We start from the raw sequence: 223,039 nt of genomic DNA on the forward strand, positions 1-223,039 counted from the left end.
TACGAGCAGAAGCTGCGCCTGGGCGAGCGGATCGCCGTCGCGGTCCAGCAGCGCGAGGCGCGCGACGCGGTGCTGATCCAGCGGGCCCTGGAGGGCGCCGCCGAGGAGGAGCGGCCCGGGCCGCAGTCCACCGGCTGGCTGGCCAACCTCTCGTTCCTGGTGGCGCGCGAGCGCGCCGACGAGTTCGTGGCGTCGGTGGAGACCCTGCGCAAGGAGGCGCCGCACCTCATCGTCCAGGTGCACGGCCCGCTGCCCCCGTACAGCTTCACGGACTGACGCGCCCGACCCGACGGGAGGCTCCGCGTGGGCCTGCTCAAAGAACTGCTGCTGCTCCCCGCGGCCCCTGTGCGCGGCACCTTCTGGGTGCTGGAGCAGGTGGTCGCGCAGGCGGAGCAGCAGTACTACGACCCCTCGGCCATACGTGACGAACTCGCCCTGCTGGAAGAGAAGTTGATGGCGGGCGAGATCGACGAGGCCGAGTTCGACCGCCGCGAGGACGAGCTCCTCGACCGGCTGGAGAACAGGAATCCGTCACGATGAACAACCGGCTGGCAATAGGGCTCGCGGTAGGCGCGGGCTATGTGCTCGGTCGCACCAAGAAGGCCAAGCTCGCGTTCGGCATCGGCACCATGGTGCTCGGCAAGCGGCTCAAGCTCAGCCCCGGGGCGCTCGCGGAGTTCGCCGCCGGGCAGCTGGAGAGCAACCCGCAGTTCAAGGAGATCGGCGACCAGCTGCGCGAGGACCTGCGCGGGGTGGGCAGGGCGGCGACCGGCGCCCTGGTCAACCGGCAGCTCGAAGGCCTCGCGGACCGACTGCACGACCGCACCCTCGATGTGCAGGACCGTATCGCCGGGGTGGTGCCGGACGGCGGGGAGGAAGCGGCCGAGAAGGCCACCGCACCCGCCAGGAAGACGGCCGACCGGGCGAAGCGGTCCGCGCCCGCGAAGAAGGCGGAGTCGGCGAAGGAGTCGGCGAAGAAGTCCGAGCCGGTACGCCGTGCCGTCACCGCGAAGAAGACCGCGGCGCGCCGGGCGACGGGCACCCGTGGCCGCTCCTCGGAGCGCGCCGAGGCGAAGGGGGGCCGGTCCCGTGACTGAGACGAAGCAGACCGCGTCGAAAGGGGCGACCGGGCTGGTCGACAGCGCCGTCACGGACCGCCTCAAGTCCGAGCTCCAGGCCCTCGCGCTCGCCCAGCTGGAGCGGGCACTGGCCGGGATCGGGCGCAAACTCGGTGAGTCCACGGTGAAGTTGAACGACATCGCCGAGGGGCGCAGCCCCGGTTTCGCCTCGCTGGCGCTGAAGGGCGGCCGCAAACTCACCGAGGGCAAGGGGCCGGTCCGTACCGCCCTGGAGCTCGGGGCCGGCCACCTCAAGGAGAACGTCACCGACGCGTTCAAGAACCTCGGCGGCAAGAAGCCCGGCAAGGGCGGCGGCGGCCGCAAGCCGACGGTCATCATGGAGTCGGTGGACGTCGGCGTACCGGTCCGCGAGGCGTACGACCAGTGGACCCAGTACCAGGAGTTCTCCCATTTCACCAAGGGTGTCCGCAGCGCGAACAGCGCCGACGACACCAGCTCCGACTGGAAGCTGAAGGTCTTCTGGTCCAGCCGCAGCTGGAAGGCGCACACCACCGAACAGGTCCCCGACGCACGCATCGCATGGACCTCGGAGGGCGCCAAGGGCACCACCAAGGGCGTGGTGACGTTCCACCCGCTGGGCGAGTCCCTCACCCGGGTGCTGCTGGTCATCGAGTACTACCCGAAGGGCCTGTTCGAGCGGACCGGCAACCTCTGGCGGGCCCAGGGCCGCCGGGCCCGGCTCGACCTGAAGAACTTCGCCCGGCACATCGCCCTGCGCGGCGAGGCCCCGGACGGCTGGCGCGGCGAGATCCGCGACGGCGAGGTCGTCCTGAGCCACGAGGACGCGCTGGCGCACGAGGAGAAGACGCGCGACGAGGACGCCTACGACGAGGTCCGGGGGGACGAGGAGCCTTTCGAGGGCGAGTACGAGGAGGAGCCGGAGGGGGACGAGGAAATTCCCGAGAACACCGAGAACTCCGAGGACATCGAGGACACCGAGGACCCCGAAGCCGTCGAATACGGCGACGAATGGGAAGACGCCGAAGAGGACGCGGCAGAAGAACCCGAGCCCGAGGAATCCGGGCGCCGGTACGCCAAGTCCGGTTCGCGGAGGCGCTGATGACGGTCCCGGGACGGCTCTCCGATCCGTATGCGTCGGACGGCGGCAGCGCGAATCTCGCCGACATTCTCGAACGCGTCCTCGACAAGGGAATCGTCATCGCCGGGGACATTCGTATCAATCTCCTCGACATCGAACTCCTCACCATCAAACTCCGCCTCATCGTCGCCTCCTTGGACAAGGCGAAGGAAATGGGTATCGACTGGTGGGAGGACGACCCCGCGCTCTCCGGCGCCGCCCGCCGCCGTGAACTCTCCCGGGAGAACGAGCGATTGCAGGCCCGCATCGCCGAACTGGAGAGCCACAACGGAGATTCCCGGGACGCGCACGCGGAGGTGGTACGCGATGAATGAGGCACTGTGGTACGTCTACGCGGTCGTGCGGCCCTTCGAGGGGGCGCCGCCCGACGGCGTGCGCGGCCTGGACGGCGAGCCGCCGAGGCTGATCGTCCACCGGGGGCTGTGCGCGGCGGCGAGCCCGGTGCCCGCCGCGGACTTCGACGCCGCCCCGCTCCGCGCCCATCTGGAGGATCTGGACTGGCTCGCCGCCACCGCCCGCGCCCATCAGGCGGTGGTGGCCGCGCTCTCCTCGGTGACCTGCGCGATTCCGCTGCGGCTCGCCACGGTGTGCCGGGACACGAGCGGGGTGCGCCGGCTGCTCGACTCCGGGCGCGCCCGTTTCGTACCGGCTCTGGAGCGGCTGGACGGGCGGGTCGAATGGGGCGTCAAGGTGTACGCGGAGGGCGCGGCGCCCGAGGCCACGGCGGCGCCGGAGGCGAAGCCCGCGAGCGGACGGGAGTATCTGCGCCGCAGGCTGGGGCAGCGCCAGGCGCGGGAGGACACCTGGCGGCAGGCGGGCGCCCTCTCCCGCAGTCTGCGCCGGACGCTGTCCGGGCACGCCGAGGCGGAGCGGCTGCACCGGCCGCAGAGCGCCCGGGTCTGCGGGCAGCCGGGCGAGAACGTGCTCAACGCCGCCTATCTGGTGCCGCGCGAGCGCAGCGCGGAGTTCGTCGCCCTCGCCGAGCGGCACGGGTCGCGGGTCGCGGGGGTGCGCGTCGAGGTGACCGGGCCGTGGGCCCCGTACTCCTTCGCGGGCGCCGTGGACGCGGACGGAGGAGGAGCCGATGGCCCCGATGGCAGCCTCTGACCACGCGCTCGCCGAGCGGCAGGTGGCCCTCGTCGATCTGCTCGACCGGCTCCTCGCGGGCGGTGTGGTCCTCGCCGGTGACCTCACGTTGCGCATCGCGGACGTGGACCTGGTCCGGATCGACCTGAACGCGCTGGTCAGCTCGGTGAGCGCGGAGGTCCCCTCGCCGTTCGAGAGCGCGTATGAGGAAAGCGCGTATGAGGAAGCGGACGGGAGCGCGTACGCGAGCGACGGGCCCGGGCTGCCTACCGGCTCGTACGACCGCTTCGGGGAGGGCTCATGAGCGGGCGGCGGCGTGTGGAGCTGGACGCCGACACGGTGGAGCGCGATCTCGCCCGGCTGGTCCTGACCGTGGTGGAGCTGCTTCGCCAGCTGATGGAGCGTCAGGCCCTGCGCCGGGTCGAGACCGGTGAGCTCACGGGCGAGCAGGAGGAGCGGATCGGGCTCACGTTGATGCTTTTGGAGGACCGGATGGGCGAGCTGAGGGCGAAGTTCGGGCTGCGCCCGGAGGATCTGAACATCGACCTCGGACCGCTGGGTCCGCTGCTGCCGGTGGAAGCCTCCGACGGCGGCCCCGACGGGGAGCGCGGACCATGAGCGGGAACACCGACGGCAAGGCGCCGGGGCGGACCGGGGGCAAGGACTCCGGCACCCGGCTCACGGTCTTCGTCGCGCTCGGCGCGAATCTGCTCATCGCCGTGGCGAAGGCGGTCGGCGGGGTCGTGGCCGGTTCGCCCGCGCTGCTCTCCGAAGCGGCCCACTCCGTCGCGGACAGCGTCAACGAGGTGTTCCTGCTGGCCGCACTGCGCCGCAGCCGCCGCCCCCCGGACCGCCACCACCCCTTCGGCTACGGCAAGGAACGCTTCTTCTGGTCCCTGCTGGCGGCGGTCGGCATCTTCGTGATGGGCGGCTGCTTCTCCGTCTTCCAGGGCATCGAGGCACTGCGCTCGGGCGCGGACGAGTCGCACTCCGGATACGTCGCCGGGCTCGTCGTCCTCGGCGTCGCCTTCCTCGCCGAGGGCGCGTCGCTGCTGCGGGCCCTGCACCAGGTGCGCGGGCAGCCGGGCGGCGGCATCGGGCGCGATCCGGCACTGCGCACGGTGGTCGCGGAGGACGGGACGGCCGTCCTCGGCGTCACCCTGGCCATGGCCGGGATGGCACTGCATATGACGACAGGTCAGGTGGTGTGGGAGGGCTCGGCCTCGCTGGGCATCGGGGCACTGCTCGGGTACGTGGCGTACCGGCTCGGCAAGGACGCCCGCGACCAGCTCATCGGGGAGGCGGTCGACCCCGAGATGCGCGACCGCATCCGGGCGCTGCTGGACGCGCAGCCGGAGATCGACAGCGTGGAGGCCCTGCTCACCATGCGGCTCGGCACCGACTCCGCGCTGGTCGCGGCCCGTATCGACCTGGCGCCGGGGCTGGAGAGCGAGCGGATCGAGCTGGTCTGCGAACGCGTCAAGAACTCGGTGGCCAACATCTGGCCCGACGCCGACCAGGTGTTCCTGGACGTCACGGACGCGGAGACGGCGGGTGCCCGTGCCTCCGAGGGGAGAAAACCATGAACGGATCTCCTTTACCGAGAATCATCCGCACCTTCCCCCGTCCAGAAGCACCTTCCCCTGTCCGGAATTCTCCGCGCATGACACGGCCCGGCAGGGGAACTCGGCTTTGTGGAGGTGCATAGCATGGTTCCCCTGCTTGTTGTTCTACTGCTCGCGCTGCTTCTCTTCGGCGCCGGTTTCGCGCTCCAGGTTCTGTGGTGGGTCGCGCTGGTCGTCCTGGTCCTGTGGCTCGTGGGTTTCGTCGCACGTCCGGCCGCAAGTGGTGGCCGCCGGAGCCGCTGGTACCGGTGGTGACCGCGATACCCGAGGAATTCCCGGCGGGTACGCGACAGACGTTTGCGGATCCACTGAACGGTCAGACTCGGAGGTGACCACCGAATGCGAAAAGATCGGGGTGTGATTACCGTGACCGCGAAGAACGAGAAGGCCAAGGCGAAGGCCGAGCAGGCCAAGGGAAAGGCCAAGGAGGCCGCGGCCCGCGCGGTGGGCAATGAGAGCAAGACCGCCGAGGGCCGCGCCGAGAAGGCGAAGGGCGACCTCCGCCAGGCCAAGGAGAAGACCAAGGACGCGTTCCGCAAGTAGCGCGGTTCACCGCGCTGCGGGGCCCGGCGGAGTCTCTCCGCCGGGCCCCGTTTCCGCAAGTCGTCACGGAGCGCAGCAATACGGCTCGCGCAGGTCCCCGGACCCCGTCAGGATGGGTGGGCCGGGGCCCGCCCATGTGCAGGAGGACATGATGCTGCTGCCCGACAAACACACCCTCGAACGGCTGCTCTCGCACTACCGGGCGCACGAACGCGCGGTCCTGGCACAGCCCCATGAGCCCGCACTGCGCCGACGCTTCGAGGACACCGCGTACACGCTCTGCGTGCTCATGGGCGAGCGCACCGCGCGCGAGGCGGTGCACGCCGCCGAGCGCTACCTCGCCCGCACCCGCCCGGCGGCCCGCCCTCCCCTCGCCCCGGCCGCTCCCCCGACGTCGCCGACCAGCTAGCGAGCGTGTGGGACACCAGGAAATCCCAGGGTTCTTTCCCGGCAATATGGTACGTTTCAAGGGTTCGTGTCTTTTCGGATTGAGGATGAAAGGGAGGTCGGGCTGATGACCGCGTTCAAGGCCACTGCGAAGAGCAGCGCCCGGACCGCCCTCACGTCCCGGGCGACGGTCTGACCCAGTCACCCCGCCTCGCCGAGAGCGTGAGCTCGCGAGGTGTTCTCCCACACGAACCCACCATGAAACGGATCCTCATCCCGTCATGCGTACACGCGACCCCTGGATCACCCGCGCCGAGACCGGCGCCGACGTCCCCGCCGTCCGTGCCGTCAACCTCGCGGCCTTCGGGACACCCCTGGAGGCGGACCTCGTCGACGCCCTGCGCGCCGACCCCGCGTGGATCGGCGGACTCTCCCTCGTCAGCACCGGCGAGGACGGCCGCCCCGTCGGCCACGCCCTGCTGACCCGCTGCCACATCGGCGACACCCCGGCCCTGTGTCTGGCTCCCGTCGCCGTACTGCCCGAGTACCAGCGCGGCGGGGCCGGTTCGGCCGCCGTCCGTGCCGCACTGGAGGCGGCCGCCGGCCTGGGCGAGCGCTTCGTGGTCGTCCTCGGACACCCCGCGTACTACCCGCGGTTCGGCTTCACCCGCGCCTCCGCACACGGCATCGGGCTGACCATCGACGTCCCGGACGAGGCCCTGATGGCCCTGGCCCTGGACCCGGCCCACCCGCTGCCGAGCGGCACCGTCCGCTACGCGGCGCCCTTCGGTATCTAGCCGCACCCGCGGCACGGATCCTCGCGCCTGCCGTACGAGGGCGCTCACCCTCGTACGGCAGGCGCGTCAGGACGCGTCCGTCCTGGAGAAGACGTGCTCGTCCAGGACGATGCCGATGGCGACGGCGGCCGGGATCGCGACCAGGGCGCCGATGACACCGAGCAGCGCCCCGCCGATCAGTACGCCCACGACCGTGACGAGCGGATGGACGTCGACGGCGAACTTCATGACCCGGGGCACGATCAGATAGTCCTCGGCCAGCCGGAACCCGACGTAGAAGCCCGCGGTGGCCAGCGCGACCGGCAGGGAAACCGACAGGGCCACCAGGCTGACGACGACGCCTCCGATGGTGGTGCCGACGATGGGGATGAGGTCCATCAGCGCGATGAAGACGCCGAGCGCCGCCGGGTAGGGGACGCCGGTGACCGCGCACCAGACGAAGGTGGCCGCACCGGCGATGACCGAGGTGGCGACATTGCCGAGCATGTAGCGCCCCACCCGGTTGAGGACCTCGTCGGTGACCTCCTGGACGTGCGGGCGTTTGCGGGCCGCCACGAAGCGCAGGCAGAACTGCTTGAGCGCGGGCAGGAAGGCCATCACGTACACCGTCACGACGATGACGATGGCGGCCGAGGTGATCGCGCCGACCACGAACTTCCCGGCGCCGAGCAGCCCGCCGGCCAGCCCGGCCGCCCCGCCGGAGGAGAACTGCTGCCTGGCCTTCTCCACCAGGTGGTAGCGGTCCTCGAACCGGCCCAGCGCGGAGTTGTGGTCGTGCAGGTCCCGCAGCCAGCCGGGAACGGCCTTCACCAGCGCGTTGATCTCGTCGGCGGCCGGCGGTACGACCAGCGCCAGGAACCCCGCGAACAGCCCGAGCAGCAGGACCAGGACGACCGCGACGGCCCAGCCGCGGCGCAGCCGGTGGCGGGTGAGCCACATGACGACGGGTTCGAGGGCGATCGCGAGGAACACGGCGAGCAGCAGCAGCGTGAGCAGGCTGCCGACCTCCAGCACGGTCTGCACCGTCAGCCACGCCAGCGTCGCCCCCAGGCCCAGCGAGAAGCCCACGGCGAACCACGACCGGCCGCCCACGCCCTTCCTGCCCACGCCCCGGACCCGCTCGCCCACCGGCCCCGGCCCCGCCGAGGCGGCCCGCTCCGGCTCGCGGCCGTCGGCGGCGTCAGGCCCCACGGACGTCATCGCGCACCCACAGGGTCGATCGGTGCCGTGTCGCGGGGTCCGCAGGACCGTGTCGCATGGCGTGCGCTCCCTTCCCGTCGCACCGCGCGCGGATGCGGCCCCGGCGATCCGCCGTCTGCCGTCTGCCGTCTGCCGTCTGCCGTCTGCCGTCTCTTGACCGAGCATCTCCGACCGGTGGGCATCCGGCCACATGGGCCGCGCGGCGCACCGGCTGCGGTGTTCCCCGCCCCGGCGCCCGATGTGGCGTGGAGCCGGGTGCCCCTCCCGGTCCTCGCGAAACAGCGGCCCCGCCGTCCGGGGGATTGCCGGGCGGAGTGCCGGGTACCCGGTGGCCCGGAGGAGCCGGGGCGGCCGGGCGCGGTGTGGTGCGCGGTGGCGCCGCGCGCCGTCGACGGCCCGCGTGCCCGCGGTGCTTTCATGAGCGCACTCCCTGCGACGCGGGTGCGTCCGACCGGGCGCGCCCACCGATTCCCGACAGCGGTCGAGGTGATGTACGGATGGGTCGAGCGGCGGCCGTGACCGCCGAACTCCTCGCGTGGTGGCTCCTGCTGATGGCCGCGTGGCTGGTGTTCATCAGTACGGTCGACGCCCTGGAGGGGCTCGTCGGGGCCGGGTGCGCCCTGCTGGGGGCGCTGGCGGCCTGCGGGGCCCGGCGGGCGATGAGCGACCGGTGAACGGGTGGCTGTGGGCCGCGACCGTCCTGCTCGCGGCGGGGTTCGGGCCGGTGGTGTGGGCGGTGGCGACCGGGCCGGTGGGGCGCCGGGTGGTCGCCCAGAACTTCGGCACGTCGGCCGTCTGCCTGATCATGCTGCTGCTCGCACAGGGCTACCAGCGGCCGTCGTACACCGACCTCGCCCTGGTGCTCGCGGTGCTCGGCCCGGTCGGCACCCTGGTGTACGCACGGCTGCTCGCCGACGACCTCTCCCCGCATCCGCCGCACACCGGCGTGCTGACCGCGGCGGCCGTCCTCGCCACCACCGCGGTGGTCGTGGCGGTGTGCGCGGCCACCGGAGCGGGCCGGGCCATGGTGAAACTGCTGGTCACCGGGGCGCTCCTGGTCGCGGGGAACGTCATCGCGTCCCGGGCGGTCTCGGGCGGCTACGAGAACGCGGAGGCGACGTCCCATGGCTGATGCACCCATCGTCGTCGCCCTGCTCCTGGTCGCCGTGGCGGCGACCGCCGCGGTGGCGGTCCGCGACCCGGCCCGCCAGGCGCTGGTGCTCGCGGTGCTCGGCCTCGCGCTCGCCGTCCTGTTCACGGTGCTGCAGGCACCGGACGTCGCCCTGTCCCAGCTCGCGGTGGGCTCGGCGCTCACCCCGCTGCTGATCCTGCTGTCCGTACGCAAGGTCCGGCGCCGGGGCCGGCACCAGGACGGCGGCCGGTGAGCCGGCGGCTGCGGATGTGGGTGCTGGCCGTGGGCGGCCTCGGCGTGGCCGCCCTGTTCGCGGCCGCCGCCCTGCGGTTGCCGGACTTCGGCGGCGACGTCCACCCGTACGGGGACCGCGCCGTCAAGGCCTCCCTGGCCCGCCGGACCTCCAACACCGTCGCGTCCGTCAACTTCGACCAGCGGGCCTTCGACACCCTGGGCGAGGAGACCATCCTGTTCGCCGCGGTGCTCGGCACCGTCGTCCTGCTGCGCCAGACCCGCGACGAGCGCCAGGTACGCCCCGCCCCCGAGCGGGTCGCCGCCCCCGTGCGCCGCTACGCGCTGGTCATGCTGCCGGTCGCGCTGCTGACCGGGCTCTACGTCATCGCGCACGGCCAGTTGAGCCCCGGCGGCGGCTTCCAGGGCGGCGTGGTCGCGGCGACCGCACTGCACCTGCTCTACATCGGGGCGGACTACCGCGCCCTGGAGCGGATCCGGCCGGTCGGTCTGTACGAGGTCGGGGACGCGGCGGGCGAGGCGGCGTATCTGATCCTGGGCGTCGCGGGGCTCGTCGGCGGCTCGGCGTTCCTCGCCAACACCCTGCTGCCGTACGGCACGTTCAACACCCTGGCATCGGGCGGGACCGTGCCGCTGCTCAACGCGGCGGTCGGCATGGAGGTGGCCTGTGCGGTGGTGGTGCTGCTCGCCCGCTTCCTCGACCAGGCCGTGGAGATCGAGAGCACCGGAAGCGGGAAGGACCGAGAGGAATGAACGGGGGCGCGAGCGCGCGGTGATGTCCGTACTGCCGTATCTGGTCGCCGGCTGGATCTTCCTGGCGGGCTGCTACGGCCTCGCCACCAGCCGCCATCTGGTCCACGCGGTGGGCTGTCTGGCGGTCTGCCAGTCCTCCACGTACGTCCTGCTGCTCGCCGTGGGCTACCGGGACGGCGGCACGGCGCCGGTCCACTCCGACCTGGCACCGGGCTCGCGGCCGGTCGTCGACCCCGTCGTGCAGGCGCTCGCCCTCACCGACGTCGTGGTCGGGGCGACGGTGACCGCGCTGCTGCTGGCGCTGGTGATGCAGGTGGCCAAGCGGCACGGCACGGTGGATCCCGACGAGCTCTCCGAGCTGCGCGGATGAACCAGCTGCTGCCGCTGGTCGTGGCCCTGCCGCTGCTCGGCGCCGCCGCCCTGGTGGCCGCCGGGCGCAGACTGCCGCGCGCCGCCGCCGAGTCGGTCGGCGCCTGCACCGCGGCGGCGACGGCCGTCCTCGCGATCGTCCTGCTGGTCCACTCCTCGCCCGGCGCCGAGGAGTGGGTGGGCGGCTGGCGCCCGAAGGACGGGGCGAGCGTCGGCATCGTCCTGGTCGGCGACGGCCCCGGCACCGGGCTCGCCGCCCTGGTCTCCGTCCTCGTCGTCGCCGTGCTCGTCTACTCCTGGCACTACTTCGACGAGCCGCCGCGCCGCCACGCGGGCTCCTTCCCCGCACTGGTCCTGCTCTTCCAGGCGGGCATGTGCGGCTTCGCGCTCACCGGGGACCTCTTCAACGCCTTCGTCTTCTTCGAGCTGATGAGCGTGGTGGCGTACGCGCTGACCGGCTACCGCGTCGAGGACGCCAAGGCCGTCCAGGGCGCGCTCACCTTCGGGGTGGTCAACTCTCTGGGCGCGTACGCCACGCTGACCGGCATCGTGCTGCTCTACTCCCGCACCGGCGAGCTCGGCATGCGGCAGATCGGGGCGCGCCTTGACGCGCAGGGCGGGCCGGACGCGCTGACCCTGGCCGCGTTCGCCCTCGTCCTGACCGGCCTTCTGGTGAAGGCGGCCGCCGCGCCCTTCCACTTCTGGCTGCCCGACGCGCACGCGGTCGCGCCGACGCCGGTGTGCATGCTGCTGTCCGGGGTGATGGTGGAGCTGGGGGTGTACGGCACCTGGCGGGTGTACGGCACGGTCTTCGCGGGACCGGGCGGGCTGCCCGCCCCGGACGCCGAGCGCGCCCTGGTGGTGCTCGGCACGCTGACCGCGCTGCTCGGCGCGCTGATGTGCTGGCAGCAGCGCCACATCAAGCGCCTGCTCGCCTACTCGACCGTCGCCCACACCGGGCTCTTCCTCGTCGGCGTCGGCCTGCTGCGGCCGGAGGCGAGCGGCGGGGTGGCGCTGTACGTCCTGGGCCACGCGGGCGCGAAGGCCGCCCTGTTCGCCTGCACCGGCATCCTGCTCGACCGCTACGGCAGCGTCGACGAGCGCGAACTGCACGGCCGCGCCCGCGAGTTGCCGCTGGTCGCCGCCCTGTTCACGGCGGGGGCGCTGGCGCTGGCGGGGCTGCCGCCGTTCGGCACGGGACTGGGTAAGTCGGTTGCGGAGGAGGCGGCGGGCGGCGGCTTCCCCGTGCTGTTCGTCGCCGTGTCGGCCCTCACCGCGGGCGCCGTGCTCAGGGTGGCCGCCGGGGTGTTCCTCGGCCTGGGGCCGCCGCCCGCGAGCGACCCGGCGTACGAGACGAGCGGCGAGGACGAGGAGCCGGAGACCGAGGGCCGGCTCGGCCGGGTGCCCGCGACCATGCTCGGGGTGCCCGCGGTGCTGCTTGCCGGGTCGCTGGCGACGGGGCTTGTGCCGGGCCTGGCGGAGGCGACCGGCCGGGCGTTCGGAGTGGAGGCGCACCACGCGCCGCACTGGACCCCGCCCGGGGTGCTCCTCGGGCTCGCCTCGGCGGCGCTGGCGGCGGGCCTCGCCGGGGCGGCCGTACGCGGCCCGGCGCGCCCCGAACCGTCCCGCTGGGCGGAACCGCTGCGGCGGCTCCACTCCGGCCACATCGGCGACTACGTGGCCTGGCTGGTGGCGGGCACGGCCCTGCTGGGCGCGCTCGCGCTGCCGGGCGTCCTCACGGGCTGAGCGCCTGTGGCCGGGCGTCGGGGCGCAGACGGGGGTTCGAGAACAGGCTCTGCGGCCCGCGGGCATGGGAATCGGCCGAACGGGTACCTGGCTCCGGCATCCGCCCGGCTCCCGTTCGACGCCGGGGCCGCGGCGGGTGAGTCTGTAGGCGGGGCCACAGCAGACGCGGGAGAGGAAGCTCCATGGGCGTACGCGAGCGGCTCGGCGGCTGGCCGGTCTACCGCCAGCTGACCGGGAGCGATCCGCTGGGCCGGGGCCGCGCCGCGATGTCGGCGCACACCGAACGGCTCACGGCCCGCACCGGATCCGCCGACCGGGTGGTCCCCTCCGTGTGCCCGTACTGCGCGGTGGGCTGCGGGCAGCAGATCTACGTCAAGGGCGACGAGGTCGTCCAGATCGAGGGCGACCCGGACTCGCCGGTCAGCCGGGGCCGGCTCTGCCCCAAGGGCTCGGCCACGCTCCAGCTCACCACCGGCACCGCCCGCCGCCACCAGGTCCTGCACCGGCGCCCGTACGCCACCGAGTGGGAGCCGCTCGATCTGGACACGGCCATGGACATGGTGGCCGAGCGCGTGATCGAGACGCGGCGGCGCACCTGGGAGTGGGAGCACGAAGGCAAGCGGACCGCCCGCACGCTCGGCATCGCCAGCCTCGGCGGCGCGACCCTGGACAACGAGGAGAACTACCTCATCAAGAAGCTGCTGACCGGCCTCGGGGTGATCCAGGTGGAGAACCAGGCGCGGGTCTGCCACAGCTCCACGGTCGCCGGGCTCGGCACCTCCTTCGGGCGCGGCGGCGCCACCACGTTCATGCAGGACCTCCAGCACGCCGACTGCATCGTCATCCAGGGCTCCAACTTCGCCGAGGCGCACCCGGTGGGCTTCCAGTGGGTGATGGAGGCGAAGGCGCGCGGCGCCCGGATCATCCATGTCGACCCGCGCTACACCCGCACCAGCGCGCTCGCCGATCTGCATGTGCCCATCCGGGCGGGCAGCGACATCGCCTTCCTCGGCGGGATCATCCACCACGTACTGAGCGAGGAGAAGGACTTCCGCGAGTACGTGCTGGCGTACACCAACGCGGCGACGCTGGTCGGCGAGGACTTCCGGGACACCGAGGACCTCGACGGGGTCTTCTCCGGCCTGGACGAGGACGCGCACCACTACGACCCGTCGAGCTGGCAGTACGAGGGCACGGCGGTGCAGGCGCCCTCGGGCGACGTGGACGAGCAGTACGAGGAGCGGACCCGGGGCTCCGGCGGCGCCGAGACGCACGGTTCGGGCGGCGCACGGACCCACGCCCGGGCCCCCCGCGACGAGACGCTCACCCACCCGCGCTGCGTCTACCAGATCCTCAAGCGCCACTACGCCCGCTACACACCGGAGTTGGTGGAGCGGGTCTGCGGGGTGCCGCGCGAGACGTTCCTGCGGGTGTGCGCGGACCTGACCTCCAACTCGGGCCGCGAGCGCACCAGCGCGTTCGTGTACGCGGTCGGCTGGACCCAGCACACGGTCGGGTCGCAGTACATCCGCGCGGCGAGCATCCTGCAACTGCTGCTCGGCAACATCGGCCGCCCCGGCGGCGGCATCCAGGCACTGCGCGGCCACGCCTCCATCCAGGGCTCCAGCGACATCCCCACCCTCTACAACCTGCTGCCCGGCTATCTGCCCATGCCGCACGCCCACGCGCACGAGACCCTCGACACGTTCATCGAGGCCAGCCGTACGGACAAGGGCTTCTGGGCCGACATGCGGGCCTACTTCGTCAGCCTGCTCAAGGCGTACTACGGCGACGCGGCCACCCCCGAGAACGACTTCTGCTTCGACCACCTGCCCCGGCTGACCGGCTCGCACTCGACGTACGAGACGGTGATGGCGCAGCTGGACGGGGTGTGCAAGGGGTACTTCCTGATGGGCGAGAACCCTGCCGTGGGCTCCGCCAACACCCGTCTGCAACGGCTCGGCATGGCCAATCTGGAGTGGCTGGTCGTCCGTGACTTCTCGCTGATCGAGTCGGCGACTTGGTGGCAGGACGGCCCGGAGATCGAGACCGGGGAGCTGCGGACCGAGGAGATCGGGACGGAGGTGTTCTTCTTCCCGGCCGCCGCGCACACCGAGAAGTCGGGCTCCTTCACCAACACCAACCGCTGGTTGCAGTGGCACCACGCGGCCGTCGAGCCCAAGGGCGACGCCCGCAGCGATCTGTGGTTCATGTACCACCTGGGGCGCCGCATCAAGGCGCGGCTGGCTGCCTCCAGCGACCCGATGGACCGGCCCGTACAGGATCTGACCTGGGACTATCCGGTCGAGGGGCCGCTGGAGGAGCCGGTCGCGGAGGCGGTGCTCGCCGAGATCAACGGCCACGGGCCCGACGGCGCGCCGCTGTCCGCGTACACCGAGCTCAAGGACGACGGCTCCACGAAGTGCGGCTGCTGGATCTACTGCGGGGTGTACGCGGACGGCGTCAACCGGGCCGCCAACCGCACACCCGGCTCCGAGCAGGACTGGGTGGCCGCCGAGTGGGCCTGGGCGTGGCCCGCCAACCGGCGCATCCTCTACAACCGGGCCTCGGCCGCCCCCGACGGCACCCCGTGGAGCGAGCGCAAGGCGTATGTGTGGTGGGACGGGGAGGAGGGGAAGTGGACCGGTCACGACGTCCCCGACTTCGTGCCCGACCGCTCCCCCGATCACGTGCCGCCGGACGGTGCGACGGGCCCCGACGCGCTGCGCGGCGACGACCCGTTCATCATGCAGGCCGACGGCAAGGGCTGGCTGTACGCTCCCGCCGGGCTTGAGGACGGCCCGCTGCCCACGCACTACGAGCCGCAGGACTCGCCCTTCCCCAACGCCCTCCACCCGTCCACGCCGCGCTCTCCCGTACGGCAGTTGCTGCCCAGGGAGGGCAACCGCTACCACCCCAGCGGCGACGAGAAGGGCGCCGAGGTCTTCCCGTACGTCCTCACCACCTACCGGCTCACCGAGCACTTCACGGCGGGCGGGATGAGCCGCTGGTCGCCGTATCTCGCCGAGCTCCAGCCGGAGTTGTTCTGCGAGGTCTCCCCGCAGCTCGCCGCCGAGCGCGGTCTTGAGCACACCGGGTGGGCCACCGTCGTGACCGCCCGCAACGCGATCGAGGCGCGGGTCCTGGTCACCGACCGGATCAGGCCGCTGACCGTGCACGGCCGTACGGTGCACCAGATCGGGCTGCCCTTCCACTGGGGGCCCAACGGTGTGGCCACGGGGGACGCGGCGAACGAGCTGGTGGCCATGGCGCTCGACCCCAACGCCCATATCCAGGAGGACAAGGCGCTCACCGCCGACATCCGCCCGGGGCGCCGTCCGCGCGGCCCGGATCTGCCGAAGCTGGTGGCCGAGTACCGCAGGCGCGCGGGCATCACCGGGACCACGGGGACGGAGAGCCGGAAATGACGGACCGTCATCTGCTGAGCGGGCCCGAGCCCGACCCCGCGCGGGACGCCGGGCACCCCGATCCGCCGGCGCGCGTGGGCTTCTTCACCGACACCTCGGTCTGCATCGGCTGCAAGGCGTGCGAGGTGGCGTGCAAGGAGTGGAACGCGCTGCCCGAGGACGGGCTGTCGCTGACCGGGATGAGTTACGACAACACCCAGGGGCTGGGCGCCTCGGCCTGGCGGCACGTCGCCTTCATCGAGCAGCCGGCGCCCGCGCCCGACGGCCGCGCCCGGCTCCCGCTGCTCGACGACGGCGAGCCGGAGCCTGCCGGCGCGGCGGGCGAGCTGCGCTGGCTGATGTCGTCCGACGTGTGCAAGCACTGCACCCACGCCGCCTGCCTGGACGTCTGCCCGACCGGCTCGCTCTTCCGGACCGAGTTCGGCACGGTCGTCGTCCAGGACGACATCTGCAACGGCTGCGGCTACTGTGTGCCCGCCTGTCCCTACGGCGTCATCGAGCAGCGGCCGTCGGACGGGCGGGCGTTCAAGTGCACCATGTGCTACGACCGGCTGGGCGCCGGGCAGGAGCCCGCCTGCGCCAAGGCGTGCCCCACCGAGTCCATCCGGTTTGGCCCGCTGGACGAGCTGCGCGAGCGGGCCGCGCTGCGCGTCGACGAGCTGCACGAGGCGGGCGTGGCGGGCGCGCGGCTCTACGGCCACGAGCCGGACGACGGGGTCGGCGGCGACGGCGCGTTCTTCCTGCTGCTCGACGAGCCCGAGGTCTACGGGCTGCCACCGGCACCGGTCGTCACCACCCGCGACCTGCCCACGATGTGGAAACACGCGGGTGCGGCGGCTCTGTCCCTGCTGGGCGGTGTGGCGCTGTCGTTCGCCGTGGCCGCGAGGGGGCGGCGATGACCGGGAACGGGAGCCGTCCGGAGCCCGCGCGGCGGCGGGGGAAGCGCCGTGGCGAGCAACTGATGGTGCCGCGCGCCGAGTTCGCCTCGTACTACGGGCGGCCGGTGATCAAGGCGCCGTCGTGGGCGGCACGGGACATCGCCGGGTACTTCTTCCTGGGCGGGCTCGCCGGAGCGGGCTCGGTCCTCGCGGCCGGGGCCCAGCTGACCGGCCGTACCACCACGGCGACGGCGATGAAGGTGTCCTCGCTCGCGGCGGTCTCGCTCTCCGCCGCCGCGCTCATCAACGACCTCGGCAGGCCGGACCGGTTCGCGAACATGCTGAGGGTCCTCAAGCCGACCTCGCCCATGAGCGTGGGCTCCTGGCTGCTCTCCGTCTACGGCCCGGCGGCCGGCGCGGCGGCCGTCACCGCCGCGACCGGACGGCTGCCCCGCACCGGCGCCGTCGCGACGGCGGGAGCCGCGCTGCTCGGGCCCGCCGTGGCCTCGTACACCGCGGTGCTCGCGGCGGACACGGCGGTGCCCGCCTGGCACGGCGCCCACCGCGAACTCCCCTATGTCTTCGCCGCGTCCGCGACCGCTGCCGCCGCCGGGATGGCCCTGGCCGTCGGGCCGTCGCACGAGGCGGCCCCGGCCCGGTGTGCGGCGGCGCTGGCGGCGCTCGCCGAGACGGCCGCGAGCCGGGCGGCCGAGCGGCGTCTCGGCATGGTCGCCGAGACCTGGCGCGAGGGCCGGGCCGGGACCCTCCTGCGGGCCGCCCGCGCCCTCACCGTAGGCGGGGCGGCCGGCGCGATGCTGGGCGGGCACCGGCGCGCGGTGGCCGCGGCGAGCGGGCTCGCCCTGCTCGCGGGCTCGGCGTGTACGCGCTTCGGTGTCTTCGCGGCCGGTATCGCCTCGGCCGAGGACCCCGAGTACACCGTCCTGCCCCAGCGGGCCCGGCTCGACGCCGAGGCGGCGTCACAGCTCGCGCAGGGCGGGCAGTAGCTTCTCCTCGGCCCAGCGGATGAAGGGGAGTTGCTGCTCGCCGCCGATCTGGACGAGGGCGACCTCGGTGAAGCCCGCCTCGACGAACGGGCGCACCGCGTCGACGAACGCGGTGACGTCGTCGCCGCACGGGATGGCCTCGGCCACGTCCTGCGGGGTGACGTACCGGGTGGCGCCCTCGAAGCCGGACGGCCCCGGAATCTCCGCGTTCACCGGCCAGCCGCCGCCGAACCAGCGGAACTGGTCGTGGGCGCGGGCGATCGCCGCGTCCCGGTCGGTGTCGTAGCAGACCGGCAGCTGGCCCACGCGGGGCTTTCCGGCGCCGCCGTGCCGGTCGAAGGACTCCACCAGCTCCGGCTTGGGCTCGGTGGCGATGACGAGATCGGCGGAGCGGCCGGCCAGCGCGCAGGAGCGCTCGCCGGAGACGGCGATCCCGATGGGCGGCGGCTCGTCCGGCAGATCCCACAGCCGGGCGTTCGCCACGTCGAAGAAGGCGCCCTGATGGTTGACGTTGCCGCCTTCGAAGAGGGCGCGGATGATGTCGACGGCCTCGTCCAGCATGTCCAGGCGGACCTGCGGGGAGGGCCATCCGGCGCCCACCACGTGCTCGTTGAGGTTCTCGCCGGAGCCGAGGCCCAGGCGGAACCTCCCCTGGGACAGCAGCTGCATCGTCGCCGCCTTCTGGGCGACGACCACGGGGTGGTAGCGGACCGTCGGGCAGGTCACGTACGTCATCAGCGGGATCCGCGTGGTGGCCTGGGCGGCGGCACCGAGCACGCTCCACGCATAGGACGCGTGCCCCTGTGATTCCAGCCAGGGGAAGTAGTGGTCGGAGGTGACGGAGAAGTCGAAACCGGCGCGCTCCGCGGCGACCAGGTCGGAGACGAGGGCGCGGGGGCCGGTCTGCTCGGTCATCATCGTGTAGCCGATTTGCACCATAATTAACCCATTACCTGGCTCCGCGAATCGAAAACATCACTTTCGCCGCCCTCCCTCCCCCGCCAGTTCGATGTTTTCGACGCGCCTGCGGGGCTACGCGCTCCCACAGACCCGTTCGCCCGTGAGGAGTCGTCGTGGTCATCGTGGCCGTTCTGATCCCGCCCCTGATGCTGGGCGCGCTGCTCGCCCTGGCGCGCTACGAGGAACGCATGTTCGGCGACACCCAGGCGGTACGAAAGCGCGGGCGCCATCGGCACACGAAAAATGGCCCACTCACACCCCTCCGAAATGGACCAGAGGGAAGGGCCACCGGGGCCATAGTGTCCCGTACATGACGAACAGATCGGTCTCCCCCGCGGCCCCCCGGCGCCTCCTCTCGCTGGCCCAACTGACCAACTCCGTCGGCGACGGCGCGTACCTCGTCACCTCCGCCCTGTACTTCACGCGCGTCGTCGGTCTCGCCCCGGCGCGCATCGGCCTGGGGCTGACGCTGGCGTGGGCGGTCGGCTCGGTCGCGGGCGTACCGCTCGGGCGGCTCGCGGACCGGCGCGGGCCCCGGGGGACGGCGGTGCTCCTCGCCCTGACGACCGGCGCGGCGGTGGCGTCGTTCCTGGTCGTCCGCTCCTTCGTGCCGTTCCTGCTGGCCGCCGTCCTTTACGCGACGGCGCAGTCGGGGCTGTCGGCAGCACGTCAGTCGCTCCTCGCCGGACTGGTGGCCGAGACCGAGCGCACGGCGACCCTGGCGCGTCTTCAGGCCACGCTCAACGCGGGGCTCGCCGTCGGCGCGGCGCTCGGGGGCGTGGCCCTGCACTCCGGCACGACCGGCGCGTACCTCACGGTCTTCGCCCTGGACGCGGCGAGCTTCCTGGTGTGCGCGCTGCTCCTGGCGCGGCTCCCCCGGGTCGCGCCCGTGCCGTCGCCCGGTGGCGGGCGCGGCGGCCCGACGGTCCTCAAGGACCGCCCGTACGTCGTGGTCGCCCTCCTCAACACCGTGCTGCTCCTGCGGATGCCGCTGCTCAGCCTGGGGATTCCGCTGTGGATCACTCAGCGCACGGCCGCACCGGCCTGGCTGGTCTCGGCGCTGTTCGTGCTCAACACCGGTGCGGTGATGCTCTTCCAGGTGCGAACGGCCCGGAGCGTCAGCGGACTCGCGAGCGCCGTGCGGTCGGTGCGCCGTTCCGGCGCGGTGATGCTCGCGGCCTGCGCGGTCTTCGCGCTGTCGGCCACGGGCGACGAACCCTGGACGGCCGCCGCGGCGCTCGTCACCGGCTCGGTGCTCCTGGTCGTCGCCGAGATGCTGCACTCGGCGGGCTCCTGGCAGATCGGCTTCGACCTGGCACCGGCCGACCGGATCGGCGAGTACCAGGGCCTGTTCGGCACCGGCGTCACCGTGGCCCGCACCCTGGGCCCGCTGCTGCTGACCGCGCTGCTCGTGGACTGGGGCAGCCCCGGCTGGCTGCTGCTCGGCGGGATGATCCTGGTGGCCTCGTACGCGATGGGGCCCGCGACGCACAGGGCCGCGCGCGGGACGGCCCCGGCCACGCCGGTCCCCGCCCGGGTCCCGTCCGGTCAGTCCGGCTGAAGCGAGCGCCAGACCCGGTCGGGCAGGATCCGGTACGCCTGGGCGAGGTCGATGTCATACGTGCTGGAGAGCCAGCGGCGCGCGGTTTCGGCCGGGGGCCCGAGGATGAGGACGTCGATCAGGGGCGAGGGGAGCGGCGCGATCTCGCCGGCCTCGACGCGGGGGCCCAGCCAGGCGGCGATGACGGCCAGCTTGACCGCCTTGACCCGGCGGATCTCGTCGGCGTGGGCGGCGAGATAGCCGGAGTACGCGGAGGCGTGCAGGAAGAGCGCGACGTCCGGGTGCTCTTCGGTGAAGCGCAGATAGCACTGGACGAGCGCGCGGATGCCGGTGCGGGCGGTGCGGGCCCGGGTGAGCACGGCGGTCATCTCGTCGAAAAGCTGCTCCATGCACCGGGTGTAGAGAGCGGCGGCCAGACCGTCGAAGCTGCCGAAGTGGTGGTAGAGGCTGCCGAGGCTGACCCCGCTGGCGCGGGTGACGGCGCTGACGGTGAACCCCTGCTGGCCCGACTCGGCGAACACCCGCAAAGCGGACGTCAGCAGGCGGTCGACGGTGGCCTCACCGCGCTGCTGCCTAGGCGACATGACCGCGCCCCGCTCGGTGCGTGAGGTGCCCGTGCCGTGGGCCTCGGACGCAGGGGGCGCCACAGGGGGCACCGATCGGGATGCTGTCTGCCATGACGGCAACCCTAGCGCAGCAATCTGTAGAAAACTGTTCTAGAAATCGACTCCTCAACTGGCGTCCCACCGACCACACTTGACCGTATGACTCGACGCCTGACCGGCGAACAGCCGGAGATCGACACAGCCACCGAGGACGGCATCCGGGACGACTTCTGGTGGCCCGTCGCCACGCTGCCGACGGCGGCCGACGGTTCGGACGCACCGCACCCTGCCGACTCCCGTACCGGGAAACTGGGGTGTGCGGCGCGGGTCTGATCATCTACGGTGACGCGGTGACTCTTTCCCATGATGTGGCCGGAACCGGCCCCGCGGTGCTCCTTCTCCACTCCACGGTCTGCGACCGGCGGATGTGGGACCCCCAGGTACCGGCGCTCTTCGGCGCCGGCTACCAGGTGGTGCGCTGCGACTTCCGCGGCTTCGGCCTCACGCCCATGCCCGACCGGCCGTACAACAACGCGGAGGACGTCGTCGCCCTGCTGGACGCGCTCGGCATCGAGCGCGCGGCGGTGATCGCCTCGTCCGGCGGCGGCCGGGTCGCGCTGGAGATCGCGGCCCGCTGGCCGGGGCGGGTCGTCTCGCTGGGGCTGCTCTGCACCGCGCTGGCCGGGCACGAGCCCAGCGCCGAACTCGACGCGTTCGGCGACCGCGAGGACGCGCTCATCGAGTCCGGTGACATCGCCGGGGCGACCGATCTCAATGTGGACGCCTGGGTGGGCCCCGACGCCGACCAGGCGGTCCGGGAGCTGGTGCGCGTGATGCAGCGCAACGCCTTCGACGTCCAGATCGCCGCCGAGGAGGAGTTCGGCCAGATCAAGGTCGAGCCCGACCTGTCCGCGGTCAAGGCCCCCGCCCTGCTCGTCTCCGGCGACCACGACTTCGCGGACTTCCGGCAGATAGCCGTCCACCTCACCGGGGTGCTCGCCGACGCCCGCCACCTCGAACTCTCCTGGGCGGGCCACCTCCCCAACCTGGAGCGCCCCGACGAGGTGAACCGCGTACTCGTCGACTTCCTGCGCGAGACGCACGCGGCGGGCTGAGCTCGGGGGCCCCGGCACCGAGCGTGCGTGCCGGGCGCCGCTGCGCAGGCGGGGGTTGAAAGACAGGCTCTCAGCCGCCCGCCGCGTAGCAGCGGACGGCCACGGTCTGCCGGGGTCCCCACTCCTGCTCGACCTCGGCCAGCAGCTCCCAGCCGAGCCGTTCGTACAGCGCGGTCGCCGCGGTGTCCGAGGCGACCACGTCGAGCACCGGATGCAGCCCGCGGGACCGGGCCTCGCCCACGGCCCGGGCCAGCAGCAGCCGGCCGATCCCGTGCCCGCGCGCCCCGGGGGCCACGAACAGACGGCTGACCACGGCCGTCGCATCGGGGCCCACCCCCGCGCGGGCGCTCCACAGACCGGGTGCCACATCCCCCGTACCGCTGAGCGACAGACCGACATGACCGGCGACCCGGCCGTCCAGCTCCGCCACCCAGGCCCCCAGGAGCGACGGCTGCGCGAGCCAGTCGGCGGGGCGGTCGGGCCAGTTCACCGGGTAGCCGTCGCGCTCGTGGACGGCGGCGAGCGCGTGGACGCACGCGTCCAGGTCGCGATCCGTTCGCGGGCGGACGTACGGGACAGGGCGCGACGGTTCGGTTCTCTCGCTCTTCACCGCGTCATGGAAGCACGGTCCGGGGCCGGACCCGGACGATTTTCCGCGGTGGAGGCGCCCCTTCAGAGCTGCCACGCCTGCGGCATACGCGCCAGATTCGCGCCGATCATGCGGGCCGCGCGGCGCAGTGGGTCGCCCGCGGCGGTGAGCCTGCGGCGGTCGAGGACGGAGACCGCGAGCGCGGCGACGACCTTTCCCGAGGGGGCGCGGACCGGCGCCGCAAGACAGGCCACCAGCACGTCGGCCTCGTAGTGGTCGGTGGCCGTCCCCTGCTCGCGCGCCACCTCGATCCGGCGCCGCCAGGGCCCGGCGCAGTGGCCCTCGGGTGGCGTCGTGGCCGGTCCGGCCGCCGCCAGCACCACCTCGGCGGCGCTCCCGGGCGGCAGGACCGCACCGGCCCGCAGCGGGAAGACGTCGTCCACTTCGCCGGGCAGCGCGGCCACCACCAGCGGGCTCCCGGCGCCGGGCACCGTCACGCTGACGCTGGCGCGGGTGGCCGCGGCCAGGTGCCGCAGCGGCCCCACGGCGGCCGTACGCAGCGGCCGGTCGGGGCTCCAGGCCCGTCCGAGGCGGACGATCGCCGGTCCCATGCGGTACCGGCCCGACCGGCGCTCCACCGCGTCCAGCGCCACGAGCTGGTCCAGCATGCGGTGCACGGTGGTCTTGGGCAGCCCCGCATGGGCCGCCAGCTCGCTCAGTCCGCCTTCCTCCACCCGCGCCAGCGCCTCCAGCAGCGAGAACGCGCCCTCCAGCACCCCGCGCCCCGCCGCGCCGCCGTCTCCCCCGCACCGAGCCGGTCTTCGTCCGTGGTCCACTGCCGTCCCCCGTCGCCGTGATTCCCGTCCATGGTCGAACCACGTGCCCGGCGCCCGGTATCCCCAACGTTGGGTATGGCGCGGCACGTTGTCCAGGTGGTGGGATGGTCGGCGACCCGCGCCCGCGGCCTCAGCGCGTGTCGGGCGTCGGGGCGCCGGCGGGGGTGCGAAAGCAGGCTCTCAGACCAGGGCGTCGTGGACGAAGCACCAGCGCCAGTCCTCGCCGGGCTCGAAGGAGCGCACGATGGGGTGCTCCTCGCTCGCGGCGTGCGCGCGGGCGTGGTGCAGCGGGGACGAGTCGCAGCAGCCGACGTGGCCACAGCTGAGGCAGAGCCGCAGATGGACCCAGGGGGAGCCGAGGCGCAGACACTCCTCGCAGCCCTGCGGGGTCCGGGGCTCCACGTCGCGGATCATGGCGAGATGCGGGTCGGCCTTGGCGGTCATCGCGTCCTCCGGGGGTCTGGCCTCCAGGGTAGGAACGCCCGGCGGTCCCCGCACTCCGTCTCCGTCTCGCGGCCGGGGCGCCGCGGAGGGACCCTGGAGGTACGAAGGGCGAGCCCTGGAGGTGATCCGTCATGACCACACTCGTCGGGTGGCATGTGGAGCTGGAGTTCTCCGAGGTCGGGGACCGCACCAGCGCGGTGGGCCTGGTCAGACTCGGTGACGGCACCGAGGTGAAGGGGCACGGCTACGCCATGCGCCACCCCTCGGACCCCGAGCAGCTGCGGGTCGGCGAAGAGATCGCGGGCGCGCGGGTCCTGATGGACCTGGCGTCCCAGCTGTTGCAGAAGGCGCATGTGGAGATCGACGAGGCAGCGGGGCGGCAGTCGCGGCCGCTGACCGCCTGACGCGGCCGGGCGCCGACTTGTGCGCGGCGGGTCGCGGTGGCGAGCTCGCGGCTGGAGTCCGTCACCGGGCCGCCGTGCGGTCGCCCTTGTGAGAAACCCCGGCCGACCCCCTCGACGCTTCCCCCGGGACGACCCTGGACGGCGTCGCGGGCAGCGCCGCGCCCCCACCCGCGGGTGGGACCCTTTCCATGATCGCCCAAGCCCCTCACGCGACCGCTCACGACCTCCCCGCACCCCGTCTGATCTGGCCTTTCCTGCCCGTCCTCCCTACGATCACGGGACAGCGAAAGGGGGACCGGATGGACCGGAACATCCGCACCATCGACGACGTACTCAAGCTCATGGACGGCCTGTTCGCGCCCGAGGCCGACCGGTGGACGACCGGTGCGGCGACCTGGTGGGACGAGTTCTACGCGGACCACACCAAGCCGGTGCCGTTCTTCGTGGCGAAGCCGGACGAGAACCTCGTCGGCTACCTCGACCGCGGGCTGATCGCGCCGGGCCGGGCGCTCGATCTGGGCTGTGGACCGGGCCGCAACGCGCTCCACCTCGCCTCGCTGGGCTTCGAGGTGGACGCCGTCGACCTCTCCCCCGGCGCCATCGACTGGGCCGAGGAGCGCGCCAAGGAGGCGGGGGCCGACATCCGGTTCCACCGGGGTGACGCGTTCACGCTGGCCGATACGGTGCTGGCCGGGCCGTACGACCTGATCTACGACTCCGGCTGCTTCCACCATCTGCCGCCGCACCGCCGCATCAGCTATCTCGACCTGCTCGACCGGGCGCTGGCGCCCGGCGGCCATCTCGCCCTCACCTGTTTCGCGGCGGGCGAGATGGGCTCCGAGCTCCCCGACGGCGACTTCTACCGCCAGAACGGCCTCCACGGCGGCCTCGCCTACACCCCGGAGTCCCTGCGCTGGATCTTCTCCGACCTGGCCGAGGTCGAGCTGCGCCGTATGCGCAACGAGCCGCCGGACTCACCGCGCTTCGGCGAGCCGTTCCTGTGGACCGCCCTGTTCCGCCGCGAGGCGACGGCGTAACGGACCGACGGAAACCGGCCGTTCGCAGCTCACGCGCATAGGCGCCGCGCCCCCTCCGCTCGGAGAGGCGCGGCGCCTGTGCGCGTGAAGTGCGGCTACCTCTTGGCGTAGTCCGTGAATCCCATCCAGTCGATGACGACACAGGGGTCGTCGCCGAGGACCCACGCGTCGTGGCCGGGCGCGACGTTCATGTAGTCGCCGGGGCCGAAGTCCTCTTCCTGGCCGTCGTTCATGACGACCTTCATACGGCCGGAGACGACATAGCCCGCGTGGGCGGCCAGACAACTGTCGGTCTGGGCGATCGGCTTGACGTGCTCGGACCACTTCCAGCCCGGTTCGAACGTCGCCCGGCCCACCTGCCCCCCGCCCACGTTGACCAGCTCCAGGCGCCCCTTGCCGTCCTCGAACGGACGGACCTCCTCCGGCGCTTCGAAACTCTTCCGTACGAGACCGGCCATGTGCGCTTCTCCTTGGGCGGCGGGTGGCGGTGAACGTTCGACGGTCCGAACGTACCCACGGCGCCGGGGGGTCGCGAACGGCATGGGCCGTACGGGTGACGGTGTCCCCCGGTGCCCGCCTCGCACCCCGAGGAATTCCCCGGCAAGTGGTCCAGTGCGCCGCGCCCCCGGTGGCCGACGCCGCAGCCGCCCCTTGCTCGAAATTGGTCTAGTCCTGTTTTGGTCCAGTCCATTGACATGTCTCTGATCACGGAGATATCCCATACCCAACACCGCTGCGCCCCACGGGAATTGGCGGACGCACCCCTCACACCTTGGACGGACATGAGACGCATGCGTACCCTCCGCGCGGTCCTGACCGCGACCGTCACCGCCGTGGCCACGGCGGGCCTCGCCGTGCTCGGCGGCGGCTCCGCCCAGGCCGCGACCCCTCTGCCGGCCCATGTCTTCGCCCCCTACTTCGAGGCCTGGACCGGCGAGAGCCCCGCCGCGCTGGCCGCCCAGTCCGGCGCGAAGCACCTCACGATGGCGTTCATCCAGACGGCGTCCAAGGGCTCCTGCACGCCGTACTGGAACGGCGACAGCGGGATGCCGATCGCCGCCTCCACCTTCGGCAGCGACATCAAGACCATCCAGGCGCGCGGCGGGGACGTCATCCCCTCCTTCGGCGGCTACACCGCCGACACCACCGGCACCGAGATCGCCGACAGCTGCACCGACGTCGGCCAGATCGCCGCCGCGTACGAGAAGGTCATCACGACCTACGACCTCTCCCGGCTCGACATGGACATCGAGGTCGACTCGCTGGACAACAGCGCCGGAATCGACCGGCGCAACAAGGCGATCAAGCAGGTCCAGGACTGGGCGGCGGCCAACGGCCGAAAGGTCGAGATCTCGTACACCCTGCCCACCACCACCTCGGGCCTCGCCCCCAGCGGCCTCGCCGTGCTCCGCAACGCGGTGAGCAACGGGGCGCGCGTCGACGTCGCCAACATCATGACGTTCGACTACTACGACAACGCCACCCACAACATGGCCAACGACACCCAGACGGCGGCCCAGGGGCTGTACAACCAGCTCGCCCAGCTGTACCCCGGCAAGACCTCCGCCCAGCTCTGGGGCATGATCGGGGTCACCGAGATGCCGGGCGTCGACGACTTCGGGCCCGCCGAGACGTTCACCCTGGCCAACGCCACGCAGGTGTACAACTGGGCGGTCTCCAAGGGCATCAACACCCTCTCGTTCTGGGCGCTCCAGCGGGACAACGGCAGTTGCCCCGGCGGTGCGGCCGCGGACAACTGCTCCGGCATCCAGCAGAACACCTGGGACTTCAGCCACATCTTCGAGCCCTTCACCTCGGGTACCACCGCTCCCGCCAATGACTTCTCGGTGACCACCTCGCCCGCCAGCGGCTCGGTGGCGGCGGGCAGTTCGGCCACCACCACGGTCAAGACGGCGGTCACCGCAGGTCAGGCGCAGTCCGTGAACCTCACCGTCAGCGGCGCCCCGGCCGGTGTCACCGCCTCGCTGAGCCCCACCTCGGTGACGGCGGGCGGCTCGTCCACGCTGACGGTGTCGACGACGTCCGCGGCCGTCTCGGGCACATACACCCTCACGGTGACCGGCTCCAACGCCTCCGCCGGGCACTCGGCGACGTACACCCTGACCATCACCGGCGGCAGCGGCCACCAGTGCACGGCCCCGCAGTGGAACACCTCGTCCGTGTACACCGGCGGTATGCAGGTGTCGCACAAGGGCCACAACTGGAAGGCCAAGTGGTGGACGCAGGGCGAGGAGCCCGGCACCACCGGTGAGTGGGGTGTCTGGCAGGACCTGGGGGCCTGCTGAGCCCAGCGCGCACGATGGGGTGGTGTCCGGTACGGAGTCCCGTGCCGGACACCGCCCTGTTCCGGCACACACCCTTCCCAAACCGCCGCCTCCTCCCACACCCTTTTACCCTGATGTCCGCGCACAGCGGCGCGGGCGACTCGGCGGCGGGGGTGGGGCGATGCAGGACGCTCCGGCGACAGACGGCTGGGCCGTGGACATCGTGCTCTGCGTCGACGTGACGGGCAGCATGGGCCCGGTGCTGAACCAGGTGAAGGAAGGGGCGCTGTCCTTCCACGGGCGACTCAAAGCCGTGATGGGCCGACGCGGGATGGACATCGGCCGGATGCGGTTACGGGTGATCGCCTTCCGCGACTTCGGGGCGGACCGCGACCGTGCGATCGAAAGCACACCGTTCCTGGACCTGCCCGAACAGGACCCGCAATTCGCGGAGTTCATCGCGGGGCTGCGGGCGACCGGCGGGGGCGACGTCCCCGAGTCGGGCCTGGAGGCACTCGCCCTGGCGGTCCGCTCACCGTGGTCGGCCGGGACCGGCGACCGGCGGCACATCGTCGTCCTGTTCACCGACGCACCGGCCCACCCCCTGGGCAAACACACCCCTCGCCGACGCGCCGCCAAGTCCCCTTCGGACCGGCCGCCTTGGTGGTCGTCCCGCCGCAGGGCCACGGCGGCCGCCCCGGCCGACGGCGTCTTTCCCCGCACCCTCGACGAACTCCACGACCAGTGGGGCCGCGAGGGCCGGGACGGCGCGGTGATGGACCAGTCGGCCAAGCGACTGCTGATCTTCGCGCCGGAGCAGCAACCGTGGCGGGACATCGCGGAGACCTGGGACAAGACCCTGTTCGTCCCCTCGGTCGCGGGCACCGGACTCAAGGAGATCGCCCTGGACGAGGTCGTCAGCACGATCGCCCGCAACCTGTGACGGTGTGCTGCTTCACACCCCCTCGCTGTCCAAAAACCGTCTCCCACCGGCCACCGCACAGGCAAGCTTCTCTGGTGATCGTCCGCCGTGGACGGTACGTACGTGTGCCGCGTGTGCCGAATGGAGCCCGAGCATGTCGAACATTCCCACCGACCTGCGCTACACCCTGTTCCACCAGTGGGTCCGAGACGAGGGGGACGGCGTGTTCGCGGTGGGCCTCACCGACTACGCGCGACAGGCCCTGGGCGACATCGAGTTCCTGGAACTCCCCGACGCCGGAAAGACCGTCTCCCGCAAGGAGGCGGTCGGCACGGTGGAGTCGGTGAAGGCGGCGAACGACATCTACGCCCCGCTCGCCGGCGAGATCACCGAGACCAACGCGGAAGCCGTCGCCACCCCGCAGTCGGTCAACACCGACCCGTACGGCGTCTGGCTCTTCAAGCTGGCCCCGTCCCTGGACGAGCCGATGGACGACCTGCTCACGGCGGAGCAGTATCAGGCGGCTGTCGGGGGCTGAGCGAGGCCGAGGGGCGTGACGGCGGGCCGTCGGCCCCGGCAGGTGCCGGGGCCGACGCCCGTATGCCTCAGTGGTTCACATGGGCAGTGGTTCACATGGGCGGGCCTTCCCCACGGTCCTCGCCGCGGTCCGAGCCCAACTGCTGCTTGAGCTTGTCCTGGGCCGTGTCCACCTGGCTGCTGTACTTGCCCTGGGTCTTATCGTCGACGAAGTCACCGGCCTTGTCGATGCCCTGACCCGCCTGGTCCTCGTGCCCCTTGAGCATTTGCTTGAGCTTGTCCATCACGGACATGTCTTGTCCTCCTAGAACAGCCCCCGCACCCCAGGATCACCCCTTCCCCCGCCTCTTCGCATCCGGGCGGCCTCACGGAGCGACGCCGGGACCCGTTCAGGGCCACAGCAGGTGCCGCTCCCACGGGGCGTCGGCGGCCGGGCGCTCGTAGCGGAGACGGGTGTGGACGCGGCTCTCGTCCGCCTGCCAGAACTCCACCGTGAGCGGGGCGACGGTGTACAGGTTCCACGCCTCGGCGACCAGGCCCGGCTCCCGCTCGACGCGGGCCAGCGCCTCGGCGATGAGGCGGTCGCGCTCGGCGACGCTGTCCAGATGCCGGCTCTGCCGTCCCACCAGCGCCTCCGCGCGGGCCGATGCCGAACGGCCCAGGTAGTCCGCCGCCCCCCGCTCGGCGGGCTCCCGCACCACCGGGCCCCGCACCCGTACCTGACGCCCCAGGGCGGGCCAGTAGAACGCCAGCGCCGCGCTGGGGCGCACCGCCAGCTGCCGCCCCTTGGGGCTGTCGGCGTGCGCGGCGAACTGCCAGCCGTCGGCGTCCACGTTCTTCAGGATCAGCACCCGCGCCCAGGGGTCGCCGTGCTCGTCGACCGTCGCGACGGTCATGGAGTGCGGGTCGGGCAGTCCGGCCCCGACGGCCTCCATCAGCCAGTCCAGGAACAGCGCGACCGGCTCGCCCGGCGCCGCGCCCGGGTCGAAGGCGGCCAGCGGTCCGGCGAACACCTCCAGGCCGCGCAGCCACGCCCGTACGTCCCGAGGCCGCCCCGCTCCCTCTGCCGCGCCCATCGCCCGCTCCCTCCCCCGTCGCACCCCCGTGCGGAACCGACCCTACTCGGCCGGGGGCCGCCCCACGTCGACACCGCGATAGGGTCGTTCCCATGCCCGTCGTCATCGCGCGTGTCCACCCCGAACCCGGCCGTCTGCAAGAGGTGTTGGACATCTACGCGGAAGCCGTTCCCCTCGTCCACCAGGAGCCGGGGTGCGAGCTGTTCGCCCTGCACACCGACCGGACGTCGATCTTCGTCGTCGAGCGCTGGACCACCGACGAGGACCTCGCGGTCCATTCCGCCGGACCCACTTTCGCGCGGACCCGTGCGAGGGCGGAGGGGCTGCTGAGCGCCCCCGCCGACGTCTGGGTCCTCGACGCCCTCCCCTTCGGTGACCCTCTCAAGGGCGTCATCCAGTAGGGCCCTCCACGGATCGGCTACCCCCGGGCCGCCGCCAGGAACGCGCGGATCAGCCGCTCCGACTTCACCCCGCGTTCGCTCTCCACACCGCTGGAGACGTCCACGCCCCACGCGCCGGTGGCCTCGACGGCCCGGCGGACGTTGTCCGGGTGCAGTCCGCCCGCCAGCAGCCAGCGGCCCTCGGGGGCGGTGAAGCCGGGCGAGGCCCAGTTCCACGGCTTGCCCGAGCCCGGGTCGGGGGCGTCGAGCAGCAGCATGTCCTCGTCCAGCTCGCCGCGGCGGACCGGGACCTCGGTGGCGGCGGTGGCCCGGATCAGGGTGCGGCCCGGGGCGCGCAGGGCCGTGTAGTACTCCGGCCCCTCGTCGCCGTGGAACTGCACGGCACGGATGCCGCTCTCCTCCGTCAGCCGCCGGACCTCGTCCACCGGCTGCCCCCGGAACACACCGACCGTGAGGACGTGCTCCGGCACCCGCAGGGCCAGCTGCCGGGCGGCCTGGGCGTCCACCGTGCGCGGGCTGGCCGCGAAGACGAAACCCACCGCGTCGGCCCCGGCCTCGACGGCCGCGTCCACATCGCGCTCGGTCCGCAGACCGCAGATCTTGACGAAGAGATCGCTCATGCCCTCAGTCAACCAAACCCCTAGTCATCGGACCACTTGCCGTCCATTGTGCAAGGTGCGGACCAAGTTCCCACCCACGCAAGGGCGTTGGGTGCATTGACATCCGATGTATTCGTCCCTACGTTCCCGGGCGAACCCTCACACCAGGGAGTCGCCCCATGCACACCTCACTCAGTCGCACCGGGCGCACAGTCGCCGGGCTCGCCGTGTTCCTCGCCTCCGCCCTGGGAGTCTCGGTGGCTCCCGCCGCTGCCGCGAGCGCGGCGGATCCGCCCGGCGCGGCCCCGGCCGCCCAGGTCGCGGGCCCCGGCACGGACTACGTCACCGACGACCCGTTCACCTCGGCGCGCACCAACTGGTTCCGCCAGGACCGCTTCGGGATGTTCATCCACTTCGGGTCCTACTCGAACTGGGAGGGCGAGTACCGCCGCCCCGACGGCACCGTCTGCCGCAACGCCGAGTGGATCAAGCGGGAGTGCGGCATTCCCATGGACGCGTACGAGAAACAGGCCGCGACCTTCAACCCCGCCGACTTCGACGCCAACGCCGTGGTCAAAGCGGCCAAGGACGCCGGGATGCGCTACATCGTCATCACCTCCAAGCACCACGAGGGCTATGCGATGTGGCCCACCAAGGTCAACTCCTGGAACCTGCGCGACCATTCGGCCTTCGACAAGAACCGCGACATCCTCGCCGAGCTGAAGCGGGCCACCACCGCGGCGGGCATCAAGCTCGGCTTCTACTACTCGATCTGGGACTGGCACGACCCGGACTTCGCGAGCCCCGCCACCTTCCCCAAGTACGAGCAGCGGATGTACGCGCAGCTCAAGGAGCTCGTCGACGGCTACCACCCCGACCTGCTGTGGTTCGACGGGGAGTGGTCGACCGAGAACCCGCACAACCCGTGGACCGAACGGGACGGCGAACGCCTACAGGCCTATCTGCACGGCATCAGCCCGGACCTCGTCGTCAACAACCGGGTCGGCAAGCGCCGTGTGGTGGACGGCGACTACGGCACCCCCGAGCAGGAGATCCCCGCCGCGCCCGTCGACGGCCAGCTGTGGGAGTCGTGCATGACGCTCAACGACCACTGGGGGTACGCCCGTTACGACCAGAACTGGAAGTCCGGCACCGCGCTGGTGCGCAACCTCCTCGCCACCACCTCGCGCAGCGGCAACTACCTCCTGAACGTCGGCCCCGACGCACACGGCCGCATCCCGCAGCCCTCGGTCGACCGCCTGCGTCAGATGGGCGACTGGCTGCGCGCCTCGGGCCAGGGCGAGGCCGTATACGGCGCCCGCTACGGCGGTCTGGTCGACGAGCCCGCCTGGGGATCGGTCAGCCGCAAGGGCGACAAGCTGTACGCGGCGGTCACCCAGTGGCCGTCGGGCGGCGCGGCCCTGCATCTGAAGGCGCGTACGGCCTTCGAGGTGAAGGCGGCGCGGGTGCTCGGCAGCGGGCAGCAGGTGCGTGTCACCAAGGCCGGTGACGGGTTCGACATCAGGCCCTCGGGCGCCGCGACCAACGCCGTCGCCACGGTCGTCGAGCTCACCGTGAACCCCGGACCCACCTCCCCCGCCAGAACCGGCCACGGGCTCAAGGAGGAGGTCTTCGACAACGGCTACCTCACCGGCACCCCGAAGGTCACCCGCACCGACCCCGCGGTGAACCACGCCTGGAGGTTCGCCGGTTCGCCCGACCCGACGGTCCCGGCGGACTGGTTCAGCATCCGGTGGAGCGGCACGATCGAGCCGCGCCGCTCCGAGACGTACACGCTCACTACCGTCTCGGACGACATGGCGCGCGTCTGGATCGACGGCAGGCTGGTGATCGACTCCTGGTCGCCGCACGGCCCGCGCGTCGACAAGGCCGACGTCGGCCTCACCGCGGGCAGGCGTCACACCATCAGGATCGAGTACGCGGAGCAGACCGGGGAGGCGCACATGAAGCTGCTGTGGTCCAGCCCGGGCCAGGACCAGCAGGTGGTCCCGGCGTCCCAGCTGTACGCGAGCTGAGCCCCGCGCGGGGCGGCGGCCGGGATGTCCCCCGGTGGCCGCCCCGGGCGGTGGGGGGACGACTGGTCAAGGGGAGGCGCGCAGTGCCGTACAGTTGTGTTCACCGACGCGGGGTGGAGCAGCTCGGTAGCTCGCTGGGCTCATAACCCAGAGGTCGCAGGTTCAAATCCTGTCCCCGCTACTGTGCGAAGAGGCCCGCATCCTTTGGGATGCGGGCCTCTTCCTTGTGTCCGCGCGGTCAGAGCGCGCGGTTCAGCAGGGCGAGCAGGGCCTCCCAGTGACGGGCGTCACCGGCCGCGTCGTACGCGGCGGTGTCGGCCTGGGTGAAGCCGTGCTGGGCGCCCTCGTAGACCTCGGTCTCGTGGCGCACCCCGGCCGCCGAGAGGGCCTTGTCCAGGCGGTCGATCTGCTCGGCGGGCATGCCCGGGTCCTGGTCGGCGTGGCCGAAGTACAGCTCCGCGGTGATGCGATCGGCGAGCAGGTGGGGGCTGTCCGGGGCGTCGGTCGCCATGCGGCCGCCGTGGAAGCCGGCCGCCGCCGCGACCCGCTCGGGGAACGATCCGGCGGTGCGCAGGGCCAGGCCCGCGCCCATGCAGTAGCCCGTGACGCCCACCGGCCCGTCCGTGACCAGCGGGGAGTCGGCCAGCCAGCGCAGATACGCGTCGGCGTCCCGCACGACCAGCTCGGAGGTGAGGGCGAATATGTGCGGGCCGATCACCTCGAAGAGGTCCGGCCGCTGCTGGGGGTCGATGAAGTCGGGCAGTTCGACGATCGGCGCCCGCCCCGCGCGGTAGAACACGTTGGGGACCAGGACGGTGTAACCGGCCGCGGCGATCCGGTCGGCCATGCCCTTGAGGTGGGGGCGGATCCCGAAGGCGTCCATGTAGAGCAGGACCGCGGGGTGCGGGGCGTTGTCGTCGGGGTGGACGAGATAGGCGTCGGCGGTGCCGTCCTGCGTGGGGATGTCCACGGAGGTTCCGAGCACTGTGGTCATGAACGTCTCTCTTCTCGTTCGTTCTTGCACATGTGACAGAGCAACAGCCTGTCACAAGCGTCCGAACGTGAAGATCCTTTTACTGCGCGTTCCGGCCAAATCCGGCCTGGCAGGCCGGATTTGGCCGATGGTGCGCAGCCGTCGCCGCCCGAGGCGTCAGGTCAGCACGACGACCTTGTGCATGCCCTCGGCGACGTGCGGGCGCCCGGTCCTGTCGTCCGGTACGAAGCACAGCAGCGCGTACGTGCCCGGCGGCAGGTGGTGGGTCTCCAGCAGCGCGGTGCGGCCCGGGGAGATGACACCGAGGCCGAGGGAGGGGCCGGTGAACGGCGGTGTCCCGGAGCCGTTGCCGCCGAAGAACGCCTGGATCTGGGCGTCGGTGGTGCCGCGCTTGACGGGCTGGAGCGCCATCTCGTGGAGCTCGTCGGAGGCGTTGTGGACGAGGATGTCGTCCTTGGCGCGGCGCAGGGCGTTGACGTCGAAGCGGGGACCGGCCGACGTCTCGCGGGTGATCACGATGCTGTCGGGGAAGGCCGCGAGGTCCTCGGAGGAACCGCCGTGCCGGCTCCCGCGCAGGTTCAGCGTGCGGGTGACCGGATGGGCCGGGTCGGCCAGGAAGGCGGTGAAGTCCAGGAGGACGACGGGGCCCGCGCCGATCGGAGTGGTGAAGGTCTCCGACACGGCCGGGGTGACCTGGGCGCCGCCGAGCGCGTCCGCCTCGTCACGTACGGCCGAGATGCCCCGCGCGGCATTGGTGGGGGAGGTCCGGTCGACGGCCTTGGCCAGGTCGGCGAGCACCTTGGCCACGGTGACACCGCGGTGGGGGCGGAAGGCCTGGAGGAAGTGGCCGTTCTTGTCGTCGGTCCTCACGTGGAAGGCGACGAGACCGGCCTGTGCAGTGGCCGGTGCGTGAATGCCCGAGGTCCCGATCGACACCTCGACGGGGTGGCGGCCGCGGCCGCCGTACTCGTCCTGGGCGGTGGCGGTGGCGGCGCCGCCGAGGGCGGTGGCGAAGGCCAGGGCGGCCGCCGCCGCCCTGGCTCCGTTGCGCAGCAGTGCGGTACGCATGAATCTCCTGTCGTCGCGTGACCCCCTGTCACAGGGCAGCACCTACGGTGCCGGGTGACCGTCAGCCACGCAGACAGCAGGTCCGATCGGGGGTATCCCCGATCGGACGGGCCGCCACCTCAGTGCGGCTCGCGCACCGCCCGGTCCACGAGGGCCGCCGCCGCGCCCGTGTACCGGGCCGGGTCGCACAGCTCGGCCAGCTCCCCGGCGGTGAAGTGGCCGCTCAGCTCCTCGGACTCGGCGAGCACGTCCCCGAGCGGGCGGCCGGAGCGCTGCGCGGTGTGCGAGGCCCGGGTGAGTGCCTGCTTGGCCTCGGCCTTGCCGAGCCTGGGTGCCAGTACGGCGGCGATGCGCTCGGAGACGATCTGGCCGCCGGTCAGCGCCAGGTTCTCGGCCATCCGCTCCGGCCGCACCTCCAGCCCCTCGGCCAGTTCCACCAGGGTGTGGGTGGCGCCGCCGGTCAGCCGCAGGCACTCGCGCAACAGCTGCCACTCCGCGTGCCAGGCCCCGGCGGAGCGCTCATCCTCGGACAGCACGCACTGGGTGACGCCGGCGGCGAGCACGGGTACCTGGAGCGCCGCGCTGCGCAGCAGCGTCGCGAGCACCGGGTTGCGCTTGTGCGGCATGGCCGAGGAGCTGCCCCGCCCGGTGACCGCGGGCTCGGCGACCTCCGCGACCTCGGTGCGGGTCAGCGACTGCACATCCACCGCGATCTTGCCGAGGGCGGCGGCCGTGAAGGCGAGGGCGGCCGCGAGGTCCGCGAGGGGCGTACGCAGGGTGTGCCAGGGCAGTTCGGCCGTGGCCAGGCCCGTCTCCTGGGCGAAGGCGTCGGTGAGGCGTGCCGCGTACTCGCCCGGGTCCAGCGGGCCTTCGCCGTCGAGCCGCGCGTACTCCAGATATCCGGCGAGCGTCCCGGCCGCCCCGCCGAGGGAGACGGGCAGCCCGCCGTCCAGGACGCGCTCCAGCCGCAGGTCGGCGTCGAGCAGCAGCTTGCGCCAGCCCGCCGCCTTCAGCCCGAACGTGGTGGGGACGGCGTGCAGGGCCAGGGTGCGGCCCGCCATGGTCGTGTCGCGGTGCTCCCGGGCGAGCCCGGCCAGGGCGTCGGCGGACCTGGCGAGGTCGGCGCGCATCAGCCGCAGCGCCCGCTGGGCGACGAGCATCGCACCGGTGTCGAAGATGTCCTGGCTGGTGGAGCCGCGGTGCACATAGTGGGCGGCCGCCGGGTCCACGGCGGCGACGCGCTTGCTGAACGCCTGCACCAGACCCACCACCGGGTTGGCGGTCTCCCGCGCGGCCAGCGCCAGCTCCCTCAGGTCGAGGTGCTCGGCGCGGGCTTCGGCGCCGATGACCTCGGCGGCCTTCTGCGGCACGGTGCCGAGCCGGGCCTGCGCCCGGACGAGGGCGGCCTCGGCGTCGAGCATCGCCTGCAGCCACGCCAGGTCGCCGACCGCCTCCTCGACGGGAGTGCCGACGCGGACCGGCGAGAGCAGGCCGGAGTCGAGCAGGCTGCCGGGGCGGGTGGTCATACGAGTGCTCCTTGCAGACGGTCGGGGGCGGCGACCGAGGTGGCGGGACGGGGCGGGAGGGCCAGCACCGCGCGGGCGATGGCGTCGGAGTCGGCCAGGGTCACCGAGTCCACGCCCGGCCGGATCCCGGCCGCGGTCACCCAGTGCACGGCCTCCGTGGGCACACCGTAGGCGAACCGGCGCGGGTGCGCCCGGCCCCGGGCGTCGCGGACGCGGTAGGGGCGCTCGGCTACGGCGAGGCCGCCGGTCTCGTACCCGGTCGTGCTGCCCTGGATGGGCACCCGGTGGTTGACGGCCTGCCCGGTGGCGACCAGGTGCTGGAGCAGCGGGTCGGCGGCGCGCCGCAGATCCGCCTCGGGCAGCCGCGCCTCGATGAGCACATGGGCCCGCAGGGGCGGTCCGGGGACGGCCCGGGACTGGGCGACGAAGGCGGGGTTGACCGTGTCGATGCGTATCTCGGTCTGCGGACCGGTGAGTTCGAGGACGCCCGCCTCGATCAGCGCGATCATCTCCTCGATGCGCGAGGTGGGCGGGCCGATGGAGAGGAAGGCGTTCAACGGCGTGTACCAGCCGTCGAGTTCGTCGCGGTGCGAGTCGCCGTGCAGCCCGCTGTGGTCGACCGCGAGCCGGATCTCGTTGCGCAGGTCGCGCAGGACGTCGAGGGCGGACTTGAGCGGCCCGCTGAGGTTGCCGTACTTGGCCTCGCGCACGTCGTCGCGCAGATACCGGAGCAGCCACTCGCGGAACGCGTCCCGGTCGCCGAACTCCTGGCCGTCGTACGGGCGCGAAAGGCGCTCCCAGCTCCAGCGCTCCGCTTCGGGGATGCCGGCCGCGTCCAGTATCGCGTGCTGCTCTTCGGTGCTCTCGCAGGCCAGAAAGCGGTCCACCAGGTCGGCGCGCTCGGCGCCGCGGCCGTGGGCGGTGAGCCAGGTGCCGTAGTAGACGCTCTCCACCTCGCGGGTGATCAGCGGCCACAACTCGTCGCGCAGACCGATCCGTTCGCCGTCGTCGGCGCGCTTGCGCAGGGTCTCGACGTGCTCGGGGTGAGCAGGCGGGGGTAGTAGCGCTCCGAGGCACCCTTCTCGTTTTCGCCGCGCGCGTGATAGGGAACGCCCCGGCGGGAGGTGGCGTACATCACCGGCTCCTGGCCCGAGGGGCGGTACACCAGACGGCCGTCGACGCGCTCGAAGGAACCGCCGCGGCCCTGGGTGAGCAGGGTCATGTGGTCGAAGAAGTTGAGGCCGAGGCCGCGCAGCAGGACCGGCTCGCCCGCCTTGACCACGCTCAGGTCGAGGTCGGCGGGGTTGGCGGGCTGGAGGTAGCGCAGGCCGTGCACCCGGGCGAGGCTGGCGGTCCGCTCCTCGTGGGCGGTCGGCCGCACCGGGACGTGGCCCTGGGCGAGGATCACGGCGTCCAGACCGCTGAGCCAAGTGCCGTCGGACAGGCCCACGGCCTGCTCGCAGTCGGCCTCGCCGTGGCTGTCCGTCACGGCGACGGCGCGCGAGCGGTGGACCTCGATCGTGACGTGCGCGGGGGCGCGCCGGACGACCTGCTGGAACATCGCGGAGAGGTAGCTGCCGTAGAAGGCGCGGGTGGGGTAGGTGTTCGGCCCCAGGTCGCGGGCCTCGGCGAGGGTCTGCTCGTCGTGCCCGGCGCGCCCGCCGGACGCGGCGAGCTCGGCGGCCCACTCCTGGAGGGTGGGGCCGGGCTCGATGGGCCCCTCGATGCACGAGCTGGCGTCGGTGTGGACGGTGATCTGGGACGCCACCGTGTTCATCAGCAGCAGACGGGACTGGTCGGTGCGCCACACCGCACCGGCGCCGGGCTCGCACGGCTCGACGACGTGCACGGTCACCGAGGAGTGCGTCGGCTGCGCACGCTCGTTGGCACACAGCCGCTCCAGCACCGAGAGACCGCGCGGTCCGGCGCCGACTATGCACAGCGTCCTGGGCACGCCACTCCTCATACCAACACTCTCCTGTCGTCTTGACCGAGCGGTCCCGCGATCGGTACGGAACGACTTCCGGGGGAAAGGGGCGGTTGGCTGCTGGTTGTCGTTCCTCACATCGGGAAGATAGCCGTGGTGAGGTTGTTCGATCCAAGGACACCGGTCAACTGCGGCATCGTGCACAGGTGTTGGTCGTGCGGCGCTCAACTCACCGGAGAGCGAGGACCCGCAGGTCACAGCCGTCGCACCGGGCGCACCCGGATGGCGTCGGCGTGTCGCGCGGGCGGCCGCGGGCCCGCACGATGGACAAGCGGAAGCGACCAGTCCGTAGAGAAGCCGTCCGTGTGGAGGTGCGGGAGCGATGTGGCGACCTGATGGCTGGGACGTGCGGGTGCGCGTCGGTGTGCTCACGCCACACGGCGATGTGGGCCCCGAGTCGGAGTTCCGTGCGATGGCGCCGCCGGACGTGGGCGTGCACGCCGCCCGGGTGCCGTTCGGGGCCATGCGCCGGGGCGGCGCCATGGACTCCACGATCCCGCTGGCCCCCGTGCGGGCCTTCGCCGAGCCGCCGTACGTCGACGAGGCCGCGGCCCAGCTCGCCACCGCGCCCGTGGCGGCCCTCGCCTACGCGTTCACCAGCTCCGCGTACGTCATCGGCGCGGACGCCGAGGCGGCGATGCTCGCGCGGCTCACGGGCCGCGCCCACGGGCTGCCGGTGGTCGCCACCTGCGCCTCGACGGTGGAGGCCCTGCACGCCGTGGGCGCCGGCCGGATCTGCCTGGTCGATCCGCCGTGGTTCGACACCGCGCTCAACGACCTCGGCCGGGCCTACTACGAGGCCGCCGGATTCGACGTGCGGTTCTCCGCACCCTGCGACCTCCCCAGCGAGCAGGCCCTCATCCGGCCGGACGAACTGCACGACTGGGTGGCCGGGCACGTCCCCGAGGATGCCGACGCCGTCGTCGTGGGAGGCAACGGCTTCCGGGCCGTGGGAATGGTGGAGACCCTGGAGAACACCCTCGGGCGACCCGTACTGACGGCCAATCAGGTCCTGTTGTGGGCGGTCCTGCGGGCGGCCGGGAGCGACACCGCCGCGATCACCGGGTACGGGAGGCTGTTCACGCCCGACGCCCCACCCCCGGCCGGAACCGGGGGCGGGGCCTCGTAACAGGGGAGCCGCAGGCCCCTCAGCGCCGCGGCATCACTCCGCGACGCGCAGGACGATCTTGCCCCGGGTGCGGCCCGAGGCCTGCTGACGGTGGGCCTCGGCGGCCTCCTCCAGCGGCAGCACCGCCGCCACCTCGACCTTGATCGCGCCCGCGTCGATGAGACCGGCCAGGGTGGTCAGGGCCGTGCCGTCCGGCTCCACCAGGTACGGCCTGGCCCGCACACCGGCCGCGGCGGCCTTCTCCGCGAGCTCCTGCGACACCCCGGAGGGGACGGCGACGAGCAGGCCGCCCGGGCGCAGCACGGCGAGGGAGCGCGTGCTGGTGCTGTCGATCTCGTCACCGACGAGGTCGACGACCACGTCGATGTCGGACAGCTCCTTCTCGAAGGGGGTGGCGGTGTAGTCGACGACCTCGTCGGCGCCGAGCTCCCGCAGCCAGGCGTGCTTGCCCGCGCTGGCCGTGGCGATGACGTGGGCCCCGAGGTGCTTGGCGATCTGCACGGCGAAGTGACCCACGCCACCCGCCGCCGCGTGGACGAGCACCCGCTGCCCCGGGCGCACATCGGCGGTGTCCACCAGGATCTGCCAGGCGGTGAGCGCGGCCAGCGGGACGGCCGCGGCCTCGTCGTGGTTCAGGGAGGCGGGCTTGCGGGCGAACTGCCGGGCCGGAGCGGTGACGTACTCGGCGTAACCGCCGGCCGCGCGGGGGAACCACGGCATGCCGTACACCTCGTCCCCCACCTCCAGGGTGTGGACGCCGAAGCCGATCTCCTCGACCACTCCGGAGACGTCCCACCCGAGCACGAACGGCGGCTCCCCGAGGACGCCCGCCATGCCGTGGCCCTCCCGCGTCTTCACGTCGACCGGGTTGACCCCGGCGGAGACGACCCGGACCAGGACCTCGGTCGGCAGCGGGACGGGGCGCGGCGCCTCGGTGACCCGGAGGACCTCGGGGCCGCCGAAGGCGGACTGGGTGACGGCGCGCATCGTGGGGGTGGTGTGGGACATGGGTGACTCCTCGAATGCGGGGCGGCTGAGCCCTCGCGGTGAACGATGCGCCAAAGCTATGGGAGGGGTAGTAGTAACCTGCAAGGGCACCTACTATCTTTTGGATAGTGTCCCCCACCTGATCGCGCCCCGCGCGGAGGAAGCTCCGAGGAATCGTCCATGAGCAGGAACTGCACCACCGGCGACCACGACAAGCACGACGTCTACGCGGCCCTGTGCCCCTGCCGGAACCTGCTGGAACTCCTGGCCAACAAGTGGAGCGCGCTGGCGATCGGCGCCATGGAGGACGGTCCCGTACGGTTCGGGGCGCTGCAGCGCGTGCTCCAGGGTGTCAGCCCCAAGGTGCTCACCCAGACCCTGCGCCGCCTGGAGGACGCGGGCCTCGTCTCCCGTACGGTCTACCCCGCCGTGCCCCCGCACGTCGAGTACGCCCTCACCGAGCTGGGCCACAGCGCCGCCGAGCCGCTGGCGCACATGCGCGAGTGGGCCGAGCGGAACGTGGATCTGCTCTACGCCGCGCGGTGAGCCCCTCTCCGAGGTGACTCGTGTAGGGATCACTCGCCGGATGCACCCCTGACGGTCGATCCTGCCGTTTCAGGTCGAAGAGGGACGGGAAACACGTCACCCCGGCCCGGAGGGGGTCCTTCCGGTGCGGCCGTGGTGTCAGAGTCCGAGTGCGGCGCCCGGACCGGGCGCCGATGGATGAACTACCTGACCCAAGGAGTTTTCTCGTGGGGAAGAGAGTCACCACACTTCTGGCCACCGCCACCCTCGCCACCATGGCCCTCGTCGGACAGGCGAGTGCGACACCCTCGCACCACAGCCCGTCGCCCACCGCCGCCAAGTCGGCGGCGGCGCGGGTGGATTCGACCCAGATACGCTATGCGCCGTTCACCCTCAACCACAACCAGTCGGTGAGCTCCAACACGGCTCGGCTGATCATGCAGTCCGACGGCAACCTCGTCATCTACGACGAGTTCAACCGGGCCCGCTGGGCCTCGAACACCGTCGGCCGGGGCTGGACCGCCCGTCTCCAGACGGACGGCAACTTCGTCGTCTACACCCGTTCCAACCGCCCGGTGTGGGCCTCCAACACCGACGGCCGCCCGGGCTCCCGCCTCGCCGTCCAGGACGACGGCAACGTGGTCATCTACGACGGCAGCCGGGCCGTATGGGCGTCGGGCACCAACCACTGACGCCCCACCCCGGTACACACTGAGCACCCGCATCCGGCAGGCCGGGCACGCGCGGGCCCGGCCTCGCCTTCGTACACCCTCACAGCTCCCGCTACCGGGCCGTGTACTGCTCGCGCGCCTGAGTGACCTTGGCCAGATGCGCCCGCGACCACTCACAGGTGGCGTTCAGAGGGTCGATCAACGACCGGCCGAGCGCGGTGAGTTCGTACTCGACGCGGGGCGGGTTCTCGTCGTACGCGGTACGGGTGAGGAAACCGTCCCGCTCCATCGCGCGCAGGGTCTCGGTCAGCACCTTCGGGGTGATCCAGTGCAGTGGCACCCGCAGTTCGGAGAACCTGCGCGGACCGTCCTCCAGACAGCGCAGGACCACACCGGTCCACTTGTCGCCGACGCGGAAGGGCACCAGACCGCCGGCGCAGTCGGGGCGGTCGAAGAGGTCGGCGGGCAGGGGTGCGGGGGTGGATCTGTCGTTCATGGTGGCGACGCTAGCCCAGTACCTTTGCGGTAACCAGGGGTGCCCGTCCTAGCGTTCCCCCCATGACAACGACGCACGCGAATCCCGCGCCCTCCGTGAACCCCGCCCACTCCTCCGACTCCCCCAAGCGCATCGCCGTCTTCGGCGCGGGCGGGCGGGTGGGCCGGGCCGTGGTGGCCGAGGCGGTGGCCCGCGGGCACCTGGTGACGGCCGTGGTGCGCGACCCGGCGAAGTATCCCGACCTCGCCTCCGACGGCGTGACCGTCGTACGGGGCGACGCCACCGACGCCGCCTCGGTGGCCGCCGCCGCGGCCGGCCACGACGCGGCCGTGAACGCCTCGGTGCGCCTCGACGTGCCCTCCGAGGAGTACTTCGTCGCCGCCGCCGAGGCCATGACCGGCGGGCTGAAGGCGGCCGGGGTGAGCCGTCTGGTGGTGCTGGGCATCGCCACGACGCTGGAGACGGCGCCGGGTGTACGGGTCATGGACGCGCCGGAGTTCCCGATGCAGTACCGGGTGTTCTCGCAGGGGCATGTGGCCGAGTTCGCGGTGCTGGGCGCGGCGGGGCCCGAGCTCGACTGGCTGATGGTGGTGCCGCCCCTCGACCTGGACGCGGAGGGCCCGCGCACCGGCCGGTACCGCACGGCCGTCGGCACGGTCCTCGACGGCCCCGGGCACATCTCGCACCCCGACCTGGCGCTCGCCGTGCTGGACGAGATCGACGAGCCCGGGCACAGCCGGGTGCAGCTCGCGGTGGCGGACTGAGGGAACCCCCTTGCCGTGATCGTCGCGGGGCGGTGAGGATGGCGCCATGCCTGCCTTCACTGCCCCGGACGGAACCGAACTCGCCTACCACGTGCGCGGCGAGGGCGAGCCGCTGCTCTGCGTGCCCGGCGGACCCATGCGCGCGTCCGCCTACCTCGGGGACCTAGGCGGCCTCGCGGCGCACCGCCGACTGGTCCTGCTCGATCTGCGCGGGACCGGCGACTCGGAGGTCCCGGCCGACCCGGCCACGTACCGTTGCGACCGGCAGGTGGCGGACGTCGAAGCCCTCCGCGACCATCTGGGGCTCGACCGTGTCGACCTCCTCGCGCACTCGGCGGGCGGCGATCTCGCCCTGCTGTACGCGGCCCGCCATCCGCGCCGCGTCCGTACGCTCACCCTGGTCACGGCCCGCGCACGGGCCCTCGGCGTCGACTTCACCGAGGAGCATCGCCGGGAGGCAGCCGCCCTGCGCGCGAACGAGCCGTGGTTCGAGGCCGCGTACGGCGCGTACGAGCGGATCTGGGCCGGGTCCGACGCCGACGCCGACTGGGACGCCGTCGCCCCCTTCTTCTACGGCCGTTGGGACGCGGCCGCGCGGGCGCACGCCGCGGCCGACGTGGAGCAGAGCAACTTCGAGGCCGCGGAGGTGTACGCGGCGTCCGGCGCCTTCTCCCCCGCCGCCACCCGGGCCGTCATCGGGACGCTGGACGCGCCGGTCCTTCTGCTCTCGGGGGAACTGGACAGCGGCCCGCTGCCCCGCGTCGCGGGCCGTATCGCCGAGTTGTTCCCGAAGGCCCAACTCACCGTCAAGGCGGGCTCGGGACACTTCCCGTGGCTCGACGACCCGGAGGGTTTCACGCGGACGGTGTCGGCGTTCCTCCAGGCGGGGTCGGTGTAACACATCCTCTTCGCGCGCAGACGATGAGTTTCCGCGCGGACAGCGGTCTTCCCTCCGTCACCGCACCCGCGGACGACTCGGACGGAAGGGCACACCGCACATGACCACCACGCACACCCTCGACGTCCCCGGCGCGCGCCTGCACTACGAGGTGCGCGGCTCCGGGCCGCTCCTGCTCGTCGTGGGGGCGCCGATGGACGCCGGGGCGTTCGCGCCGCTGGCCGACGCGCTCGCGAGTGACCACACCGTCGTCACCCATGACCCGCGCGGCATTTCGGGCAGCACCTTGGACGACCCCGAGCAGGACTCCACCCCCGAGCTGCGGGCCGACGACGTCGCCGCACTGCTCGACGCCCTCGGGGCCGAGAGCGCCGACGTGTTCGGCAGCAGCGGCGGCGCGGTGACCGGGCTCGCCCTGGTCGCACGGCACCCCGGGCGGGTAGGGACGCTCATCGCGCACGAGCCTCCCTTGACGGAGCTGCTCCCGGACGCGGCCGAACAGCGCGCCGCGACCGAGGACATCATCCGGACGTTCCACCGCGAGGGCCAACCCGCGGCGTGGCGGAAGTTCATGGCCAACGCCGGCTTCGACCAGCCCTCCGACCAGGGCGACGGCGACGGCCGGGCCGAAGCCGCGCCCCCACCGCCGGTGTTCGAGCCCTCGCCCCGGGACATCGCCAACGGCATCCGCTTCTTCACCCACGAACTGCGCGGCACCACCGCCCACATACCCGACATCGTCGCCCTGAAGGCCGCCCCGGCCCGTACCGTCGTCGGCATCGGAGCCGCCTCGGGCGCTCTGGTCACCTACCGCACCTCCATGGCCCTGGCCGAGCAACTCGCGGTGCGGCCGGTCGAGTTCCCCGGCGACCACGGCGGCTTCCTCGGGCAGCCCATGGAGTTCGCGGAGGTGGTACGGAGGGTGCTCAAGGGCTGATCACCGCGGGGCGGTCGCGGGCGTCGCCTCACACGCAGTCCGTCGACTCCTCCATCCAGTCCTCCGCCCACTCCACCGCGTAGTACTTCAGCCACTCGTCCTGCGCGACCAGGCTCATACCCGCCGCGGTCATCACCCGCTGGGAGGCGATGTTGTCGTGGGACGTGTCGCCCTTGACGCGGGTGATGCCCTCGGCGCGGGCGAACAGCAGCAGGGCGCGCAGGGCCTCGGTGGCATAGCCGTTGCCCTGGACCTCCGGGACCAGGCCGTAGCCGATCGTGACGGTTCCGTCGAGGTCGGGGGCGCCGTGGAAGCCGAGGCCGCCGATGGCGCGCCCGTCCTCGCGGCGGCGGATCTCGTAGGCCCCGAACGGCTGCGGGTCCCCGGCGCTCTCGCACGTCTCCAGATAGCGGCGGGCCCCGGCCGTGTCGGCCTCGGTGGGGTATCCGGGCGCCCAGTGCGCGTGCCCGCCCGGCTCGTCCGAGGTCAGCTCGAAGGCTTCCTCGACGCTCATCGGGTGGAGTACGAGCCGTGCTGTTACGAGGCATTCCATACCCGGTGGGATATCACCGGGTATGGCGCGCCGCAATCGGATTGTCCAAGAGGGGTGGCCTGTTCAAGAGAGGTGGTCTGTTCAAGAGAGGTGACCTGATCCCGCCCCTGCCGTGAACTCCCCGCCCGCTAGAGGAGTTCGCCGTGCGCGGCCGGTACGCACGTGAGGAACGCGAGCCCGTCGATCGCCTCCCTGGCGAGGGCGACCGCTTCCTCGGCGGTGGCGGCGTGGGCGCGGGCCCAGGCCAGCCGGGAGAAGCTGTTCTGGAGGCCGTTGAGTTCGGCGCCCGGCGACCCCAGGACGTTGAGCGTCACCGCGTCCGAGCGCTCGGCGTCGGCGCCGGACACCTCGACGAGGGTTCCCTCGGCGGGGGCGCCCGCGAACCAGATGGCCTCGCTGCGGCCGCCGCGGTCCGGGTCGTCGAGCGTGGCGCGGATGCCGGGCAGCACCTTCTCGCCGAGGATCTGCTGGAGCTGCGACTCGATCAGGTCCACACCGGTCGCGTCGGTCACCATGTTCCACAGTTCGTCGCCGCCGGTGCGCAGATGCGTCTCGATGACGCGCGGCCCGCGCTCGGTGAGGATGACCTCGGTGTGGGTGGGACCGAACTCGACGCCCAGCGCGTCCAGGGTGGCGACGACGTGCCGGGTGACGGCCTCCGTCTCCTCGGGCTTCAGGGGCGCGGGCATCACATGGCCGAGCTCGACCAGGCTGACGGGGTCGGAGTAGTTGCGGGTGATGGTGACGACCACGTGCTCGCCCCGCTCCGAAAAGGCCTCCACGCTGTACTGCGGGCCCGCGAGGAACTCCTCGACAGTGGCCCGCGGGTCGGGGCCCGTACCGCTGGCGCCTTCCAGTGCCGAGGCCGCTTCGGCGGCCTCGGTGACGACGGAGACACCCTTGCTGGCCGCGCCGGTGAGCGGTTTGACCACACAGGGGTAGCCGTGCGCCTCGGCGAAGGAGTGCAGCTGGGCGGGGCTTTCGACGACGGCGGAGGCCGTGGCCTCGACACCGGTCTCGGCGAGCCGCCGCCTCATCGCGTACTTGTTCATGACGAGTTCGACGATCTCGGGGGTGTGCGTGTCCAGGCCGAGGGCCTGGGCGACCAGGGCTGCCTGCGGTCGGCAGTCGTCGTAGAAGGAACCGATCCGGGTCACCGGCTGGACGGCGTCGATGGCCCGGGCCATCGCGATCCACTCCTCGTCGGAGGCCTCCGGGCTCAGGACGACGATCCGCCGGTGCTCCTCGGTGTCGTCCGTCTTCGCGAGGTGTTCGGGCCAGCACATGACGGACGTGGTGACCTTCTGTCCGGCCGTCTCGCCGAACGCGCGCATGCGGGCCGGTATGTCGTATCCGACGCCGAACACCAACACGTGCTCCGTCACGGCAACCCCTCTCCTCGGTGATCCTTTATGTAGCAATATCAACTGTCAAGGCCTGTAAGCCACTTCACGCACGGCGAAGCGAGGGCAAGCGGGAATCAGGCCAAGCCGGGGCCGAGAACACCTTGTTGGCCTCCGGGGTGATCACATACGGCCTCGTGGCGCCCGTGGCACGGTATGCCCGCCACGGACGGCCCGCGCCCTCGCCCTCGCCCGGACGTCCTCGTCCACGACCTGGACGCCACCAGCGCGTGGTCTCCCCGACTTCATCGGGGAGACCACGCGCTGGTGACGCCCGGCGCGGGCGCGTCACGGTACGAGGGAGCGGGGCCGGACGGCAGTGGCCCCGCTCCCCCTCGTATCCGCTGGTTCACCCATCCACCCTCCCCCTGTCCGTCGCGACTTCACGTTCGTGTCGGCCGGGCTTAGGGGACGCGGGCCGTGGTGCGGTGTAAGCAGGAGTCATGGATCTTCGGGCACTGAACGCGCGGCGCCACCCGTACCACCGACTGCGCCACGCACTGCTCGCGGCGCCGATCGCCCTGATCGCGTTCGTCACGGTGGGCGACATCCTGGCTCCGTCCGACGTCCACCTCGGACCGTTCCTGGTGGCCGCGCCCGCCCTCACCGCCTCCTTCGCCGGGCCGCGGACCACGGGGTTCGTGGGTGCGGTCGCCGTACTCGCGCAGGTCGTGGTGGCGATGGTGCGCAGCAGCGCCACCGACCTCAACCACTCGGTCCAGATCGTCTCGCTGATCCTCATCTCGGTGTTCGTGACGCTCTTCGCCCAACTGCGCGAGGTGCGCGAGAAGGAGCTCGTCCAACTGCGCTCGGTGGCCGAGGCCGCCCAGCAGGTGGTGCTGCGGCCGCTGCGGGAGCGGATCGGGCCGTTGCGCATGGCGTCGGTGTACCTGGCGGCGGAGGCGGAGGCGGAGGCGCAGATCGGCGGTGATCTGTACGCCGTCGCCCGCACCGCCCGCGGAACCCGGCTGCTCATCGGCGACGTACGCGGCAAGGGCCTGGAGGCCGTGGGGGACGCGGCCGTCGTCCTGGGCGCCTTCCGGGCTTCGGCCCACCAGGAGGCCGAGCTTTCCGGCCTCGTGGCCTACCTCGAAGGCGCCGTCGCCCCGGACCTGCAGGACGCCTGCGTCGAGGACGCCGGCGGGGGCGACGACCGGGGCGAAGCGTTCATCACCGCGGCGGTGCTCGACGTACCCGACGACCGCCAGACGCTCGGCCTGGTCAACTGCGGACACCCGCCGCCGCTGCTTCTGCGCGGCGGCCGGGTCATCCGCCTCGACGTGACCCATCCGGCACCGCCGCTGGGCCTCTCGGAGCTCGTGGAGCCCGGCCTCGCGGCGCAGACGTTCGCCGCGGAGACCTTCGCCTTCGAGGCGGGCGACATCATGCTGCTCTACACGGACGGCGTCATCGAGGCACGCGACGAGACGGGCACGTTCTACCCCTTGGCGGAACGCCTGGCCGCCTGGCCGGGAACGGGCCCCCGCGCCCTGCTCAGCCACCTCTGCGACGACCTGCTCAGCCACGCGGCGGGGCACTGCCTGGGGGACGATGCCGCGATGGTGGCGATCGAACGCTTGGGATGAGGGCGCGGCTCAGGGCGCGGGCACGGCCGCACCCGCCCCACGACCCGCCGCAGCCCTGGCCGCCGCACCCGCCAGCCGCTCCTCGGCGAACCGGCGGTTGGCCCGGGTCTGCTTCCGGTAGAGCTCGGGCAGGTCCGGCAGGGCGAGGAGCCGGTCGCAGGCCCGCAGGGAAGCCGCGAAGTCACCGGTCCAGTAGGCCGTGATGGAGAACTCGAACAGCAGCCCCCACCGGTACACCCAGGGCTGGGTGAACAGGATGTCCTGCGGTGCGGCGCGGTCCAGACCCGCGCAGACGAACGCGTGTGCCGACTGGTGACGGCCCATCGTGCGCAGCCTCGACGCCAGCTCGTAGCAGGCCTCCAGCCGCTCCGGGCGGACCTCCCAGGCCCGTACGAGAGCGTCCATCGCGGACGGCCAGTCACCGCTCTCCGCGCGCAGGACACCCACCTGGAGCAGTGCGTAGTACACCTCCTCCACCCAGCCGCCCATCTCGGCGCGGCGCTGGTAGAGACGGATCGCCTCGTCGGTCCTGCCCATGTCGCGCATGGTCTGGGCCAGGTAGAAGACGGTTCGGTGGTTGTCCGGGTCGCGTTCCAGCTCGGCGCCGAGCAGCCGTGCGTCGCGTTCGAACTTGTCGTGGCGCGACCCGCCGTCGGCGAAATCGCGGATCGCCAGTGCGTCGAGGTTCTCCTGCCCGGTCGTCCGGTCGCAGGTGAGGTATTCGTGGGTGACGCCCTCGTAGTACCAGTCGAAGTCCGCGCGGACCAGGCGCTTGATGCGGTACGAGGTGTCGCCCTCGTGGCGCAGCATGTACGCGTCCGCGGTGAGGTCCGGGAGCGGGCCGTCCTGGCGGACCACCAGGTCCGCGTCGAGCAGCAGCAGGTAGTCGGCCTTGTTCCGGGCGTGCGCGAGGTTGAGGGTGCGGTTGTGGCCGAAGTTCACCCAGGGCTCTTCCCACAGCTCGCCCGGGACGCCGTCGAGAGCGGCCCGGATCAGCTCCTGCGTGCCGTCGGTGGACCCGGTGTCGGAGATGACCCAGGTGTCGATCAGGTCGCGTACCGAGGCGAGACAGCGCTCGATGACCCGCGCCTCGTTCTTGACGATCATGCAGAGACAAATGGACGGCTTCACGGCATCACCCACCCGTTCCGGTGCGTCGTTCGAACAGCGGCCCACTGTGACACCCACGCGTCGGCTGCCCGCGTCACCCACGCCGGAGCGGGGGAAGGGCCGCCCGTTCTGGCGTACGCGGAGGCCTGCGCGGCAGCGCCGCACTGACCCACCCGAGTGGTTTCACTACTCCGAACCACTTACCCCTCTGCGTGTTCTGCGGGATCGGGGCGAACCGACCCCTTCCGAACGGGGATGTCTCCGAATGCGTTCGTGGAACGCACCAGACCTTTCCGAAGAGGGAGCAAGTAAGTGAATTCTGACTACAGGTCGGGGTCACGGCTCGGTCCGCTGCCGAAGCGTGGCAAGTGGCTCGCCGGAAGCGCCGTCGCGTCACTCACCCTTGTGCTGGCCGGTGTGGCCGGACCGGCGGCGGCTGCCGCGCCTCAGAGCGTGGGCACATCGGTCGCGCCCGGCGAAGACGGCAGGGGTGGAGACGACGACCACTGCCGACCCGCCCACTGGCCCGACGCGAAGTCCGCGCGCCCCGCCATGGGCGGCGACGACGACCACTGCCAGCAGGGCCCGCCTGGACCGCAGGGCCCGAAGGGACCCCCCGGACCCACGGGTCCCACCGGGGCGACCGGGCCGACGGGACCGACGGGTCCCACCGGGCCGACCGGACCGTGCACCGAGATCGACAGCAACGCCCCGTCGAGCACCGAGACCTTCAGCGCGGTACTCGTCAACGGGAAGGCGTTCGCCGGCCGGCAGTCGGCACCGGGCGGTGCGATCGTCTGGACCGATCTGACCAACGCCGACAACCCGAGATACCCGGCCCATGCCTGCGGGATCGCCATCGATTCGCACGGCAACGACACGTGGATCAAGGTGGTCACCACCGACGGCACGGTCTACCAGACCCATGGCGACACCAACGGCATGACCTTCATCTGGGACGAAGGCTGGACCCAACTCGCCACGCCCATGCCCGCGCTCCGCGCCGCACCGCCCACGGCGGGGAGGCCCGAGACCTCCTGAGTTCGTGAGGGAGACCCCCGCGCGTGCCGCTGTCCGGCGGCATGCCCGGGGGTCCGCCCTGTCCCGGCAGCCCGCCGGAACCGTCGTCTTACGGCTTGACGTTGACGACCTTCATCTCCAGCGGGTAGCCGGACGTACCGCAGTTGAGCGTGGACGCCTTCTCGCGGCCGAGCTTGCGGTACCCCTCGTCGCCCTTGTACGGGCCGTTCACCCTGCCGGGACCGGCACACTTGGCCTGTACGTACCAGGTTCCGTTGCCGTGCGAACACCAGCCCACGGCCACATGGTCGTTGGTGTGCGAGACGTACGCGCTGCACCCCGTCGGGCCGACCGCCGCGTTCGCCGTCGGAGCGACGCCCAGCATCACACCGGCCGCCAGCAGACCCACCGCCGAAGCCATGCCGCCCAGCTTCTTCGTCCTGTCGTTCATGTGCTCCCCGTCCAAAAAGATGTTCAGCTTGAGCGAGTGAGACTAGTGCGCTTGAGGTGTACTCGCGTCCTACTGGAAGACGATGACGAACGGCGTTTCAGGCTCCTCGCCTCTGGCCAACCGACGTTCCTCCAGCCGGAGTTGTCCGATTCGCGGAATCCGTGATGCCTGAGCCATCCGCCGCCCGGGCGGGGGCAGACGAAACGCGGCGCGCCCGGCGGCCAGTGTGGCCGCGGACGCGCCGCGCGGTGGCCGTCGTCAGCGCTTGACCGCGGTGGTGACCACCAGCGGGGGCCGCAGCTGCTCGGCGGACCAGTCGCGGCCGCGCACATGCTCCGGGTCGGCCACCCCCACCGCCTCGTCGGGTGTCGGATGGTGCTGGGCCACCGCGGCGAAGCCGACCCGTTCCAGCAGCGGCGGAAACGTCTCCACCGGCCACGCTTGGTTCCGCACGGACTGCCACGTCCCGTCCGTACGCCGCAGTCTTACGGGCAGGGGCTCGCCGGGGCCGTACGTGACACCCGGCTCGCCCACCCGCAGCGACGCGTACTCGATGCCTGCGCAAGCCGGGTCCGTGGTGAGCAGCGCGAACGGCGCCCCGGGCCGGAGCAGGCGGTGGATCTCGGTGAACACCTCCAGCACCGTCCGCTCGTCGGGCAGCGACGCCAGCACGTGGTTGCACATCGCCGCGTCCGCGCAGGCGTCCGGCAGCCCGCCCACCCGGCCGTCCGCGACCAGGTGGTACTCGGCTCCGGGTGTGCCCTCCTTCCGGGCCAGCGCGAGCATGTCCGGGGAGGCGTCCACACCGATGATCCGCATCCCGAGCGCCCGGGCCGCCTGTGCGGCGACGCGGCCCGGCCCACAGCCGAAGTCGAGGAGCACCTTGCCCGCCCCGGCCAGGGCCTTGAACACGAACGGGTAGCCGAGCAGCCAGTCGGTCCCCGCCTCCACCGCCGCGAACGCCTCCGCACCCTCGTGCCCGGACCAGGCCCGACCCGCTTCCGGGGACGACGGCTCGGCCGGTCCACCCGCTCGATCCTGCGGCATCGCTGGGTCCCGTCTCTCGTATACGTACACGGCACAGGACTCCCATCATCGACGCGGCCCCCACACCGCGCACACCGCCGCTCCGGTGACGGCGAGCACCGGCAGGAGGTGTTCCGGTGCTCGCCGTGCCCCACGCTCAGCCCACCGCCGCCGCGGCCCTGCGTTCCAGCCTCGCCACGTGCCTGCGCAGGCCCAGCGAGAACACCCACGCCGCCGCGAACAGGGCGGTGGCGATGGCCAGGGTGCACCAGCGCAGATCCTTCGAGACCACGAATCCCGGGCCGAAGCCGGGGTGCACGGAGTGCAGCAGGACGTGGAAGAACAGGGTCAGGGCGAGCAGATACAGCGCGTACCACGCCGGTTTGCTCCAGCTCTTCAGGGCGTGGCCGTCCATGCCGGAGAGCGGCAGCATCCCGAACACCACGACCTCTATGCCGCCGACGACCATCAGAGCGACCGTGTAGGCGAGCACCTGGTGGAGGCTTCCGGGCGGGGCGGTGCGGCCCGACTCGATCAGCGGGGTGCCGAGGACCCACACCAGCAGTGCGGCACTGAGGACGCAGATACCGCCGACCAGCACCGCCTGCCCCTTCGGCATGGCGTTGCGCGAGCCGGGCGGCACGGCGCCGAGCACCACATAGACCGCCACCAGGCCGTAGACGTACGGGACCGGGAACGCCAGGCCGCGCGAGAGCGCCGCCATCAGAACCGCGAGGACCAGGCCCGCCGGAACCACCCGCAGCTCGGCCCGTACACCGCCCCGCCCGGGGCGCAGCAGCGAGTCCTTCGTCTTCTCGTACGTCACCAGGATCAGCAGTGTGCCGACCGCCGCACCCAGCGCCTTCGCCACGGTGGGCCCACTCCAATGGGTCGTGGCGTCGGCCCAGACGACGAGCGCTCCGCCGAGCAGGGCGAAGGAGCCCATCCGCAGCCAGCCCGGCAGCGTCGCGCCCGCCCGTGCGTCCCGTTCCGCACGGCGCCGGTGCCACCAGCGGCTCAGCGCGTTGTCCGCCAGCTGCGAGGGGAACGCCTTCTCCAGCAGGAGCACGAGCAGCAGGAACCAGACGGCCATACCCACCGATCCCGCGATGTCCTTGAGCGCCCAGGACACTTCCGCCGGGGTACGCATACTGCCCACCAGCCCGGCCGGACGGTCATGGCCCCCACCCGTCTTCGCCTTCTGCGGGTGCTCGCTCGGCCCGGGGCTCGGGTCGGGGTCGGGGTCGGGTGTGCCGTTCACGTTGTCCGAGGAGGTCGGGCTGGGGTCCGGTGTGCCGGAGGCGGAAGGGGTGGGAAGGAGCGGTGTGAACCCCGGCAGCGTGGGCCTGGGCAGCACGCCGGTACTGCCCTCGGAGTGGTGCTCGACCGGTGAGCCCTGGGGCAGGAAGAACGCCGTGAACGGCTCGGGCGGGAGGTCGATGGTCCCCGCCCGTTCCACCGCGCGCTCGGGACAGTCGAGGTCCACGGGCTGGCGGCCCTTCATGTCCGGGGGGATGTAGGCATGGAGATCGATGAACCTCCAGTGCCCCGGCTCGGCGTCGCCCTTGTACGAGTCGGCGTCCAACCACGGGTCGAGCAGGCCCTTGCCGCCGACCAGGATCCTGCCCCAGGTGCAGACGGCCGGGTAGTCGGTCAGGTGGATGGTGATCTCGTACTTCCCCGATGGCGGCGGGGTGATGACCGGTTGGGTCACCGTGAAGGTCTGCGAGGCTTCGACGCTCGCGGGGGCGGCCACCGCCGGAACCGTCCCCGTGGCCCTGGCGCCCGCGGGCGCCGCTTCGCAGGTCGCCGTCACCTTGTACGTACCGGCACCGGCACCGGCCGGCACGACGAAGGAGGCGGACAGTTTGCCGTCCGCCGCGGGCGTCGCGCCGGTGCCCGGGAGGTCGGCCCCGTCCCACAGGAGGCGGGCCGGGCCCCGGCACAGGAACCCCTCGCCGGAGACACCCACCGTGGTCCCGGGCGGCCCGGAAGCGCGCGCGAGGGTGAGGGCCGGGGTGGGGAGCGGCGGCTGTACGACCTTGGCCGCCACCACTTCATATGAGGCCGGCGCGGTCACGGAAGGGCGCGCGTCGCAGGTCGCGACCACCTCGTACACGCCCAGGGGCGCCTTCTCGGGAATCTTGATCGGCTGCGAGAACGTGCCGGACGCGTCGGTCCGGCCGGGGATCGGTGCCGGTATGTCACCGGTCAGCGTGAGCGGGCCCGCCTTCGTGCCCTCGCCGTCGCCCGACCCGCAGGCGAAGTGCTTGCCGGACACGACCAGGACCTTGCCCTGCTCGACCTTCGCGGGAACCGACAGCTCGGGAGCCACGGGAGGACGGATCACAGGGGTGGAAGGGCTGGCCGGGGTGGAAGGGGTGGGCTTGGTCGGCCCCGCCGTGGACTTGGAGGGCTTGGGCTGCGACGGAGTGGACGGCGACGGCTTGGACACCGAGGGGCCGGGCTCCTCCAGATCCGGTGGTGACGACGGTGGCTTCGAAGGGGGCGGTTTCTCCTTGGACTTGGAGGGCGCCGGGCCCGAGGCGGAGGCCGACGGGCCGGGCGACAACGGCGGCCCGGCCTCCGCGCTCCTCCCCTGCGCACGGCCCGGCAACCCGGCCGCGAAGCCCGGCGCCACCGTGCCCGCGAGCAGCACCACCGTCAGCAGCGCTGTCAGCACCACCACCGTTAACCCGCGCGTCTTCCGCCTGCGTCCCACAGTGTCCCCCTCGTAACCGCACGGCCTCCCCGGGCCGTCCCCGTTCGGGTGCACTTGTTTGACGTCCTGGCCCCACGCCTTCGTTTCCCCGATGGGTACGGCGTACGGGAGCGCACGGCGGAAAAGGGCGCGCCCCGTGCGCCCCTCGGGCCGACACCCACCGCCAAACCCCCACCGCGAACCGACGGTTTGTGGCCCGTGGTGTCTCCAACGTGTGAATCTTGTGCGCACTCACCTGTGCTGTCGCCGCATACATGGGTAGCATCCGGCGGCAACATCCAGCACGAGGAAAGCGAATTCTCATGGCGGACGAGCCGGACTTCACCACACTCAAGGACCAGTACGCGGCGCGTGTCACCGCCGATCTGGAAGCCAACCAGCAGGACCAGTCACGTATCCGCGCCGAACTCGACACACTCAAGGACCAACTGGAAGCCCTGGAGCGGGACCACGGTCTGCTGCAAACCATGCAGCACACCCTCGGCACCCCCGCCGCCGCGGCGGCCCAGGCACCGGCGGCGACGCGCAAGCGCACCACCAAGGCACAGCCCCCGGCCAAGGCACCGGCCCCCGCCGCAGCAGCCGCCCCCGCGGCCACACCCACCGTCGCGGCGGTGCCCAAGCCCCGTAAGCCCCGGGCCGAGAAGCCGCAGGCCAAGGCGGCCAAGGCGACGAAGGCGGCCAAGAGCCCCAAGAAGGCTGCCGCTCAGGCCACGAAGCCGACCGGCAAGAGCACGGAAAGCAGTGGACCCACCCTGCGTGAGCTGGTGCTCGGCCTCTTCGCGGACCACCAGGAGCCGCGTACGGTCGCCGACATCCTCACCGAACTGACAACCACTCACCCCGACCGCAAGACCAGCCCCCAGGTGGTCCGCAACACGCTCGAAGCGCTCGTCGCCAAGGGCGAGTTGGACCGTGAGCGCAAGCAGGGATCCGTCTTCTACACGGCACACCGCGACCCGGCCCCCGCCGAGAAGACCGAGACACCCACCGCAGAAGCCGTGGACGCCCCCGCCACGGCTCCCGCACCCGCGAACGCCTGACGGGACGGCGCCCCCACCGCGCCGTGGCCACCCCGGTGCCGAGGCACCTTCAGCGGGGGTGGCCACGTCCGTGGGAAGAACCCGGCCGCCGTCTGTCGGCAGAACGGCAGCCGGGTTGTTCTCCGTCCTCAGCGAACCTCGTTCTCAGCGAGCCTCCGTTCTCAGTGAACCTCCCTCCTCAGCGAATCTCCGTCCTCAGCGAACCTCTCCCACTGGTCTCACTGGCGGCCGTAACCGGGCGCGGGCTCCATCGAGATCACGCCGTTCCCCGGCTGTCCCGAACCGTCCGCACCACCGGACGCGTCCGCGCCACCGGAGGCACCCGCGTCGCCCATACCGCCGGTGTCACCCGCACCACCGTCTCCGCCCGAGCCACCGGATCCCTGGCCCCCGTCGCCGGATCCCTGACCGCCGTCACCGATCGTCGCACCCACCGCCGCGAGGGCCGTCGTGACGGGCTGGAAGAACGTCTCGCCGCCGGCCTTGCAGTTTCCGCTGCCACCGGAGGTGAGCCCGACCGCGCTGCCGTCGGCGGTGAACAAGGAGCCACCGCTGTCGCCCGGCTCGGCGCAGACGTCGGTCTGGATCAGACCGGTGACCGTACCCTCGGGGTAGTTGACCGTGGCGTCGAGACCGGTGACCTTGCCGTCGTGCAAACCGGTCGTGCTGCCCATGCGCAGGACGCGCTCGCCCACGGACGCGTCGGCCGCCCCGGTGATCTGGACCAGCTTCCCCTGACCCGTGTCGACCGCGCTCGGGGCCTGCGTGGCGGCGTCGTCGTACGTCAGCAGGGAGAAGTCCCCGTTGCCGGGGAAGGTCGCCTTCTGGACGGTGGCGGCGGGCGCCCCGTTCGCGCTCAGCGACCACTGCTTGGCCGCGACACCGCAGTGGCCCGCGGTGATGAACCCCGGTTTGCCGTCCTGGGTGGTGACGTTGAAGCCGAGAGAGCAGCGTGCGCCGCCGCCGAATATGGCGTCACCGCCCTCGCTGAACGGCTTGAACTGTCCGGCGGACTTCTGGATCCGGGCGGTGTCCGCCCCGAGGGACCGGACGGCCTTCTCCAGTCTGGTCCACTGCGTCCCCTTCACCGTCCGGTCCGCCGAGACCACGATGCGGTTGGTCCGGGGGTCGACGGCCCAGGCGGTGCCGGGGATGGTCGCCGTACGGGCGAGGGTGTGCGCCGCCGAGCGCAGTTGGGCCGCACTGTTGCGGACCGCGCGCGGCACCGCCCCGGCCTTCTTCACCTGCTCGTTCGCGTTGCTGTTGTTACCGGCGACGTTCACGACGACCTGCTGCTTGGCGGCGTCGTAGTACGACCCCGCGAAGGCGTCGCCGAGCTGCTGGGCCAGGCCACGCACCACGGCTGCCGCCGAGGCCGCGTTGGCCTTCCCGGCCACTGCCCCGGACGGGGTCTCGGGCTGCGCCTGTGACGCGTTCGCACGTGGGAGCAGTACGGCCGCCGCGATGAGGCCCGCGGCCCCCGCTCCTGCCATTACGGCCCGCCGCTTGGGTATGCGCCTGTGAGTCAACTCGCCGCCTCCTGGGATGTGTTCCGTAGCCGATCGGGATCGGCGGAAGGTGTGCAGTCCTAGGTACGGATGAGACGGGTGTGATGTTCACCGTGATTGCGAAAGAACATTTTTGATGGGTGGTCAGCAAACGCCACCCCTCCCTCTACCGGCCCTCCGTGCAGCGCCGCCCATCCGCACCCCGCGGAAGAACCCGACGCCCCGTCAACGACCGGCGAACCGCCGGCTCACATCCGTCAGTACGCGCCGCGCGTCCGCACCCAGATGCGGTCCCGCCAGCCATGCCGCCGGGCGGGAGCCGAGTGAGGTGTTGGAGACGAGGACCAGGGCGCCGTCGCCCCGGCGCACCAGCCAGCCGCCGCCGGACGAGCCTTCGGTCATGGTGCAGCCCATGCGGTACATGTCGGGCTGGTCGGCGGCGACGGAGAACGAGCCGGGCCGGCCGGCGCAGTGGAAGAGGGACGAGCCGTCGAAGGGGCGGCCCGCCGGGTATCCCACGATGTCGACCGGGCCCCGGGAGCCGGAGAGTTCGGCGTCGAAGCCCACGTCCGCCGCCGCGCCGACGCTCTCCTCCAGCGACCGCGTCGCACCGGCCGCCTGCCGTACGTGGAGCACCGCGAAGTCGAACGCCGCGCCCGCGCCCGCGTCGGAGGTGCCGCGGTCGATCCACTGCTGGGAGGTCTGCGCCCAGTCGGCCCACCAGATCCCCAGCGGTGCCGCGCTCCCGCGCCCACCCGCCGCGCTCTTGTCGAACCCGGGTACGAACACGATGTTCCTCAGCCACCCGCCGTCCCTGCCCGAGTGGACGCAGTGCCCGGCGGTCCACACCAGGTTGGACCGGCCGGGGTGGGCGGGATCGCGTACCACCGTGCCGGAGCAGGCGGCGGGCCCCTTGGGGGTGTCGAAGAACAGCCGGCCCGCCGTGGGCGCGTTCTCGCCGTACGGACGGGCCACGGGCCGCGCGTCCACGGCGTCCGGCTCGGGGTCGGAGACTCCCCGGGGCATCTCGCTGCCGTCGAAGGACCGTTCGCCCTCGGCGGCTCCGGCCATCCGCTCCGGCCCCCACAGCCCGTCGACCACGGGGTTGACGAAGTCCGCCGCTCCCCGCAGCCAGCGGTTCCAGTCCTGCCATCCACCCGGGGTGCGCCCCGGGTCGGCGCGCCGGGCGGCCCCGGCCGGACCGCTGGAGCCGATCGGGCCGGAACCGCCGTGCGGCCCCGTGGAGTTCTTGGTGACGGTGTACACGAGTCCGCCCGCCACCACGGCGACGAGCAACCATGCGGCCGTCCCCCGGAGGCGACGGCGAAGACGGCGAAAAGGCACGGGCTCCTCCTCGGGCGCGGCACGCTACTGACCGGTTGATACGGCGCCGCGCCCCCGGGCGTTCAGTCGCGCGGCGGTGACCGCGCGACCGGGCCCGCTTACCTCAGGCGACCTCCACACCCATCCGCCGCCTCGCCCGGCGCAGTTCGGTCTCGCTGAGCCCGCCCCACACTCCGCGCTTCTCGTTGTTCGACAGCGCCCACTCCAGGCACGCGGTGGTCACCGGGCATCTGCGGCAGACCGCCTTGGCCTCCGCCAGCTGCTGGTCCGCGAAACGCCTGCTGTACGTCGGGAAGAACAGCTCAGGGTCCTCGGTACGGCACGCCGCACGCTTTCGCCAGTTCACAAGAAGACTCCCTCCTCGGCAACGAGTGACGCGATCGACTCCCGTAGGTGTCTTGCGCGTTGTTACGTCAGCCGCTGGCGGACCGTTCAATCCCGACCGTGTCTCAAAGCAGGCCCTCAGGGCCGGACGAAGACCCCGATGCCGTTGGCCACCGCGCGTTCGAAGCTTCCCGGCGGCCGGTTGCGTACGACGACGCCCGGGTCGTCCGGGCCGCGTGTGGCCAGCGTCGAGGAGCCGCCGCCGTCCAGGTTGACAGCGTCGTCGGCGCCCATGTCCCGCATCAGCCGGGCGAGTTCGGCGAGGGTGAGGCCCGCGTCGTTCTCGGCCGAGCCGTTCAGGGCGATGAGGTAGAGACGGTGTCCATGGCCGCCGATCCCCGCGCCGGTGCGGGTGGCGGCCGTAAGGTCGTCGAGTCCGTTCAGCGGTGTGCGGGCCCGCAGCACCGGCATGCCGCCGACCGCGAACGCCAGCGGCCCCCGGCGGGCGCGCAGCCGGTAGGCGAGCCCGGCCCGGTCCCCGGGGCGCAGCGCGCTCAGGGCCTGGGCCCCCTTCTCGCGTCCCACCAGGACGAAGGTGCCGACGGGGACCGGCCCCTTGCCCGGGTCGGTCGACGTGCTGACGACGCGGCCCCGCCGTACCGTCACCTCGTACGTGTCCTTGGTGCACGGCGCGCCGCGCGCGGTGTCGGTGCCGCACACGGCGCGCGCCCGGGAAGCGGACCCCCACTTGGCGGTGAAGGCACCCACCCCGTCCACCGGCAGGGCGTACTGGTTGAGCCCGGCCAGGCGCAGCCCGCCCCGGCCGGTGTCGACGGTTCCCTCCAGGGTGAGGCGGTCGAGGCGCCCGGTGCGTGCCGGGCCGACGCCGAGGACGTCCCGGGCGCTGGTGCCCGGCGGCAGGGTGGGGCCGAACCGCTGGCCGTCGGGAACGGCGGCCTTCAGCGGGCGGCCGGACGCGACGGCCGGGCCGGAGGAGGCGCCGGTGGCCTCCACACCGGGGTGCTGGGTCTCGCTTATGTTGAAGAAGTCCCCGTTGACGGCGGCGACCGCGTCCTGGGCGTCGGCCATCGCGGTCACCTTGGCCCGCGCGGCCACCGCGCCCGGTGTGAGGAGGTCCACCTTCACGTGCGGGTCGCTCAGGTCCGCCACCACGAGGTGACCACGTGTCAGCCCGTGGGACGCGGTGACGGTGAAGCTCCGGTAGGAGACACCCGGGGCGACGGAGACCGTACGCCCGTACCCCACGGCCGGCGCGCTCTGCGCGGCACCGGGGGCGAGCGCTCCCTCACCGACCACCATCCCCACCGCGGCGATCCCTGTCATCGCCATTCGCGCCCAGCCCAGGGACCACCCCATCGCGCCTCATCTCCTGAGACCCACACCGCATCGGCAGGCGCAGCCTAGCGAGCGGGGCGGCCGCCCACGGGCAGGCTCGGCGCGATGGCCGAGAACAGTCCCCGGACAGCCCTCGTACGGTGGTACGAGGGCGCTCCCTCGACGCGGAAAGCCCCTCGGTCCGCCACCACTTGAGGGCGGCGGACCGAGGGGCGTACCCCTTGGGGCGACTGGGGCTAGCGGGTGCTCAGCGGGCCGGGGGCCTGGCTCAGCGTGAGGCAGCGGTGGTTGCCGGCCATGGTGCGCCAGGCCCACTTGAGGCCGTCACGGGTGTTGGGGCCGTAGACGCCGTCGGCGGACAGACCGAGGCCGCGCTGGACGTTGCGCAGGGCCGTCTCGGTGTTCGTGCCGAAGTCGCCGTCGAAGCCGCCCGTGTTCTGGCCGTAGCACTCGTTCAGGGTGACCTGGAGCTCGTAGACGGCGTCGTTCTTCATGCCGCGGCGCAGGATGCAGGAGGTCGTGCCGCGCAGGCCGGCGGTCGGGATGTCGGTGTAGTAGCCGGCGGTGTCGTAGTACTTGGTCGTGTCGGTGCAGCCCGAGGCTGCCTGCGCTGACGGGCTGGCCGTGAGCATGCCGACGGTGATGGCGGCGAAGGCGCCAAGGCATGCCAAAGTACGCTTCATAAGAGTCTTGCTCCCCCGGAAATGGTGCTGAACTGGCCGCGTCCCAGATGGCGGCGAAGCGAAAATTTAGCAGATCTGGAGAGGTAGTTGATCACTCCACCAACCGGGGGCGCGGGCGGAGTTCACAGCGCCGCGCCTCCCGCACCGGACACGGGGTTCACCCCGGACATCACGCACGCCGAGTGCCGAAAGTGCGGTACGCGCGTGGCCGGGCTCGACGGCCGGTACGCCTGCGGTGTCTGCGGCTGGACCAACGACTGGTCCGAGGGACACCGTCCGCTGCCCCGGGCCGAGGACGACCCCGACTACCCGGGGCCGGGTGCCTCGCCCGGGAACCCGCTGGCCCGCTGACCGGGCCGGGGACGGTTCTCGCACGTCGTGCGCTTGAATGATCCCCACGACCCGGGAAGGAACAGAGCTGCGGTGCGTGTACTACAGGGCATCACGGGTGCCGTCATCGTCCTCGGGATCTTCTCCTCGGTGCTGCGCACCCTGGTGATCCCCCGGCCCACCCGCTCAGGGTTCACCCAGATCGTCCACGGCCTGGTCCGGCGGCCGTTCCAGCTGGTGGCCGACCGGCTGCCGGAGGCGGAGGCGAAGGACCGGATACTCGCCCCGGTGGCACCGCTGGCCATCGTGGTGACGCTGATGGGCTGGCTCGCGTGCTTCATGGTCGGCTACGCGCTCCTGGAGGCCGCCGTCAGCCGGCTGCCGTTCCAGGACGCGATGGTGGAGTCCGGTTCCTCGCTCTTCACCCTCGGCTTCGCCAGCGGCTCCCGCGTCACGCTCAACGTCATCGACTTCTGCGCCGCCGCCACCGGCCCCGTGGTGATCGGCCTCCAGATCGGCTATCTGCCCACCCTCTACGCCGCCTACCAGCGGCGCGAGACGGAGGTGACCCTCCTCCAGTCGCGCGCGGGCAGCCCGCCCTGGGGGCCGGAGATCCTCGCCCGCTACGCCCAGGTGGAGCTGCTGCACAGCCTCACCGAGCTGTTCCGCAACTGGGAGCGGTGGAGCGCCGAGGTGAGCGAGAGCCACACCACCTACCCGGTCCTGATCCACTTCCGCTCGCCCAAGGCCAACCGCAACTGGCTGATCGCCCTGCTGGCGGTGATGGACGCGGCGGCGCTGCGGCTCGCCTTCAACCCCTCCCAGCCCACGGCCGAGGTGCGGCTCGCCCTGCGGGCCGGGTTCGTCTGCCTGCGCGACATCGCGGATCTGCGGGGCATCCCGTACGACCGCGACCCCCACCCCGACGACCCGCTGCAGCTCACCTACGAGGACTTCCTGCACGGTGTGGCACGGATGGCCGACCAGGGGTTTCCGATGGAGCGCACGCCCGAGGAGGCGTGGCCGCACTTCCGAGGCTGGCGGATCAACTACGAGCAGCTGGCGTACTGGCTGGCCCGGGACATCGACGCCGTGCCCGCCCCGTGGTCGGGCCCGCGCCGCACCACGGTCGCCGTCCGCACGCCCGTCACCCCGGTCGACCGCCGCCCGGTGGGGTGACGGCCCGCGGCCCGCTCACTCGTCGCTGCGCAGGCGGGGGTTCAAAGACAGGCGCTGAGGACGTGTCACGCCGACTGCTGGTGCCAGGCGTTCTGGAAGTTGCGGCGGGCGCGGTGCAGCCGGGAGCGGACGGTGCCGACGGGGAGGGCCAGCGTCGCCGCCATCTCCTCCTCGTTCATGCCGTAGACCGCGCGCAGCACGAGGACTTGGCGGTGCTGGTCGGGCAGCCGGTCCATGGCGTCGGAGATGTGGACGGTGTCCAGGGGGTTGCCGTCCTGGGCGCGGTCGGTCAGGTCGTCGGTGGGGCCCTGGCTCAGCCGTTTCGAGGTGCGGACCGCCTCCCGTACGGTGACCGCGCGGACCCAGCCGTAGAAGGCCTCGGGTTCACGCAGGCCCCGGATGCCGCGGAAGATGGCGAGCATGGCCTCCTGCGCGGCGTCGGAGCTGTGGCCCTGGGCGATCGGCAGACAGAGCCGGCCGACGAAGGGCGCGATGTGCAGAAGGATGTCGTTCATGGCCCGGTCGTCCCCGGCCTGTGCGCGCGGCAGCAGGGCCGTGGTGACGGGGGCCTGCGCGTCGTTCGTCGTGATCACCGCGGGAGTACTCCTGGACTCGGTCTGCTCGAACGGGTGCGTGGCGGGCGGGTGCCGCGCCGGGCCGGCGCGGCCCTCACGCGGACACCGCCACCGCGCCCTCGGCGTCGTCGCGGTGGGCGGCGAACGCGAGCAGGGTGGTGTGCAGGGCGGCGCCGATCCCGTCCACCTGCTCGTGGGTGAAGCACCCCGCGCTGTAGGGCAGTTCGATGTCGAGCCGGTCGTCGAAGGAGACCACGCACGCCATCACGGGGCCGCGCCCGGCCTGGGGGAAGTAGTTCTCACGGGCCGGGGCGAGCCGTACGTCGGTGACCTCCAGACCGGCCGGGGTCACCGGCCCGGAGACACGGCCCATGTTGGTCACGATGACGCTGGTGGCGAGGAGCGCGGGGTGCTGCGGGACCTTCGGCAGCAGGTGCAGCTCCTGGAGGGGGTCGCCCCGCTCGATGGCCGTGTGCAGGTTCTCCGTGACCAGGCGGGCCAGGGCCAGCGGGTCCGCGTCGTGCGCCACTTCGAGCACGTCCAGGCAGGAGGTGACCGCGGGCACCATCACTTCGCGCTCCAGCGGCGGTGTGAGCCGGGAGCGCAGATCGACCGGGGAGAGGCAGCCGAGGGTGCGCGTGCCGGGCTCGCCGCCGAGCCGGTGGCGGACGGCGGTCAGGGCCGCCGCGGCGATCAGGCCGTGCACCGACACACCCTCGGCCTTCGCGAACCGCAGCAGCCGCGCGGTCTCGTCGGCCTCCAACAGCACACGCCGTACGGCGAGTTCGGGCTCGGCGGGGGTGCGTTCGGTGCCCACGGCCTCGTACGGCAGACAGACGACGGGTGCCTGCTTCGCCCGCTCGACGCGGCGCGCGAGATACTCCTCGGCCTCCCGCGCGGAGACGGGCGGCAGGAGTTCGGAGACGGGGCGCGGCCAGGTTTCGCCGTACTCCCCGGTGCCGTCCGGGAGTTCACCGGACAGTGCGGTGTAGGTGTCCCACAGGGCGTTCTGGAGGGCGATGGCGCTGTGGCCGTCGGTGATGGTGTGGTCGACGCTGAGCATCACGGTGTGCTCGTCGGTGCCGCGCAGCAGCACCGCCCGCACCAGCGGGCCGCCGACGGGCAGCGGGGTGTTGAACTCCTCGGTGAAGGAGCCGGGCCCGGCGTCGCGGATCAGCAGCCTCGGCTGTTCGTCCGCCGCCATCGGCTGGAGCACATGGACCCCGTCCTCGACGGCGATCCGGCAGCGCAGCGAGGGGTGCTCGGCGACCTTGGCGGCGAACGCCGCGGCGAACAGCTTCTCGTCGAGGTCGCCGCGCACGGTGCAGGAGAGCACGGCACGGCTCCGCTGCGCCACGTAGATCGTTTCGACCGGGCATAACTTGCGCTGCATCCCCATGACCTTTCGACTTTCCCTCACGCATTGGTTCCCGGCCGTATTGGCCGATGCGCGGATCCCGAATCGCGCTTCAGTGAAGCGGCAATTCCATTCTCCCGCAAGGCCTTCAAGGAGCCTTGCCGAGTGACCTATCCCTCAGACCCACCCGAACCCTCCGCGCACACGGCCCGCTTCCGCAGCCGGGGGAATACCCAGGGTGCCCCGAAAGCTAACCGGAACGGAGCCACCTCCTTCGCCGCGCAAGCCGATTTGGCTCAACATCGGCCCTCGGCCGACCCCGCGAGGAGCTCGCATACAGCGGTTTCGCCAAGGCGGCACTTGCCAACAGCACGATTTTTTAACAGGTCATGGCCGATTCGTTGACGCAAACTGAACTTCGAAAGCTGGCCAAATCCGTACCGCCGTGCACATGACATCCAGCAGGGTGAACCCCCTAATTCAAGGGTTTTTGACGGTCCGTCGGGGACACGCCCGGGAGGTTGATCCTCTTGACCCGCCGACTTCTCCTCATGCAGGGTGGCTGTTCCGAGGAAGGCAGCGCCCGTCACGGCACCGCCGGCTCTCACCGGGATTCCGCCCCCGCAGCGGTATTTCGGCGATGCATTCCTTGCTTCCGTTCCCATGCACATTCCGCTCACCAGGTGGGCGGATCGCACGCGCCTGCCCAACGGCTTCCCAGCGAGGGCCCGCGGGCTCTTTCCGCGTGCCGCGAATTTCACAGACGCCTAATGAGGGTTGGTGCCATGTCTGTCCAGGAGGACACCAGTAGCCCGCTGACCGGAGCCCAGCAGGGACTCTGGTTCGCCCAGCGGCTCGACCCCGCGAACGCCGCCTACAACACCGCCGAGTACGTGGAGATCCACGGGCCCGTGGACACCGCGCTCTTCGAGACCGCGCTGCGCCGCACCGTCGGCGAGGCGCAGACCTTCGCCCTGCGGTTCACCGACACCGCCGACGGCCCCCGCTCCGCGCCGGCCGGCGGTGACGACTGGCCGCTGCGGCTGGTGGACGTCAGCGGCGAGGCGGACCCGCGCGCGGCAGCCGAGGCATGGATACGCGCCGACATGGCGACGGCCGCCGACCTCGCCGAGGGGCCGTTGTTCACCCACGCCCTCTTCACCGTGGCCCCCGACCGCTACTTCTGGTTCCTGCGCGCCCACCACATCCTCCTCGACGGCTACAGCTACAAGCTGGTCGCCCGGCGCCTGTCCGAGGTGTACGCGGCTCTCGCGGACGGCCGCGAGGTGCCCGAGTGCCCGTTCGCCCCGGTGAGCCGGCTGCTCGACGAGGAGACGGCCTACCGGGCCTCGGACCGCTTCGCGCGCGACCGCGCCTACTGGACCGGCCGGTTCGCCGACTCCCCCGGCGCCACCGGACTCACCGAGGCCGTCGCGCCGCCGGCCGCCTCCTTCCTGCGCCGCACCTCGCTGCTCTCCGCCGCCGCCACCGAGCGGCTGTCCACCGCGGCCGCGCGCCTGGGCGGGTCACGCAACGACCTCGTCGTCGCGGCCGTCGCCGCCTATCTGCACCGGGTCACCGCCCAGCACGACATCGTGCTCGGCCTGCCCACCATGAGCCGGCTCGGCTCCACCGCCCTGCGCACCCCCGGCACGGCGTCCAACATCCTGCCGCTGCGCCTCGCCGTCACCCCCGCCACCACGGCCGGTGAGCTCGTCGGGGCCGTCGCCGCGGAGTTACGCGACGTCCGCAGGCACCAGCAGTACCGGGCCGAAGACCTGCGCCGCGACCTCAAACTCATCGGCGGGGCACGGCGGTTGTACGGGCCGGTCGTCAACCTCGTCCCGTTCGACGAGGAGCCGCCCTTCGGCGGCCACCGCACCACCTCGCACCACCTGTCCGGCGGCGCCGTCGAGGACCTCCAGATCAACGTCCGCCCCGGCGCGGGCGGCGAGGGCCTGTGGATCGCCTTCGACGCCAACCCGGCCCTGTACACCGAGGCCGAACTCGAAGACCACCAGAGGCGGTTGCTGCTCCTGCTCGACCAGCTCGCCGAGGCCGACGCCGCCCTCCCGCTCGCCCGCACGAGCCTGCTACTGCCCGGTGAATCACCGCGGTACGCCACCGCCGAGGCCGCGCACACCGCGCCCGACGCCGTCCTGCCCACCCGCTTCGAGGCGCAGGCCGCCCGCAGCCCGCACGCCGTCGCCGTCACCTACGAGGGCGCCTCGCTGACCTACGCCGAGCTCAACGCCCGCGCCAACCGGATCGCCCGCCTGCTCGTCGAGCGCGGCGCCGGACCCGGGCAGGTGGTGGCCCTGGCACTGCCCCGCTCGGCGGAGCTCGTCGTCGCCCTGCTCGCCGTGGTCAAGTCCGGCGCCGCGTATCTGCCGCTGGACCCCGGCTACCCGGCCGAGCGCATCCGCGCGGTGGCCGAGGACGCCGCGCCCGCGCTGCTCGTCACCGACGCGGGCACCGCGCCGACGCTGCCGGAGACCGGCGCGGCCGCGGTGGTCGTCGGGGACGCGGCCGTCGAGCGCGACCTCGCGGCGCGCCCGGACACCGACCTCACCGACGCCGACCGCCCGGCGCCGCTCACCCCGCGCGACCCCGCGTACATCATCCACACCTCGGGCTCCACCGGCCGCCCCAAGGGCGTGGTGATCCCGCACTCCAACGTGGTGCGGCTCTTCGAGACGTCCGCCGCCCACTTCACCTTCGGCCCGGACGACGTGTGGACGCTCTTCCACTCGTACGCCTTCGACTTCTCCGTCTGGGAGATCTGGGGTCCGCTGCTGCACGGCGGCCGGCTCGTCGTCGTCCCGTACGACACCAGCCGCTCCCCGCGCGACTTCCTGCGGCTGCTGCGACGCGAGGGCGTCACCGTCCTCAACCAGACGCCGTCCGCCTTCCAGCAGCTCGTCCAGGCCGACCAGGAGGCCGGTGCCGAGGACGGCCCGCTCGCCCTGCGGTACGTGGTGTTCGGCGGCGAAGCCCTTGAGCCCGCGCATCTGCGCCCCTGGCTGGAGCGGCACGGCGACGAGTCGCCCGCCCTGGTCAACATGTACGGCATCACCGAGACCACCGTGCACGTCACCCATCAGCGCGTCACCCGCGAGCTGATCGAGGACCCGCGCGCCCGCAGCGTCATCGGCACCGCGCTCCCCGACCTTCGGGTGTACGTCCTCGACCACTGCCTCCAGCCGGTTCCGCCCGGCCGGGTGGGCGAGATGTACGTGGCGGGCCCCGGTCTCGCCCTCGGCTATCTGAACCGCCCCGAGCTGACCGCCGAGCGGTTCGTCGCCGACCCCTTCGGCGCCCCGGGCGAGCGGATGTACCGCACCGGCGACCTGGCCCGGCGTAGGGCCGACGGCACACTGGAGTACGCGGGCCGCTCCGACCAGCAGGTGAAGATCCGCGGCTTCCGGATCGAGCCCGGCGAGATCGAGGCCGCGCTCGTCGGCCACCCGGACGTGGCCCGCGCCGCCGTGGTCACCCGGGAGACCGAGGGAGCGGCCGACCGGATCCTCGTGGCGTACGCGGTCCCCGCCCCCGGATCGCGTCCGCAGCCGGTCGAACTGCGCGCCCATCTCGCCGAGTCGCTGCCCGAGCACATGGTGCCCAGCGTGTGCGTGATCCTGGACGCGCTGCCGCTGACGGCCAACGGCAAGCTGGACGCCAAGGCCCTGCCCGCGCCTGACTTCGCCGCCGCGGCCACCGGCACCACCCCGGCCACCGGGTCCCAGGCGCTGGTGTGCCGCCTCTACGAGGAGCTGCTGCGGCTGCCGGAGGGGACGGTCGGCGCCGAAGACAACTTCTTCGACCTGGGCGGCCACTCGCTGCTCGCCACCCGGCTGATGACCCGGCTGCGCTCGGCCACCGGCGCCGAGGTCTCCATGGCCGCGTTCTTCGCCCTGCCCACCCCGGCCGCGCTCGCCGCCCACGTCACGTCCGACGGACCCGGCGCCGACCGCCCGCCGCTGGTCCGCGCCGAGCAGCCGGACCCGGTGCCGCTCTCCGCCACCCAGCAGAGCATGTGGTTCCTCAACCAGCTGGACGGGGCGGCCGCCACGTACAACATTCCGCTGGTGGTGCCACTGGCCCGGGAGATCGACGTGGACGCCCTGCGGGCGGCCCTGTCCGACGTCGCCGACCGGCACGAGAGCCTGCGCACCCTGCTCCCGGAGACCGGCGGCACACCCCGCCAGGAGATAGCCGCGCCGGGCACCCTGCGGCCCGTGCTGCACGTGGTCGACTGCCCCGCGCAGGAGGTCGAGGCGTATGTCGCCCTCGCACGCGGGCACCGGTTCGACCTCACCCGGGACCAGCCGCTGTGGGCCGGTCTGTACGGAACCGGGGCGGCGCGCACGCTGGTGATCGTCCTGCACCACAGCGCGGCCGACGGCTGGTCGCTGCGCCCGCTGGCCGAGGACCTGTCCACCGCGTACGCGGCCCGCGCCGAGGGCCGCGATCCGAGCTGGGACGAGCTGCCGGTCCAGTACGCCGACTACGCGTTGTGGCAGCGCGAACTGCTCGCTGCCGACGGTAACTTGATGGCTCGTCAGCTCGACTTCTGGAAGGACGCGCTCGGCGGTCTTCCGGTCGAGATCCCGCTGCCCGCCGACCGGCCCCGCCCCCAGGCCCCGGGCCGTCGCGGCGGCCATCTGACCCTCGACGTCTCCCCCGAGCTGCACCGCGCCCTGCTGCGGCTCGGCGACGAGAGCGGCGCGAGTCTGTTCATGGTGCTGCAGAGCGCCCTGGCCGCCCTGCTCACCCGCTGGGGCGCGGGCACCGACATCCCCATCGGCACTCCCGTGGCCGGGCGCGCCGACGAGGCGCTCGACGACCTGATCGGCCTGATGGCCAACTCGCTGGTGCTGCGCACCGACACCTCGGGCGACCCCGAGTTCCGCGAACTGCTCGGCCGCGTACGGGACTTCGACCTGGCCGCCTACGACCACCAGGACCTGCCGTTCGACCGGCTCGTGGAGGAGCTCAACCCGGCCCGCACCCCGGCCCGCCACCCGCTCTTCCAGGTCATGCTCGCCCTGCAGAACAACACCGAGGCCGTGCTGCGGCTCGGCGGCAACGAGGCGCCGCTGCGGCCGAGCGCCACCGGCACCGCCAAGTTCGACCTCTTCGTGGACGTGGTGGAGCACCGCGCGCACGACGGCGCCGGGGACGGCCTCGCCTGCCACATCGAGTACGCCGCCGACCTGTTCGACCACCCGACCGTGGAGCGCGCGGCGCGGGCCCTGCACGCCCTGCTGACCGCTGTCGCCGACGACCCCGGTCTGCGCCTCGGCGCCCTGCCCGCCCCCGAGCCCGTGGTCCGGGCCGAGACGGCGGACGACGGGTTCGAACCGGCGGCCCTGGAGCGCGAACTCCTCGCCCGGGGCGATCTGCGCGACGCGGTGGCCGTGCCCGGCGCGGCCGGACGGCCGACCGTGTTCGCCGTACCGACCCGGGCCGCCGCGGCCGAGCAGGCGGCCCGCGCCCTGCGCCGCACCGACGCCGAGCGCGCGCCCCGGATCACCGCCGTCAGCGACCTGCCGAGGAAGCCCGACGGCACCCTGGACACCGAGGCGCTGGACCGGCTGCCCGTCGTCGACACCGAGGCCGCCGAGCAGTGGGAGCGCGGCCTGGCCGGGCTGCCGGGCGTCCGCTCGGCGACCGTGTCCCTGGAGGAAGTCACCGAGCAGCTCGGCCGGTTGTACATCGGCTCGTCCTCCGCGCGCACGGACGCCCCCGCGCACACCTCCGGCGCCGACGCCGGCCCGGCCGTCCCCGCGCTGAGCGAAGGCCCCGAGCTGCCCGAGCCGACGGTGGGCAGCTGGGCCGAGGCGCTGCGGCGGGCGGCCGAGGGCGGCCCGCACGCCGAGGTCGTCCACGTCCGCGCCGACGGCACCGAGACCCGCCGCAGCTACGCCTCGCTGATCGAGGAGGCCTCGCGCGTCCTGGGCGGTCTGCGCGAGCTCGGGCTCCGCCCCGGCGACCAGGTGATCCTCCAGTGCGAGGACACCGAGGACTTCCTCGCCACACTGTGGGGCTGCGTCCTGGGCGGCTTCGTCACCGTGCCGCTGACCGTCCCCGTCTCGTACGCGACGACGTCGGCGCCCCTGACCAAGCTGGAGGGCGTGTGGGAGATGCTCCACCGCCCGTGGATCATCACGTCCGCGTCCGGCGAGGCGGGGCTGCGCGACCTCGCCGCGCGGCGCGCGTGGGACGGCCTGCGGCTCACCACCACGGACGCCCTCCGCGAGGGTCCGGCCGACGGCGACTGGCACCCGGCCCGGCCCGACGACGTGGTGCTGATGCTGCTGACCTCGGGAAGCACCGGGCTGCCCAAGGCGGTCCGGCTCAGCCACCGCAACGTCCTGACCCGGGCCGCGGCCACCGCCTCCCTCAACTCCCTGACCGAGCACGACGTCTCGGTCAACTGGATCCCGCTCGACCACGTCACCGGTGTGGTCATGTTCCATCTGCGCGACGTCTATCTGGGCTGCCGCCAGGTGCACGCGCCGACGTCCTGGATCCTGGAGGACCCGCTGCGCTGGATGGACTTGGCGCACCGGCACCGGGCCACTGTCACCTGGGCCCCCAACTTCGCGTTCGGCCTGGTCAGCGAGCAGGCGCACCGGATGGCGGGGCGGCCCTGGGACCTCTCCCCGATGCGGCTGGTGATGAACGCGGGCGAGGTGGTCGTCGCCGCGACCGCCCGGCGCTGGCTGGAGGTGATGAAGCCGTTCGGGCTGCCGCAGGACGTCATGCACCCGTGCTGGGGCATGTCCGAGACCTCCTCGGTGGTCACCGACACCGTGCTCACGGCCGAGCCGCTGCCCGGCGAGGAGACGTTCGTCAGCTGCGGGCTGCCCTACCCGGGCTTCGCCATGCGGATCGTGGACGACCAGGACCGTATCGTCGCGGAGGGCACCGCGGGCCGGCTCCAGGTACGCGGCACCACCGTGACCGCCGCCTACCACGACAACCCGAAGGCGAACGCCGAGTCGTTCACCCCCGACGGCTGGTTCGAGACCGGCGACCTGGCCTTCCTGCGCTCCGGCGAGCTCTACATCACGGGCCGCGCCAAGGACGTCATCATCGTCAACGGCGTCAACCACTACAGCCACGAGATCGAGTCCTGCGTCGAGGAACTGCCCTTCGTGGTACGGAGTTTCACCGCCGCCTGCGCGGTGCGCACCGACCCCTCGGCGGGCACCGACGAGCTCGCGCTCTTCTTCCACGTCGAGGAGGGCACCGACGTCACCCAGGCGCTGCGCGCCGTCCGCGGCAAGGTCACCCGGGAGATCGGCATCAGCCCCGCGCATCTGATGCCGGTCGAGGCGGCCGTGATCCCCAAGACGGAGATCGGGAAGATCCAGCGGACCCAGCTGCGCAAGCGGTTCGAGGCGGGCGAGTTCGACAAGGTCGCCCAGGCCTCGGAGATCCTGCTGGGCAGCACCGCGACCGTGCCGGACTGGTTCCTGCGCCCGGTGTGGCAGCGCGCCGAGCGCGTCCACGCCCCGGCCGCACCCGGCGGGCACACCCTGGTGCTGGCCGGGCGGCACGCACCGGCCGCCGAGGTGGCCGACGCCGTCGCGGAGCGGCTGCGGGCGCGGGGCGCCCGGTGCACGGTGGTCACCGCCGGGCCGGAGTTCGCCCGGCTCGACGCCGCCGCCTACCGGATACGTGTCGACGCCGCCGAGGACTACGGTCGCCTGCTCGACGGACTCGCGGCGGACGACCGGCCCGTGGACACCGTCCTGCACCTGGGCGCGCTCGGCACCGCGAGCGGCGAACCGGAGAGCGTGGGCGAGCTGCTCGACGCCCAGCGCGACGGCGCCGACGCGCTGCTCTGCCTCGCCCAGGCCCTGACGGCCCGTCACACCTCGGGCCGCCGGGTCGCCGTCCACTTCGTCGGTGTGGAGGGCCAGGCGGTGCGCCCGGGCGAGCGCCCCTCGTACGCGCACGGCGCCGTCGGCGGACTCCTCAAGAGCCTGCGCGAGGAGCTGCCGTGGCTGAGCACCGTCCAGGTGGACCTGGCGGCGGGCGTCGGCGTGGCGGAGAGCGCCGAGCTGCTGCTCGCGGAGGCCGCCGCGCCGGTGGCCGACGCCGAGGTGGCCTTCCGTGACGGGCAGCGCTGGATCCGCCGCCTCGCCCCGCTGCCCGATCCCCTGCCGCGCACCCCGGTGCCCGTCGCCGACGGGTTCCGCCTCGTCAGCGGCGGTCTGGGCGGAGTGGCCGGGCGGCTCGCGGAGCACCTGCTCAGGACGCCGGGCACCCGGCTGCTGCTGGTCGGGCGCACCCAACTGCCCGACGAGGACAGCTGGGACAAGCACCTCGCCGAGGGCGGGGCGCTCGCCCGCCGGATCGAGACGTACCGGAGCCTGCGCGAGCTGGGCGACGTGCGGTACGCGAGCGCCGACATCACCGACCTGGACGCGCTGCGCGCCGTCGTCGACGAGGCGTCCGCCGCCTGGTCGGCCCCGCTGGCCGGAGTTGTGCACCTGGCGGGCCGCTTCGAGCAGCGGGCGGTGGCCGATCTGGGCCTGGAGGAGTGGCGCGCGGCGCTGGCCGCGAAGGTCACTGGCGGCTGGGCGCTGCACCGGCTCGCCCAGGAGCACACGGTCCGCTCGTTCGTCTCGTTCTCCTCGGTCAACGGCTACTTCGGCGGCTCCATGAGCAGCTCGTACGCCGCCGCCAACGCGTTCCTCGACGCCCTCGCCGCCCATCAGCGGGGCGCCGGCCTGGACGCGCAGAGCCTGGCCTGGAGCATGTGGGACGAGCTCGGCATGAGCGAGGGGTACGGCCTCAAGTCGCTGACGGAGGCGCGCGGTTACCGCGTCCTGGACACCTCCGCCGCACTGCGCTCCTTCGACCTGGCCCGCACCCTGGACGAGCCGCACCTGCTGATCGGCACGGACCGGGCCATGCCCTGGGTGCGCGGCCACGTCCAGGCGCCGCCGCGCCCGGTGCACCGTCTGGCGGGCCGGGTGGTCCTGGAGGACGAGGCCGACCTCGGCGCCCTGTACACGGCGGCCGGGAAGTCCGCCGACGCGGCCGGGGCGAGCGGCAACTGGGTGCTGCGCGCGGCCGGTTCGGCCACGGCCGAGACGGCCGGTGCCACGGACGACTCCGCCGAGGGGCTGCGCCGCCTGGAGAAGATCCTCAGCACCATCTGGTGCCGGGTCCTGGAGCGCGACCGGGTCGGTGTCGAGGAGAACTTCTTCGACCTCGGCGGCCACTCGCTGCTCCTGGTCCGCGCCCAGGGCGCGGTCAACGAGGAACTCGGCTGCGACCTGAGCGTGGTGGACCTCTTCAGCCACCCCAGCGTCCGGGCGCTGGCCCGCCACCTCACCGACATCGGCGCCGGCGGCACCGCACCCGCCGACGCCGTGACCGCCACGGCGCCGGGCAGCGCCCCGGCCACCGGACTCGACCGCGTACGGCAGCGGGCCGAGCGCCAGCGCGCCGCCCGGGCGTCCCGCCGCCCCGCCCCGAACACCCCGCACACCGAGCACGAAGGACCCCGTAACGATGGATCCCGCAACGATGGATGAGACGGACGGGCAGGAGTACGGGCCCGACACGGCGATCGCGGTCGTCGGCATGGCGGCGCGCTTCCCCGGCGCCGACACGGTCGAGGAGTTCTGGCAGAACCTCGCGGCCGGGCGGGAGTCGATCCGGCCCATCAGCGACGAGGAGTTCCTGGCGGCGGGCGGCGACCCCGCGGGCCTGGCCGACCCGGACCTGGTGCGGATGGCCTCGGTGGTCGAGGGCATCGACCGGTTCGACTCCGCCTTCTTCGGCTACAGCCCGGCCGAGGCCGAGGTCATCGACCCGCAGCAGCGCCTGCTCCTGGAGTGCGCCTACCACGCCCTGGAGGAGGCGGGATACGCCGACGGGCACGGCGACCTCCAGGTCGGTGTGTACGCCGGGGCGGGCGACAGCCGCTACTACCCGGGCCACGTCCACCCCCGCTTCGCCGGGCAGAGCGCCTCGGTCGCCCTGGTCCACGCGGCCACCAGCAACTCGCTGGGCACCCTGGCTACCCGGATCTCGTACGAACTGGGACTGACCGGGCCCAGCCTGTCGCTCCAGACGGCGTGTTCCACCGCGCTCGTCGGGATCCACACCGCCTGCCAGGACCTGATCGACTTCCGGTGCGACGTCGCGCTGGCCGGGGCCGCCTCCCTCAACCCGTCGGCCATGCTCGGCTACCGGCATGTGCCCGACGGGCCGTTCTCGCCGGACGGGCGCTGCCGGGCGTTCGCCGCCGACGCGGCGGGCACCTCCTCGGGCGACGGCGTGGGCATGGTGGTCCTCAAGCGCCTGGAGGACGCCCTCGCCGACGGCGACCGCATCCGCGCGGTGATCCGGGGCTCGGCCATCAACAACGACGGCCGCCGCAAGGTGGGTTTCACCGCGCCCAGCACCGAGGGCCAGACGGAGGCGATCCTCGCCGCGCAGGTCGCCGCGGGCATCGACGCGGACTCGATCGGCTATGTGGAGGCCCATGGCACCGCCACCCGCATCGGGGACCCCATCGAAGTGGCCGCCCTGACCCGGGCGTTCCGCGAGAGCAGCGACCGCAGGCAGTTCTGCGCCCTGGGGTCGGTCAAGAGCAACATCGGCCACCTGGGCGCCGCCGCCGGGATCGCGGGCTTCATCAAGATCGTGCTGGCCCTGGAGCACCGGCAGATACCGCCGACCCTCCACTTCGAGCAGCCCAACCCGCTGATCGACTTCGCGGCGAGCCCGTTCCGGGTCCCCACCGCCCTGGAGGAGTGGGACTCCGGTTCCGGGCCGCGCCGGGCCGCCGTCAGCGCGTTCGGGGTCGGCGGCACCAACGCCCATGTGATCGTGGAGGAGGCACCGCCCGCCCCGCCCGCACCGGCCCCGCGCCAGGAGGAGGACCCGCGCTGGCACGTGCTGCCGCTCTCCGCCCGCACCCCGGGCGCCCTGCGCGGCCAGGCCGCCGCCCTCGGGCGCCACCTCACCGAGCACCCCGGGCTCGACCTGGCGGACGTCGCCCACACCCTGCGCACCGACCGCCCCGCCATGCCCCACCGGGCGGCGGTGGCGGCGCAGAGCACCGAGCAGGCCGCGCGGATCCTGCTGCACCCGCTCCAGGCCCCCGCCGAGGTGCGCGGCGAGGACGCCCCGCCGGTCGCGTTCCTGCTGCCCGGCGGCGGCACCCAGTACATCGGCATGGGCGCCGGGCTCTACCGCGATCTGCCGGTCTACCGGGACGCCGTCGACCGCTGCGCCGCGATCCTGCGGCCGGTGACCGGCCGCGATCTGCGCACCGCGCTGTACGAGCGGACCGAACCCGGGGGCGTGGACGCCTTCCTGGCCCTGGTGGTCACCGAATACGCCCTGGCCACCGCGCTGATGGAGCACGGGGTGCGGCCCGCCGCGTTCATCGGGCACTCGCTGGGCGAGTACACCGCGGCCACGCTGGCCGGGGTGATGACGCCCGAGGAGATGCTGCCGCTGGTCGCGGAGCGGATCCGGCTGATCGCCTCGGCCGGGGGCGCCACCGTGGGCGTGGCGCTGGGCGAGGAGGCGCTGCGCGGCTACCTCACCGACGACCTGTCGCTGGCGGCCGTCAACGGCCCGGCCGCCTGTACGGTCGCGGGGCGCGCGGACGCGGTGGCGGCTCTGGAGGCGCGGCTGCTCGCGGACGAGGTGGCCTTCCGCAGGCTGCGGATGCCCGCGGCCGCGCACTCGCACGTCCTGGACCCGATCCTGCCCGCCTTCGCGGACGCCCTGCGGACGGTGTCCCTGCGGGCGCCCGAGATCCCGTACATCACCAACGTCACCGGCTCCTGGGTCACCGACGAGCAGGCGACGAGCGTCGAGCACTGGCTCGACCACACCCGCCGCACGGTCCGGTTCACCGACGGCATCGCCTCGCTGTGGGAGCGCGGCAACCCTCTGTTCGTGGAGATCGGCCCGGGCGACAGCCTCGCCAAGCTGGCCGGGGCGCGGCTCGGGGACGCACCGGTGACCACCGTCCCCACCATGCGCCACGCCAAGGCCGCGAGCCCTGACGGGCAGGTCTTCGCGGAGGCCCTCGGCCGGCTGTGGAGCGCGGGCGTGCCCGCCGACATCACCGGCCCCGAGGAGGCGCGCGAGCCGCGCCGGGTGCCGCTGCCGGGGTACGCCTTCGAGCGGCGCCGCCACTGGATCGACGCGCCGGGCGCCAGGCCGCCCGCCGGCGCGGACGAGGACGCGGCGCCGGGCGGGGGCTCCGGCCGGGCGCCCCGGCCCTACCTGACGACCGAGTACGCCGCGCCCCGGACCCCCCAGGAGCGCGCCGTGGCCGGGCACTGGGAGGAGGCCCTGGGCATCGAGGGCATCGGCGTCCACGACAACTACTTCGACCTGGGCGGCGACTCGATGCGCGCCGTGATCCTCGCGGGCCGGATGCGCGCCGAGGGGGTCCTGGACGTCCCGGCCGCCGCCTTCCTGTCGGCGCCCACCGTCGCGGGGCTCGTCGCGCTCGCCGGGCGCGGCGGCGCGGCCGGGCGGGACGCGTTCGCCCCCCTGCTGCCGCTGCGCGCCGACGGCGACCAGCGCCCGCTGTTCTGTGTGCACCCCGGCGCGGGCATCGCCTGGCGCTACACCGGTCTGCTGCCCCACCTCGGGGCCCGCCAGCCGGTCTACGGCCTCCAGGCGCACGGCCTGGACGGCACACGGGAGCCGGCCGCCGACGCCAAGGACATGGTCGACTCCTACCTCGCCCATCTGCGCGAGGTGCAGCCGGAGGGCCCGTACCGGCTGATGGGCTGGTCCTACGGCGGGTTCGTCGCCCATGCGATGGCCACCGCGCTGCAACGGCAGGGCGAGGAGGTCGAGTTGCTGGCCATGCTGGACGCCCCGCTCACCCAGGACGAGGCCGCCGACCCGGCCGCGACCGAGCGCCAGGTGGCGTCCCTGCTCGTCCGCGTCGCGGGCCTGGAGATGCCCGGCGGCGGGGCGGGCGACGTCGACGAGGTGATCCGGCTGATCGACGAGGACGGCGCGGAGCGCGGATCTTCGCCGGTGACCCGCGAGGAGGCGCTCGCGATCGCCCGGGTGATGCGCAACAACCTCGCGGTGGCCCCCGGGTTCGCCCCCGAGGTGTTCCGCGGCGACGTGCTCTTCTTCAGCGCCACCGAGGACGCCGGCGCTCCCGCCGACCCGGCCGACCTGTCGCTGGCGACCGGAAAGGCCGACAGCTGGCGCCCGTACGTGGGTGGCACCCTCACCGACCACACCGTGCCCTGCGGCCACTACGAGATGACCGAGCCGGAGCCGATGGCCCGCATCGGCGCGGTGCTCGCCGCCGCCCTGCGGCCCGCCGCCGGATGACCACCCGAACGCCGTGCCGCACATCGGACCGTGCGGCACGCCGCGGCCCCGGCCGCGCAGCAACGAAGGGAACAACCGTGCCAAGTCCGTTCGAGCCCCGCGGCGAGGACGAGCCCTCGCACCTGGTGCTCGTCAACGCGGCGGGAGAGCACTCCCTGTGGCCCGCGTTCGCCGCCGTACCGGCCGGGTGGGACGTCACCGGACCCGCCGCCGCCCACGATGCCTGCCTCGCCCGCCTGGCGCGGGCACCCCATCCCGCGACCCCATCAGGAGCGACCCCGTGACCCAGGACCTGTACGAACTCGGTGACGCGCCGCCGCTGGGCGAGGCGCCCAAGCGCATGTACGCCTCGCTCATCCGGCCCGAGCGCTACGGGCCGCCCATCGGCGCCTTCCGTACCGAGGTCGTCGACGTGCCCCCGGTCGGGCCCGGCCAGGTGCTCATCAAGGTGATGGCGGCGGGCGTCAACTACAACAACGTGTGGGCCTCGCTCGGCGACCCGGTCGACGTCATAGCCGCCCGGCAGAAGCGCGGCGCCGTCGAGGACTTCCACATCGGCGGCTCCGACGCGTCCGGCATCGTCTGGGCGGTCGGCGAGGGCGTGCGCCTCAAGCCCGGCGACGAGATCGTGCTGCTCGCCAGCGTGTGGGACGAGAGCGCCGAGGACATCCGGCTCGGCGCCGACCCCTGCACCTCGTCCTCGCAGAGCGTGTGGGGGTACGAGGAGAACTACGGGTCGTTCGCGCAGTTCGCCGTCGTCGACGAGTACCAGTGCCACCCCAAGCCCAAGCGGCTCTCCTGGGCGCAGGCCGCCTGCTACATGGCGACCGCCGCCACCGCCTACCGCCAGCTCTTCGGCTGGGAACCGCACACCGTGCGCCCCGGCGACGTGGTGCTGATCTGGGGCGGGGCGGGCGGCCTCGGCTGTATGGCGATCCAGATGGTCAAGCAGCGCGGCGGCATCCCCATCGCGGTGGTCTCCAGCGACGAACGCGGCGAGTACTGCGTGGAGCTGGGCGCCAAGGGCTACATCAACCGCCGCGACTTCGACCACTGGGGCCGGCTGCCGGACACCTCCGACGACGAGGCGATGGCCCGGTGGCTCAAGGGCGCCCGCGCGTTCGGCCGCCGCTTCTGGGAGGTCCTCGGCGAGCGCCGGGCCCCCAGGATCGTCCTGGAGCACTCCGGCGCCGACACCATCCCGACCTCGATGTACCTGTGCGACAACGCGGGCATGGTCGTCATCTGCGGCGGCACCACCGGCTACAACGGCGATGTGGACCTGCGGTTCCTGTGGATGCGCCAGAAGCGGCTGCAGGGCTCCCACGTATCCAATGCCCGCGAGGCCCGCGAGGTGACCGCCATGATCGACCAGGGCCTGCTCGACCCGTGCCTGTCGCTCACGCTCGGCTTCGAGGAGATCGGCAAGGCCCACCAGCTGATCCACGACAACCAGCATCCGGCGGGCAACATGGCGGTTCTGGTCAACGCCAAGGCGTAGTAAGGCGGTTGGGCCGTCGCACCCGTTCACACCACGGGTGCGACGGCCCAGCTGAACACGCCCGGCCCGGCCGGGCGCACCCGTACGTCGATGACCTGGCCCGGCAGCCCTCTCGGCCAGGCGCGGAAGCCTCCCGGGACCGGGCTGGTGGCCATGGCGAGGAGGGTCGCGGGTGCCTCACCGCCGAGCAGGGTGCTGAACGCCTTGAACGCCGCCTCCTTGGCCGAGAAGACGGCGAGAAGGCGGCTCTCGGCGTCGGCCGCCGTGGGATCGAGGCCGGTGCGCTCGTCGGGGCCGAGCACCAGGTGCGCGCTGTTCAGCGGCAGACCGCGCAGTTCGAGGTCGCAGCCCAGGGCGTGGACGCGCGCGCCCGGCGCGGCCAGGGCGACGGCCAGACCACCGGAGTGGCTGATCGAGCCCTCGAATCCGGCGGGGAAGAGCGGCCGTCGGCCGGAGCGGCGCAGCTCGCCCGCCGAGTGCCCCGCCTCGGCCAGCGCCCGCCGGGCGGCGCACCGTCCGGCGAGGAAGTCACGGCGGCGCGGGGACGCCATCGCCGCGGCCGCCGCCCACTCCCCCGGCCCGGCCGGGCGCACCCGCGGATCGTCGACGCGGACCACTCCGAGCGAGAGCCCCTCGGCACGCAGGGCGGGGCGCAGCAGGAGCACCGCGCGTTCGGCGCCCGCCAGGCCGGAGGCAGGGTCCGGCCGGGCGGTACCCGCGCCGGGCACCAGGTCCGTCTCACCGCGCCCCGCAGCGTCACGCACGCAGCAGCTTTTTGATGATCTTCCCGGCCGGGTTGCGGGGCACCTGGTCGATGAACTCGATACGCCGGGGGCGCTTGTACGAGGCCAGGCGCTGGGCCAGGTACTTCTGCAACTCGACCGTCCCGGTGCCCTCTTCGACGACGACGTACGCGAGCGGGACCTCGCCGAAGTCCTCGTCCGGCACCCCGACGACCGCCGCGTCGCGCACCGCCGGGTGGGCCTGGAGGGCGCGCTCGATCTCCGAGGGGTACACGTTCTGACCGGCCCGGATGATCAGGTCCTTGCTGCGGTCGATCAGCCGGATGAGGCCGTCGCGGTCGATGAACCCGAGGTCGCCTGTGCGGATCCAGCCGTCGACGGTGATCTCGGCCGTGGCGGCCTCGTCGCCCCAGTAGCCGCGCATCAGACCGGGGCCGCGTACGCAGATCTCCCCGATGTCGCCGGGTTCGACCTCCTGGCCCTGTGCGTCCAGGGCGCGCGCGGACATACCGGGGATGACCCGGCCGGCCGGGATCACCTCGGCCACCGCGCCGGGCTCCGGGTGCTCGTCGGGGCCGAGCGTGACGAACGGGCCGCCGACCTCGGTCATCCCGTACACCTGGCGGAATCCGCAGCCGAGCCGCTCGACGGCCTCGGCGTAGATGTCGGGAGGCATGGGCGCGGCCCCGTACAGGATCTCGCGCAGGGTCGAGAGGTCCGCGGTCTCGGCGGACTTCGCGCGCAGCAGGAAGCGCAGCATCTGCGGGACGAGCCAGACGTGGGTGGCGCGGTGGGTCTCGATGGCGGCCAGCGCGGTCTGCGGTTTGAAGCCGGGCATCAGGACGACGGTCGCGCCCGCGGCCATATAGGTCAGCGAGACGACCATGCTGCCGTGGTAGAGCGGGCAGCAGTTGACCAGCACCATGTCGTCGGCGGGCCGGGCCACGGCGAGCCAGCCGAGCGCGATGGCCCGGAACGAGGCGTGGTCGACGGTGACGCCTTTGGCCTGGCCGGTCGTCGCCGAGGTGTGCAGGATCGCGGCGGGGGCGTCGTCCGGGATGTCGTCGAGCGCCGGTCCGCCCTCGGCGCCGAGCGCGGCGAACGCCTCGTCGTCCAGGGGGATGCGCGTGCGCACCGGCAGATCGGGGTGGCGGGCCAGCAGCGCGGACTCGCCGATCACGGCGACGGCGCCGGTGCGTTCGACGATCCCGGTCACCTCGGCCGGCGTCAAGCTGTGGTTGAGCGGGACGAAGAGCGCCCCGATCCGGGCCAGCGCGAAGTAGGACTCCAGGACCTCGACGCGGTCCAGGGAGAGCACGGCGACGCGGTCGCCGCGCCGGATGCCGAGCCCGGCGAGCCCATGGGCGAGGCTGACGCCCCGGTCGTGGAACTGGGCCCAGGTGACGGAGCGGTGCTCGTCCACCAGGGCCGTCCGGTCCGGGAAGCACTGGCGGTTGCGCTCCGCCAACTGGGTCAGCCACATCAGGCGGCGCCCTGCTGCGGGGTGGCGGCGTCGCGGCCGGCGATGAACCGCTCGTAGTCCGCGATGGTGGTCAGGCCCTCCATGTCCTCGGCCGTCACCTCGACGCCGGTGCGCTGCTCGATGAGCAGGATGAGGCGGACCAGGTCCCCGGAGTCGATCCCGCTGGCGCTGAGGTCCTCGTCGTCCCCGATCGCCTCGGCGAACTCCGGCGTCCCGGTCAGCTCGACCAGCATCGTCCTGATGGTGCTCATGGCATACCCCTCTCGTTGCACTGACTACCGAAGAGAGAGGCGCACTTGAGCACGCACACTCCCCCGCCCCCGCGTGACCTTCGTCACGGGCCAACGGCATGTGCGCGGGGATTGAACGCCCCAGGTCAGACCTCTTCATCTGTGAAGGCACCGCCACCGCGGCGGTCCGGGACGAAGGGGTGGTCGACGGCGTGGAGCAGCTCAACGCGCACTTCGAGGCGCTGCTCGCGGCCGGGGAGCAGATCGAGCCCCGGGACTGGATGCCGGACGGCTACCGGCGGATGCTGGTCCGGCAGATCTCCCAGCACGCGCACTCCGAGATCATCGGTATGCAGCCCGAGGGCTCCTGGCTCACCCGGGCGCCCTCGCTCCACCGCAAGGCCAGTCTGCTGGCCAAGGTGCAGGACGAGGCGGGCCACGGGCTCTACCTCTACTCGGCGGCGGAGACCCTCGGGGTGTCGCGCGCCGACCTCCTGGACGCGCTGCACAGCGGCCATCAGCGCTATGCGGCCACCTTCAACCACCCGGCCCTGACCTGGGCCGACACCGGGGCCATCGCCTGGCTCACGGACGGCGCGGCCGTCGTCAACCAGGCACCGCTGTGCCACACCTCGTACGGCCCGTACGCCCGGGCGATGCGCCGGGTGTGCCAGGAGGAGGCGTTCCACGTCCGCCAGGGCTACGACGTGCTGTGGTCGCTGTGCCAGGGCACGCCCGAGCAGAAGGAGATGGCGCAGGACGCCGTCAACCGCTGGTGGCTGCCGGCGGTGGCGCTGATGTTCGGCCCGCCGGACACCGTGGCGGGCGGCGCCGACGACCGCACCGCGGCGATGGGCGCCGCCGTGTCGCAGCGCTCGATGGCCTGGGGCATCAAACGGCACACCAACGACGAGCTGCGCCAGCGGTTCGTCGACAACTGCGTGCCGCAGGCGGAGCGGATGGGGGTGACCCTGCCCGACCCGGCGATCCGCTGGAACGAGGAGCGGGGGCACTACGACTTCAGCCCGATCGACTGGCAGTTGTTCCGCGGCGCGCTCGGCGACGGCTCGCAGTGCGCGCGCCAGCGCCTCGCCCACCGGGTGGCGGCGCACGAGGACGGCGCCTGGGTGCGCGAGGCGGTCGACGCGTACGCGGCCCAACTGGACGACGGCGAGCTGGAGTTCGCGGAACTGGACGACGAGGGAAGGCGCGTGTCATGAGTGAGCGGTCCGCACGGGTGCTGACGCCGTGGGAGGTGTTCATCCGGCCGCGCCGGGGCCTGGCGCACCAGCACGTGGGCTCGGTCCACGGGGCCGACGCCGACATGGCGCTGGCCAACGCCCGGGATCTGTACACCCGTCGGGGCGAGACGGTCTCGGTGTGGGTGGTGCGCTCCGACTCGGTGCACGCCGCCTCGCCGAGCGAGAAGGACCCGTTCTTCAGCAACGCCGCCCACAAGCCGTACCGGTACCCCGAGCACTACATCCCGTTGAACGAGGAAAGCGGCCATGACGGCTGAGCACACTGGTGAGGACACGGATCTGGCCGAGTACGTCCTGCGCCTGGGCGACGACGCGCTGGTGCTGTGCCAGCGGCTGTGCGCCCTGGTGACCCGGGCGCCCACCATCGAGGAGGACCTGGCGCTCGCCAACATCGCGCTCGACCTGCTCGGCCACGCCCGCACCCTGCTCGCGTACAGCGGCAGGCTCGACGGGACCGGCCGCGACGAGGACGAACTGGCCTACCACCGCACCGAGCGCCAATTCCGCAGCGCGCTCCTGATGGAGCTGGAGCCCGGCGACTTCGCGGTGACGATCGCCCGCCAGCTGGTGTACGCGCACTACAGCAGGCTGCTGTGGAGCGCCCTGGAGAAGTCCGGCGACGACACCCTCGCCGCCTTCGGCGCGCGGGCGGCCAGGGAGGTCGAGTACCACCAGATGCACGCCGACCAGTGGACCGTGCGACTGGGCCGGGGCACCGCCGAGAGCCGCCGCCGGATACAGGCCGGGCTCGACCTGGTCTGGCCGTACGCGGCCGAACTCTTCGAGCGGGACGCGCTGGCGGACCGGCTGGACGCGGCGGGGACCGCGGTCGCCCCGGCGCGGCTGCGCGAGGAGTGGGAGCGCGAGGTCGCCGCCGTCCTCGACGACGCGCGCCTGACGCTGCCCAAGCCCTCGTGGCAGGCGACGGGCGGCCGGGACGGGCTGCACACCGAGGCGTTCGCGCCGCTGCTCGCCGAGTTCCGCTCGGTACGCCTCCAGTACCCGGGAGGCACCTGGTGAGCGCCGTCCGGCTGGACGCCGACGCGGTGCGGGCCCGGGTGAACACCGTGCCCGACCCCGAACTCCCGATGATCTCGCTGGCCGATCTGGGCGTCATCCGCGCGGTGGAGGCGACGGACGACGGCACTCTGGAGGTCGTGATCACTCCGACCTACCTGGGCTGCCCGGCGATGCCCGCGATCGAGGCCGGGATCCGGGCCGTGCTCACCGAGAGCGGCCACCCCGACGCACGGGTGCGGCAGGTGCTCTCGCCCGCCTGGACCACCGACTGGATCACCGACGAGGGCCGCCGCAAGCTCTCCGAGCACGGCATCGTGCCGCCCGGCCCCGCCGGGGCGCCCCTGCCGGTCCGGATCGGCCTGGGCGCGCCCTGCCCGCACTGCGGCTCGGTGGCGACCCGGCCGCAGAGCCACTTCGGCGCGACCCGCTGCCAAGCCGTCCTGGTGTGCACCTCGTGCCAGGAGACCTTCGCGCATCTGAAGGCGATGTGACGCACCCTCATGACGACAGCGACGACTAGCGGCACCGCCGCTTCCCCGGCGCCCGCCCGCCGGGCGACCGGCTGGTACCGGCTGCCGGTGACCGCCGTGGAGCAGGTCGGCGACGAGTCGGTGGCGATCAGCCTCGCCGTGCCCGCCCCGCTCGCGGACACCTTCGCGCACCGGGCCGGCCAGCACGTGGTCGTACGGCACCGGCCCGAGGGCCGCGAGCTGCGCCGCAGCTACTCGGTCTGCCTGCCGCCCCGGGACCCGGCCGGGCTGCGGCTGGTGGTCAAGCGGCTGGGCGCGGACGGCTTCGCCGAGTACGCCACCAAGGAGCTCGCCCCCGGCGACACCCTCGAACTCGGCCCGCCCACCGGCGACTTCCGGCTGGCGGAGGTGCCCGGCGCGCACCACGTCCTGGTGGCGGGCGGCAGCGGCATCACCCCCCTGCTGAGCATGGCGGCGGCCGCGCTGCGGGAGGACCCCCACTGCCGGGTCTCGCTCGTCTACGCCAACCGCAGCGCGCAGTCGGTGCTCCTCGCGGACGAGCTGACCGACCTCAAGGACGCCCACGTCGGCCGGTTCTTCGCCCTGCACGTGCTCTCCCGCGAGGAGCGCGAGAGCGAGCTGCTCTCCGGCCGGATCGACGCGGCCCGGCTGCCCAAGCTGCTGGCACTGCTCGGCGCCGAGCCCGACGAGCGCACGCACTTCTACCTGTGCGGGCCGTGGGGGCTGGTCGAGACCGTCCGGGAGGCGCTCACACGGTGGGGCGCGGACGAGGCGCGGGTGCGCTTCGAGCTCTTCTCCACCGGCGGCGGCCTCCCGCCCGCGCCGGAGCCGGAGCCACTGGGCCGCACCGGCCTCATCTCCGCCCGGCTGGACGGCCGCACCACCGAGACGGTGATGCGGCCCGAGGACCGTGTGGTGCTGGACGCCGTGCTGCGCGCCCGGCCCGAGACCCCGTACTCCTGCCGCGACGGCCTGTGCGGCAGCTGTCGCGCCAAGGTCGTCCGGGGCAGCGCGGTGATGGACCGTCAGTACGCCCTGGGCCCGGCGGAGCTGGCCGCCGGCTACACCCTGCCCTGCCGGGCCCGGCCGGAGTCGGACGAGATCGCGCTCGACTTCGACGCCTGAGCACCCGCCCGCAGCCCGACACCCGTACACGGCAGACGAATTGCCCCCACGACCGCAGCGACGACCGCGCGGTCCCCCGAGATCACAGGAGTGTGGAGAGATGACCAGTACGGGCAGGCTGAGCGACCGGACGGCCCTGGTGACCGGCGGCAGCCGGGGAATCGGCCGGGCGATCTCGCTCCGGCTCGCCGCCGAGGGCGCCCTGGTGGCCGTCCACTACGGGCACCGCACCGAGGCCGCCGAGGAGGCCGTCGCCGAGATCGAGGCGGCGGGCGGCCGGGCGTTCGCGCTCCGCGCCGAGCTCGGGGTGCCCGGCGACGCCGAGGCGCTGTGGACCGCCTTCGACAAGGGGCTGTCCGAGTACGGCGCCCGGCCCGGCCTGGACATCCTCGTCAACAACGCCGGGATCACCCTGCCGAAGCGGATCGGTGACGTCAGCGAGGAGGAGTACGACCGGCTCTTCGCGATCAACGTCAAGGCCCCCTTCTTCGTCATCCAGCAGGGCCTCGGCCGGCTGCGCGACGGCGGCCGCATCATCAACATCTCCTCCGGCGTCACCCGGATCGCCATGCCGAACATCTCCGCGTACTCGATGACCAAGGGCGCCCTGGACACCCTCACCCTCGCCCTCGCCCCGGAGCTGGGCGCGCGGGGGATCACCGTGAACGCGGTGGCGCCCGGCTTCACCTACACGGAGATCAACCCGACCCTGAAGATGCCCGAGGTGCTGAACGCGTACGCGGCCACCTCCGTCTTCAACCGGATCGGCCGCCCGTCGGACATCGCCGACGTGGTCGCGTTCGTGGCGAGTGACGACGCGCGCTGGGTCACCGGCCAGTGGCTGGACGCGACCGGGGGCGCGCACATCGGAATGCCGGTCTGACCACCCGGCCCGCCCACGACCTACGGAGACCCATGACCGAGCAGACCAGCGCCCTCGCCACGCCTCCGGCCGCCGACGAGGCGCCCCAGGCGCAGTTCGAGGGGACGACGCCGTACGAGGACTACGTCCACGCCTCGCTGCTTTCCACCCTCCAGCGGCCGCTGTCCAACGACCCCGGTGAGATGGCGTTCATCGTCACCACCCAGGTGATGGAGCTGTGGTTCACCCTCATCGTGTACGAGTGGCGCACGGCGCGGGACGCCTTACTCAAGGACGACCTGGAGCAGGCCATGGACGCGCTGCGCCGCAGCCGCCGCTCGCACCAGGCGCTCAACGACTCCTGGACGCCGCTGGCGGCGCTGACCCCGGTCCAGTTCAACGGGTTCCGCGCGGCGTTCGGCGAGGCCTCCGGGTTCCAGTCGGCGCAGTACCGCCACATGGAGTTCCTGCTCGCCGACAAGTCCCGCTCCATGGTGCAGGCGCACCGCGGGCATCCGGCCGTCTACGCCGAGCTGGAGCAGGCGCTGGCCGAGCCGTCGCTCTACGACGAGGTGCTGCGCTTCCTGTACCGGCGCGGGCTGCCCGTGCCGGAGCACGTCGTGGAGCGGGACGTGACCGAGCCGTACCAGCCGGACTCCTGGGTCGAGGAGGTCTGGCGGCAGATCTACGCCGGGCCGCAGGACGACCCGCTGGTGCGCCTCGGCGAGGAGCTCACCGAGGTCGCCGAGCTGGTGCTGCGCTGGCGCAGCGACCATCTGCTCGCGACCCGCCGGGCGATGGGCGCCAAGGCGGGCAGCGGCGGCTCCCCGGGTGTGGCGTGGCTGGAGAAGCGCGCCCAGCGGTCCGTGTTCCCCGAGCTCTGGACGGCGCGCAGCTATGTCTAGGACCCCTTCCGCGTTCGCGGCCGAGGAGGAGCGCCGGGTACTGAGCATCCGCCCGGTCCTCGCCCCCGTGCACCGCAAGTACGGCTCGCACCCGCACCAGGTGTACGACCTGTGGCCGGCCGAGGACCCCGAGGCACCGGTGGTGATGCTGCTGCACGGCGGCTACTGGCGCTACGACCGGATGCATCTGACCCCGTTCGCGGCGCATCTGGCACAGCAGGGGTTCACCACGATCCTGCCGGGCTTCCGCAGGTCGGGCGGGGCGGGCGGCTACCCGGCCACCTTCGACGACATCGCGCTGGCCGTGGACACGATCCCGCAGGGGCGGCCGTTCGTGCTGGCGGGCCACTGCTCCGGCGGCCACCTCGCCCTGTGGGCCGGGGCGCGCGGGCTGCTCCCCGAGAGCTCGCCCTGGTACACCACGCGGCTGCCCAGCGCGATCCTGGGCCTCGCCCCGATCACCGACCTGGCGGCGACCATCCGCGACGACCTCAGCGACGGCGCGGGCCTGCAACTGCTCGGCGGCGCCGACCAGGTCGAGGCGCGGCTCCCGCTGGTCGACCCGCTGACGCTGCTGCGCGGCAAGGGCACCACGGGGGTGCGCACGGTGGTGCTGAACGGGGCGGCGGACGAGGAGGTGCCGCTCGGGCAGTTCACGGACTACCTGGCCGTGCATACGGACGCGGAGCACGTCGTACTGCCGGGCACCGGCCACTACACGCTGATCGAGCCCGGATCCCAGGCGTCCCGGGCCGTGATCGAGACGCTGGGAAGGCTGGCGTCGGAAAGCTGAGCGGTCCAGGGGACTTCCAGGAGTCCGCTCAGCGGCTTTCCAAGGCCGGGACGCGGGGGTGCACAAGCGTTTACCCTAAGAGGGGGTGAACGCTTGTGCACCCCTTTCCTGACCAGCCTCTGGAGCAGCAGCATGGCCGCGGCGACAGCCACCCCCGCCCACGATCCCCGCACCCGCTTCGTCGTCCCCGTGCTCGCCTTCTGCGGTGTGGTCGTGGCCGTGATGCAGACGCTGGTCGTACCGCTGCTGCCGCACATCCCGGCCCTCACCGGCAGCAGTCCGGGCGCGGCGGGCTGGCTCGTCACCATCACGCTGCTGACCGGCGCGGTCTTCACCCCGGTGCTCGGCCGGGTCGGCGACATGTACGGCAAGCGGCGCGTCCTGCTCGCCTCGCTCGGCGTGCTGACCGCCGGATCCGTGCTGTGCGCGGCCACCTCGGACATCGGGGTGCTGATCGCGGGCCGGGCGCTCCAGGGCGCCGCCCTCGCCGTCATCCCGCTCGGCATCAGCATCATCCGCGACGAACTGCCGCCCGCCCGCGTCCTGCCCTCCATAGCCCTGATGAGCTCCACGCTCGGCATCGGCGCCGCCGTGGGGCTCCCGGTGGCGGCCCTGGTCGTGGAGAACTTCGACTGGCACACCATGTTCTGGGCCTCGGCGGCTCTCGGCCTGCTCGATCTGCTCCTGGTGCTCTGGATCGTCCCGGAGTCCCCGGTGCGCACTCCCGGCCGCTTCGACGTGCTCGGCACGCTCGGCCTCACCGCCGCCCTGGTCGGCGTGCTGCTCGCGATCACCCAGGGCGCCGACTGGGGCTGGACCTCGGCCCCCACCCTCGGCCTGCTCGCCGGGTCGCTGGCGGTGGCCCTGGTCTGGGGCCGCTACGAGCTGCGTACCGAATCCCCGATGGTCGACCTGCGCGTCTCGGCCCGGCCCGCGGTCCTGCTCACCAACATCGCCGCCCTTTTCATCGGATTCGCCTTCTACGCCAACTCGTTGGTGACCGCGCAGATGGTGCAGGAGCCCAAGGCGACCGGATACGGACTGGGCGCGTCCATCGTGGTCAGCGGCCTGTGTCTGCTGCCCGGCGGTCTCTCGATGGTCGCGCTGTCGCCGGTGTCGGCCAAGATATCCGCCAAGTACGGCCCCAGGACGGCCCTCGGCCTGGCCGCCTGCGTCATGGCGGTCGGTTACGTCGTACGGTTCTTCACCAGCCACAGCCTCTGGCTGATCGTGGCCGGCGCCACCGTGGTCTCCGCCGGTACCGCCATCGCGTACTCGGCGCTCCCGGCCCTCGTCATGCAGGGCGTGCCGGTGAGCGAGACCGGCGCCGCGAACGGCCTCAACACCCTGATGCGCTCGGTGGGCCAGGCGTGCTGCAGCGCGGTGGTCACCGCGGTCCTGGCCAACGTCACGTTCGTGGCCGCGGGCCGCACCGCCCCCACCCTGCACGCGTATCTGCTGATCTTCCTCATCGCGGCGGGCGCCGCGCTCGCGGCCCTGGTGGCCACCGCCTTCCTGCCCGCGCGGCGACCGGAGCGCGCCGAGGCGGCCGGGGCCGGTACGGTCGGAGGGTCGACATCGGTGCCCGCGGCCCAGGAGGGCAGATGACCACCGCGCCCGTGGAGAGCACGGCCCCCGAGCAGGGCACCGGCCGCGACGCCATCCTGCGCGCCGCGCGCCGCGCCTTCGCCCTGCGCGCCTACGCCGAGGTGACCCTGCGGGGCATCGCGGCCGACGCGGGGGTCAGCCCGTCCCTCATCGTGAAGCGGTTCGGCAGCAAGGAGCAGCTGTTCCACACGGTCGCCGACTTCCAGCCCGTGGCCGACGAGCTGTTCGCGGCGCCGCCCGCCGAGCTCGGACGCCACCTCGTGCTGACGATGCTGCGGCTGCGCGACGAGTTCCGGGGCGACCCGCTGCTGCGCGTCGTCTTCTCGCTGGGGCGGGACGACGAGCGCACGCTGCTGCGGGACCGGTTCCGGGAGCAGGTCACCGCGCGGCTGTCCGGGCTGCTGCCCGGGCCCGACGGGGAGTTGCGGGCGGAGCTGATCGCGGGGCAGTTGCTCGGTCTTGGCGCGACGTTGAGCCTGCACCGTCCGGGCGCGGGGAACCTTGCCTCGGCCGAGCGGGTTGCGGATCTGTATGCGCCGGGCTTGCAGCGGCTGATAGATGGGGATTAGGCGCTCCCGCCGGTTGTTCTTCGTCTGCGGGCCCCCTGTGGCTGGTCGCGCAGTTCCCCGCGCCCCTGAAAGATCATGGGGCCCCCGGGAACGTCACACGCACGGTCAGGCCTCCCCCCTCCCCGTTCGCGTACGCCGTCGTCGTCCCTCCGTGCGCCTGGGCGATCGCCGCGACGATCGACATGCCCAGGCCCGCGCCCTCGCCCGGGGCGTGGCGGTGGCGCTGGGTGAGGCGGCGGAACGGTTCGAAGAGGTCGGGGACCGTGTCCGGGGGGATCTCGGGGCCGGTGTTGGACACCGTGATGCCGTCGGGGCCGGTGCGGACCTCGACGCGGCCGTGCGGCACGTTGTGGCGGATGCCGTTGGCGACCAGGTTGTGCAGCAGCCGGTCGAGCAGCACCGCGTCCCCGGGCACGGTCAGGGGACCGGCGTGGACCGTGACCGTGAGGTCCCGCTCCTTCGCCTCGCCCGCGAGCGCGGCCACCGCCTCCCGGGCGACCTCGTGCACCGCCACCGGCTCCCGGCGCTCAAGGCCCTGCTCGGAGGCCGCGAGCAGCAGCAGTCCTTCGATGATCCGCTCGCTGTCGTCGGCGACCGCGATGAGCTTGGCGCGGATCCGCGCCACCTTGCGCGCGTCCGGCTCCCCCGCGAGCCCGATCTCCGCCGCCGCCCGCTGCACCGCCACCGGGGTGCGCAGCTCATGGGCGGCGTTGGCGGCGAACCGCTGCTGGGCCGAGACGAGCTGCTCCATCCGCCCCAGCATCCCGTCGAAGGTGTCCGCCAGCTGCTTGAGCTCGCCCGGCGGCGCCTCCAGGGCGATCCGCTCGTGCAGGTTCTCGCCGGACAGCCGCCGCGCGGTCTCGGTGATCACGGCGACCGGGCGCAGCACCCGGCCCGCCATCCACCAGGCCAGCGCGATGGAGAGCACCGCGTAGGCGCAGAGCACGATCACCGAGACCGCCAGCAGCCGGTTGAGCGCGGCGTCCTCGGCCGCGTCGCTGAGCGTCCGGGTCACCGCGAGACCCCGTACGACGCCCGGCGGCAGCGGGGACGGGCTCGCGGGCACGGCGCTCTGCCGGGGAGCGGGGGTGGAGGTGGGCAGGTCCCTCAGCTCCCTGGCGGGCACGGCGGTCGTCACGGCCGTGCTGATCGACGTGTACAGGCCCTGCTGGACCAGGAGGTACACCACGCCCGTGAGCAGCGCGCCCGCCAGCACGAGGAGCCCTCCGTACAGGGCGGTCAGCCGGGCGCGTTCGGACTTCATACGCCGATCCGGTAGCCCGCGCCCGGCACCGTCTCCACCACGGGCGGCTCGCCCAGTTTGGCGCGGAGCTTGCTGAGGGTGACGCGTACGGCGTTGGTGCGGTAGCTGGTGTGCTCCTCCCACACCTGCTCGATGAGGTCCTCGCCGCTGACCACCGCCCCCTCGGCCCGCAGCAGCGCTTCGAGCACCGCGAACTCCTTGCGCGACAGGTGCAGATGCCGTCCGTCGCGGCTGGCCTGGCGGCGGGCGGTGTCCAGGACGATCCCGGCGCGCTCCAGCACGGGCGGCAGGGCGGGCCGGGCACGCCGGCCGAGCGCCAGGACACGGGCGAGGAGTTCGTCGTACGCGAAGGGCTTGGCGAGGTAGTCGTCGGCGCCCAGGCCCAGGCCGTCGACCCGGTCGCGCACGGTCCCGGCGGCCGTCAGCATCAGCACCCGCGTCAGCAGCCGCCGCTCGACCACGTGCCGGCACACCTCGTCGCCGTGCAGGCCGGGCAGATCGCGGTCGAGGACCATCACGTCGTACGCGCCGAAGGCCAGCTTGCGCAGCGCCTCGGGGCCGTCGCAGGCCACGTCGACGGCGAGCGCGTCGCGGCGCAGCCCCTCGGCGATCATCTCCGCCAGGAATTCCTCGTCCTCCACCACCAGTACGCGCATGCCCCCTGTGTATACGAGAGGGGCCTTTCGCCGTTGTTAACGCATCCGCTGAGAGAAACGAAACACCCCCTCGCGGCAGGCTCCCGGCCATGACGACTTCTCAGCGACACCTCGGCCGGATCATGGCGGCCACGGCCCTCTCCGCCCTCGCGCTCGTCGCCACCGGCTGTTCGGGCGGCAAGGGCTCGGACGGCGGGAACGACAGCGCGAGCGACGCGGGCAAGAAGGCCGACCAGGCCCTGGAGCACCGCAAGTGCCTGCGCGAGCAGGGGCTGAACGTGCCCGAGCCCAAGCCCGGCCAGGACGACCGCGCTCTGAGCATCTCCGGCGACGGCATGACCAAGGAGAAGATGGAGAAGGCGCTCAAGGCGTGCGCGGGCAAGGGCGGCTCGGGCAGCGGCAAGGGCCCCACCCAGGCGGACAAGGACAAGATGCTCAAGTACGCCCAGTGCATGCGCAAGAACGGCTTCAACATGCCCGACCCGAAGTTCGACGGCGGGATGATGTCGGCGCAGCGCATCCCCGAAGGCGCCGAGAAGGTGAAGTTCGACAAGGCGAACAAGGCGTGCGAGAGCGTCAGCCGATGAGCCGCCGCCGACTGGCCGTCGCGCTCACCACGATCGTGCTGGTCGCCGGGGGCGGTGTCGCCGTCACCGCCCTCGGCACCCCCGAGCACAAGAAGTCCCAGGACCGCTCCGGGCTGCCGCCCGCCACCGCCCCCGTCACCCGCGGCGACCTCAGCGACAGCTCGCAGCGGGACGGCACGCTCGGCTTCCTCGGCGAGCGCCGGATCAACGCGGGCGCCACCGGCACCCTCAACTGGATCGCCGGTACGGGCTCGACCGTGCGGCGCGACGGACGCCTCTACGAGGTGGACGGCAGGCCGGTACGGCTGATGTACGGCTCGGAGCCGATGTACCGGACGCTGAGGAGCGGCGACAAGGGCAAGGACGTACGCCAGGTCGAGGAGAACCTGGCCGCGCTCGGCTACACCGGCTTCACCGTCGACGACGAGTACACCTCGGCCACCGCCGCCGCCGTCAAGCGCTGGCAGAAGTCCCACGACCTGAAGCAGACGGGGCAGATCGGCCCCGACCAGATCGCCTTCGCGGGCAGCGCCCTGCGGATCAAGGAGGCGGGCGCGGCGACCGGCGACCCGGTGGGCCCCGGCAAACCGGTGCTCACCGTCACCGGCTCGGAGCGGGTCGTCCGGTTCAAGGTGCCGGTCGCGGACGCCAAGTCGGCGAAGACCGGCACGAAGGTCTCGGTGCAGCTGCCGGACGGCAGCCGGGCGCCGGGCCGGGTGAGCGGGGTCGGAAAGACCGCGAAACCCGGCGACGACGCCCAGGACAAGACCCCGAAGATCGAGATCACGGTCTCCTTCGACGACCCCAAGAAGGTCGACGGCTTCGACCAGGCGCCCGTCACGGTCGAGCTGACCGGCGAGACCAGGAAGGACGTCCTGTCCGTCCCGGTCAACGCGCTGCTGGCGCTGCCCGGCGGGGGCTTCGGGGTCCAGGTGGTGGAGAACGGCACCGCCCGCGAGGTGGAGGTCGAGCTCGGCATGTTCGGGCAGGGGCGCGTGGAGGTCACCGGCAGCGGGCTGCGCGAGGGCACGAAGGTCGGGGTGCCGTCCGTATGAGCACGGTCGACATGAACACGGTCATCATGAGCACGGTCGTCCGGCTGACCGGCGTCACCAAGGAGTACGCGGGTGGCGTCCGGGCCCTCGACGGGGTCGATCTCACCATCGGGCGGGGCGAGTTGCTGGCGATCGCCGGTCCGTCCGGCTCCGGCAAGTCGACCCTGCTGCACATCGTCGGCACCCTGGACCGGCCCTCCGCCGGGACGGTGGAGATCGCGGGCCACGACGTGGCCTCGCTCAGTGACCGGCGGCTCTCCGCGCTGCGCTCGCAGCACATCGGCTTCGTCTTCCAGGCGTTCCACCTGGTGCCGGGCGTCAGCGCCCGGGACAACGTGGCCGAGGGACTGCTCTACTCCGGGCTGCCGCGCTCCCGGCGCCGCGCCCTGGCCGCCGACGCGCTGGCCCGCGTGGGCCTCGCGGACCGTATGAAGCACCGCCCGCACGAGCTGTCCGGCGGGCAGAAGCAGCGCGTCGCCATCGCCCGGGCCGTCGTGGGCGAGCCCGCTCTGCTGCTCGCCGACGAGCCGACCGGGGCACTGGACTCGGCGTCCGGGGAGGCCGTGATGGAGCTCCTGCACGATCTGAACCGGGAGGGGGCGACCATCGCCGTCATCACCCACGACACCGAGATAGCGGCGGGGCTCCCCCGCCAGGTGCGCATCCGCGACGGGCGTGTGGTCGCGGACACGGCACGGGGAAAGGTCGCGGCGTGACGGCTCCTGTCTCCCCTCGTACGGAAGGCGCTTCCCCTCGTACGAAAGGTGGTTCCCCCGGTACGGAAGGCGCTTCGCGCACCCGGCTCAAGGCGGCCCGGCTCGGTCCCCGGGACGTCCTGCACGTCGGTTCGGCCGGGCTGCGCAGCCGTCCGGTGCGGGTGGTGCTCTCGGCCCTCGGGATCGCCATCGGCATCGCGACGATGATCGCGGTGGTGGGCATCTCGGCCTCCAGCCAGGCGCAGTTGATGCGGCAGCTGGACGCGCTCGGCACCAACATGCTGGTGGCCAAGCCCGGCGAGAGCATGTTCAGCGGGCAGGAGGTGAAGCTGCCCAAGGACGCGCCGGGCATGGTGGGGCGCATCGACGGCGTCCAGGAGGTCGGCGCCACCGGCGACCTCAAGCAGTCCGTGCGGCGCACCGAGAAGATCCCCGAGGACGAGACCGGCGGGATCGCCGTCAAGGCGGCCACCGAACGGCTCCTCGATGTCCTGCGCGGCGAGGTCGCCTCCGGGACCTGGCTGAACGCCGCCAACGGCCGCTACCCGTCCGTGGTGCTCGGCCACGTCGCCGCCGAACGGCTCGGCGTGACCGGACCGGGGCAGCAGGTGTGGATCGGCGACCGGTACTTCACGGTCGTCGGCGTCCTCGGCCCGATGCCGCTGGCGCCCGAGATCGAACGGTCGGCGCTGGTCGGCTGGGCGGCGGCGCAGCGGCTGCTCGGCTTCGACGGACACCCCACGGCCGTGTACGAGCGGTCCACGGACGCCTCCGTGCGCCAGGTGCAGAAGCTGCTCGCGGCGACGGTCGACCCGCGCAACCCGCAGAACGTCGACGTCAGCGACCCGTCGGCGGCGCTCCAGGCGAAGGCGGCGACCGAGGGAGCGCTGTCGACGCTGCTGCTCGGCCTGGGCGGGATCGCGCTTCTGGTGGGCGGGGTCGGGGTCGCCAACACCATGATCATCTCGGTGCTCGAACGCCGTCACGAGATCGGTCTGCGGCGCTCACTCGGCGCCACCCGGGGCCAGATCCGCATCCAGTTCGTCGCGGAGTCGCTGATGCTCTCGGGCCTGGGCGGGCTCGCGGGCGTCGGTCTCGGCGCGGCGGCGACCGGGGTGTACGCCTCCTCGGGCGGGCTGCCGTGGGTGGTCCCGCTGTGGGCGGTCGGCGGCGGCTTCGGCGCGACCTTGGTGATCGGCACGCTCGCGGGCCTGTATCCGGCGGTACGGGCGGCACGGCTCTCCCCCACGCTGGCGCTGCACGCGGCGTAGGGGAGGAGGCGGGGGGCGGCGGGTCGTCGTGGGGGACGATCCGCCGCCCGTCGCCGTATCGGGTCGGAGCCGTATCGGGTCGGAGCCGCGTCGGGTCAGAACGGCTTGGTCGGCAGGTACTTGCCGTCCAGCGTGATCACCGCGCGCTCGCCGCCCTCGGGGTCGGCGACCTTCTTCACGTCCAGCTTGAAGTTGATCGCGGAGATGATGCCGTCCCCGAGCTGCTCGTGGACCAGGGCCTTCAGCGTGGTGCCGTAGACCTGGAGCATCTCGTAGAAGCGGTAGATCGTCGGGTCGGTGGGGATGCCGCCGGGGATCGAGCCGCGGGTCGGGATGGTCTGCAGCGTCCGGGCGTCATCGGCGTCCAGGTCCAGGAGCTCGGCGACGGCCTCGGCCGAGGCCGTGGGCAGCGGGTGCTGGCCGAGGACGGCGGCGGTGACGAAGGCGACCGACAGGCCCGCGGCGTCGGCTATCCGCTGCCAGGACAGGTCCTTGCGGATCTTGGCGTCGACGGCCTTGACGGCCAGGGCCTGGCGAGCGGCGTTGTCGAACTGGGCGTGCACCATGGGAAAGAGCTCCTTTTCGAGCGGGTGGAACGGGGGGGAAGAGGGGGTTCAGGCCGCGGCGGCGAAGGGGTCCACGACGTCGAGCTGCTCGACGGCGCCGCTGCCGATGTCGTAGCACCAGCCGTGCAGCGCGACCGTGCCCCGCGTCAGGGCACGGGCCACCGACGGGTGGGTGACCAGGTTCGCCAGCTGGGCGCGGACGTTGCCGCGCACGAGGGCGTCGACCCCGGCCGTGGTGGTGCGGGCCCGCGCGGCGTCCGCGTGGCGCAGCCAGTCGGCGGTGGTCGGCAGGGCGCCCATGTCGTGGCTCTCGGCCAGGGCGGTCATCGCGCCGCAGGCGGAGTGGCCGCAGATGACGATGTCGCTGACGCCCAGGGCGGCGACCGCGTACTCGATGCTGGCCGCGATGCCGTCGATACCCGGTGCGTACGCGGGGACGAGGTTTCCTGCGGTGCGGATGACGAACAGCTCGCCCGGCTCGCTGCCGGTGATCAGCTCCGGCACCACCCGGGCGTCGGAACAGCCGATGAACAGCGTCGAGGGCCGGTGGGTGGTCGCCAGGTGCGCGAAGAGCTCCGCCTTGGCCGGGAAGACGTCCCGGCGGAACCGTGCGACGCCCTCGGTGAGGTCTTGCATGTCACTCCCTTCGGTGGCTGTCGGCCCCGAGGGGCTGACGAGATCCACCATGCATGACCTGCTCCTATAGTGTCCAAGACGTGCTATCCATGTCTGCTATTGGTCTCATCTATAGTTGATCCATGGGTCCGGAACTGCGTCATCTGCGCTATCTGCTCGCCGTCGCCGAGCACGGCAGCTTCACCCGCGCCGCCGAGGAGCTGCGTATCTCGCAGCCCACGCTCTCCCAGCAGGTCAAACAGCTCGAACGCACGGTGGGGGCGCAGCTCCTGGACCGCACCGGGCGGACCGTACGGCTCACCGACGCGGGCGAGAGTTACGTCCACTACGCCCGCCGCGCCCTGCGGGAGCTGGCCGCCGCCGAGCGCGCGGTCCTCGACGTGGCCGACCTCTCGCGCGGCGGTCTGCGCCTCGCCGTGACGCCGACGTTCACCGCGTATCTGACCGGCCCTCTCGTCGCGGAGCTCCACACCCGCCACCCCGGCATCACCCTCGACGTCAAGGAGCTGGCGCAGGACCGCATCGAGGCCGGGCTGCTGGCCGACGAGCTCGACCTCGGCATCGCCTTCCACCGGCCCCATCTGCCCGGCATCGCCGCGACGCCCCTGTTCACCGAGACCCTGACCCTCGTCGTGGCCACCGCCTCCTCGGCACCGCTCCCCGTCCGCGACCTGGCCCACCGCCAACTCGCCCTTCTCAGCGGTGACTTCGCCACCCGCGGCCACATCGACGTCTACCTCGACGCGCATCGCGTGCGGCCGCACATCGCGGTGGAGGCCAACTCCGTCCAGGCCCTCGTGGAGATCGTCCAGCGCACCCCGCTGGCCACCGTCCTGCCCGACGCGGTCACCCACGACCACCCGCGCCTCCACCCGGTCCCGCTCGAACCGCCCCTGCCCGCCCGTACGGTGACCCTGCTGCGGCGGGAGAGCGCGTACGAGAGCGCCGCCGCCCGCGCCTTCACCCGCCTCACCCGACGGCTCGTACGCGACCGCGCCTATCCGCCCGTGTGAATCCCGTGTGAGAGCGGCCGCTCACAGCCCGGGCGCGCCCCACACCGGGAACCAGCGGGCGAGGTCCTGCTCGATGTGCAGGTCGTCCGCGAGGACCGCCTTGATCCGCAGCTCCAGCGCGCTGTCGCGCTTCTCGCCGGGGAGCGGGGCGAAGGGGTAGAACGTGCCGCGCTTGTAGAGGTACACCAGCGCGAGCGCCTGCCCCTCGGCGTTCTCGAAGCCGACCAGGGAGCACAGCAGTTGAGGGCCGAAGCCGCTGCCCTCCAGGGCGGTGTTCACCGCGTGCAGGTCACCGGCGAGCGCGGTCAGGTCGTCGGGGCCGCGTTGCGACAGGAGCCAGGTGTAGCCGTACTCGTCGCGGCTGGACTCCACCGGGCTCCCGGCCCGTTCGGCATCCGCGTTGAGCAGTTCCTCGACGTCCTCGCGGATCCGGGTGAAGGCGCCGCCCTCGACGGTGGTGAAGCAGACCGAGCCACGGCCGGTCGGCGTGAACCCGGCCGCCGCCTCCAGGGTGACGGCGGCCGAGGGCACCGCGAAGAGCCGGTCGAGGTCGGGGGCGACGGGCTTGGTGCGCCCGAGCAGGATGTCCAGGAAGCCCATGCGGATCAGTCACTCCGTCCTGTGCCGGCTCTCGTCGCGGAGCTCTCGTCCGTACGGTCCGGGGCGGGCGAGGCCGTTCATGCCGGGCGGCCCAGCTCGGCGGAGATCTTCGCCAGTCCGTCGAGCCGCTGCTCCAGGCTGGGGTGGGTGGACAGCAGCCGGGAGAGCGAGGCGCCGGCGCCGAGGGCGGGCACGAAGTAGAAGGCGTTGAACGCGCCGGCCGTGCGCAGGTCCTTGCTGGGGATGCGGGCGATGTCGCCGTCCAGCTTGGTCAGCGCCGAGGCGAGCGCGGAGGGGCGGCCGGTGAGCAGGGCGGCCGCGCGGTCGGCGGCCAGCTCCCGGTACCGGGACAGTGCCCGGATCAGCAGGAAGCTCAGCGCGTACACCGCCGCCGAGACCGCCATGACGGCCAGCAGGATGGCGAAGGTGTTCTGGTCGCCGCGGCGGCGGCCGCCGAACATCTGGGAGTAGAAGGCGAAGCGGACGATGAGCCCGGCGATGACGCCCAGGAACGAGGCCACGGTGATCACCGCGACGTCGCGGTGGGCGACGTGCGAGAGCTCGTGCGCCAGCACCCCCTCCAACTCCTCCGGCTCCAGGCGCCTGAGCAGGCCTGTGGTGACGCAGACGACGGCGTGGTCGGCGTTGCGCCCGGTGGCGAAGGCGTTGGGAAGGTCGGTGTCGGCGAGGGCGACCCGGGGCACGGGCATGTCCGCCGTGGCGCACAACCGGTCGATGACGCCGTGCAGTTGGGGATGCTCCTCACGGGTGACGAGGCGGCCGCGCATGGCGTAGAGGGCGATGCGGTCGGAGAACCAGTACTGCCCGAACAGCAGGGCCGCGGCGATGACGACGACCAGCACCGTCGACTTCAGCAGGACGAGCAGCGCGGCCACGAACCCCACGTACAGCAGGCCGAGCAGAAAGAGGGTGACCAGCATGCGGGCGGTCAGCTGCCGGTCGGGCTGGAAACGGCCGATCATGATGTCTCCCCGGGGCCCGGGTCCTTGGACACTTACTCTCCACCATGCCACTTACGGCGGCCGTAAGAGCCTGTCTTTGAACCCCCGTCGTTCGCCCGGAGGGCGGGCGCAGACGGGGGTTCAAAGACAGGCTCTTAGGGGCGCTGCGGCGAGGAGATGAGGGGTAGAGGTCGGTCGGGTATCAGCCGGGGATTCAGTCGTGATCGAGGAGAGGGCCGCTTGATGAGCCAGCCATTCGGTTTCTACCAGAACGAGATCTTCTTCGAGGGGCTCGGCGGTGTCGTGCCGCGCTTCCCCTTCGCATACGAGGAGCTGGAGTCCCGCGCCGAGGCCGCGCTGGGGCCTTCGCTGTGGTCGTACGTGGCGGGCGGCGCGGGGGACGAGCGCACCCAGCGGGCCAACGCGTCGGCCTTCGAGCGCTGGGGGCTCTACCCGAGGATGTTCGTCGGGGCCGCGCGGCGCGACCTGTCCGTCGAGCTGTTCGGGATGACCTGGCCGTCGCCGCTGTTCATGGCGCCGATCGGGGTCATCGGGCTGTGCGCCCAGGACGGGCACGGCGATCTGGCGACGGCCAGGGCGGCCGCCCGCACCGGCGTCCCGATGGTCGCCTCGACGCTGACCGTCGACCCCCTGGAGGAGGTCGCCGCCGAGTTCGGCTCCACGCCGGGCTTCTTCCAGCTGTACACCCCCACCGACCGCGAGCTGGCCGAGAGCCTGGTGCGCCGGGCCGAGAAGGCGGGGTTCAAGGCCATCGTCGTCACTCTCGACACCTGGGTCACGGGGTGGCGCCCGCGCGATCTGAGCACCGCCAACTTCCCCCAGCTGCGGGGCCACTGCCTGGCCAACTACACCAGCGACCCGGTCTTCCGGGCCACCCTCGACCGAACCCCCGAGGAGGATCCGCGGGCCGCCGCCATGCGCTGGGCGCAGGTCTTCGGCAACCCCCTCACCTGGGACGACCTGCCCTGGCTGCGCTCGCTCACCCAGCTGCCGCTGATCGTGAAGGGCATCTGCCACCCCGAGGACGTCCGGCGCGCCAAGGACGGCGGCGTGGACGGGATCTACTGCTCCAACCACGGCGGCCGCCAGGCCAACGGCGGGCTGCCCGCCCTGGACGCGCTGCCCGGCGTGGTCGAGGCGGCCGACGGCCTGCCCGTGCTGTTCGACTCCGGCGTCCGCACCGGGACGGACATCGTGAAGGCCGTGGCCCTGGGCGCCACGGCCGTCGGCGTCGGCCGCCCCTACGCGTACGGACTCTCCATCGGCGGTACGGACGGTGTCGTCCACGTGCTGCGCTCGCTGCTCGCCGAGGCGGATCTGCTGATGGCGGTGGACGGCTATCCGACGCTCGCCGACCTCACGCCCGAATCCCTTCGGCGCGTCCTCTGACACCTGACGCCCGCCTGGCACCCGTCCCGCCCGCGCGGCCGTGCACCGGCTCAGGGAAAGGCCTGAGCCGGCTCGCCGTGACCCTCGGTTCGTCAGCGCGCCGACGCCGTCACGCCGACCGCTTCCAGCCTGGCCGGATCGGCCCGCAGGATGGCTTCCTGGGTCAGCCGCAGCGGCGGGCCCGGTTCGACGCCCAGCTCCTCCCGGATGACCTGGCGCGCGCTGCGGTAGACGCCCAGGGCGTCGCCCTGGCGGCCCACCCGGTACAGGGCGGCCATCAGCTGGCGGTAGAAGGGCTCCCGCAGCGGGTGCTGGACGACGAGTCCCTTGAGCTCCTCTATCACGGCGTGATGGCGGCCGAGCGCCAGGGCGGATTCAATATTCAGCTCGATGCAATTCAGCCGTTTTTCCTCCTCCACGGCGGCGAACGAGCTGATCTCCGAAGACCCCGACATGCCGTCCAGAACCGGCCCCCGCCACATGGCGAGGGCATTTCTCAGACACTCGGACGCGGCCAGGTAGTCGGCCGCCAGGTAACGGGCCCGACCGCTTTCATACAGCCTCTCGAAGTTCCGGACATCGAGTTGGTTCGGGCTGACGTCGAGAATGTAACCCGGGGAAACAGTGACGATCGGCGACGCCCGGCCGGGTGTGCCGAGCAGCTTGCGCAGCTGCGACACATACACCCGCAGGCTCGCCGCCGCACACCGCGGCGGATGCTGTTCCCAGAGCTCCGCCATGAGTTTGTCGCCCGGTACGGTCTCCCCTGCCCGGATCGTCAGCAGAGCGAGCAGCTTGGCGATCTTCGGTGGCGCGGGCGTCAGATCGACGTCGCCGCAGGTCACCCGGAGCCGCCCCAGTACCTCGTAGCGCAGCGGATGACTTGGTCGTGCACAGGACAGGGACACGTGACGCAACCCCCTTGAATGCATGCCGGGCATTCAACTAGTTCGGATCTCCCCGTTCACCCCAGGCTCTCGCGCCCAAGGTGCACGCGATTGCCGATAAACATCGTAGTCGAGCAGTCGTTACGTAACCATTAAAAGGGCGCTAACACCCGGAGCGCAGCACCCAGGGGCCATTTCGGCCATCAAACAGCGGGAATTCGATTATTAATTCCGGGGGCGGTATACACAGCGCCCGAGGCGGGCGGCCCGGGGACACCGGGGCCGCCCGCCTCGGGCGTGCCTGTGCGAACGGTCAGACGGACGGCGCCGGTTGGGACTCCGGGGCCCCGGCCGGCGAGGTCTCGGCGAGCCAGGAGAAGACCCGGTCGTGGAAGAGGGTCATGGAGCCGGAGTGGCAGTGGGCTCCCCCGCCCTCGTCGGCGGTGAAGACGTGCAGGGTCTTGGGTCCGTTGAGGCCCGTGTACACCTTCTTCGCGTGTTCCAGACCGGCGAAGAACATGTCCTCCTCGGCGTCGAGCACCAGGACCGGACAGCGCACCTGCCCGACCACGTCCGCGAGGCCGAACGCGGGCATCCGGCGCAGCAGTTCGGAGGGGCTCTGGGCCCCGAACGTCCACATCGCCTGCCGCAGCAGCCAGCGCGTGAAGGTCTGCTGGACCGCGATCCCGTACATCACCGGGTTGGCGAAGTCGTCGCAGCCCTGCTCCACCCACTCGTGGACGAACGGCGGCAGCCACACCACGTCCCCGAGCTGCCAGACCGCGTCATGGGCGACGCACCCGGCGAGCCGGTGCTCGAACGCGGCGGCCCGGACGGCGAGCAGCCCCCCGAGGCTGGTCCCCACCAGGGTGACGCGCTCGGGGTCCACCCCCGGCTGGGCCAGGGCGAAGTCGACCACGGGCGTGACCACCTCCTCCCAGTCCGGCCGGAAGGTGAGCCCCTGCTCGCGCAGGACCGAGCCCTGCCCGGGCCCCTCGAAGCAGAGGACGTGGTAACCGCGCGCCTGGGCGGCGGCCGCGATGAAGAAGTAGCCCTCTTCGAGCGTGGAGTCGATGCCGCCGTGGTGGATCAGGGTCGGGCGCGGCCCGGCGGAGTCGTCGGCGCGGTAGAAGTAGCCGGGCAGCGAGCCGTCCCCGTACGGGATGCGGACGAACTCCGGCGGGCGCTCCATGAGCCCGGCCGCCTCGGCGAAGGTCTCCTTGGAGAGCCGCATCAGCCGCGCCGCCTCGGGGTCGTGCAGCGGGTCGTCGCGCAGGAAGAACTCGGCGGTGCGGTAGTACGTGTGGGCCCGCAGCAGTGCCGCGCGGGCGTCGAGGGTGCGGTGCTGGGCGAGCGCGGCGGTGGCGAGGCCGTGGACGCGCTCGGCCAGCGCGGTCCACTCGCGCCGCCAGGCGTCCGTGTCGCCGCCGGGGATGCGCGAGGCGACGGCGATGACCTCGCCGAGCTGGGCTCCGCCGAAGTCGGCGTAGCCGGCCGCCCGTAGGGCCTGGTAGTCGAAGGCGGGGTCGTCGAAGAGGAACTTCATGGTTGCGGCTCCTGCGTGGGGAGGCGGTTCGGTACCCGTCCGCTCAGCGGACGGGCGGATGGCGCTGCGGCCGACCAGTGCGTGCGCCCGGGCACCCGGTTCCCGGTCCGGTGGGCGCGGCCCGGCTACCGGGGTCCGGGGTTGCTCCGGGTGCCGTCGAGGAAGGTGTCCACGATCGCCTCGGCGAACGCGGCGGACTCCACCGGCCGCTGGCGCAGGATCAGCCGCGCGAGCATCGGGCCGGTCAGCAGTTCGATGGCCTGGTCGACGTCGAGGCCGGGGCGCAGCTCTCCGCTGTCCAGCCCGTCGCGCAGCACCTGCCGCATGGCGTCCCTCCGTGCGGCGACCGCGGTGCCCTCATACGCCTCGACCAGCTGCGGCCGGTGCACCGCCTCGCCGAGGAGGCCGGCCAGCAGGCGGTGCAGATTGGTGTCCTGGCCGCGGTGGCGGATCTGGTCGACCAGGTCCACCAGACGCTCCCGCAGGGGCAGTCCGTCCGAGGGGGTGACGGGAACGTCGAGGCTGCTCAGGGCCGCGAGCACCAGCTCTTCCTTGTTGCGCCAGCGGCGGTAGATGGTGGCGCGGGCGACCCCGGCCCGCTGGGCCACCAGGTCCATCGACAGCGCGCTGAAGCTGCACCCCTCGCCCAGCAGGCCGAGGGTGCTCTCCAGGATCGCCCGGTCGGCCGCGGGGTCGCGCTGGCGCCCGCCGCGGGCGGGGCGCCGCGCGGGCGGCGCGGGGGCGTGCCCGTCCCCGGTCGCGGGGACGGGCCGGAGGCCGGCGGGCGCGGCGCCCTCGGCCTCCGGTGGAACGGGTGGTGGCATGTTCAGACCTCCGAGGAGTGGTGGACCCGGGTGGGCTCGTCCGCCCCGGCGTGCTCGTCCGGGGTACGGGCGGGCAGCAGGAGCAGGCTGACCAGGGCGCCGAGGAAGGTGACCCCGGCGGCGACCAGTGCGGTGACGTGCATCGCGGAGACGAACGAGTCGACGGCGTGGCCCGCGAGGGAGGCGCCGCGCGGGCCGAGCGCGTCGGCCGCGGCGAGGCTGCTCTGCACGGACTCCCCTGCCTTGTCGCGCAGTTGGTGCGGCACGGCTCCCAGGTGGTCCGACATCCGCGAGCGGTACGCGGTGGAGAGCACCGAGCCGAGGACGGCGACGCCGAGCGCCCCGCCCACCTGGCGGAAGGTGGTGTTGACGGCCGATCCGGTGCCCGCGCGCTGCCGGGGCAGGGCCGACATGACGGCGGCCGTGGCGGGCGGCATCACACAGGCGATGCCCACGCCCAGGACGAAGAAGACGGATTCGAGCAGCCACAGCGAGGTGTGCTCGTCGACGGTGGCCACGGTGACGAACGCCAGCGTGGTCAGCAGCATCCCGGCGGTGCACACCGGGCGCACCCCGACGCGCTTGGCCGCGAGCGTGGCGGGCGGCGAGAACGCCAACTGGGCCACGGCCAGCGGCAGCAGGCAGTACCCGGCCTGCAGGGGCGTCCAGCCGCGCACGCTCTGCAGATAGAAGACCAGGAAGAAGGTGGCGCCCAGCAGCGCGAAGAACACCAGGCCGATCACGGTCACGGCGGCCGAGAAGCGCGGGACGCGGAACAGCGCGATGTCGAGGGCCGGGCGCTCGGCCCGCCGCTCCCAGCCGACGAAGACCGCCAGCACGACGAGCCCGCCGAGCATCGTCCCCCACACCCGCCCCGCCGCCCAGTCGTCCGACTCGCCGCCCTGGATCACCCCGTACACGAGCAGGGTCAGACCCGCCACGGACAGGGCCACGCCCAGCGGGTCGAAGCCGCCGCGCCCGGGGTCCCTGGACTCCGGCACGACGACCAGCGCGGCGACGGTGCCGACCACGACGATCGGGATGTTGATGAGGAAGACCGAGCCCCACCAGAAGTGCTCCAGGAGCGCGCCGCCGGTGATGGGTCCGACGGCGACCGCCAGACCGGCCGCGCCCGCCCAGATGCCCACGGCCTTGGCGTGTTCGGCGGGCGGGAAGACGTTCATGATGATCGCCAGCGTCGCGGGCATCACCAGGGCGCCGCCGACGCCGAGTCCGGCGCGGGCGGCGATGAGTTCGCCCGCGCTGCCCGCGTACGCGGACCACAGCGAGCAGCCGCCGAAGACGACGAGCCCGGTCACCAGCGTGCGTTTGCGCCCCCAGCGGTCGGCCAGCACTCCGGTGCTGAACAGGAGGGCCGCGAAGACGAGCGTGTACGAGTCCACCGACCACTGGAGTGCGCCGGAGGAGGCGCCCAGGCCCTGGGGTGCGGGCTCGGCGAGCGTCTTGAGCGCGACGTTGAGGATCGATGTGTCGAGGACCACGAGCAGGAGGGTGACGACGAGTACGCCCAGTACCCACCAGCGGTGGGCGGCGGCCTGGTCCTGCTCGGCCTTGCGGGGTTCGAGCTGAGTGGTCACGGGATGCCGCTCCTCGGAAGGAAGAGGGTGTTGCGTGAACTGCCGTCCATGGCTGTGCGGTTGACGACGCTAGACCCGGCCGCCAATCGAGTCAATGGCGTATCGAAACAGTGCTGACTCATATCTGGGCGACGGGAGAGTGAGGAGAGCTTGCGGCACTGGGTGCCAACTCCTCCTCCCTCCGCGTGTGAACACCCCTCACACTCCCCCTCCCCCACGCACCCTGCGGGAACCTCCGAAGCTGCGACGTGCACCTCAAGGCTGCCTTTACACGTCCTTTTCGCTTCCCACCAACGATGGTTCGACGGATGGCACTTGGTGCCGCGCCAGCACGGACAGACCGACAGGGGAAGAGATGCACCAGACGTTGACCGAGGCCGTACGCGCCGGAGCCGAGCAGCACCCCGAGCGGCCCGCGTTCGTGTACCTGCACGAGGACGGCCGGACCATGCGGCCCGAGGAGCTCACCTACGCCGAACTGGACCGCCGCGCCCGGCTGATCGCCACCCGGCTGCGCCAGGAGTCGCTGGGCGACCCGACCCGCCCGGTACTGCTGCTCTATCCGCCCACGCTCGACTTCGTCACCGCGTTCCTCGGCTGCTTCTACGCCGGGCGCACGGCCATCCCGGCGCCGCTGCCGGACGAGCCGGGCGAGCGCCTGGCCCGGGTCAGCGGCATCCTGCGGGACGCCTCGGTGGGCGCGGTCCTGACGCTGCCCGAGCACCGCCAGGGGCTCGCCGCCTGGCTGGCCGCCTCCGGGGAGCAGGACGTGGTGTGCCTCGCGCCCGAGGACGACGGCGAGGACCCCTCGCTGTGGTTCCCGCCGCAGGTACGCGCAGACGACATCGCCTTCCTCCAGTACAGCTCGGGCTCCACCAGCCAGCCCAAGGGCGTCATGGTCACGCACGCCAACCTGGCCGCCAACCAGGAGGCCATCCACCACGCCATGCTCACCACGCCGGGCGTCGTCACCGGCAGCTGGCTGCCGCTCTACCACGACATGGGCCTCATCGGGATGACGCTGCACCCGCTGTGGATGGGCGGCACCAGCGTCCAGATGTCGCCGATCTCCTTCATCAAGCAGCCGCACCGCTGGCTGCGGATGATCCACGACTACCGCGTCGAGGGCACCGCCTCGCCCGACTTCGGGTACGAGCTGTGCGCCCGCCGCACCACCGACGAGCAGGCCGAGGGGCTCGACCTGTCCAGTCTGCGGGTGGCGCTCAACGGCGCCGAGCCGGTGCGCGCCGCCACCATCCGCACCTTCACCGCGCGCTTCGCCGCCCAGGGGCTGCGCCCCGAGGCGCTGTTCCCCTGCTACGGGCTGGCCGAGAACACCCTGCTGGCCTCCGCCGGGGACACCACCGCCCCGCACGTCGAACTCAGCGTGGACGCGCATCTGCTGGAGCAGCACGAGCTGCGGCCCGCCCGCCCCGACCGCACCTCCAGGACGCTGGTGGGCTGCGGCGCGCCGGCCGGGAGCGAGGTGCTGGTGGTCGACCCCATGACGCGCCAGGCGCTGGCGGACGGCCAGGTCGGCGAGATCTGGCTGCGCGGCCCGTCCGTGGCGCGCGGCTACTGGAACCGCCCCGAGGCCACCGAGGAGATCTTCCGCGCCGAGACCGCCGACGGCCGCTCCGGCTATCTGCGCACCGGCGACCTCGGCGGCCTTGTCGGCGGGGAGCTGTTCGTCACCGGCCGCATCAAGGAGATGCTCATCCACCACGGCCGCAACCTCTACCCGCAGGACATCGAGCAGGCCGTGCAGGACTCGGGGCCCGCCCTGCGGCGCGGCGGCGGGGCGGTGTTCACCGTCGGCGACGAGGAGGGAGAGCGCTCGCACGTCGTGGTGGTGCAGGAGGTCCGCCCCGACCCACAGGGCGAGCACGACCTGCCCGCCCTCGCGGCCTCCGTCCAGACGGTCCTCAGCCGCCGGTTCCAGCTCCCCGCCGCCAGTGTGGTCCTGGTGCGCCCCGGCGCGGTCCGCAAGACCACCAGCGGCAAGACCCAGCGCACCCTGATGCGCCGGCTGTTCCTCGACGGCGCCCTGTCCGTACTCCACCAGCGCCTGGAACGGCCGGTCGCGGAGCTCGTCGCCCGCCCGGCCGAGACCCCCGAGCACTCCGCTCCGCTGGCCGCCCCCGGCCGCTGAGCCCGCCCGGCCCACCGAGCGCCCCCAAGGAAGAGGTACCTCATGTCCATCGCCCCCGACACCCGCACCGCGATCCGCCCGCAGACCCCGGTCCTCGCCCCCGCGGACCTGGAGAAGTGGCTCATCGACCGGGTGGCCTTCCATCTGCACCGGCCCGCCCGGGAGATAGACCCGACGACCCCGCTCGCCGACTACGGCATCGACTCGGTGGCCGCCATCGGCATCTGCGGCGAGATAGAGGAGCGCCATCTGCTGGCGGTCCCGCCGACCCTCGCGTACGACTTCCCGACGGTACGTGCCATCGCCGGGCACCTGGCCGAGCTGCTCGCCGTGGGGGAAACCGGGGGCGCCTCATGAGCGCACCCGAACCGGTCGCGGTCGTCGGGCTCGACTGCCGCTTCCCCGGGGCCCGGGACGCAGGCGAGTTCTGGAATCTCCTGATGGAGGGCCGGGACGGCACCCGGCGCGTCCCCGAGGAGCGCTGGGAGGCGGACCGCTACATGCTCGCCGACCCGGCCGCACCGGGCGAGGCCCGGCCGCCCGGCCGCTCCAACACCGTGCGCGGCGGTTTCATCGACGACCCGGACGCCTTCGACCCCGCCTTCTTCGGGATCTCGCCGCGCGAGGCGGCCGCCATGGACCCCCAGCAGCGGCTGCTGCTCCAGTGCTCCTGGCGCGCCATCGAAGACGCGGCGGTGGCCCCCGAGGACCTGGCCGGCACCGACACGGGCGTGTTCGTGGGGGTGATGGCCAACGAGTGGGCCCACCTCCAACTGGCCGACTACGACGGGATCACCGCCCGGCACGGCTCCGGCAACGGCTACTTCATGGGCGCCAACCGCGTCTCGTACCACCTGGACCTCAAGGGTCCCAGCCTGGCCGTGGACACGGCCTGCTCGTCCTCGCTGGTCGCCCTGCACCTCGCCTCCGGCGCGCTGCGCGCGGGCGACTGCGACTACGCGTTGGCCGGGGGCACCAACCTGATCATGACGCCCGTCCTCAACATCTTCTACACCCAGGCGGGCCTGTCCGCGCCCGACGGCCGCTGCAAGCCGTTCAGCGCCTCGGCCGACGGCATCGGGCGCGCCGAGGGCGTCGCCGTACTCGTGCTGCGCCGGCTCGCCGACGCGCTCGCCGACCGCCAGCCCGTCTACGCGGTGCTGCGCGGCACCGGCGTCAACCAGGACGGCCGCAGCAACGGCATCACCGCGCCCAACCGCTGGGCCCAGCAGCAGCTGATCGAGCGGGTCTGGCGCTCGGCCGAGGTCGGCGCCGACGACATCGGGTTCATCGAGGCGCACGGCACCGGCACCCTCCTCGGCGACATGATGGAGGCCCAGGCGCTCGGCCACCTCACCAGCGGCCGCAGCGGCGGCAGCGTCGCGCTCGGCTCGGTCAAGAGCAACTTCGGGCACGCCGAGGGCGCCGCCGGGATCGCCGGGGTCGTCAAGACGGTCCTGGCGCTGCACCACCGCACGGTGCCGCCCAGCCGTTTCGCCGACGACGAGAACCCCAAGCTCCAACTGCCCGACCGGCGCCTGTCGTTGCTCAGGTCCCCGATGCGGTTGCCGTCCGGCACCGTGCACGCCGCCGTCAGCAGCTTCGGCATGGGCGGCACCAACGCGCACGCCGTGCTCTCCTCCCCGCCGCGCGCGGTCCACCGCTCCGGCGAGCGGGTCCCGGGGGTGTTCACCGTCTCCGCCCGCTCCGCGCGCCAGCTGCGCCCCAATCTGCTGGCCCAGGCCGACGCGCTGGCCCGGCTGCCCGAGGACCGGCTCGCCCAGCTGTGCTGGACCAGCAACCGCGTCAAGTCCCGGCTGCCGCACCGCGTCGCCGTCGCCGCGGGCGATCTGGCGTCCGTGGTGGCCGGGCTGCGCAAGGCCGCCGAGCGCACCCACGACGAGGAGGGCGGGGTGCCGCGCACGGCGCCCACGGTGGCGTTCGCGTTCACCGGACAGGGCGCCCAGCACCCCGGCATGGCCGCCTCCTGGTACGCCTCCTCCCCCGTCTACGCCCGCCTCTTCGACGAGATCGACGAGCATCTGGCCGGCCACCTCGGCCTCTCGGTGCGCGACGCGGTCCTGGCGGGCGATGCGGGGGTGCACCGCACGGGCCTCGCCCAGCCCGCGCTCTTCGCGGTCGAGTACGCGATGGCGGGCGCCCTGATCGACGCCGGGATCCGGCCCGCCGCCGTCATCGGCCACAGCATCGGCGAGTTCGCCGCCGCGTGCGCGGCCGGCGTGCTCGAAGCGGCCGACGCGGCCCGCCTGGTCGCCCGCCGGGGCGCGCTCATGGAGGCGCTCCCGGACGGCGGCGGCATGCTCGCCGTACCGCTGCCCGAGGCGGAGGTGGCGGCGCTGCTCACCGATCCCGCGCGGCTGTGCGTCGCGGCCGTCAACGGTCCGCGCAGCACCGTGGTCGCCGGTGGTCTCGACGAACTCGCCCTGCTGCGCACCGCGTTGGCCGACCGGGGCGTCAACGCCCGCCCGCTGACCGTCTCGCACGCCTTCCACTCCCCGCTGATGCGGCCCGCCGTCGAGCCGTTCCGGCACGAGGGCGCGGACGTGGCGGCGGGCGCCCCCTCGGTGCCGGTCTTCTCGACCGTGTACGGGCGGGTCATGGGCGGCGAGGAGCGCATGGACGCCGACTACTGGGCAGAGCAGATCACCGCGCCGGTGCGGTTCGCCGACGCCGCCGCCGAACTCTTCTCGTCCGGCGTCACCCACATCGTCGAGATCGGCCCGCGCGCCGTGCTCACCCCCATGCTCGCCCGGCTCAGGCCGGCCGACGCGGACCCGGTGAGCTGCCTCGCCGCCCACCCCGGCGACCGCGCGCCCCGCCACCCGCTGCACCATCTGCTCGGGCAGCTGTGGAGCGCCGGGGCCGATCCCACCTGGGACAGCCTGTACCCGGACGCGGACCGCGTGCCGCGCCGGCTGCCGCCGTACGTCTTCGACGACAGCTTCCGCGCCTGGCGCTCCGCCACCGCCCCCGAACCGGCCGCGCCCCACCTCCCCGCCGTGCAGGCGGCGGCCGCGCGAGGGCCGATGGCGGACCGCGCCGACACGTGCCCGCCGACCCCGGACGGCGGTTCCCCCCACGGGGTGTCCGAGGTGACGCGCCGTCTGGTGTGCCGGGTCGGCGGGCACGACCCCTCGGCGGTACGGGACCGCTCCCGCCTCGCCGAGGACCTCGGCTTCGACTCGATCCAGGTCATGGAGCTCAAGACCCGCATCGAGAACGAGCTGCCCGAGCTCGGCAGCCTGCCCGTCGATGAGCTGCTCGCGAGCCTGGAGACGGTGGGCGACCTCGCCCGCTATCTGGGCGAGCGCCTCCTCGTACCGACTGCCCCGACCGCACCGTCCGCCCCGGAAGGACCGCGCACATGAGTCCGTCACCCGCTCCCGTCGCCCACCTGGTCTCGGTCGGCACCTGCCTGCCGGGGGAACCGGTGGACAACGCCACCCTGGCCAAGCTCGTCGGTGTCGACGAGCAGTGGGCCGAGATGTTCATCGGCAACGTCAGCCGGCACTTCGCCGTCGACCTGGCGACCGGCCAGGTCCGCCACTCCCTCGCGGACATCGCGGCGACCGCGGCGGACCGGGCGCTGGCCGCGGCGGGCCTGGAGGCCGTCGACATCGACTGCGTCGTCATGGGCACCGCCACCCCGGACCAGCTGATGCCCGCCACCGTCAACCTGGTCGCGGACCGCCTCGGCATCGACAACGTGCCCACCTACCAGCTCCAGTCCGGCTGCGCCGGAGCCGTACAGGCACTCGACGTGGCCCGCACCCTGCTCCTCGCCGGGCGCTGCTCGACGGTCCTGGTGATCGGCGGCGACGTCTGCGCCAAGCACCTGGAGACGGACTTCGACCCCGGCTCGCGCACTCCCGGCGAGCTCGTCAACTACATCCTGTTCGGCGACGGGGCGGGCGCGGCCGTGCTCAGCGCCGAGTCCTTCGGGGAGCGCGTGGAGATCCGCCAGGTCCTCAACCGCCTGGTGGGCCTGGGCAAGGCGCCCGGCCAGGTCATCGACTGGTTCGGCCTGGGCGACCGGCACAGCGACCGCGTCGCGGTCTCCGAGGACTACAAGGCGATCGAGGCGGCGGTGCCGGTCCTCGCCACCCAGATGTTCTGGGAGCTCATCGGGGACGTCGGCTGGACGGCCGACCAGGTGGACTATCTGCTGCCGCCCCAGCTCTCCGGCCGGATGAGCGACCGCATCTCCGACGCGATGCCCGCCCCGCTCGCCCAGCGCGTCAACGTGGTGCGCACGGTCGGCAACAACGGCAACGCCCTGCCCTTCCTCCAGCTCGCCGAGCTGCTCGGCCAGTGGCAGGGCGGCGGGCGGGCGGTCACCGTCGCCGTGGAGTCCAGCAAGTGGATCAAGTCCGGCATCGCCCTGGAGCGCGCATGACCACGATCACGACCGACGCCCCTTCGACCGGCGGCAGCTGGCAGGACCCGGAGGCGCTGCGCACCCTGCGCGACCTGTACGCCGCCGGGCGCCTGGAGGCCGAGTACCCCTCGGTACGGCCGCTGCTCGCCCGGCTTCCCGAGCGGCAACTGCCCGCCGCGGGCCAGCTGCTCGCCCGGCTCGACCGCGACGGCGTCGTCCGCCACCACGCCGACGTGCCCGTGGTGACCGTCGCCGTCACCGGCCAGTCGACCGTCGCCCCGCTGGTCGCCCCGCTCACCGCGGAGCTGGCGCGCCACGGGCTACTGCTCGACCCGGTGGTCTCGCCGTACGGCTCGTATCTGGCAGACCTGCTCGGGCCCGGCGGCGCCGAGCCGGAGCGGCGGCCCCGTCTCACGCTGTGCCTGCTGGACGCGCACACCGTCTTCGAAGAAGTGCCGCTGCCCTGGCGGGTGGAGGACGTCGAGGCCGCGGCCCGGTCCCGGCTCGCCCTGATCTCCCGGGCCGTGCGGGCCCACCAGGACGGCGGGCGCGGCCCGTTGGTCCTCAACACGGTTCCGCTGCTGCACCGCCACGCCCGCCAGGTGGTGGACCTGCGCTCCCGGGCCCGCCTCGGCGTGGTGTGGCGCGAGTTCAACAGCGGGCTGCTCGCGCTCGCCGAGGAGCACCCCGGGCTGATCGTCGTCGACCTGGACCCGCTGGTCGCCCAGGGGACACCCGCGTACGAGCCGCGCACGGGTCTGTACGCCAAGGCGCGCCTCGCCGAGGGACTGCTCGCGAGCTACGCCCGGGACGTCGGCCACCTCGTCACCGGGCTGCTCGGCCGGACCCGCAAGTGCCTCGTCCTCGATCTGGACGGGACGCTGTGGGGCGGGGTGCTCGGCGAGGACGGCATGGACGGCATCGAGCTCGGCGGCGGGTTCCGCGGCGAGGCGTTCGCCGAGTTCCAGCGTGTGCTGGCCCAGCTCGGCTCGCAGGGGGTGCTGCTCGCCGTCAGCAGCAAGAACGACGACGCCAAGGTGCGCGAGGCGCTGCGCGAGCATCCCTCGATGCTGCTGCGCGAGGACGACTTCGTCCGCGTCAACGCCAACTGGTCGGCCAAGCACGACAATCTGCGCGACATCGCGGAGCGGGTCGGGATCGGTCTGGACAGCTTCGTCTTCGTCGACGACAGCACCTTCGAGTGCGGTCTGGTGCGCGAGCAGCTGCCGCAGGTCGCGGTGGTCCGGGTCGACGAGGAGCCGGCCCTGCACCCGGCCGCGCTGCTCGCGGACGGCTGGTTCGACCTGCCCGTGCTCACCGACGAGGACCGCGAGCGGGCGGGCCGCTACCGCACGGAGGCCAGGCGGCAGGAGTTCCGCGAGGACACCGGCTCGTACCAGGACTATCTGGACGGTCTGGGCATCGAGGTCACCGTGCGTCCGCCGGAGCCCGCCGAGCTGTCCCGGGTCTCCCAGCTCACCCTGCGCACCAACCAGTTCCACCTCGCCCCCGAACGCCTGCAACTGCCGCAGGTACGGGAGTGGGCCGAGCGGCCGGACCGCGCCGTGCTGGTGGTGCGCGCCCGCGACCGGTTCGGCGACCACGGCCTGGTCGGCGCGGTGTTCCTGCGCCGCGACGCGGAGGACCTGCACATCGACAACTACGTGCTGAGCTGCCGGGTGTTCTCGCGCGGCATCGAGAGCGCCTGCCTGGCGGCCGTCCTGGAGCACGCGGCGGCCTCCGGCGCGCACGGCGTGCTCGCCCGCCACCGGCCCACCCCGCGCAACGCCGCCTTCGCCTCCTTCTACATCGCCCACGGCTTCGTCCCCACGGGCGTCGCCCCCGACGACCCCGCCACCGTCGTCTTCCGCCACGCCCTGCGCGACATCACGCCCGCCCCCGCCCATCTGCGGCTGCACACCGCCTTCGAGGAGAACTGACCATGACCGCCACCGCCATCGCCGACGCCGCCGGGTTCTGCGCGCTCCTGGAGGACGAACTCGGTATCCGCCTCGCCCCCGAGGACCTCGACCGCCCCCTCGACGACGTGGCCGAGTGGGACTCGGTCCATCTGCTGCGCCTGGTCACCGTGGTGGAGAACGTCACCGGCCGCCGTGTCCCGGTGGCCGACCTCCTGGAGGCCGCGACCTTCCAGCAGATGTACGAGGTGGTGCGCGCGTGACCGGCCCCGCCACGGCCGCCCCGGCGGGCTGCCTCGTCCGGGCGCCGCGCGAGGACGCGGCGCTGCGGCTGTTCTGCTTCCACCACGCGGGCGGCGGGGCGTCCTTCTACGCCCCGTGGCCCGCGCGGGTGGCGCCCGGCGTCGACGTCCTGCCGGTGCAGTTGCCCGGCCGCGAAGCACGGTTCCGCGAGCGGCGGTTCCAGGACGCGGGAGCGCTGGCCGAGGCCCTCGCCGATGAGCTCGCCCCGTGGCTGGACCGCCCGTACGCGGTGTACGGGCACAGCATGGGCGCGCTGATCGGCTTCGCGGTGGCGGCGGCCCGGATGCGGGTGGGGGGCCGGGCGCCGCTCGCGCTGTACGTCGGCGCGTACGCGGCCCCGCACCTCACCCCGCCGCTGCCGCCCGCCGACCTGTACGGCGACGCGGACCTGGCCCGCCTCCTGGTGGACATCGGCGGGCTGCACCCGCAGTTCCTGGGCCGCGACGACTGGCTGCGCGCGCTGCTGCCCATCGTCCGGGACGACCTGCGGATCTGCGCCAGCCACCGGGAGGCGGGGCTGCCCGACCCGGACGATGCCGAGCAGCGGCTGCCGCTCGACATCCGGGCGTTCGCGGGCGCGGACGACGCCCTCGTGGACCCCGCCGCGGTCCGCGCCTGGGAGCGGTACGCGCGCGACTTCCGGCTGACCACCGTGCCCGGGGGCCACTTCTTCCCGCGCGAAGCCCCCGAGCCGTTCTTCGAGGAGCTCAACCGCTCGCTGGCCGGGCTGCTCACCGAGGCGCGGCGGGCCCCCACGTGACGGAGCCCCTCAGCGCGGCCGGACCACGCGCGGCACCCCGGCCATGCGCCGCCGGGCCTCCTCCGCGTTCTTCTCGTACAGCGTGCGCTGCTCGTCCACGCCCGGCATGACCCACAGCGGGCGCGAGGAGCCGTCGGCGAAGGCGAGCCCCTCGGTGTCGGGCCGCAGCCCGGTGACGGTGAGCGCGAACGGCTCCTGGTAGTCGACGGCGCCGTCGGACGTGAGGCGGAAGGGGCGGTCGTGGCCCGGGTAGATGACATCGGCCGCCCCCACCACCCGGTCGATGCTGCGGGCCGCGAGCTCGGCGTCCCAGAAGACCAGCGGGTTGCGGCGCGTCGTGGCCACATACGCGAAGTGCAGGGCGTCTCCGGTGATCGCGGCCACCCCGGCGTCGGTGTCGACCAGGACGCCGATGCTGCCGGGCGAGTGGCCTGGCAGGGCGATGACGCGGACGCCGGGCAGGATCTCCTCGCCGTCCGCCACCTCCCGGACCGGCAGCTGTTCGAGCAGCAGGCCGGTCCAGGCGGGGGTCGCCCAGTCGTTGGAGTGCGGCGCGTGGGCGTAGCGCCGCTCGTCGCCGTGGAGGAGCAGCTCGGCGCGCGGGAACAGGTCGATGTTCTGTACGTGGTCCCAGTGGGCGTGGGTGAGCACCACTATGTCGATGTCCGCCGCCGTCAGGCCGTGCGCCGCGAGCGCCGCCCACAGATGGGGGCGGCGTCCGACGTGGGCGGCGTCGACGAGGACGGTGCGCGGGCGGCCGGTGGCGTCGGCGCCCCGGACGAGGAAGACCCCGCAGAAGGCGGGGTAGCCCTGGTCGGTGTCGATGGCGAAGCCGGGCAGGAGAATGTCGATCGTCGGCATGGAACTCCCTTGTGTGTGGCCGCCGTTGGCGCTCGGCGGCCGGTCCGGTGTCAGCCGTCGGCCGCCTCGTGGACGGCGGCGCGCAGCGCTTCGAGGCTGTGCGGGTTGGCGAGCGTGGAGAGGTCGCCGGGTACGTCCTGGGTGACGCAGTCGCGGATGAGGCGGCGCATCACCTTGCCGGTGCGGGTCCTGGGCAGTTCGGGCAGGGCGATCACGCGGCTGGGCCGGAAGGCGGGCCCGAGCGCGTCGGCCACACGCGCGCGGATCCGGTCGGCGTCCGGCGCCGAGAGCGTCCCGTGCGCGGGCACCACGAAGCACCACAGCGCCTCGCCCTTGACCGGGTGCGGCACCCCGACCGCCGCCGCCTCGGCCACGGCGGGGTCCCCGAGCGCGGCCTCCTCCACCTCGGCGGGGCCAAGCCGTTTGCCCGCCACCTTCATCACGTCGTCGAGGCGCCCGTGCACGAACCACTCCCCGTCGGACCGGGACGCGAGGTCGCCGTGGGACCAGCGGCCGGGCCGGCGGCTGAAATAGGTGTGGGCGAACCGCTCCGGCGCGCGCCACAGGCCCCGGGTCATGCCCGGCCAGGACTGGCGCACCACCAGCTCGCCCATCTCGCCCTCGCCGACCTCGGCGCCGTCCGCGTCCTCGATGACCGCGTCGATGCCGAGGCAGGGTCCGGTGAAGCCGCACGGCGTCTGGGGGACGGTGGGCGCGGACGCCAGGAGGGAGCCGCCCACCTCCGTACCGCCGCTGATGTTGATGACGGGGCAGCGGCCGCCGCCGACCTCGTGGAAGTACCAGCGCCAGGCGTCCTCGGTCCAGGGCTCGCCGGTGGAGCCGAGGATCCGCAGCCGGGACGCGGCGGCCCCGGGTCCCGCGGTGGTCATCATCGCCCGCGCGAGGCTGGGCGAGCTGCCGAAGACGCTGACCCGGTGCTCGTCCAGGAGCCGCCACAGCCGGTCCGGGCCGGGGTGGTCGACGGCGCCCTCGTACGCGAGGACGCCCGCGCCCGCGAGGGTGCAGCCGACGGCGACCAGCGCGAACATGATCCACCCGGGGTCGGTGACCCAGAACGCCACGTCGTCGGGGCGCACGTCGAGGTTGTAGCGCACCTCGGAGCCGACCTGGACGGGGAATCCGCCGTGGGTGTGGACGGCGCCCTTGGGGCGGCCGGTGGTGCCGGAGGTGTACAGGAGCAGGAAGGGCGCGCTGGCGGGCAGGTGCACGGTCTCGGCGGGCCCGGCCTCGGTGAGCGCCCGCCACGTGGTGGTGGCCGTGCCGTCTGGCGGCGCGGTGTCGGGCGGCTCGTCCGCGACGACCACCAGGTGGCGGACGTCGGGGACCTTCTCCGCCGCGGCGCGGGCGACGGGCAGCATCTCGTACCGCTTGCCGCGCCGGGTCGTCGCCTCGGCGGTCACCAGCACCCGCGCCCCGGCGTCGGCGAGCCGGACGGCGAGCGCCTCGGTGCCGAAGCCGGAGAACATCGGGACCAGCACCGCGCCGATGCGGGCGCAGGCGAAGAGCAGCACGAAGGCCTCGGGACCGGGTGGCAGATAGCCCGCCACCCGGTCCCCCTCCCCCACTCCCAGGCCGCGGAGTCCCGTGGCGACCCGGGCGCTGAGCCGCGCCGTCTCGCGGTAGCCGAGCCGTCCCCGCGTGCCGTCCTCGCGCTCCCAGCGCAGGGCGGTCGCGTCGGGGCGGCCGCGGCGCACATGGCGTTCCAGACAGGACTCGACCAGATTGGTCCGCCCGCCGGGGAACCAGCGCGTGGCGGCGATCCCGCCCCGCCCGTCGCGGGCGCACAGCGGCTGCTCGTGCCAGACGATGCCCATGTCGCGGGCGGCGCTGGACCAGTACCACTCGGGGTCCGCGACGGAGCGGCGCTGCAACGCGCGGTATCCGTCCAGGCCGTGGGCCCGGCAGAACCGGGCGACGTTGCTGTGCTCGGTCAGCTCCCGGCCGGGGTACCAGGCGTACTCGCCCATCAGCGGGCCTCCGGGTTCTCGATGAGCGCGGCGATGCCCTGGCCGCCGCCGATGCACAGGGCGACGACGGCGAACCGACCGCCGGTGCGCCGCAGTTCGTGGGCGGCCTTGAGCAGCAGGATCGTGCCCGTCGCGCCGATCGGGTGGCCGAGCGCGATCGCCCCGCCGTTCGGGTTGACCCGGTCGGGGTCCAGTTTGAGGTCGTCGAGTACGGCGAGGACCTGCGCGGCGAACGCCTCGTTGAGCTCGACCACCGCGATGTCGTCGAGATCGAGCCCGGTGCGCCGCAGCAGCTTCCTGATGGCGCCGGCGGGCGCGAAGCCCATGATCTCCGGTTCCAGGGCGGTGACCACCACATCGCGCAGCAGACACAGCGGGACGGTCCCCGGGCGCAGGTCCGCGACGCGCGTCAGCACCACGGCGGCGGCCCCGTCGTTGAGCCCGGCCGAGTTCCCCGCGGTGACCGTGCCGTCCGGAGCGAACGCGGGGTCGAGCCGGGCGAGCCGTTCCACGGTGGTGCCGGGGCGCGGGTGTTCGTCCCGCTCGACCGTGCCGTCCGGGGTGAGCACGGCAACGGTCTGCTCGGCGAACCGCCCCCGCGCCAGGGCCTCGGCGGCCCGCTGCTGGCTCCGGGCGGCCCAACTGTCCTGGCGCTGCCTGGAGATGGCGAACCGCGCGGCCACGGCCTCGCCCGTCAGCCCCATCGGCCCGTGCGCGAAGGGGTCGGTGACCAGCGAGAACGTACCGTCGATCCGGGGCGGTCCGGGGAGCTCGTCGGCGGCGCGCTCGCTGTAGTCGAGCAGCGGCTGACGGGTCATCGACTCGTTGCCGCCGGCCACCATGACCTGCGCCTCGCCGAGGGCGAGCGTCTGCGCCGCCGACCAGACGGCCTGGAGGCCGGAGCCGCACAGCCGGTTGACGTTGTACGCGCGCACGTCGACCGGCAGCCCGGCGGCCAGCGCCGCGCGTCGCGCGTTGAACGCGTCGGGACCCACCTGGCCGACGCAGCCCAGGACGACCTCGTCGACGGCGTGCAGGTCGACGTCCGCCCGCAGCAGCGCCTCCTGGATCACCAGGGCGCCGAGCCGGTGCGCCGGGACCGACCGCAGTGCTCCCTTGAACCGTCCGACGGGCGTGCGCGCCCCGTGGACGACGGCGATGTCGGTCAGCATCAGATCCCCCGCTCGTCGAGCCAGTCGAACACCCGCTGGTGGAAGTGGAGGGCCGCACCCTCCTGGCAGTGCTCGCCGGAGCCGTCGGCGGTGGCGAACCTGATGAGGTCCTTCTCGGCGCGCAGCGCGGCGTGCACCCGCTGCGCCTCGCCGCGCGCGACCACGTCGTTCTCGGCGTCCAGGACCAGGGTCGGGCAGGTGATGTGCTCGGCCACGCCGTCGAGGTTGTACGGCATACAGGCGCGCAGGGCCTCGGCCGGGGTCTTGGCCCCGAACGCCCACATGCCGTGGCGCAGGAACCAGCGCAGCTGGGTGCTGTGGGACATGGCCACCGCCAGGGCGGGCCCGGCCACCTCGTCGCGGCTCTCGGCGACCCATTCGGCCAGATGTGCCGGGATGACCGTCAGGGGCAGCCGGTAGAAGTCGTAGATGCCGTTGTGCAGCACGCACGCCGCGAAGCGCCGGTCGAAGGCGGCGGCCCGGGCGCCGAGCAGCCCGCCGAAGCTGGTGCCGAAGAGGACGAGCCGGTCGGCGTCGACCCCGGGCAGGGTGAGCGCGTGGTCCACCACGGGGCCGACCACCGCCTCCCAGTCCGGCCGGAAGACCAGGCCCTGCTCGCGGCGCACCGACTGCTGTCCCGGCCCCTCGAAGGCGAGCACGTGGTAGCCGCGCCGCAGGGCCCCCGCGCCGACCATGAAGTACAGCTCCTCAAGCGTGGAGTCGTACCCGCCGTGGTGGATCAGCGTCGGCCGGGGCTCGTCGGTGGGTCCGGCGAGGAAGAAGTAGCCGGGCAGGGTCGTGTCCTCGTACGGGATGCGCTGCGGGACGACCGGGGTGTCGAAGAGCGCGGCGGCGCGGGCGAACGTCTCGCGCGAGTGCAGGGCGAGCCGGTCCGACTCCCGGTCGTGGTCGCGGTCGTCGAGGCGGAAGAAGTCGGCGGCGCGGTAGTAGTTGGAGGCCCTCAGCAGCGCCTCGCGCGCGCTCACCCGGTGCCCGGCAGCCAGTGCGTCGTCGCCGGCTCGGTGCAGTCGGGCGGCGGTGGCCGCCCAGGCGCGGCACCAGGCGGCCTCGTTGCCGTCGGGAACGTCCTCGCAGGTGACGAGCACTTCCCCGAGATCCGCGCCGCCGCAGGCGGCGTGCCCCGCCGTGCGCAGCGCCTGGAAGGAGAACGCCTTGTCGTCGAAGAGGAACTTCACCGCGGGCCTCCCGCCGAGCCAGCGAACGGAACGGCACCGTTCCGGCTCGTAGGGCGCGAACGTACACCCTCCGCATCACGGAACGCAACCGTTCCGTTCCGTGTTAATCTCCGATCATGGCCAGCCTCCGTGACAGCGAACTGCGGCGCCCGCCCACCGGTGCCGGCGTACTGCGCGAGTCCGTGACCGAGACGATCCGCCGGGCGATGTTCGAGGAGCTGGCGGAGTCGGGGTACGCGCGGATGTCGATGGAGGCCGTGACCCGCCGGGCGGGCGTCGGCAAGGCGGCGCTCTACCGCCGCTGGCCGTCCAAGGAGGCCATGGTCGTCGAGCTGGTCTCCGAGGCGGCCGCCGCGCACATCCCCACGACGACGGACTCGGGGTCGCTGCACGGCGACGTCGAGCGGTTCCTCCATGAGACCCTGCGGGCGCTGCGGCACCCCCTCGTGGGCCGGATCATCCCCGACCTGCTGGCCGAGTCGGCCCGCAGCGCCTCGCTCCACGACGCGCTCCACCACGCCGTCCTGGGCCCGCGCCGCGCGGCCGTCGCGACCCTTCTAGACCGTGCGACGGTACGGGGCGAACTGCCGCCCGACATCGACACCGGCCTGGCCACCGACCTGTTCGGCGCGCCGCTGTACTTCCGCATGCTGGCGGCGGGCGGCCCGACGGACGGCGCCTATGTCGCACGGCTGACCCACGCCGTGGTCGCGGCGGTCGCCGCGAGCCGCTGACCGCCCCCGCTCACCCGGGCAGCAGCGCGGCCTCCATGTCGCAGCACCCGCCGCGCCGCATCAGCCGCCCCACCGGGAGCCACTCGTGGTCGGCGGCCGCGTGCCGCGCCGGCTGCTCGAACGCGGCCACCAACTCCTCGGTCTCGTACGGCACTCCGCCCCGCAGCACCGCGACTGTCCGCACCATCGCCGCGAAGTCCTCGAACGGGTCGCCGTCCACCACGGTCAGGTCGGCGAGCTTTCCCGCCTCCACGGTGCCCAGGTGCCGCTCGACCCCGAAGAGGCGGGCCGGGAGCACGGTCGCGGTGCGCAGGGCCGCCGCCGGGGAGAGCCCGCCCTGGTGCAGCGCGCGCAGGCCCAGGTGCAGGGAGAGGCCGACGGGCACGATCGGCGCGTCCGTGCCGAGGGCGACCAGGCCGCCGGCCGCGAGCACCCGCCGGTAGACGTCGGTCTCCCGGCGCAGTGTGGCCAGCTGGGCCGCCGTCGGCGCCGCCCCCGCCGACTGCCGCACAAGCGCGGAGTCCCACGGCGGCATCACCACGGTGACCCGGGGGTCCGCCGCGAGCCCGGGATCGGCGCCGATCAGCGGTACCGAGGTGAACGGCGTGGCGATGAGCGCGAAGTTGACGCCGCGCGCGGAGTAGACCTCCACCACGTCCTCGTAGGCGCGCCCCGAGGCGGTGGTGGCGTGCCCGAACTCGGCGCGCTGGGTGGCCTGCAGATGGGTCGTCAGATCCTGGCCCAGCTGCACGCCGGGCGAGAGCAGATGGCTTCCGGCGCGCACCCCGAGGCGCTCGTGCGCGAACCGGGCCGCCTCCTCCATCACCCAACCGGGCGCCCTCACATAGGTCTTGACGAAGTCCCAGTCGAGCGCGGCACCCCGCTCCAGCGACCGCCGCAGCCCCTCCCGGGTGCGATGGGCGCGCCCCATGCTGTACGCCACCCGGGACCCGTCGAGCAGCTCCCCCGTGGTCAGCAGCCGGGGCCCGGCGAGCTGCCCGGCGGCCACCGCCTCACGGATCCGGGCCTGTTCGTACGCGAATCCGCCGAGCGAGACGGCCGTGGTGATCCCGTAGGTGAGCTGGCCGACGGTCTGGCGGCCGCCGTAGGTGCTCTGCCACGGGTGGGTGTGCGTGTCCCACAGGCCCGGCACGACCGTACGCTCCGAGGCGTCGATCCGCCGCAGCGCGCCGCGCCCGCGGTGCGGCTCGACGGCCGCGACGCGCCCGTCCCGTACGACGATGTCGACGTCCTCGCGGACCTGCTCGCCGGTGCCGTCCCACAGCCTTCCGGCGTGCACCACCGTGTCGGCGGGCGCGGGCCTGCGGGCTTCCAGCGGGACGCGGACGGTCCGCGCGGGGCCGCCCTCGACGCCGATGAGCCGCAGCCGCGAACCGGACAGGTACAGCAGGGTGTTCGACTCCCCCGACCAGGACGGATGGTCGGCGGGCTCGTCGGTCAGGGTGCGCGGCGGGCCCTGCGGGGTGCCGTCGGGGGCGACGGGCAGCACACAGAGCGCGGACTCGACGATCACCGCCATCCAGCGCCCGTCGGGCGACCAGACGGGCCCCGAGTCGTACCGGTCGGAGATCGAGACGTGCGGCGCCACCGCGTGGAGGCGGGCGGTGCCGGTCTCCGTGTCGACGACCCGGATGAGGTTGTAGCCCTCCCTGAAGCGCGCGTTGAGGCGGTTGCGGTCGCAGAGCGCGATGCGGCGGCCGTCCGGCGACCAGCTGGGGCGGCCGGGCAGCCCGCCGCCGCCGAGGGGCGCCGCCAGGACGCGTTCGGTGCCGGAGGCCAGGTCGCGTACGAGGAGGCGGCCGGTCATGTCGAGGCAGGCGAGCCGTTTGCCGTCGGGCGAGAGCGCCGGATGCACCCGGCCGCCGGTCGCGAGCGCGCTCTCCTCGCCGGTGGCCAGATCTCGACGGTAGATGCCGAGCAGCCCGTCGCGGTCGTCGGCGTACAGCAGCGCCCGCCCGTCGCGGGTCCAGACGGGCCCGAGCAGATAGCGCGTCGGCGCCGACTCGCGCAGCCGCCGGGGCGGCCGGGCGCCCGAAGTGTCCGCCAGCCACAATGTGTTGAGTGCGGCGAACGCGATGTGCCGCCCGTCGGGCGAGAGCGCGGGCAGATGGACGCCCCGCACCGGCCGCACCCGCCCCTCGCCGAGGTCGTACTCCTTGACCCGGTAACGCGGCCGCTCCACCGGCAGCACGCCCTCGAACGGGATCGTCTCCGCCTCGCCGGGCCTGTCGGGCCGTACGAGCGTGAAGCGCCCGTCGACGGTCAGCAGCAGCTCCCCGGCCGCCGTCCAGCGCGGGGGCACCGGCGCGATGTCCCCGCCGACGGCGACCGGCTTGCCGTCGACGACGAGCACGCAGGAGCCGTTCGGTGCGGCGGTGGTGCGCAGATGGGCGAGCCGACGGCCGTCGGGGGCGAGTGCGGGGCACATGACCTGCGCGGCTTCGGTCTCGGTGTACACGACGCCGACGGGCCCGGCCCCGTCGGCCGCGACGGCGGCGACGGTCCGCGCCTCCACGCCGAGCCCCGTGGCCGTGGTGACGACCTTCGCGCGGACGAACAGGATCCGGGCCCCGTCCGGCGACCAGGTGGGGTCGAAGTCCTCCCAGGCCCCGTCCTGGAGCGGCCCGTCCTGGCCGGGCAGCCCGGTGAGCCGGGTGAGCCGCCTGGTCCGCAGGTCCAGTACGTGGACGCGGTACGCGCTGCCCGCCACCGGGTCGCCCGCGCGCTCGGAGGCGAACGCGATCCGGGTCCCGTCGGGCGACCAGGCCGGTCCCCGGTCGTCCCAGGGCCCGTCGGTGCGCCGCCGCACGTCCGAGCCGTCCGGCCGCATGGTCCACACGTGGTAGCCGCCGCCCTCGTAGGCGCAGAAGGCGACGAGCGACCCGTCCGGGGCGTGCACGGGCCGACCGGGTTCGAGGCCCGCCGGGGTGAGCGGCACGGCCTTGCCGCCGTGCCGGGGCAGCGACCACAGCACGCTCTGGACCTCGGCGATCACCGTGTCCCCGGCGGGCGCGAGGCTCGCGGAGCCGTTGGTGGCCGCACTGAACGACAGCGAGAGCCCATCGCGGCGGCGGGCCGCCGCGGGGACCGTCCCGACGGCGGTGACGGCCCCGGCCGCACCGGCGGCGGCGAACAGTTGACGACGGGAGAGGGAGCTCGCGGCGACGCCGCTGGAGTCACGGTCCATGCCCCCACACGCTGGCGCACCACGCACCACGGGGGCAACCGCGCCATTCAGGCCAAACGGGTCGGGCCGGGGCGCGCGGTCAGATGCGCCAGGACCGTATCCGGTCGGCCGCGTCGTACGCGTCGGTGTGGCCCGCGTCTATGTCGCGGGCGAGGTCGATGAGGGCGCCGTACGGGGCGTCCAGGCCCTCGCCCGCCGCGTTCATGTACGCGACGACCACCGCCGCGCCGAAGAGCGCGTTGCGTGCGGGCAGCGGGCGCAGCCGGATGATCGCGTGCATCAGTGCGCCCGCCCGCCAGGAGTTGTCGACGGTCGCCTCGACCCGGGGCGTGTTGACGCGGTGGCGGCCGACGGCGGCCACCAGGCTGGAGAAGTCGTGGACGGTGGGCTGCTTGGGCAGCACTTCCGTCTGGCGTTCGAGCAGCCAGCGGATGTCGATGTGGAACTCCACCGTCAGGCGGCCCGCCCCGAGGAGTCCCGCTGGTCGGGGGCGTCGTCGGGGAACGCCGCGTCGAAGGCGTCGCCCTGTTCGGCGATGAACGAGCGGAAGACCTCCGCCGCGCCTTCCAGCCGTGGATCGCGCACCGCCTCGTACGCGGCCTGCGTGATGAGCGCCGTCACCGTCGACCCCTCGGCCTCCGCGCGCTCCTTGAGCAGCGCGTGCAGCTGGTCGTCGACCCGGATCGTCACTGACTTGGACATGCTTCGACCGTACAGCAGGCCGTACAGCGCGGGACAGGCTCCGGCACAACCGCCTCGCGGGCGCCGGGCCTGGTCACTCGGGCACCGAGCGAACCACGACCAACGAGCCCTCGTGGAACGGCTGCTCGCGCAGCGCGCACCGGCGCGCGTCCCACACGCCGCTCTCCAGGTCGCGCCGCAGGTCGCGGGCGAACCGCTCGCGCACCGGCTCGTCCACGAAGCTCCAGGCCGAGCAGGCCTGCCGGGCGCCGGTAGTCGGCGTAACCGGCGCCTATCGTGCCGTAGTCCGCGTCTCCCGCGCTGGCGTCGGCGCTGCGTGCGTTCATGGTTCGAATTCAGTGGGTGGCAGCGGGACGGAGTCAGGCGTCCGCCGCGTACCGCCAGAAGTCCTGCATCGCGGCGGGCGGTGGCGTGGGGCCGGTCAGCTCCAATTGCGTGAGCAGGATGGTGACCGTCCCGGTGGACGGGACGATGTGCGCCGCCGTTCCGGTGCCGCCCAGCCAGCCGAACCGGCCCGGCACGTTCCACGGCTCGGCCGTCTCCACGTCGACCGAACCGCCGAAGCCCCAGCCCTGCCCCTCCAGGAACAGCCTGCTCGCCTCCCGCTGGGCCGGGGTGAGGTGGTCGGTCGTCATCTGCCGTACGGAGTCGGGCGACAGGACGCGGTGGCCGTCGAGCGTGCCGCCCGCGAGCAGCATCCGGGCGAAGGCATACAGATCGTCGACGGTCGAGACGAGTCCGCCCGCCCCGGACGGGAACGCGGGCGGGGTGCTCCACTGTCCGTCCCGCGCGTCCACCAGCTCCAGGGCGCCGGAGTCCGGGGCCCCGGCCCGGTAGTAGCCGGTGAAGCGGCCGAGGTCGGCGGCCGGGACCGCGAACCCGGTGTCGGTCATGCCCAGCGGTTCGAAGATCCGCTCGGCCAGGAACTCGGGCAGCGGCCGCCCGGCGGCCCGGGCGATCAGTACGCCCTGGATGTCCGAGCACGCGTTGTACAGCCAGGCCTCGCCCGGCTGGTACAGCAGCGGGATCCGGGCGAGCGCCGCCGTCCACGCGTCCGGCGCGGCGACGGACTGCGGCTGGGGCGGGCCCTGGAGCAGTTCGGTGAAGAGCGGGGCGACGGCCGGGAGCGAGAAGTCGGCGGGGAAGCCGTACCCGGCGCGGAAGGTGAGCAGGTCGAACACCGTGATGGGGCGGGCGGCCGGGACCACGTCGTCGACGGTGCTCTCGGGCGTACGGACCACGCTGGGCGAGGCCAGCTCGGGCAGCCACTGCGCCACCGGCGCGTCCAGCGCGAGCCTGCCGTCCTCGACCAGCGTCATCACCGCCGCCGAGACGATCGGCTTGGTCAGCGACGCGATCCGGAAGATCGAGTCCCGGGCCATGGGCGTGCCGCCCTCGTCGTCGGTGTGTCCGACGGCCGCCACCTCCACCCGGTCGCCCCGGGCCACCAGGCCCACGGCGCCTGGGGCACAAGCGTCGCCGCCCACGTGCTTCTTGAGGATGTCGTGCAGATCGTTCATCGGCCCACCTTCGGAAGTCGACAGTCGGTACGCGAAGCCGGAAGGGAGACCGGCGGCGGCGCGCGAACTCATCGGTGCCTCAGCGGCCGCATACCGATGAGTTACGCGCTCCCCCGCCGTCTCTCCTCCATGGACCACACGAACACGGCCTGGTCGCCGGACGGAACGCCCCTCGCCTACGAGTGTGCCGGGGAGGGGCCGCCGGTGATCCTCGTCGGCGGCGCCTTCTGCACCCGGGAGACACACCGGGAACTCGCCGGTCTCCTCGCTCCCCGCTTCACGGTGTTCAACTACGACCGCCGGGGCCGTGGCGCCAGCGGGAACACGCTCCCGTACGCGGTCGGCCGCGAGGTCGAGGACCTGGCCGCGGTCGTCGCGGCGGCGGGCGCCGGCGCCATGCTCTACGGGCTCTCCTCGGGCGGCGCCCTGGCGCTGGAGGCCGTGGCGAGCGGGCTGCCGGTGACGGCGGTCGCCGTGTACGAGCCGCCCTATGCCCTGGAGGCCGAGCGGCGGGCGGGCAACGTCCGGTACGGCGAGCGGCTCGCCGCGCTCCTGGCCGCCGAACGGCGGGCGGACGCGGTGGAGTTGTTCCTGAGCAGGATCGGCGTGCCCCCGCCGGTGATCGAGGAGTTCCGGCGCGCCCCCATGTGGCCGGGCATGGTGGCGCTGGCCCACACCCTCGCGTACGAGCACGCCGTGCTCGGCGATGCCGCGCTTCCCGTGGAGCGCCTGGCATCGGTCACCGTCCCGGTGCTCGCGCTGTGCGGCGGGGCGAGCCCGGAGTGGATGCGCGCCCCGGCCACCGCGATCGCCGGGGCGGTGCCGGACGGCCGTGCGCTCTCCCTGCCCGGCCAGACGCACGAGTTCTCGGCACGGGCGCTCGCCCCGGTCCTGGCGGAGTTCTTCGGCGGCGGCTCGCGCGAACTGCCCTGACTTCCTCGCCCACCCCTCCCACCTGCACAGACGGCTAAGATCACGAGGATTTTTCACAAACGGGGAAGGAATGCGACCGGTGCGCGTTTGGGGCAAGGGCATCGCGCTGGCGACCGCGGGAGCGGCGCTCGCGGTGATGCTGGCGGGGTGCGGAAGCGGCGAGTCCGAGCACGAGGGCCCGGAGGGCGGCACGGGGGCGCCCGAACCGGAGCAGGCCGACGGCAAAGGAGCGGGCTCCGGCAAAGGAGCGGACATCCGCGCCGCGTTGACGGCCGCGGCCAGGAAGACCGGCGAGCAGGCCTCGTACAAGACGCTCCAGACGGGGGTGCCGGGCTCGGGCCACTCCGAGATGCTGTTCCAGAAGGCGCCGTCCGCGAGCGTCATCAAGTCGTGGAGCAAGCCGTCCTCGGCCAATCCGAGCGGCTTCAGCCAGGTGATCTCGCTGGGCGGGAAGACCTATGTCCACACGGACGAGGTGCCGGGCAAGAGCTGGTACACGATGGACGACACCGCGTACGCCGGTGGCGACAAGGGCTCCGGCGAGTCGCGGGCCGCGGGGTACGTCCCCGAGTTCACGGGCGCGCTCGCCGCGTCCCCGTCCACCCGGCGCCTCGGCGAGGAGCGGGTCGGCGGGCGGGCGGCCGACCACTACCGGGGCACGGTCGTCGTGGACGAGCTGGCCGCGTACAACGGGCCCGCCATCGACAAGGGCGTCCGCGACAGCTATGTCGCGAGCACCCGGCGCCAGGGCATGAGCTCGGTCGTCATCGACCTGTGGGTCGGCAAGGACGGGCTCGTCCTCAAGTCGCGGGAGGAGGGCCGGGGTTCGAAGGGGCCGGAGCTGGTCGTCGAGGAGTACTCGGACTTCGGCGCGGTCCCGGCGATCACGCCGCCTCCGGCGAACACCGTGGCCACCTGGAAGGAGTTCGTCGACGGCCTGTCGCAGCGGTCGTAGGCGTTACGGACGAGTGTGAGGTGAGGGGCGCCGCCATGCCCGGCGGCACCCCTCTGTCGTCGCTCATGTGGTCAGCGGTTGAAGACGCTGGTGCGGCTCCCTTCGACGGTCGCGGTGCCGTCCAGCGGGGTCTGGTTCGCGAGTCCGCACAGCTGAGCGGGGGTCAGGCCCGCCAGCGCCTTGAAGTCGCGGTTCAGATGCGCCTGGTCGTAGTAGCCGCACGCCGCCGCGAGTTCGGCGAGCGACCCGTGCGAGCCGTACGGCAGCGTCAGCGCGCGCTGGAACCGCAGGATCCGGGCGACGGACTGCATCGGCAGCCCGATCTGCTCCCGGAACAGCACCTGCAGCCGTCGGCTGCCGCGGCCGGTGACCCCGGCCAGTTCACCCAGCGTCATCCCGCCGTGGCGCGCGCTCAGCCTGCTCCAGGCCTCGGCGACCACGGGGGACGGCTCGGGACCGTCGGCCAGCAGGCTCGCCAGGACGTCGTCGAGGACCGCCCAGCGCGCCTCCCAGTCGGGCGCCCCGGCGAGCCGCTGGGTCAGCCGCTCCGTCCACCTCTTGCCCAGCAACTCGTCCGGGTGCACGGTCTCGTTCGCCAGGCTGTGCATGGATATGCCCAGGCACATATAGGCGCCGAGCGGCGTGAAATCCACTTCGACGGCCTGTCCGGCGCCCCGGTAGCCGCCGAGGACGGGTGACGTCCGCAGACCTCCGACCAGCGAGTACCACGTGTCGCCCGCCGCCTCGTGCTCGCCGGGGCCGAACAGGTGCAGCGGGTCGCCCCAGCCGACGATCAGCGTCACCGTGGCGGCCGGCAGGGTCAGCCGGGCGGGCATCCCTCCCGGTGTGCGCCGTCCCCGGTACTTGACCACCTGACCCCGCAACCAGTCAGGTGCCGCTCGTTCCACATTCTCCCCTCGGCCTTCGGTAATCAAGGATGCTTTGGCCTCCACCTGCAACCCTCTCCTCACCATGCGCGTGTTCCGCCGACCGGAATCCGGCAAGGCAGTGCGCCTTCTTACAAGACCAGCGGTCGGCCTCGGAGGCAGTCTGTGTGGGCAGAGGCGGTGAAGGCCAGGAACGGACGAACGCCTGGCCGAATATCGGCCATCACCCGGTGACGGGCGCATATGCCCCTGGTCTCAGGCCAGTCGAGCGGTGGTACGACGAGCCCAGCGGGCCCGGCGCGGGTCGGCCCGTTTCCCTGTTGTCACCCGCTCACGGGGGTGGCGGGTGACAACAGGAAAGCGGGCCGGGCACGCCAAGCGGAACCGGCCGGCGCACTTCGGCGTCCCTCCGGGAAACCGCGTGATCACCCTCTGCACACAGGAGGCCCCCTCCATGGCCGGAACGGCTGCCCGCTACCTCTACCTCGCGCGCCACGGCGAGGCCCTGCCCGACGAGAGCGGCCTGACGGAGAACGGCCGCCGCCAGGCCGTCCTGCTCGGCCGCCGGCTCCGGGAGAGCCCGCTCTCGGTGGTGCTGCACAGTCCGCTCGCGCGTGCGGCGGAGACGGCGCGCCTGATCCATGACGAGCTCGACGGTGTCCCGATGGAGCCGTCGGACCTGGCCGGGGACTACATCCCGTACGTGCCCCGCAAGGAGGAGCTGCCGCCCGAGTACGCCGACGCGTTGCTGGACCGGCTCGCTCAGTTCCCGGCCGAGATGAGCGAGCAGGGGCGGAAGCTGGCGCCCGCCGCGCTGGAGCGGTTCGCCCGGCCGGTGGACGGCGACGAGCCGCGCCACGAGCTGGTCGTCACCCACAACTTCCTGATCGGCTGGATCGTCCGGGCGGCGCTCGACGGCCCGAAGTGGCGCTGGCAGGGGCTCAACCACGCCAACGCGGCCCTGACCGTGATCCGTTACGCGCCCGACCGCCCCGCCTCCGTCGTCTTCTTCAACGACATGGGGCATCTGCCCGCGGACCTCCGATGGACCGGCTTCCCACCGGAGTTCCGCGTCTGAGCGCTCTCCTGGGAAGGCTCGGCGCGCCGTCGCCGGCGACGGGGACCAGCGGGTCGACCCGGGGCGCGGGCGTGCCGACGGCGGCTGCCTATGATCGTTCGAGACGTTCGGTCGAGGTGCTGGTCGGACGCGACCGCACACGACCACGGAGGCTGAACGGGCATGACTGAGCGACAGGTTGTCATCGTCACCGGAGGCGGGACGGGGATCGGCGCCGCCACCGCACGGCTGCTCGCCGACGCCGGACACACGGTGGTCGTGTCCGGGCGCCGCCCCGAGCCCCTGCGCAAGGTGGCCGAGGAGACCGGCGCGCTCGCCCACCCCTGTGACATCGGCGACCCGGAGGCCGTGCGGGGCCTGGTGGACGCGACGCTCGCCGCGTACGGCCGCCTCGACGGCCTGGTGCTCAATGCCGGAACCGGGCGCAGCGGGGCCGTCGGGGACACGTCCGTGGAGGACTGGGAGCTGGTGATGCGCACCAATCTCACCGGCCCGTTCCTGCTGCTGCGCAGCGCGCTGCCGCATCTGGTCGAGGCCCGCGGATCCGTGGTCGCGGTCGCCTCGGTGTCCGCGCTGCGCAACGGGGTGGGCAACGCTGCGTACGCCACGTCGAAGGCCGCGCTGCTCCAGCTGTGCCGCTCCCTCGCGGTGGACTACGGGCCGAAGGGGCTGCGCGCCAACACCGTGTGCCCGAGCTGGGTGCGCACGGAGATGGCCGACCGGCGTATGGCACGTTTCGCCGAGGAGGCGGGCCTCGCGGACGTCGACGCGGCGTACGAGACCGCCACCCGGCTGCTGCCCGCCCAGCGCCCGGCCGAGCCGCGTGAGGTCGCCGAGGCCATCGCGTGGCTGCTCTCCCCCGCGGCGTCGTTCGTCAACGGCGCGACGCTGACCGTCGACGGCGGGGCGACGGCGCTCGACCTCGGGACCGTGCCCTTCGGGTTCCACGTCGAGCGCCGCGAGGACGCGACCGGCTGAGACCCGCCTGACAGCCTGTCAGGCCAGGCCGGTGAGGAGCTCCTCGCGGCTGTTGACGCCCGTCTTGCGGTAGATCGCCTTGAGGTGGTCGTTGACCGTGTGCGGCGACAGGTCGAGCCGGCGGGCGATGTGCTTGGTGGGCAGGCCCTGGAGCACTTCCTGCATGACGGCCCGCTCCCTGGTGGTGATCCCGTACCAGACGGAGACGGTCGGCAACAGCAGGCGGCCCGGGGCCGGTTGGATCGTGACGGCCACCGCGCCCGGCTCCGGGCCTTCGAGCAGCTGGCCGTGGAGCGCGATCCAGCCGTCCCGGGTGGGGACGCGGCTCAGCGCCTGCCCGCCCGCGCGCCGGGCGAGGTGGGCGATGTTCCAGACGGTGGCGGTCAGGTCCCGCTCGTCCACCGAGGAGGCGGCCGGGGCGAGCAGCCGCATCCACTCGTGGGCCGAGGGCGTGGCGGAGGCGACCTTGTCGTCGGCGCCGACGACCGCGACTCCGGGCGAGAGGCTGTAGCGTGACGGCCGCAGCGGCGCGCAGGCCACGAAGCGTTTCAGCGCGGCGGCGAGCGGCTCGGCGAGCGTCTGCGCATGGGCGGCCTCGGCGGCCGAGAAGGGCCGGCTGCCCCTCTCCCGTACGAGGATCAGGCCGCCCCAGGCGACGCGCGCGTGGGTGAGCCCGATGCGCATCTCGCCGCCGAAGCCCTCGGGGACGCTCACGTTGCGCAGCCGGACGCGGTGCCGGTGTCCGGCCCCGACCACGCCGGTGTTGGCGGGGCCCGCGCCGAGCCGTTCGAAGGGGTGCCGCTCGGCTCCGGCGGCGTCGTCCAGCGCCATCCGGCGCGCGGCGGCGTCGCTGTAGTCGTGTTCCTCGGTGAACAGACAGCTGGCTCTGTTCAGCGGGTCGAGCCCGGCCAGCAGGTATCCGTCGTGCGGCACGATCCGCCCCAGCTCGTCCGAGAGCGCCCGCCCGAGATCCGGCACGGTCACCGCGTCCGCCGCCTGGGCCGACAGGGCACGAAAGATCGCTTCAACTCCCCCGGTCACCCCACGAGCGTAGCCCGTGGCCGTCGGGGAATCGCGGCACTTTCCACCCGTCCATGGCCACTTGGCCGGAAACCGTACGACGGCTCGACGTCAACCCCCAATTCTGGGGATTCCGGACAATCCACGGCCGGAGCACAGTCGTTGAACCGACCGCGCCGCACCGCATCTCCACGAACCACGCCTCTGATCCCCTGTGTTCCCCGCTGCTCCAGGACATGAAGGAGAAGGCCGTGACCGATCAGTCCCAGACGCGCCGAGGCGTCATCAGGGCCGCCGGCGGTGCGGCCCTGGCCGCCGGAGCGATGACGCTCGGCGCGCCCGCGGCGCAGGCCGCCCCGCACCACGGCACCAAGTCCGCCCCGGCGGTGCCGCCCGGCGCCGCCGCCCACAACGAAGCGAGGGCCGCCATGGGTCTGCCGATCCCGGACGAGGTAACCGCGTACCAGAACAACTGGAGATTCTGCAATTACTGCTTCGGCCTCTGGTGGAACGGCAACCCCACCAACGGCGCCTGCCCCTCCAGGAACTCCCCCGACGGCCAGCACCACGGCCCCGGCAGCTGGAACTTCATCCTGCCGGCGAACCCGGCCGAGCACATCTGACATCGGACCCCCCTCAGAAAAGAGGACGACGGCACGGCCACCCATGGCCGTGCCGCCGCCCGCGTTCAGGGTCAGGGACCCGAGACCAGGTTCACCACGTTGCTGGAGGAGTTGGCGGTCCCTCCGGTGTTGTTGATGACGTGGTTGATCGTTCCCGTGCCGCCCAGCGAGACCGTCACCATGTCGTGGAAGCGGACGCCCGCCGTGTTCGGCGCCTCGAAGGCGCGCTCGGCCACCACCGAGGGGTTGGCGCTGAAGTAGCAGTAGCTGCCCAGTCCCCACGCCTCGTGGCCGGTCACCGAGCTCGCGACCTGGTACGCGTCGTAGCCCCGGGTCGAACCGTTCATCCACGCGGACTGGTTCGGCGGGTCGTACGGCATCTCGTTCTGGAAGAAGTACGTACGGCCGCCGTTGCCGTTCCAGATCACCTGGTGCTGCTGGTAGTGCTCGACGAACAGGCCGTACATCGTCACGTCGGCGCCGTTGACGACCAGCCCGTTCGCGGCCGTGTTGCTGGTCCAGCCGACGCCGCTGCCGTGGTCGGCGCGCCACAGCCACATGTGGTCGCCGATGACGTCCGAGCTGTCGATCACCAGGCTCTGGGTGGCCCTGCCGACGCCCGCGCCGCCGATGCGGAAGAAGACGTCGTGCAGCGAGGTCGGGTCGGCGGTGTGCCGGGCGGTCGCGCCCGGGGTGCCGACCCGCATCAGGAGCGCGGAGTTGGCGGGCCCGGCGTCGATGAGCAGTCCGGCGACCTTCACCCCGTCGACGTCCGCGACGTTCATCGCGGTGATGCCGTTGTCGGGGACCAGGGTGGCCAGGCCGAGGCCGAGCACCACGGTGTCCGGGCGGTTCACCGCGATGGTCTGGTTCAGGTGGTAGACGCCCGGGGTGAACAGCAGGTTCTTGCCCTGGGCCAGCGCGCCGTTGATGTCCGCCGCCGTGGCGCCGGGCTTGACGACGTAGAACTGGTCGATCGGCAGCGAGGTGCCCGCGGGCGCGCCGTTCGCCCAGGTCGTGCCCTGGGCCGCGGTGCGCAGCGCGGGCACGAACACCTTGTACGCGCCCGCCGCGTCCACGTACAGGAACGGCTTCTCACGGATCACGGGGCTCTGCGCGACCGTGGTGTAGGGCGGGTTGGGGAAGGTGTTGGCCGGGGCGTTGGTGTCGCCGACGAAGACCATGTTCCAGTTCGAGCCGTTCCAGCTGCCCCACTGGCTGTTGCGCGAGAGCCACTGCTGCTGCGAACCGGACCGCACCTGTCCGTCGATCTTGGAGTCGGCCATGAACCCGCCGCTCGACCAGCCGCCGTCGTCCAGCTGGAGGTCCCCGCGCACGTGCATACGGCGGTACGGGGCGGCCTGCGAGACGGCCCAGCGGTCGCTGCCGCCGTTGGGGGTGACCGACAGGTTCTCGGCGGAGCGCCAGAAGTTCTGGGTGGCGTTGCCCTGGAACCAGTCGGCCTCGGTGTGCACGGCGCCGTTGATGGTCACCGCGTCCGGCGACAGACCGAGCCCGGCCACCTGGGTGTAGAAGCCGACGTTGGCGTCCACGTCGTAGCTGCCCGGCTTGAAGAGCAGGGCGTAGCGCTGGGCGCCGAACTGGTTGGACTCCTGCTGGCCGAAGACCTGGTCGAGCCTGCTCTGGATGGCGGCCGAGGACATCGACGGGTCGAAGACGGACACGTTGGGGCCGAGGTCGGGGTCGCCGCCGCTCGGCGGCCGGCTGTCGACGGGGCCGACGTCGAAGGACTGGGCCGCGCTGCCGTTGCACGCGTACTGCTGGACGCGCGCCCCGTCGGCCGTCGAGGCGCCGGGGACGTCGAGGCACTTGCCGCTGTGGCGGTTGACGAATTGGTACGTCCCGGCGGCCTCCTCGACGGGCTTCCACTGCTGGTTGGCGCCGCCGCCGTACGTCCAGAGCTGGATCGGCGCCCCGTCCGCGCCGGAGACGTCGGTGACGTCCCAGGCCTTGGTGGCGTCGTTGCGGTTGCCGACTCTCACATAGCCGTCGCCGGTCGCCTCGAAGCGCCACTGCTGTGCGGCGGTCGCGTTGCAGCCGTACTGCTGGACGGCGGTGCCGTCGGCGGTGCCGGCCGCCGCGGCGTCCACGCACTTGCCGCTGTGATGGGCGGACACGGTGACCCACCCCGTCGGCAGCGGCGCGGCTTCGGCTCTGGGGGCGGCAAGGGCACCGGTGGTCAAGGAGGCGACGAGCGCACCGACGGCCACCAGTGAGGCGGTTCTGCCACGCGCGCTCCGACGGTCGGACGGAGTGGGGGTTGCGGGAATGGTCATGGCCTCACCCTTTCTTCAAGGCGTGAAGTTAGGGGCCCTCCATGGACACGTCAAGGGTTCAGACCTCGAACGTCTGGTCCGAACCAAGGGCTTGACAAGCTGGTAGCTCACCACTTAAGTCACGCGGTGAAATAAGAGGATCTCTCTAAGGTGTAGACCAATTCCGCCCTACTCTAGAGGGCTTGCGTTCAACAAGTGAACGAATATCTCGCACTTTCCATCACCACTACGCATTCCTTGAAGGAATGACCGGCAAGCAGACCACATAGGAGCCACTCAACCGGCTCCACCCGTCTGAGCTGCGAGAGCGCAATTCCGCTCCCCGTCAAATTGACGAACCATCAGTAATTGTCCACTGAAGCAAAAAGCGGTTGTAAGCCCGATTCACCCCGTATTGCGGGGCAGATTAAGCCCGTCCGGCCCGTATCCGAAAATTCCGTTGTCATCTCGTTAAGGGCTAACTTCTTGACGGCATCGCAAGGGCACGGTTGGCTTCCAGCCACCTCGGCCGAAATTTATGCGGCCATGTCAGGGAGGTTGTTTTTAAGTGAGCACGCGTACCGGCCGTGGAGCGATGACCGTGGGTGTCGTCGCGATGGCCGTCACCCTCGCCGCATGCGGCGGCGGGAGCAAGTCCGGCGACGGGTCCGACGGGGCCGCCAAGAAGAAGGACCTCAAGATAGGTCTGCTACTGCCGGAGAAGCAGGCTGCTCGCTACGAGAAGTCGGACAAACCGCTGATCGAGAAGATGGTCGGCGAGCTGACCAGCGGCAAGGGCAAGGTCGTCTACGCGAACGCGGAGCAGGACGCGGCGCGGCAGAACCAGCAGGTCGACGACATGATCGCCAAGAAGGTCGACGCGCTCATCATCGACGCCGTGGACTCCAAGGCCATCGGCGGCGCGGTGCAGCGGGCCAAGACCGCGGGCATCCCGGTCGTCGCCTTCGACCGGCTCGCCGAGGGCCCGGTCGACGCGTACGTCTCGTTCGACAACGAGGACGTCGGCCATGTGCAGGCCAGGGCCCTGCTGGACAACCTGGGCGAGAAGGCCAAGGACGGCCAGATCGTGATGATGAACGGTGCCCGCACCGACCCGAACGCCGCCCAGTTCAAGAAGGGCGCGCACGCCGAGCTGGACGGCAAGGTGAACATCGGGAAGGAGTACGACACCAAGGAGTGGAAGCCGGAGAACGCCGCGGCGAACATGCGCAGCGCGATCTCGGCCCTCGGCAAGAACAAGATCATCGGTGTCTACTCCGCCAACGACGGTATGGCCGGCGGCGTCATCGAGGCCCTCAAGGCCGCGGGTGTCTCCAAGCTGCCGCCGATCACCGGCCAGGACACGGAACTCGCCGGAGTCCAGCGCATCGTGGCGGGCGAGCAGTACATGAGCGTCTACAAGTCGTACGCGGAGGAGAGCCCGATCGCCGCGCAGATGGCGGTCGCGCTGGCCAAGGGGCAGAGCCTGATCTCCATCGCCAACTCCAAGACCAACAGCCCGACCAAGAGCGACATCCCCACCGCGCTCGTCCCGGTCGTCGCCGTGATCAAGGAGAACATCCGCTCCACCGTCGTCAGCGACGGCCTCTACACGATCGACGAGATCTGCACGGCCAAGTACAAGGCCGCCTGCAAGTCCGCCGGGCTGATGTAACGGCCACAGCCGCACCTCACGACCGTGAAGACCTCTGCCCGGCCCGCGTGACGCGGGCCGGGCAGAGGTCTTTCTCGTCGTTACGAGGCTCCGGGCCTCAGCCGCCGAACGCCCCCTTGGGCGGGCGGCGCAGCCGGGGCTCGGGGCGCTCCGCGCCGGAACCCCACGGCTCGAAGCCGAACGGCGCCAGCAGCTCGGCCTGGAAGGACGCGGGAGCCGTGGCGTAGGCCGGCAGGGACGCGTCGTCCACGATGCGCAGGACCGGGTCCAGGACGGCTTCGAGGGCCGCCGGGTGGGCGGTCGGCGCGATGCCCACGGCCGCGAGCAGCCAGTGGTCCTCCTCGCCCGGTATCCGTCCGTCGTGGTCGCGCGCGGGCATCAGGGTCGGCCGGAGCCCGTGCAGTCGCAGCAGGGCTCTGTGTTCCTCCTCGTCGATGGAGACGCCCGGCGGGATCCACACCGCCGCCGCCTCCGGCGCTCCGGAGCCCGTCTCGGCGACCCACACCTTGCCGGTCTCCAGACCGAAGTGCGCGAGGATGAGCCGGAGTTGGGCCTGTGAGGCCGAGACGAGAGCGGCGGTCTCGGGCGGCAGCCCGTGATCGCCGGAGAGCAGGCGGACTATCGCGTTCACATCCTGCAGGGACGCACGCCGAGCGCTGACCCTGTGCGCAAAGGTGAGGGCCATAAGCCGTGCCTTTCGCTGTGGTGCGTGAGGACGACTGTGGCCTCACGCACCTCTTTGGCTTCTCTTTACCGAGGCTACCCGCCCAAGGGTAAGGGCATCGTATGCATCGGGGACCCCCCAGCCGACCGGGAATTGTGCGCCGAAGGAGGCGCCCGGGGCGTGCGGAGGTGCCTGGGCGCCGTCGCCGCTCACCCCGAAGCGGCCGAGCCGGACCGGGCCGCTCCTCCACACCGCCGTCGGCAACCTCCGTACGGCCCTCTGTCCGGCCCTCTGTCCGGCCCTCCGTCCGGGCCTGGCGGTCCCCGGTCGCTCCCCGTTCCGACCTGCGGCGACGGGTGCCGGGACGGGTATGGCGCCACTCGAGCGCCACACCTCCCGCCAGAACTGGCACCACTTACGGCGCCATTCACCCCTTCGAGGGACTTGCTGTGGCGCCATGATGGTGCCACTCTGGCGTCATGGACCTTACGCCCTACGTCGACAACCTCCGCCATGAGCTCGCGGTCGCCGCGGACGCGGGCGGGGAGGAAGCCCGCGCGCTGGCGGAGCGGCTGACCACCCCGCTCGAGTCGGCCGTCCGGCTCACCCTGCTCAACGCGCTGTCCGCGGCCACGGACGAGATCACCCGGGAGCTCGCCCCGGGCTCGGTGGACGTACGGCTGCGGGGGCTCGACCCCGAGTTCGTGGTCAGCACGCCACCGGGCCTGGAGGCGTACGAGCAGAGCGAGCAGCGGGAGAGCGCGCCCAGCGGGGTGCGGGCGCCCTTGGCCCCGGCTCCGGCGGACGGCGACGAGGGCGGCACGGCGCGGATCAACTTCCGGCTGCCCGCACACCTCAAGACGCGCGTGGAGGACGCCGCGGGAAAGGAGGGACTGTCGGTCAACGCCTGGCTGGTCCGGGCCGTGGCCACGGCCCTGGAGCCCGGCGACGGCGGTCCCGGGCCCACCCGCAGCCGCCACCGGGGCGGCCAGGGCTTCACGGGCTGGGTGCGCTGAGCTCCGCCGGAAACGGGGTTCGCCAGCCGCGGGCTGTCGGTGGCCGGTCGCGCCGAGCAGGCCGCAACCACTTCACACATCACCCGCCCGACCGGCGGGACCACACCAGAGCCAAGAGGACGGGACAGCCATGCCACGCTTCGATACGCCCCAACCGATCTCCGTGATCCTCGAATTCGACATCGGCTCGGCCCGGATCAGCGCGGGCAAGCGCACGGACACGGTCGTCGAGGTGCTCCCCCGCGACGGCGCCGCCGAGACCGACGTGCGGACCGCCCAGCAGACGCAGGTGACGTACTCGGGCGGCAAGCTGGTGGTCAAGGGCCCCAAGCGCTCCCTGTTCAGCCGGAGCGGGTCGCTCGACATCAGCATCGAGCTCCCGGCCGGTTCCCGGCTCCAAGGGACGGCCCCGCTGGGAGACTTCGTCACCGAGGGCCTGCTCGGGGACTGCGCCCTCAAGACCTCGGCCGGTGACATCCAGGTCGAGCACGCGGCGGCCGCCCACCTGAAGACCGGCCACGGCGACATCCGGCTGGGCAGCGCGAACGGGGACGTCGACGTCGCCGGGTCCGGCCGGGTGGAGATCGGCGAGGTCGCGGGCACCGCCACGGTGAAGAACGTCAACGGCGAGACCACGATCGGCGAAGTCACCGGCGACGTACGGGCGAACGCGTCCAACGGCCGCATCTCGCTCGGCGTCGCCCACGCCGGAGTCGACGCCAAGTCCGCGAACGGCGCCATCCGGATCGCCGACGTCAGGCGCGGCCAGGTCGTGCTCATGACGGCCATGGGAGACCTGGAGGTCGGCATCCGCGAATCCACCGCCGCCTGGCTCGATGTGAACACCCGGATGGGGATCGTCCGCAACTCCCTCAGCACGGCCGACGGGCCCGGCGCAGAGGACCACACGGTGGAGGTGCGCGCGCGGACCGGGCTCGGCGACATCGTGATCCGGCGCGCCTGAGAGCCTGTCCTTCAAACCCGCGCCTGCGCCCCGACGCCCGGCACACGATCGCCGCACGGTGTTACGGGACAGGGGGCTCCGACCGTCCGCCGGGCCGCATCCGGCCCACCCCACGAGGGGGTACGCACGTCATGGCCACAGCCACCGCCCGGGCGACGCTCCCGACGGCGATCAGCGCCACCGGGCTGCGCAAGTCGTACGGCGACAAACCGGTGCTCGACGGCATCGACCTGAGCATCGCCGAGGGAACGGTCTTCGCGCTGCTCGGGCCCAACGGCGCGGGCAAGACCACCACCGTGGAGATCCTCTCCACCCTGGTCGCGCCCGACGCGGGCGAGGTGCGGGTCGCGGGCCACGACCTGCTCCGCGAGGCCGACGACGTACGGGCGGCGATCGGGGTGACCGGTCAGTTCTCGGCGGTGGACACTCTGCTCACCGCCGAGGAGAACCTGATCCTCATGGCGGATCTGCACCACCTCGGCCGCCGGGCAGGCCGGGCGCGGACCGGCGACCTGCTGCGCCGCTTCGACCTCGCCGAGTCCGCCCGCAGGCCCGCCGGGACCTTCTCCGGCGGCATGCGGCGCAAGCTCGACCTGGCGATGACCCTGATCGGAGATCCGCGTGTGCTCGTCCTGGACGAGCCCACGACCGGCCTCGACCCGCGCGGCCGCCGCACCACGTGGGAGATCGTCCGCGACCTGGTCGACGCCGACGGCGTCACCGTCTTCCTGACGACGCAGTACCTGGACGAGGCGGACCAACTGGCCGACCGCATCGCGGTCCTGGACCACGGCAGGCTGATCGCCGAAGGCAGCGCCGAGGAGCTGAAGCGGCGCATCCCCGGCGGCCGCATCCGGCTGCGCTTCGCCGACTCCGACGACCTGGACACGGCCGCCCGCCGCTTCGGCGCGGGCTCGTGCGACCGCGAGGCGCTCACCCTGGACCTCCCCAGCGACGGCAGCATCGCCACCCTGCGGGCGGTCCTGGACGTCCTGGAGGCCGCGTCCGTGGAGGCCGAAGCCCTGACGACGCACCCGCCCCGCCTCGACGACGTCTTCCTCACGCTGACCGGAGAGCCCGGCCGGTGACCCGTCGCCAGGCGCCGACCGAAGGGTCTCGGCGGCCGAGAAGCCCCGCGTCGGCGCGGCGACGGGTCCGGCGGGCCGTGCCCTCAGAGGCTGTGGGCGACCGGGTGACGGGGTTCGTAGAAGGCGAGCTCGCCCCCGCTGGGCAGGCGGACCGCCGCGAGCCGGCCCCAGGGCTGGTCGCTGATCGGCCGCGTGAGCTCGACGCCCATGGCCGCGAACTTCTCGACCTGAGCGGTGATGTCGTCGCACATCAGATACAGCTCGTGCTTGGGCTCGCCCGTGGTGGGATGGACGGCCAACTCGGCGGGCGGGAGCCGGAAGATGAGCCAGCCCTGGCCCGCGTCCACCCCGGGAAAGCCGAGCACGTCCCGGATGAAGGCCCGGTCGGCATCGGCGTCCGTGCTGTAGAAGATGGCGTGCGCGCCACTGAACATGCTGCCCTCGCTTGGTCGTTCCGTCCGCACCGGCTTGTCCCCGGCATCCTCGCAGCCGGGCCACGGGCCCCTCGTCGACACGCGCGGCCCGGCCGGAACCTACCCGGTCCGGGGGCGGCTGCGGTCGAGCGCCGCTGGAGCGCGCGGATGGCGGACGGGCCGACGCGACGGCGCGGGCGCGGACCGGTCCACGCCGAGCGGCGCGGCGGGAACGCACCGAGTGGCCCGGTCGCGGGCAGCGGAGCCATGCCCCGCCGCGCCGCCCAGCTCAGTCGCCCTCGGAGCGGCGTTTGCGTTCCTTCGCCGCCGCGGCGCGTGCCATCTCCTGCTCCATCAGGCGGGAGAGCTCCCGGGTCCCTTCGTCGAGCTCGACCGGCTCGTCCTCCTCCTTCCACAGGCCCTGTTCCTTGAGGCGGCGCACCTGGACGTCGACGGGCAGGTGCGGGTCGAAGTCGGAGGGGCGCGGGCCCTCGGGCCCGTCCGGGCCGATCCGTACCAGCCGCTCGACGCGGGTCACCCGGAAGCGCCGCTCGGCGACGCTCAGCGCGTTGCGGCGCTTGTCGTCGAGCCGGTCGGTCGGCCGCCTCCGCGCACACCGCGCGGGTCGCATCGTCCAGCTTGAGCGTGAACGGCGCCATCACCCTTAGCCCAGGCCGCCAGGGAGTCCCGGGCGCCCTGGGGCGTCGCGTACGCCGCTCCGGGGTCGTGGGCCCGCCACTTCCCGTGCTCCCGCTCGGAGACCATGAAGACGGCGGGCAGCAGCACCCCGCCGGAGTACCGTTCGGCGGCCCGCCAGGCGTCGTCGGTGACCTCGCGGGGCGTGCCGGGCGCGGAGCCGACGAAACGCACCAGGTCCAGCTTGAGGATGCCGTCGGCCAGGCCGGTTCCGACGTACGGGTCGATCACGAAGCCCTTGGTGCGCGAGGGCACCGGATGCGACTCGCCCGGCTCGCCCGGGTCCGGGTCGGAGGGGCGCGGCGGCTCCGGCCCGCTGGGCCCCAGCCGGATGAAGCGCGAGGCCCGTACGATGCGGAACCGCTCCCCCAGGACGCCCACCTCGTCGACGACCTCCCGGTCCATCCGCGCGGCCGCCGCCAGCCATGTGCGATGAGCCTTGTCCTGCCCGGCGCGCAAGGCGTCCTGCGCCCGCCTCCGGAACCGCGCGCCCAGCCCGTCCCGGGCGCCCTGTGGGGTGTCACTGCTGTGTTCGGGCAGCTCCCAGCCGCCCGTCTCGCACTTTCTGGCGTGGAAGAACTCCGGAACGCCCACCCCCAGGATCTCCGGGTACCGCTTGCACGGACCCGCCCGCCCCGCAGGCCACCCGAGTCACTCAGCGTCACAATGAAACCGTGGAGTGGTTCGTCGCACCCGACTACTGGCTGAGCCGGCTGGTCTTCCAGCGGGCGCTCGCCGCGATCTACCTCGTCGCGTTCCTGGGCGCGGCCCTGCAGTTCCGGGCGCTGATCGGCGAGCGCGGCATGCTCCCGGTCCCGTGGTACGTCGAGCGCGTCCCGTTCCGCCGGGCGCCGAGCGTCTTCCACTTCCACTACTCGGACCGGTTCTTCGCCGGCTGGGCCTGGACGGGCGTCCTGGTCTCGGCGGGGCTGCTGGCCGGGGTCGACGACAGGGTTCCGCTGTGGGCGGCGATGCTGCTCTGGCTGCTGCCCTGGGCGCTGTACCTGTCGATCGTGAACGTGGGCCAGACCTGGTACTCGTTCGGCTGGGAGTCACTGCTCCTGGAGGTGGGGTTCCTCGCGGTGTTCCTGGGCAACGACGAGGTGGCACCACCGATCGTCGTGCTGTTCCTGATGCGCTGGGTGCTGTTCCGCGTCGAGTTCGGGGCGGGGCTGATCAAGATGCGCGGCGACGAGTGCTGGCGCAAGCTGACCTGCCTCTACTACCACCACGAGACCCAGCCCATGCCGGGCCCGCTGAGCTGGTTCTTCCACCATCTGCCCAGGCCCTTCCACCGCGTGGAGGTGGCCGCCAACCACGTGACGCAACTGGTCGTCCCGGTGCTGCTGTTCACCCCGCAGCCCGTCGCCACGGCGGCCGCCTCGCTGATGATCCTCACCCAGCTGTGGCTGATCCTGTCGGGCAACTTCTCCTGGCTGAACTGGACGACGGTCGCCCTCGCCGTCACCGCCGTCGACTTCTCCCCGGCCGCCGGCACCCGGCACTTCGCGGCCACCCCGCTCTGGTACGAGGTCGTGGTCCTGGCCGTCGCCGCGTTCCTGCTGGCCCTGAGCTACCGCCCGGCGCGCAACCTGCTCTCCCGCCGCCAGATCATGAACTACTCCTTCGACCCGCTGCACCTGGTCAACACGTACGGCGCGTTCGGCAGCGTCAGCCGGCTGCGGCTCGAAGTCGTCATCGAGGGCACGGCGGACCCGCTGCCGCTCGCCGACTCCGACTGGCGGGAGTACGAGTTCAAGGGCAAGCCCGGGGATCCGAGGCACTGGCCGCGCCAGTTCGCGCCGTACCATCTGCGGCTCGACTGGCTGATGTGGTTCGCCGGTCTCTCCCCGGGCTACGCGCGGCCGTGGTTCGGGCCCCTGGTGGAGCGCCTCCTCGTCAACGACCGCGACACCCTGCGCCTGCTCAGGCGTTCCCCGTTCCCGCCCGACAGCCCGCCCCGCTACATCCGCGCCCGGCTGTTCCGCTACCAGTACACGACGTGGCGCGAGCTGCGGACGACGGGGGCGTGCTGGAAGCGGACGTACATACGCGACTTCCTGCCGCCCACACACCTCGGGACGGCGGCGGGCGGGAACGGGCTGCCGGGCTGAAGGCCCGGGATCAGGCCTGGCAGACCCCGCGCTCGTAGTCGAACGTGGCGGTCGCCTGCGAGTACTTCCACTGCGGGGCGAGCAGCTTCGCCTTCAGCTGGGCGGCGGCCTCGGGGCTCTCCACCACGTATCCGAAGTCCTGGAGCCACGAGGGGTACAGGTTCTTGGAGCCGATGTAGAAGGCCGAGTCGTCGACGGAGACCAGCTTGTGGTGCTGGGCGTACGGGTGGCCGTCGGCCCACTTCGGGCTGTCCGAGCTGCGGAAGGTGGCCAGCTGGAGACTGGAGCACATCTTGGCGCGGGCGGCGCCCTTGTCGCCGGTCAGCAGGGCGAGACGGTCGCGCAGGGTGTCGCTGATCTCGGAGAGCGACTTGATCTGCGAGTAGCCGCCGCTGCCGACCGCGCCGCGGTTGGCGGGGTCGCTGACGACGATCCGCACCTTCACCCCGGCGGCCATCTTCGCGGCGAGCGCGTCGTAGAGCCGGATGTCGTAGCGCGGCAGCGGCGGGCAGGTGGCGTTGAGGTCCTGCTGGGAGATCTCGATGTGGTCGCGCGCGCTGGCCACGAGGGCGCGCAGGGCGCTCTCCTCGGGGTTGACCGTGTCGTAGTCGCGGTCGGCGTTGGTGTTGTCGTGGAGCCCGACGACGCACTTGGTGTCGGCGGCGGTGGGCAGCGTCGGGTTGAACTTCGAGGCCGGGTCGTTGTTCTTGATGCCGACGCCGAGGCCGCCGACGGCGATCACGGGGACGTTGCCGTCGGCGGGCGCCGGGGCGGGGGCGTCCTGCGCGAGGGACGGCATGCAGCCGGCGCCGTTGGAGGAGGCGAACCAGACGCTGGCGATGTTGGACTTGTTCTGGCAGGTCCAGGCCCACAGCGTGTCGAGGTACTTGCCCGCGGAACCGGCGGCCGGGCCGGTCAGCGCGAGGTCGACGTCCGACACCGGATGGGCGGTGTCGACGTAGTCGTCCTTCCAGCCGTTGATGCCGCCGGTGACGGCCGACTTGTTGTCGACGACCAGCAGCTTGGAGTGGTTCCACGAGAACGCGGTCTTCGAGGTGGTCATCGACGCCACGTTGAGCGTGACGTTCTTGGCCGCCTCGCCCAGTCGGCCGACGAGTTCGTCGCGGTACTTCGAGGGGACCACGTTGAGGTGGTAGATCGGCGCGGCACCGACGAGGATCCGGACCTTGAGCTTGTTGCCCGCGGCGGCCGAGGCCTTCAGTCCCTCGACGATCGCGTCCTCGAACGCGCCGTTGGGGAACGGCGCGAGCGTGGATATGTCGACCGTGTTCCTGGCCTTGGAGATGTTCTCGGTCATCTTGGCGAGCAGCCGCTTGGTCCCGGGCCGCTCGGCGCACTTGTCGTCGCCCCAGCAGCCGGGGGTCTGGAGCAGCCAGTCCGAGGGGTCGGCGCCCGAGGCGTCGAGCCGGTTGCCCGCGGTGCGCTCCCAGACGGTGCCCTCCAGGCCCGGCGAGACCTGGCGCAGGGCCTGTTCGACCGCGTCGAGGTGCGAGGTCGCGCCGGGGGCGGACGGGGTGTCGCCGGAGTCCGCGAGCGCCGGGGCGGCGGGCAGGACCGCGAGCACGGTGGAGCAGGCCACCAGGTGTCCGGCGAGGCGGGTGCGGCGGCGAAGCTGACGGTGTGCCAATTCTTTTCGCATTCTGGTCGGGGAGGGCGTTCGCGAACGCCCGCGCGGGGTGGGCGAGTCGAACCACCGGGACCGCCCACCAAGATCAACGACTGAGGTTACCAATCGGGCGGAAGCGGTCGGACCCGACCGGGGACGCGGGGACCCGCCGATGGCCGAGAACCGCCGGTCGGCCCGCCCCGCCGGTGAGAGCACACGCCGTCGCGGCGCATCCGCCGAGACGCGCGCCGTCCCCCGTGGCGGCCGCCCCGGGCGTATCGTCGCGCCCGTACCCGTCCCGGCTGACTCCGGCGAGGCCGCCTTGAGAAAGATCATCCTGATGATGTCCGTGTCCCTGGACGGATTCATCGAGGGACCCGAGCGCCAGATCGACTGGCACACGGTCGACGACGAACTGCACCGGCACTTCAACGACGAGATCCGGTCGATGGGCGGCCTCCTCGAAGGCCGCGTCACCTACGAGCTGATGGCCGGTGTCTGGCCGACCGCCGAAGCCGATCCGGCGAGCACCGAGCCGATGAAGGAGTTCGCCCGGATCTGGCTGGACATCCCGAAGTTCGTGTTCTCGCGGACGCTGGAGCGGGCCGACTGGAACACCACGCTCATGCGGGAGGTCGTCCCCGAGGAGATCCGAGCGCTCAAGGCCCAGCCGGGCGGGGACCTGGTGGTGGGCGGCCCCGACCTCGCCGCGTCCTTCCTGCGCCACGACCTGGTCGACGAGTTCCGGGTGTACGTCCACCCCGTCCTCATCGGCGGGGGCAAGCCCCTGTTCCCGCCCTCCGACGCGATCGTCCCGCTGCGGCTCATCGAGAGCCGGGCGTTCGGCAACGGAGTCGTGCTGCTGCGTTACGAGCGGGCTGCCTGAGGATCGGCGCCCGAACCGCTCAAGTGCGCCGCGTGCGGCCCTTCTCCTCCTTCGGCGGGGCGGCCGCCGGGGAGGGATGGGGGTCGAGCTCATGGAGCTGTACGCGGTGCAGCAGGTCGGCGAGATCGGCGCCCGGCCGACGCGCCTCGGCCCGCAGGGCGTCACAGCCGGGACAGCCGTCCTGCATCGCGCTCTGTCCTCTCCCAGGAGCCTGCCGGATGCGGCAACTCCATCACGCCGCCCCCGCTCCAGCGGCGCAGCGAAACGATTCGTCACTCCGATGGCCGGTCCCGGGACGGCGTTCAGGGACGCGGGCCGCGCGGCACCGCGAAGTCGGTGAGCAGGGCGGCGCCGGGCGCGAGGTCGGACCAGGAGCCGCGCCAGGTGAGCACGGCGATCGCCGAGGTGGGGAACTTGCTCCCGGCCCGGTCCAGGCTCTCGCCGAGGGCCTCCCCGGTGAGCAGCAGGGTCAGGTCCTGGACGCCGGGGTTGTGGCCGACCAGGAGCAACGTCTCGATGTCGGCGGGTCCTTCGCGGACGGCGTCGAGGAGGTCGCGCGCGTCGGCCGCGTAGAGCCGCGGGTCGTGGCGGACCGGCGGCGGGCTGCCCAGCTCGGCCGCCGCGAGCTCCCAGGTCTCGCGGGCGCGGCGGGCGGTGGAGCACAGGACGAGGTCGGGCAGGCAGTCCGCCGCGCTCAGCCACCGCCCGGCGGCCGGCGCGTCGCGCAGCCCGCGCCGGCCGAGCGGCCGGGCGTGGTCGGATACGCCCTCGGGCCACGCCGACTTGGCGTGCCGCAGGACCACCAGCCGCCGCAGGGGGTTCATGCCCGCGCCCCGGCGGCGGGCGCCTTGCCGATCTCGCGGGTCAGCTCCAGGCCGAGGACGCGGTCGAGCCGGGCGAACGTCTCGAACTTGGCGCCCGCCGGAACGTCGGCGTCCGCCGCGAGTCCGCCCAGGAGCCGCAGCACGGCGGCGGTGTCGAGGCTGTCCTCCAGCCCGTCGCGGGCCGCGCGCTCCAGGTCGGCGACGAGCGGCTTGGACGGCTCCTCGGCCCACCCGGCCACGGCACTCCGCCACTGTCCGAGGAGCCGTTCGGCACCTCCAAGGGCTTCGGCCGTGACCGTGACGGGTGCGTGGTACGGACGGTCGAGCAGCAGCAGGCGCACGGCGAGGGCGTCCCCTTCCAGGTCCGTGATCCCCTCGGCCCGCGCCTGGCCGATCTGTACGAACGCGCCGCCCCCGCCCTCGTACGCCCGGCCGCTCAGCTGAAGGGCCGGTGGCCCGCCCAGGGCTTCGGCGATCTCCTCCGGCGTGCCCTCGGCGTCGGCGGGGTGGATGCCGGAGGCGACGGCGCCGGGGACGCGCGGGCCGGTCCGCCCCGTCAGGACGGCCCGGCCGCGCAGCTCGACGACACGGGCGAGCACATCGCCGGTCAGGAGCACCCGCAGCCCGGTGAGGTCACCCGGCCCGTCGGCCTCCGGCACATGCGCACAGATCCGCAGCGGCCCCCGGCCTACGAGATGATCGACGATTCGCAGCACACCCCCGAGCCTAGGCGCTCACCCGCCCGCCGGCAGGGACTCGCGCGACGGCGCCCGCCACGTGCCCGAAAACGATCGCCCGGTGGGCGGTCAGCGAGGCGCCGAGGCGTACGGGATCAGGGCCATCTCCCGGGCGTTCTTGATCGCGCGGGCCAGTTCGCGCTGCTGCTGGGCGGTGACCCGGGTGACGCGGCGGCTGCGGATCTTGCCGCGGTCGGAGAGGAACCTCCGCAGCAGGTCGGTGTCCTTGTAGTCGATGTGGGTGATGCCCGCCGCGTCCAGCGGGTTGGGGCGCTTGGCCTGCTTCTTGTCGGTGAGATGGCGGGAACGCATGGCGTACTCCAGAAGGTCGTGCCGCGGTCAGCGGACAGGGGCGAGCAGGTCGTCGAAGGCGTGCGGCAGGTGCTGCCAGGACTCGGGGCCCGCCGCGTACTCGGCGTCGGTGAGCAGACAGCCCTCCAGGGCCCGCAGCAGCCCGTCGCGGTCGAGGCCGGGCGAGGTGAAGGTGAGGTGCTGGGCGCGGTCGCCGTGGTCGGGGTGCCAGTCCAGGGCGGCGGCGACCCGGCGCGCCGGGGGCACCAACTCCCAGGCGGCGTCGGGCAGTGCGGCGAGCCAGGGTCCCGCCTCCTCCACGCAGAGCGCGCCCCCGGCCGCGTCCCACATCAGCAGCGTGTCCGGCCGGTCGGCGAGCCAGAACCGGCCACGGCTGCGGGCGGCCGCGCAGGTCAGGTCCTCCAGGGCGGCGTAGAGCCGGGCCGGATGGAAGGGCCGGGTGCGGTGCCACACCAGAGTGGCGACCCCGTGCTCGTCGGCCTCCTGGGGCAGCAGCGCGCAGGCGGGATGCTGGCGTTCGGCCGCCGCCCGTACGTCGAATCCGCCCCGCGCCGCGGCCGCGAGGCCGCCCTCCCCCACGGTCACCGTCCGGGCGGTGGAGTGGAGTTGGCGGAGCAGGGCGTGGTCGGCCGGGTCGGGGAACTCGGACGCGGCGAGGGCGAGCACGTTCGCGTACTCCAGCTGGCGGGCCAGGGTGTCCGCGACCGTGCGCTCGTCGCTCGGCGCCGCCGCGAGCCCGTGCTCGGCGAGGTCGTCGCCGCAGCCCAGGCTCGACAGGAGCAGCTCCGGGTCGACGGCGGTGACGACGCCCACGAGGTCGAGCACCGCGCCGGAGTGCCGGTCGCCGACCGGGGTGGCGACGACGACCTCGGCCATCGCCTTGGGCTCGACGGAGTCCCACAGCTCCACCACCGCCAGCGAACAGGTGCCGCTGTCGGCGAGGCGGAGCAGCTCGGGCACCAGGTCCTCGCGCAGGGCGCAGCACGCGCAGTCGTTGACCAGCGGTGTCTCGTGCGTGCGGGTGGTACCGGCCGCGTCCCACACGCTCGCCCGCACCACGCCGTCGCGTGCGGTGCTCAGGTCGTGGTGCAGGACCTGGGCACCGGGCGAGGCGAGCAGCAGCTCGTCCACGGCCGCCCGGCGCACGGCCGCGTGCAGCCCGGCGACCAGGACGACGGGCAGCCGGGGGTGTGCGGGGCTCACCGGGACGTACCTCCGTAGCGGCGCTGGAAGCGCTCCACGCGGCCTGCGGTGTCCAGGACGCGCGCGGTGCCGGTGTAGAAGGGGTGGCTCGCGGAGGAGATCTCCACGTCGATGACGGGATAGGTGTGACCGTCGTCCCACTCGACGGTCTTCTCGCTGGTGGCGGTCGACCGGGTCAGGAAGGCGAATCCGGCGGCGCGGTCGCGGAAGACGACCGGCCCGTACGAGGGGTGGATACCGGGCTTCATCGGGTTCAGCGCTCCTCTCGGAAGTCGACGTGACGGCCCACGACCGGGTCGTACTTGCGCAGCGTGAGCCGGTCGGGATCGTTGCGGCGGTTCTTGCGGGTGACATAGGTGAAGCCGGTGCCTGCGGTGGAGCGCAGCTTGATCACCGGGCGCAGTTCGTTGCGTGCCATGGGAACCACTATACCGAAATGGTTTTCATTACCGTTAAGGTGGTGACGTACGGAACACCGTCGGCCACGAAGGAGCCCCTCTCCCATGTCCGCCCACTGCCAACTCACCGGCCGCGAGCCCGGGTTCGGCAACGCCGTCTCGCACTCCCACCGCCGCACCCGGCGGCGGTTCGACCCGAACATCCAGCACAAGCGGTACTGGCTGCCCAGCGAGCGGCGCCATATCCGCCTCACCCTCAGCGCCAAGGGCGTCAAGACCGTCGACACCATCGGGATCGAGCGGGCCGTCGCCCGTATCCGGGCCCGCGGGGGCAAGGTCTGATGGCCAAGAAGAGCAAGATCGCCAAGAACGAGCGGCGCCGGGTGACCGTGGCGCGGTACGCGGTCCGGCGAGCCGCGCTGAAGGCGATCATCCGCGACCCCCGCAGCTCCGACGAGGAGCGCGAAGCGGCCCTGACCGAACTGCGCCGCCAGCCCCGTGACGCCAGTGCCACCCGCGTCCGCAACCGGGACTCGATCGACGGCCGCCCCCGCGGCCATCTGCGCACGTTCGGCCTCTCCCGGATCAACGTCCGCGCCCAGGCCCACGCCGGGCTCCTGCCCGGGGTGCGCAAGTCGAGCTGGTGACTGGATCCGGCCCTCGGCGGGCACCCGCCGAGGGCCGGATCGAGGTGTACACAGAGTGACCCTCCGGCAAGCGGCAGGGACCAGAATCCGACCTTCCTGACACAGTTCCGGCCAAAGGGAAGGCGGAAAACGCGGTATCCCCGCTCCATGCGGGAGCTTGTTGTACGCGGGAAGCCCGATGGCCCGCGCGGGGGGAACGATGCCGTACGACCAGGTACCGGGGACGTTCGTCGCCAGGGAGCAGGAGCGGAAACAGGTGCTGGGGGCCGTCCTGGCCAGGAAAGGCGCCGCGGTCGTCGGACCCGCCGGTGTCGGCAGGACGGCCCTGCTCACGGCCGTCGCCGCACAGCTCGGCGTCTCACGTTTCGAAGTCGTCTGGACGGCCGCCACCGAGGCGAGCCGCCAGGTCCCGTTCGGGGTCTTCCGCGCTCTGCTCGGCGTCGGCGGCCGCCTCGACCACGGGCAGGCGTACGGTCTGCTGCGCACCGAGCTCGCCCGCCGCGCGGGCCGGCGCATCCCGGTACTGGTCATCGACGACGTCCACCACCTCGACGACGCCTCCGCCGCCCTGACGCTGAGCCTGGCCGGTGACGGGAATCCGCGCCTCGTCGTCTCCGCGCAGTCGGGGCTGCCCGCCTCCGACGCCGTCGTCGCGCTCTGGAAGGACAGCTATCTGGAGCGCTTCGACATCGCGCCGTTCGGCCTCGCGGACACGGGCCGGCTCGTGCACGCGCTGATGGAAGGCGCCGCCGCCCGTCCCACGGTCGACCTGCTGCACCAGTGGACCGGCGGGAATCCGCTCTTCCTCACCGAACTGGTCCGCCACGGCCGTGCCACGCGCCGCCTGGTCAGCGCGGGCGGCCTGTGGTGGTGGCGGGGCCCGCTGAGCGTGCCGCCCCGGCTGGCCGAGCTGTTCGAGCGCGAGCTGCGCGGCCTCGACCCGCGCCACCAGGACGCCCTGGCGGCGGTCGCCCTGGGCGAGCCGCTCGCCCTGCCCGTACTGGAGGCGGTCGCCCCGGACGTCGTGGAGAGCCTGGAGGAGCAGGGCCTGCTGTGCACGCTGGAGACCGGCGGGCAGATCCTGGTCCGGCTCGGCCAGCCGATGCTGGGCGCGGCGCTGCGCCACCGGCTGCCCCGGCTGCGGCGCCGACGGCTCGCGGTGGCCCTGCTCGGCGCCTGCACCCCCGGCGGCCCCGACCCGGTGACCCGGGCCCGCTGGCAGCTCGACGCGCACGGCCCGGTCGACTCGGCGCTGCTGATCCGGGCCGCGGAAACGGTGTGCCGCCAAGACCCCGAGCTGGCCTGCCGCTTCGCCCGCCGGGCGCTCGAACGCTCCAGCGCCGCCGCCGTACCGCTGGCGCACGCGCTGGTCGAGCTCGGTGACGCCGCGCAGGCCCGCAAGGTGCTGGAGCGGACGCGTGAGGCGGCGACCACACCCAGCGGGCGGCTGCGGCTGTCCACGGCCCTCGCCGCCCACCGCTGCTGGGCCGACCGCGACCCGGCGGGCGCCGCCGACGAACTCGTCGCCCTGCGCGCCGAGGCGACGGTGCCCACCGCACAGGCCGCGCTGGACGGCGTCCACGCCCTGGTCCTGCTCTTCGGCGGCCGCACCGGCGCGGCGGGGCGGCTGGCCGAGCGGGTCCTGTACGAGGCCTCCCACGGACCGGGAGTGGCCGCCGCCCGTCTGGCACTCGCCGCCTCCCTGGCCCTCACCGGGCGTACGGCGGACGCCGTGACGCTGGCCGAGGACCCGTCCCCGGACCGGGCCCTGCCGTCCTACCTGCCCGATCTCGCCCCCTCGCTGCGCGCCTTCGCCCAGCTGTGGCCCGCCTCCGACCTGCGCAGACCCGTCGGCCGCCGGGCGGTCCAAGGCGTGCCGCCAGGCGGGGAAGGGGCGTTGCTCGGCGGCTACCTCCAGTGGGTGCGCGGCCGCCGCACGGACGCGATGGCACGGCTGCGCGAGGCGGTGGTCCAACAGGCCGGCGGCCCCCGCCTGTTCCTGACCGAGGCCTCCAGCTGGCTCGCCGTCTGTCTGGCCGAGGAGCAGCGCCCCGACTGCGCCGAGCAGGCCATCGCCCCCTGCTGGGCGGACCGGGTGGGGGTGGTTCCCGGCCAGGTGCACCGGGCGGCCGCGGTGATCGCGGCCGCGCGCGGCGACACGGCGGGCGCGGCGGTCGCGATGTGGGCGGCCGTGGACGCGGCGCGGGAGGCCGGGTGCTGGGCGGTGGAGGCCGAGTACCTGACCTATGCGGCGTGGCTGGGCCCCGCCGGACCGCCGCCCGCCGTCCTCGACCGGCTGGCCGAGGTCGTCCGCCACGTCGACGCGCCCCGGCTCGTCACGGGCGCGGAGGCCGTGCTCGCGCTGGCCCGCGGCACCGGTACGGAACTGCTCGACCACGCCGTACGCCTCGAAGCGCTCGGCCTGAGCGCGCAGGCGTGGCGGCTCGCGGAGCGCGCGGCCGCCACGCTCCAGCAGCAGGGCGGCAGCCGCCGGGGCGACGCCGTGGTGCTGGTGGGCCGGCTGCGCGAGCGGCTCGGGGTGGCTCCGCCGCCCGCCCAGCCGGTCGCGCTCACCACCCGCGAGGTGGAGATCGCCTCACTGGCCGCCGGTGGCCTGTCCGACCGGGCGATCTCCCACCGGCTCGCGGTGTCCGTCCGCACCGTCGAGAGCCACCTCACCCGGATCTACCGCAAGCTCGGCGTGCACTCCCGCCGCGACCTGCCGCCCGTGCTGCGCGGCTGAGGCGGCGGGGGCCGAGGTGTACGCGGCGGCGTGCAGCGCGTACATGTCCGCGTAGCGGCCGCCGCGCGCCAACAGGGCGGTGTGCGTGCCCTGTTCGACGATCCGGCCGCCGTCCAGGACGACGATCAGGTCCGCCTCGCGCACGGTGGTGAACCGGTGCGACACGATCACGGTGATCGTCGCCGGGCCGGACGCGCCCGCCCGCAGATACGTGCCGAGCAACTCGGCCTCGCTGTCCGGGTCGAGGCTGGCGGCGGGCTCGTCGAGGAGGACGAGCGCGGGCCGGGTCCGCATCCGGGCACGGGCCAGCGCCAGCTTCTGCCACTGTCCCGCCGACAGGTCCGTGCCGTCGGGGAACGTCCGGCCGAGCTGGGTGTCGAGGCCCCGGCCCAGCCCCGCCACCACCTCGGCGGCCCCCGCCGACTCCAGGGCGGCCCACACCGCCGCCTCGTCGTCCAGGGCCCCGAGTTCACCGAGCCCGACCGTCTCCCGGGCGAGCAGCTCGAACCGGCAGAAGTCCTGGAAGCAGGCCGTGATCCGCGCCGACCACTCCTGCGCGGGCATCCCGGCCAGGTCCTCGCCGCCGAACGTGATCCGCCCGGCCGACACCGGTTGCAGCCCGGCGAGCAGCGCGATCAGCGTGGACTTGCCCGCCCCGTTGTCGCCGACCACGGCGACGGTGGTCCCGGCGGACAGGGTCAGGTCGACGGGCCCGAGCGCCGTTTCCGTACGGCCGGGATACGTGAACGAGACGCCTTCCAGGACGAGTTCGCCCGCGGACTCCCGCACGTGATCCGGCCGCGCGGTGTCCTGCCGTGCCCCGCTTCCGCGCGCGTAGTCGACCAGCCGCAGATACAGCGCGACCGTGTCGAGCGAGCGGCGCAGCCAGCCGATCAGCCAGCCGAGGCCGGTGGTCGCGCCGACCAGCCGCGTGCTCAGCAGGAGGACCAGCACTGCCTGGCCCGCCGACCCGGTTCCGTCGACCACCGCTCGCGAGATCAGATACAGCCCTGCGATGAGCGCCGCCGCGAAGACCAGCCACCCCGCCGCGACCGCGACCGCGCCTTTGGCCCGGGCCGCCTCGCGCGGGCCGCTCGCCGCGAGGAAGGCGTCCCGGTGGCGCGCCGAGAGCTCACCGGCGAGCCGGTACAGCCGCACCTCGCGGGCCGGTGCCGGGTCGGTGGCCAGCGAGAACACGGCCCTGCGGCGGCGGTCGGCCTCGGCGCCCGCCCGCTCGGCCCCGGCCACCAGCCGCGCCTGCCGGCGGTTGGCCGCGGCCAGCGGCACGATCGTCAACGGCAGCAGCGCGAGCAGCGGATGCGCGCCCGCGAGCAGCACGAGGGCGCCCAGGAACCGGGCCACCAGGTTCGCGTTCTCCACCAGCGCGGCCAGCGCGGTGCCGAACTCCCCGCGCCGCTGGCGCACCACCTCGGCGCTGTCGAGGAACTCGGGGTCCTGGTAGTGCCCGATGTGCGGCGGAACCGAGCACAGGTTCATCAGCCTGCGGTCGAATTCGAGGCCGACGCGGTGCTGGAGCACCAGCCGCAGATCGGTGGCGATCGCGGCGGCCTGGTGCACGAAGACGGTGACGCCGAGCAGCAGCAGCCCGCCGCGCACCGCCTCGGCGCGGTCGTGGCCGCTCGCGCCGTCGACCATCCACTGGAGGCCCACCGCTTGGAGCGCCGCCACCACGTTGAGCAGCGGGGACAGGGTCAGGACCACCAGGGCGCGCCGGGGGTCGGCCCGGACAGCGGTCCCGATCAGGAGCCGGACGGCTGCGAGGCTCTTACGCACGGCTGCTTCCTTCCCGTACGACCTGCTCCATGAAGGGCTGCGACTGCACGCGGAACATCCGTGCGTACCGGCCGCCCGCGGCCACCAGTTCGTCGTGCGTGCCGTACTCGCCGATCCGGCCGTCCTCGACGACGGCGATGCGGTCCGCGAGGCGTACGGTGGCGAACCGGTGCGAGACGAGGACGGTGGTCAGCCCGGCGGTGATGTCCAGGAAGCGGGCGTACAGCTCGTGTTCCGCCTGGACGTCGAGGTGGGCGGTGGGTTCGTCGAGGACGAGCACCCGGGCCCCGTGCCGGACCGCGTACAGCGCGCGGCTCAGCGCCAACCGCTGCCACTGCCCGCCGGACAGTTCGGTGCCGTCGGTGTAGGCACCGCTGAGCAGCGTCTCCCAGCCGCCCGGCAGTTCGGCCTCCACGCCGAGGAAGCCGCCGAGCCGGGTGGCCTCGGTGAGCGCCTCGTCGTCGGCGTCCGCCTCGATATGGCCGAAGCCGACGTTGTCGCGTACGGAGAACGGGTAGCGGACGAAGTCCTGGAAGACCACGGCGAGTTGACGGCGCCAGGACTCGGGGTCGTGGGCGCGCAGGTCCTGGCCGTCGACGGTGATGCGGCCGCTGTCGGGCAGATAGAGCCCGGCGAGGAGTTTGGTGAGGGTGCTCTTGCCCGCGCCGTTGTCGCCGACGATCGCCAGCGAGGAGCCGGCCGGGAGGACCAGGTCGAGGCCGTCGAGGACCCGGCCGCGGCCGCCGGGGTAGCCGAAGCCGACCTGCTCGAAGCGGATCTCCCGCCGCGGCAGCCCGGCCGCGCCGAGCCGTCCCGCCTCCCCGGCCGTCTCCAGCGCACCGACCGCCAGCGCGGCCGGGACCGCGGCGCTCGCCGTGTGCAGCATCCACTGGAGGTCCCCGCTGAAGCCGAGCGCGAACAGACCGAGCAACGCCTGAAGAGCGACGGTCAGTTGCTCCACCGACCGGTCGCCGTGGGTGGCCTGGTGGACCAGCGGGAGCACCACCGCGAGGTGCGCGGCGAGCAGCAGCAGGATCGCCAGGGCGTGGCGGTGCGGGCTGACCCTGGCCCGGCGCATCTGCACCATGCCGTCCCACCAGGCCGTGGTGAACCGCTCGACCAGCCAGGAGCGCAGGCCGAACAGGCGCACCTCCTTGGCGGCGGGCGCCGTGGTGGCGACTTCGCGCAGATAGGCGGCGCGGCGCAGCTGCGCGGTCTCGCCCGCGTGCGCGGAGACCGACCGCCCGATCTCCTTCTCCTGCCAGCGCCCGGTGACCACCCAGGCGGAGCCCAGGACGACCGGCATCCACCACTGCCCGGCCCAGCCGAGCAGCACGGCCGACACCAGTCCGGTCAGCCGCAGCGGTACCAGCCCGGCGAGCGCGGTGACCGCCTGCCCCGGGGGGTGCGCGCCGAGGCCGACGGCCCGGGCGCGCTCGATGCGGTCGGCCACCTCCGCGTCGTCCAAGTGGCCGATCCGGGCCGGGCGCAGGGCGCCGTCGACCGTGGTCTGGGCCGTCGCGCCGTCGAGCGCGGTACCGAGGCGCCAGGCGAGCATCGTACGGATCGGGTCGAGCACGACGTCGAGGAAGAGCACCACGCCCAGCAGCACGAGCCCGACCGTCACCCCGTGCATCGACTTGGAGGTCTCCGTCAGCGCGGCCACGAGGCGCCCGGTGGCCAGCGGCAGCAGCGCACTGCCCGCGGCCTGCGCCACGACGAGCACGGCGAGCGCGCAGGTCGGTCCTTTGGCGATCCGCGGCAACTGCCGGACCAGGAGCAGGACATCACCGACGGCCCGGCCACTGCTCTTCTTGCTCTCGTTCTTGCCTCTGTCGGCCTTCATGACCGGTTCACCCTCCGCCGGACGGGCTTCGCCGGCCCTCCCGGCCGACGGGTGCGGTGGCCGCTCCGGGACGGAAGCGGCCACCGCCTTCGCGTTAGCGACCGGTACCGACGGTCGGGGGCGGATACATCATGAGGCTCACCTCCTCCGTGCTCTGGGTCACAGGAGAGGAAGCTAGCCGCTGGACCGGGGCGAGCAGATCCGTATTCGACTACGTAACTCGAAGCCTCCGCTACGCAGTTGGGGGCGCGCGGGTTGCGTACGTATCCGGCGTGCGTACGTACGCGCCCGCGCGCATTGCGTACTTCGCCACGGACGACCGGCGGGCCGGGCGTTCGTAGCGTGCGGATCCGGCGACGTGTGTCGCCCCCGCGGCCTGGAGGTACGCCCATGGACACCGTCGAGAACCCCAACGCCATCATCTGGGACGTCACGTTCGCCTGCCCGCTGCGCTGCTACCACTGCTATACGGAGTCGGGGCGGCGCCCGGCGAAGAACCTCAGCCACGACGAGATGATGCGGGTCGCGGACGCGATCCTCTCGCTGGAGCCGCAGCAGATCACCCTGTGCGGAGGTGAGCCGCTGACCATCAAGCGGATCGTGGACGTCGCCCGGCACTTCGCGGACGCCGGGCTGGTGGTCTTCGTCTACACCAGCGGCTGGGCGGTGCCGACGGCGACGGTCGAGGCGCTGGCCGGGACGGTGTCCAAGATCGTGGTGAGCCTCGACGGAGCGACGGCCGCGACCCACGACCGGATACGGGGGCGCGCGCGTTCCTTCGAGCGGGCGACCGGCGCACTGGCCCGGATCGACGCGGAGGTGGGGCGCAGGCTCGCGGCGGGACTCCCGGCCCCGCGCTTCGGCATCGACTACGTGGTGATCCGCAGCAACTTCGACGAGATGGAGCGGATGTGCGCGGAAGTGGCGCCCCGCTTCCCGCATCTGGAGACCCTGTACTTCGGGGCGGTGGTGCCCACCGGGCTCGCCAGCCGCCCGTCCTTCGTCGAGCACGAGCTGCTGCGGGACGAGCAGGTGGCCGAGCTGATCGCGCCCGAGACCCGGCGCCGGCTCCAGGCGGCCGCACCCGCGTCGGTCGCCGTGGAGACCACCGAGAACTTCGAGGTCCAGATGAACCCGGACTTCCTCGCACGCACCCCGAGCTTCCGCCCCATGGAGATCGAGCCGGACGGCGAGGTGCGCGCCATGCCGATCTACGAGGGCACGGTGGGCAGCCTCCTCACCGAGGACCCGCTGGTCCTGTGGCGGCGGTCCCGGGCGCGCTGGGACGACCCGTACGTGGTCGACTGCCTCAACGCCATCCGCACGCGCGCCGACTGGGCGGAGGCGGTGCGCCGCATCGACCTGCGGTTCGGCTCGCCCGAGGTGCGCGAGCGCATCGGGGCCCGCCCGGTCCATGTGCCGGTGGCCGGCCGGCACGGGTGAGCGCGGCCGGTCGCTTCGGTGGTCAGCGGAAGGCGTCGGCGTGGTCGTCCGCCCAGATACGGAACGAGCGCGCGGGCTTCCCGGTGATCTCCTCCACGGTGCCGGTGACCAGGTCCGACCGCGACCGCTTCGCGGCGCTCGCGAGCAGGGCCTCCACCAGGGCGGGCGGGCGGCCGTCCGCGAGCATCCGCTCCCGGGCGACCTCCACGGGCACCTCCTCGAACCGCAGCGGGCGTCCGATCGCCTCGCCGATCGCCCGTACCTGCTCGGCCCTGCTCACGACCTCCGGGCCGGTCAGGATGTGCTTCACCGCCACCTGCCGGGGATCGGCCAGCACCCGTACCGCCACCGCCGCGACATCGCGCTCGTGGACCACGGCGGTGGGCGCGATGTCGGGGCCGCGCACCACGCCGGTGTCCCGGATCTGCGCGGCCCAGCCGAGCGTGTTGGAGGCGATCGTGTTCGACCGCAGGACGGCCCATTCCAGCCCCGACCCTTCGATCAAGGCCTCCATGTCGGCGTGCAGTTGGTTGATGGGATCGCTCTGCCGGTCGGCGTCCTCGCGTACGCCCGACGACGAGAGATAGACGACCCGGCGCGCCTGCCGCCCGATCGCCTCCAGCACGGCGGGCGCGCCCTCCGTGGTGAGGAACGGCCAGATCAGGAACACCGTGTCGATCTCCGCCAGCGCCGCTTCCAGCGACTCCGGCCGCGCCAGGTCCCCCGTCGCGACCTCGGCGCCGTTCAGTGCCCCGGCCGGTTGCGGCCGACGCGTCAACGCCCGTACGCCGATGCCCTCGGCCGCGAGCTGCGCGGCCACCTGGCTGCCGACGTTGCCGGTCGCGCCGGTCACCAGAATCCTGTTCATGATCAGCTCAACGGGCAGCCGCACGGGATATTCCGCGGCCACCGCCCTCTCGGGCACGGGTGTTGGTCCCGGCGGTCGTCACCGAGGTCGCGATCGGCCGCCGGGACCTGTGAGCGCCTGTTTTCGTAGTGCGCCCGGGAAACGGACGGTGTCAGACGACCGTGAAGCCGTGGCGGGCGCCGAGCCGGGTGAGCGAGTCGCGGCCGGGGATCCCGTCCGCGTCCGGACCCGAATAGCCGCACCGCCGCTGCCAGGCGGCGTACGCCGTCTTCGTCTTGGTGCCGAAGGAGCCGTCCACCCAGGTGGCGCTGAGCAGCCCCTCGTCCCGCAGGGCGCGCTCCACGACCAGGACCTCCGCCTTGTACGTGGTACCGCCCTGCGGGAGGCCGGGGTCGCGCCTGGCCGCGGCGACCACATGGGCCAGCGAGACCTTCGCCTTCGGCGGAGCCCCGGTGAACTCGGGCCAGGAGCCCGGGTCCTGATGGGTGTTCTCCGGCACCTGCTGGTGTCCGTACCAGCCGCCCTGGGTCTCCCACACGTGCTCGTTGCGGTGCGAGGTGAAGTCGACCGGCCGTCCCATGGGCCAGGTGTCGGGCACGCCCCAGGAGCGCACCCAGGCGTTCAGCGCCGCCCAGCCGGCGCAGGGGGTGTCGACGAGTCGGGCGTAGACCTTGCCGCCGACCCGGCAGTACGGGAAGAAGTGCGACTCGATCTGGATGACGACCGCGCCCGCTCTGTTGGTGCGGGTGCCGCCGGATAAGTCGACCAGCGACTTGGAGCGCGAGTTCGCCGGGAAGAACTGGGTGAACGCGCCGGTGAAGGGCGACCAGAGCACATGGGGGGCGGACTTCTTGCCGTCGGGGTTGCGGCCGAACCAGTCCTGCAGGTTCCCGTACGGCACCTGGTCCTGCGGATGGGCGGCGGTGGCGTTCTTGTCCCAGGTGATGTGGGCGATCGCCTTGGCGGGGTAGGTGCTGTCGGTGGGGGCGTGGTCGCCCACGTCGATGCGTTGTGCGCCGGGCAGCCAGAGGTCGGGCATCGGTGCCTCCAGAGCGGAGCCCCGGTCGTGCGGGGCCCGTGGGGGGAATGGGTGGGGGGCCGGCTGATGACGTCGAAGCCGAAGGCCCCCCACGGGCGCGTCCCGCCGAGGTGTTCCATGACTCTCCGTCGACCAGCCGGGGGTCGAGGCGGAGTTGGCCTGTCATGAACAGTGTTGCGCGCAACGACCCCGCCGAAACGATTCGACGGGTCTCCTTGACAAGGGCATTACCGGCGGCCCCGTCCGCATCGCGAGGCCGGGCCGCAGGCCTGTCCGCTGGGCCGCAGGCCGGAGTTGCCGTAGCCGGACTCCGGCCCGCGGTCGATGTCGCTCAGCGGCGGTCGGTGAAGAACACCGAGCGGAGCTTGAGGCGGTCGGTGGCGGGCTTGCCGTGGGGCCGGAGGGTCCAGGAGTCACCGGTGCAGTCGGGCTCGGTGAAGACCATCACGTATTCGTCGGTGTTGTTGTGCGGGGCGAAGGCGGGCTCGGAGGCATCCGGGTCCGCGACCTCCGCGAGCGTCACACACCCGGGTGACTGCGGATCGTGCAGCGTGACCGACTGCGGCTCCCCGTTCAGGCCGACGTACTTGTACGAGAAGTCGCCGGTCGCGGCATTGGCCGTGCCCGACACGGTGAGCAGGAGCGCGAAGGAGCCGGCCGTGATGGCGGCGGCAGCGGTGCGTAGACGCATGGAGACAACCCTTTCGAAGAGCAACCGACGCGCACCTCACGCGCGTCAAGATCACTCTAATGGTCACTCTCCGCGATAAATCGATTCTTCACTGCCAGGAGATCTACCGGAAAGCGTGGTTTATCCCTTCACGCTCTGCACACTCCGTAGGCCTCGCGCATCCGGCCACGAGCGGCGGCGCAGCTGGGCCCAGGTGTGCAGCGGGCCGCGCCACTCCTCCGTCGACACGGGCAGTTCGGCGCCGTTCACGACGAGGGGCATCAGCCGCAGGAACTGCAGATAGGCGCGGGCGGCCGCCTCCTCACCCAGCGCGGTGCCGGTGGCGCCCTCCGCGACGGGGAAGCGCTCCACCTCGACGATCGGCCCCGCGTCCACCCGCTCGACCATGTGGTGGCAGGTCACCCCGAAGGTGTCCGCCGACCGCGCCAGCGCCACCTCGTACATCCCCACGCCCCGGATGTCGGGCGGCCCGGGACGGAAGTTGAGGGCGCCACGGCGGGCGCGCTTGAGATCCTGGCCGGACAGGACGTAGTCGGCCTGGAAGCCGATTATCCAGTCGCCCTCCCAGCCGTCGAGCGGGTCCTGAGCGACGGGGTCGCCGTGCTCCCACAGCAGGTGCGAGACGGTCGCACCGCTCATCCGGGCGAACCGCCCGACCAGTTCGCCCCACGCCGACCTGTCCGTGACCAGCAGCAACGACGGGTCGCCCCGTCGCGCGCGATGAAGTCCCACGCGTCCCCCTCGCTCGGGCCCGCCTCCCCGGCATGAGCCAGGGTGCTGACGGGGTGGCGGGACGTCAAGAGCGCTCGGGAGCGGGCGCCCGGCGGACGCGCCCCCGCCTCCCCGCGACTTCGGCAACTCCTGTCCCACCGGCCCCACTCGTCGCTGTGCGCACGATCCGGCAAGGGGCGCGCACGGATCGTCAAGGACATCTCTAGTCGGCCCTCGTTGAATGAGGCACAAGCCGACCAGGAGGGGGCAGGCAGTTGAACACCCCATCGCACGCAGACCACGGATCCGCCCACGCGGACACCTTCGTACGGGACCACCTACCACCCGTGCCGCTCCAGCCCGACCTGCTCCTCGGCATGCCCTCGTTGCGTTTCCCCGCGCGACTGAACTGCGGGTGGGAACTCCTGGAGGGGGGCGGTTCGTTGGACCGAGCACAGCGGACCGCCGTGCTGTCCCCGCACGGCGTGCGCTGGACGTATGAACAGCTCACCGCGGTCGTGGCGCGCGTCGTGCACGTCCTGACCGAGGACATGGGCCTGGTGCCGGGCAACCGGGTGCTGCTGCGCGGTGCCAACACACCGATGCTGGCGGCGATCTGGCTCGCGGTGGTGCGGGCGGGCGGGGTGGTCGTGGCCACGGCGCCCACGCTGCGGGCCGAGGAGCTCGCGTGGGTGATCGACAAGGCCCGGGTGAGCCACGCCCTGTGCGAGTCCGGCCTGCGGTCCGAGCTGGAGTCGACCGGGCGCGTGCCCCGGACGATGTTCTTCCGCGGCGGGGCGGGCGCCGAGGGCGGTCTGGAGCGGGCCATGGCGGACAAGCCCGACTGGTCGCTCCCCGTCGACACGGCCGCGACCGACCCCTGTCTGATCGCGTTCACCTCCGGCACGGCGGGAATGCCCAAGGCCACGGTGCACTCGCACCGCGATGTGATGGCCGCCTGCAACTCCTTCCCCCGGCACGTCCTGCGGGCCACCGGCGACGACCGCTTCATCGGCACCCCCTCACTCGCGGACACCTACGGGCTTGGCGGACTACTCCTCTTCCCCCTGCACATCGGCGCCTCGACGGTGCTGCTCGACACCTCTTCCCCCCGTCAACTCGCCCGCGCCATCGGCGAGTTCCGCGCCACCGTCTGCTTCAGCGGCCCCGCCCGCTACCAGGCGATCTGCGCCGACCCCACCCCGTACGACCTGGCCTCACTGCGCGAGTGCGTCTCGTCCGGGGAGGCGCTGCCGACCGAGACGCGCCGCAGATGGAAGCAGCGGACCGGCAACAGCGTGATCGACGGGCTCAGCTCCGCCGAGCTGCTCCACATCTTCGTCGCGATGCGCGGCGAGGAGGCCTGGTCCCGTCCCGGCGCGATCGGACGGGCCGTCCCCGGCTACCTCACCGCGATCGTCGACGAAACCGGGCGCCCCCTCCCGTACGGCCAGGTCGGCGCGCTCGCCGTCAAGGGACCCACGGGCTGCCGCTATCTCGACGACGAGCGCCAGCAGGACACCGTGCGCAACGGCTGGACCTTCACGGGCGACGCCTGCTGGGCGGACGAATACGGCTTCCTCTACCACCACTCCCGCACGGACGGCCCGGTCAGCGGTTCCGGGCTGCCTCACGGTAGTCACGCGGGCTGATCCCGTACGCCGTGCGGAAGGCGCGGCTGAAGTGGGACGGCTCGATGAAACCCCAGCGGGCGCCGATCGCGTACACCGGACGGCGGCGCAGGGCCGGGTCCGCCAGGTCCCGGCGGCAGCACTCCAGCCGCCGGGCCCGGATCCACGCGGCGACCGTGGTGCCGCGCGAGTCGAAGATCTGGTGGAGGTGGCGCAGGGATATCCGGTGGGCGGCGGCGATGGTCGCCGGCGAGAGGGAGGGGTCGCTCAGATGCCGGTTGATGAAGTCGCAGACCTCCACGCGCAGCGCGTGCTTGCGGGACTCCGGCGTCATCTCGTCCTCGACGGCCATACGGCGCCCGAGCACGGCGGCGAGCAGGTCCACCGTCACCGAGGCCAGGGCCGGGATGTCGCCGGGCGCGCACTCGTCGGCGCGGGCGTCGAGGTCGGCGAGCCAGCGCCCGAACACCCCGCCCATCCCGCGGTCCGCCGCGAGCGGGGTCGCGGTGAGCCGCTGGACCACCTCCTGGGGCAGCGGCAGCCGGTTGCGGGGCAGTTGCACCACCGTCATCGACGAGAGCTCGCCGTCGAACCCGCCCTCGAAGGGGTGGCTGCTGTCCACCAGGACCAGCTCTCCGGCGCGCACGGCGGCCATCCGCCCGTTCTGCGCGGCGTGACCGCTGCCCGCCATGAGGACGTTGACCTGGTAGACCTCGGGGTCGTCCTGCCGTATCAGCTTGGGCGTGCGGATGATCTCCACGCTCGGGTACGTCAGCGTCGACACCCGCACATCGCCCAGGTCCAGGACCCGTAACCGGGCCTGGAAGTCCTCGGACCACTCGCTGCGCAACCAGTTGCGCACATGGGACTGGGCTGCCAGCTCCGTCCACAGCGCGAACCGCTCGGCCGCCGGCACCACGGCAGTGGTGAACTCGCTCCTCAGACCCATCCCACACCCCCCGTTGTGCCAGATGCCCGGTGCGGCGCGAGCATGGCACACGCGTTCGCTTTACGTCGAGCACTCGATCAGCCATCCACCGCCGCTTACCTGCCGTCTTCCGCCTTCCGCCCGGAACCGGAGCTCGGCACGAATGGCGCGCGGACCGCCGCGCCGACCGCCGCGTCGGCCACCCCATCTCGGCCCGGGCCGAATTCCGTTGCCCCGTCGCCGACCCATGAGGAAGGCTTCGCGCCATGTCAGAGAACTCCGCCGACGCCACCTCCCCGGCAACTCCCGCGCCATCACCACGCTCTTCTCCCACGGCCGGCTGACGGCGATCCCCCGCAAGGCGGCCCGCCGCGAGCAGTTGCTCGTCCACCTCAAGGAGACCCTCTTCGAGCCCGGACGGCAGTACACCGAGCGCGAGGTCAACGAGGCGCTGCTCACGGTCCACGACGACTACCCGGCGCTGCGCCGCTACCTGATCACCGCGGGCCTGCTGACCCGCACCCGGGACGGCGCCAGCTACCAACGGGCGGCGTAACCGCCCGGCGGCCGCCCCGGACCTCGGCGCTCAGGGGTTCTCGAACCTCACCTCCGGGTTCCCGGCCGTCGGCCCCGCGAGCACCGGCTGCGGTATCCCCCGCAGGTGCTCGTCGAAGAACGCGGCCACATACGTACGCGTGATGTCGATCGCCCGCCGCGCGGGCAGCGGCGGCTGTGGCAGCCCGAAGTGCTCCTCGATGGCGGGGCTGTCGGAGAAGGTGAAGTGCTCCGACCCCGCCACCGTCAGCCAGCGCTTCCAGCCGCCGAGCGTCGGCCACGTTTGGTCCCAGGTCTTGTCGGCGCCACCGGGCCGGTGCTCGTCCGTGCCGAGCATCATGAACGGGCGCCCGCCGAGCCCTGCCGAGGGCAGGGTGTCCCAGAACGCCCCGTCCATGTTGATCCCGGCCCCGACCCGCCGGTCCGCCAGCATCGTGGCGGCCGCGCTCGCGCCGCCTATGGAGTGCCCGGCCATGCCGATGCGCCGCTTGTCGATCATGTCGGCGTACCGCCATATCGGATGGCGGCCGGTGAGCCGGTCCAGGACGAAGGAGACGTCCTTGGCGCGCGTCGCGGTGACGACGCTTCCCGACACGCCGCCGTCGCCCACCGCGTCGCAGGCCAGACAGGTCAGGGTGCGGCCGCCGGGGACGGAGATGCCGAACGACTCGTACGCGTGGTCCAGCGAGGCGACCACATAACCCCTGCTGGCGAGGTCCTCGGCGAGGTTGGTCAGGGTGTAGCGGGACACGCTGAAGCCGGGCGAGAGCACGACCAGGGGGTGACTCCCCCGCGCGGGACGCGCGTCGGGACGGCTGTGGGTGCCCGTGGCGCTCAACTGCGCCGCCGGGACGGCCGCTTCGATGCCGAGCCCCTTCACCAGGAGGCCCGTCTCCTCGGTGGTGGCGTACGGCGCCGTGCGTCCCGGAGCGGGCCGCGCCGCCGGATAGTGCAGCGTGAGCATCAGCTCGCGGGCGCCCGCACCGGCCTTCCACGGGTCCGCACGCGACCGGTCGACCAGGTGGAAGACGGAGCTGCCCACCCCGTACTCACCTGTGGGGCGCGGCAGTTGCAGGGGAGTGGCGGCGACGTCGGCCGGCGTCGCCGCTGCGGATAACGCCGATGGCTGGGGCGCCGCGGAAGCGGTACTCGCGGCTACCACAGGCAGCGCGAGAGCGAAGGAGAGCGCGACGGCCGTGACCGCCCGGGTGCGTCCGATCATGCTCTCGACGGTAGAGCGCGGGGCCGGGCGGCCGCGTCGTTCTCGGGTCGCTATTCGCGGGCCGCCGCGTCCACCCCAGGGCTGCCCGCGTCTCCACCCAGAGGTGGGCTCACGTGATCACTCCGCCTCCGGGACCGGTTGCGGCGGACCGCAGGACGACGGAAGGTGTGTCGGGTGCCCCCGGAGACCGGATCCCCTCGGGCCCGGCCCGGAGACGGCCTCCGATACCGTGAGCGGCACCATACGCAGCGTAGCCACTACACTGCGTAACGACCCCCCACCAAAGCGGCTGGGTGCGGGGTGCCCGTTTTGCGGCAAAATGGGTGACGCAGGAAGCCGCCAAGCGATAGCGATCGGCATCAGCGATGGACAGGACAACCACGGTCCCGGATTCCCGGGCCTCGTCGAGTGCGGCGGTGCTCGGGGCACCATGCTGGGTGAGCCTCATGGCGCGCGAGCTGGAGCCCGCGCTCGACTTCTACGGGGCCGTCTTCGGCTGGACGTTCCGCAGCGGGCGGCTCGGCGAACAGTTCCGGGTGGCGCTGGACGACGGCGAGCCCGTGGCCGGGATAGGAGCGCTGGCGCCCGCCCTCCAGGTGGCCGTGGCCTGGACGCCGTACTTCGCGGTCGAGGACGCCGACGAGACCGCCGCGCGCATCCGCGAGCGGAGCGCCACGGTCGCCGTGGGCCCGGTCGCCTTCCAGACGGGGCGCGGCGCGCTCGCCGCCGACCGGGACGGCGCGGTCTTCGGCATCTGGCAGGGCAAGCTCGTCGACGACTGGGAGTCCTGGCGCGACCGCGAGCCGGCCTGGCTGCGGCTGCGCACCCGCAACGCCTTCGAAGCGGCGATCTTCTACGGCGAGGTCCTCGACTGGGCGGCCGAGCGGCCGGGCTGCTGCGACGTCCGGTACGAGGCCGAGGAGGTCGTCCTGCGGCACGGCGGCCACATCGTGGCGCGCCTCGGCTCCGGCGCCCTGGAAGCGGCACCGGACCCCACCATCCGGCCGCACTGGGAGGTCCACTTCGTCACCACGGACGTCCCCGCCAAGACGGCCACCGCCCGCGCCCACGGCGGCATGGTCATCGCCCAGGGCACGGCCGCCAACGGCCCCTGGGCGACGATCCGCGACCCCGACGGCGCCACGTTCACCATCGACACGCGCGCGGTGATTCAACAGAAGCGGTGACCGGGCGGCCGGAGCCGGGCTCGCGGGTTCGCTCGTCACGACCGGCTCCGCCGGCAGGATTCGGACGCCCCGGTGCAGCGGCGTAATGCCTGCTCACACGCGTCGATCACTCACCTAATTGCCTAGTGAAGAAAGTGATAGCTTGGCGCGATGGCACTGCGCAACGCCGTTCTCGCCGCGCTCCTGGAGGGCGAGGCCTCCGGGTACGACCTGGCCAAGGGATTCGACGCGTCCGTCGCCAACTTCTGGATGGCGACCCCGCAGCAGCTCTACCGCGAGCTGGAGCGGATGGAGTCCGAGGGGCTGGTCGAGGCGCGGCTCGTGCATCAGGAACGCAGGCCCAACAAGCGCATGTTCTCCCTCACCGACGCCGGTCACGCGGCCCTGCACGCCTTCACCGCCGAGCCTCCCCGCCCCAGCGCCATCCGCGACGAGCTCCTGGTCAAGGTGCAGGCCGTGGACGCGGGCGACACCGAAGCCGTACGGGGTGCGGTCGCGGAGCGGCTGGAGTGGGCCCGGGCCAAGCTGGCCCGCTACGAGCGGCTGCGGGACCGGCTGCTCGACGGGCGTACCGAGGACGAGTATCTGGCCCGCACCGAACGCGTCGGTCCCTATCTGACCCTGATGAGGGGCCTCGCGTTCGAGGAGGAGAACATCCGCTGGGCGCGACGGACGCTCGCGGTCCTGGACCAGCGCGCGCCCGTGGCCAAGTGACCTCGATCTGACAGCGGTTGGGGGGACGGGCGGATGTCCGGCCCTCACCCCGCCACCCGGAGAGGCCGTACGACGTGGGCGTATGCTCGAACCATGACATCCGTGTGATGGTCTCGACGTAACAGCGGGCCACGGGATCGGGAGGCGGCGGAATGCGGATCGGAGAGCTGTCGGAGCGCACCGGCACGCCGCGAAGGCTGCTGCGGTACTACGAGGAGCAGGAGCTGATCGCCGCCGAGCGCACGCCGAACGGCTATCGCGAGTACGCCGAGTCCGACGTGGACCGGGTGATGCAGATCAGAGGGCTGCTCGACGCGGGCCTCCCCACCAGGATCATCAAGCAGATCCTGCCGTGCCTGGACAAGCCGCGGGTCATCCACTTCTCCGACGCGACACCGGAGATGATCAGCACCCTTGAGCTCCAGCGCGACCGCATGACCGCCCGCATCCAGTGCCTGACCCGCAACAGGGACGCGGTCGCCGAGTACCTCGACGCGGTACGCCCCAAGACCGGCACACCCGAGGCCGAGCCCGCTCAGGGCACCCGGTAGCCCGGCACCGAGGGCCAGCGGACGGTCAGGACGACGGACTCCTCCTCCGCGTGCCAGGAGTGGTCCACCCCCTTGCCCCACACGACGTAGTCGCCCTGCTCCGCCAACGTCACGGTGCGGCCCGGAAGTTCCACCCGGAAGCGGCCGCTGATCAGGACGAGCAGCGCGGTGCGCTCCTCGCCGGTCACCCACCGCGCCCGCTCGTCCCCACGGGGGTGGACGCCCCACTTGATCTCCACGGCTTCGCTGTGCCGTGGATCCCCGGCGTCCTTGAAGTGGCCGAGCAGCCATCCCCGGTCGAGCGCGGCGTCCTTGCCCGCGTTGCCCACGTACACCTCGTCGTTCATGGTGTCGAACCCTAGCCAACCGCGTCAGATCGTCGTGCGGCCGCCGTCCAGTGGCAGGAACGTGCCCGTGACCTTCCTCGACAGGTCGCTGGCCAGGACCACGACCGCGTCGGCCACGTCCTCCACGGCGATCGCCTCGGGCAGCGGCGTGCCGGCGGCGACGTGGGCGATCAGGGCCGCCTGGTGCGGGCCCGCGTTGGCGTCGGTGGGGACGAAGCCGGGGGCGACCGTGTTCACGCGGATGTTGTCGGGTGCCAACTCCCGTGCCAGCGCCCGGCCGACCGCGTCCTGGGCGCTCTTGGCCGCCGTGATCTCGACGGGTACGGGATAGGGGTTGTGCGTGGCGGAGGCGCCGATCAGGACGATCGAGCCGCCGCCGCGGCGCCGCATCGCGGGGACGACGGCGTGGCAGCAGGCGAGCGTCGCGTCCAGTTGGGAGGCGACCGCGTCCCGGACCGAGGCGATGCCCTGCGGAGTGTCGATGAAGCTGCCGGCCGCCCCCGCCCTGGCGGCGACGGCTTCGGTGCCGACCATGACGTTGCAGACCAGGACGTCCGGCGCGCCGAGGGCGGCCGTGCTCTCCGCGACCACGGCCCGCACCTGTTCCAGATCGCTCATATCGCCCGCCACCGCCACGGCCCGGCCGCCGGACTTCTCGATGTCGGCGACCACGCCCGCGGCGGCCTCCGCGCTGCGCAGGTAGTTCACGGCCACGGCCGCCCCGTGCGCCCCCAGCGCACGCGCCACGGCGGCGCCGATCCCCCGGCTCGCGCCCGTGACCAGAGCCACCCGACCGTCCAGTAACGCCGACGACATGCCCACTCCCCTTCGTCACCCTTCGTACGCCAGGCCGCTGGCAGTCCGGCGTCACACTCGCCACTCGAATGACACTTTTGTGTACTTTCAGATCGATCCGAGAGGTCTTCCCTGATAGGTCTGGAATGATCCACCACGGCTGTCCGGCAGCCCGCCCCTCCCCCGTCACGGGACCGGGCGCCGTCTACCTCCTCAGGATGTTCCGCCCATGGCCGTCTTGTGCCGACCTGCCGTCGCCGTGCCCGAGCACGTGATCACCTCGGAGCAGACTCTCGACCTGGTACGCAGCGTTCACGCCGACCATCCCCAGCTCGCGCTCGCGCTACGCCTGATCGAGAACACCGGCGTGGCCAAACGGCACATCGTCCAGCCCCTTGAGGACACCCTGCGCCACCCCGGCTTCGAGGTGCGGAACAAGCTGTACGAGGCGGAGGCCAAGGCACGGGTGCCGCAGGTGGTGCGGCAGGCGCTGGAGACCGCCGAACTGTCGCCGCGTGATATCGATCTGATCGTCTATGTGTCGTGCACGGGGTTCATGATGCCGTCCCTGACGGCCTGGTTGATCAACAGCATGGGTTTTCGGCCAGAGACCCGCCAGATCCCGATCGCCCAGCTCGGCTGCGCGGCGGGCGGCAGCGCGATCAACCGCGCGCACGACTTCTGCACCGCCTATCCCGGGGCCAACGTACTGATCGTGGCCTGCGAGTTCTGCTCGTTGAGCTATCAGCCGACCGACTTGGGCGTCGGCACCCTGCTGTCCAACGGCCTGTTCGGCGACGCCGTGGCCGCCGCCGTCGTCCGGGGCTCCGGCGGCACCGGGATCCGGCTGGAGCGCAACGGCTCGTACCTCGTACCGCAGACCGAGGACTGGATCGCGTACGCGGTGCGCGAGACCGGATTCCACTTCCTGCTCGACAAGCGGGTCCCGGGCACGATGGAGGCGCTGGCCCCCGTCCTCAGCGGCCTTGCCGACCAACACGGCTGGAACGCATCCACCCTGGACTTCTACATCGTCCACGCGGGCGGCCCGCGCATCCTGGACGACCTCTGCAAGTACCTCGGAGTGCCGCCCGAGGCGTTCCGGTTCAGCCGCGCCACGCTCACCGAGTACGGGAACATCGCCAGCGCCGTCGTCCTCGACGCGCTCGGGCGACTGTTCGACGAGGGCGGGGTGGAGCACCAGGCCAAGGGCCTGATCGCCGGGTTCGGCCCGGGCATCACCGCCGAGGTGGCGCTCGGGCACTGGACAGTCCCGGCCGCACCGAAGAAGACGGCCGCACCGGCGAAGGCCGCCGCGCCCGAGGAAGCAGTACCGAAGGCGGTCGCCGTGCCGGACGCGGCCGCCTGCCCCCGTACCCCCCAGACAGGAGGCGAGAACGCCATGGCCGAACCGCAGATCCACTTCTGGGCGCCGCCGGACCTGCCCGGCCTCGCCTTCGACCCGCTGCTCGCGCGGCTGCTGCACGAGGAGCCGGTCGCCCGGGTGAAGCTGCCCAACGGCGAGGGCCACGCCTGGCTGGCGACCCGCTACGACGACGTGCGGTTCGTCTCCGTCGACCCGCGCTTCAGCCGTCAGGCCGTGATGGGACGCCAGGTCACCAGGCTCGCCCCGCACTTCATCCCGATGGACGGGGCCGTCGGCTTCGCGGACCCGCCGGACCACACCCGGATGCGGCGCGTGGTCGCCAGCGCCTTCACCGCCCGGTCGATGCGCCGCCTCCACGAGCACGCCCAGCGGGTGGTGGACCGCCTCCTCGACCGGATGGAGAGCCGGGGCGGGCCGCTCGACCTCATGGCCCACCTCAACCGGCCCTTCCCCCTCGCCATGGTGTGCGCGCTGATGGGGGTGCCGGACGAGGACCAGTCCAGGATGGCCCACTGGTCGGACACCATCATCTCCGCCGCGCGCGGCCGCGAGGCCAGCGAGCAGGCGAAGGCGGAGATGGCCGCGTACTTCCGCGACCTCATCGAGCGGCGCCGGGCCGAGCCCGAGGAGGACCTGGCGGGCGTGCTGGCGGCCGCCCTGGAGAACGAGGTGCTCGACCAGGACGAGGCCGTCGGGCTCGCCGTGCTCATCCAGATCGGCGGCGCGCACGCGGTGCGCAACAACAGCGCGAACATGGTGTACGCGCTGCTCACCCGGCCCGGCCACCTCGCCCGGCTGCGCGCCGAGCCGGAGCTCGTCCCGCAGGCCGTGGAGGAGCTGCTGCGCTACATCCCGCACCGCAACGCCGTGGGCCTGTCGCGGATCGCCCTGGAGGACGTCGAGGTGGGCGGGGTGCTGATCCCGGCGGGCGACCCGGTCTACGTCTCGTATCTGACGGCCAACCGCGACCCGGAGGTCTTCGCCGACCCGGAGCAGCTCGACTTCGACCGGACGCACAACCCGCACGTCGCCTTCGGGCACGGCCCGCACTACTGCCCCGGCGCCACGCTGGCCCGGATGGAGTCCGAGATCCTGCTGCGCTCGCTGTGGGACCGCTTCCCCGACCTGAAGCTCGCCGTGCCGGACGAGGAGCTGGTGTGGGAGCGCGGCGCGCTGATCCGGGGACCCAAGGAGCTGCCGGTGCGATGGTGACGATCCGTCAGAACCCTTACTGACAGGACCTGTTCCCCGTCGAGAGAGGAGAGAGCCGTGGACGACCCCGATCCGTACACCCGCCCGACCGACGGTCTGGTGATCCCGCCCGGTGGCGGCCGGACGTTGAAGACCGCCGCCCAGCAGGTGACCTTCAAGGTCACCGGCGCGCACTCGACCGTCGCGTCCACCTTCGAGGTGGTGGTGCCGCCCGGCTTCGACGTCGGCGCGCACGCCCACAGCCGCAGCGAGGAGCTGTTCTACCTCCTGGAGGGCGAGCTGGACGTGATGGCCTTCGAGCCGAAGGTGCGCACCCTCGACGACTGGAGGGAGTGGGAGTCGCCCTCCGGGCAGCGCCACATCCGCGCGACGCCGGGGACGATGATCCTGGTGCCGCCCGGCTGCCCGCACGCCTTCGCCAACCCGACCGGCCGCCCCGCGCGGATGCTGTTCCAGGCCGCCCCTCCGCCGGACCACGAGCGGTACTTCGAGGAGCTGCTGGAACTGCTCAACAGCGGGGACGGCATCGACCCGGCGGCCGTGCGGGAGCTGCGGGTGCGGTACGACATCGAGCAGCTCACCCCCCTGCGGCACGCGCCTCCCGTACCGGCGGCGGTGGACGCGGGAGCCGTGTCATGAGCGAGGACGTACGCGTCGACGAGCTGCGCCGGCGCACCTCCGGCGAGGCCACCGAGCACTTCTGGCCGGTGGAGCACCTGGACGCGCTGGAGTTCGACCCGCTGCTGCACCGGCTGCTGCGCGAGGAGCCGGTCGCACTGGTGCGGATGCGGTTCGGGGACGGCCACGCCTGGCTGGTCACGCGGTACCAGGACATCAAGGAGGTCACCTCGGACCCGCGGTTCAGCCGGGCGCTGACCGTCGACCGGCCGGTGACCAGCATGACCCCGCACGTCGTGGCCCCCGCCGGAGGCATCGGCCGCACCGACCCGCCCGACCACACGCGCCTTCGGCGCCTCCTCGCGCAGACCTTCAACCGCAAGCGGGTCGCGCTGCTCAAGGTGGAGGCGGAGGCGATCGCGGTGCGGCTGGTCGGGGAGATGCTGGCGCAGGGGCCGCCCGCCGACCTCACGGAGTACGTGACCGGGCCGATGCCGGAGCAGGTGATCGGGAAGCTGCTCGGGGTGCCGGAGTCCGACGTCGGCCGGCTCCAGGCCTGGCGGGGCGTCATCCTCTCCAGCGACCACTCCCTGGAGGAGAGCAACGCGGTCAAGGCCGAGATCGCCGGGTACTTCAGGGCGCTCGCGGACCACCGGCTCACCGACCCGGGCGACGACCTGTTCAGCGAGCTGTCCCTGGCGCAGGCCGAGGGCGCGCTCAGCCGCCCCGAGCTGATCTCGCTGGCCGTGATGATCGTCCTCAACGCCCTGGACCAGGTCCGCCAGCAGTGCTCCACGATGGTCTACACGCTGCTCACGCACCCCGACCAGCTGGCGCGGCTGCGGGCGGAACCGGAGCTGCTGCCCACCGCCATCGAGGAGTTGCTGCGGTTCATCCCGCAGCGCAACGGCGTGGGGCTGCCTCGGATCGCCACCGAGGACGTCGAGGTGGGCGATGTGCTCATCCGCGCCGGGGAGGCCGTGTACGTCTCCTATCTGGCCGCCAACCGCGACCCGGAGGTCTTCACCGAGCCGGACCGCTTCGACCTGACCCGCGACGAGTCCCCCAACCTCGCCTTCGGGCACGGCGCGCACTACTGCCTCGGAGCCGCGCTGACCCGGATGCAGGCGGAGGTGATCCTCTCCACGCTGCTGCGCATGGCCCCGGACCTGCGGCTCGCGATCGCGCCGGAGGAGGTGCGCTGGCGCCGGGGCTCGATCAACCGGGGGCCGGAGACCCTGCCGCTTGCCTGGTGAGGTCCGGGGGCGGGATCGTACGGGGATGACGTCGCCGCGGCACGACTTCCTCGCTCTGGCGGGCTCGGTCCCGGACCTGCTGCGCGAACCGGCGGTCGCCGCCGCGTGGCCGGGGCCGAGCGCGCTCGCGGAGTTCACCGTGGCCGGTCTGGCGGGCCATCTCGCCTACCAGGTCCTGTCGATCCCGCCCGCGCTGGCCGAACCCGTACCGGCCGAGCCCACGGTCTCGCTGCTCGGGCACTACGAGCGGGTGGAGTGGATCGGGGCGGGCCTCGACGACGAGATCAGCGTACGGATCCGGCGGGGCGGTGAGAGTGTGGCCGCCGACGGGGCCGGGGCGCTGGCGGACCGGGTGGCCGCGGCCGTCGGTGAACTCAACGGCACGCTGGGCTCGGTGGAGAACCGGCCGGTCCGCATCCCGCTGTGGGGGCCGTGGTCGCTGCTGCTCGACGACTTCCTGACCACCCGGATGATGGAGATCGCGGTGCACGGCGACGACTTGGCGGTGAGCGCGGGCATCGCCCCGCCGGAGCTCGCGCCGGGCGCGGTCGAGACCGTCGTCGATCTGCTCTCGCGGCTGGCCGTGCGCCGCCACGGCCCGACGGCGGTGCTCCGGGCACTGAGCCGTGCGGAGCGGGCGCCCCGCGCGATCGCGGCGTTCTGAAGGACAGGCGTCGGGTGCTGGACGCGCGGGGACGACGTCGACTCGGGCGGGCACCACACCAACGGGGTCCCGCACGGACTTCTTCACCGTCGCGGTCCCCCTTCGTCCCGGTTTGGTGACCGCGCCCCCCATGCCCGGGGTGTAGCGGTACGGTCACTGTGCGTACCAGACCTCCGGGGGGAATCCATGCGCAAGTCCCTGCTCGCCGCCGCCACCGCGACCGCCGTCGCCTGCCTCGCCCTGACGGCCTGTCAGAGCGACAACGACTCCGGCGCCGAGTCGCCGACCACCCAGGCGCCCACGCCCCCGCCCACCGACGCGCCCGGCAACGCCGGTACCGACCCCTCGCCCCGCGCGGTCGCCCAGGCGCTGGGCGAGCCGTCGCGGACGGTGGGCGCCAACACCGTGGGCATCCTGGAGATCACGCCGACGACCGTCGTGTACCTCAAGGACGCGGGCGGGCAGACCTCGAAGTACGGCACGTTCGCCGTCGTGGCCATGGACGAGAAGTCGCTCAGCGCCAACCCGGCCGCCGAGACCTCGGTCGCCAAGGGCGGCGGCTGGTACTGGATCACGCCGAACGGCACATTGATCGCGGAGGGCATGGGCAACGCGGCGCGGGTCGCGCTCGGCAAGTACCAGCACTCCGGCGCCATCGACCCCGATACGCACCAGCTGCGCGCCAAGGTCTTCGACCTCACCGCCGCCCAGGCCAAGGGCGGCAAGCTGATCTACACCGACGGAACGGACTCCTCCGACCGGTGGAGCCTGCCCGCCAAGGACACCGGCCCCCAAGTCGCGGACGTCAGGGCCGAGTTGAATCACTGAGTGTCTGACAGGGCGTTCGTTCGACGGATACCTTGTGCGGGCGGATCCGCAGGGACTGTCCGGGACGGGGTGCGATGGCGATACGTGGGGCACGCGGTCGTGCCTGGCTGATCGGGGGCGGGCGCGGTGGGCGCACTCCTGCTCTGGGCGCCGGGCGGAGCGCTGTCGTGGTCCGGCGGAGTGGCGGCCGCGGCCGCCGCCGCCTATCTGAGCCAGGACCTGCCCCGGCAGTTCAGCGACCGGCTGGCGCGGCGCAGGGCCCAGCAGGACCTGGGCACCACGGTCCCGGTCCTCGTCTCGACGCGCGTCAGGAACCAGGACTACGTGGTGCTCGACGAGGGCGCCCGGGTCGTCGAGGTTCCGGCCAGCGGCCACACGGTCCGGCTGGTCGCCACCGGGGCCGGGCCGTTGCCCGTGGTGCTGACGGACCTGCGCGTCGAGGTGGTCGCGCGGGCGGACCGCTCCGGCGACCTCTCCCGGCACGCGGCGGAGGTCCCGGTGCGGCGGTTCGAGGTGCTGCTCGACGCCCAGCCGCCGCGCGTACGCCCCCTCGCCGCCAGCGACTTCCCGTACCAAGTGGGCCAAGACGAGGTGGAGGTGCTGGACCTGGAGGTCAGGACCGAGGCCGGTGACGTCCAGTGGGTGCTGTGGCTGGACTGGTCCTGCGCGGGCCGGACCGGGAGCGTCCGCGTCGACCTCGACGGACACCCGTTCCGCACCGCCGCCCGCCACGCCCGCCCGGCCGTCTGATGGCGACGGCACCCGCACTGCGCGCCGCGGCCCTCACCACCCTTGTCCCGCTCGTGCTGGGCGGCGCGGTGCTGCTCGCGGGCGGCACCCGCGCCTGGCCCGCGTGGGCGGCCGTCGTCGCGGTGGCCGCCGTGTCGGGCGCGCTGACCCTGCGGCGGACCGCGCCACCCCCGCGCCCCTCCCCGGCCGTCCGGCCCGCACCCGACGGGGGCGGCGCGGCGGTGTACGCGATGCAGCGGCCCGTTCGGGCGGTGCCCGCGAACGGCCTCCCCGACGACGTGCCGTACACGGTGAAGGTGACGACGCGCACCCATCTCGCCGTGATGGGGCCGCCCGGCTCCGGCCCGGGCGGCGAAGCCGTCCACATCCCGCTCACCGGCCACAACCTGGTGTTCGCGCTGACCGCCGACGAAGCGTCGGACGTCACCCTCGTACGCCTGGAGGCCAGGGCGACCCGGCACGCCCCGCTCGTGGCGGACGGCATCAGCATGGCCCACCGCCGGATGCCGGACATGGTGTTCAGCCCCGATCTGCTGGAGTCGATCCAGCGCTCGGTGGAGGCGTTCGAGCCGCTGGAGCGCCCGGACTTCGAGGTGCGGCTCGACGACGGCCCGCCAGCCGTGGCCCCCGTCGACGACGACACGCCGTCGCTCCCGCTGACCGTGTCCGGCGGCGCGAGCCTGCGGCTCGTCCTCGCCCCGGTCACCGGGTCCGGATACTGGGTGCACTGGCGACTGGAGGCCGAGATCGTGTGCGGCGGCCTTACGTACAGCCCGAGTTGGGACCTGTCCGTCACCGCCACCAGCGGTACGGCTGCCCACCATCCGGGCGGCGGCCGTACCAGCACGCCCGTGCACGAGCTCTTCCCCGACCACTGGGATCCGGCCGCACCGGACGGCCACGCCGGGCAGGACGGCGGGACGCGGCGCTTCTTCGAGATCGCGGCCCATATCTCGTCCGACGGCGCGAGCATCATGAGCGGCCGCCCGCGCTCCGCCCCGGAGCCGGAGCCCCGCGCGGGCCTGCGCCACCGGGAGGCGGGCGACCGGCACCTGGCGGCGGGCCGGACGCGCGAGGCGGCGGACGCCTACCGGGCGGCGGCCGGGGCGGGCAGCGGCCACGGCGCCTTCGCGCTCGGCAAGTTGCTGCACGAGCAGGGCGACCTCGCGGGCGCGGAGCGGTGGTACGAGGTCGCGGCCGGGCACCGGTTCCCGGCGGCCTTCAACAACCTGGGCGTGGCGGCGCTCCAGCGCGGCGACACGGACCGGGCCGAGCGGTGGTACCGGCAGGCCATGGACGAGGGCGACTGGACGGCGGTCGACGGGCTCGGCGCGATCATGGCCGGACGGGGCGACGACGCCCAGGCCGAGACGCTGTGGAAGCTCGCCGCCGACAACGGGCAGCCCAACGCGGCCCAGAACCTCGCGGTCCTGCTCAACCGGCAGGGGCGCACCGCCGAGGCCGAGGCGCTGTGGGTCCGCGCGGCCGAGGCGGGCAACGCGGGGGCCGCCGTCCACCTCGGCTTCCTGCGGCACGAGGCCGGCGACCTCAAGGAAGCCGAGCGCTGGTGGCGCGAGTCCGCCGAGCGGGGCAACAGCCAGGGCGCCTACTACTTCGGCGTGCTCCTGGCCCGGAGCGGCCGCACCGACGAGGCCGAGCACTGGTGGCGGCAGGCCGCCGGGCGGCTCGGCGACCCGGAGAACTTCACCGGCTCCCACATACCCACGAAGAGCGGCTTCGGCTACGCACTCGTCCGGGCCGCCGACTCGGGCGAGGCGCTCTGCGCGTACCACCTGGCCGGCCTCCTGGACGAGAAGGGCGACCGGGCCGGGGCCGAGCGCTGGTGGACCGCCGCCGCACGGGCCGGTCACATCGAGGCGGTGCTGCGGATCGCGCAGGTGGCGATGAACGACCACGACGACCTCGACGGCTGTCTGTACTGGCTGCGGATCGCCGTGGCGGACGAGCGGACCCCGGTGGACCGGCTGGCCACGGCGGCCGACGCGCTGCACCGCCTCGCGGGCGGGCTGTACGACGGGTCGCGCCCCGACAACCCGGACGCGCTCGCGGCCTGCGTGCTGGCGGTCGAGGCGTACGAGCGGCTGCACGGCCAGGACGCGACGGCGTACGAGCAGCCGTACGCCCAGGTACTGGGCTCGTACGCCCGGCTCAGCCGAGAGGCGGGAGACGTCGCGGCGGCCGCCGCGGCCGACCGGCGGCGCGCCGCGCTCGGATCGCGGCCCCACTGACGCGGCCGCTCAATCCAACAGTCGGCTCAATTCAACCTCGTGCCCGGTGAGTTGGCTTGTCCGTCCGGCTCGCTGGGAATGGCCCTGTCGTTCCGCTGTGCTCACCGGCGAGGAGGGGCGTGTAGACAAGGTCGAGGAGCGGCGGCTGAGGGCCATCGCGCCGGAGATCACCCGCGTCACGATCGACCTGCTGCGGACGATCGTCGGTCTCGAACCCGCGGAGCGGGTGCCCGAGGAGGCGCTGCGGGTGGCCGACGAGGTGCTGGCGCAGCACGGCTCCGACGGGCTGCGGGTACTCGTCATGAGCATGGCCGGATGGACGGCGGTCGGCATCGAGTCGAACGCGCATCTGACCGGCAAGACGCATGAGGCGTACCTCGACGAGATGGAGCTCACCTGCTGGGAGGCCAACCCCGACGGCTGACGCGAACGGCCGCCGCGGGCCGCCCGTTCGGCCCCGGAGCCGCCGCTGACCTGGGCGGCAGAGCACACCCGCATCGGCGTGCGAACCCCCGGAAAGGGTGCCCGGAGAGCGGGTTTGCCGGACGGGATGTCAGGATGGGGGCATGACGACCAAGGTCTACTTCGACATCACCATCAATGACGAGCCCGCCGGGCGGATCAACTTCAACCTGTTCGACGACGTGGTCCCGAAGACCGCGGAGAACTTCCGCGCGCTCTGCACGGGCGAGAAGGGCTTCGGCTACGCCGGCTCCTCCTTCCACCGCGTGATCCCCGAGTTCATGCTCCAGGGCGGCGACTTCACCCGGGGCAACGGCACCGGCGGCAAGAGCATCTACGGCGAGAAGTTCGCCGACGAGAACTTCAAGCTCAAGCACGACCGCCCGGGCCTGCTGTCCATGGCCAACGCCGGCCCGAACAGCAACGGCTCGCAGTTCTTCATCACCACCATCGTCACCGGCTGGCTGGACGGCAAGCACGTCGTCTTCGGCGAGGTCGCGGACGAGGACAGCATGAAGCTCGTGAAGAAGATCGAGAGCCTCGGCTCGCAGAGCGGCAAGACCGCGGCGAAGATCACCATCTCCGAGTCCGGCCAGCTCTGACGGTCTCCTTCCGTCTGCTGTCCGCCGACGGCGGTCCGAGGGGCACACGTCCTGCGTGAGCCCCTCGGCGCCGGGCCCGTCGCCGCCGGCCCCGGCCCGGTGACCGCCGTGGCGCCCTCGCCCGCCCAGGCGTCGCAGGACCAGGTGGAGGCGTTCTTCACGGCCTACCGCAACGCGCGCCTCGGCACGACCGAGGACGCGACCCCGGCCGAGGTGCGGGCCAGGTCCCTCACCCGGGAGCTCAACCAGGCGCTCGACGTATGGGCGGCCGCGCACACCGGCCAGGACCCGGTGTTCCGCGCCCCGAACGTCCCCGCCGCCTGGACTTTCACGTCCCTGGGCGCGGACGGGGCGCACGTCCTCGTCACCCAGAAGTGGGGCGACGGCAGCACCGCCGACGTGCCGTACACCGTCCGCCCGGCCGACCTCATGATCACCACGATCGCGGACTCGCCCGCCGCCACCTGATCGCGGCGGGTTTCACCGGTGATCCCGCCGGAAAGAGTCCGGCATGACCCCAAGGCCCCGGACCGGATCCTCGCTTCGCCGACGCGCGGGCGCACTGCCCGTACTGCCCCTCGCCGCCGCCCTGCTCACCTCAACCGTCGCGCTCTACATGGCACTTGTGGCGTTCGGGAACATCACAGACTTCGACACCAACCGCGCCTTCGTCCACCATGTCCTCGCCATGGACACGACGTTCAAGGACCCGGACCTCATGTGGCGGTCCGTCGATTCGACGACGCTCCAGGACATCGCGTACGTACTGATCATCGTCTGGGAGACGGTCGCCGCGCTGGTGCTCGTGGCGGCGGGGGTCGGCTGGGCGCGGGCGCTGCGGGGCGGCGGTGGCTTCGCCCGGGCGCGGCGGCTGAGCACGGTGGGGCTGCTGATGGTCATGCTGCTCTTCGGTGCCGGGTTCATCGCCATCGGGGGCGAGTGGTTCGCGATGTGGCAGTCCAAGGCGTGGAACGGCCTGGACGCGGCGGCCCGCGACTTCATGCTGGCCGCGTTCACCCTGCTCGTCGTCCACCTTCCCGGTGCCGAGGAGCGGGTCTGACGCGGCCGGGGAGCGGGTCTGCACCGGCCGGGCGCCGGGGCGCGGCCGGGGGTTCGGAGGCAGGCTCTCAGCCCGCCGCTCGCTCCTGCGCCCGCGCCGCCGCTCGGGTGATGTTGCGCGCCATGCCCCCGAACACCACGGCGTGGAACGGCGACACGCTCCACCAGTACGCGTGCCCGAGCAGCCCCTGCGGATGGAACAGGGCGCGCTGGCGGTAGCGGGTGCGGCCGTCGCTCTCGCGCTCCGCGTACATCTCCAGCCAGGCCAGCCCCGGCAGCCGCATCTCGGCCCGCAGCCGCAGCAGGTGCGGCCGGGTGATCTCCTCCACCCGCCAGAAGTCCAGCGAGTCCCCGACCCGCAGCCGTGCGGCGTCCCGGCGGCCCCGGCGCAGGCCCACTCCCCCGGTCAGCCGGTCCAGCCAGCCGCGCACGGCCCAGGCGAGCGGGAAGGAGTACCAGCCGTTCTCCCCGCCGATACCCTCGATGACCTGCCACAAGGCCTCCGGTGACGCTTCCACGAGGCGCTCGCGGCTGTCCGTGTAGAGGCTGCCGCCCGCCCAGTCGGGGTCGGTCGGCAGCGGGTCGCTGGGGGCGCCGGGGAGCGCTGCCGAGGACCAGCGGGTGGCCACGTTGGCCTCCTTGATCCGGCGCAGCGCGAGCGCGATCGCCTCGTCGAAGCCGATCGGCGTGCCGGGCGGGTCGGGCACATACCGCGCGATGTCGTGCTCGTGGCAGACCACCTCGTGGCGCAGCGACTCCGCGAGCGGCCGCGCCAGCGCGCTGGGCACCGGTGTGACCAGGCCGATCCATTGGCTCGACAGCCGTGGCGGCAGCATCGGCACCTTCACGATCAGCCGGTGCGACAACCGCGCCACCGCCGCGTACCGGTGCATCATCTGCTCGTACGTGAACACCTCGGGGCCGCCGATGTCGAACGTCCGGCTGACGTCGGCGGGCATCCGGGCGCTGCCGACGAGGTAGCGCAGCACGTCCCGTACGGCGATCGGCTGGGTCCGGCTGCCCAGCCACCTCGGGGTGATCATCACCGGGAGCCGTTCGGTCAGATGGCGCAGTATTTCGAACGAGGCCGATCCGGAGCCGATGATGACGGCGGCGCGCAGCACGGTCGTCGGCACGTCCGAGCCGAGGAGGATCCGGCCGACCTCGGCCCGCGAGCGCAGGTGAGGCGACAGGTCCTCCTCCGGCACGCCCTCGGGGGTGAGGCCGCCGAGGTAGACGATCCGGCGGACCCCGGCCGCCGCGGCCTGCTCGGCGAAGATCCGGGCGGCCGAGCGGTCGGTCTCCTCGAAGCCCGGCCCGGCGCCGAGCGAGTGCACCAGGTAGTACGCCACGTCCACGCCCCGCAGCGCCGCCCCGACCGACTCCGCGTCCGTCACGTCGCCGCGCACGGTCTCCACGCACCCGGCCCACGGGTGGTCGCGCAGCTTGCGCGGCGTACGGGCCAGACAGCGCACCCGGTAGCCCGCGTCGAGGAGCTCGGGCACCAGCCGGCCGCCGATGTAGCCGGTCGCGCCGGTCACCAGGACGAGTTCCGGGGTGCCGTCGCTCTTCATACCCGCCTCCGCCGCTCGCCGTGCCTTCGGGCAACGATCTCCCGCGGGCGGCGCTTCCGCGCGGCACGACACCCCACGGTTTGCCGTCCGCGTCCCGGCGGAGGAGGCTCGAAGCGTAGGCCCCTCGCGGCCCACCAGGCGCGGGCCGCGACCTTCTGAAGGAGGTCATCATGGGCACCGCCTTCGACACCGAGACGCTGCGCCGAGGCATTGAGGGCCACGACGCGAAGGCTCTGCTGTCGCTCTACGCGGACGACGCGGAGATCCGGGTCGTCGACCGCAACACCCAGCCGAGCCATCCGATGGTCATGCACGGCCAGGGCGAGATCTCCAAGATGCTCGACGACGTCTACAGCCGCGAGATGACGCACAAGCTGGAGCAGTGCGTGGTCCAGGGCGACAGCGTCGCCTTCACGGAGTCCTGCGAGTACCCCGACGGCGTACGCGTGCTGGCCAACTCGATGATGTCGCTCAAGGACGGGAAGATCGTCGAACAGACCATGGTGCAGGCCTGGGACGAGTAGCCGGAGGCGAGGAGAGTCGTTCCTGCAGGCGCGCGTGCCGGAACTGGTACACCGCGCCCGCCTGCCGCAGCACGCCCAGGCGGTGGGCCTCGCCGAGGAACGCCATCAGCCGCCAGGGCAGGGCGCCGCGCCCGCACAGCCACAGGCGGGCCACGGCGAGGCGCCCCCACGCCGACATCGCCACCGTGACCACGCCGGTGGGGATCAGCGCGTACGCACCGATGCTCGCGGCGTCCGGCAGGCCGAGCAGGCGCGGCAGGGCGCTGCCCGCGAGGACGGCGGCCAGATAGGTGAACAGCGCCCGGGCGAGGGCGGTGCCCCGGTCGGTGCGCAGGCTCGCCGAGGGGCTGAGGCTGCGGGTGACGTCGACCGGCGCCCCCAGCCACCGGTGCAGCCCGGCCGCGATGCCGCCGACGAGCCCGAGACCGAGGCCGCCGGCGAGCCCGAAGACCACCGCGGTGCGCAGGATCGCGCCCGGGCTCTGCCGGGTCACCCACTCGCCGTCGGCGCGGTCGAGCAACGGTGAGAGATCGTACGAGCCGAGGTCGCGGCCGTCGGTGAGCCGGACGGTGAAGACCTCGCCGTCGGGCCGGTAGTCGTGCGCGGAGATCGCGAGGCGCTGGTCGATCGCCGTGCAGCGGGCCGGTGGGGCACACAGGTCCAGGTCGCGTACGTCGGCGGGCAGCGCGAACTCACGCGTGCCGCCGTGCTCGATGAGCGTGCCGTGGACCGGCTCGGGCAGCACGAGGTAGGTGCGGCCGTGCGCGCGCAGGCCGTAGCGGGTGCCGTCCGCCGCGTCGACGTAGCGCGAGCCGTCCGGGGCGTGCCGCACGGGCCCGTCGACGGGGAAGTCGGCGCGCAGTGCGGCGCGCGCCGCCGCCGTACCTCCTTCGGCCAGGGTGAAGACGGCCCCCAGGCTCAGCCCCGCGAGCAGGCCGACGGCGAGGCCGTGGGCCATCGCCCGGCCCAGGCGGCGCGCCCGGCCTGCGGGGTCGCGCGGCCCGCCCTTGGCCACCACGCCCGACTCGCCGCGTACGAGGTACGCCGTCAGGGCGCCCGCGAGTACCGCGCCGAGCGCGGCGAGCAGCGGTGAGTCCGGCAGGAACCCGGCGCCGACGAGCAGGACCCCGGCGGCCGTGAGCAGCCCGGCGGCCGCCCTGCGCGACCGGCGCCCGCGCGGTCCGCGCCGGCGGCGGCCGAAGAACGGCATGGTCGACGGCAGCGGTGACGTCGCCAGGCCGATGGCGGCAAGCCCGGTGGCGATCACCAGGCCGTACAGCCCGCCCACGGCGAGCCAGCCGAGCGCACGCGGCATGCCCGCGAACGGCACCGCGAAGTAGGGGTCCTGGCTGAGCGGCCGGGTGAGCCCGACGGCGAGGCTGAGCGGCAGCGCGTACAGCAGCGGCAGCAGGAACCGCCGCCGTGGCCTGCTCCGCGCGGCGTATCCGGCGCAGACCCCGGCCACCGTGGCGGCGGTCACCGCGGGCAGCGCGGGGTCCTGGCCGAGCGCCCACAGCGGCAGGCACACGGCCTCCGCGAGCAGTCCGAGCAGCAGCAGCGGGCCGAGGCGCGGCAGCGGCCTGGGCAGCGCGAGGTGCAGCTCCCACCAGGCGAGGTCGCGGGTGTCGCGGTGTTCCAGATGGCGGGCGAGGAAGCGCAGCCAGTGCACGGCGCGCCCGGTGTCCCAGCGCGCGGACCCGGCGAAGGCGGCGGGGACGAAGGCGTCGAGCAGATACTCCTCCAGGGCCGTCGGATCGGCGAACTCCGGGCGCCGCAGCAGCTCGGCCGGGTCGTTCCCGGACTCTCCGTAGACGGCCCTGGCCATCGCCACCATCAGGGGCGAGGCGAGCACCCGGCGCACCGGGTCCCCGGGCCGGGTCCGGGCGAGCACCGGGTCCCAGGCGGTGGTGCGCTCCCCCGCGGGGCCGCGCACGGGTCTCGCCGTGCGCCGCAGGAAGTCGGCGGCCTCCTCGAAGGCGAGCGGCTGGAGCTCGACGACCGCCGCCGCCGTGAACACGTCGCCGTCGGCGACGACTTGGGCGTACACCTCGCTGCGGCAGCTCAGCAGCAGCGGACTGCCCTCGTCCAGCGCGGAGTTGAGGCGGCGGACGGCCTCCGCGCGCAGGGGCGGGGCGAGTTCGTCGAGGCCGTCGAGCACGGGCAGCACCCGCCCGGCGTCCAGGAGCTCCGCCGCCAGCGAGGCCCCCGACCGCTGGAGGGACCCCAGGGCCGGGTACCCCTCCGCGAGCCGGGCCGAGAGCCAGGCGTACAGGTCCGTGCTGTCGGGCTGCCAGGTGGCGAGCGGGAAGATCACCGGTACCGGGTCGCCCGTGTCGCGGCGCTCCAGGAGGTCGAGGGCGAAGCGGACGGCGAGGACGGTCTTGCCGCTGCCGGGGGCCCCGAGCACCACGAGCCGCCGGGCGGGGACGCGGGCGAACACCCGGGCGATGTCGTCCAGTACGCCGTCGAACCGGGCGTCTGCGCCGCCCCCGATGTTCTCGGGCGCGTCGGCGAGCCAGGGGTCCGCCGTGGTCCAGCGCACGGGCAGCGGCCGGGGGTCCTGGAGCCTGCGCAGCCGCCACTCGGCCTGCCAGTGCAGCCGCACCGCCTCGGCCAGCGCGTCGGCGGCGTGCTCCAGGTGGTCGGCCGGGGAGCGCTCGCCGGGCGCGGTTCTGAGCGTGTTGGCGACCAGCCCGGCCATGGAGACGAGGAAGCCGAGCACGGAGACGAGCGAACCGGTGCTGCTGAGGCTGCGCTCGCGCACCGCCACGGCGACGACCGCCCCGGTGGCCAGCACCGCACCCACCCAGATCCCGCGCCGCCAGTACCGCATCACCCGCGCCCCCCGTCAGGCGGACCCCGTTGATGCGCGCCATTGTCCCAGCGGACGGCCGGGACGGAACCGGGCGCGGCGCCCCGAACGTGCGGCTACTGGACGCAGAACTCGTTGCCCTCCGGGTCGGCCATGACCACGTGGTCGGTGCCGGGCTCGACGACGACCTGGAGCACGCTCGCGCCCAGGCCCTCAAGGCGCTCGACCTCCGCCTCGCGGTGTTCGGGGCCGAAGTGCAGGTCCATGTGGAGCCGGTTCTTGACCCGCTTGGGCTCGGGGACGCGCTGGAACAGCAGCCGGCGCCCGAGGCCCATGCCGGAAGCCGCCTCGACGGGGTCGTCGGGGTGGCGGACGGCGGCCAGGGTCCGCCAGGCCTTGCGGCCGTCGACGACCGTGTACAGCTCGTCGGTGACGGCGCCCGCGGCGACCAGGCGCTCGATGAGCACGGTGTGGTCCTCCACCTCGTAGCCGAGCGCCTCGGCCCAGAAGTCGGCGAGACTCAGCGGCTCGGCGCAGTCGACGACGAGTTTCCAGTGGACTGCCATGCGGGTCTCCCGGCGGTCGGACGCCCGCGTGGGCGTACGGGGTTCGGCGCCCTCATTGTCGTGCCCCGTCCGGGGGACCACGAGCCGGAGCCGGGGCCGGACGGGCGCCGGTCACCGCGGCGGTGGCTTACGATCCCGCGATGAGAGCTTCCGGCACGTTCAAGGTCACCGGGTTCACGCCCACGGGGCTCGTCCCCACCCCCGCCGTCGAGACCGGGCTACCGGTCGGCGTCGCCACCATGGAGAAGCACTACGAGGGCGAGATCGCGGGCCGCTCCTCCACCCTGTTCACCGCCGCGTACGACCAGACCGCGGCCACCGGCACGTACGTCGCGATGGAGTCCTTCGACGGCTCGCTGCACGAGCGGCGGGGCACCTTCAACTTCGCGCACTCGGCGACCACGCTGGGCACGGGCCGCGAGAGCGAGTTCTGCGTCATCGTGCCGTCCAGCGGGACGGGCGCCCTCACCGGGATCTCCGGCTCGGGCGGCCTGGCGATCGACGCCGACGGCACCCACCGGATCTGGTTCGACTACGAGATCGACTGATCCCCTGCGGAACGGGGGCGCCGGGCGCCCCCGTTCCGTAAGCGTGACCGTCGTGTGCGCTCCCCTAGCCCACGGAGGGCAGCAGGCCGGTGACCGGGGCGACCGGGTCGGTGAGCTGGTGGAGCTGGTTGAGGTCGTTCAGCTTGTTCAACTGGCTGAGCTGGGCCTTCACGCTGGGCATTTCGCTCCGGTGCTCCGCCGGGACCGAGCTCGTCACGAGCTCGTCCAGCACGGCGATCGGGGAGATGTCGGTGGGCTTGGCTCCGGCCGGGCCCGCGGCGCTCGCCGCGGACGCACCGAGGCCCGAGACTCCGGCGGCGAGGGCGAGGACTGTGGCGATACGTCGTGTTGAGATCACGCCCTGACAACCGGCCGACGCCTCCGTTGGACACGGCCGCGGCCCAGCCTCACCCGAGAAGCCGAAGCCGTCGATGCCAAGGGCGCGTCAACCCCGTGCCGGTGTCCTGCCCTCGCGCGTCCAGGCCAGCAGTTCCCGCTCGGTCCACGTGGTGATGACGCGCTCGGCCGGTACCCCGCACTCCTCGGCCCGTGCGCAGCCGAAGATCTGCCAGTCCAGCTGCCCGGGGGCGTGCGCGTCGGTGTCGATGGAGAAGAGGACGCCCGCGTCGACCGCGCGCCGCAGCAGCCTGCGCGGCGGATCCAGGCGCTCGGGACGGCTGTTGATCTCGACCGCGGTGTCCGACTCGGCGCAGGCGGCGAAGACCTCGTCCGCGTCGAACGCCGACTCGGGCCGTTTGCCCCGTCCCCCGGTCACCAGCCGCCCGGTGCAGTGCCCCAGCACGTCGGCGTGCGGGTTGCGCACGGCCGCGACCATGCGGCGGGTCATCGCGGCGGCGTCCATACGCAGCTTGGAGTGGACCGACACCACCACGACGTCGAGCTGCTCCAGGAGTTCCTCCTCCTGGTCGAGCGAGCCGTCCTCCAGGATGTCGCACTCGATGCCGGTGAGCAGCCGGAAGGGCGCCCAGCGCTCGTTCGCCTCGGCCACCACCTCCAGTTGTCTGCGCAGCCGCTCCGGGGACAGGCCGTTGGCCACGGTCAGCCGGGGCGAGTGGTCGGTGAGCACCGCCCACTCATGGCCTAGCTCGGCCGCCGCCCGGCCCATCTCCTCGATGGGGCTGCCGCCGTCGGACCAGTCGGAGTGCAGATGGCAGTCGCCGCGCAGGGCCGCGCGCAGTTCCCCGCCGCCCTCGGCCAGGGGCCCGGAGGCGCCTTCCTCCTCCAACCGCCGCAGATACTCCGGCAGTTCTCCCGCCAGGGCCTCGCGCACCACCTGGGCCGTCTTGGGGCCGATGCCCCGCACCGACTCCAGCGACCCGGCGGCCACCCGCTTCTCCACCTCGCCGCGCGCCATCTCCTCGACCGCGGCGGCGGCCGTACGGAACGCCCGTACGCGGTACGTGGGGGCCTGCGTGCGCTCCAGCAGGAACGCGATGCGCCTCAACGCCGTCACCGGATCCATCGCCACCTCCGACCGTCCCCCATTGTCCGTCGGCCCGCCCCCGCGCGCCTGCGGTACGGGGCCGGGCGACGCGGCGGCGGGGCACCCCCGCTCGGGGTGCCCCGCCGTTCGTGCTGTCGCGTGCGGGCGACGCAGCGTGCTCGTCGGTCAGAAGTTGAACACGACGCCCTGGCCCGCCTGCTTCTCACAGGGGTTGCCGAAGGTGTGCTTGTAGGAGACCCGCTGGCCGTCCCAGACGCCGTCGGCCGTGACGGTCATCGGGTTCCACTCCTTGGTACACACCGCGCCGAGCGGCGGACCGGCCGTGATCGCGGCGAAGTCGCCCTGGTTGTGGGCGAGCTCCGCACAGGCCCGCTTGGCGGCCGGGTGCGTACCGGAGGCGGTGGGCGCGCAGGAGAGTGTCACCGCGCGCAGGACGGACGCGCCGTCGTCGCCGGTACCCGGCGCCACGGTCAGGACGAGCGCGGACGGCGGGTAGAGGCTCATCGCGGCACCCCGGGTGTCATGCTGATCGGCGCCGGCCGCACCCGGTACGGCAACCGCTGCGCCGACGAGGGCCAGCGCGGCCACCAGAGTCGTACGCCCAAGCGTCTTACGCATATCGAACACTCCTGTCAGTCAGGGACCGATGAACGAGCCAGAGTCTTGTCCAGTCCCGGGAGTGCCGCTGACCGCCGTATACAAATCCGGTCACACTCCGCCACACGGCGATCGCTGAAAGTTGCAGGCCACAGCCACCCGAACGGTCGGACGGGCTGATGGACGCCCGTAGAGAATAAGGCGCAAAGCCGCCTCTGCTTTGATTTCTAAAGCAACGAGAACATTGAATCTTGAATAGAGAGGTTTCCTTGAGATTTCATGTGCGAGCCACGATCAGGCCCGCCACCTGCGCCTCCCGCACGGCCGGACGTGCGCGCGCCCCGGGCGGGCGTCAGAGTGGGACCGGTGCCGCGCCCGCCGCACCCGGCCCGCCCGGCACCCTGGCCCCACACGAAGGAGCAGCACACGATGGAACACCACATCGTCGCCGAGATGACCGAGCCCGGCGGCAGCACGCTCAAGGAGTGGCACATGGTCCGCACCGGCCAGAGCGTGTCCATGTGCGGCCGCGAGCTCGACATGAACCAGAGCCAGTTGCCGTCGGACGCCTGGGGGACCGAGCAGGCGCGGCCGTTCTGCCACACCTGTGGCGCCCTGTTCCTGCGCGAAGTGCCGTGAGACAGGGCGCCGGTGTCGTACCGCCCGCTATCCGCGCGCGAACGCGGCCAGCGGGACCAGCGGGCGGCGGGTGACCGCGGCGGGCGGGCGCTGCGCCTCGGGCAGCGCCCGCAGCGGGCGCACCCGGGCCAGGGGCTGCGCGTCGGGCACCTCGGCCCGCAGCGTGAACCAGACGACCTTGCCGTCGGCCGTGGCGTGCGTGCCCCAGCTGTCGCTGAGGGAAGCCACCATGGCCAGACCCCGGCCGCGGGCGGCCAGCGGCTCGCCGCCGCCGAGGACGGGCAGCCGGGGGTCGTGGTCGAGGACGGCCGCGGTGAGGCGGCGCCCGGTCCAGCGCAGTTCGAGCGTGCAGCGCTTGTCGCCCTCGGTGTGCCGGAAGACGTTGGTGAGCAGCTCGCACACACCGAGGCTGACGGGCTGGATCAGACACTCCAGCTTCCAGTACCGAAGGTGTGCGGCGACGATCCGCCGGATCTGCGGCACCCGCTCGGGGGCGGCTTCGAGATCCAGGGTGTACTGACGGTTCACTTCCACGACCACGCCCACGACTGCGCTCCTCATCAGAGCGGCCGGCGGACCGGCCGCCGCTTTGACAATGACAGCCCCGAGTAAGCGGAAAGTAGTCACTCAGATACAGAGCGAACGCAATCAGCGTGACCCCATCCGGGTGAACGCGCAACACAGGCCGCGCGACGGGGCCGATCGGGGCGGCTCCGAACCGGTACGGGCCGGGGCGGGCGGGGGCCGACGAGTGCGGGCAGAAAAAGAGCCCCGGCAGGACGGGGGAGACCTGCCGGGGCTCGTTCAGGGGCGGGCGGCCGTTCGGCGCGGCCCGCATATAGATGAATTGTAAACCATGGCTAGACCGACAAGCTGTCCATGAAGGAGCTCACCGAGAACACCGCGTTCCCCGGCCCCGCAGGACCGTATCCGGGCGGGGAGGTCAGGCCGTACTCGTCCATCGTCGCCCGGTACGCCTCCAGGAGGCGGATGTGGTACTCCAGCGGCGCGCCCTGCGGGTTGGCCTTGCCCAGCGGGGTGGTGGGCTCGGGGCACCAGGTGGTGAAACGCGGGGTGATACCGCGCGACATGAAGAAGCGCAGCCCCTCCACCGTGGAGTCGATCGCCTCGTCGACGGTGGTGAAGCCGAAGGGCTCGGCCATCTCCACACCCGCGACGAAGTTGGGGATCACATTGCGCGGCCCGAAGATCTCCGCCGAGTCGAGGATGCGCCGGTGCCACTCGTCACGGCCGACGTACTCCTCCTTGCCCGGGCAGTACAGCTCGAACAGGCGCCGGTCCCATACCTCGTAGTTGGGGTGGTAGATCCGTACGCCGTAGTCGTGGAAGCGCTGCACGTCCTCCTTGGGCAGCGCCTGGGCGACGACCTTGCCCGTCCAGCGGCCGGGGAAGCGCTCCTCGATCGCCTTGGCGTACATCCCGTAGAAGTCGGCCTCGTCGCGCCCGCCGACGTGCGAGGTGATCGCGCCGCCGGTGAGGGTGTACGCGGTGGACGCCTTCGCGGTGTCGTACCGGTCGATGATCTCCAGCGCCTCCAGGATCTCCTCGACCGGCTTGACTCCGGTGTACGGGCGCCCGGCGGCCTTGTGCTGGCGCCAGTTGTGATTGATGTCGCAGTACTGGCACTCCTGCTTGGCGCCGAAGTACTGACAGACCCGGAACACGGTGAGGTAGATCAGATACCCCCACTGGATCGTCGGGGCCACCTCCATCACGGACTTGCCGTTGGACAGCTTGTGCCGGTAGTACTCCGGCATCGGCGGCAGCCCCACGTCCGAGATCCGCTTGCCGTCCAGGTAGAGGCCGAGCATGCCGTTGTCGTCGGCCGCGACCCGGTACGGGGACGCCGGGTTGACCCGCACCGACACGACCGTGCGGCGCAGGTCGTACGGCCCGCCGGTCAGCACGATCTCCTCCGGCGGGCGGCGCAGCGCGGCTGCGCCCAGCTCCGGCAGGGTGCGGTGGTCGAACGAGAAGATGAAGTACGACTTCGGCTTGACCTCGCCCGACTCGTTGTCGCTGAGGGCCGAGTCGTCGAAGGCCATGCCTCCGCGCAGCAGATCTTCCTTGATCACGGCTTCCCTGGGCACCCCCGGGAACCGCGCCATCAATGATTCGACCTCATCGGTACGGCTGCTGAGCATGTGCTGACGTCCTCCGGTCCAGTCGCTTTCCTGTCCTACTGAACCTACGCTCTCGCCGGCTTCGCCGATGGACTGGGCATCGACGACGAAGCCGGCGAGCGAGCGCCATGCTAGCGGCGCGGTGATCTTCGGCGGATCGGTCTGCGGTCGCGCTTCTCCTCATCCCAAAGGCTTAGGCACTCTCGCCGGTACGGCCTCAGTGGGCGATCGAGTCGATCAGCTCGCGGGCGCCCTGGCGCAGCAGCGTGACCGCGACCGAGGTGCCGAGGGTGGCCGGGTCGAGCGGACCCGCCCACTCGTGGGCGTTGAGGACGATCTTCCCGTCGGGGGTGAACACACAGGCGCGCAACGAGAGATCGCCGTTGCGGGCGGCGCGCGCGTACCCGGCGATCGGGCTGTTGCAGTGGCCCTGGAGGACGTGGAGGAACATCCGCTCGGCCGTCGCCTCGCGGTGGGCGTCGGGGTCGCCCAGGTCGCTCACCAGGTCGATCAGCTCGCGGTCGCCCTCGCGGCACTGCAGGGCCAGGATGCCCGCGCCGATGGGCGGGCACATCACCTCCGGCGAGAGCACCTCGGTGATCACGTCCGTACGGCCGATGCGCTCCAGGCCCGAGACGGCGAGCAGCAGCGCGTCGGCCTCGCCCGCGGCCAGCTTCTCCAGCCGGCGGTTGGCGTTGCCGCGCATCGGGACACAGCGCAGCTCGGGGTGGGAGGCGGCCAGTTGGGCGATGCGCCGGACCGACGAGGTGCCGATACGGGTGCCGGCGGGCAGCTCGTCGAGGGTGCGGCCGCCGGGGTGGATCAGCGCGTCGCGGATGTCGTCGCGTTTGAGGAAGGCGGCGAAGACGGTTCCGGCCGGCAGCGGGCGGTCGGCGGGCACGTCCTTCACACAGTGCACGGCGAGGTCGGCCTCGCCGGCGAGCAGCGCGGCGTCCACCTCCTTGGTGAACGCGCCCTTCCCCTCGACCAGCGAGAGGTCGCCCATCCACTTGTCGCCGGTCGTCTTGACCGGGACGACCTCGGTGGCGACGCCGGGGTGGAGGGCCGCGAGTTCGGCGCGTACGCGTTCCACTTGGGCGAGCGCCATGGGCGAGTCGCGCGAGACGATCCGGATCAACTGGGGCGTAGACATGCGTCCACGATAGGGGGACCGCGCTCATCTCGCGCACATCGCCCCGTCACCTCAGTGCCTTTGTACGCCAAGGGAGTTGACGCGGTTCCTGGACAACGGCCGACGACGATCAGCCGATAGGGAAAGCTGCCGACGCGCCCCTGCGGCGAACGGGACGGGCCCCCGGCCGCGGCTCGCGCGGGCGGGGGCCCTGGGGCGGGCGGCTGTGCGGGCAGCCGCCGTGGATCAGGTCGCCCTTCTGTTCTTGCTCATCAGCATGCCGCCCGCGACCAGCGCGAACAGACACACCGCACCGCCGGTGATGACGTTGCTCAGGACTGCTCCGGTGCCGGGGTGGCGGGCGACCACCCACGGAGCGACGATCAGCCAGGCGCCCAACAGCAGGGCCACGAAGTTCAGGTCCTGCGACCGCTCCGGAACGATGGACATGCACAAGCCCACCACCGCGAGAGCGATGCCGACGATCAGGTTGGTCAGGGCGAGCGTCGGCAGCGCGCCGGAGAAGTGCACGGTCCAGCCGGAGATGGCCGCGTAGATTCCGGCGAGGATCACGAGTTCCTCGACCGCCGCGACCCCTCGGGTCTCCAGCATCGCCGCGTACCTGTCCCGCATCTCCGATACGTCGGGGTGCCCGGATATGTCACCTGGTCGGTGAGAGACGTCGGCCATGTGACTCGCCTCCTTCTGATGCCTGCAAGTCTGTTGGCCCCGATGCGACATCCGGTCGCGATTCCAGTGTGCTCTTATCTGGCCTTTATATGCATATTGAACGGCTATCCGATATCTACAGAACTTTTGGTCGTTCTGTGTAGAAATGCCTACGCGGTGGCCTCGACGGCCGCGATCGCGCGGCGGTTGCGCCGGCGCAGCCATCTGCGACGCAGCGCGGCCGGGCCCAGGTCGACGCGGCCGTGCAGCAGACCGAGCACGATGGCCATGCCCACCGCTATCAGATGCTCACGGCCGGCCAGATTGGGCTTCACCATCGCCTCGAACAGCATCGAGCCGCCGGTCAGCGCGAACACGATCGGGGCCCGCCGGACCACGGAGAGATACGTGAACAGCCCCACCACGGCCGCGGACGGGCCGGTGTCCAGCACCTGCCCGATCTCCGGGGGCAGCCCGAGGCCGCCCCAGGTGCCGGGGCCGAGCGCGATCATCACGCGCGCGCTGAGCGTCCCGGCCAGCGTCGTGACGTACGCGATCACCAGCGTCCGGGTCCGGCCGAGCGCGAGCTCCGCCAGGGCGAACCCGAGGAACAGCTGGGTCAGGCCCGCCCAGACCGGCAGGTCGAGGGCCGGGACGAAGAGCGAGATGGGGGTGCGCAGCAGCGCCAGCCACAGCGGCAGATCGGCCTTGACCTCGCCGGTCAGCCGGACCACCACCGCGCCGGCCCGGGTCAGATGGATGGCGTGGAAGACGGTCACCGCGACACAGGCGAGCACACCGAGGAAGAGCCCGCGCAGACCCCGGTTGACCAGTTGCCGTACGGGGTCGACGACGATGCCCTGGAACTCGCCGCGCAGGGTGCGGGCGAGGAACCGGACGAACCGGATGAGCAGATCGGCCCGTTGCCGACGGTCCCCGCCGTCGGTCGCGGGCGGCGCGGGCGCCGCGGCGGCCCCCTCGACCGCACCGACGTGCCCGCTCTCGACGCCGTCACGACGGCCGTCGGCAACTCGGAACACTGCTTGATCAACCCCTCACGCTGCCAGCGCCAGCGGTCAAGACAATCGGCGCGTAGCTCCCCACGTACCCCCAGATCGTGCACCAGGTCGAACACACGCCGCACACGGGGGTCCACACCAAGGTAACCATGCTGTGGAGGACGTTCAAAGATTTTGGTTCACTCACCGAACTGTTCTGGGTTAGGGTCGGCCCCGTGACGCTGCCCCGCGACTACACCGGCCAGTCCTGCTCCCTCGCCCGCTCCCTGGAGATCGTCGGCGAGCGCTGGACGCTGCTGATCGTGCGGGACGCGTTCTACGGGGTGCGCCGCTTCGGCGACTTCGCGGCCCACCTCAAAGTCCCCCGCGCCGTCCTCACCGACCGGCTCACCACCCTCACCGAGGCGGAGGTCCTCGCCCGGGTGCCGGGCACCGGGCGGCGCGAGGTGTACGAGCTGACGCCGAAGGGCGTGTCGCTGTGGCCCGTGGTGCGCGCGCTCACCTGCTGGGGCGACGAGCACTACGCCACGGGCGGCCCGCGCCGGATCTTCCGGCACGCCGCCGACGACGCCCCGATCTCCGCCGACGGGCGGTGCACGCGCTGCGACGCGGCCGTCGAGGTGCGCGACATCCTGGTCACGCCCGGCCCCGGCCTCGGCCCGGGCGGTGAGGACGACGACCCGGTGACGGTGGCCCTGAGCCGCCCGCACCGCCTGCTCCACCCCCTGCGCGGCTGACGGAACCGACCGGGAAAACCTGGCCGAAAACCCGGCCGCACAGCCCTTCGCCTCACCCTCTCGCACGACGATGTTCACGACGAAAGGTGTACGCACATGAAGATCCTGGTCGTCGGCGCAGGCGCCACCGGAGGCTACTTCGGCGCCCTGCTCGCCCGCGCGGGCCGCGACGTCACGTTCCTGGTACGACCACGGCGCGCCGCCGCCCTGCGCGAGCGGGGGCTGCGGCTGACGGGCTCCGGTGAGGACGAGGTGCTCACCCCGCGCCTGGTCACCGCCGACGAGCTCGCGGAGCCGTACGACCTCGTCCTGCTGTCGGTGAAGTCCACCGCCCTGGAGCAGGCCGTCGAGGACCTCGCCCCGGCGGTCGGCCCGGACACCGCGATCGTGCCGCTGCTCAACGGCATACGCCACCTGGACGTGCTGAACGCCCGCTTCGGCAAGGAGCCGGTCCTCGGCGGGGTGGCCAAGGTCATCACCACGCTCAACGATGAAGGCGACATCGTCCGGCTGGCCCCGCTCGCGGTCCTCGCCCTCGGCGAGCAGGACGGCGGCGCCTCGCCCCGGACCGAGAGGATCCGCGCCGTACTGGCCGGGGCGGGCATCGACGCGAGCGTGTCGCCCGACATCCTCGCCTCGATGTGGCACAAGTGGGTCTTCATCACGACCCTGTCCACCGTGACCTGTCTGATGCGCGGCGAGGTCGGTGACGTCAACGCCGTCCCCGGCGGCTCCGGCCTCGGCCCGGCGGTCCTCGCCGAGGGCGCCGCGGTGTCGGCCGCGGCGGGTTTCCCCGTTCCCGAGAGCGAACAGGCCCTCACCGCCTCCCTGGTCACCCAGAGCGGCTCCACCTTCGCGTCCTCCATGTACCGCGACGTGGTGTCCGGCTTCCCCACCGAGGTGGAGCACGTCTTCGGCGACCTGACCGCACGCGCCCGCGCGCTGTCGGTGCCCACGCCGCTGCTCGACCTGGCCACCCTGCACCTGCGGGTGCACCAGCACCGGGTGGGGGCGCAGCGGTGAACAGCCCCTGGATCAAGCGGTACCACCCCGCCCCGCAGGCGCCCACCCGCGCCGTCTTCTTCCCGCACGCGGGCGGCTCGGCCACGTCCTTCTTCGCCGCCGCCAAGGCGCTGTCACCGGACGTGGACGTGCTGGCGATGCAGTACCCCGGGCGTCAGGACCGGCTGGCCGAGCGCCCCATCGAGGACATGCGCACGCTGGTCGAGCACCTCACCGACGAGCTGATGCCGTGGACCGACCGCCCGCTCACGCTCTTCGGCCACAGCATGGGCTCCTCCGTCGCGTACGAGGTGGCGCTGCGGCTGGAGGAGAAGGGCGTCAGGCCGCTCGGCCTGTTCGCGTCGGGCCGCGCGGCGCCCTCCGTCCCCATCTCCCGCCGGCTCCACCAAGCGGACGACGCCGAGCTGGTCCGCCACCTCATGGAGCTCTCCGGTACGGACGCCCAACTGCTCGCGGAGGAGGGCCTGTTGCGCATGGTGCTGCCCGCGCTGCGCGGCGACTACCGCGCCCTGGAGACGCATGTCCCCGAGCCGGGCCGGTCGCTGGCCTGTCCGGTCGTGGCGCTGTGCGGGGATGCCGACCCCGTGGTCGACCCCGACGACGTGGCCCACTGGGAGCGGCACACCTCGGCGTCGTTCCGGATGCGGGTCTTCACCGGCGGCCACTTCTTCCTGGACGCCCATCTGCCCGTCGTGACCCAGGAGATCCGCGACCACATCGAGGCGATGACCGGGCGGTAAGGGACGGCTGAGGGGCGGGCGCGCGGGGCGTACGAGCACGGCTCGCCCCTCGCGCTCACACCCCGGCGCCCTCCCGCCCCACCACCACACCGGTGGCCACGAGCCCCCCGTCCTCCCCCTCCACCGTGCGCCACCGCCCCCTGAACACGTCCACCCGGACGCCGTCGACCACCGGGCCGGGCACCCGCAACGCCCCCGTGAAGGTGCCGCGTTCGGGGTCGGGGGTGATCACGCAGTCGCCGAAGTCCAGCCAGCGGCCGGTCAGCGGGAACCACGCCTTGAAGACGCTCTCCTTGGCGCTGAACAGCATCCGGTCCCAGGCCACGGCCGGATGCGAGGCGGCGAGCCGGTCCAGGGTGACGCGCTCCTCGGGCAGGGTGACCATCTCCCGTACGCCGTCGGGCACCGGCGCGTTGGGCTCGGCGTCCACGCCGACCGAGGCTATCGCCGAGGTGGGGGCGACGGCCGCCGCGCGGTAGCCGTCGCAGTGCGTCATGCTGCCGACGACGCCGTCCGGCCAGCGCGGGGCGCGCTGGGCCCAGGCCGGGCCCTCGCCCCTGGGCAGGATCGGGCCGGGCGCGTGTCCGAGCCGGGCGAGGGCGGTGCGCGCGCACAGCCGTGCGGTGGCGAACTCGCGCCGCCGCTTGTCGACCGCCTTGGCCACCAGCTCGGCCTCCTGCGGGAACAGTTCGACCGTCGGCGGGTCGGCGAACAGCTCCGCCACCACCACCTGGGCCGGGAGCAGCCCGTCGAGCAGCGCGCGGGTCACCACCGGGGCACCGAGTGCGGTGCGGGCAGGATGCGGCAGAGCCCCTGCGGCGGCGCCGACCGTTTGCCCCACTCGCGGGGGTAGCCGAGCGACACCTCCAGGTGCGGCACCCCGTCGACGTCGATGGCACGCGGGATGTGCAGATGCCCGTAGACGACCGCGGCGGCGCGGTAGCGCACATGCCAGTCGGCGGTGGCCTCGGTGCCGCACCACTGGGCGAACTCCGGGTGGCGCAGGACCCTGGTCGGCTGGCGCACCAGCGGGAAGTGGTTGACCAGCACGGTCGGCAGCGCCGGGTCGACGGCGTCCAGCCGCGAGCGGGTGTACGCGAGCCGCGCCCGGCACCACGCGTCGCGGGTGGGGTACGGGTCGGGGTGCAGCAGGTACTCGTCCATGCACACCACACCGGTGCCGTGCGCGACGGCCAGCGCCTCTTCCTTGGTGTGCGCGCCGTCGGGGCGGAACGTGTAGTCGTACAGCACGAAGAGGGGTGCGACGACGACCGGTCCGTCCGGGCCCGGCCACTGGAGATAGGGGTCCTCGGGCGTGGCCACCCCGAGTTCGCGCAGCCGCTCGACCAGATACAGGTAGCGGGCCTCGCCGCGCAGTTGCACCGGGTCGGCGGGCGGCGTCCACAGCTCGTGGTTGCCGGGTGCCCAGACGACGGTGGAGAACCGGTTCGCCAGCTGCTCCATCGCCCGCAGCACGTCGTCCGCCTTCTCCCCCACGTCCCCGGCGACGATCAGCCAGTCCTCGGACGAATCGGGACGCAACGCGTCCATGACCGCGCGGTTCTCCGCATGGCCGACGTGCAGGTCACTGATGGCAAAGAGACTCATGGTGATCACACCATACGACGGCCCTCCCACGGCCCCGCCGCCGGTGGCCGGTTCGGGCCGGGCGGCCTACCGGCGTACTCCACGAGTCCGATAGAGGTTCATCCGCCCCACACCCGCCCCCAGCCTGCGGAGGTACGCCCCGATGAGCCGAGGACCGCTCCACGCGTCGCCGGGCAAGACCCGCTTCGACGAGATCTACGACGCCCCCGACCCCCGCGCCTACTTCCACCGGCTCGCCCCACTGGAGTACGAGATCCCGCATCACGCGCAGGAGGTCTTCCGGCACGACCGGGCCGCGCGGGCCGCCGCCTGCGGTCCGGGCGGCCCGGTCACGGTGCTCGACCTGTGCTGCTCGTACGGGATCAACGCGGCGCTCCTCAACCACCACCTCACCCTCGCCGAGCTGTACGCGCACTACACCGGGCCGGCGGTGGCGGACCTGTCGACAGCCGAACTCATCGCGTACGACCGGGCGTTCTACGCCTCCCGGCGCCGGGCCGACGCGAGCCCGGTCGTCGGTCTGGACGCGGCGCAGCGCGCCGTCGGCTACGCGCTCGCGGTCGGGCTGCTCGACGAGGCGTACGCCGAGAACCTGGAGCACGCCCCGCCCAGCGAGCCGCTGCGCCGGGCCGTCGCACGCACCGGTCTGATCACGGTGACCGGAGGCATCAGCTACATCACCCACCGCACCTTCGACGCGCTGCTCGGGTGTGCGCGGGTGCCGGTGTGGGTGAGCGCGTTCGCCCTGCGCACCGTCTCGTACGCGCCGGTCGCCGCGGCGCTCGCCGCGCACGGCCTGGTCACCGTGTCGGACCCCTCGCGGGCCTACCGGCAGCGGCTGTTCACCGACCCGGCCGAGCGCGACTGCGCGATCGAGCAGGTCGTTCGCGCGGGCCACGACCCGGCCGGTCTGGAGAGCGCGGGCCGCTACCACGCCTGGCTGTATCAGTCCCGGCCGCGCTGAGCCGGGGCGCGCCGGTCCGGGCGCGGGAACGGGGAGGGCTCCACGTCGATCTCCAGCATCCGCTCGACGTAGAGCACATGGCGGCGCCGGGCCTCGCCGTGCCGGCCCGCCGCCGCGAGGAGGGCGATCAGGGCGAGATGGGTCTCCTCGTCGTACGGGTCGCGCTCCAGCAGGCGCAGCCGGAAGTGGACCTCGGCGTGGTGGTCCCCCCGCTCGGCCGCCGCGGTGGCGAGCCGGGCCAGCAGCTCGGCGTGGACCGCCTGGGCCTCCTCGCGCAGGGCGACCGCCCACTCCGCGTACGGCTCGTCCTCCAGCACATCGCCCCGGTAGAGCCGTTCGGCGTCCGCCAGCGCCGCGTAGGCGTGGCCGCCGGAGCGGTCGGCGAGCGCGAGGGCGTGCCGGGCGGCGGCCAGGAAGTCCCGGACGTCGACGCGGAGCCGGGCGATGGCGATGACGTGCTTGTCGGCCGCGATGAAGTGGTCCTGCGCGAGGCGGCGTTCCGGGTCGAGCACCAGGCGCAGGATCGACAGCGCCACCGAGAGCCGGTTGGCGCACCGGGCCGGGTCCTCCCCGGGCCACAGCGCCTCCACCACGACCTCCCTCGGGGTGGGCAACCCGCGCCGGGCGACCAGGAGTTTGAGCAGGTCGCGGGCCTTCTTGGACTGCCACTCCTCGGGTCCCACCGGGACGCCGTCGCGCAGCACCCCGAAGCCGCCGAGGACCCGTACGGCCGCCGAGGGCCGCAGCGGCGCGGTCGCCCGGTTGAGCAGCCCGGCCGCGTCCGCCGCGCGCTCGCGCACACCCGACTGCCGCAGTCTGCCGACCGCTTCGCGCAGTTCCGGACCGCCCGCCCCCGACAGCAGGGCGCGGGCGGCGGCCACCCGGGCCACGGCCACCGGCCGGCGTGCGGCGGTCCACATCGCCTGGGCGTCCTCCAGCAGCCGGTCCCGTACGCGGGGTTCGCGGGTGCACATCGCCTCCAGCTCCAGGAGCTCGGCGTAGACCGGGCGGCAGGCCTGGGCGCCGGGTTCGCCGGCCGCCTGGCGGGCCGCCTCGGCCGCGATTTCCGGCCGTTCGTCGGCGAGCGCCACCCAGCCCGCCGCGATCAGCGCCCGGATCCGGGTCCGGCCCGCGCACTGGCCTACCGCGCGCCGGGCCAGCAGGGCCGCGGCGCACGGCTCCTCGGCGCCGCGGGCCAGGGCGAGCCCGGTGAGGGCCGCCGCGAGGACCTGGCGGTCGCCGCACTGCTCGCTGCGCACCACCGCCTCCTGGTAGGCGGCCCGCGCGGGGCCGAGCGCCCCGCGCTCGCGGTGGACGTCGCCGAGCCCGAGCAGTGCCCTGGCCCCGAGCGCCGCGTGCCCGGTGGCCTCGCCGAGCCGCTGGTAGCCCGCCAGCGCCCGGCCGAACTCGGCCGCCGCGTAGTCGAGTTCGCCCAGCGCCAGATGGGCGCAGCCGCGCACACACCCGGCGGCCAGCAGGAGCTCCGGCTGCCCGGCCCGTTCGTCGTCCGGGCCGAGCGCCGTGAGCGCCGTGTCGAGCCCGGCGAGGACGCGGCGGGCCTCGCCCTGCTCGATGCGCTCCTGCGCGGCGCAGGTGCGCACCAGCAGGACGAGCGCGGGATCCCCCGATCCGCACGCCGCCTCCCCCGCCAGCTCCCGGTGGTGCTCGGCCACCGCCCCGCGTCCGTCGCAGGCCGCCACCACGGCGGCCACCGCGTGGGCGACCGCCTGCGCGCCCGGGTCGCCGCAGTGGTTGAGCGCCGCGACCGCGCGGCGCACCGACGCCTGCGCCCGGCGGAGTTCACCGTGCGCGCAGTACGCGGCGGCGGCCCACGCGAGCGCGGTGATCTCGTCGGGACTCGCGGCGCCGGTGAGCTCGGTGCGCCGGTGGACCTCCAGTGCCCGCGCGGGCTCCCCCAGCAGCTGGTGCGCCATCGTCAGCCGCCGCCCCTCGGCCGCGTCCAGGACGCCGGTGCGCGGCTCCCCGCCCGCCGCGCCGGCCGGACCCGGCAGATGGCCGGAGCGGGCCGGCTCGGCCACCGCGCCGGTGTACTCCCGCTTGTGGTCCTCCAGTTGAGCCGTACTCATCGTTCCCCCCTTGCCCGTCCCGTCGGACGGGTCTCATCCGTTCGTAGGCTCACGGGTGGGTCCGCCGGGCCGCGCTGGTCGGACGCGGTGAGCGGGAGTGTCCGCCTCCCGCGCCGCCGGACTCCACCGCTTCAGTGTGCGCACGCGCGCCGCGTCGGGGAATCCGGACCGCCTCGCCGCCGTATGGAGGCTGTCCGCCATACGGGCGGTGAGGGAGGCTTTCTGTACAGCGCTCGCGCGGGCCGGGAAAATGGCAAAATGGCGGAGCCTGAGGGACGGCCGAGGCGCGTTCTCGCGATCGGCGGCGGGGTGGCATTGCTCTACGGGGTACCGGCAGGGGTGGGGATCTCCGCGGCCCAGACGCTTCCGTGGACCATGGCCTGCATCCTGCCCTGCTATGTGGCCGGGCTCTCGCTGTCCTGGCACAGCCCGCACCACCCGGTCGCCCGACGGCTGCTCGCGGCCGGGTCGTTCGCCGCGATCGGCATGGCCGTACGGCTCTCCATGGGCAAGCCGCCGGCGACCGGATGGCACGCCGACACGCCCCGCGCCTGGGCGCTCCTGGGCGTCGCCCGGACCTTCGACGTCCTCGCCGCGATCACGCTCTGCCGACTGGTGGCGCTGCTGCCCGACGGGCTCGTGCGCCGCGGCTACGAGCGCGTCGTGCTGCGGGCGCTCTGGCTGCTCGTGCCCTATCCCGTACTGCTGATGGCACTGCCCCTCTCGGACAAGACCCGGCCGTGGCTGCTCGTCGTGCCGGAGTCGTGGGCGCCGGGGCTCGGCGCCGGGCTGCTCCTCATCCGCTCGCTCCTGGACGCGCGCGAGCGGCGGGCCGGGCACGCGCCGCGGACGGACCGGCTGTGGGTGATCGCCCTGATCGCCTTCGTGGTGTTCGCCGGACGCGGCTCTGCCCGGCTGTTCCGGCTCTGGCTGGCCGGCCAGGGCCTCAACTACTTCATCGGCTCCGCCCTGGGGGCGCTGCCGTACATCACCATCTCGGCCGGTCTGGTGTACGCCGCGTTCCGCCACCGGCTGCCCGGCATGGACTTCGCGATCCGGCGCTCGCTGGTCTACGGGGTGCTGTGGACCATCATCGGGGCCTGGTACCTGGGCATGACCACGGCGCTCGGGCTGACGGCGGGCCAGTATCTGCCCATCGGGCTCGCGGTGTTCGTGGCGGTCTCCGCGACCATGCTGTTCCAGCCGGTGCACCGCCAGCTCAACCGGCTCGCCGCGCGGCGCGTGTTCGGGGCCCGGCCGACCAGCTTCGAGCTCCTGGTGCAGTGCGGCACCACCCTGGAGCACGCCTACGACCTCACACGGCTCGGCCCGCAGCTGGCGGTCACCCTGCGCGAGGGGCTCGATCTGCGCTGGGTGCGCGTGCGGCTGGGACCGGCCGGTCCGGGGCGGGCGCCGTTCGGATCCGGTTCGGCCGGGGCTGAGAGCGGGCAGAGCCCGTGGGGCGAGGTGCGGTTGCGGTACGGGGAGGAGGTGCTCGGCTCCATCGAGTACGGGCCCAAGGAGGAGGGCCGGTTCACCCCCGAGGACCAGGACGTGATCGAGACGCTGGCCCGGCAGGCCGCGCTCGCCGTCCACAACGCGCTGCTGACCGCCGAGCTGTCCACCCGGGTCGACGAGGTGCAGCGCCAGGCGTGCGAGCTGAATGCGTCGCGCACCCGCATCGTGCAGGCCCAGGACACCGAACGGCGACGCATCGAACGGCAGTTGCACGACGGGATCCAGCAGGAGCTGGTCGCCCTGGTGGCCAAGCTGGCGCTCGCCCGCAATCAGCTGTGCCGCAACGGCGACACCGTGCACACCACGCTCACCGAGCTCCAGGACGACGCCTGCCGGGTGATCGACGAGCTGCGCGAGGTCGCCCACGGCATCCACCCGCCCGTCCTCACCGACCAGGGCCTCGCGGCCGCCGTGCTGTCCAAGGCCCGCCGGCTGCCCCTGCCCGTCGTCGTCGAGGTCGATCCCTCGGTGTCCTCGGCGCGGTTCGCGCCGGAGATCGAGGAGGCGGCGTTCTTCCTGGTCTCCGAGGCGCTGACCAATGTGCTCAAACACGCCCGGGCCGACGGGGTGACGATCCGGATCGGCCGCGCCGACGGCTCGCTCCTCCTCGACGTCAGCGACGACGGGGTGGGCCTGCCCGCGGCCTCCCGGCTGGGGTCGGGGCTCACCGGGATGCGCGACCGGATCGAGGCGGTCGGCGGCCGGCTGTCCATCGCCGGGCGGCCCGGCGGCGGCACCACACTCCGTGCCCAGCTCACCGAACGCTCCAGAGAGACGGCCCATGCCTGACGCCCCGGACCGGATGCGCATCGTGATCGCGGAGGACCACTATCTCGTACGGGAGGGAACGCGACGGCTTCTGGAGGACACCGGCGAGGTCGATGTGATCGCGGCGGTGGGCACGGCGGAGGAACTCTTGGACGCGGTCGAGCGGTTCCGCCCGGACGCGGTGATCGCGGACATCAGGATGCCGCCGAACCACCACACCGAGGGCATCACCGCCGCGCACACCATCCGGGCCGCGCATCCGGGCATCGGCGTGGTGGTGCTGTCCCAGCACGCCAACGAGCAGTACGCCTTCGACCTGTTCCAGCAGGGCACCAACGGCCTGGCCTATCTGCTCAAGGAGCGCATCGGGGAGCTGGCGGAGCTGCTGCGCGCCCTGCGCGAGGTGGCCGCCGGGCGGTCGGTGATCGACCCGCGCATCGTGGAGGTGCTGGTCGGCAGCCATATCCGTACCGTCGACGCGCCGCTGGCCCAGCTGACCCGCCGGGAGCTGGACGTGCTGCGGCAGATGGCGCAGGGCAAGAACAACCGGAACATCGCCGAGTCGCTCTCGCTCTCCGAGTCGACCATCGAGAAGCACGTCAACTCGACCTTCGCCAAGCTCGGCCTGGCCGAGGAGTCCCAGCTGCACCGAAGAGTCACGGCGGTGCTCACCTATCTGCGGTACGGGCCCAACAGAGCGCCCTGACCGGCGCGTCCAAGCAGCGAGGTCACCGTCGCCACGCGGGGAGGCGGTGGCGACGGTGACCGGCGAGGGCGGGTCAGAAGGTGCTGCAGCAGGAGCCGGCGGTGGGCGGCGGCCAGGACTCGGAGTCGGGCGTCTCCTCCTCTTCGAGCATCTGGAGAGCGGTCACATCGGATTCCCTCACGGTGTTCACCCCCTCTGCGCGGTGTCAGCTGCGGTGAGCGAGCGCGGGAGCCACAGGCGCGGGCCCCCGCAGGCGGACCTCAGCAGGAAGGCGATCACTCCGGACAGGCCCGTGCCGTAGTCGGCCCACACCTGGGTGCCGGTGTCGTCGGGGACCAGGGTGCGGCCGTCGCGGACCACGTTGCGGGCGTACAGGCCCGCCGCGAGTTCCGCCGCCCAGCCCCGGTACGCCGGTTCCCCGCAGGCGTCCGCCAGGTCGAGCAGGAACTCGCCGTCCCCGGCGAGGCCATGGCACTGCGAGGTGCCGATGTGCCGGCGGGAGCGGCGCACGGCCACGGCCGCCCGGCGCGCGGCCACCAGGAAGTCGTCCTCACCGGTCTCCTGCCAGACCCGCAGCAGGAACGTGCCGACCCCCGACGAGCCGCTGCACCAGTGCGTCTTGCGCGGGCCGCCCTGCTCGCCGGAGCGCCAGTACGCGGCCCCGTCCGCCACTTCGGCGACGGCGAGCAGCGTCCGGGCGCCCTCGACGGCCAGATCGGCGGAGGCAGTGTCGCCGGTGGTGCGGGCGAGCGCGAGCAGGAACGCGCCGATGCCCGCGACCCCATGGGCGAAGCCGTAGTGGACGACGTCGGCGGGGGTGGACAGGATCGCGCGCGGCACCGGCCACAGCAGCCGCCCGTCGCGCCGCCGGGCCATGGCGGCGAGTTCGGCGCCCGCCTCCTCGGCCCGGTCGAGATGGCGCCGCTCCCCCGTGGCCTCCCAGAACCTCAGCTGGGTCAGTCCGGCACCGGCCACCCCGTGGCAGACGTCGGGGGCGGCCCAGCGGACGGGGACGCGGGCAGCCAGCTCCATTGCGTGCCCCAACATCCGCTCGTCACCGAGGAGTTGGGCCGCGTCGAGCAGTGCCCAGGCGGTGCCGGAGCGCCCGTAGTGGAGGCCGGGCAGGGTGCGGGGCTCGCGGCCGACGCGGTCGGCGATCCAGGTGGCGGTGGTCCGTACGGCGTCGAGCACCGCCGGATGCTCACCCGCCTCGTACGCACGCACCAGCACGCCGAGGACGCCCGCCGCGCCGTGCTGGACGTTGAACGCGTCGGTGGCGCCGCCCACCGGCCCCGAGGGCCACAGCCGGTCCGCCGCCCGCGGGTCGGCGGTGGCGAGGAGATGGTCGATCCCGTCGGCCACCAGCTCCTTGAGTTCGGGTTCGGCCAGACCGCGCGACCCGGCCGCCGGGGCGGGATCGGCCTCGGTGACGGCGAGGCCGATCACCCCCGCCGCCGTGGCGGCGGCACTGGGTTCGGCGGTGTTGCGGACGGTCTCTTCCAGCCGGTCGAGTACCTCGTCGAGGCCGGGACGCCGGGCCGGGTCGTCGTCGAGCAGGGCCACGATCAGCGGGGCGAGCAGCCGGGCGGCCTCGTTGCCGTCGGCGAGCGGGCCGAGCCAGGCGGCGAGCCGGCCCGCGTTGCCGCGTATCCCGGGATCGTCGGCGGCGAGCAGCGGGTCCACCCCGGTGACGAGGTGGAAGAAGGTCGCGCCGAGGCTGTAGAGATCGGCGGCCGGGCCGGGCGCGGGGCCGTGGCGCGGGGCGCTCATCTGTTCCGCCGCCGCGTATCCGGGGGTGTGGATACGGATGGCGGGCTCGCCCGGGCGGGCCAGCATCTCCAGGTCGATCAGCCGCACTTCGCCGTCTTCGGTGACCATGACGTTGTTGGGGTTGAAGTCCCGCAGGACCCATCCCTCGTCGTGGACGAGCCGCATCGCACAGGCCAGGGAATGCGCCCGCCGCAGGGCGTCGACGGCGGGTACGCCCCACCGCTCGCCCTCGCCGAACGCAATCCGGTCCAGCACCCATTGACGGAGCGTCACCCCTTGGACGGCCTCCTGGACCAGGAACAGGTCCCCCTGCTGCTCGAAGAGCGCGACCGGGGCCGGGGTGATGCCACTCCCGGCGAACTCCTCCAGCATCGCCGCCTCATGCCGCCGCAGGTCGCGCGCATCCCGGCCGGTCAGGGTGGCGGCGGTGTGCGGGCGCGCCTGCTTGATGATCACGGGTGTGCCGGTGGACTCGTCGACGCCCCGGAAGACGCCGCCCCCGAAGGCGTGCCGGATCACCCCCCGTACCAGGAAACGCCCGTTCAGCAGCACTTCGACCGGGGCGGCCCGGCCCGCCACCGCGGCGGACCCGCCCTGGGCGAACGGGTCGCGCGGGGCCCACTCGGGCGGCGCGAACCAGGCCCGGCGCCGGTCGGGGACCAGGCGGCCGTCGGGCGCGAGAAGCATGGCGGCGCGGATGCCGTCGTCGCCGAGCGCGGGCACCCCGCTGAACACCCCGTACCGGTAGTGGACCAGGCTGCCGGGAAAGCACGGCCGGTCGGAGAGGATCGCGGGTCCTGGCAGGCCCAGGGTCGCGCGGTGCAGCTCGGCGGCCAGCTCCCGCAGCCGGGTGTCGTCGAGCTCGGGGTAGACGGTGAGGAACTTCCCGCCGCCGCCCCGGTCGCAGCGGTGCGAGACGAGGTCGGCGGCCCGGGCGATGGTCCCGGCGAACTTGAAGCGGCACCCGTGGCGCACCAGGATCTCCGCGGCCCGCGCCAGGACCAGGGGCGCGGCCAGCGGGGTCGCGGCGACGTGCAGCTTCCAGCCCTGGAGCCGCCCGGCCTCGCCAGGCGGCGAGACATGGCACCAGAACTCCCCCTCGCGCAGCCGCCACGGCCCGCCGGTGGCCGGCCCGACCCCCGTGCGGGCCAGCACCGCTTCCACGATCTCCACGAGCAGCCTTCCGGCCGGTTCGCGGATCCCCCTCGCAGACTCCATGACCCCATCGTGGCCACGGCTCTGTCGGTTGCCTTACACCAGCCTTGCGGGCCGGGAGGTCACCCTCTCGCGCCGGGTCGAGCTCGGGTCCAGCGGACCCTGGTACCGCCGGTCCCTGGTTCCGGCGGCCCGCTTCCGCCATGATGATGATCATGACGACTGACCGCCGCCAGCTCGCTGATTTCCTGCGCCGCTGCCGTGACCGGGTCACCCCGCAGGACGCCGGACTGCCCGCCGGGCCGCGCCGCCGCACGCCGGGACTGCGGCGCGAGGAGGTCGCGCAGCTCGCCGGGATGTCCGCCGACTACTACATCCGGCTGGAGCAGGCCCGGGGGCCGCAGCCCTCGCCCCAGATGCTGACCGCGCTGGCCCGCGCCCTGCGGCTGAACGACGACGAGCGGGACCATCTGTATCTGCTCGCCGGGCACCGGCCGCCGGTCGCGCACTCCTCCGACGGCGAGGTGAGCCCGGGTCTGCTGCATCTGCTCGAACAGCTCACCAACACCCCGGCCGTGGTGCTGAGCGACCTCGGTGACGTGCTCGTCCAGAACCCCATGGCGCGCGAGCTCCTGGGCGAGGTGTGCACGGTCACCGAGCACGGGCGCAACGTCGTCTGGCGCTGGTTCACCGAACCCTCCGCCCGTGTCCCGTACCCGGAGGAGGAGCACAGCTACTACAGCCACCTGCACGTGGCGGATCTGCGCGCGGCCGCGGCGCGCCGCTTCGGCGACGCGGAGTCGGCGCGGCTGATCTCCCGGCTGCAGAGCGTCAGTGCCGAGTTCACGGCGCTGTGGGAGCTGCACGAGGTCGCCGTGCGCAGACGCGACCGGGTCCGGGTGCTCCACCCGGAGCTCGGCCCGTTCGACCTGCTCTGCCAGGTGCTGCTCGCCCCCGAGGGCGACCACCGCCTGGTGCTCTTCACCCCTCCGCCGGGGAGTACGACCGCGGACCGGCTGGCGCGGTTCGGCGCCTCGCAACTGGGCTGAGGCGCTGCCGTACGGCGGGGCGAGGGGGCTCACTCGGCGCCGTGGTCCAGACACGGGTACTCGTGACCGCACCAGCAGCGCCCCTGCACCGGTGTGGTGGCGAGCAGCAGCCGGATCACCTCGTCGACGTCGAAGTCCTCCAACTCGCTTCCTTCGGGGACGAGTTGGTAGGTACGAGACAGGAAGTCCGCGACGTCCTCGATCTCGGCGAGCAGATCCGCGCTGCCCTCGTCGGAGTGCAGCCGGATCCGCAGTCCGCCCTCGCCGTACTGCCAGACCCGCACGTCGCCGAGGCCGACCGGGCAGCGCGAGGTCAGCCCCTCCGCCACGAGATCGCGACCCATGGTCCAGGTCGTATGCATGCCATTGCCGCAGACGAATTCCACCGAAACGGCGAGCGGGTCGGCGGGGTCGTAAGCCATCAAGGCCTCTACGGGGGTCATGGCATCACCCTCGTGCAGTAGTTCGACATACAACGGAACGCAGATCTCTTCCATGTCGCCCCCCTCGTCGGGACAGTCACCGGCGGCCGGTCGCCGGGCGTTGTTCGGTATACGCATCTATGACGTACTCAACGGCCGCGATAGTGACCGACTTCGCGAACAAATTCCCCCGGGGATGTGGAAACTGTGCGTACGGTGTCGCAAATTCGCATGCCCGCATCGATCACTTCCCCCGGGCGGGACCGGCCGATCCCGCCGCCGAAGGGGCCGCCGGCCCCGCTCCTGGCGCCGTCAACAGCGGTGGGGCGGGCTCCGGGGCGGGTCGCGCGGCTTGTGGTGAAGGCTTCACAATCCCGGCCGCGGCGGCACCGATTCGGCCGGAACATTGCGTTCAGCCGGGCGGCGTGATCGCGACAGCGCGCCGCCCGCGGCCGCGTCGGTGGCGGCCGCGGGCGGCTGGGGGAAGGCACGGGCTCAGCAGAACTTGTCCAGTTGCCCCGCTTTCGCCGCACGAACCATGGCGGCGATCTCGGACCGGGTGTACCGGAGCACCGGTGCCTCGGTGTCCTTCGTATGCGTCACGGCGATCCGGTCGCCGTCCACGGCGAATCCGACGCAATCCTTGGAGTAGTCGAGGTCGCTGAAAGACGACTTCTCGAATGCGAGGTGAGGGGCATTGCGGTTGACGTATTCACTGACCTCGACAAGGCGCGAGTGGTCCACGGAAGAGCTCCTTCGTGCAACAGTGGGGTCTGTTCAGCACGCTACGAGCCCGAGTCCGCGCATTTCTAGTGCCCTTGACAGATGAACATGTGATGCGCTAGCGCCTCCTGGGAAGTGCGGCGGGAGCGCGTGGCGCGAAGGGCCCTACAGCAGACCGAGGTTGGCGTCGGGCGAGCCGTGCAGCGTCGGGGCGAGCAGTCCGGCCTGGGGATCGCTGAGCGCGGGCAGCCCGAACAACTCGGCCTGCGGCGGGGTGAGCGGCGCCTTGAGGACCGCCCCCGGGCTCTCCGCGCGCAGCGGGGACGACGGCGAGGTGACGGCCGCCGTGCCGAGCTTCTCGTCCGTGATCGGATCGCTCAGCGGCGCCTTGAGCAGCGTCGACGGCAGCTCCGTGGTGACCGGCAGACTCGGCAGCAGCGGCGAAGGCGTCAGCGACCCGGCGACATGGCGAGGCCCGCTCGGGGAACCCGGCATCGGGATGGGTACGCCAGTGCTCACCGAGGGGGATTCGAACGGCAGCGCCGCGTCCAGACCTTCCAGCGGGACCACGACGGGTACGGACGACCCGGCCGCGGCGGGCGTGACCGCCGCCGCCGTGGCCATGCACGTCATCATGGCCGCGAGGCCGGCCCGCTTGGTGAGCTTCATAGGTACTTCCATCCCTCTGGGTCTCGGATCACTGACGGACAGGTGCCGTCTGGAAGAACGAGGCCATCGGGCCAACCCCTCCAAAATTCCCCTGTTCAGCGGAGCGGAAAGGCAACTCCGCGCTCGGAATCGGGTCGTTTTCCGAAGATCCGACGTTCCGATTCGTCGATCGGCACATCATTGATGCTCGCTTCCCTGCGGGCCATCAGACCGTTCTCGTCGAACTCCCAGAGCTCGTTGCCGTAACTGCGCCACCACTGCCCCGCCGCGTCCCGACTCTCGTACTGGAAGCGCACCGCGATGCGGTTGCCGTCGAACGCCCACAGCTCCTTGCGGAGCGCGTAGTCGAGCTCGCGCGCCCACTTGGCGGTGAGCAGCTCGACGATCGCGGCCCGCCCGGTGACGAAGGTGTCCCGATTGCGCCAGCGGGAGTCCTCGGTGTACGCGAGCGAGACCTTCTCGGGGTCACGGGTGTTCCAGGCGTCCTCGGCGGCCTGGACCTTCTGCCGGGCGGTGTGCAGGTCGAAGGGGGGCAGGGGCGGGCGAGCGGTCATGGCTGGACCTCCGGTCGAGGGGCGGGAACGGGCAGGGCGAGCCGGGGAGAACGTGCGTTCTCCTCGTCGTGCCGCTACTCTAGAGAACGATCGTTCTCAGTTCAAGGAGTGGTGAGGTCATGGACAGCGCAGTCGCACGGGAGCGGGTGCTCGACGCCGCCGGGACGCTGTTCTACGAGCGGGGCATCCAAAGCGTCGGCATGGACGAGATCCGCAGCACCTCCGGCGTCTCGCTCAAGCGCCTCTACGCCCTCTTCCCCGCCAAGGACCACCTCGTGGAGGCGTATCTGGAGCGCCGGGACACGCTGTGGCGCGGACGCCTGGCGGAGTACGTGGAGCGGCACGCCGAGCCGGAGGAGCGGATCCTGGCGGTCTTCGACCATCTGCGCCGCTGGTTCGGCGAACCCGGCTTCCGCGGTTGCGCGTGGATCAACGCGTACGGCGAACTCGGCGCCTCCTCGGAACGCGTCGCCGTCCAGGCGCGCGCCCACAAGAACGCGTTCCGCGCGTACCTGGGCTCGCTCGTCGCGGACGCGGGGCTGCCCGACCGCCTGGCCGACCATCTGACGCTCCTCGCCGAGGGCGCGATGGTGACGGCGGGCATCTTCCACAGCCAGGAGCCCGCGCTCCAGGCCCGTGAGGCGGCGGCCGCGCTGCTGGCGGCGGCACGCGGCTGACCCCGCGCCCCAATCCACCGCGCGCCGCCGGGAAGAGGCGACCGTCGGCCCGTACGCTGAGGCCGCACGCTCCCTGGTCGTTGGCCATGTGTTCACTGGTTGCCCCACTGCCCTCCCCCCGCGCCGGGAAGCCTCCTGTCGGGTCCACGACGAACGGACCCGCACCGACAGCTCAGGAGGCAATCCCCATGGCCGAGTTGACGCGACGCAGACTCCTCGGATCGGCGGCGGGCGCGATCGGCGGCGCGACGGCGCTCTCCCTGCTTCCCCCCAGCGTGCGGAAGGCGGTCGCCGCCGGGCCGCCGCGCCGGGGCTCGATTCGCGACATCGAACACGTCGTCATGCTGATGCAGGAGAACCGTTCGTTCGACCACTACTTCGGCACGCTCTCCGGGGTCCGCGGCTTCAACGACCCCCACGCGCTGCGGCTGCCCGACGGCCGTTCGGTGTTCTACCAGCCGGACGCGGTCAACCCCGACGGCTATCTGCTGCCGTTCCACCTGGACACCCACCGCTCCAGCGCGCAGGCCATCCCGTCCACCAGCCACGCCTGGGCCGTGCAGCACGCGGCCTGGAACGGCGGGAGGATGGATCAGTGGCTGCCCGCGCACCGCAAGGCGGACGGGGGCAACGGGCCCTATGTGATGGGGTACTACACCCGCGAGGACATCCCGTTCCAGTTCGCCCTCGCGGAGACCTTCACGGTCTGCGACCACTACTTCTGTTCGGTCTTCGGGCCGACCTGGCCGAACCGGCTGTACTGGATGACCGGCACGATCGACCCGGGCGGCACCCTGGGCGGCCCGGTGATCACCAACAGGGCGCCGACGCCGTACCGGTGGACGACGTACGCCGAGCGGCTCCAGGCGGCCGGGGTGAGCTGGAAGGTCTACCAGCAGGACGACGACTACGGCTGCAACATGCTGGAGCAGTTCGCCGCCTTCCGCTCCGCGCGACCCGGTTCGGACCTGTACGAGCGCGGGGTGCGCCCGCAGCCCGAGGGCACCTTCGAGGACGACGCCCGGGCCGACCGGCTGCCGGCGGTCTCGTGGATCATGCCGACGAGCTTCCAGTCCGAGCATCCGGACTATCTGCCCGCGGCGGGCGCGGACTTCGTGGCCCGCAAGATCGAGGCGATCGCGGCCAACCCGAAGGTATGGGCGAAGACCGCGTTCATCCTGAACTACGACGAGAACGACGGACTGTTCGACCATGTGCCGCCGCCGACGCCGAGGGCGGGCACGGCCGACGAGTTCGTCCAGGGGCTGCCGATCGGGGGTGGCTTCCGGGTCCCGGCGATCGTCGTGTCGCCCTGGACGGTGGGCGGCTGGGTGGCGAGCGAGCCGTTCGACCACACGTCGGCGCTGCGGTTCCTGGAGGAGTTCACCGGGGTCGAGGAGCCCAACATCAGCCAGTGGCGGCGCCGTACGTTCGGCGACCTGACCTCGGCGTTCCGCTTCACCCACGCCCGGCCGCGCCCGCCGCGCCTGCCGCGCAACACGGCGGAGCAGCTGGAGGAGGCGAAGAAGGAAGTGGCGACGCTGCCGAAGCCGACGCCGCCCGGTGCCGACCAGTCCTTCCCGCGCCAGGAGAGGGGCCACCGGCCGCACACGTAGGCTCATACGGGCAGCAGTCGTCTTGAGCATGGCCGTTCGGGACCGGTCGCTTCCGGTTCCCGGGCGGCTCTTGTCCGGGAGTGAACAGACCTTCACACGGCGTTCAACAGCTGGTCACCAGGTGTTGGTCGAATCCGGTACCTGACGATCATCACCATGATCTCCATGTCGTTCACCCCGTACAACTCACCGGCACCAGGCGGCGCTCGCGCCGCACGGTGCGGACCGTCGCCCGCCGGGGCCGTCGCAGGGCTGCTCGCCCTCGCGGTCGCGGCCGTCTCCCTCCTTCTCGCCGCTCCCGTGTCGTACGCGAGCGGCCCGCTGGCGTCCTCGCGCGCCCTCGTCGGCGCCGAGCAGGTGCTGTTCCGCTCCGGTGTGGGCGGTTACGGCTGCTACCGCATCCCGGCCCTGGTGAAGACGAAGACGGGCAGCCTGCTCGCGTTCGCGGAGGGGCGCAAGTCGCCGACCTGCGCCGATCGCGGCGACATCGATCTGGTGATGCGCCGCTCCACCAACGACGGCCGCACCTGGGGCCCGGCCCATGTCGTCCTGGAGGGCAGCCCCACCGACGGCACCGAGCCCTTCACCCGGGGCAATCCGGCGCCCGTGGTGGACCGCGAGACCGGTTCGGTGTTCCTGTTGACCACCTCCAACGAGGACACGCCCACCGGCCTGCGGCTGCCCTGGGTGCAGCGGAGCGACGACGACGGGGTGAGCTGGAGCGCGCCCAAGGCGCTGCCCACGTACACCGGCGCCAACAACGGCTGGTTCGCCACCGGTCCCTCGCACGGCGTCCAGCTGACCGAGGGCGCGCACGCCGGACGCCTGGTGGTGGGCGCCCACCAGAACCCCGACTCCACGACGCGTTACGCGGGCGTCCTCTACAGCGACGACCACGGTGCCACCTGGCAGGCGAGCTCCACCGCGAACTCGTACGTGGCGAACGCGGTCAAGCCGGGCGAGGTCTCGGTGACCGAACTGCCCGGCGGCAGCGTGTACCTGGCCGCCCGCAACGAGATCGGCGGCAGCTCCAACCACCGCACCCGCGCGGTGAGCTCCGACGGCGGCACCACGGTCCCCGCCTCCACGGTGATCCCCGGTCTGATCACCCCGGAGGTCCAGGGCTCGGCGCTCACCCTGCGCCAGACGTATCAGCGCACGCCCGGCGACACCATGGTCTTCTCGGCGCCGTCGGACGCGTCCGACCGCAAGCTGATGAAGATCCGTTACTCCACCGACCAGGGCACCACCTGGACGGCCGCCTCCAACGGTCTGATCAGCAACGACCGGGCCTCCTACTCCGACCTCGCCGAGCTCGACACGGGTGAGCTCGGTCTGGTCTACGAGGGCGGCCCGAGCAACTCCGCCGACGAGATCCGCTTCAACGTGACCACGCCGGGCGCGCTGGGGATACCGGGCACATTCACGGGCAAGGGCTCCCCGCAGAAGAGCCCGACGGCGGGCCGCACCAGCCCGGACTCCGGCCCGGACGCCAACGACGCCTACCTCCAGGCCAATGCGGCCCTCGGCAGCGGCCGCTTCGGGCAGGGCCTGGTCCTGGACGGCACGGGCGACTACGCCGATGTGCCGTACGGCAGGACGATCGACCCGGGTGCGGGCGACGTCACGTATGCGATGTGGTTCAAGTACGCGGCGACGACGGCGAGCAGGCAGCAGGCGCTGTTCTGGGCGTACGGGCAGGGCAGCACCAAGCCGCAGGTGTGGCTGCGCACCCAGCCCGCCGACGACCGGCTGTACGCCTGGGTGCAGGGCGCGGGCGGCGGCGCCTGGCTGACGCTGACCGACCCGTCGGCGGCGGTGGCGTTCGGCGACGACCAGTGGCACCACGTGGCGCTGATCCGCTCGGGTGCGCAGATCCGCCTCACCGTCGACGGCACGGTGACCGGGACGGCGACGGGCGTGTCCGGTTCGGTGACGGACGCGCCGCAGAACGGCGTGGAGGGCATCCGGATCGGCGCCAAGCCGGACACGGGGGTGAGCGACGCGTTCGGCGGTGTGATCGACGAGTTCCGCGTCTACCGCTCGGCGTTGACGGACGCGGCGCTCACTCAGGTGCGCGCCAACGCGACGGAGCTGGACACGGAGGCCGCCACCCGTTCGATGGGCGCGCGGCTGCCCTTCCAAGTGATCGACACGGCGGTCGTCCCGGACCGGCGCCGCATCACCATCGAGGACGACGTCTCGGGCCACTGCGCCAGCGGGACCCTGCTCGGCGGTGTGCCTGCCCTGCCGACGGGCCGGATCGGGTCGCTGGCGGCGACCGTCGACAGCACCCACCCGGGCACGGAGACCGGCTTCTCGCCGACGCTGGACGTCGGCGCGGGCGACTTCACGTACAGCCTCTGGTTCCGGTACGCGGCGGGCTCGACCACGCCGGACCAGGCGCTGGTGTGGGCGTACGGAACGGGCGGCGGCAGTCCGCAGCTGTGGGTGCGCGCCCAGCCGTCGCAGGACCGCCTCTACGCCTGGGTGCAGACGGACGCGGGCACGGCGGCGGTCGCGCTGCCGGACACCACGTCGACCAGGTCGTTCGGCGACGGCGCCTGGCATCTGATGACGCTGACCCGGTCGGCCGACAAGGTCTCGCTGGGCGTGGACGCCCGTACGCCGGTGACGGTGAGCGGCCTGACCGGCTCGCTGACGCCCGCGCAGGGCAGCGGGCAGCAGGGGGTGCGGGTCGGCTCGAAGCTCGACAACACGAGTGTGTTCGACGGTGACGTGGACGAGTTCCGGATCTACCACCGGGCGCTGACGGCGGCCGAGGTCTCGACGGTGGCGGGGTCCACGGCGGGCTCTTCCGGTTCCTACCCGGCCGATCTTCCGGCGCTGTGGTGGTCGTTCGAGAACCAGTACACGGGCGCGAAGGACGTGGTGCGTCCGGCGGCGGGTCCGGCGACACCGGACTCCACGGTCCACTGCGGCCACGGCTTCGTGCGCGGCGGCGCGGCGAGCGTGCCGGGCAGGTTCGGCAACGCGCTCGCCTTCGACGGCTCGAACGACGCCGTCGACCTGCCGTACGGCGCGGCCACCGCGCTCGGCTCGGCGGACTTCACCGTCAGCACATGGCTCAAGTACTCGGCCACCGCCGGCAGTGCGGACCAGGTCCTGGTGTGGGCGTACGGGACGGGCGCCTCGGAGCGGCAGATCTGGCTGCGGGCCCAGCCCGCGCAGGACCGGCTGTACGCCGCGTTCGAGACGGACACGGCGACCACCGTGGTGGCGGCTGTGGACGGCTCGGCGGCGGCCGGTTTCGGCGACGGGGCCTGGCACCACGTGGCCCTGCAACGGGCGGATGGCCAGCTCCGCCTGATCGTCGACGGGCAGACGCTGGGCAGCGCGGCGGCCCCGGCGGGCTCGGTGACGACGGGTGACACCTACGCCGTTGACGGCTTCCGGCTCGGCGCCAAGCCTGACGGGACAAATCCGCTGACGGGCGCGCTGGACGAGTTCCGGATCACCCGCAAGGCGCTGTCGGCGGACGAGCTGACGACACTGCGCACGGACAACAGCCTTCCGGGGACGGCCACTTCGACGTGGCTGCCGTTCCAGGTGATCACGGGATCGGAGTTCGCCCGTATGTAGCTATAGGGCCAGGTAGCCTGCGGATACGACTGTGGTGGCCGTCCGTCGCACTTCGCGGCGGGCGGCCACCGGCGCGAGGGGAGAGCGGCTCGATGACCGATGGACGACTGCGGGACGCCGCGCAGACCCGGGTCGAGGAGATCCTGGCCGAGGTGACCGCGTCCGGCGAGGAGACCGGCGTCCAGGTGGCGGCCTACCTCGACGGCGAACTCGTGGTGGACGCCTGGGCGGGCCTGGCCGATGTGGAGACCGGGCGGCCGATGGAGCCGGAGACGCTGGTGCCGGCATGGTCGACGGGGAAGGGAATCGCGGCGGCCCTGGTGGCGGTGCTGGTGGAGCGGGGGATGGTGGGCTACGACACCCCGATCGCCGCGCACTGGCCGGAGTTCGCGGCCCGGGGCAAGGCGGAGATCACCCTCGGCCAGGTCCTATCGCACTCGGCGGGCCTGCCGCAGCTGCGCCCCGAGGTGACTCCGGAGGAGTTGTTCGACGTGGCGTCGGTCGGGGACTGGCTGGCCGGGCAGGCCCCGCTGTGGGAGCCGGGCACGGCGAGCGGCTACCACGGCTGGACATACGGCGTGCTCCTCGCGGAGACCCTGCGCCGGGCCACCGGCCGCACCTGCGATGAGCTGCTGCGGGAGGAGTTGGCGGGGCCGCTGGGGGTGGCGGACGCGCTGTTGTTCTCGGTCCCGGACGATCTGCTCGACCGGGTGGCGATCTGCTACGACGGCGGCTGGTCGGCGTACTTGGACCGAATGCCGCCGCACTCCCCGTTCTTCACCTTCGCCCCGCGTCGGGTGCTTCCGGTGGCCTCGCTCGCGAACCGGGCCGACTTCCGCCGGGCGGCGCTCCCGGCCAACGGGACGATGACGGCCCGGGCGGCGGCCCGGATGTACGCGACGCTGGCCTGCGGCGAGCTGGACGGCGTACGCCTGGTGTCGGAGGCCACCCTGAAGGAGGCGACGGCCCCGAGGACAAGCGGCGAGGACCGCTCGCTGGGCTTCCCGCTGCTGAAGGGCTACGGCTTCATGCTCGGCGGCGCGGGTTCGGTGGTGCGCTCCCCCGACGGCGGCTTCGGCACCAACGGCTCGGGCGGCAGCGCGGCCTCGGCCGACCCGGCCCACCGGTTCTCCTTCGCGGTGACGAAGAACCGGATGAGCGTGAACGGGTTGGACAAGCGGTTGTTCCGGGAGGTGCGGGAGGTGCTGGGCATCGGGTGACCGGGTCAGCGGCCCGCGCATGCCCGCAGGTCGGCGGTGAGCCGGTCCGCGTGGGTGACGAACAGGCCGTGGCCGGCGTTCTCGTACACGTGGTACGTGCTGTCCGGGATGAGGCGGGCGGCCCGCTCCCCGGTGAGGGCGATCGGGGCGGACACGTCGTGGGTTCCGTGGATGACAAGAACCGGGACGTCGATCTTGGTGAGCTCGGGAGCGAGGTCGAGGGTCACGATCAGCTCGCCGAGGGCGTTGGCGGCGCGGGCGGTGGCCCCGGCGCAGCGGTGCTCCCAGTACTGGACGTGGGCGGGCGAGACGTCGTTGCCGGGCCGGTCCAGGGCGAAGAATCCGGCGGCGCCGTCGGCGAAGAAACCCGGCCGATCCTTGCGGAAGACCTCGTTCCCGGCCTCGATGAGGGCCGGGTCGACGCCCTCGGGGTGGTCCGCCGAGCGGGCCGGGCCGGGCGCCATTCCGGCCACCAGGGCGACGCGTGCCACCCGTCCGCTGCCGTGCAGGGTGAGGTAGCGGACGACTTCGGCGGTGCCGACGGAGTGGCCGACCAGGGTGATGTCGGTGAGGTCGAGGTGGTCCAGGAGCGCGCCGACGTCCCCGGCCAGGGTGTCGAGGCCGAACCCGTCCCACACGTCGTCGGACCGCCCGTGCCCGCGCCGGTCGAGCCCTATGCAGCGGAAGCCCTCGGCGGCCAGCGGAAGCATCTGGAACTCCCACATCTCCGTACCGAAGTAGGAGCTGTTGACGAAGACGATGGTCCGGCCCTCGCGCGGCCCGTAGTCGACGTAGTGCAGGCGGGTGCCATCGGTGCTGGTCTCGAAGTACGGCATGGCGCTGGGATCCTCCCCGTCGGCGACCGCCCGGGTCGGCGGTGCGTCGTGTGGTCAATGGTGCGGGGGGCGGGGCGGGTTGGTCGATTACCTCGCTGGTCATGCACCGCCGCTGACACCGGGGTTGATCGTTTAGCCTGACGGTGTGAACAACACCGTGGCGGGGACGCAGGGGTACGGCGCGGACGCGGACGCGCTGGCCGGCCAGTACGAGAGCGTGACCTTCGAGGAGGTCCACGGCGGCCTGCTCCACCTCTACCCGACCTCGCCCGTACGGGCCCTGGACCTCGGCGCCGGGACCGGCCGCGACGCGGCGGCCCTGGCCCGCCTCGGCCATACGGTCACGGCGGCCGAACCGACCCCCGAACTGCGCCTCCGGGGGCAGCGGTTGCACCCGGAGCCCGCCCTGACCTGGCTGGACGACGCTCTGCCGGATGTGCCGGTACTGACCGAGCGCGGCGAGCGGTTCGGTCTCGTCCTGCTCACGGCGGTGTGGATGCACCTGGACCCCGCAGAGCGCGCCCGGGGCATGCGAGCCGTCGCCGCCCTGCTCGCGCCCGGCGGCATCCTGGCGATGACCATACGCAGCGGCCCGGTGCCGCCGGGGCGGCGCATGTTCGACGTACCGGAGGCGGAGACGGTGGCGTTGGCACAGGCGGCGGGGATGCGGGTCGCGCACCTGGGCGGCCGCGTGGATCTGCACGGCCGCCCAGGGGTCCGGTGGTCGGAGCTGGTGTTCACACGGCCATAGCCGGGCCGGGCGGCGGACACGCCGTCAGATCACCACCGCAGCAGCCTTCCCGCCCCGCCGCGACGACCCCCACCGCCGGGTGATCGGCCGCTCCACCAGCGCGTACAACGCCCAGGACGTCAACACACTCACCGCCAGCAGCAGGACCACCAGCCCACTGGCCACCGGCGTCGAGTAAAGGTCGTGACCGAGGACCTTGCGGCCGTACGCCAGCACGATGAAGTGCAGTAGGTAGAACGCGAACGAGATCTCGCCCAGCCAGACCATCGCGCGGTTCCGGAACAGTGTGAACTCGCCCTTCACGTCCGCCGTCGCGGCCGCCGCGATCAGCAGGGCGATCGGGACGATCGACGTGGCGCGCTGGGCGTAGAGCATGTCCGACTCCTGGGCGAGCCAGTAGCTGCCCGCCAGGAGCACGCTCGACCAGGCGATACCGATGTTGCGCCAGCGCCCGTTCAGTACCGCGTGCGCCACGAGCATGCCGAGCGCGAAGTCGAGGATGCGTACCGGCGGCAGGAAGTACGCGAACCAGTACTGCTTCACGGAGGCGTCCGCCGAACCCGACGTGGCCAGTTCGACGGCGCCCGCGTCGGGCAGCACGGTGTAGGTGAACAGCGGCGTGAGGATGATCGCCGCCATCAGCGCGCCGATCCAGTACTTGAGCCGCGCGGGATCGATGCGCAGGAACAGCCGGTGCAGCAGCGGGAACGAGGCGTAGAAGAAGAACTCGCAGCCGAGTGACCAGTTGGACGCGTCCACGCTGAGGAGGTACTGGAAGTCCGGTATCCAGACGTGCACCATGAAGAGGTTCGCGAGTGCCACCCGGGCCGGTGTGTAGGCGGAGGCGAACAGCAGCAGCGCCAGGCCCCACGTGATCACGTAGTTCGGGTAGATCTTGGTGAACCGGCGGCGCCAGAACGCCCGGGCCGTGTCCGTCGGGCGGGCCGACCAGGTGAGCACGAAGCCGCTTAGGACGAAGAAGAACGCGACACCCAGCGAACCGGCCTTCTCCGTCGCCTTGTTGAGGTCGGCGACCAGCTCGTCGTCCTCGAACAGGCGCACTTGGGGAACGGGCAGTCCGATGTGGCTGACGAAGACCAGGAACGCGGCGGGGAACCGCAGTCCGGTCAGCGAGGGCAGCCGGGAGAGGCCGGGGGTGGGCAGCCCGCCTCTCCGGGGCACTTCGCGGGGTACCCGGGACACGCCGTGTGTCATGGAGAACCTTCCTGAGAACGGACGTGAGGGCAGGACTCTCCTGGGAAGGGAGAGTCGGACGGGGACGGGGGTGCGGAGGGGGGCGCGGTGCGGCGCGGCTACCAGGCCACGGTGCCCTGGTCCTCGGTGAACGTGCCGGTCGGACCGTCCGCGTCGAGGGTGGCGAGCTTCACGGCGATCGCCGCGCCCTGCTCGGCGGACTTGAAGCCCTCCCCGCCGGTGATGTCGGTACGGCACCAGCCCGGGGCCACCGCGTTGACCTTGATCGGGGTGCCCCACAGCTCCTTGGCGTAGGACACCGTGACCATGTTGAGCGCGGTCTTGGACGAGTTGTACGCGAGGTTGTTCACGGGCCAGATCGGGTGGTTCTGGTCCAACGCGTAGGCGAGCGAGCCCATTTCACTGGACTGGTTGACGATCCGGCCCGCCGGCGACTTGCGCAGCAGCGGCAGGAACGCGTTCGTCACCGCGACCACACCGAACACATTGGTCTCGTAGATGGTGCGCATGGTGTCGATGGAGGTGGCGCTGGGCAGGTTCTCGTCGTTGGGGACGGAGATGCCCGCGTTGTTCACGAGGACGTCGAGCCTGCCGTAGGCGAGGTCGACCCAGGTGGCGGCCTTCTTGATGCTGTCGGGGTCGGTGACGTCGAGCCGGACGAACGGCACACCCAGCTTCGCGGCGGCCGCCTTGCCCCGCTCCTCGTCCCGAGCGGCCAGGAGCACGGTGACACCGTGCTCCTGTAACTGGCGCGCGATCTCGAATCCGATGCCTTTGTTCGCACCGGTGACCAGAGCGATGGTCTTCGGCATTACATCCTCCGAATGGTTGTCAGGGATCCATTTCGGGGGACGACAAATCGTCTGGCCGATAGGAGTGAAAGGGAGGCGGGATGCAGATATCCCGATCCGGACCGGCTCGCCCGAGAGGAGTCGACGCGCGGTCAACCCACCTTTCAGCCAGCCGGTTTCACGATGCCAGACGAACTCCCCCGTGGAATTCAGCCTCAAGCTTCCACAGGGCATGATCATCCGTCCATCGTGAGGGATCTTTCCCCTCGGGGCCGAAAACGTCCCGTTTACCGGGCGCGAGCGGGCACCCAGCCACCCCGGCAATCCCCTGAGAAGTCATAGGAACCATGACATTCCCACCACTGGAAACAGGGTGGAAGGTTTCATTTCGCTGGAAGATCCAATTCCATCGCCAGAGCCACCGCCGAATCGGAGAGCTTCGCGCCAGCCAGGTTTGTTTCATACGGAAAGCAGACGGCCGGAGATGTCTCGAACCCGCCGCACCGCTGTGAGCGGCGTCACCCCCGAAGCGGCCGCGCCGAACCGCACGGCCGCCCGCCCCGGATGCCCGGAACTCAGCCGGTCGCCACCCCCGCCAGCGCGCTCCTGGCCGCCTCCACGTTCCTCTCCGCCTTCAGATACCCGTGGTCGAGCAGCCACTTCACATTGAGCTTCTGCCCCGCCCCCGGGTCGACGAACGCCGGGTCCAGCTTCACCTGTTCACCGCCGCCACGCTGTTCGAACCAGGGCGCGATCCGGCCCTCCCAGACGGTGAAGCTCTTGGTCACCTCGTACGAGTGGTACGCACAGGGGTACGCCGCCTCACGTGTGATCAGGCTCTGCGGGGGCAGCGCCCGACGGGCGTAGTCCGCCCCGGCCGGGGCGAGGAAAGCGCCGTACTCGGAGCCGAAGCGGTCCAGGTCCTCGCCCACCCGCAGCCGTACCGCCCGCTTGTCGAGGCTGCCGTCGGGGCGGTTGGCGAAGCCGTCGTTGGGCGGGTACTTCCAGCCGCCCGCCGTGGAATCCCAGTAGGTGGCCAGGAACGCCGTCGGGCTGAGGTGGCCGGTGCGGTGGTAGCCGAGGACCAGCGGGCCGACCGGGTCCTGCCAGGGCTTCGGCAGATACTGCG

At 72.7% G+C, this 223,039-nt stretch carries 214 protein-coding genes, 1 tRNA gene and 4 pseudogenes (2 of these 219 running past the window's edge); 119 read left to right on the forward strand and 100 right to left on the reverse strand.

What is annotated here, in order from left to right; genetic code table 11:
* The 13 genes and pseudogenes from BX283_RS06015 to BX283_RS06075 all read left to right on the forward strand — a co-directional run.
* A protein-coding gene (locus tag BX283_RS06015; RefSeq protein WP_101386610.1) for a GvpL/GvpF family gas vesicle protein crosses the window boundary here: on the forward strand, positions 1 to 276 show its 3' portion. 441 nt of this gene lie to the left of the window's left edge; only the last 276 of its 717 coding nucleotides appear in the window; the start codon falls outside the window, past its left edge; its stop codon occupies positions 274 to 276.
* Positions 277 to 303: 27 nt separating this feature from the next.
* Positions 304 to 540: a gas vesicle protein GvpG gene (locus BX283_RS06020; protein ID WP_101386611.1), complete on the forward strand. Its 237-nt coding sequence runs from the start codon at positions 304 to 306 to the stop codon at positions 538 to 540.
* On the forward strand, positions 537 to 1,097 hold the full coding sequence (locus BX283_RS06025; RefSeq protein ID WP_101386612.1) for a DNA primase: 561 nt from the start codon (positions 537 to 539) through the stop codon (positions 1,095 to 1,097). The genes BX283_RS06020 and BX283_RS06025 overlap by 4 nt, the downstream gene beginning before the upstream one ends.
* Positions 1,090 to 2,199: an SRPBCC family protein gene (locus tag BX283_RS06030; RefSeq protein WP_101386613.1), complete on the forward strand. Its 1,110-nt coding sequence runs from the start codon at positions 1,090 to 1,092 to the stop codon at positions 2,197 to 2,199. Before BX283_RS06025 ends, BX283_RS06030 begins: the two co-directional genes overlap by 8 nt.
* A complete protein-coding gene (locus BX283_RS06035; protein WP_101386614.1) occupies positions 2,199 to 2,552 on the forward strand; it encodes a gas vesicle protein in 354 nt (117 codons plus the stop codon). The genes BX283_RS06030 and BX283_RS06035 overlap by 1 nt, the downstream gene beginning before the upstream one ends.
* Positions 2,545 to 3,345, forward strand: coding sequence for a GvpL/GvpF family gas vesicle protein (locus tag BX283_RS06040; RefSeq protein ID WP_101386615.1), 801 nt, complete (start codon positions 2,545 to 2,547; stop codon positions 3,343 to 3,345). The genes BX283_RS06035 and BX283_RS06040 overlap by 8 nt, the downstream gene beginning before the upstream one ends.
* Positions 3,332 to 3,520: pseudogene (locus BX283_RS42110) on the forward strand (gas vesicle protein); the annotation flags it as partial. The gene BX283_RS06040 and the pseudogene BX283_RS42110, both read left to right, overlap by 14 nt.
* A gap of 104 nt (positions 3,521 to 3,624) precedes the next feature.
* Positions 3,625 to 3,942, forward strand: a complete 318-nt coding sequence (locus tag BX283_RS06050; RefSeq protein WP_101386616.1) for a gas vesicle protein K — start codon at positions 3,625 to 3,627, stop codon at positions 3,940 to 3,942.
* Positions 3,939 to 4,910 (forward strand): cation diffusion facilitator family transporter, encoded by a 972-nt coding sequence (locus BX283_RS06055; RefSeq protein ID WP_101386617.1) that lies wholly within the window; start codon positions 3,939 to 3,941, stop codon positions 4,908 to 4,910. The genes BX283_RS06050 and BX283_RS06055 overlap by 4 nt, the downstream gene beginning before the upstream one ends.
* Positions 4,911 to 5,033: 123 nt before the next feature.
* Entirely contained in the window at positions 5,034 to 5,204 is a 171-nt protein-coding gene (locus tag BX283_RS06060) for a hydrophobic protein (RefSeq protein WP_101392172.1), read from the forward strand.
* Positions 5,205 to 5,315: 111 nt separating this feature from the next.
* A complete protein-coding gene (locus tag BX283_RS06065) occupies positions 5,316 to 5,492 on the forward strand; it encodes a CsbD family protein (protein ID WP_257584246.1) in 177 nt (58 codons plus the stop codon).
* A 112-nt stretch (positions 5,493 to 5,604) separates the two neighbouring features.
* Entirely contained in the window at positions 5,605 to 5,901 is a 297-nt protein-coding gene (locus BX283_RS06070) for a DUF5133 domain-containing protein (RefSeq protein ID WP_373979146.1), read from the forward strand.
* Between the two features lie 259 nt (positions 5,902 to 6,160).
* The gene (locus tag BX283_RS06075; RefSeq protein ID WP_101386619.1) at positions 6,161 to 6,676 is read left to right on the forward strand and encodes a GNAT family N-acetyltransferase; all 516 of its coding nucleotides are present in this window, start codon (positions 6,161 to 6,163) and stop codon (positions 6,674 to 6,676) included.
* Between the two features lie 66 nt (positions 6,677 to 6,742).
* Here the strand turns inward: BX283_RS06075 and BX283_RS06080 are convergent, their stop codons facing one another.
* Positions 6,743 to 7,867, reverse strand: a complete 1,125-nt coding sequence (locus BX283_RS06080) for an AI-2E family transporter (RefSeq protein ID WP_257582073.1) — start codon at positions 7,865 to 7,867, stop codon at positions 6,743 to 6,745.
* A gap of 506 nt (positions 7,868 to 8,373) precedes the next feature.
* Between BX283_RS06080 and BX283_RS40510 the strand changes: the two genes are divergently transcribed.
* The 9 genes from BX283_RS40510 (at position 8,374) to nrfD (ending at position 17,438) form a co-directional block, all read left to right on the forward strand.
* Entirely contained in the window at positions 8,374 to 8,550 is a 177-nt protein-coding gene (locus BX283_RS40510) for a hypothetical protein (protein ID WP_180357071.1), read from the forward strand.
* Complete coding sequence (locus BX283_RS06085) at positions 8,547 to 9,008, forward strand: monovalent cation/H+ antiporter complex subunit F (protein ID WP_101386621.1); 462 nt, start codon at positions 8,547 to 8,549, stop codon at positions 9,006 to 9,008. The genes BX283_RS40510 and BX283_RS06085 overlap by 4 nt, the downstream gene beginning before the upstream one ends.
* Positions 9,001 to 9,261: a DUF4040 domain-containing protein gene (locus BX283_RS06090; RefSeq protein WP_101386622.1), complete on the forward strand. Its 261-nt coding sequence runs from the start codon at positions 9,001 to 9,003 to the stop codon at positions 9,259 to 9,261. Before BX283_RS06085 ends, BX283_RS06090 begins: the two co-directional genes overlap by 8 nt.
* Positions 9,258 to 10,013, forward strand: a complete 756-nt coding sequence (gene mbhE / locus BX283_RS06095; protein WP_101386623.1) for a hydrogen gas-evolving membrane-bound hydrogenase subunit E — start codon at positions 9,258 to 9,260, stop codon at positions 10,011 to 10,013. The genes BX283_RS06090 and mbhE overlap by 4 nt, the downstream gene beginning before the upstream one ends.
* 22 nt (positions 10,014 to 10,035) lie before the next feature.
* On the forward strand, positions 10,036 to 10,383 hold the full coding sequence (locus BX283_RS06100) for a sodium:proton antiporter (protein ID WP_101386624.1): 348 nt from the start codon (positions 10,036 to 10,038) through the stop codon (positions 10,381 to 10,383).
* A complete protein-coding gene (locus BX283_RS06105) occupies positions 10,380 to 12,128 on the forward strand; it encodes a complex I subunit 5 family protein (protein ID WP_101386625.1) in 1,749 nt (582 codons plus the stop codon). The genes BX283_RS06100 and BX283_RS06105 overlap by 4 nt, the downstream gene beginning before the upstream one ends.
* Before the next feature lie 182 nt (positions 12,129 to 12,310).
* The gene (gene fdh, locus BX283_RS06110) at positions 12,311 to 15,556 is read left to right on the forward strand and encodes a formate dehydrogenase (protein WP_101386626.1); all 3,246 of its coding nucleotides are present in this window, start codon (positions 12,311 to 12,313) and stop codon (positions 15,554 to 15,556) included.
* Positions 15,553 to 16,455 carry a 4Fe-4S dicluster domain-containing protein gene (locus tag BX283_RS06115; RefSeq protein WP_101386627.1) on the forward strand — a complete coding sequence of 301 codons (903 nt, stop codon included), beginning with the start codon at positions 15,553 to 15,555 and terminating at the stop codon, positions 16,453 to 16,455. The genes fdh and BX283_RS06115 overlap by 4 nt, the downstream gene beginning before the upstream one ends.
* A 62-nt stretch (positions 16,456 to 16,517) precedes the next feature.
* A complete protein-coding gene (gene nrfD, locus BX283_RS06120; RefSeq protein WP_101386628.1) occupies positions 16,518 to 17,438 on the forward strand; it encodes an NrfD/PsrC family molybdoenzyme membrane anchor subunit in 921 nt (306 codons plus the stop codon).
* Here the strand turns inward: nrfD and BX283_RS06125 are convergent.
* Positions 17,412 to 18,377 carry an LLM class F420-dependent oxidoreductase gene (locus BX283_RS06125; protein WP_101386629.1) on the reverse strand — a complete coding sequence of 322 codons (966 nt, stop codon included), beginning with the start codon at positions 18,375 to 18,377 and terminating at the stop codon, positions 17,412 to 17,414. The genes nrfD and BX283_RS06125 overlap by 27 nt on opposite strands.
* A 331-nt stretch (positions 18,378 to 18,708) precedes the next feature.
* Here BX283_RS06125 and BX283_RS06130 point away from each other — a divergent pair, with 331 nt between their 5' ends.
* Positions 18,709 to 19,959 (forward strand): MFS transporter, encoded by a 1,251-nt coding sequence (locus BX283_RS06130; RefSeq protein WP_101386630.1) that lies wholly within the window; start codon positions 18,709 to 18,711, stop codon positions 19,957 to 19,959.
* Here BX283_RS06130 and BX283_RS06135 read toward each other — a convergent pair.
* The gene (locus tag BX283_RS06135; RefSeq protein ID WP_101392174.1) at positions 19,947 to 20,543 is read right to left on the reverse strand and encodes a TetR/AcrR family transcriptional regulator; all 597 of its coding nucleotides are present in this window, start codon (positions 20,541 to 20,543) and stop codon (positions 19,947 to 19,949) included. The two genes, BX283_RS06130 and BX283_RS06135, sit on opposite strands and share 13 nt — an antisense overlap.
* Before the next feature lie 180 nt (positions 20,544 to 20,723).
* On the opposite strand from BX283_RS06135, the gene BX283_RS40515 reads away from it, so the two are divergent.
* Both BX283_RS40515 and BX283_RS06140 read left to right on the forward strand, forming a co-directional pair.
* On the forward strand, positions 20,724 to 20,897 hold the full coding sequence (locus BX283_RS40515; RefSeq protein ID WP_180357073.1) for a hypothetical protein: 174 nt from the start codon (positions 20,724 to 20,726) through the stop codon (positions 20,895 to 20,897).
* Between the two features lie 17 nt (positions 20,898 to 20,914).
* The gene (locus tag BX283_RS06140) at positions 20,915 to 21,679 is read left to right on the forward strand and encodes an alpha/beta fold hydrolase (RefSeq protein WP_101392175.1); all 765 of its coding nucleotides are present in this window, start codon (positions 20,915 to 20,917) and stop codon (positions 21,677 to 21,679) included.
* Positions 21,680 to 21,749: 70 nt separating this feature from the next.
* Here the strand turns inward: BX283_RS06140 and BX283_RS06145 are convergent, their stop codons facing one another.
* From BX283_RS06145 to BX283_RS06155, 3 genes are all read right to left on the reverse strand, one after another.
* On the reverse strand, positions 21,750 to 22,289 hold the full coding sequence (locus BX283_RS06145; RefSeq protein WP_101386631.1) for a GNAT family N-acetyltransferase: 540 nt from the start codon (positions 22,287 to 22,289) through the stop codon (positions 21,750 to 21,752).
* Positions 22,290 to 22,351: 62 nt separating this feature from the next.
* The gene (locus BX283_RS06150; RefSeq protein ID WP_101386632.1) at positions 22,352 to 23,104 is read right to left on the reverse strand and encodes an IclR family transcriptional regulator; all 753 of its coding nucleotides are present in this window, start codon (positions 23,102 to 23,104) and stop codon (positions 22,352 to 22,354) included.
* A gap of 180 nt (positions 23,105 to 23,284) precedes the next feature.
* Positions 23,285 to 23,548: a UBP-type zinc finger domain-containing protein gene (locus BX283_RS06155; protein ID WP_101386633.1), complete on the reverse strand. Its 264-nt coding sequence runs from the start codon at positions 23,546 to 23,548 to the stop codon at positions 23,285 to 23,287.
* 131 nt (positions 23,549 to 23,679) lie between these two features.
* Here BX283_RS06155 and BX283_RS06160 point away from each other — a divergent pair, with 131 nt between their 5' ends.
* On the forward strand, positions 23,680 to 23,952 hold the full coding sequence (locus tag BX283_RS06160; protein ID WP_101386634.1) for a DUF1876 domain-containing protein: 273 nt from the start codon (positions 23,680 to 23,682) through the stop codon (positions 23,950 to 23,952).
* A gap of 299 nt (positions 23,953 to 24,251) precedes the next feature.
* Positions 24,252 to 24,989, forward strand: coding sequence for a class I SAM-dependent methyltransferase (locus tag BX283_RS06165; RefSeq protein ID WP_101386635.1), 738 nt, complete (start codon positions 24,252 to 24,254; stop codon positions 24,987 to 24,989).
* Positions 24,990 to 25,084: 95 nt separating this feature from the next.
* Here the strand turns inward: BX283_RS06165 and BX283_RS06170 are convergent, their stop codons facing one another.
* On the reverse strand, positions 25,085 to 25,447 hold the full coding sequence (locus BX283_RS06170; RefSeq protein ID WP_101386636.1) for a cupin domain-containing protein: 363 nt from the start codon (positions 25,445 to 25,447) through the stop codon (positions 25,085 to 25,087).
* 324 nt (positions 25,448 to 25,771) lie between these two features.
* Between BX283_RS06170 and BX283_RS06175 the strand changes: the two genes are divergently transcribed.
* The 3 genes from BX283_RS06175 to gcvH all read left to right on the forward strand — a co-directional run bounded on the left by BX283_RS06175 (position 25,772) and on the right by gcvH (position 28,734).
* Positions 25,772 to 27,295: a chitinase gene (locus tag BX283_RS06175; RefSeq protein ID WP_101386637.1), complete on the forward strand. Its 1,524-nt coding sequence runs from the start codon at positions 25,772 to 25,774 to the stop codon at positions 27,293 to 27,295.
* Positions 27,296 to 27,455: 160 nt separating this feature from the next.
* Positions 27,456 to 28,217 carry a vWA domain-containing protein gene (locus tag BX283_RS06180; RefSeq protein ID WP_101386638.1) on the forward strand — a complete coding sequence of 254 codons (762 nt, stop codon included), beginning with the start codon at positions 27,456 to 27,458 and terminating at the stop codon, positions 28,215 to 28,217.
* Positions 28,218 to 28,350: 133 nt separating this feature from the next.
* Positions 28,351 to 28,734 carry a glycine cleavage system protein GcvH gene (gene gcvH, locus BX283_RS06185; protein ID WP_101386639.1) on the forward strand — a complete coding sequence of 128 codons (384 nt, stop codon included), beginning with the start codon at positions 28,351 to 28,353 and terminating at the stop codon, positions 28,732 to 28,734.
* 91 nt (positions 28,735 to 28,825) lie between these two features.
* On the opposite strand, the gene BX283_RS06190 is transcribed toward gcvH, so the two are convergent.
* Positions 28,826 to 29,026, reverse strand: a complete 201-nt coding sequence (locus tag BX283_RS06190) for an antitoxin (protein WP_101386640.1) — start codon at positions 29,024 to 29,026, stop codon at positions 28,826 to 28,828.
* Positions 29,027 to 29,122: 96 nt separating this feature from the next.
* Positions 29,123 to 29,809 (reverse strand): pyridoxal 5'-phosphate synthase, encoded by a 687-nt coding sequence (locus BX283_RS06195; protein ID WP_101386641.1) that lies wholly within the window; start codon positions 29,807 to 29,809, stop codon positions 29,123 to 29,125.
* 92 nt (positions 29,810 to 29,901) lie between these two features.
* Here BX283_RS06195 and BX283_RS06200 point away from each other — a divergent pair, with 92 nt between their 5' ends.
* Positions 29,902 to 30,210 carry a putative quinol monooxygenase gene (locus BX283_RS06200; protein ID WP_101386642.1) on the forward strand — a complete coding sequence of 103 codons (309 nt, stop codon included), beginning with the start codon at positions 29,902 to 29,904 and terminating at the stop codon, positions 30,208 to 30,210.
* Positions 30,211 to 30,227: 17 nt separating this feature from the next.
* Here the strand turns inward: BX283_RS06200 and BX283_RS06205 are convergent, their stop codons facing one another.
* Positions 30,228 to 30,830 carry a phosphoribosylanthranilate isomerase gene (locus BX283_RS06205; protein ID WP_101386643.1) on the reverse strand — a complete coding sequence of 201 codons (603 nt, stop codon included), beginning with the start codon at positions 30,828 to 30,830 and terminating at the stop codon, positions 30,228 to 30,230.
* A gap of 158 nt (positions 30,831 to 30,988) precedes the next feature.
* Between BX283_RS06205 and BX283_RS06210 the strand changes: the two genes are divergently transcribed.
* Both BX283_RS06210 and BX283_RS06215 read left to right on the forward strand, forming a co-directional pair.
* On the forward strand, positions 30,989 to 32,845 hold the full coding sequence (locus BX283_RS06210; RefSeq protein ID WP_101386644.1) for an alpha-L-fucosidase: 1,857 nt from the start codon (positions 30,989 to 30,991) through the stop codon (positions 32,843 to 32,845).
* A 107-nt stretch (positions 32,846 to 32,952) separates the two neighbouring features.
* A tRNA-Met gene (locus tag BX283_RS06215) sits at positions 32,953 to 33,026 on the forward strand.
* A 57-nt stretch (positions 33,027 to 33,083) separates the two neighbouring features.
* Here the strand turns inward: BX283_RS06215 and BX283_RS06220 are convergent.
* The 4 genes and pseudogenes from BX283_RS06220 to BX283_RS06235 all read right to left on the reverse strand — a co-directional run bounded on the left by BX283_RS06220 (position 33,084) and on the right by BX283_RS06235 (position 38,399).
* Positions 33,084 to 33,839 carry a dienelactone hydrolase family protein gene (locus BX283_RS06220; RefSeq protein WP_101386645.1) on the reverse strand — a complete coding sequence of 252 codons (756 nt, stop codon included), beginning with the start codon at positions 33,837 to 33,839 and terminating at the stop codon, positions 33,084 to 33,086.
* 156 nt (positions 33,840 to 33,995) lie between these two features.
* Positions 33,996 to 34,907, reverse strand: coding sequence for a hypothetical protein (locus tag BX283_RS06225; RefSeq protein ID WP_101386646.1), 912 nt, complete (start codon positions 34,905 to 34,907; stop codon positions 33,996 to 33,998).
* Between the two features lie 119 nt (positions 34,908 to 35,026).
* Positions 35,027 to 36,433 carry an adenylosuccinate lyase family protein gene (locus BX283_RS06230; protein ID WP_101386647.1) on the reverse strand — a complete coding sequence of 469 codons (1,407 nt, stop codon included), beginning with the start codon at positions 36,431 to 36,433 and terminating at the stop codon, positions 35,027 to 35,029.
* Positions 36,430 to 38,399, reverse strand: a pseudogene (locus tag BX283_RS06235) (FAD/NAD(P)-binding protein). Before BX283_RS06235 ends, BX283_RS06230 begins: the two are co-directional and overlap by 4 nt.
* 343 nt (positions 38,400 to 38,742) lie before the next feature.
* Between BX283_RS06235 and BX283_RS06240 the strand changes: the two are divergent.
* The gene (locus BX283_RS06240) at positions 38,743 to 39,549 is read left to right on the forward strand and encodes a maleate cis-trans isomerase (protein WP_101386648.1); all 807 of its coding nucleotides are present in this window, start codon (positions 38,743 to 38,745) and stop codon (positions 39,547 to 39,549) included.
* 33 nt (positions 39,550 to 39,582) lie between these two features.
* Here BX283_RS06240 and BX283_RS06245 read toward each other — a convergent pair whose 3' ends face one another.
* The gene (locus BX283_RS06245) at positions 39,583 to 40,557 is read right to left on the reverse strand and encodes an NADP-dependent oxidoreductase (RefSeq protein ID WP_257582087.1); all 975 of its coding nucleotides are present in this window, start codon (positions 40,555 to 40,557) and stop codon (positions 39,583 to 39,585) included.
* 159 nt (positions 40,558 to 40,716) lie between these two features.
* Here BX283_RS06245 and BX283_RS06250 point away from each other — a divergent pair, with 159 nt between their 5' ends.
* Together BX283_RS06250 and BX283_RS06255 are read left to right on the forward strand one after the other, a co-directional pair.
* Positions 40,717 to 41,082 carry a helix-turn-helix domain-containing protein gene (locus tag BX283_RS06250; protein ID WP_101386649.1) on the forward strand — a complete coding sequence of 122 codons (366 nt, stop codon included), beginning with the start codon at positions 40,717 to 40,719 and terminating at the stop codon, positions 41,080 to 41,082.
* Between the two features lie 206 nt (positions 41,083 to 41,288).
* Positions 41,289 to 41,753, forward strand: a complete 465-nt coding sequence (locus BX283_RS06255) for a hypothetical protein (RefSeq protein ID WP_180357074.1) — start codon at positions 41,289 to 41,291, stop codon at positions 41,751 to 41,753.
* Positions 41,754 to 41,844: 91 nt separating this feature from the next.
* Here the strand turns inward: BX283_RS06255 and BX283_RS06260 are convergent, their stop codons facing one another.
* Positions 41,845 to 42,228, reverse strand: coding sequence for a helix-turn-helix domain-containing protein (locus tag BX283_RS06260; protein ID WP_101386651.1), 384 nt, complete (start codon positions 42,226 to 42,228; stop codon positions 41,845 to 41,847).
* A gap of 62 nt (positions 42,229 to 42,290) precedes the next feature.
* On the opposite strand from BX283_RS06260, the gene BX283_RS06265 reads away from it, so the two are divergent.
* From BX283_RS06265 to BX283_RS06275, 3 genes are all read left to right on the forward strand, one after another.
* The gene (locus BX283_RS06265) at positions 42,291 to 42,992 is read left to right on the forward strand and encodes an NAD(P)-dependent oxidoreductase (protein WP_101386652.1); all 702 of its coding nucleotides are present in this window, start codon (positions 42,291 to 42,293) and stop codon (positions 42,990 to 42,992) included.
* A 46-nt stretch (positions 42,993 to 43,038) separates the two neighbouring features.
* Positions 43,039 to 43,890 carry an alpha/beta fold hydrolase gene (locus BX283_RS06270; RefSeq protein ID WP_101386653.1) on the forward strand — a complete coding sequence of 284 codons (852 nt, stop codon included), beginning with the start codon at positions 43,039 to 43,041 and terminating at the stop codon, positions 43,888 to 43,890.
* A 100-nt stretch (positions 43,891 to 43,990) separates the two neighbouring features.
* The gene (locus tag BX283_RS06275; protein ID WP_101386654.1) at positions 43,991 to 44,827 is read left to right on the forward strand and encodes an alpha/beta fold hydrolase; all 837 of its coding nucleotides are present in this window, start codon (positions 43,991 to 43,993) and stop codon (positions 44,825 to 44,827) included.
* Positions 44,828 to 44,855: 28 nt separating this feature from the next.
* On the opposite strand, the gene BX283_RS06280 is transcribed toward BX283_RS06275, so the two are convergent.
* Both BX283_RS06280 and BX283_RS06285 read right to left on the reverse strand, forming a co-directional pair.
* The gene (locus BX283_RS06280) at positions 44,856 to 45,380 is read right to left on the reverse strand and encodes a GNAT family N-acetyltransferase (RefSeq protein WP_101386655.1); all 525 of its coding nucleotides are present in this window, start codon (positions 45,378 to 45,380) and stop codon (positions 44,856 to 44,858) included.
* Between the two features lie 128 nt (positions 45,381 to 45,508).
* A complete protein-coding gene (locus BX283_RS06285; protein WP_101386656.1) occupies positions 45,509 to 46,765 on the reverse strand; it encodes an ATP-grasp domain-containing protein in 1,257 nt (418 codons plus the stop codon).
* Between the two features lie 461 nt (positions 46,766 to 47,226).
* Here BX283_RS06285 and BX283_RS06290 point away from each other — a divergent pair, with 461 nt between their 5' ends.
* Positions 47,227 to 48,369, forward strand: coding sequence for a PP2C family protein-serine/threonine phosphatase (locus BX283_RS06290; RefSeq protein ID WP_101386657.1), 1,143 nt, complete (start codon positions 47,227 to 47,229; stop codon positions 48,367 to 48,369).
* A gap of 9 nt (positions 48,370 to 48,378) precedes the next feature.
* On the opposite strand, the gene BX283_RS06295 is transcribed toward BX283_RS06290, so the two are convergent.
* The gene (locus tag BX283_RS06295; protein WP_101386658.1) at positions 48,379 to 49,476 is read right to left on the reverse strand and encodes a glycosyltransferase; all 1,098 of its coding nucleotides are present in this window, start codon (positions 49,474 to 49,476) and stop codon (positions 48,379 to 48,381) included.
* Positions 49,477 to 49,791: 315 nt separating this feature from the next.
* On the opposite strand from BX283_RS06295, the gene BX283_RS40520 reads away from it, so the two are divergent.
* Positions 49,792 to 50,520: a hypothetical protein gene (locus BX283_RS40520; RefSeq protein WP_180357075.1), complete on the forward strand. Its 729-nt coding sequence runs from the start codon at positions 49,792 to 49,794 to the stop codon at positions 50,518 to 50,520.
* Between the two features lie 88 nt (positions 50,521 to 50,608).
* Here the strand turns inward: BX283_RS40520 and BX283_RS06305 are convergent, their stop codons facing one another.
* The 3 genes from BX283_RS06305 to BX283_RS06315 all read right to left on the reverse strand — a co-directional run bounded on the left by BX283_RS06305 (position 50,609) and on the right by BX283_RS06315 (position 54,665).
* Complete coding sequence (locus tag BX283_RS06305) at positions 50,609 to 50,950, reverse strand: hypothetical protein (RefSeq protein WP_101386660.1); 342 nt, start codon at positions 50,948 to 50,950, stop codon at positions 50,609 to 50,611.
* Between the two features lie 258 nt (positions 50,951 to 51,208).
* Positions 51,209 to 51,997 carry a class I SAM-dependent methyltransferase gene (locus BX283_RS06310; protein ID WP_101386661.1) on the reverse strand — a complete coding sequence of 263 codons (789 nt, stop codon included), beginning with the start codon at positions 51,995 to 51,997 and terminating at the stop codon, positions 51,209 to 51,211.
* Positions 51,998 to 52,133: 136 nt separating this feature from the next.
* On the reverse strand, positions 52,134 to 54,665 hold the full coding sequence (locus BX283_RS06315) for an FGLLP motif-containing membrane protein (protein ID WP_143676392.1): 2,532 nt from the start codon (positions 54,663 to 54,665) through the stop codon (positions 52,134 to 52,136).
* A 335-nt stretch (positions 54,666 to 55,000) separates the two neighbouring features.
* On the opposite strand from BX283_RS06315, the gene BX283_RS06325 reads away from it, so the two are divergent.
* Complete coding sequence (locus BX283_RS06325; protein ID WP_180357076.1) at positions 55,001 to 55,741, forward strand: hypothetical protein; 741 nt, start codon at positions 55,001 to 55,003, stop codon at positions 55,739 to 55,741.
* A gap of 218 nt (positions 55,742 to 55,959) precedes the next feature.
* Here BX283_RS06325 and BX283_RS06330 read toward each other — a convergent pair whose 3' ends face one another.
* The 5 genes from BX283_RS06330 to BX283_RS06350 all read right to left on the reverse strand — a co-directional run bounded on the left by BX283_RS06330 (position 55,960) and on the right by BX283_RS06350 (position 60,956).
* Positions 55,960 to 57,234, reverse strand: coding sequence for a S1 family peptidase (locus tag BX283_RS06330; protein WP_101386664.1), 1,275 nt, complete (start codon positions 57,232 to 57,234; stop codon positions 55,960 to 55,962).
* 240 nt (positions 57,235 to 57,474) lie between these two features.
* The gene (locus BX283_RS06335) at positions 57,475 to 58,545 is read right to left on the reverse strand and encodes a serine protease (protein ID WP_101386665.1); all 1,071 of its coding nucleotides are present in this window, start codon (positions 58,543 to 58,545) and stop codon (positions 57,475 to 57,477) included.
* Between the two features lie 151 nt (positions 58,546 to 58,696).
* Positions 58,697 to 58,939, reverse strand: coding sequence for a WhiB family transcriptional regulator (locus BX283_RS06340; protein ID WP_101386666.1), 243 nt, complete (start codon positions 58,937 to 58,939; stop codon positions 58,697 to 58,699).
* 116 nt (positions 58,940 to 59,055) lie between these two features.
* The gene (locus BX283_RS06345) at positions 59,056 to 60,294 is read right to left on the reverse strand and encodes a phosphodiester glycosidase family protein (RefSeq protein WP_257582090.1); all 1,239 of its coding nucleotides are present in this window, start codon (positions 60,292 to 60,294) and stop codon (positions 59,056 to 59,058) included.
* A gap of 215 nt (positions 60,295 to 60,509) precedes the next feature.
* Positions 60,510 to 60,956, reverse strand: a complete 447-nt coding sequence (locus BX283_RS06350; protein ID WP_101386667.1) for a peptidoglycan-binding protein — start codon at positions 60,954 to 60,956, stop codon at positions 60,510 to 60,512.
* A gap of 204 nt (positions 60,957 to 61,160) precedes the next feature.
* Here BX283_RS06350 and BX283_RS06355 point away from each other — a divergent pair, with 204 nt between their 5' ends.
* Positions 61,161 to 61,307 (forward strand): hypothetical protein, encoded by a 147-nt coding sequence (locus tag BX283_RS06355; RefSeq protein WP_373979147.1) that lies wholly within the window; start codon positions 61,161 to 61,163, stop codon positions 61,305 to 61,307.
* Between the two features lie 72 nt (positions 61,308 to 61,379).
* Positions 61,380 to 62,465 carry a hypothetical protein gene (locus BX283_RS06360; RefSeq protein ID WP_101386668.1) on the forward strand — a complete coding sequence of 362 codons (1,086 nt, stop codon included), beginning with the start codon at positions 61,380 to 61,382 and terminating at the stop codon, positions 62,463 to 62,465.
* A 65-nt stretch (positions 62,466 to 62,530) separates the two neighbouring features.
* Here the strand turns inward: BX283_RS06360 and BX283_RS06365 are convergent, their stop codons facing one another.
* Together BX283_RS06365 and BX283_RS06370 are read right to left on the reverse strand one after the other, a co-directional pair.
* Positions 62,531 to 63,058 carry an RNA polymerase sigma factor gene (locus BX283_RS06365; RefSeq protein ID WP_101386669.1) on the reverse strand — a complete coding sequence of 176 codons (528 nt, stop codon included), beginning with the start codon at positions 63,056 to 63,058 and terminating at the stop codon, positions 62,531 to 62,533.
* Between the two features lie 76 nt (positions 63,059 to 63,134).
* Positions 63,135 to 64,433 carry a condensation domain-containing protein gene (locus tag BX283_RS06370; RefSeq protein ID WP_257582094.1) on the reverse strand — a complete coding sequence of 433 codons (1,299 nt, stop codon included), beginning with the start codon at positions 64,431 to 64,433 and terminating at the stop codon, positions 63,135 to 63,137.
* 749 nt (positions 64,434 to 65,182) lie between these two features.
* Here BX283_RS06370 and BX283_RS06375 point away from each other — a divergent pair.
* The 4 genes from BX283_RS06375 (at position 65,183) to ccrA (ending at position 79,257) form a co-directional block, all read left to right on the forward strand.
* Positions 65,183 to 73,957, forward strand: coding sequence for a non-ribosomal peptide synthetase (locus BX283_RS06375; protein ID WP_101386670.1), 8,775 nt, complete (start codon positions 65,183 to 65,185; stop codon positions 73,955 to 73,957).
* Complete coding sequence (locus tag BX283_RS06380; RefSeq protein ID WP_101386671.1) at positions 73,950 to 77,756, forward strand: type I polyketide synthase; 3,807 nt, start codon at positions 73,950 to 73,952, stop codon at positions 77,754 to 77,756. Before BX283_RS06375 ends, BX283_RS06380 begins: the two co-directional genes overlap by 8 nt.
* A 77-nt stretch (positions 77,757 to 77,833) precedes the next feature.
* Positions 77,834 to 78,040: an MbtH family protein gene (locus BX283_RS06385; RefSeq protein ID WP_180357078.1), complete on the forward strand. Its 207-nt coding sequence runs from the start codon at positions 77,834 to 77,836 to the stop codon at positions 78,038 to 78,040.
* A 56-nt stretch (positions 78,041 to 78,096) separates the two neighbouring features.
* Complete coding sequence (gene ccrA / locus BX283_RS06390) at positions 78,097 to 79,257, forward strand: crotonyl-CoA carboxylase/reductase (protein WP_101392180.1); 1,161 nt, start codon at positions 78,097 to 78,099, stop codon at positions 79,255 to 79,257.
* A 26-nt stretch (positions 79,258 to 79,283) separates the two neighbouring features.
* On the opposite strand, the gene BX283_RS06395 is transcribed toward ccrA, so the two are convergent.
* From BX283_RS06395 to BX283_RS06405, 3 genes are read right to left on the reverse strand one after another with little or no spacing between them, the layout of a single operon-like run.
* Positions 79,284 to 80,021, reverse strand: coding sequence for a 4'-phosphopantetheinyl transferase (locus BX283_RS06395; protein WP_257582097.1), 738 nt, complete (start codon positions 80,019 to 80,021; stop codon positions 79,284 to 79,286).
* Positions 80,014 to 81,483 (reverse strand): class I adenylate-forming enzyme family protein, encoded by a 1,470-nt coding sequence (locus tag BX283_RS06400; protein ID WP_101386673.1) that lies wholly within the window; start codon positions 81,481 to 81,483, stop codon positions 80,014 to 80,016. Before BX283_RS06400 ends, BX283_RS06395 begins: the two co-directional genes overlap by 8 nt.
* A complete protein-coding gene (locus BX283_RS06405; protein ID WP_101386674.1) occupies positions 81,483 to 81,734 on the reverse strand; it encodes an acyl carrier protein in 252 nt (83 codons plus the stop codon). The genes BX283_RS06400 and BX283_RS06405 overlap by 1 nt, the downstream gene beginning before the upstream one ends.
* 98 nt (positions 81,735 to 81,832) lie before the next feature.
* On the opposite strand from BX283_RS06405, the gene paaA reads away from it, so the two are divergent.
* The 10 genes from paaA (at position 81,833) to BX283_RS06455 (ending at position 90,348) form a co-directional block, all read left to right on the forward strand.
* Positions 81,833 to 82,933 carry a 1,2-phenylacetyl-CoA epoxidase subunit PaaA gene (gene paaA / locus BX283_RS06410; RefSeq protein ID WP_101386675.1) on the forward strand — a complete coding sequence of 367 codons (1,101 nt, stop codon included), beginning with the start codon at positions 81,833 to 81,835 and terminating at the stop codon, positions 82,931 to 82,933.
* Entirely contained in the window at positions 82,930 to 83,232 is a 303-nt protein-coding gene (gene paaB / locus BX283_RS06415; RefSeq protein WP_101386676.1) for a 1,2-phenylacetyl-CoA epoxidase subunit PaaB, read from the forward strand. Before paaA ends, paaB begins: the two co-directional genes overlap by 4 nt.
* Positions 83,222 to 83,995, forward strand: a complete 774-nt coding sequence (gene paaC / locus BX283_RS06420; protein WP_101386677.1) for a 1,2-phenylacetyl-CoA epoxidase subunit PaaC — start codon at positions 83,222 to 83,224, stop codon at positions 83,993 to 83,995. The genes paaB and paaC overlap by 11 nt, the downstream gene beginning before the upstream one ends.
* Positions 83,989 to 84,486 (forward strand): 1,2-phenylacetyl-CoA epoxidase subunit PaaD, encoded by a 498-nt coding sequence (gene paaD, locus BX283_RS06425; protein ID WP_180357421.1) that lies wholly within the window; start codon positions 83,989 to 83,991, stop codon positions 84,484 to 84,486. Before paaC ends, paaD begins: the two co-directional genes overlap by 7 nt.
* Before the next feature lie 9 nt (positions 84,487 to 84,495).
* Positions 84,496 to 85,611 carry a 2Fe-2S iron-sulfur cluster-binding protein gene (locus tag BX283_RS06430; protein ID WP_101386679.1) on the forward strand — a complete coding sequence of 372 codons (1,116 nt, stop codon included), beginning with the start codon at positions 84,496 to 84,498 and terminating at the stop codon, positions 85,609 to 85,611.
* A 100-nt stretch (positions 85,612 to 85,711) separates the two neighbouring features.
* Positions 85,712 to 86,494 (forward strand): SDR family oxidoreductase, encoded by a 783-nt coding sequence (locus BX283_RS06435; protein WP_101386680.1) that lies wholly within the window; start codon positions 85,712 to 85,714, stop codon positions 86,492 to 86,494.
* A 32-nt stretch (positions 86,495 to 86,526) separates the two neighbouring features.
* A complete protein-coding gene (locus BX283_RS06440) occupies positions 86,527 to 87,378 on the forward strand; it encodes a tryptophan 2,3-dioxygenase (RefSeq protein WP_101386681.1) in 852 nt (283 codons plus the stop codon).
* Entirely contained in the window at positions 87,371 to 88,171 is an 801-nt protein-coding gene (locus BX283_RS06445; protein WP_101386682.1) for an alpha/beta hydrolase, read from the forward strand. The genes BX283_RS06440 and BX283_RS06445 overlap by 8 nt, the downstream gene beginning before the upstream one ends.
* Before the next feature lie 132 nt (positions 88,172 to 88,303).
* A complete protein-coding gene (locus BX283_RS06450; RefSeq protein WP_101386683.1) occupies positions 88,304 to 89,779 on the forward strand; it encodes an MFS transporter in 1,476 nt (491 codons plus the stop codon).
* Positions 89,776 to 90,348 carry a TetR family transcriptional regulator gene (locus BX283_RS06455; protein ID WP_101386684.1) on the forward strand — a complete coding sequence of 191 codons (573 nt, stop codon included), beginning with the start codon at positions 89,776 to 89,778 and terminating at the stop codon, positions 90,346 to 90,348. The genes BX283_RS06450 and BX283_RS06455 overlap by 4 nt, the downstream gene beginning before the upstream one ends.
* Before the next feature lie 73 nt (positions 90,349 to 90,421).
* Here the strand turns inward: BX283_RS06455 and BX283_RS06460 are convergent, their stop codons facing one another.
* Both BX283_RS06460 and BX283_RS06465 read right to left on the reverse strand, forming a co-directional pair.
* Positions 90,422 to 91,612, reverse strand: a complete 1,191-nt coding sequence (locus BX283_RS06460; RefSeq protein WP_101386685.1) for a HAMP domain-containing sensor histidine kinase — start codon at positions 91,610 to 91,612, stop codon at positions 90,422 to 90,424.
* On the reverse strand, positions 91,609 to 92,268 hold the full coding sequence (locus BX283_RS06465; protein ID WP_101386686.1) for a response regulator transcription factor: 660 nt from the start codon (positions 92,266 to 92,268) through the stop codon (positions 91,609 to 91,611). The genes BX283_RS06460 and BX283_RS06465 overlap by 4 nt, the downstream gene beginning before the upstream one ends.
* Positions 92,269 to 92,357: 89 nt before the next feature.
* Between BX283_RS06465 and BX283_RS06470 the strand changes: the two genes are divergently transcribed.
* The 4 genes from BX283_RS06470 (at position 92,358) to BX283_RS06485 (ending at position 95,897) form a co-directional block, all read left to right on the forward strand.
* On the forward strand, positions 92,358 to 92,855 hold the full coding sequence (locus tag BX283_RS06470; protein ID WP_101386687.1) for a hypothetical protein: 498 nt from the start codon (positions 92,358 to 92,360) through the stop codon (positions 92,853 to 92,855).
* Positions 92,852 to 93,910: an efflux RND transporter periplasmic adaptor subunit gene (locus BX283_RS06475; protein ID WP_180357079.1), complete on the forward strand. Its 1,059-nt coding sequence runs from the start codon at positions 92,852 to 92,854 to the stop codon at positions 93,908 to 93,910. Before BX283_RS06470 ends, BX283_RS06475 begins: the two co-directional genes overlap by 4 nt.
* Positions 93,907 to 94,626 carry an ABC transporter ATP-binding protein gene (locus BX283_RS06480; protein ID WP_101386689.1) on the forward strand — a complete coding sequence of 240 codons (720 nt, stop codon included), beginning with the start codon at positions 93,907 to 93,909 and terminating at the stop codon, positions 94,624 to 94,626. Before BX283_RS06475 ends, BX283_RS06480 begins: the two co-directional genes overlap by 4 nt.
* Positions 94,627 to 94,745: 119 nt before the next feature.
* A complete protein-coding gene (locus BX283_RS06485) occupies positions 94,746 to 95,897 on the forward strand; it encodes an ABC transporter permease (protein WP_257584248.1) in 1,152 nt (383 codons plus the stop codon).
* 95 nt (positions 95,898 to 95,992) lie between these two features.
* On the opposite strand, the gene cynS is transcribed toward BX283_RS06485, so the two are convergent.
* A complete protein-coding gene (cynS, locus tag BX283_RS06490) occupies positions 95,993 to 96,463 on the reverse strand; it encodes a cyanase (protein ID WP_101386691.1) in 471 nt (156 codons plus the stop codon).
* A gap of 48 nt (positions 96,464 to 96,511) precedes the next feature.
* Positions 96,512 to 97,099, reverse strand: coding sequence for a carbonic anhydrase (locus tag BX283_RS06495; protein ID WP_101386692.1), 588 nt, complete (start codon positions 97,097 to 97,099; stop codon positions 96,512 to 96,514).
* Between the two features lie 122 nt (positions 97,100 to 97,221).
* Here BX283_RS06495 and cynR point away from each other — a divergent pair, with 122 nt between their 5' ends.
* Positions 97,222 to 98,112: a transcriptional regulator CynR gene (cynR, locus tag BX283_RS06500; RefSeq protein WP_101386693.1), complete on the forward strand. Its 891-nt coding sequence runs from the start codon at positions 97,222 to 97,224 to the stop codon at positions 98,110 to 98,112.
* 21 nt (positions 98,113 to 98,133) lie between these two features.
* Here the strand turns inward: cynR and BX283_RS06505 are convergent, their stop codons facing one another.
* A complete protein-coding gene (locus BX283_RS06505; protein WP_101386694.1) occupies positions 98,134 to 98,712 on the reverse strand; it encodes a hypothetical protein in 579 nt (192 codons plus the stop codon).
* Positions 98,713 to 98,789: 77 nt separating this feature from the next.
* Positions 98,790 to 99,695, reverse strand: a complete 906-nt coding sequence (htpX, locus tag BX283_RS06510) for a zinc metalloprotease HtpX (protein WP_101386695.1) — start codon at positions 99,693 to 99,695, stop codon at positions 98,790 to 98,792.
* 222 nt (positions 99,696 to 99,917) lie between these two features.
* Here htpX and BX283_RS06515 point away from each other — a divergent pair, with 222 nt between their 5' ends.
* A complete protein-coding gene (locus BX283_RS06515; protein ID WP_101386696.1) occupies positions 99,918 to 101,084 on the forward strand; it encodes an alpha-hydroxy-acid oxidizing protein in 1,167 nt (388 codons plus the stop codon).
* Between the two features lie 92 nt (positions 101,085 to 101,176).
* Here the strand turns inward: BX283_RS06515 and BX283_RS06520 are convergent, their stop codons facing one another.
* The 4 genes from BX283_RS06520 to BX283_RS06535 all read right to left on the reverse strand — a co-directional run bounded on the left by BX283_RS06520 (position 101,177) and on the right by BX283_RS06535 (position 105,939).
* A complete protein-coding gene (locus tag BX283_RS06520) occupies positions 101,177 to 101,929 on the reverse strand; it encodes an AfsR/SARP family transcriptional regulator (RefSeq protein WP_180357080.1) in 753 nt (250 codons plus the stop codon).
* A gap of 355 nt (positions 101,930 to 102,284) precedes the next feature.
* Positions 102,285 to 103,517: a S9 family peptidase gene (locus BX283_RS06525; protein ID WP_101386698.1), complete on the reverse strand. Its 1,233-nt coding sequence runs from the start codon at positions 103,515 to 103,517 to the stop codon at positions 102,285 to 102,287.
* Positions 103,518 to 103,642: 125 nt separating this feature from the next.
* Positions 103,643 to 104,341 carry a TetR/AcrR family transcriptional regulator gene (locus BX283_RS06530; protein ID WP_101386699.1) on the reverse strand — a complete coding sequence of 233 codons (699 nt, stop codon included), beginning with the start codon at positions 104,339 to 104,341 and terminating at the stop codon, positions 103,643 to 103,645.
* A gap of 2 nt (positions 104,342 to 104,343) precedes the next feature.
* The gene (locus BX283_RS06535; protein ID WP_101386700.1) at positions 104,344 to 105,939 is read right to left on the reverse strand and encodes a DHA2 family efflux MFS transporter permease subunit; all 1,596 of its coding nucleotides are present in this window, start codon (positions 105,937 to 105,939) and stop codon (positions 104,344 to 104,346) included.
* A gap of 355 nt (positions 105,940 to 106,294) precedes the next feature.
* Here BX283_RS06535 and BX283_RS06540 point away from each other — a divergent pair, with 355 nt between their 5' ends.
* From BX283_RS06540 to BX283_RS06565, 7 genes are read left to right on the forward strand one after another with little or no spacing between them, the layout of a single operon-like run.
* Positions 106,295 to 108,091 (forward strand): fatty acyl-AMP ligase, encoded by a 1,797-nt coding sequence (locus tag BX283_RS06540; protein ID WP_180357081.1) that lies wholly within the window; start codon positions 106,295 to 106,297, stop codon positions 108,089 to 108,091.
* Between the two features lie 42 nt (positions 108,092 to 108,133).
* The gene (locus BX283_RS06545) at positions 108,134 to 108,448 is read left to right on the forward strand and encodes an acyl carrier protein (RefSeq protein ID WP_101386702.1); all 315 of its coding nucleotides are present in this window, start codon (positions 108,134 to 108,136) and stop codon (positions 108,446 to 108,448) included.
* Positions 108,445 to 111,480, forward strand: coding sequence for a type I polyketide synthase (locus BX283_RS06550; RefSeq protein WP_101386703.1), 3,036 nt, complete (start codon positions 108,445 to 108,447; stop codon positions 111,478 to 111,480). The genes BX283_RS06545 and BX283_RS06550 overlap by 4 nt, the downstream gene beginning before the upstream one ends.
* Positions 111,477 to 112,508 (forward strand): 3-oxoacyl-ACP synthase III family protein, encoded by a 1,032-nt coding sequence (locus tag BX283_RS06555; protein ID WP_101386704.1) that lies wholly within the window; start codon positions 111,477 to 111,479, stop codon positions 112,506 to 112,508. Before BX283_RS06550 ends, BX283_RS06555 begins: the two co-directional genes overlap by 4 nt.
* On the forward strand, positions 112,505 to 114,430 hold the full coding sequence (locus BX283_RS06560; RefSeq protein ID WP_101386705.1) for an HAD family hydrolase: 1,926 nt from the start codon (positions 112,505 to 112,507) through the stop codon (positions 114,428 to 114,430). The genes BX283_RS06555 and BX283_RS06560 overlap by 4 nt, the downstream gene beginning before the upstream one ends.
* Before the next feature lie 2 nt (positions 114,431 to 114,432).
* On the forward strand, positions 114,433 to 114,672 hold the full coding sequence (locus BX283_RS40525) for an acyl carrier protein (protein ID WP_180357082.1): 240 nt from the start codon (positions 114,433 to 114,435) through the stop codon (positions 114,670 to 114,672).
* Positions 114,669 to 115,472, forward strand: a complete 804-nt coding sequence (locus BX283_RS06565) for a thioesterase II family protein (protein ID WP_180357083.1) — start codon at positions 114,669 to 114,671, stop codon at positions 115,470 to 115,472. Before BX283_RS40525 ends, BX283_RS06565 begins: the two co-directional genes overlap by 4 nt.
* A gap of 9 nt (positions 115,473 to 115,481) precedes the next feature.
* Here the strand turns inward: BX283_RS06565 and BX283_RS06570 are convergent, their stop codons facing one another.
* Genes BX283_RS06570 through BX283_RS06585 form a run of 4 tightly spaced genes read right to left on the reverse strand, consistent with a single transcriptional unit; the run spans position 115,482 to position 120,689 of the window.
* Positions 115,482 to 116,333, reverse strand: coding sequence for an MBL fold metallo-hydrolase (locus BX283_RS06570; RefSeq protein ID WP_101386707.1), 852 nt, complete (start codon positions 116,331 to 116,333; stop codon positions 115,482 to 115,484).
* Between the two features lie 50 nt (positions 116,334 to 116,383).
* Positions 116,384 to 118,321, reverse strand: a complete 1,938-nt coding sequence (locus BX283_RS06575; RefSeq protein ID WP_101386708.1) for an AMP-binding protein — start codon at positions 118,319 to 118,321, stop codon at positions 116,384 to 116,386.
* Complete coding sequence (locus BX283_RS06580) at positions 118,321 to 119,493, reverse strand: thiolase family protein (protein WP_101386709.1); 1,173 nt, start codon at positions 119,491 to 119,493, stop codon at positions 118,321 to 118,323. The genes BX283_RS06575 and BX283_RS06580 overlap by 1 nt, the downstream gene beginning before the upstream one ends.
* Positions 119,493 to 120,689 carry a S9 family peptidase gene (locus BX283_RS06585; RefSeq protein WP_101386710.1) on the reverse strand — a complete coding sequence of 399 codons (1,197 nt, stop codon included), beginning with the start codon at positions 120,687 to 120,689 and terminating at the stop codon, positions 119,493 to 119,495. The genes BX283_RS06580 and BX283_RS06585 overlap by 1 nt, the downstream gene beginning before the upstream one ends.
* Positions 120,690 to 120,805: 116 nt before the next feature.
* Between BX283_RS06585 and BX283_RS06590 the strand changes: the two genes are divergently transcribed.
* Positions 120,806 to 121,423: a TetR/AcrR family transcriptional regulator gene (locus BX283_RS06590; protein ID WP_101386711.1), complete on the forward strand. Its 618-nt coding sequence runs from the start codon at positions 120,806 to 120,808 to the stop codon at positions 121,421 to 121,423.
* A gap of 10 nt (positions 121,424 to 121,433) precedes the next feature.
* Here BX283_RS06590 and BX283_RS06595 read toward each other — a convergent pair whose 3' ends face one another.
* From BX283_RS06595 to BX283_RS06610, 5 genes are all read right to left on the reverse strand, one after another.
* Positions 121,434 to 124,631, reverse strand: a complete 3,198-nt coding sequence (locus BX283_RS06595) for an amidohydrolase family protein (protein ID WP_101386712.1) — start codon at positions 124,629 to 124,631, stop codon at positions 121,434 to 121,436.
* A 79-nt stretch (positions 124,632 to 124,710) separates the two neighbouring features.
* Positions 124,711 to 125,082, reverse strand: coding sequence for a toxin Doc (locus BX283_RS06600; protein ID WP_079126386.1), 372 nt, complete (start codon positions 125,080 to 125,082; stop codon positions 124,711 to 124,713).
* Positions 125,083 to 125,084: 2 nt separating this feature from the next.
* Positions 125,085 to 125,333, reverse strand: a complete 249-nt coding sequence (locus BX283_RS06605; RefSeq protein ID WP_101386713.1) for a ribbon-helix-helix protein, CopG family — start codon at positions 125,331 to 125,333, stop codon at positions 125,085 to 125,087.
* A gap of 73 nt (positions 125,334 to 125,406) precedes the next feature.
* Entirely contained in the window at positions 125,407 to 125,550 is a 144-nt protein-coding gene (locus BX283_RS40530) for a hypothetical protein (RefSeq protein ID WP_180357084.1), read from the reverse strand.
* A gap of 142 nt (positions 125,551 to 125,692) precedes the next feature.
* The gene (locus BX283_RS06610; RefSeq protein WP_101386714.1) at positions 125,693 to 126,853 is read right to left on the reverse strand and encodes a serine hydrolase; all 1,161 of its coding nucleotides are present in this window, start codon (positions 126,851 to 126,853) and stop codon (positions 125,693 to 125,695) included.
* A gap of 129 nt (positions 126,854 to 126,982) precedes the next feature.
* Between BX283_RS06610 and BX283_RS06615 the strand changes: the two genes are divergently transcribed.
* Both BX283_RS06615 and BX283_RS06620 read left to right on the forward strand, forming a co-directional pair.
* Positions 126,983 to 127,786: an alpha/beta fold hydrolase gene (locus BX283_RS06615; RefSeq protein WP_101386715.1), complete on the forward strand. Its 804-nt coding sequence runs from the start codon at positions 126,983 to 126,985 to the stop codon at positions 127,784 to 127,786.
* Between the two features lie 79 nt (positions 127,787 to 127,865).
* Complete coding sequence (locus BX283_RS06620) at positions 127,866 to 128,741, forward strand: hypothetical protein (RefSeq protein ID WP_101386716.1); 876 nt, start codon at positions 127,866 to 127,868, stop codon at positions 128,739 to 128,741.
* Positions 128,742 to 128,812: 71 nt separating this feature from the next.
* Here BX283_RS06620 and BX283_RS06625 read toward each other — a convergent pair whose 3' ends face one another.
* Positions 128,813 to 129,577 (reverse strand): AraC family transcriptional regulator, encoded by a 765-nt coding sequence (locus tag BX283_RS06625; RefSeq protein ID WP_180357085.1) that lies wholly within the window; start codon positions 129,575 to 129,577, stop codon positions 128,813 to 128,815.
* 505 nt (positions 129,578 to 130,082) lie between these two features.
* Between BX283_RS06625 and BX283_RS06630 the strand changes: the two genes are divergently transcribed.
* Together BX283_RS06630 and BX283_RS06635 are read left to right on the forward strand one after the other, a co-directional pair.
* Positions 130,083 to 130,706 carry a histidine phosphatase family protein gene (locus BX283_RS06630; RefSeq protein WP_101392182.1) on the forward strand — a complete coding sequence of 208 codons (624 nt, stop codon included), beginning with the start codon at positions 130,083 to 130,085 and terminating at the stop codon, positions 130,704 to 130,706.
* 162 nt (positions 130,707 to 130,868) lie between these two features.
* Entirely contained in the window at positions 130,869 to 131,684 is an 816-nt protein-coding gene (locus tag BX283_RS06635; RefSeq protein WP_101386718.1) for an SDR family NAD(P)-dependent oxidoreductase, read from the forward strand.
* Between the two features lie 18 nt (positions 131,685 to 131,702).
* On the opposite strand, the gene BX283_RS06640 is transcribed toward BX283_RS06635, so the two are convergent.
* Complete coding sequence (locus BX283_RS06640; protein WP_143676393.1) at positions 131,703 to 132,725, reverse strand: helix-turn-helix transcriptional regulator; 1,023 nt, start codon at positions 132,723 to 132,725, stop codon at positions 131,703 to 131,705.
* Positions 132,726 to 132,955: 230 nt separating this feature from the next.
* Here BX283_RS06640 and BX283_RS06645 point away from each other — a divergent pair, with 230 nt between their 5' ends.
* The gene (locus BX283_RS06645; protein ID WP_143676394.1) at positions 132,956 to 133,327 is read left to right on the forward strand and encodes a hypothetical protein; all 372 of its coding nucleotides are present in this window, start codon (positions 132,956 to 132,958) and stop codon (positions 133,325 to 133,327) included.
* 71 nt (positions 133,328 to 133,398) lie between these two features.
* On the opposite strand, the gene BX283_RS06650 is transcribed toward BX283_RS06645, so the two are convergent.
* Entirely contained in the window at positions 133,399 to 135,624 is a 2,226-nt protein-coding gene (locus BX283_RS06650) for an RICIN domain-containing protein (RefSeq protein WP_101386721.1), read from the reverse strand.
* A gap of 547 nt (positions 135,625 to 136,171) precedes the next feature.
* Between BX283_RS06650 and BX283_RS06655 the strand changes: the two genes are divergently transcribed.
* Positions 136,172 to 137,278, forward strand: coding sequence for a sugar ABC transporter substrate-binding protein (locus BX283_RS06655; RefSeq protein WP_180357086.1), 1,107 nt, complete (start codon positions 136,172 to 136,174; stop codon positions 137,276 to 137,278).
* A gap of 97 nt (positions 137,279 to 137,375) precedes the next feature.
* Here BX283_RS06655 and BX283_RS06660 read toward each other — a convergent pair whose 3' ends face one another.
* On the reverse strand, positions 137,376 to 137,909 hold the full coding sequence (locus BX283_RS06660; protein ID WP_101386722.1) for a hypothetical protein: 534 nt from the start codon (positions 137,907 to 137,909) through the stop codon (positions 137,376 to 137,378).
* Positions 137,910 to 138,421: 512 nt separating this feature from the next.
* Between BX283_RS06660 and BX283_RS06665 the strand changes: the two genes are divergently transcribed.
* From BX283_RS06665 to BX283_RS06675, 3 genes are all read left to right on the forward strand, one after another.
* Entirely contained in the window at positions 138,422 to 138,958 is a 537-nt protein-coding gene (locus BX283_RS06665; protein WP_101386723.1) for a hypothetical protein, read from the forward strand.
* A gap of 130 nt (positions 138,959 to 139,088) precedes the next feature.
* On the forward strand, positions 139,089 to 139,922 hold the full coding sequence (locus tag BX283_RS06670) for a DUF4097 family beta strand repeat-containing protein (RefSeq protein WP_101386724.1): 834 nt from the start codon (positions 139,089 to 139,091) through the stop codon (positions 139,920 to 139,922).
* A 131-nt stretch (positions 139,923 to 140,053) separates the two neighbouring features.
* On the forward strand, positions 140,054 to 141,010 hold the full coding sequence (locus tag BX283_RS06675) for an ATP-binding cassette domain-containing protein (RefSeq protein WP_101386725.1): 957 nt from the start codon (positions 140,054 to 140,056) through the stop codon (positions 141,008 to 141,010).
* A gap of 83 nt (positions 141,011 to 141,093) precedes the next feature.
* Here BX283_RS06675 and BX283_RS06680 read toward each other — a convergent pair whose 3' ends face one another.
* From BX283_RS06680 to BX283_RS06690, 3 genes are all read right to left on the reverse strand, one after another.
* Positions 141,094 to 141,444, reverse strand: coding sequence for a VOC family protein (locus tag BX283_RS06680; protein WP_101386726.1), 351 nt, complete (start codon positions 141,442 to 141,444; stop codon positions 141,094 to 141,096).
* 268 nt (positions 141,445 to 141,712) lie between these two features.
* The gene (locus tag BX283_RS06685) at positions 141,713 to 142,054 is read right to left on the reverse strand and encodes a DUF5954 family protein (protein ID WP_101386727.1); all 342 of its coding nucleotides are present in this window, start codon (positions 142,052 to 142,054) and stop codon (positions 141,713 to 141,715) included.
* The gene (locus BX283_RS06690) at positions 141,985 to 142,713 is read right to left on the reverse strand and encodes a DUF5954 family protein (RefSeq protein WP_101386728.1); all 729 of its coding nucleotides are present in this window, start codon (positions 142,711 to 142,713) and stop codon (positions 141,985 to 141,987) included. Before BX283_RS06690 ends, BX283_RS06685 begins: the two co-directional genes overlap by 70 nt.
* 80 nt (positions 142,714 to 142,793) lie before the next feature.
* Between BX283_RS06690 and BX283_RS06695 the strand changes: the two genes are divergently transcribed.
* Positions 142,794 to 144,233: a lipase maturation factor family protein gene (locus tag BX283_RS06695; protein ID WP_101386729.1), complete on the forward strand. Its 1,440-nt coding sequence runs from the start codon at positions 142,794 to 142,796 to the stop codon at positions 144,231 to 144,233.
* A gap of 10 nt (positions 144,234 to 144,243) precedes the next feature.
* Here BX283_RS06695 and BX283_RS06700 read toward each other — a convergent pair whose 3' ends face one another.
* The gene (locus BX283_RS06700) at positions 144,244 to 145,881 is read right to left on the reverse strand and encodes a phospholipase D-like domain-containing protein (protein WP_257582113.1); all 1,638 of its coding nucleotides are present in this window, start codon (positions 145,879 to 145,881) and stop codon (positions 144,244 to 144,246) included.
* Positions 145,882 to 146,182: 301 nt separating this feature from the next.
* Here BX283_RS06700 and BX283_RS06705 point away from each other — a divergent pair, with 301 nt between their 5' ends.
* Positions 146,183 to 146,746: a dihydrofolate reductase family protein gene (locus BX283_RS06705; RefSeq protein ID WP_101392184.1), complete on the forward strand. Its 564-nt coding sequence runs from the start codon at positions 146,183 to 146,185 to the stop codon at positions 146,744 to 146,746.
* A gap of 19 nt (positions 146,747 to 146,765) precedes the next feature.
* On the opposite strand, the gene BX283_RS40535 is transcribed toward BX283_RS06705, so the two are convergent.
* The 7 genes from BX283_RS40535 to rpmG all read right to left on the reverse strand — a co-directional run bounded on the left by BX283_RS40535 (position 146,766) and on the right by rpmG (position 150,240).
* The gene (locus tag BX283_RS40535; protein ID WP_180357087.1) at positions 146,766 to 146,933 is read right to left on the reverse strand and encodes a hypothetical protein; all 168 of its coding nucleotides are present in this window, start codon (positions 146,931 to 146,933) and stop codon (positions 146,766 to 146,768) included.
* Positions 146,934 to 147,048: 115 nt separating this feature from the next.
* A complete protein-coding gene (locus BX283_RS06710) occupies positions 147,049 to 147,570 on the reverse strand; it encodes a histidine phosphatase family protein (protein WP_101386731.1) in 522 nt (173 codons plus the stop codon).
* Complete coding sequence (locus BX283_RS06715; protein ID WP_143676395.1) at positions 147,567 to 148,286, reverse strand: hypothetical protein; 720 nt, start codon at positions 148,284 to 148,286, stop codon at positions 147,567 to 147,569. Before BX283_RS06715 ends, BX283_RS06710 begins: the two co-directional genes overlap by 4 nt.
* A gap of 90 nt (positions 148,287 to 148,376) precedes the next feature.
* Positions 148,377 to 148,619, reverse strand: a complete 243-nt coding sequence (rpsR, locus tag BX283_RS06720; protein WP_101386733.1) for a 30S ribosomal protein S18 — start codon at positions 148,617 to 148,619, stop codon at positions 148,377 to 148,379.
* 27 nt (positions 148,620 to 148,646) lie between these two features.
* Positions 148,647 to 149,822 carry a GTP-binding protein gene (locus BX283_RS06725; RefSeq protein ID WP_257582115.1) on the reverse strand — a complete coding sequence of 392 codons (1,176 nt, stop codon included), beginning with the start codon at positions 149,820 to 149,822 and terminating at the stop codon, positions 148,647 to 148,649.
* A complete protein-coding gene (locus BX283_RS06730; protein WP_101386734.1) occupies positions 149,819 to 150,070 on the reverse strand; it encodes a type B 50S ribosomal protein L31 in 252 nt (83 codons plus the stop codon). Before BX283_RS06730 ends, BX283_RS06725 begins: the two co-directional genes overlap by 4 nt.
* A gap of 5 nt (positions 150,071 to 150,075) precedes the next feature.
* Complete coding sequence (rpmG, locus tag BX283_RS06735) at positions 150,076 to 150,240, reverse strand: 50S ribosomal protein L33 (protein WP_033321692.1); 165 nt, start codon at positions 150,238 to 150,240, stop codon at positions 150,076 to 150,078.
* 85 nt (positions 150,241 to 150,325) lie between these two features.
* Between rpmG and rpmB the strand changes: the two genes are divergently transcribed.
* The 3 genes from rpmB (at position 150,326) to BX283_RS06750 (ending at position 153,610) form a co-directional block, all read left to right on the forward strand.
* Positions 150,326 to 150,562: a 50S ribosomal protein L28 gene (rpmB, locus tag BX283_RS06740; protein WP_101386735.1), complete on the forward strand. Its 237-nt coding sequence runs from the start codon at positions 150,326 to 150,328 to the stop codon at positions 150,560 to 150,562.
* A complete protein-coding gene (gene rpsN, locus BX283_RS06745) occupies positions 150,562 to 150,867 on the forward strand; it encodes a 30S ribosomal protein S14 (protein ID WP_101386736.1) in 306 nt (101 codons plus the stop codon). Before rpmB ends, rpsN begins: the two co-directional genes overlap by 1 nt.
* A 199-nt stretch (positions 150,868 to 151,066) precedes the next feature.
* Complete coding sequence (locus BX283_RS06750; protein ID WP_143676396.1) at positions 151,067 to 153,610, forward strand: LuxR C-terminal-related transcriptional regulator; 2,544 nt, start codon at positions 151,067 to 151,069, stop codon at positions 153,608 to 153,610.
* A 264-nt stretch (positions 153,611 to 153,874) separates the two neighbouring features.
* Here BX283_RS06750 and BX283_RS41425 read toward each other — a convergent pair.
* Positions 153,875 to 155,266: pseudogene (locus BX283_RS41425) on the reverse strand (ATP-binding cassette domain-containing protein); the annotation flags it as partial.
* A 130-nt stretch (positions 155,267 to 155,396) separates the two neighbouring features.
* Positions 155,397 to 157,250 carry an ABC transporter ATP-binding protein gene (locus tag BX283_RS06760; RefSeq protein ID WP_101386739.1) on the reverse strand — a complete coding sequence of 618 codons (1,854 nt, stop codon included), beginning with the start codon at positions 157,248 to 157,250 and terminating at the stop codon, positions 155,397 to 155,399.
* 390 nt (positions 157,251 to 157,640) lie between these two features.
* Here BX283_RS06760 and BX283_RS06765 point away from each other — a divergent pair, with 390 nt between their 5' ends.
* Positions 157,641 to 158,693, forward strand: a complete 1,053-nt coding sequence (locus tag BX283_RS06765; protein ID WP_101386740.1) for a radical SAM protein — start codon at positions 157,641 to 157,643, stop codon at positions 158,691 to 158,693.
* Between the two features lie 22 nt (positions 158,694 to 158,715).
* On the opposite strand, the gene BX283_RS06770 is transcribed toward BX283_RS06765, so the two are convergent.
* From BX283_RS06770 to BX283_RS06785, 4 genes are all read right to left on the reverse strand, one after another.
* A complete protein-coding gene (locus BX283_RS06770) occupies positions 158,716 to 159,561 on the reverse strand; it encodes an NAD(P)H-binding protein (protein ID WP_101392186.1) in 846 nt (281 codons plus the stop codon).
* A gap of 151 nt (positions 159,562 to 159,712) precedes the next feature.
* Positions 159,713 to 160,600, reverse strand: coding sequence for a peptidoglycan-binding protein (locus tag BX283_RS06775; RefSeq protein WP_101386741.1), 888 nt, complete (start codon positions 160,598 to 160,600; stop codon positions 159,713 to 159,715).
* Positions 160,601 to 160,931: 331 nt separating this feature from the next.
* On the reverse strand, positions 160,932 to 161,291 hold the full coding sequence (locus tag BX283_RS06780) for a hypothetical protein (RefSeq protein WP_101386742.1): 360 nt from the start codon (positions 161,289 to 161,291) through the stop codon (positions 160,932 to 160,934).
* Between the two features lie 120 nt (positions 161,292 to 161,411).
* Positions 161,412 to 162,023: a formyltransferase family protein gene (locus tag BX283_RS06785; RefSeq protein ID WP_143676397.1), complete on the reverse strand. Its 612-nt coding sequence runs from the start codon at positions 162,021 to 162,023 to the stop codon at positions 161,412 to 161,414.
* A 254-nt stretch (positions 162,024 to 162,277) separates the two neighbouring features.
* Between BX283_RS06785 and BX283_RS06790 the strand changes: the two genes are divergently transcribed.
* Positions 162,278 to 163,654, forward strand: a complete 1,377-nt coding sequence (locus BX283_RS06790) for an AMP-binding protein (protein ID WP_143676398.1) — start codon at positions 162,278 to 162,280, stop codon at positions 163,652 to 163,654.
* Here the strand turns inward: BX283_RS06790 and BX283_RS06795 are convergent.
* Entirely contained in the window at positions 163,614 to 164,582 is a 969-nt protein-coding gene (locus BX283_RS06795) for a helix-turn-helix domain-containing protein (RefSeq protein WP_101386745.1), read from the reverse strand. The two genes, BX283_RS06790 and BX283_RS06795, sit on opposite strands and share 41 nt — an antisense overlap.
* 226 nt (positions 164,583 to 164,808) lie before the next feature.
* On the opposite strand from BX283_RS06795, the gene BX283_RS06800 reads away from it, so the two are divergent.
* Positions 164,809 to 165,117, forward strand: coding sequence for a DUF2087 domain-containing protein (locus BX283_RS06800; protein ID WP_101386746.1), 309 nt, complete (start codon positions 164,809 to 164,811; stop codon positions 165,115 to 165,117).
* 30 nt (positions 165,118 to 165,147) lie between these two features.
* On the opposite strand, the gene BX283_RS06805 is transcribed toward BX283_RS06800, so the two are convergent.
* Positions 165,148 to 166,338 carry an alpha/beta hydrolase gene (locus BX283_RS06805; RefSeq protein WP_101386747.1) on the reverse strand — a complete coding sequence of 397 codons (1,191 nt, stop codon included), beginning with the start codon at positions 166,336 to 166,338 and terminating at the stop codon, positions 165,148 to 165,150.
* 365 nt (positions 166,339 to 166,703) lie between these two features.
* Here BX283_RS06805 and BX283_RS06810 point away from each other — a divergent pair, with 365 nt between their 5' ends.
* The 3 genes from BX283_RS06810 to BX283_RS06820 all read left to right on the forward strand — a co-directional run bounded on the left by BX283_RS06810 (position 166,704) and on the right by BX283_RS06820 (position 168,790).
* Positions 166,704 to 167,525, forward strand: coding sequence for a VOC family protein (locus BX283_RS06810; protein ID WP_101386748.1), 822 nt, complete (start codon positions 166,704 to 166,706; stop codon positions 167,523 to 167,525).
* A gap of 150 nt (positions 167,526 to 167,675) precedes the next feature.
* Positions 167,676 to 168,239, forward strand: a complete 564-nt coding sequence (locus tag BX283_RS06815) for a PadR family transcriptional regulator (RefSeq protein WP_101386749.1) — start codon at positions 167,676 to 167,678, stop codon at positions 168,237 to 168,239.
* Positions 168,240 to 168,391: 152 nt separating this feature from the next.
* Positions 168,392 to 168,790, forward strand: a complete 399-nt coding sequence (locus tag BX283_RS06820) for a MerR family transcriptional regulator (RefSeq protein WP_101386750.1) — start codon at positions 168,392 to 168,394, stop codon at positions 168,788 to 168,790.
* Here the strand turns inward: BX283_RS06820 and BX283_RS06825 are convergent.
* Together BX283_RS06825 and BX283_RS06830 are read right to left on the reverse strand one after the other, a co-directional pair.
* Complete coding sequence (locus tag BX283_RS06825) at positions 168,775 to 169,137, reverse strand: signal peptidase I (protein ID WP_101386751.1); 363 nt, start codon at positions 169,135 to 169,137, stop codon at positions 168,775 to 168,777. The genes BX283_RS06820 and BX283_RS06825 overlap by 16 nt on opposite strands.
* A gap of 24 nt (positions 169,138 to 169,161) precedes the next feature.
* Positions 169,162 to 169,953 carry an SDR family NAD(P)-dependent oxidoreductase gene (locus BX283_RS06830; RefSeq protein WP_101386752.1) on the reverse strand — a complete coding sequence of 264 codons (792 nt, stop codon included), beginning with the start codon at positions 169,951 to 169,953 and terminating at the stop codon, positions 169,162 to 169,164.
* A 208-nt stretch (positions 169,954 to 170,161) separates the two neighbouring features.
* On the opposite strand from BX283_RS06830, the pseudogene BX283_RS06835 reads away from it, so the two are divergent.
* The 12 genes and pseudogenes from BX283_RS06835 to BX283_RS06890 form a co-directional block, all read left to right on the forward strand.
* Positions 170,162 to 171,202, forward strand: a pseudogene (locus BX283_RS06835) (type III polyketide synthase); the annotation flags it as partial.
* 132 nt (positions 171,203 to 171,334) lie between these two features.
* Positions 171,335 to 172,531, forward strand: a complete 1,197-nt coding sequence (locus BX283_RS06840) for a cytochrome P450 (protein ID WP_101392187.1) — start codon at positions 171,335 to 171,337, stop codon at positions 172,529 to 172,531.
* 57 nt (positions 172,532 to 172,588) lie between these two features.
* A complete protein-coding gene (locus BX283_RS06845) occupies positions 172,589 to 173,170 on the forward strand; it encodes a cupin domain-containing protein (RefSeq protein ID WP_101386753.1) in 582 nt (193 codons plus the stop codon).
* A complete protein-coding gene (locus tag BX283_RS06850) occupies positions 173,167 to 174,405 on the forward strand; it encodes a cytochrome P450 (protein WP_101386754.1) in 1,239 nt (412 codons plus the stop codon). Before BX283_RS06845 ends, BX283_RS06850 begins: the two co-directional genes overlap by 4 nt.
* A 25-nt stretch (positions 174,406 to 174,430) precedes the next feature.
* The gene (locus tag BX283_RS06855) at positions 174,431 to 175,069 is read left to right on the forward strand and encodes a maleylpyruvate isomerase N-terminal domain-containing protein (RefSeq protein WP_101386755.1); all 639 of its coding nucleotides are present in this window, start codon (positions 174,431 to 174,433) and stop codon (positions 175,067 to 175,069) included.
* A 186-nt stretch (positions 175,070 to 175,255) separates the two neighbouring features.
* On the forward strand, positions 175,256 to 175,897 hold the full coding sequence (locus tag BX283_RS06860) for a hypothetical protein (RefSeq protein WP_101386756.1): 642 nt from the start codon (positions 175,256 to 175,258) through the stop codon (positions 175,895 to 175,897).
* A gap of 126 nt (positions 175,898 to 176,023) precedes the next feature.
* Positions 176,024 to 176,647, forward strand: a complete 624-nt coding sequence (locus BX283_RS06865; protein ID WP_101386757.1) for a hypothetical protein — start codon at positions 176,024 to 176,026, stop codon at positions 176,645 to 176,647.
* Positions 176,647 to 178,896: a tetratricopeptide repeat protein gene (locus BX283_RS06870; RefSeq protein ID WP_101386758.1), complete on the forward strand. Its 2,250-nt coding sequence runs from the start codon at positions 176,647 to 176,649 to the stop codon at positions 178,894 to 178,896. The genes BX283_RS06865 and BX283_RS06870 overlap by 1 nt, the downstream gene beginning before the upstream one ends.
* A 97-nt stretch (positions 178,897 to 178,993) precedes the next feature.
* Complete coding sequence (locus tag BX283_RS06875; RefSeq protein ID WP_101386759.1) at positions 178,994 to 179,320, forward strand: hypothetical protein; 327 nt, start codon at positions 178,994 to 178,996, stop codon at positions 179,318 to 179,320.
* Positions 179,321 to 179,462: 142 nt separating this feature from the next.
* Positions 179,463 to 179,960, forward strand: coding sequence for a peptidylprolyl isomerase (locus BX283_RS06880; RefSeq protein ID WP_101386760.1), 498 nt, complete (start codon positions 179,463 to 179,465; stop codon positions 179,958 to 179,960).
* Positions 179,961 to 180,068: 108 nt separating this feature from the next.
* Positions 180,069 to 180,428, forward strand: coding sequence for a hypothetical protein (locus BX283_RS06885; protein WP_101386761.1), 360 nt, complete (start codon positions 180,069 to 180,071; stop codon positions 180,426 to 180,428).
* 43 nt (positions 180,429 to 180,471) lie between these two features.
* Positions 180,472 to 181,020, forward strand: a complete 549-nt coding sequence (locus BX283_RS06890) for a DUF2165 domain-containing protein (protein ID WP_101386762.1) — start codon at positions 180,472 to 180,474, stop codon at positions 181,018 to 181,020.
* 67 nt (positions 181,021 to 181,087) lie between these two features.
* Here the strand turns inward: BX283_RS06890 and BX283_RS06895 are convergent, their stop codons facing one another.
* The gene (locus BX283_RS06895; RefSeq protein ID WP_101386763.1) at positions 181,088 to 182,593 is read right to left on the reverse strand and encodes an SDR family oxidoreductase; all 1,506 of its coding nucleotides are present in this window, start codon (positions 182,591 to 182,593) and stop codon (positions 181,088 to 181,090) included.
* A 170-nt stretch (positions 182,594 to 182,763) separates the two neighbouring features.
* Between BX283_RS06895 and BX283_RS06900 the strand changes: the two genes are divergently transcribed.
* Positions 182,764 to 183,117, forward strand: coding sequence for a nuclear transport factor 2 family protein (locus tag BX283_RS06900; protein ID WP_101386764.1), 354 nt, complete (start codon positions 182,764 to 182,766; stop codon positions 183,115 to 183,117).
* Here BX283_RS06900 and BX283_RS06905 read toward each other — a convergent pair.
* Together BX283_RS06905 and BX283_RS06910 are read right to left on the reverse strand one after the other, a co-directional pair.
* Positions 183,065 to 185,950 (reverse strand): NACHT domain-containing protein, encoded by a 2,886-nt coding sequence (locus BX283_RS06905; protein ID WP_101386765.1) that lies wholly within the window; start codon positions 185,948 to 185,950, stop codon positions 183,065 to 183,067. The two genes, BX283_RS06900 and BX283_RS06905, sit on opposite strands and share 53 nt — an antisense overlap.
* A 95-nt stretch (positions 185,951 to 186,045) precedes the next feature.
* Positions 186,046 to 186,495: a VOC family protein gene (locus BX283_RS06910; RefSeq protein WP_101386766.1), complete on the reverse strand. Its 450-nt coding sequence runs from the start codon at positions 186,493 to 186,495 to the stop codon at positions 186,046 to 186,048.
* A gap of 140 nt (positions 186,496 to 186,635) precedes the next feature.
* Here BX283_RS06910 and BX283_RS06915 point away from each other — a divergent pair, with 140 nt between their 5' ends.
* Positions 186,636 to 187,043: a DUF3224 domain-containing protein gene (locus tag BX283_RS06915; protein WP_101392188.1), complete on the forward strand. Its 408-nt coding sequence runs from the start codon at positions 186,636 to 186,638 to the stop codon at positions 187,041 to 187,043.
* Between the two features lie 64 nt (positions 187,044 to 187,107).
* On the opposite strand, the gene BX283_RS06920 is transcribed toward BX283_RS06915, so the two are convergent.
* From BX283_RS06920 to BX283_RS06930, 3 genes are all read right to left on the reverse strand, one after another.
* Positions 187,108 to 187,401, reverse strand: coding sequence for a hypothetical protein (locus BX283_RS06920; RefSeq protein WP_101386767.1), 294 nt, complete (start codon positions 187,399 to 187,401; stop codon positions 187,108 to 187,110).
* Positions 187,402 to 187,488: 87 nt separating this feature from the next.
* On the reverse strand, positions 187,489 to 188,526 hold the full coding sequence (locus tag BX283_RS06925; RefSeq protein ID WP_101386768.1) for a PHP domain-containing protein: 1,038 nt from the start codon (positions 188,524 to 188,526) through the stop codon (positions 187,489 to 187,491).
* A gap of 147 nt (positions 188,527 to 188,673) precedes the next feature.
* Entirely contained in the window at positions 188,674 to 189,126 is a 453-nt protein-coding gene (locus BX283_RS06930; protein WP_101386769.1) for a subtilase-type protease inhibitor, read from the reverse strand.
* 408 nt (positions 189,127 to 189,534) lie between these two features.
* Between BX283_RS06930 and BX283_RS06935 the strand changes: the two genes are divergently transcribed.
* Positions 189,535 to 189,744 (forward strand): hypothetical protein, encoded by a 210-nt coding sequence (locus BX283_RS06935; RefSeq protein ID WP_101386770.1) that lies wholly within the window; start codon positions 189,535 to 189,537, stop codon positions 189,742 to 189,744.
* A gap of 27 nt (positions 189,745 to 189,771) precedes the next feature.
* On the opposite strand, the gene BX283_RS06940 is transcribed toward BX283_RS06935, so the two are convergent.
* The 5 genes from BX283_RS06940 to BX283_RS06960 all read right to left on the reverse strand — a co-directional run bounded on the left by BX283_RS06940 (position 189,772) and on the right by BX283_RS06960 (position 194,603).
* A complete protein-coding gene (locus BX283_RS06940; RefSeq protein ID WP_257582130.1) occupies positions 189,772 to 190,290 on the reverse strand; it encodes an ATP-binding protein in 519 nt (172 codons plus the stop codon).
* Positions 190,291 to 190,604: 314 nt separating this feature from the next.
* A complete protein-coding gene (locus tag BX283_RS06945) occupies positions 190,605 to 191,909 on the reverse strand; it encodes a radical SAM protein (protein ID WP_101386772.1) in 1,305 nt (434 codons plus the stop codon).
* Between the two features lie 196 nt (positions 191,910 to 192,105).
* A complete protein-coding gene (gene hemC / locus BX283_RS06950) occupies positions 192,106 to 193,041 on the reverse strand; it encodes a hydroxymethylbilane synthase (RefSeq protein ID WP_101386773.1) in 936 nt (311 codons plus the stop codon).
* Positions 193,042 to 193,266: 225 nt separating this feature from the next.
* On the reverse strand, positions 193,267 to 193,710 hold the full coding sequence (locus BX283_RS06955) for an SPW repeat protein (protein ID WP_101386774.1): 444 nt from the start codon (positions 193,708 to 193,710) through the stop codon (positions 193,267 to 193,269).
* A gap of 149 nt (positions 193,711 to 193,859) precedes the next feature.
* Positions 193,860 to 194,603 carry a hypothetical protein gene (locus tag BX283_RS06960; RefSeq protein WP_257584250.1) on the reverse strand — a complete coding sequence of 248 codons (744 nt, stop codon included), beginning with the start codon at positions 194,601 to 194,603 and terminating at the stop codon, positions 193,860 to 193,862.
* A gap of 320 nt (positions 194,604 to 194,923) precedes the next feature.
* Here BX283_RS06960 and BX283_RS06965 point away from each other — a divergent pair, with 320 nt between their 5' ends.
* The 3 genes from BX283_RS06965 to BX283_RS06975 all read left to right on the forward strand — a co-directional run bounded on the left by BX283_RS06965 (position 194,924) and on the right by BX283_RS06975 (position 197,208).
* Positions 194,924 to 195,445: a helix-turn-helix domain-containing protein gene (locus BX283_RS06965; RefSeq protein ID WP_101386775.1), complete on the forward strand. Its 522-nt coding sequence runs from the start codon at positions 194,924 to 194,926 to the stop codon at positions 195,443 to 195,445.
* Between the two features lie 96 nt (positions 195,446 to 195,541).
* Complete coding sequence (locus BX283_RS06970; protein WP_101386776.1) at positions 195,542 to 196,468, forward strand: ketopantoate reductase family protein; 927 nt, start codon at positions 195,542 to 195,544, stop codon at positions 196,466 to 196,468.
* Positions 196,465 to 197,208: a thioesterase II family protein gene (locus tag BX283_RS06975; protein WP_101386777.1), complete on the forward strand. Its 744-nt coding sequence runs from the start codon at positions 196,465 to 196,467 to the stop codon at positions 197,206 to 197,208. Before BX283_RS06970 ends, BX283_RS06975 begins: the two co-directional genes overlap by 4 nt.
* A gap of 55 nt (positions 197,209 to 197,263) precedes the next feature.
* Here the strand turns inward: BX283_RS06975 and BX283_RS06980 are convergent, their stop codons facing one another.
* Complete coding sequence (locus BX283_RS06980) at positions 197,264 to 197,965, reverse strand: 4'-phosphopantetheinyl transferase superfamily protein (RefSeq protein WP_101392189.1); 702 nt, start codon at positions 197,963 to 197,965, stop codon at positions 197,264 to 197,266.
* Positions 197,966 to 197,973: 8 nt separating this feature from the next.
* A complete protein-coding gene (locus tag BX283_RS06985) occupies positions 197,974 to 198,816 on the reverse strand; it encodes a metallophosphoesterase (RefSeq protein ID WP_101392190.1) in 843 nt (280 codons plus the stop codon).
* Positions 198,817 to 198,958: 142 nt separating this feature from the next.
* On the opposite strand from BX283_RS06985, the gene BX283_RS06990 reads away from it, so the two are divergent.
* On the forward strand, positions 198,959 to 199,780 hold the full coding sequence (locus BX283_RS06990; protein ID WP_101386778.1) for a hypothetical protein: 822 nt from the start codon (positions 198,959 to 198,961) through the stop codon (positions 199,778 to 199,780).
* Here BX283_RS06990 and BX283_RS42115 read toward each other — a convergent pair.
* Positions 199,762 to 201,867 carry a BTAD domain-containing putative transcriptional regulator gene (locus BX283_RS42115; protein ID WP_143676399.1) on the reverse strand — a complete coding sequence of 702 codons (2,106 nt, stop codon included), beginning with the start codon at positions 201,865 to 201,867 and terminating at the stop codon, positions 199,762 to 199,764. The genes BX283_RS06990 and BX283_RS42115 overlap by 19 nt on opposite strands.
* 258 nt (positions 201,868 to 202,125) lie before the next feature.
* Between BX283_RS42115 and BX283_RS07000 the strand changes: the two genes are divergently transcribed.
* Both BX283_RS07000 and BX283_RS07005 read left to right on the forward strand, forming a co-directional pair.
* Positions 202,126 to 204,174, forward strand: coding sequence for a GAF domain-containing sensor histidine kinase (locus BX283_RS07000; protein WP_180357088.1), 2,049 nt, complete (start codon positions 202,126 to 202,128; stop codon positions 204,172 to 204,174).
* Positions 204,167 to 204,859, forward strand: a complete 693-nt coding sequence (locus BX283_RS07005; protein WP_257582135.1) for a response regulator transcription factor — start codon at positions 204,167 to 204,169, stop codon at positions 204,857 to 204,859. The genes BX283_RS07000 and BX283_RS07005 overlap by 8 nt, the downstream gene beginning before the upstream one ends.
* Before the next feature lie 73 nt (positions 204,860 to 204,932).
* Here the strand turns inward: BX283_RS07005 and BX283_RS41030 are convergent, their stop codons facing one another.
* Both BX283_RS41030 and lanL read right to left on the reverse strand, forming a co-directional pair.
* Complete coding sequence (locus BX283_RS41030; RefSeq protein WP_306822791.1) at positions 204,933 to 205,049, reverse strand: ALQxL family class IV lanthipeptide; 117 nt, start codon at positions 205,047 to 205,049, stop codon at positions 204,933 to 204,935.
* Entirely contained in the window at positions 205,046 to 207,847 is a 2,802-nt protein-coding gene (gene lanL / locus BX283_RS07010; RefSeq protein WP_143676401.1) for a class IV lanthionine synthetase LanL, read from the reverse strand. Before lanL ends, BX283_RS41030 begins: the two co-directional genes overlap by 4 nt.
* A gap of 152 nt (positions 207,848 to 207,999) precedes the next feature.
* Here lanL and BX283_RS07015 point away from each other — a divergent pair, with 152 nt between their 5' ends.
* Positions 208,000 to 208,833, forward strand: coding sequence for a helix-turn-helix transcriptional regulator (locus tag BX283_RS07015; protein ID WP_101392192.1), 834 nt, complete (start codon positions 208,000 to 208,002; stop codon positions 208,831 to 208,833).
* 29 nt (positions 208,834 to 208,862) lie between these two features.
* On the opposite strand, the gene BX283_RS07020 is transcribed toward BX283_RS07015, so the two are convergent.
* From BX283_RS07020 to BX283_RS07035, 4 genes are all read right to left on the reverse strand, one after another.
* The gene (locus BX283_RS07020) at positions 208,863 to 209,276 is read right to left on the reverse strand and encodes an SsgA family sporulation/cell division regulator (protein ID WP_180357089.1); all 414 of its coding nucleotides are present in this window, start codon (positions 209,274 to 209,276) and stop codon (positions 208,863 to 208,865) included.
* Between the two features lie 474 nt (positions 209,277 to 209,750).
* On the reverse strand, positions 209,751 to 209,999 hold the full coding sequence (locus BX283_RS07025) for a DUF397 domain-containing protein (protein WP_101386783.1): 249 nt from the start codon (positions 209,997 to 209,999) through the stop codon (positions 209,751 to 209,753).
* 144 nt (positions 210,000 to 210,143) lie between these two features.
* Positions 210,144 to 210,647: a hypothetical protein gene (locus tag BX283_RS07030; protein ID WP_101386784.1), complete on the reverse strand. Its 504-nt coding sequence runs from the start codon at positions 210,645 to 210,647 to the stop codon at positions 210,144 to 210,146.
* Positions 210,648 to 210,742: 95 nt separating this feature from the next.
* A complete protein-coding gene (locus BX283_RS07035) occupies positions 210,743 to 211,201 on the reverse strand; it encodes a nuclear transport factor 2 family protein (protein ID WP_101386785.1) in 459 nt (152 codons plus the stop codon).
* Positions 211,202 to 211,320: 119 nt separating this feature from the next.
* On the opposite strand from BX283_RS07035, the gene BX283_RS07040 reads away from it, so the two are divergent.
* The 4 genes from BX283_RS07040 to BX283_RS07055 all read left to right on the forward strand — a co-directional run bounded on the left by BX283_RS07040 (position 211,321) and on the right by BX283_RS07055 (position 218,317).
* Entirely contained in the window at positions 211,321 to 211,878 is a 558-nt protein-coding gene (locus BX283_RS07040; RefSeq protein ID WP_101386786.1) for a TetR/AcrR family transcriptional regulator, read from the forward strand.
* A 188-nt stretch (positions 211,879 to 212,066) separates the two neighbouring features.
* Positions 212,067 to 213,494, forward strand: a complete 1,428-nt coding sequence (locus BX283_RS07045) for an alkaline phosphatase family protein (protein ID WP_101386787.1) — start codon at positions 212,067 to 212,069, stop codon at positions 213,492 to 213,494.
* 156 nt (positions 213,495 to 213,650) lie between these two features.
* The gene (locus BX283_RS07050; protein WP_257582142.1) at positions 213,651 to 217,097 is read left to right on the forward strand and encodes a sialidase family protein; all 3,447 of its coding nucleotides are present in this window, start codon (positions 213,651 to 213,653) and stop codon (positions 217,095 to 217,097) included.
* A 92-nt stretch (positions 217,098 to 217,189) separates the two neighbouring features.
* Positions 217,190 to 218,317: a serine hydrolase gene (locus tag BX283_RS07055; protein WP_101386788.1), complete on the forward strand. Its 1,128-nt coding sequence runs from the start codon at positions 217,190 to 217,192 to the stop codon at positions 218,315 to 218,317.
* A 5-nt stretch (positions 218,318 to 218,322) separates the two neighbouring features.
* Here the strand turns inward: BX283_RS07055 and BX283_RS07060 are convergent, their stop codons facing one another.
* Complete coding sequence (locus tag BX283_RS07060) at positions 218,323 to 219,153, reverse strand: alpha/beta fold hydrolase (RefSeq protein WP_101386789.1); 831 nt, start codon at positions 219,151 to 219,153, stop codon at positions 218,323 to 218,325.
* Between the two features lie 145 nt (positions 219,154 to 219,298).
* Here BX283_RS07060 and BX283_RS07065 point away from each other — a divergent pair, with 145 nt between their 5' ends.
* On the forward strand, positions 219,299 to 219,904 hold the full coding sequence (locus tag BX283_RS07065; RefSeq protein ID WP_101386790.1) for a bifunctional 2-polyprenyl-6-hydroxyphenol methylase/3-demethylubiquinol 3-O-methyltransferase UbiG: 606 nt from the start codon (positions 219,299 to 219,301) through the stop codon (positions 219,902 to 219,904).
* Positions 219,905 to 219,928: 24 nt separating this feature from the next.
* Here BX283_RS07065 and BX283_RS07070 read toward each other — a convergent pair whose 3' ends face one another.
* From BX283_RS07070 to BX283_RS07080, 3 genes are all read right to left on the reverse strand, one after another.
* A complete protein-coding gene (locus BX283_RS07070; RefSeq protein ID WP_101386791.1) occupies positions 219,929 to 221,119 on the reverse strand; it encodes an acyltransferase in 1,191 nt (396 codons plus the stop codon).
* A 98-nt stretch (positions 221,120 to 221,217) separates the two neighbouring features.
* Positions 221,218 to 221,931 carry an SDR family oxidoreductase gene (locus BX283_RS07075; RefSeq protein ID WP_101386792.1) on the reverse strand — a complete coding sequence of 238 codons (714 nt, stop codon included), beginning with the start codon at positions 221,929 to 221,931 and terminating at the stop codon, positions 221,218 to 221,220.
* Positions 221,932 to 222,485: 554 nt separating this feature from the next.
* A protein-coding gene (locus tag BX283_RS07080) for a TNT domain-containing protein (protein ID WP_101386793.1) crosses the window boundary here: on the reverse strand, positions 222,486 to 223,039 show its 3' portion. Its footprint extends 205 nt past the window's final position; only the last 554 of its 759 coding nucleotides appear in the window; the start codon falls outside the window, past its right edge; the stop codon is at positions 222,486 to 222,488.

Source organism: Streptomyces sp. TLI_146, assembly GCF_002846415.1.
GTDB lineage: Bacteria > Actinomycetota > Actinomycetes > Streptomycetales > Streptomycetaceae > Streptomyces.

Bases quoted from the DNA above. Each gene is read 5' to 3' on its own strand.
- BX283_RS06025 (WP_101386612.1), top strand. From the start codon at position 537: ATGAACAACCGGCTGGCAATAGGGCTCGCGGTAGGCGCGGGCTATGTG.
- BX283_RS06035 (WP_101386614.1), top strand. From the start codon at position 2,199: ATGACGGTCCCGGGACGGCTCTCCGATCCGTATGCGTCGGACGGCGGC.
- BX283_RS06040 (WP_101386615.1), top strand. From the start codon at position 2,545: ATGAATGAGGCACTGTGGTACGTCTACGCGGTCGTGCGGCCCTTCGAG.
- BX283_RS06050 (WP_101386616.1), top strand. From the start codon at position 3,625: ATGAGCGGGCGGCGGCGTGTGGAGCTGGACGCCGACACGGTGGAGCGC.
- BX283_RS06055 (WP_101386617.1), top strand. From the start codon at position 3,939: ATGAGCGGGAACACCGACGGCAAGGCGCCGGGGCGGACCGGGGGCAAG.
- BX283_RS06060 (WP_101392172.1), top strand. From the start codon at position 5,034: ATGGTTCCCCTGCTTGTTGTTCTACTGCTCGCGCTGCTTCTCTTCGGC.
- BX283_RS06070 (WP_373979146.1), top strand. From the start codon at position 5,605: ATGGGTGGGCCGGGGCCCGCCCATGTGCAGGAGGACATGATGCTGCTG.
- BX283_RS06075 (WP_101386619.1), top strand. From the start codon at position 6,161: ATGCGTACACGCGACCCCTGGATCACCCGCGCCGAGACCGGCGCCGAC.
- BX283_RS40510 (WP_180357071.1), top strand. From the start codon at position 8,374: ATGGGTCGAGCGGCGGCCGTGACCGCCGAACTCCTCGCGTGGTGGCTC.
- BX283_RS06090 (WP_101386622.1), top strand. From the start codon at position 9,001: ATGGCTGATGCACCCATCGTCGTCGCCCTGCTCCTGGTCGCCGTGGCG.
- BX283_RS06100 (WP_101386624.1), top strand. From the start codon at position 10,036: ATGTCCGTACTGCCGTATCTGGTCGCCGGCTGGATCTTCCTGGCGGGC.
- BX283_RS06105 (WP_101386625.1), top strand. From the start codon at position 10,380: ATGAACCAGCTGCTGCCGCTGGTCGTGGCCCTGCCGCTGCTCGGCGCC.
- fdh (WP_101386626.1), top strand. From the start codon at position 12,311: ATGGGCGTACGCGAGCGGCTCGGCGGCTGGCCGGTCTACCGCCAGCTG.
- BX283_RS06115 (WP_101386627.1), top strand. From the start codon at position 15,553: ATGACGGACCGTCATCTGCTGAGCGGGCCCGAGCCCGACCCCGCGCGG.
- nrfD (WP_101386628.1), top strand. From the start codon at position 16,518: ATGGTGCCGCGCGCCGAGTTCGCCTCGTACTACGGGCGGCCGGTGATC.
- BX283_RS06125 (WP_101386629.1), bottom strand. From the start codon at position 18,377: ATGGTGCAAATCGGCTACACGATGATGACCGAGCAGACCGGCCCCCGC.
- BX283_RS06130 (WP_101386630.1), top strand. From the start codon at position 18,709: ATGACGAACAGATCGGTCTCCCCCGCGGCCCCCCGGCGCCTCCTCTCG.
- BX283_RS06135 (WP_101392174.1), bottom strand. From the start codon at position 20,543: ATGTCGCCTAGGCAGCAGCGCGGTGAGGCCACCGTCGACCGCCTGCTG.
- BX283_RS40515 (WP_180357073.1), top strand. From the start codon at position 20,724: ATGACTCGACGCCTGACCGGCGAACAGCCGGAGATCGACACAGCCACC.
- BX283_RS06155 (WP_101386633.1), bottom strand. From the start codon at position 23,548: ATGACCGCCAAGGCCGACCCGCATCTCGCCATGATCCGCGACGTGGAG.
- BX283_RS06160 (WP_101386634.1), top strand. From the start codon at position 23,680: ATGACCACACTCGTCGGGTGGCATGTGGAGCTGGAGTTCTCCGAGGTC.
- BX283_RS06165 (WP_101386635.1), top strand. From the start codon at position 24,252: ATGGACCGGAACATCCGCACCATCGACGACGTACTCAAGCTCATGGAC.
- BX283_RS06170 (WP_101386636.1), bottom strand. From the start codon at position 25,447: ATGGCCGGTCTCGTACGGAAGAGTTTCGAAGCGCCGGAGGAGGTCCGT.
- BX283_RS06175 (WP_101386637.1), top strand. From the start codon at position 25,772: ATGAGACGCATGCGTACCCTCCGCGCGGTCCTGACCGCGACCGTCACC.
- BX283_RS06180 (WP_101386638.1), top strand. From the start codon at position 27,456: ATGCAGGACGCTCCGGCGACAGACGGCTGGGCCGTGGACATCGTGCTC.
- gcvH (WP_101386639.1), top strand. From the start codon at position 28,351: ATGTCGAACATTCCCACCGACCTGCGCTACACCCTGTTCCACCAGTGG.
- BX283_RS06190 (WP_101386640.1), bottom strand. From the start codon at position 29,026: ATGTCCGTGATGGACAAGCTCAAGCAAATGCTCAAGGGGCACGAGGAC.
- BX283_RS06195 (WP_101386641.1), bottom strand. From the start codon at position 29,809: ATGGGCGCGGCAGAGGGAGCGGGGCGGCCTCGGGACGTACGGGCGTGG.
- BX283_RS06200 (WP_101386642.1), top strand. From the start codon at position 29,902: ATGCCCGTCGTCATCGCGCGTGTCCACCCCGAACCCGGCCGTCTGCAA.
- BX283_RS06205 (WP_101386643.1), bottom strand. From the start codon at position 30,830: ATGAGCGATCTCTTCGTCAAGATCTGCGGTCTGCGGACCGAGCGCGAT.
- BX283_RS06210 (WP_101386644.1), top strand. From the start codon at position 30,989: ATGCACACCTCACTCAGTCGCACCGGGCGCACAGTCGCCGGGCTCGCC.
- BX283_RS06220 (WP_101386645.1), bottom strand. From the start codon at position 33,839: ATGACCACAGTGCTCGGAACCTCCGTGGACATCCCCACGCAGGACGGC.
- BX283_RS06225 (WP_101386646.1), bottom strand. From the start codon at position 34,907: ATGCGTACCGCACTGCTGCGCAACGGAGCCAGGGCGGCGGCGGCCGCC.
- BX283_RS06230 (WP_101386647.1), bottom strand. From the start codon at position 36,433: ATGACCACCCGCCCCGGCAGCCTGCTCGACTCCGGCCTGCTCTCGCCG.
- BX283_RS06240 (WP_101386648.1), top strand. From the start codon at position 38,743: ATGTGGCGACCTGATGGCTGGGACGTGCGGGTGCGCGTCGGTGTGCTC.
- BX283_RS06245 (WP_257582087.1), bottom strand. From the start codon at position 40,557: ATGTCCCACACCACCCCCACGATGCGCGCCGTCACCCAGTCCGCCTTC.
- BX283_RS06250 (WP_101386649.1), top strand. From the start codon at position 40,717: ATGAGCAGGAACTGCACCACCGGCGACCACGACAAGCACGACGTCTAC.
- BX283_RS06260 (WP_101386651.1), bottom strand. From the start codon at position 42,228: ATGAACGACAGATCCACCCCCGCACCCCTGCCCGCCGACCTCTTCGAC.
- BX283_RS06265 (WP_101386652.1), top strand. From the start codon at position 42,291: ATGACAACGACGCACGCGAATCCCGCGCCCTCCGTGAACCCCGCCCAC.
- BX283_RS06270 (WP_101386653.1), top strand. From the start codon at position 43,039: ATGCCTGCCTTCACTGCCCCGGACGGAACCGAACTCGCCTACCACGTG.
- BX283_RS06275 (WP_101386654.1), top strand. From the start codon at position 43,991: ATGACCACCACGCACACCCTCGACGTCCCCGGCGCGCGCCTGCACTAC.
- BX283_RS06280 (WP_101386655.1), bottom strand. From the start codon at position 45,380: ATGGAATGCCTCGTAACAGCACGGCTCGTACTCCACCCGATGAGCGTC.
- BX283_RS06290 (WP_101386657.1), top strand. From the start codon at position 47,227: ATGGATCTTCGGGCACTGAACGCGCGGCGCCACCCGTACCACCGACTG.
- BX283_RS06295 (WP_101386658.1), bottom strand. From the start codon at position 49,476: ATGATCGTCAAGAACGAGGCGCGGGTCATCGAGCGCTGTCTCGCCTCG.
- BX283_RS06305 (WP_101386660.1), bottom strand. From the start codon at position 50,950: ATGAACGACAGGACGAAGAAGCTGGGCGGCATGGCTTCGGCGGTGGGT.
- BX283_RS06310 (WP_101386661.1), bottom strand. From the start codon at position 51,997: ATGCCGCAGGATCGAGCGGGTGGACCGGCCGAGCCGTCGTCCCCGGAA.
- BX283_RS06325 (WP_180357076.1), top strand. From the start codon at position 55,001: ATGGCGGACGAGCCGGACTTCACCACACTCAAGGACCAGTACGCGGCG.
- BX283_RS06330 (WP_101386664.1), bottom strand. From the start codon at position 57,234: ATGGCAGGAGCGGGGGCCGCGGGCCTCATCGCGGCGGCCGTACTGCTC.
- BX283_RS06345 (WP_257582090.1), bottom strand. From the start codon at position 60,294: ATGGGGTGGTCCCTGGGCTGGGCGCGAATGGCGATGACAGGGATCGCC.
- BX283_RS06350 (WP_101386667.1), bottom strand. From the start codon at position 60,956: ATGAAGCGTACTTTGGCATGCCTTGGCGCCTTCGCCGCCATCACCGTC.
- BX283_RS06370 (WP_257582094.1), bottom strand. From the start codon at position 64,433: ATGCAGCGCAAGTTATGCCCGGTCGAAACGATCTACGTGGCGCAGCGG.
- BX283_RS06375 (WP_101386670.1), top strand. From the start codon at position 65,183: ATGTCTGTCCAGGAGGACACCAGTAGCCCGCTGACCGGAGCCCAGCAG.
- BX283_RS06380 (WP_101386671.1), top strand. From the start codon at position 73,950: ATGGATGAGACGGACGGGCAGGAGTACGGGCCCGACACGGCGATCGCG.
- ccrA (WP_101392180.1), top strand. From the start codon at position 78,097: ATGTACGCCTCGCTCATCCGGCCCGAGCGCTACGGGCCGCCCATCGGC.
- BX283_RS06400 (WP_101386673.1), bottom strand. From the start codon at position 81,483: ATGTGGCTGACCCAGTTGGCGGAGCGCAACCGCCAGTGCTTCCCGGAC.
- BX283_RS06405 (WP_101386674.1), bottom strand. From the start codon at position 81,734: ATGAGCACCATCAGGACGATGCTGGTCGAGCTGACCGGGACGCCGGAG.
- paaA (WP_101386675.1), top strand. From the start codon at position 81,833: ATGTGCGCGGGGATTGAACGCCCCAGGTCAGACCTCTTCATCTGTGAA.
- paaB (WP_101386676.1), top strand. From the start codon at position 82,930: ATGAGTGAGCGGTCCGCACGGGTGCTGACGCCGTGGGAGGTGTTCATC.
- paaC (WP_101386677.1), top strand. From the start codon at position 83,222: ATGACGGCTGAGCACACTGGTGAGGACACGGATCTGGCCGAGTACGTC.
- BX283_RS06430 (WP_101386679.1), top strand. From the start codon at position 84,496: ATGACGACAGCGACGACTAGCGGCACCGCCGCTTCCCCGGCGCCCGCC.
- BX283_RS06435 (WP_101386680.1), top strand. From the start codon at position 85,712: ATGACCAGTACGGGCAGGCTGAGCGACCGGACGGCCCTGGTGACCGGC.
- BX283_RS06440 (WP_101386681.1), top strand. From the start codon at position 86,527: ATGACCGAGCAGACCAGCGCCCTCGCCACGCCTCCGGCCGCCGACGAG.
- BX283_RS06445 (WP_101386682.1), top strand. From the start codon at position 87,371: ATGTCTAGGACCCCTTCCGCGTTCGCGGCCGAGGAGGAGCGCCGGGTA.
- BX283_RS06450 (WP_101386683.1), top strand. From the start codon at position 88,304: ATGGCCGCGGCGACAGCCACCCCCGCCCACGATCCCCGCACCCGCTTC.
- BX283_RS06455 (WP_101386684.1), top strand. From the start codon at position 89,776: ATGACCACCGCGCCCGTGGAGAGCACGGCCCCCGAGCAGGGCACCGGC.
- BX283_RS06460 (WP_101386685.1), bottom strand. From the start codon at position 91,612: ATGAAGTCCGAACGCGCCCGGCTGACCGCCCTGTACGGAGGGCTCCTC.
- BX283_RS06465 (WP_101386686.1), bottom strand. From the start codon at position 92,268: ATGCGCGTACTGGTGGTGGAGGACGAGGAATTCCTGGCGGAGATGATC.
- BX283_RS06470 (WP_101386687.1), top strand. From the start codon at position 92,358: ATGACGACTTCTCAGCGACACCTCGGCCGGATCATGGCGGCCACGGCC.
- BX283_RS06475 (WP_180357079.1), top strand. From the start codon at position 92,852: ATGAGCCGCCGCCGACTGGCCGTCGCGCTCACCACGATCGTGCTGGTC.
- BX283_RS06480 (WP_101386689.1), top strand. From the start codon at position 93,907: ATGAGCACGGTCGACATGAACACGGTCATCATGAGCACGGTCGTCCGG.
- cynS (WP_101386691.1), bottom strand. From the start codon at position 96,463: ATGGTGCACGCCCAGTTCGACAACGCCGCTCGCCAGGCCCTGGCCGTC.
- BX283_RS06495 (WP_101386692.1), bottom strand. From the start codon at position 97,099: ATGCAAGACCTCACCGAGGGCGTCGCACGGTTCCGCCGGGACGTCTTC.
- cynR (WP_101386693.1), top strand. From the start codon at position 97,222: ATGGGTCCGGAACTGCGTCATCTGCGCTATCTGCTCGCCGTCGCCGAG.
- BX283_RS06505 (WP_101386694.1), bottom strand. From the start codon at position 98,712: ATGGGCTTCCTGGACATCCTGCTCGGGCGCACCAAGCCCGTCGCCCCC.
- htpX (WP_101386695.1), bottom strand. From the start codon at position 99,695: ATGATCGGCCGTTTCCAGCCCGACCGGCAGCTGACCGCCCGCATGCTG.
- BX283_RS06515 (WP_101386696.1), top strand. From the start codon at position 99,918: ATGAGCCAGCCATTCGGTTTCTACCAGAACGAGATCTTCTTCGAGGGG.
- BX283_RS06525 (WP_101386698.1), bottom strand. From the start codon at position 103,517: ATGAAGTTCCTCTTCGACGACCCCGCCTTCGACTACCAGGCCCTACGG.
- BX283_RS06530 (WP_101386699.1), bottom strand. From the start codon at position 104,341: ATGCCACCACCCGTTCCACCGGAGGCCGAGGGCGCCGCGCCCGCCGGC.
- BX283_RS06540 (WP_180357081.1), top strand. From the start codon at position 106,295: ATGCACCAGACGTTGACCGAGGCCGTACGCGCCGGAGCCGAGCAGCAC.
- BX283_RS06545 (WP_101386702.1), top strand. From the start codon at position 108,134: ATGTCCATCGCCCCCGACACCCGCACCGCGATCCGCCCGCAGACCCCG.
- BX283_RS06550 (WP_101386703.1), top strand. From the start codon at position 108,445: ATGAGCGCACCCGAACCGGTCGCGGTCGTCGGGCTCGACTGCCGCTTC.
- BX283_RS06555 (WP_101386704.1), top strand. From the start codon at position 111,477: ATGAGTCCGTCACCCGCTCCCGTCGCCCACCTGGTCTCGGTCGGCACC.
- BX283_RS06560 (WP_101386705.1), top strand. From the start codon at position 112,505: ATGACCACGATCACGACCGACGCCCCTTCGACCGGCGGCAGCTGGCAG.
- BX283_RS40525 (WP_180357082.1), top strand. From the start codon at position 114,433: ATGACCGCCACCGCCATCGCCGACGCCGCCGGGTTCTGCGCGCTCCTG.
- BX283_RS06570 (WP_101386707.1), bottom strand. From the start codon at position 116,333: ATGCCGACGATCGACATTCTCCTGCCCGGCTTCGCCATCGACACCGAC.
- BX283_RS06575 (WP_101386708.1), bottom strand. From the start codon at position 118,321: ATGGGCGAGTACGCCTGGTACCCCGGCCGGGAGCTGACCGAGCACAGC.
- BX283_RS06580 (WP_101386709.1), bottom strand. From the start codon at position 119,493: ATGCTGACCGACATCGCCGTCGTCCACGGGGCGCGCACGCCCGTCGGA.
- BX283_RS06590 (WP_101386711.1), top strand. From the start codon at position 120,806: ATGGCCAGCCTCCGTGACAGCGAACTGCGGCGCCCGCCCACCGGTGCC.
- BX283_RS06595 (WP_101386712.1), bottom strand. From the start codon at position 124,631: ATGGACCGTGACTCCAGCGGCGTCGCCGCGAGCTCCCTCTCCCGTCGT.
- BX283_RS06605 (WP_101386713.1), bottom strand. From the start codon at position 125,333: ATGTCCAAGTCAGTGACGATCCGGGTCGACGACCAGCTGCACGCGCTG.
- BX283_RS06610 (WP_101386714.1), bottom strand. From the start codon at position 126,853: ATGAACGATCTGCACGACATCCTCAAGAAGCACGTGGGCGGCGACGCT.
- BX283_RS06615 (WP_101386715.1), top strand. From the start codon at position 126,983: ATGGACCACACGAACACGGCCTGGTCGCCGGACGGAACGCCCCTCGCC.
- BX283_RS06625 (WP_180357085.1), bottom strand. From the start codon at position 129,577: ATGCCCGCCCGGCTGACCCTGCCGGCCGCCACGGTGACGCTGATCGTC.
- BX283_RS06630 (WP_101392182.1), top strand. From the start codon at position 130,083: ATGGCCGGAACGGCTGCCCGCTACCTCTACCTCGCGCGCCACGGCGAG.
- BX283_RS06635 (WP_101386718.1), top strand. From the start codon at position 130,869: ATGACTGAGCGACAGGTTGTCATCGTCACCGGAGGCGGGACGGGGATC.
- BX283_RS06650 (WP_101386721.1), bottom strand. From the start codon at position 135,624: ATGACCATTCCCGCAACCCCCACTCCGTCCGACCGTCGGAGCGCGCGT.
- BX283_RS06665 (WP_101386723.1), top strand. From the start codon at position 138,422: ATGGACCTTACGCCCTACGTCGACAACCTCCGCCATGAGCTCGCGGTC.
- BX283_RS06670 (WP_101386724.1), top strand. From the start codon at position 139,089: ATGCCACGCTTCGATACGCCCCAACCGATCTCCGTGATCCTCGAATTC.
- BX283_RS06675 (WP_101386725.1), top strand. From the start codon at position 140,054: ATGGCCACAGCCACCGCCCGGGCGACGCTCCCGACGGCGATCAGCGCC.
- BX283_RS06680 (WP_101386726.1), bottom strand. From the start codon at position 141,444: ATGTTCAGTGGCGCGCACGCCATCTTCTACAGCACGGACGCCGATGCC.
- BX283_RS06685 (WP_101386727.1), bottom strand. From the start codon at position 142,054: ATGCGACCCGCGCGGTGTGCGCGGAGGCGGCCGACCGACCGGCTCGAC.
- BX283_RS40535 (WP_180357087.1), bottom strand. From the start codon at position 146,933: ATGCAGGACGGCTGTCCCGGCTGTGACGCCCTGCGGGCCGAGGCGCGT.
- BX283_RS06710 (WP_101386731.1), bottom strand. From the start codon at position 147,570: ATGAACCCCCTGCGGCGGCTGGTGGTCCTGCGGCACGCCAAGTCGGCG.
- rpsR (WP_101386733.1), bottom strand. From the start codon at position 148,619: ATGCGTTCCCGCCATCTCACCGACAAGAAGCAGGCCAAGCGCCCCAAC.
- BX283_RS06730 (WP_101386734.1), bottom strand. From the start codon at position 150,070: ATGAAGCCCGGTATCCACCCCTCGTACGGGCCGGTCGTCTTCCGCGAC.
- rpmG (WP_033321692.1), bottom strand. From the start codon at position 150,240: ATGGCACGCAACGAACTGCGCCCGGTGATCAAGCTGCGCTCCACCGCA.
- rpmB (WP_101386735.1), top strand. From the start codon at position 150,326: ATGTCCGCCCACTGCCAACTCACCGGCCGCGAGCCCGGGTTCGGCAAC.
- rpsN (WP_101386736.1), top strand. From the start codon at position 150,562: ATGGCCAAGAAGAGCAAGATCGCCAAGAACGAGCGGCGCCGGGTGACC.
- BX283_RS06750 (WP_143676396.1), top strand. From the start codon at position 151,067: ATGCCGTACGACCAGGTACCGGGGACGTTCGTCGCCAGGGAGCAGGAG.
- BX283_RS06760 (WP_101386739.1), bottom strand. From the start codon at position 157,250: ATGAAGGCCGACAGAGGCAAGAACGAGAGCAAGAAGAGCAGTGGCCGG.
- BX283_RS06765 (WP_101386740.1), top strand. From the start codon at position 157,641: ATGGACACCGTCGAGAACCCCAACGCCATCATCTGGGACGTCACGTTC.
- BX283_RS06770 (WP_101392186.1), bottom strand. From the start codon at position 159,561: ATGAACAGGATTCTGGTGACCGGCGCGACCGGCAACGTCGGCAGCCAG.
- BX283_RS06775 (WP_101386741.1), bottom strand. From the start codon at position 160,600: ATGCCCGACCTCTGGCTGCCCGGCGCACAACGCATCGACGTGGGCGAC.
- BX283_RS06780 (WP_101386742.1), bottom strand. From the start codon at position 161,291: ATGCGTCTACGCACCGCTGCCGCCGCCATCACGGCCGGCTCCTTCGCG.
- BX283_RS06795 (WP_101386745.1), bottom strand. From the start codon at position 164,582: ATGGGTCTGAGGAGCGAGTTCACCACTGCCGTGGTGCCGGCGGCCGAG.
- BX283_RS06800 (WP_101386746.1), top strand. From the start codon at position 164,809: ATGAGGAAGGCTTCGCGCCATGTCAGAGAACTCCGCCGACGCCACCTC.
- BX283_RS06805 (WP_101386747.1), bottom strand. From the start codon at position 166,338: ATGATCGGACGCACCCGGGCGGTCACGGCCGTCGCGCTCTCCTTCGCT.
- BX283_RS06810 (WP_101386748.1), top strand. From the start codon at position 166,704: ATGGACAGGACAACCACGGTCCCGGATTCCCGGGCCTCGTCGAGTGCG.
- BX283_RS06815 (WP_101386749.1), top strand. From the start codon at position 167,676: ATGGCACTGCGCAACGCCGTTCTCGCCGCGCTCCTGGAGGGCGAGGCC.
- BX283_RS06820 (WP_101386750.1), top strand. From the start codon at position 168,392: ATGCGGATCGGAGAGCTGTCGGAGCGCACCGGCACGCCGCGAAGGCTG.
- BX283_RS06825 (WP_101386751.1), bottom strand. From the start codon at position 169,137: ATGAACGACGAGGTGTACGTGGGCAACGCGGGCAAGGACGCCGCGCTC.
- BX283_RS06830 (WP_101386752.1), bottom strand. From the start codon at position 169,953: ATGTCGTCGGCGTTACTGGACGGTCGGGTGGCTCTGGTCACGGGCGCG.
- BX283_RS06840 (WP_101392187.1), top strand. From the start codon at position 171,335: ATGGCCGAACCGCAGATCCACTTCTGGGCGCCGCCGGACCTGCCCGGC.
- BX283_RS06850 (WP_101386754.1), top strand. From the start codon at position 173,167: ATGAGCGAGGACGTACGCGTCGACGAGCTGCGCCGGCGCACCTCCGGC.
- BX283_RS06855 (WP_101386755.1), top strand. From the start codon at position 174,431: ATGACGTCGCCGCGGCACGACTTCCTCGCTCTGGCGGGCTCGGTCCCG.
- BX283_RS06860 (WP_101386756.1), top strand. From the start codon at position 175,256: ATGCGCAAGTCCCTGCTCGCCGCCGCCACCGCGACCGCCGTCGCCTGC.
- BX283_RS06870 (WP_101386758.1), top strand. From the start codon at position 176,647: ATGGCGACGGCACCCGCACTGCGCGCCGCGGCCCTCACCACCCTTGTC.
- BX283_RS06880 (WP_101386760.1), top strand. From the start codon at position 179,463: ATGACGACCAAGGTCTACTTCGACATCACCATCAATGACGAGCCCGCC.
- BX283_RS06890 (WP_101386762.1), top strand. From the start codon at position 180,472: ATGACCCCAAGGCCCCGGACCGGATCCTCGCTTCGCCGACGCGCGGGC.
- BX283_RS06895 (WP_101386763.1), bottom strand. From the start codon at position 182,593: ATGAAGAGCGACGGCACCCCGGAACTCGTCCTGGTGACCGGCGCGACC.
- BX283_RS06900 (WP_101386764.1), top strand. From the start codon at position 182,764: ATGGGCACCGCCTTCGACACCGAGACGCTGCGCCGAGGCATTGAGGGC.
- BX283_RS06905 (WP_101386765.1), bottom strand. From the start codon at position 185,950: ATGCGGTACTGGCGGCGCGGGATCTGGGTGGGTGCGGTGCTGGCCACC.
- BX283_RS06910 (WP_101386766.1), bottom strand. From the start codon at position 186,495: ATGGCAGTCCACTGGAAACTCGTCGTCGACTGCGCCGAGCCGCTGAGT.
- BX283_RS06915 (WP_101392188.1), top strand. From the start codon at position 186,636: ATGAGAGCTTCCGGCACGTTCAAGGTCACCGGGTTCACGCCCACGGGG.
- BX283_RS06925 (WP_101386768.1), bottom strand. From the start codon at position 188,526: ATGGATCCGGTGACGGCGTTGAGGCGCATCGCGTTCCTGCTGGAGCGC.
- BX283_RS06930 (WP_101386769.1), bottom strand. From the start codon at position 189,126: ATGCGTAAGACGCTTGGGCGTACGACTCTGGTGGCCGCGCTGGCCCTC.
- BX283_RS06935 (WP_101386770.1), top strand. From the start codon at position 189,535: ATGGAACACCACATCGTCGCCGAGATGACCGAGCCCGGCGGCAGCACG.
- BX283_RS06945 (WP_101386772.1), bottom strand. From the start codon at position 191,909: ATGCTCAGCAGCCGTACCGATGAGGTCGAATCATTGATGGCGCGGTTC.
- hemC (WP_101386773.1), bottom strand. From the start codon at position 193,041: ATGTCTACGCCCCAGTTGATCCGGATCGTCTCGCGCGACTCGCCCATG.
- BX283_RS06955 (WP_101386774.1), bottom strand. From the start codon at position 193,710: ATGGCCGACGTCTCTCACCGACCAGGTGACATATCCGGGCACCCCGAC.
- BX283_RS06970 (WP_101386776.1), top strand. From the start codon at position 195,542: ATGAAGATCCTGGTCGTCGGCGCAGGCGCCACCGGAGGCTACTTCGGC.
- BX283_RS06985 (WP_101392190.1), bottom strand. From the start codon at position 198,816: ATGAGTCTCTTTGCCATCAGTGACCTGCACGTCGGCCATGCGGAGAAC.
- BX283_RS06990 (WP_101386778.1), top strand. From the start codon at position 198,959: ATGAGCCGAGGACCGCTCCACGCGTCGCCGGGCAAGACCCGCTTCGAC.
- BX283_RS42115 (WP_143676399.1), bottom strand. From the start codon at position 201,867: ATGAGTACGGCTCAACTGGAGGACCACAAGCGGGAGTACACCGGCGCG.
- BX283_RS07000 (WP_180357088.1), top strand. From the start codon at position 202,126: ATGGCGGAGCCTGAGGGACGGCCGAGGCGCGTTCTCGCGATCGGCGGC.
- BX283_RS07005 (WP_257582135.1), top strand. From the start codon at position 204,167: ATGCCTGACGCCCCGGACCGGATGCGCATCGTGATCGCGGAGGACCAC.
- lanL (WP_143676401.1), bottom strand. From the start codon at position 207,847: ATGGAGTCTGCGAGGGGGATCCGCGAACCGGCCGGAAGGCTGCTCGTG.
- BX283_RS07015 (WP_101392192.1), top strand. From the start codon at position 208,000: ATGACGACTGACCGCCGCCAGCTCGCTGATTTCCTGCGCCGCTGCCGT.
- BX283_RS07020 (WP_180357089.1), bottom strand. From the start codon at position 209,276: ATGACCCCCGTAGAGGCCTTGATGGCTTACGACCCCGCCGACCCGCTC.
- BX283_RS07030 (WP_101386784.1), bottom strand. From the start codon at position 210,647: ATGAAGCTCACCAAGCGGGCCGGCCTCGCGGCCATGATGACGTGCATG.
- BX283_RS07035 (WP_101386785.1), bottom strand. From the start codon at position 211,201: ATGACCGCTCGCCCGCCCCTGCCCCCCTTCGACCTGCACACCGCCCGG.
- BX283_RS07040 (WP_101386786.1), top strand. From the start codon at position 211,321: ATGGACAGCGCAGTCGCACGGGAGCGGGTGCTCGACGCCGCCGGGACG.
- BX283_RS07045 (WP_101386787.1), top strand. From the start codon at position 212,067: ATGGCCGAGTTGACGCGACGCAGACTCCTCGGATCGGCGGCGGGCGCG.
- BX283_RS07050 (WP_257582142.1), top strand. From the start codon at position 213,651: ATGATCTCCATGTCGTTCACCCCGTACAACTCACCGGCACCAGGCGGC.
- BX283_RS07055 (WP_101386788.1), top strand. From the start codon at position 217,190: ATGACCGATGGACGACTGCGGGACGCCGCGCAGACCCGGGTCGAGGAG.
- BX283_RS07060 (WP_101386789.1), bottom strand. From the start codon at position 219,153: ATGCCGTACTTCGAGACCAGCACCGATGGCACCCGCCTGCACTACGTC.
- BX283_RS07070 (WP_101386791.1), bottom strand. From the start codon at position 221,119: ATGACACACGGCGTGTCCCGGGTACCCCGCGAAGTGCCCCGGAGAGGC.
- BX283_RS07075 (WP_101386792.1), bottom strand. From the start codon at position 221,931: ATGCCGAAGACCATCGCTCTGGTCACCGGTGCGAACAAAGGCATCGGA.